General features: G+C 66.3%; 206 protein-coding genes, 1 tRNA gene, 4 pseudogenes and 1 riboswitch (1 of these 212 running past the window's edge). Of the genes and pseudogenes, 114 read left to right on the plus strand and 97 right to left on the minus strand.

Annotated elements, in window-relative coordinates; all coding sequences use genetic code 11:
* Both Q0Q48_RS07855 and Q0Q48_RS07860 read right to left on the minus strand, forming a co-directional pair.
* The coding region (locus Q0Q48_RS07855) for a putative inorganic carbon transporter subunit DabA (protein WP_295136356.1) at positions 1 to 2,169 on the minus strand (2,169 nt) is incomplete at its 3' end.
* 19 nt (positions 2,170 to 2,188) lie between these two features.
* Positions 2,189 to 3,760 carry a proton-conducting transporter membrane subunit gene (locus Q0Q48_RS07860; protein ID WP_295136358.1) on the minus strand — a complete coding sequence of 524 codons (1,572 nt, stop codon included), beginning with the start codon at positions 3,758 to 3,760 and terminating at the stop codon, positions 2,189 to 2,191.
* A gap of 106 nt (positions 3,761 to 3,866) precedes the next feature.
* On the opposite strand from Q0Q48_RS07860, the gene Q0Q48_RS07865 reads away from it, so the two are divergent.
* The 4 genes and pseudogenes from Q0Q48_RS07865 to Q0Q48_RS07880 all read left to right on the plus strand — a co-directional run bounded on the left by Q0Q48_RS07865 (position 3,867) and on the right by Q0Q48_RS07880 (position 7,477).
* The gene (locus Q0Q48_RS07865; RefSeq protein ID WP_295136360.1) at positions 3,867 to 4,739 is read left to right on the plus strand and encodes a LysR family transcriptional regulator; all 873 of its coding nucleotides are present in this window, start codon (positions 3,867 to 3,869) and stop codon (positions 4,737 to 4,739) included.
* 32 nt (positions 4,740 to 4,771) lie between these two features.
* Entirely contained in the window at positions 4,772 to 6,307 is a 1,536-nt protein-coding gene (locus Q0Q48_RS07870; protein WP_295136362.1) for a cryptochrome/photolyase family protein, read from the plus strand.
* Positions 6,304 to 6,477 (plus strand): DUF2256 domain-containing protein, encoded by a 174-nt coding sequence (locus Q0Q48_RS07875; protein ID WP_295136364.1) that lies wholly within the window; start codon positions 6,304 to 6,306, stop codon positions 6,475 to 6,477. The genes Q0Q48_RS07870 and Q0Q48_RS07875 overlap by 4 nt, the downstream gene beginning before the upstream one ends.
* 67 nt (positions 6,478 to 6,544) lie before the next feature.
* A pseudogene (locus Q0Q48_RS07880) lies at positions 6,545 to 7,477 on the plus strand (LysR family transcriptional regulator).
* A gap of 3 nt (positions 7,478 to 7,480) precedes the next feature.
* Here the strand turns inward: Q0Q48_RS07880 and Q0Q48_RS07885 are convergent.
* From Q0Q48_RS07885 to Q0Q48_RS07900, 4 genes are all read right to left on the minus strand, one after another.
* Positions 7,481 to 8,494: an aldo/keto reductase gene (locus Q0Q48_RS07885; protein WP_295136366.1), complete on the minus strand. Its 1,014-nt coding sequence runs from the start codon at positions 8,492 to 8,494 to the stop codon at positions 7,481 to 7,483.
* Positions 8,495 to 8,638: 144 nt separating this feature from the next.
* Entirely contained in the window at positions 8,639 to 9,271 is a 633-nt protein-coding gene (locus Q0Q48_RS07890) for a class I SAM-dependent methyltransferase (RefSeq protein WP_295136368.1), read from the minus strand.
* Between the two features lie 22 nt (positions 9,272 to 9,293).
* Positions 9,294 to 9,707, minus strand: coding sequence for a nuclear transport factor 2 family protein (locus Q0Q48_RS07895; RefSeq protein ID WP_295136370.1), 414 nt, complete (start codon positions 9,705 to 9,707; stop codon positions 9,294 to 9,296).
* Positions 9,708 to 9,750: 43 nt separating this feature from the next.
* A complete protein-coding gene (locus tag Q0Q48_RS07900) occupies positions 9,751 to 10,485 on the minus strand; it encodes an SDR family oxidoreductase (protein ID WP_295136372.1) in 735 nt (244 codons plus the stop codon).
* 193 nt (positions 10,486 to 10,678) lie between these two features.
* Between Q0Q48_RS07900 and Q0Q48_RS07905 the strand changes: the two genes are divergently transcribed.
* The 3 genes from Q0Q48_RS07905 (at position 10,679) to Q0Q48_RS07915 (ending at position 13,797) form a co-directional block, all read left to right on the plus strand.
* Positions 10,679 to 11,575 carry a LysR family transcriptional regulator gene (locus Q0Q48_RS07905; RefSeq protein ID WP_295136374.1) on the plus strand — a complete coding sequence of 299 codons (897 nt, stop codon included), beginning with the start codon at positions 10,679 to 10,681 and terminating at the stop codon, positions 11,573 to 11,575.
* A gap of 134 nt (positions 11,576 to 11,709) precedes the next feature.
* Positions 11,710 to 13,335 carry an ABC-F family ATP-binding cassette domain-containing protein gene (locus tag Q0Q48_RS07910; protein WP_295136376.1) on the plus strand — a complete coding sequence of 542 codons (1,626 nt, stop codon included), beginning with the start codon at positions 11,710 to 11,712 and terminating at the stop codon, positions 13,333 to 13,335.
* Between the two features lie 93 nt (positions 13,336 to 13,428).
* Positions 13,429 to 13,797, plus strand: coding sequence for a YciI family protein (locus Q0Q48_RS07915; RefSeq protein ID WP_295136929.1), 369 nt, complete (start codon positions 13,429 to 13,431; stop codon positions 13,795 to 13,797).
* A 34-nt stretch (positions 13,798 to 13,831) separates the two neighbouring features.
* Here the strand turns inward: Q0Q48_RS07915 and Q0Q48_RS07920 are convergent, their stop codons facing one another.
* Positions 13,832 to 14,755: a LysR family transcriptional regulator gene (locus Q0Q48_RS07920; protein ID WP_295136377.1), complete on the minus strand. Its 924-nt coding sequence runs from the start codon at positions 14,753 to 14,755 to the stop codon at positions 13,832 to 13,834.
* A gap of 88 nt (positions 14,756 to 14,843) precedes the next feature.
* Here Q0Q48_RS07920 and Q0Q48_RS07925 point away from each other — a divergent pair, with 88 nt between their 5' ends.
* Positions 14,844 to 15,266: a CidA/LrgA family protein gene (locus Q0Q48_RS07925; RefSeq protein WP_295136379.1), complete on the plus strand. Its 423-nt coding sequence runs from the start codon at positions 14,844 to 14,846 to the stop codon at positions 15,264 to 15,266.
* The gene (locus Q0Q48_RS07930) at positions 15,250 to 15,957 is read left to right on the plus strand and encodes an LrgB family protein (RefSeq protein ID WP_295136381.1); all 708 of its coding nucleotides are present in this window, start codon (positions 15,250 to 15,252) and stop codon (positions 15,955 to 15,957) included. Before Q0Q48_RS07925 ends, Q0Q48_RS07930 begins: the two co-directional genes overlap by 17 nt.
* 76 nt (positions 15,958 to 16,033) lie before the next feature.
* Here the strand turns inward: Q0Q48_RS07930 and Q0Q48_RS07935 are convergent, their stop codons facing one another.
* On the minus strand, positions 16,034 to 17,293 hold the full coding sequence (locus tag Q0Q48_RS07935; RefSeq protein WP_295136383.1) for a lysophospholipase: 1,260 nt from the start codon (positions 17,291 to 17,293) through the stop codon (positions 16,034 to 16,036).
* Positions 17,294 to 17,725: 432 nt separating this feature from the next.
* On the opposite strand from Q0Q48_RS07935, the gene Q0Q48_RS07940 reads away from it, so the two are divergent.
* Entirely contained in the window at positions 17,726 to 19,075 is a 1,350-nt protein-coding gene (locus Q0Q48_RS07940; RefSeq protein WP_295136384.1) for a UDP-glucose/GDP-mannose dehydrogenase family protein, read from the plus strand.
* Positions 19,076 to 19,675: 600 nt separating this feature from the next.
* Here Q0Q48_RS07940 and rfbD read toward each other — a convergent pair.
* Entirely contained in the window at positions 19,676 to 20,584 is a 909-nt protein-coding gene (gene rfbD / locus Q0Q48_RS07945) for a dTDP-4-dehydrorhamnose reductase (RefSeq protein WP_295136386.1), read from the minus strand.
* A gap of 3 nt (positions 20,585 to 20,587) precedes the next feature.
* Entirely contained in the window at positions 20,588 to 21,139 is a 552-nt protein-coding gene (gene rfbC / locus Q0Q48_RS07950; protein WP_295136388.1) for a dTDP-4-dehydrorhamnose 3,5-epimerase, read from the minus strand.
* A 90-nt stretch (positions 21,140 to 21,229) separates the two neighbouring features.
* Here rfbC (Q0Q48_RS07950) and rfbA point away from each other — a divergent pair, with 90 nt between their 5' ends.
* From rfbA to cysN, 3 genes are all read left to right on the plus strand, one after another.
* Positions 21,230 to 22,144 carry a glucose-1-phosphate thymidylyltransferase RfbA gene (rfbA, locus tag Q0Q48_RS07955; protein ID WP_295136390.1) on the plus strand — a complete coding sequence of 305 codons (915 nt, stop codon included), beginning with the start codon at positions 21,230 to 21,232 and terminating at the stop codon, positions 22,142 to 22,144.
* Positions 22,145 to 22,414: 270 nt separating this feature from the next.
* Positions 22,415 to 23,266, plus strand: a complete 852-nt coding sequence (cysD, locus tag Q0Q48_RS07960) for a sulfate adenylyltransferase subunit CysD (protein ID WP_295136930.1) — start codon at positions 22,415 to 22,417, stop codon at positions 23,264 to 23,266.
* A complete protein-coding gene (gene cysN, locus Q0Q48_RS07965) occupies positions 23,266 to 25,164 on the plus strand; it encodes a sulfate adenylyltransferase subunit CysN (RefSeq protein ID WP_295136392.1) in 1,899 nt (632 codons plus the stop codon). The genes cysD and cysN overlap by 1 nt, the downstream gene beginning before the upstream one ends.
* Before the next feature lie 54 nt (positions 25,165 to 25,218).
* Here cysN and rfbB read toward each other — a convergent pair whose 3' ends face one another.
* Positions 25,219 to 26,277, minus strand: a complete 1,059-nt coding sequence (rfbB, locus tag Q0Q48_RS07970) for a dTDP-glucose 4,6-dehydratase (protein WP_295136394.1) — start codon at positions 26,275 to 26,277, stop codon at positions 25,219 to 25,221.
* Positions 26,278 to 26,473: 196 nt separating this feature from the next.
* Between rfbB and yghU the strand changes: the two genes are divergently transcribed.
* The 9 genes from yghU (at position 26,474) to Q0Q48_RS08015 (ending at position 34,035) form a co-directional block, all read left to right on the plus strand.
* On the plus strand, positions 26,474 to 27,349 hold the full coding sequence (gene yghU / locus Q0Q48_RS07975; RefSeq protein ID WP_295136396.1) for a glutathione-dependent disulfide-bond oxidoreductase: 876 nt from the start codon (positions 26,474 to 26,476) through the stop codon (positions 27,347 to 27,349).
* A 102-nt stretch (positions 27,350 to 27,451) separates the two neighbouring features.
* Positions 27,452 to 28,459, plus strand: a complete 1,008-nt coding sequence (locus Q0Q48_RS07980) for an asparaginase (RefSeq protein WP_295136398.1) — start codon at positions 27,452 to 27,454, stop codon at positions 28,457 to 28,459.
* A 34-nt stretch (positions 28,460 to 28,493) separates the two neighbouring features.
* A complete protein-coding gene (locus Q0Q48_RS07985) occupies positions 28,494 to 29,396 on the plus strand; it encodes a LysR family transcriptional regulator (protein ID WP_295136400.1) in 903 nt (300 codons plus the stop codon).
* A 108-nt stretch (positions 29,397 to 29,504) separates the two neighbouring features.
* Positions 29,505 to 30,491: a tripartite tricarboxylate transporter substrate binding protein gene (locus Q0Q48_RS07990; protein WP_295136402.1), complete on the plus strand. Its 987-nt coding sequence runs from the start codon at positions 29,505 to 29,507 to the stop codon at positions 30,489 to 30,491.
* Positions 30,492 to 30,505: 14 nt separating this feature from the next.
* Positions 30,506 to 31,591: a hypothetical protein gene (locus Q0Q48_RS07995; protein WP_295136404.1), complete on the plus strand. Its 1,086-nt coding sequence runs from the start codon at positions 30,506 to 30,508 to the stop codon at positions 31,589 to 31,591.
* Between the two features lie 16 nt (positions 31,592 to 31,607).
* On the plus strand, positions 31,608 to 32,126 hold the full coding sequence (locus Q0Q48_RS08000) for a UGSC family (seleno)protein (RefSeq protein WP_295136406.1): 519 nt from the start codon (positions 31,608 to 31,610) through the stop codon (positions 32,124 to 32,126).
* A 69-nt stretch (positions 32,127 to 32,195) separates the two neighbouring features.
* Positions 32,196 to 32,525: a metalloregulator ArsR/SmtB family transcription factor gene (locus tag Q0Q48_RS08005; protein WP_295136408.1), complete on the plus strand. Its 330-nt coding sequence runs from the start codon at positions 32,196 to 32,198 to the stop codon at positions 32,523 to 32,525.
* Positions 32,522 to 33,010, plus strand: a complete 489-nt coding sequence (locus tag Q0Q48_RS08010; RefSeq protein WP_295136410.1) for an SRPBCC domain-containing protein — start codon at positions 32,522 to 32,524, stop codon at positions 33,008 to 33,010. The genes Q0Q48_RS08005 and Q0Q48_RS08010 overlap by 4 nt, the downstream gene beginning before the upstream one ends.
* A 50-nt stretch (positions 33,011 to 33,060) precedes the next feature.
* Entirely contained in the window at positions 33,061 to 34,035 is a 975-nt protein-coding gene (locus Q0Q48_RS08015; protein WP_295136412.1) for a tripartite tricarboxylate transporter substrate binding protein, read from the plus strand.
* 32 nt (positions 34,036 to 34,067) lie between these two features.
* Here Q0Q48_RS08015 and ogt read toward each other — a convergent pair whose 3' ends face one another.
* Positions 34,068 to 34,586, minus strand: coding sequence for a methylated-DNA--[protein]-cysteine S-methyltransferase (gene ogt, locus Q0Q48_RS08020; RefSeq protein ID WP_295136414.1), 519 nt, complete (start codon positions 34,584 to 34,586; stop codon positions 34,068 to 34,070).
* A complete protein-coding gene (locus tag Q0Q48_RS28680; protein WP_366915274.1) occupies positions 34,579 to 35,631 on the minus strand; it encodes an AlkA N-terminal domain-containing protein in 1,053 nt (350 codons plus the stop codon). Before Q0Q48_RS28680 ends, ogt begins: the two co-directional genes overlap by 8 nt.
* 115 nt (positions 35,632 to 35,746) lie before the next feature.
* On the opposite strand from Q0Q48_RS28680, the gene Q0Q48_RS08035 reads away from it, so the two are divergent.
* The 3 genes from Q0Q48_RS08035 to Q0Q48_RS08045 all read left to right on the plus strand — a co-directional run bounded on the left by Q0Q48_RS08035 (position 35,747) and on the right by Q0Q48_RS08045 (position 39,056).
* On the plus strand, positions 35,747 to 37,168 hold the full coding sequence (locus tag Q0Q48_RS08035) for an MFS transporter (protein ID WP_295136416.1): 1,422 nt from the start codon (positions 35,747 to 35,749) through the stop codon (positions 37,166 to 37,168).
* Between the two features lie 21 nt (positions 37,169 to 37,189).
* Positions 37,190 to 38,659: a DUF2252 domain-containing protein gene (locus Q0Q48_RS08040; protein WP_295136418.1), complete on the plus strand. Its 1,470-nt coding sequence runs from the start codon at positions 37,190 to 37,192 to the stop codon at positions 38,657 to 38,659.
* Positions 38,660 to 38,738: 79 nt separating this feature from the next.
* On the plus strand, positions 38,739 to 39,056 hold the full coding sequence (locus Q0Q48_RS08045; RefSeq protein ID WP_295136420.1) for an antibiotic biosynthesis monooxygenase: 318 nt from the start codon (positions 38,739 to 38,741) through the stop codon (positions 39,054 to 39,056).
* 110 nt (positions 39,057 to 39,166) lie between these two features.
* Here the strand turns inward: Q0Q48_RS08045 and Q0Q48_RS08050 are convergent, their stop codons facing one another.
* Complete coding sequence (locus tag Q0Q48_RS08050; protein WP_295136422.1) at positions 39,167 to 41,209, minus strand: molybdopterin-dependent oxidoreductase; 2,043 nt, start codon at positions 41,207 to 41,209, stop codon at positions 39,167 to 39,169.
* A gap of 119 nt (positions 41,210 to 41,328) precedes the next feature.
* Positions 41,329 to 41,541: pseudogene (rpmE, locus tag Q0Q48_RS08055) on the minus strand (50S ribosomal protein L31); the annotation flags it as partial.
* 127 nt (positions 41,542 to 41,668) lie between these two features.
* Between rpmE and cyaY the strand changes: the two are divergent.
* Both cyaY and Q0Q48_RS08065 read left to right on the plus strand, forming a co-directional pair.
* A complete protein-coding gene (cyaY, locus tag Q0Q48_RS08060; protein ID WP_295136424.1) occupies positions 41,669 to 41,974 on the plus strand; it encodes an iron donor protein CyaY in 306 nt (101 codons plus the stop codon).
* Positions 41,971 to 43,725 carry an ABC transporter transmembrane domain-containing protein gene (locus tag Q0Q48_RS08065; protein ID WP_295136426.1) on the plus strand — a complete coding sequence of 585 codons (1,755 nt, stop codon included), beginning with the start codon at positions 41,971 to 41,973 and terminating at the stop codon, positions 43,723 to 43,725. Before cyaY ends, Q0Q48_RS08065 begins: the two co-directional genes overlap by 4 nt.
* 436 nt (positions 43,726 to 44,161) lie before the next feature.
* Here Q0Q48_RS08065 and Q0Q48_RS08070 read toward each other — a convergent pair whose 3' ends face one another.
* Positions 44,162 to 45,805: an AMP-binding protein gene (locus tag Q0Q48_RS08070; protein ID WP_295136429.1), complete on the minus strand. Its 1,644-nt coding sequence runs from the start codon at positions 45,803 to 45,805 to the stop codon at positions 44,162 to 44,164.
* 17 nt (positions 45,806 to 45,822) lie between these two features.
* Complete coding sequence (locus Q0Q48_RS08075) at positions 45,823 to 47,091, minus strand: hypothetical protein (RefSeq protein ID WP_295136431.1); 1,269 nt, start codon at positions 47,089 to 47,091, stop codon at positions 45,823 to 45,825.
* Between the two features lie 80 nt (positions 47,092 to 47,171).
* Here Q0Q48_RS08075 and Q0Q48_RS08080 point away from each other — a divergent pair, with 80 nt between their 5' ends.
* Both Q0Q48_RS08080 and Q0Q48_RS08085 read left to right on the plus strand, forming a co-directional pair.
* On the plus strand, positions 47,172 to 49,283 hold the full coding sequence (locus tag Q0Q48_RS08080) for a molybdopterin oxidoreductase family protein (protein ID WP_295136433.1): 2,112 nt from the start codon (positions 47,172 to 47,174) through the stop codon (positions 49,281 to 49,283).
* On the plus strand, positions 49,280 to 50,215 hold the full coding sequence (locus Q0Q48_RS08085) for a division plane positioning ATPase MipZ (protein ID WP_295136435.1): 936 nt from the start codon (positions 49,280 to 49,282) through the stop codon (positions 50,213 to 50,215). The genes Q0Q48_RS08080 and Q0Q48_RS08085 overlap by 4 nt, the downstream gene beginning before the upstream one ends.
* On the opposite strand, the gene Q0Q48_RS08090 is transcribed toward Q0Q48_RS08085, so the two are convergent.
* The gene (locus tag Q0Q48_RS08090; RefSeq protein WP_295136438.1) at positions 50,133 to 51,389 is read right to left on the minus strand and encodes an MFS transporter; all 1,257 of its coding nucleotides are present in this window, start codon (positions 51,387 to 51,389) and stop codon (positions 50,133 to 50,135) included. The two genes, Q0Q48_RS08085 and Q0Q48_RS08090, sit on opposite strands and share 83 nt — an antisense overlap.
* A 64-nt stretch (positions 51,390 to 51,453) precedes the next feature.
* On the opposite strand from Q0Q48_RS08090, the gene Q0Q48_RS08095 reads away from it, so the two are divergent.
* Genes Q0Q48_RS08095 through Q0Q48_RS08105 form a run of 3 tightly spaced genes read left to right on the plus strand, consistent with a single transcriptional unit; the run spans position 51,454 to position 54,648 of the window.
* Complete coding sequence (locus Q0Q48_RS08095) at positions 51,454 to 52,170, plus strand: VWA domain-containing protein (protein ID WP_295136439.1); 717 nt, start codon at positions 51,454 to 51,456, stop codon at positions 52,168 to 52,170.
* The gene (locus Q0Q48_RS08100; RefSeq protein WP_295136441.1) at positions 52,167 to 53,366 is read left to right on the plus strand and encodes an acyl-CoA dehydrogenase family protein; all 1,200 of its coding nucleotides are present in this window, start codon (positions 52,167 to 52,169) and stop codon (positions 53,364 to 53,366) included. The genes Q0Q48_RS08095 and Q0Q48_RS08100 overlap by 4 nt, the downstream gene beginning before the upstream one ends.
* Positions 53,359 to 54,648 carry a hypothetical protein gene (locus Q0Q48_RS08105; RefSeq protein ID WP_295136443.1) on the plus strand — a complete coding sequence of 430 codons (1,290 nt, stop codon included), beginning with the start codon at positions 53,359 to 53,361 and terminating at the stop codon, positions 54,646 to 54,648. The genes Q0Q48_RS08100 and Q0Q48_RS08105 overlap by 8 nt, the downstream gene beginning before the upstream one ends.
* A 204-nt stretch (positions 54,649 to 54,852) precedes the next feature.
* Here the strand turns inward: Q0Q48_RS08105 and Q0Q48_RS08110 are convergent, their stop codons facing one another.
* Together Q0Q48_RS08110 and Q0Q48_RS08115 are read right to left on the minus strand one after the other, a co-directional pair.
* A complete protein-coding gene (locus tag Q0Q48_RS08110; RefSeq protein ID WP_295136445.1) occupies positions 54,853 to 55,605 on the minus strand; it encodes an SDR family NAD(P)-dependent oxidoreductase in 753 nt (250 codons plus the stop codon).
* A gap of 12 nt (positions 55,606 to 55,617) precedes the next feature.
* Complete coding sequence (locus Q0Q48_RS08115) at positions 55,618 to 56,877, minus strand: hypothetical protein (protein WP_295136447.1); 1,260 nt, start codon at positions 56,875 to 56,877, stop codon at positions 55,618 to 55,620.
* A gap of 99 nt (positions 56,878 to 56,976) precedes the next feature.
* Between Q0Q48_RS08115 and Q0Q48_RS08120 the strand changes: the two genes are divergently transcribed.
* The gene (locus tag Q0Q48_RS08120; RefSeq protein ID WP_295136449.1) at positions 56,977 to 57,861 is read left to right on the plus strand and encodes a YicC/YloC family endoribonuclease; all 885 of its coding nucleotides are present in this window, start codon (positions 56,977 to 56,979) and stop codon (positions 57,859 to 57,861) included.
* Positions 57,851 to 58,501 (plus strand): guanylate kinase, encoded by a 651-nt coding sequence (gene gmk / locus Q0Q48_RS08125; protein WP_295136451.1) that lies wholly within the window; start codon positions 57,851 to 57,853, stop codon positions 58,499 to 58,501. Before Q0Q48_RS08120 ends, gmk begins: the two co-directional genes overlap by 11 nt.
* Here gmk and Q0Q48_RS08130 read toward each other — a convergent pair.
* The 4 genes from Q0Q48_RS08130 to Q0Q48_RS08145 are packed head-to-tail and all read right to left on the minus strand — an operon-like array spanning position 58,476 to position 62,462.
* Complete coding sequence (locus Q0Q48_RS08130) at positions 58,476 to 59,279, minus strand: lysophospholipid acyltransferase family protein (protein WP_295136453.1); 804 nt, start codon at positions 59,277 to 59,279, stop codon at positions 58,476 to 58,478. The two genes, gmk and Q0Q48_RS08130, sit on opposite strands and share 26 nt — an antisense overlap.
* A 21-nt stretch (positions 59,280 to 59,300) precedes the next feature.
* Positions 59,301 to 60,134: a 16S rRNA (adenine(1518)-N(6)/adenine(1519)-N(6))-dimethyltransferase RsmA gene (gene rsmA, locus Q0Q48_RS08135; RefSeq protein WP_295136455.1), complete on the minus strand. Its 834-nt coding sequence runs from the start codon at positions 60,132 to 60,134 to the stop codon at positions 59,301 to 59,303.
* A gap of 2 nt (positions 60,135 to 60,136) precedes the next feature.
* Entirely contained in the window at positions 60,137 to 61,135 is a 999-nt protein-coding gene (pdxA, locus tag Q0Q48_RS08140) for a 4-hydroxythreonine-4-phosphate dehydrogenase PdxA (RefSeq protein ID WP_295136457.1), read from the minus strand.
* A 19-nt stretch (positions 61,136 to 61,154) separates the two neighbouring features.
* Positions 61,155 to 62,462 carry a peptidylprolyl isomerase gene (locus tag Q0Q48_RS08145; RefSeq protein ID WP_295136459.1) on the minus strand — a complete coding sequence of 436 codons (1,308 nt, stop codon included), beginning with the start codon at positions 62,460 to 62,462 and terminating at the stop codon, positions 61,155 to 61,157.
* A 164-nt stretch (positions 62,463 to 62,626) separates the two neighbouring features.
* Here Q0Q48_RS08145 and Q0Q48_RS08150 point away from each other — a divergent pair, with 164 nt between their 5' ends.
* The gene (locus Q0Q48_RS08150; protein WP_295136461.1) at positions 62,627 to 63,670 is read left to right on the plus strand and encodes an FkbM family methyltransferase; all 1,044 of its coding nucleotides are present in this window, start codon (positions 62,627 to 62,629) and stop codon (positions 63,668 to 63,670) included.
* Between the two features lie 36 nt (positions 63,671 to 63,706).
* Positions 63,707 to 64,864, plus strand: coding sequence for an AGE family epimerase/isomerase (locus Q0Q48_RS08155; RefSeq protein ID WP_295136463.1), 1,158 nt, complete (start codon positions 63,707 to 63,709; stop codon positions 64,862 to 64,864).
* A 135-nt stretch (positions 64,865 to 64,999) separates the two neighbouring features.
* Here the strand turns inward: Q0Q48_RS08155 and rfbC (Q0Q48_RS08160) are convergent, their stop codons facing one another.
* The 4 genes from rfbC (Q0Q48_RS08160) to Q0Q48_RS08175 all read right to left on the minus strand — a co-directional run bounded on the left by rfbC (Q0Q48_RS08160) (position 65,000) and on the right by Q0Q48_RS08175 (position 68,684).
* Positions 65,000 to 65,506 (minus strand): dTDP-4-dehydrorhamnose 3,5-epimerase, encoded by a 507-nt coding sequence (gene rfbC, locus Q0Q48_RS08160; RefSeq protein WP_295136465.1) that lies wholly within the window; start codon positions 65,504 to 65,506, stop codon positions 65,000 to 65,002.
* 17 nt (positions 65,507 to 65,523) lie between these two features.
* The gene (locus Q0Q48_RS08165; RefSeq protein ID WP_295136466.1) at positions 65,524 to 66,528 is read right to left on the minus strand and encodes a hypothetical protein; all 1,005 of its coding nucleotides are present in this window, start codon (positions 66,526 to 66,528) and stop codon (positions 65,524 to 65,526) included.
* 62 nt (positions 66,529 to 66,590) lie between these two features.
* Positions 66,591 to 67,634, minus strand: a complete 1,044-nt coding sequence (locus Q0Q48_RS08170; protein WP_295136468.1) for a GDP-mannose 4,6-dehydratase — start codon at positions 67,632 to 67,634, stop codon at positions 66,591 to 66,593.
* Between the two features lie 117 nt (positions 67,635 to 67,751).
* Entirely contained in the window at positions 67,752 to 68,684 is a 933-nt protein-coding gene (locus Q0Q48_RS08175; RefSeq protein ID WP_295136471.1) for a class I SAM-dependent methyltransferase, read from the minus strand.
* A 137-nt stretch (positions 68,685 to 68,821) separates the two neighbouring features.
* On the opposite strand from Q0Q48_RS08175, the gene Q0Q48_RS08180 reads away from it, so the two are divergent.
* The 3 genes from Q0Q48_RS08180 (at position 68,822) to Q0Q48_RS08190 (ending at position 71,887) form a co-directional block, all read left to right on the plus strand.
* Positions 68,822 to 69,778, plus strand: coding sequence for an NAD(P)-dependent oxidoreductase (locus Q0Q48_RS08180; RefSeq protein ID WP_295136473.1), 957 nt, complete (start codon positions 68,822 to 68,824; stop codon positions 69,776 to 69,778).
* A 74-nt stretch (positions 69,779 to 69,852) separates the two neighbouring features.
* Positions 69,853 to 70,779 carry a thiamine pyrophosphate-dependent dehydrogenase E1 component subunit alpha gene (locus tag Q0Q48_RS08185; RefSeq protein ID WP_295136475.1) on the plus strand — a complete coding sequence of 309 codons (927 nt, stop codon included), beginning with the start codon at positions 69,853 to 69,855 and terminating at the stop codon, positions 70,777 to 70,779.
* Positions 70,780 to 70,792: 13 nt separating this feature from the next.
* Positions 70,793 to 71,887, plus strand: coding sequence for a transketolase C-terminal domain-containing protein (locus Q0Q48_RS08190; RefSeq protein WP_295136477.1), 1,095 nt, complete (start codon positions 70,793 to 70,795; stop codon positions 71,885 to 71,887).
* On the opposite strand, the gene Q0Q48_RS08195 is transcribed toward Q0Q48_RS08190, so the two are convergent.
* Entirely contained in the window at positions 71,884 to 72,861 is a 978-nt protein-coding gene (locus tag Q0Q48_RS08195; RefSeq protein WP_295136479.1) for an NAD-dependent epimerase/dehydratase family protein, read from the minus strand. The two genes, Q0Q48_RS08190 and Q0Q48_RS08195, sit on opposite strands and share 4 nt — an antisense overlap.
* Before the next feature lie 169 nt (positions 72,862 to 73,030).
* Between Q0Q48_RS08195 and Q0Q48_RS08200 the strand changes: the two genes are divergently transcribed.
* Positions 73,031 to 75,061 (plus strand): radical SAM protein, encoded by a 2,031-nt coding sequence (locus Q0Q48_RS08200; RefSeq protein WP_295136482.1) that lies wholly within the window; start codon positions 73,031 to 73,033, stop codon positions 75,059 to 75,061.
* A 16-nt stretch (positions 75,062 to 75,077) separates the two neighbouring features.
* On the plus strand, positions 75,078 to 76,052 hold the full coding sequence (locus tag Q0Q48_RS08205; RefSeq protein ID WP_295136484.1) for an aldo/keto reductase: 975 nt from the start codon (positions 75,078 to 75,080) through the stop codon (positions 76,050 to 76,052).
* On the opposite strand, the gene Q0Q48_RS08210 is transcribed toward Q0Q48_RS08205, so the two are convergent.
* Both Q0Q48_RS08210 and Q0Q48_RS08215 read right to left on the minus strand, forming a co-directional pair.
* A complete protein-coding gene (locus tag Q0Q48_RS08210; protein ID WP_295136486.1) occupies positions 76,006 to 77,223 on the minus strand; it encodes an HAD-IIIA family hydrolase in 1,218 nt (405 codons plus the stop codon). The genes Q0Q48_RS08205 and Q0Q48_RS08210 overlap by 47 nt on opposite strands.
* Positions 77,220 to 78,284, minus strand: coding sequence for a hypothetical protein (locus Q0Q48_RS08215; RefSeq protein WP_295136488.1), 1,065 nt, complete (start codon positions 78,282 to 78,284; stop codon positions 77,220 to 77,222). The genes Q0Q48_RS08210 and Q0Q48_RS08215 overlap by 4 nt, the downstream gene beginning before the upstream one ends.
* A gap of 293 nt (positions 78,285 to 78,577) precedes the next feature.
* Between Q0Q48_RS08215 and Q0Q48_RS08220 the strand changes: the two genes are divergently transcribed.
* Together Q0Q48_RS08220 and Q0Q48_RS08225 are read left to right on the plus strand one after the other, a co-directional pair.
* Positions 78,578 to 79,696, plus strand: a complete 1,119-nt coding sequence (locus Q0Q48_RS08220; protein WP_295136490.1) for a tetratricopeptide repeat protein — start codon at positions 78,578 to 78,580, stop codon at positions 79,694 to 79,696.
* A 25-nt stretch (positions 79,697 to 79,721) separates the two neighbouring features.
* A complete protein-coding gene (locus Q0Q48_RS08225; protein ID WP_295136492.1) occupies positions 79,722 to 81,299 on the plus strand; it encodes a hypothetical protein in 1,578 nt (525 codons plus the stop codon).
* A 204-nt stretch (positions 81,300 to 81,503) separates the two neighbouring features.
* Here Q0Q48_RS08225 and Q0Q48_RS08230 read toward each other — a convergent pair whose 3' ends face one another.
* Positions 81,504 to 82,835, minus strand: coding sequence for a nucleotide sugar dehydrogenase (locus Q0Q48_RS08230; protein WP_295136494.1), 1,332 nt, complete (start codon positions 82,833 to 82,835; stop codon positions 81,504 to 81,506).
* Between the two features lie 156 nt (positions 82,836 to 82,991).
* On the opposite strand from Q0Q48_RS08230, the gene Q0Q48_RS08235 reads away from it, so the two are divergent.
* Both Q0Q48_RS08235 and Q0Q48_RS08240 read left to right on the plus strand, forming a co-directional pair.
* Positions 82,992 to 84,485: a leucyl aminopeptidase gene (locus Q0Q48_RS08235; protein WP_295136496.1), complete on the plus strand. Its 1,494-nt coding sequence runs from the start codon at positions 82,992 to 82,994 to the stop codon at positions 84,483 to 84,485.
* A 7-nt stretch (positions 84,486 to 84,492) separates the two neighbouring features.
* Positions 84,493 to 84,945, plus strand: a complete 453-nt coding sequence (locus tag Q0Q48_RS08240) for a DNA polymerase III subunit chi (RefSeq protein ID WP_295136497.1) — start codon at positions 84,493 to 84,495, stop codon at positions 84,943 to 84,945.
* A gap of 1 nt (position 84,946) precedes the next feature.
* Here Q0Q48_RS08240 and Q0Q48_RS08245 read toward each other — a convergent pair whose 3' ends face one another.
* Together Q0Q48_RS08245 and Q0Q48_RS08250 are read right to left on the minus strand one after the other, a co-directional pair.
* Positions 84,947 to 86,032 (minus strand): hypothetical protein, encoded by a 1,086-nt coding sequence (locus Q0Q48_RS08245; protein ID WP_295136499.1) that lies wholly within the window; start codon positions 86,030 to 86,032, stop codon positions 84,947 to 84,949.
* Positions 86,033 to 86,045: 13 nt separating this feature from the next.
* Complete coding sequence (locus Q0Q48_RS08250; protein WP_295136501.1) at positions 86,046 to 87,083, minus strand: cyclase family protein; 1,038 nt, start codon at positions 87,081 to 87,083, stop codon at positions 86,046 to 86,048.
* A 137-nt stretch (positions 87,084 to 87,220) separates the two neighbouring features.
* Between Q0Q48_RS08250 and Q0Q48_RS08255 the strand changes: the two genes are divergently transcribed.
* Positions 87,221 to 88,447, plus strand: a complete 1,227-nt coding sequence (locus Q0Q48_RS08255; RefSeq protein WP_295136503.1) for an MFS transporter — start codon at positions 87,221 to 87,223, stop codon at positions 88,445 to 88,447.
* A gap of 3 nt (positions 88,448 to 88,450) precedes the next feature.
* Here Q0Q48_RS08255 and Q0Q48_RS08260 read toward each other — a convergent pair whose 3' ends face one another.
* Complete coding sequence (locus tag Q0Q48_RS08260; RefSeq protein ID WP_295136505.1) at positions 88,451 to 90,328, minus strand: ABC-F family ATP-binding cassette domain-containing protein; 1,878 nt, start codon at positions 90,326 to 90,328, stop codon at positions 88,451 to 88,453.
* Between the two features lie 126 nt (positions 90,329 to 90,454).
* Between Q0Q48_RS08260 and ndk the strand changes: the two genes are divergently transcribed.
* Positions 90,455 to 90,877, plus strand: coding sequence for a nucleoside-diphosphate kinase (gene ndk / locus Q0Q48_RS08265; RefSeq protein WP_295136508.1), 423 nt, complete (start codon positions 90,455 to 90,457; stop codon positions 90,875 to 90,877).
* 71 nt (positions 90,878 to 90,948) lie between these two features.
* Here ndk and Q0Q48_RS08270 read toward each other — a convergent pair whose 3' ends face one another.
* From Q0Q48_RS08270 to purM, 3 genes are read right to left on the minus strand one after another with little or no spacing between them, the layout of a single operon-like run.
* On the minus strand, positions 90,949 to 91,152 hold the full coding sequence (locus Q0Q48_RS08270) for an aa3-type cytochrome c oxidase subunit IV (protein ID WP_295136510.1): 204 nt from the start codon (positions 91,150 to 91,152) through the stop codon (positions 90,949 to 90,951).
* Positions 91,153 to 91,193: 41 nt separating this feature from the next.
* Positions 91,194 to 91,844 carry a phosphoribosylglycinamide formyltransferase gene (purN, locus tag Q0Q48_RS08275; RefSeq protein ID WP_295136512.1) on the minus strand — a complete coding sequence of 217 codons (651 nt, stop codon included), beginning with the start codon at positions 91,842 to 91,844 and terminating at the stop codon, positions 91,194 to 91,196.
* Complete coding sequence (gene purM / locus Q0Q48_RS08280) at positions 91,832 to 92,923, minus strand: phosphoribosylformylglycinamidine cyclo-ligase (RefSeq protein WP_295136514.1); 1,092 nt, start codon at positions 92,921 to 92,923, stop codon at positions 91,832 to 91,834. Before purM ends, purN begins: the two co-directional genes overlap by 13 nt.
* 59 nt (positions 92,924 to 92,982) lie before the next feature.
* Here purM and Q0Q48_RS08285 point away from each other — a divergent pair, with 59 nt between their 5' ends.
* The 5 genes from Q0Q48_RS08285 to Q0Q48_RS08305 are packed head-to-tail and all read left to right on the plus strand — an operon-like array spanning position 92,983 to position 97,126.
* Entirely contained in the window at positions 92,983 to 94,059 is a 1,077-nt protein-coding gene (locus Q0Q48_RS08285; RefSeq protein WP_295136516.1) for a DUF2066 domain-containing protein, read from the plus strand.
* 24 nt (positions 94,060 to 94,083) lie between these two features.
* Positions 94,084 to 95,166, plus strand: a complete 1,083-nt coding sequence (locus Q0Q48_RS08290) for an AI-2E family transporter (RefSeq protein ID WP_295136518.1) — start codon at positions 94,084 to 94,086, stop codon at positions 95,164 to 95,166.
* 8 nt (positions 95,167 to 95,174) lie between these two features.
* Entirely contained in the window at positions 95,175 to 95,858 is a 684-nt protein-coding gene (locus Q0Q48_RS08295; protein ID WP_295136520.1) for a DnaA/Hda family protein, read from the plus strand.
* A gap of 13 nt (positions 95,859 to 95,871) precedes the next feature.
* Entirely contained in the window at positions 95,872 to 96,333 is a 462-nt protein-coding gene (locus Q0Q48_RS08300) for a DUF2147 domain-containing protein (RefSeq protein ID WP_295136522.1), read from the plus strand.
* Positions 96,334 to 96,346: 13 nt separating this feature from the next.
* Complete coding sequence (locus Q0Q48_RS08305) at positions 96,347 to 97,126, plus strand: SDR family oxidoreductase (RefSeq protein ID WP_295136524.1); 780 nt, start codon at positions 96,347 to 96,349, stop codon at positions 97,124 to 97,126.
* Between the two features lie 4 nt (positions 97,127 to 97,130).
* Here the strand turns inward: Q0Q48_RS08305 and Q0Q48_RS08310 are convergent, their stop codons facing one another.
* A complete protein-coding gene (locus Q0Q48_RS08310) occupies positions 97,131 to 97,655 on the minus strand; it encodes a histidine phosphatase family protein (protein WP_295136526.1) in 525 nt (174 codons plus the stop codon).
* Positions 97,656 to 97,775: 120 nt separating this feature from the next.
* Between Q0Q48_RS08310 and Q0Q48_RS08315 the strand changes: the two genes are divergently transcribed.
* Positions 97,776 to 99,935 (plus strand): RNA degradosome polyphosphate kinase, encoded by a 2,160-nt coding sequence (locus Q0Q48_RS08315; RefSeq protein ID WP_295136527.1) that lies wholly within the window; start codon positions 97,776 to 97,778, stop codon positions 99,933 to 99,935.
* Between the two features lie 86 nt (positions 99,936 to 100,021).
* Entirely contained in the window at positions 100,022 to 101,527 is a 1,506-nt protein-coding gene (locus Q0Q48_RS08320) for a Ppx/GppA phosphatase family protein (RefSeq protein ID WP_295136529.1), read from the plus strand.
* Positions 101,528 to 101,570: 43 nt separating this feature from the next.
* On the opposite strand, the gene rnd is transcribed toward Q0Q48_RS08320, so the two are convergent.
* Entirely contained in the window at positions 101,571 to 102,728 is a 1,158-nt protein-coding gene (rnd, locus tag Q0Q48_RS08325) for a ribonuclease D (protein WP_295136531.1), read from the minus strand.
* A 125-nt stretch (positions 102,729 to 102,853) separates the two neighbouring features.
* On the opposite strand from rnd, the gene aspS reads away from it, so the two are divergent.
* Together aspS and Q0Q48_RS08335 are read left to right on the plus strand one after the other, a co-directional pair.
* Positions 102,854 to 104,659, plus strand: coding sequence for an aspartate--tRNA ligase (gene aspS / locus Q0Q48_RS08330; RefSeq protein ID WP_295136533.1), 1,806 nt, complete (start codon positions 102,854 to 102,856; stop codon positions 104,657 to 104,659).
* A gap of 82 nt (positions 104,660 to 104,741) precedes the next feature.
* Entirely contained in the window at positions 104,742 to 105,290 is a 549-nt protein-coding gene (locus Q0Q48_RS08335) for a hypothetical protein (RefSeq protein ID WP_295136535.1), read from the plus strand.
* Here Q0Q48_RS08335 and Q0Q48_RS08340 read toward each other — a convergent pair.
* Complete coding sequence (locus Q0Q48_RS08340) at positions 105,250 to 106,227, minus strand: D-glycerate dehydrogenase (protein WP_295136537.1); 978 nt, start codon at positions 106,225 to 106,227, stop codon at positions 105,250 to 105,252. The genes Q0Q48_RS08335 and Q0Q48_RS08340 overlap by 41 nt on opposite strands.
* A 172-nt stretch (positions 106,228 to 106,399) precedes the next feature.
* Here Q0Q48_RS08340 and Q0Q48_RS08345 point away from each other — a divergent pair, with 172 nt between their 5' ends.
* Both Q0Q48_RS08345 and Q0Q48_RS08350 read left to right on the plus strand, forming a co-directional pair.
* Entirely contained in the window at positions 106,400 to 107,206 is an 807-nt protein-coding gene (locus Q0Q48_RS08345) for a DUF1849 family protein (protein ID WP_295136539.1), read from the plus strand.
* Positions 107,200 to 108,003 (plus strand): DUF1849 family protein, encoded by an 804-nt coding sequence (locus tag Q0Q48_RS08350; protein ID WP_295136541.1) that lies wholly within the window; start codon positions 107,200 to 107,202, stop codon positions 108,001 to 108,003. Before Q0Q48_RS08345 ends, Q0Q48_RS08350 begins: the two co-directional genes overlap by 7 nt.
* A 19-nt stretch (positions 108,004 to 108,022) precedes the next feature.
* Here the strand turns inward: Q0Q48_RS08350 and Q0Q48_RS08355 are convergent, their stop codons facing one another.
* Genes Q0Q48_RS08355 through Q0Q48_RS08365 form a run of 3 tightly spaced genes read right to left on the minus strand, consistent with a single transcriptional unit; the run spans position 108,023 to position 111,076 of the window.
* Positions 108,023 to 108,928, minus strand: a complete 906-nt coding sequence (locus Q0Q48_RS08355; RefSeq protein ID WP_295136543.1) for an ROK family protein — start codon at positions 108,926 to 108,928, stop codon at positions 108,023 to 108,025.
* Positions 108,929 to 108,932: 4 nt separating this feature from the next.
* On the minus strand, positions 108,933 to 110,018 hold the full coding sequence (locus Q0Q48_RS08360) for a linear amide C-N hydrolase (protein WP_295136545.1): 1,086 nt from the start codon (positions 110,016 to 110,018) through the stop codon (positions 108,933 to 108,935).
* A 32-nt stretch (positions 110,019 to 110,050) separates the two neighbouring features.
* Positions 110,051 to 111,076 carry a patatin-like phospholipase family protein gene (locus tag Q0Q48_RS08365; RefSeq protein ID WP_295136547.1) on the minus strand — a complete coding sequence of 342 codons (1,026 nt, stop codon included), beginning with the start codon at positions 111,074 to 111,076 and terminating at the stop codon, positions 110,051 to 110,053.
* A gap of 71 nt (positions 111,077 to 111,147) precedes the next feature.
* Between Q0Q48_RS08365 and Q0Q48_RS08370 the strand changes: the two genes are divergently transcribed.
* Positions 111,148 to 112,374 (plus strand): MFS transporter, encoded by a 1,227-nt coding sequence (locus Q0Q48_RS08370; protein WP_295136549.1) that lies wholly within the window; start codon positions 111,148 to 111,150, stop codon positions 112,372 to 112,374.
* 65 nt (positions 112,375 to 112,439) lie between these two features.
* On the plus strand, positions 112,440 to 113,177 hold the full coding sequence (locus tag Q0Q48_RS08375) for a tellurite resistance TerB family protein (RefSeq protein WP_295136550.1): 738 nt from the start codon (positions 112,440 to 112,442) through the stop codon (positions 113,175 to 113,177).
* Positions 113,178 to 113,201: 24 nt separating this feature from the next.
* Here the strand turns inward: Q0Q48_RS08375 and Q0Q48_RS08380 are convergent, their stop codons facing one another.
* Entirely contained in the window at positions 113,202 to 114,308 is a 1,107-nt protein-coding gene (locus Q0Q48_RS08380; RefSeq protein ID WP_295136552.1) for an LLM class flavin-dependent oxidoreductase, read from the minus strand.
* 69 nt (positions 114,309 to 114,377) lie between these two features.
* Between Q0Q48_RS08380 and Q0Q48_RS08385 the strand changes: the two genes are divergently transcribed.
* Positions 114,378 to 114,641: an isochorismatase family protein gene (locus Q0Q48_RS08385; protein ID WP_295136554.1), complete on the plus strand. Its 264-nt coding sequence runs from the start codon at positions 114,378 to 114,380 to the stop codon at positions 114,639 to 114,641.
* Positions 114,604 to 114,936 (plus strand): isochorismatase family protein, encoded by a 333-nt coding sequence (locus Q0Q48_RS08390; RefSeq protein WP_295136556.1) that lies wholly within the window; start codon positions 114,604 to 114,606, stop codon positions 114,934 to 114,936. The genes Q0Q48_RS08385 and Q0Q48_RS08390 overlap by 38 nt, the downstream gene beginning before the upstream one ends.
* Positions 114,937 to 114,938: 2 nt before the next feature.
* Here Q0Q48_RS08390 and Q0Q48_RS08395 read toward each other — a convergent pair whose 3' ends face one another.
* The 9 genes from Q0Q48_RS08395 to Q0Q48_RS08435 all read right to left on the minus strand — a co-directional run bounded on the left by Q0Q48_RS08395 (position 114,939) and on the right by Q0Q48_RS08435 (position 126,821).
* Positions 114,939 to 115,487: a hypothetical protein gene (locus tag Q0Q48_RS08395; RefSeq protein ID WP_295136558.1), complete on the minus strand. Its 549-nt coding sequence runs from the start codon at positions 115,485 to 115,487 to the stop codon at positions 114,939 to 114,941.
* A gap of 106 nt (positions 115,488 to 115,593) precedes the next feature.
* The gene (locus Q0Q48_RS08400) at positions 115,594 to 117,093 is read right to left on the minus strand and encodes an aldehyde dehydrogenase (RefSeq protein ID WP_295136560.1); all 1,500 of its coding nucleotides are present in this window, start codon (positions 117,091 to 117,093) and stop codon (positions 115,594 to 115,596) included.
* Between the two features lie 95 nt (positions 117,094 to 117,188).
* Entirely contained in the window at positions 117,189 to 117,356 is a 168-nt protein-coding gene (gene rpmG, locus Q0Q48_RS08405; protein WP_020696277.1) for a 50S ribosomal protein L33, read from the minus strand.
* Between the two features lie 82 nt (positions 117,357 to 117,438).
* Positions 117,439 to 118,953 carry a S41 family peptidase gene (locus Q0Q48_RS08410; RefSeq protein WP_295136563.1) on the minus strand — a complete coding sequence of 505 codons (1,515 nt, stop codon included), beginning with the start codon at positions 118,951 to 118,953 and terminating at the stop codon, positions 117,439 to 117,441.
* Positions 118,954 to 119,081: 128 nt separating this feature from the next.
* Positions 119,082 to 119,486 carry a DUF983 domain-containing protein gene (locus Q0Q48_RS08415; protein WP_295136565.1) on the minus strand — a complete coding sequence of 135 codons (405 nt, stop codon included), beginning with the start codon at positions 119,484 to 119,486 and terminating at the stop codon, positions 119,082 to 119,084.
* A 23-nt stretch (positions 119,487 to 119,509) separates the two neighbouring features.
* Entirely contained in the window at positions 119,510 to 121,786 is a 2,277-nt protein-coding gene (gene rnr / locus Q0Q48_RS08420) for a ribonuclease R (protein WP_295136567.1), read from the minus strand.
* Positions 121,779 to 124,481 carry a type I DNA topoisomerase gene (gene topA / locus Q0Q48_RS08425; RefSeq protein WP_295136569.1) on the minus strand — a complete coding sequence of 901 codons (2,703 nt, stop codon included), beginning with the start codon at positions 124,479 to 124,481 and terminating at the stop codon, positions 121,779 to 121,781. The genes rnr and topA overlap by 8 nt, the downstream gene beginning before the upstream one ends.
* Positions 124,482 to 124,531: 50 nt before the next feature.
* On the minus strand, positions 124,532 to 125,587 hold the full coding sequence (dprA, locus tag Q0Q48_RS08430) for a DNA-processing protein DprA (RefSeq protein ID WP_295136571.1): 1,056 nt from the start codon (positions 125,585 to 125,587) through the stop codon (positions 124,532 to 124,534).
* A gap of 58 nt (positions 125,588 to 125,645) precedes the next feature.
* Entirely contained in the window at positions 125,646 to 126,821 is a 1,176-nt protein-coding gene (locus Q0Q48_RS08435; protein ID WP_295136573.1) for an MFS transporter, read from the minus strand.
* A gap of 88 nt (positions 126,822 to 126,909) precedes the next feature.
* On the opposite strand from Q0Q48_RS08435, the gene Q0Q48_RS08440 reads away from it, so the two are divergent.
* Entirely contained in the window at positions 126,910 to 127,923 is a 1,014-nt protein-coding gene (locus Q0Q48_RS08440) for a putative 2-aminoethylphosphonate ABC transporter substrate-binding protein (protein ID WP_295136575.1), read from the plus strand.
* Here the strand turns inward: Q0Q48_RS08440 and plsY are convergent, their stop codons facing one another.
* From plsY to Q0Q48_RS08465, 5 genes are all read right to left on the minus strand, one after another.
* On the minus strand, positions 127,924 to 128,532 hold the full coding sequence (gene plsY / locus Q0Q48_RS08445) for a glycerol-3-phosphate 1-O-acyltransferase PlsY (RefSeq protein WP_295136576.1): 609 nt from the start codon (positions 128,530 to 128,532) through the stop codon (positions 127,924 to 127,926). It lies immediately after the preceding gene.
* A 9-nt stretch (positions 128,533 to 128,541) separates the two neighbouring features.
* Entirely contained in the window at positions 128,542 to 129,351 is an 810-nt protein-coding gene (locus Q0Q48_RS08450) for a hypothetical protein (protein WP_295136578.1), read from the minus strand.
* 62 nt (positions 129,352 to 129,413) lie between these two features.
* Entirely contained in the window at positions 129,414 to 130,763 is a 1,350-nt protein-coding gene (gene pyrC / locus Q0Q48_RS08455; RefSeq protein ID WP_295136580.1) for a dihydroorotase, read from the minus strand.
* On the minus strand, positions 130,760 to 131,725 hold the full coding sequence (locus tag Q0Q48_RS08460) for an aspartate carbamoyltransferase catalytic subunit (RefSeq protein ID WP_295136582.1): 966 nt from the start codon (positions 131,723 to 131,725) through the stop codon (positions 130,760 to 130,762). Before Q0Q48_RS08460 ends, pyrC begins: the two co-directional genes overlap by 4 nt.
* A 74-nt stretch (positions 131,726 to 131,799) precedes the next feature.
* Positions 131,800 to 133,005 (minus strand): citrate synthase family protein, encoded by a 1,206-nt coding sequence (locus tag Q0Q48_RS08465; RefSeq protein ID WP_295136584.1) that lies wholly within the window; start codon positions 133,003 to 133,005, stop codon positions 131,800 to 131,802.
* 83 nt (positions 133,006 to 133,088) lie between these two features.
* Between Q0Q48_RS08465 and Q0Q48_RS08470 the strand changes: the two genes are divergently transcribed.
* Positions 133,089 to 134,174, plus strand: coding sequence for a citrate synthase/methylcitrate synthase (locus tag Q0Q48_RS08470; protein WP_295136586.1), 1,086 nt, complete (start codon positions 133,089 to 133,091; stop codon positions 134,172 to 134,174).
* Positions 134,175 to 134,177: 3 nt separating this feature from the next.
* On the opposite strand, the gene Q0Q48_RS08475 is transcribed toward Q0Q48_RS08470, so the two are convergent.
* Together Q0Q48_RS08475 and Q0Q48_RS08480 are read right to left on the minus strand one after the other, a co-directional pair.
* Positions 134,178 to 134,732, minus strand: a complete 555-nt coding sequence (locus Q0Q48_RS08475; RefSeq protein ID WP_295136588.1) for a hypothetical protein — start codon at positions 134,730 to 134,732, stop codon at positions 134,178 to 134,180.
* A gap of 12 nt (positions 134,733 to 134,744) precedes the next feature.
* Positions 134,745 to 135,635 carry a phytanoyl-CoA dioxygenase family protein gene (locus Q0Q48_RS08480; protein ID WP_295136590.1) on the minus strand — a complete coding sequence of 297 codons (891 nt, stop codon included), beginning with the start codon at positions 135,633 to 135,635 and terminating at the stop codon, positions 134,745 to 134,747.
* Between the two features lie 45 nt (positions 135,636 to 135,680).
* On the opposite strand from Q0Q48_RS08480, the gene Q0Q48_RS08485 reads away from it, so the two are divergent.
* From Q0Q48_RS08485 to Q0Q48_RS08500, 4 genes are read left to right on the plus strand one after another with little or no spacing between them, the layout of a single operon-like run.
* Positions 135,681 to 136,313, plus strand: coding sequence for a TIGR02466 family protein (locus Q0Q48_RS08485; protein ID WP_295136592.1), 633 nt, complete (start codon positions 135,681 to 135,683; stop codon positions 136,311 to 136,313).
* Between the two features lie 10 nt (positions 136,314 to 136,323).
* Positions 136,324 to 137,142 carry an amidohydrolase family protein gene (locus tag Q0Q48_RS08490; protein WP_295136594.1) on the plus strand — a complete coding sequence of 273 codons (819 nt, stop codon included), beginning with the start codon at positions 136,324 to 136,326 and terminating at the stop codon, positions 137,140 to 137,142.
* Positions 137,139 to 137,540 (plus strand): FixH family protein, encoded by a 402-nt coding sequence (locus Q0Q48_RS08495; protein ID WP_295136596.1) that lies wholly within the window; start codon positions 137,139 to 137,141, stop codon positions 137,538 to 137,540. The genes Q0Q48_RS08490 and Q0Q48_RS08495 overlap by 4 nt, the downstream gene beginning before the upstream one ends.
* Positions 137,537 to 138,709 (plus strand): cytochrome c peroxidase, encoded by a 1,173-nt coding sequence (locus Q0Q48_RS08500; RefSeq protein ID WP_295136598.1) that lies wholly within the window; start codon positions 137,537 to 137,539, stop codon positions 138,707 to 138,709. The genes Q0Q48_RS08495 and Q0Q48_RS08500 overlap by 4 nt, the downstream gene beginning before the upstream one ends.
* Before the next feature lie 22 nt (positions 138,710 to 138,731).
* On the opposite strand, the gene Q0Q48_RS08505 is transcribed toward Q0Q48_RS08500, so the two are convergent.
* From Q0Q48_RS08505 to Q0Q48_RS08515, 3 genes are all read right to left on the minus strand, one after another.
* Positions 138,732 to 139,046, minus strand: coding sequence for an H-NS histone family protein (locus tag Q0Q48_RS08505; protein WP_295136600.1), 315 nt, complete (start codon positions 139,044 to 139,046; stop codon positions 138,732 to 138,734).
* A 153-nt stretch (positions 139,047 to 139,199) separates the two neighbouring features.
* Entirely contained in the window at positions 139,200 to 139,676 is a 477-nt protein-coding gene (gene ruvX / locus Q0Q48_RS08510) for a Holliday junction resolvase RuvX (protein WP_295136602.1), read from the minus strand.
* Entirely contained in the window at positions 139,677 to 140,444 is a 768-nt protein-coding gene (locus Q0Q48_RS08515; protein ID WP_295136604.1) for an alpha/beta hydrolase, read from the minus strand. It lies immediately after the preceding gene.
* A gap of 67 nt (positions 140,445 to 140,511) precedes the next feature.
* On the opposite strand from Q0Q48_RS08515, the gene Q0Q48_RS08520 reads away from it, so the two are divergent.
* From Q0Q48_RS08520 to Q0Q48_RS08545, 6 genes and pseudogenes are all read left to right on the plus strand, one after another.
* Positions 140,512 to 142,995, plus strand: coding sequence for a cation:proton antiporter (locus tag Q0Q48_RS08520; RefSeq protein ID WP_295136606.1), 2,484 nt, complete (start codon positions 140,512 to 140,514; stop codon positions 142,993 to 142,995).
* Positions 142,996 to 143,084: 89 nt separating this feature from the next.
* On the plus strand, positions 143,085 to 143,402 hold the full coding sequence (gatC, locus tag Q0Q48_RS08525; protein ID WP_295136608.1) for an Asp-tRNA(Asn)/Glu-tRNA(Gln) amidotransferase subunit GatC: 318 nt from the start codon (positions 143,085 to 143,087) through the stop codon (positions 143,400 to 143,402).
* 3 nt (positions 143,403 to 143,405) lie between these two features.
* Positions 143,406 to 144,878 (plus strand): Asp-tRNA(Asn)/Glu-tRNA(Gln) amidotransferase subunit GatA, encoded by a 1,473-nt coding sequence (gene gatA / locus Q0Q48_RS08530; RefSeq protein WP_295136610.1) that lies wholly within the window; start codon positions 143,406 to 143,408, stop codon positions 144,876 to 144,878.
* Positions 144,879 to 144,976: 98 nt separating this feature from the next.
* A complete protein-coding gene (locus Q0Q48_RS08535; protein ID WP_295136612.1) occupies positions 144,977 to 145,540 on the plus strand; it encodes a tripartite tricarboxylate transporter substrate-binding protein in 564 nt (187 codons plus the stop codon).
* A gap of 10 nt (positions 145,541 to 145,550) precedes the next feature.
* A pseudogene (locus Q0Q48_RS08540) lies at positions 145,551 to 145,958 on the plus strand (tripartite tricarboxylate transporter substrate-binding protein); the annotation flags it as partial.
* Between the two features lie 156 nt (positions 145,959 to 146,114).
* Positions 146,115 to 147,830 carry an amidohydrolase family protein gene (locus Q0Q48_RS08545; RefSeq protein WP_295136614.1) on the plus strand — a complete coding sequence of 572 codons (1,716 nt, stop codon included), beginning with the start codon at positions 146,115 to 146,117 and terminating at the stop codon, positions 147,828 to 147,830.
* Between the two features lie 135 nt (positions 147,831 to 147,965).
* On the opposite strand, the gene Q0Q48_RS08550 is transcribed toward Q0Q48_RS08545, so the two are convergent.
* A complete protein-coding gene (locus Q0Q48_RS08550; protein WP_295136615.1) occupies positions 147,966 to 148,949 on the minus strand; it encodes a tripartite tricarboxylate transporter substrate-binding protein in 984 nt (327 codons plus the stop codon).
* Between the two features lie 179 nt (positions 148,950 to 149,128).
* On the opposite strand from Q0Q48_RS08550, the gene gatB reads away from it, so the two are divergent.
* On the plus strand, positions 149,129 to 150,577 hold the full coding sequence (gatB, locus tag Q0Q48_RS08555) for an Asp-tRNA(Asn)/Glu-tRNA(Gln) amidotransferase subunit GatB (RefSeq protein WP_295136617.1): 1,449 nt from the start codon (positions 149,129 to 149,131) through the stop codon (positions 150,575 to 150,577).
* Here the strand turns inward: gatB and Q0Q48_RS08560 are convergent.
* Together Q0Q48_RS08560 and Q0Q48_RS08565 are read right to left on the minus strand one after the other, a co-directional pair.
* The gene (locus tag Q0Q48_RS08560; protein WP_295136619.1) at positions 150,543 to 152,471 is read right to left on the minus strand and encodes a glycoside hydrolase family 15 protein; all 1,929 of its coding nucleotides are present in this window, start codon (positions 152,469 to 152,471) and stop codon (positions 150,543 to 150,545) included. The genes gatB and Q0Q48_RS08560 overlap by 35 nt on opposite strands.
* Complete coding sequence (locus Q0Q48_RS08565) at positions 152,468 to 153,526, minus strand: glucose 1-dehydrogenase (protein ID WP_295136620.1); 1,059 nt, start codon at positions 153,524 to 153,526, stop codon at positions 152,468 to 152,470. Before Q0Q48_RS08565 ends, Q0Q48_RS08560 begins: the two co-directional genes overlap by 4 nt.
* Positions 153,527 to 153,630: 104 nt before the next feature.
* On the opposite strand from Q0Q48_RS08565, the gene Q0Q48_RS08570 reads away from it, so the two are divergent.
* Entirely contained in the window at positions 153,631 to 154,398 is a 768-nt protein-coding gene (locus Q0Q48_RS08570) for an N-acyl homoserine lactonase family protein (protein ID WP_295136622.1), read from the plus strand.
* A 7-nt stretch (positions 154,399 to 154,405) separates the two neighbouring features.
* Here Q0Q48_RS08570 and Q0Q48_RS08575 read toward each other — a convergent pair whose 3' ends face one another.
* The gene (locus Q0Q48_RS08575; RefSeq protein WP_295136624.1) at positions 154,406 to 155,158 is read right to left on the minus strand and encodes a VOC family protein; all 753 of its coding nucleotides are present in this window, start codon (positions 155,156 to 155,158) and stop codon (positions 154,406 to 154,408) included.
* 77 nt (positions 155,159 to 155,235) lie between these two features.
* On the opposite strand from Q0Q48_RS08575, the gene Q0Q48_RS08580 reads away from it, so the two are divergent.
* The gene (locus Q0Q48_RS08580; RefSeq protein WP_295136626.1) at positions 155,236 to 155,862 is read left to right on the plus strand and encodes a glutathione S-transferase family protein; all 627 of its coding nucleotides are present in this window, start codon (positions 155,236 to 155,238) and stop codon (positions 155,860 to 155,862) included.
* Here Q0Q48_RS08580 and Q0Q48_RS08585 read toward each other — a convergent pair.
* Entirely contained in the window at positions 155,859 to 156,905 is a 1,047-nt protein-coding gene (locus tag Q0Q48_RS08585; protein ID WP_295136628.1) for a GTP-binding protein, read from the minus strand. The genes Q0Q48_RS08580 and Q0Q48_RS08585 overlap by 4 nt on opposite strands.
* 114 nt (positions 156,906 to 157,019) lie before the next feature.
* Here Q0Q48_RS08585 and Q0Q48_RS08590 point away from each other — a divergent pair, with 114 nt between their 5' ends.
* Positions 157,020 to 158,105, plus strand: coding sequence for a cyclase family protein (locus Q0Q48_RS08590; RefSeq protein WP_295136629.1), 1,086 nt, complete (start codon positions 157,020 to 157,022; stop codon positions 158,103 to 158,105).
* 21 nt (positions 158,106 to 158,126) lie between these two features.
* On the opposite strand, the gene Q0Q48_RS08595 is transcribed toward Q0Q48_RS08590, so the two are convergent.
* Positions 158,127 to 159,917, minus strand: coding sequence for a fatty acyl-AMP ligase (locus tag Q0Q48_RS08595; protein ID WP_295136631.1), 1,791 nt, complete (start codon positions 159,915 to 159,917; stop codon positions 158,127 to 158,129).
* A gap of 78 nt (positions 159,918 to 159,995) precedes the next feature.
* Positions 159,996 to 160,198, minus strand: a riboswitch (cobalamin riboswitch).
* 61 nt (positions 160,199 to 160,259) lie between these two features.
* Here Q0Q48_RS08595 and Q0Q48_RS08600 point away from each other — a divergent pair.
* The 5 genes from Q0Q48_RS08600 to Q0Q48_RS08620 all read left to right on the plus strand — a co-directional run bounded on the left by Q0Q48_RS08600 (position 160,260) and on the right by Q0Q48_RS08620 (position 163,968).
* Positions 160,260 to 161,549: a serine hydrolase domain-containing protein gene (locus Q0Q48_RS08600; RefSeq protein ID WP_295136633.1), complete on the plus strand. Its 1,290-nt coding sequence runs from the start codon at positions 160,260 to 160,262 to the stop codon at positions 161,547 to 161,549.
* A 70-nt stretch (positions 161,550 to 161,619) separates the two neighbouring features.
* Positions 161,620 to 162,300, plus strand: a complete 681-nt coding sequence (locus Q0Q48_RS08605; RefSeq protein ID WP_295136635.1) for a DUF2076 domain-containing protein — start codon at positions 161,620 to 161,622, stop codon at positions 162,298 to 162,300.
* 39 nt (positions 162,301 to 162,339) lie between these two features.
* The gene (locus Q0Q48_RS08610) at positions 162,340 to 162,966 is read left to right on the plus strand and encodes a glutathione binding-like protein (protein WP_295136636.1); all 627 of its coding nucleotides are present in this window, start codon (positions 162,340 to 162,342) and stop codon (positions 162,964 to 162,966) included.
* 1 nt (position 162,967) lies between these two features.
* Entirely contained in the window at positions 162,968 to 163,390 is a 423-nt protein-coding gene (locus tag Q0Q48_RS08615) for a DUF3574 domain-containing protein (protein ID WP_295136638.1), read from the plus strand.
* Between the two features lie 59 nt (positions 163,391 to 163,449).
* Positions 163,450 to 163,968 (plus strand): DNA starvation/stationary phase protection protein, encoded by a 519-nt coding sequence (locus Q0Q48_RS08620; RefSeq protein ID WP_295136640.1) that lies wholly within the window; start codon positions 163,450 to 163,452, stop codon positions 163,966 to 163,968.
* A gap of 22 nt (positions 163,969 to 163,990) precedes the next feature.
* On the opposite strand, the gene argE is transcribed toward Q0Q48_RS08620, so the two are convergent.
* Positions 163,991 to 165,151, minus strand: a complete 1,161-nt coding sequence (gene argE, locus Q0Q48_RS08625) for an acetylornithine deacetylase (RefSeq protein WP_295136642.1) — start codon at positions 165,149 to 165,151, stop codon at positions 163,991 to 163,993.
* Between the two features lie 149 nt (positions 165,152 to 165,300).
* Here argE and Q0Q48_RS08630 point away from each other — a divergent pair.
* Positions 165,301 to 165,393, plus strand: a tRNA-Ser gene (locus Q0Q48_RS08630).
* 102 nt (positions 165,394 to 165,495) lie between these two features.
* Here the strand turns inward: Q0Q48_RS08630 and Q0Q48_RS08635 are convergent.
* Positions 165,496 to 165,699, minus strand: coding sequence for a hypothetical protein (locus Q0Q48_RS08635; RefSeq protein WP_295136644.1), 204 nt, complete (start codon positions 165,697 to 165,699; stop codon positions 165,496 to 165,498).
* Between the two features lie 570 nt (positions 165,700 to 166,269).
* On the opposite strand from Q0Q48_RS08635, the gene Q0Q48_RS08640 reads away from it, so the two are divergent.
* Both Q0Q48_RS08640 and Q0Q48_RS08645 read left to right on the plus strand, forming a co-directional pair.
* The gene (locus Q0Q48_RS08640) at positions 166,270 to 167,547 is read left to right on the plus strand and encodes an acyl-CoA dehydrogenase family protein (protein ID WP_295136645.1); all 1,278 of its coding nucleotides are present in this window, start codon (positions 166,270 to 166,272) and stop codon (positions 167,545 to 167,547) included.
* A 78-nt stretch (positions 167,548 to 167,625) separates the two neighbouring features.
* Positions 167,626 to 167,988, plus strand: coding sequence for a hypothetical protein (locus Q0Q48_RS08645; RefSeq protein ID WP_295136647.1), 363 nt, complete (start codon positions 167,626 to 167,628; stop codon positions 167,986 to 167,988).
* A 9-nt stretch (positions 167,989 to 167,997) separates the two neighbouring features.
* On the opposite strand, the gene Q0Q48_RS08650 is transcribed toward Q0Q48_RS08645, so the two are convergent.
* Genes Q0Q48_RS08650 through Q0Q48_RS08660 form a run of 3 tightly spaced genes read right to left on the minus strand, consistent with a single transcriptional unit; the run spans position 167,998 to position 171,104 of the window.
* Positions 167,998 to 168,441, minus strand: a complete 444-nt coding sequence (locus Q0Q48_RS08650) for a hypothetical protein (RefSeq protein WP_295136649.1) — start codon at positions 168,439 to 168,441, stop codon at positions 167,998 to 168,000.
* A gap of 11 nt (positions 168,442 to 168,452) precedes the next feature.
* On the minus strand, positions 168,453 to 170,057 hold the full coding sequence (locus tag Q0Q48_RS08655) for a GMC family oxidoreductase (protein WP_295136651.1): 1,605 nt from the start codon (positions 170,055 to 170,057) through the stop codon (positions 168,453 to 168,455).
* A 12-nt stretch (positions 170,058 to 170,069) separates the two neighbouring features.
* Positions 170,070 to 171,104, minus strand: a complete 1,035-nt coding sequence (locus Q0Q48_RS08660; protein WP_295136653.1) for an SGNH/GDSL hydrolase family protein — start codon at positions 171,102 to 171,104, stop codon at positions 170,070 to 170,072.
* 48 nt (positions 171,105 to 171,152) lie between these two features.
* On the opposite strand from Q0Q48_RS08660, the gene Q0Q48_RS08665 reads away from it, so the two are divergent.
* Both Q0Q48_RS08665 and Q0Q48_RS08670 read left to right on the plus strand, forming a co-directional pair.
* Positions 171,153 to 172,652 carry an NAD(P)/FAD-dependent oxidoreductase gene (locus Q0Q48_RS08665; protein ID WP_295136655.1) on the plus strand — a complete coding sequence of 500 codons (1,500 nt, stop codon included), beginning with the start codon at positions 171,153 to 171,155 and terminating at the stop codon, positions 172,650 to 172,652.
* Between the two features lie 34 nt (positions 172,653 to 172,686).
* Positions 172,687 to 173,940 (plus strand): MFS transporter, encoded by a 1,254-nt coding sequence (locus Q0Q48_RS08670; protein ID WP_295136657.1) that lies wholly within the window; start codon positions 172,687 to 172,689, stop codon positions 173,938 to 173,940.
* A gap of 12 nt (positions 173,941 to 173,952) precedes the next feature.
* Here Q0Q48_RS08670 and Q0Q48_RS08675 read toward each other — a convergent pair whose 3' ends face one another.
* The 4 genes and pseudogenes from Q0Q48_RS08675 to Q0Q48_RS08690 all read right to left on the minus strand — a co-directional run bounded on the left by Q0Q48_RS08675 (position 173,953) and on the right by Q0Q48_RS08690 (position 178,590).
* Positions 173,953 to 174,930: a tripartite tricarboxylate transporter substrate-binding protein gene (locus Q0Q48_RS08675; RefSeq protein ID WP_295136660.1), complete on the minus strand. Its 978-nt coding sequence runs from the start codon at positions 174,928 to 174,930 to the stop codon at positions 173,953 to 173,955.
* A complete protein-coding gene (locus Q0Q48_RS08680; protein WP_295136662.1) occupies positions 174,927 to 175,898 on the minus strand; it encodes a D-isomer specific 2-hydroxyacid dehydrogenase family protein in 972 nt (323 codons plus the stop codon). Before Q0Q48_RS08680 ends, Q0Q48_RS08675 begins: the two co-directional genes overlap by 4 nt.
* 11 nt (positions 175,899 to 175,909) lie before the next feature.
* Positions 175,910 to 176,875 (minus strand): annotated as a pseudogene (locus Q0Q48_RS08685) (peptidyl-alpha-hydroxyglycine alpha-amidating lyase family protein).
* 11 nt (positions 176,876 to 176,886) lie between these two features.
* A complete protein-coding gene (locus Q0Q48_RS08690; protein ID WP_295136664.1) occupies positions 176,887 to 178,590 on the minus strand; it encodes a GMC oxidoreductase in 1,704 nt (567 codons plus the stop codon).
* 183 nt (positions 178,591 to 178,773) lie between these two features.
* Between Q0Q48_RS08690 and Q0Q48_RS08695 the strand changes: the two genes are divergently transcribed.
* From Q0Q48_RS08695 to Q0Q48_RS08705, 3 genes are all read left to right on the plus strand, one after another.
* Positions 178,774 to 180,492, plus strand: coding sequence for an amidohydrolase family protein (locus tag Q0Q48_RS08695; RefSeq protein WP_295136666.1), 1,719 nt, complete (start codon positions 178,774 to 178,776; stop codon positions 180,490 to 180,492).
* 113 nt (positions 180,493 to 180,605) lie between these two features.
* A complete protein-coding gene (locus Q0Q48_RS08700) occupies positions 180,606 to 181,322 on the plus strand; it encodes a class I SAM-dependent methyltransferase (protein WP_295136668.1) in 717 nt (238 codons plus the stop codon).
* Positions 181,319 to 183,478 (plus strand): hypothetical protein, encoded by a 2,160-nt coding sequence (locus tag Q0Q48_RS08705; protein WP_295136670.1) that lies wholly within the window; start codon positions 181,319 to 181,321, stop codon positions 183,476 to 183,478. The genes Q0Q48_RS08700 and Q0Q48_RS08705 overlap by 4 nt, the downstream gene beginning before the upstream one ends.
* On the opposite strand, the gene Q0Q48_RS08710 is transcribed toward Q0Q48_RS08705, so the two are convergent.
* On the minus strand, positions 183,475 to 184,506 hold the full coding sequence (locus Q0Q48_RS08710) for a uroporphyrinogen decarboxylase family protein (protein WP_295136672.1): 1,032 nt from the start codon (positions 184,504 to 184,506) through the stop codon (positions 183,475 to 183,477). The two genes, Q0Q48_RS08705 and Q0Q48_RS08710, sit on opposite strands and share 4 nt — an antisense overlap.
* A gap of 65 nt (positions 184,507 to 184,571) precedes the next feature.
* Between Q0Q48_RS08710 and Q0Q48_RS08715 the strand changes: the two genes are divergently transcribed.
* Complete coding sequence (locus tag Q0Q48_RS08715) at positions 184,572 to 186,362, plus strand: hypothetical protein (protein WP_295136673.1); 1,791 nt, start codon at positions 184,572 to 184,574, stop codon at positions 186,360 to 186,362.
* Between the two features lie 55 nt (positions 186,363 to 186,417).
* On the plus strand, positions 186,418 to 186,678 hold the full coding sequence (locus Q0Q48_RS08720; RefSeq protein ID WP_295136675.1) for a hypothetical protein: 261 nt from the start codon (positions 186,418 to 186,420) through the stop codon (positions 186,676 to 186,678).
* Between the two features lie 13 nt (positions 186,679 to 186,691).
* Here Q0Q48_RS08720 and Q0Q48_RS08725 read toward each other — a convergent pair whose 3' ends face one another.
* Both Q0Q48_RS08725 and Q0Q48_RS08730 read right to left on the minus strand, forming a co-directional pair.
* Positions 186,692 to 188,098, minus strand: a complete 1,407-nt coding sequence (locus tag Q0Q48_RS08725) for an amidase (protein ID WP_295136677.1) — start codon at positions 188,096 to 188,098, stop codon at positions 186,692 to 186,694.
* A gap of 81 nt (positions 188,099 to 188,179) precedes the next feature.
* Entirely contained in the window at positions 188,180 to 189,052 is an 873-nt protein-coding gene (locus tag Q0Q48_RS08730; RefSeq protein ID WP_295136679.1) for a LysR substrate-binding domain-containing protein, read from the minus strand.
* Positions 189,053 to 189,148: 96 nt separating this feature from the next.
* Here Q0Q48_RS08730 and Q0Q48_RS08735 point away from each other — a divergent pair, with 96 nt between their 5' ends.
* Complete coding sequence (locus Q0Q48_RS08735) at positions 189,149 to 190,222, plus strand: nitronate monooxygenase family protein (RefSeq protein WP_295136681.1); 1,074 nt, start codon at positions 189,149 to 189,151, stop codon at positions 190,220 to 190,222.
* An 11-nt stretch (positions 190,223 to 190,233) separates the two neighbouring features.
* Here Q0Q48_RS08735 and Q0Q48_RS08740 read toward each other — a convergent pair whose 3' ends face one another.
* Entirely contained in the window at positions 190,234 to 191,214 is a 981-nt protein-coding gene (locus tag Q0Q48_RS08740; protein WP_295136683.1) for a LysR family transcriptional regulator, read from the minus strand.
* A gap of 81 nt (positions 191,215 to 191,295) precedes the next feature.
* On the opposite strand from Q0Q48_RS08740, the gene Q0Q48_RS08745 reads away from it, so the two are divergent.
* Both Q0Q48_RS08745 and Q0Q48_RS08750 read left to right on the plus strand, forming a co-directional pair.
* Positions 191,296 to 192,900, plus strand: coding sequence for an arylsulfatase (locus Q0Q48_RS08745; protein ID WP_295136685.1), 1,605 nt, complete (start codon positions 191,296 to 191,298; stop codon positions 192,898 to 192,900).
* A gap of 80 nt (positions 192,901 to 192,980) precedes the next feature.
* The gene (locus Q0Q48_RS08750) at positions 192,981 to 193,976 is read left to right on the plus strand and encodes a formylglycine-generating enzyme family protein (RefSeq protein WP_295136687.1); all 996 of its coding nucleotides are present in this window, start codon (positions 192,981 to 192,983) and stop codon (positions 193,974 to 193,976) included.
* Here Q0Q48_RS08750 and Q0Q48_RS08755 read toward each other — a convergent pair.
* Positions 193,961 to 194,554, minus strand: coding sequence for a TetR/AcrR family transcriptional regulator (locus Q0Q48_RS08755; protein ID WP_295136689.1), 594 nt, complete (start codon positions 194,552 to 194,554; stop codon positions 193,961 to 193,963). The genes Q0Q48_RS08750 and Q0Q48_RS08755 overlap by 16 nt on opposite strands.
* Positions 194,555 to 194,599: 45 nt before the next feature.
* On the opposite strand from Q0Q48_RS08755, the gene Q0Q48_RS08760 reads away from it, so the two are divergent.
* Entirely contained in the window at positions 194,600 to 195,067 is a 468-nt protein-coding gene (locus Q0Q48_RS08760) for a VOC family protein (protein ID WP_295136691.1), read from the plus strand.
* Here the strand turns inward: Q0Q48_RS08760 and cutA are convergent.
* The gene (gene cutA / locus Q0Q48_RS08765; RefSeq protein WP_295136693.1) at positions 195,064 to 195,378 is read right to left on the minus strand and encodes a divalent-cation tolerance protein CutA; all 315 of its coding nucleotides are present in this window, start codon (positions 195,376 to 195,378) and stop codon (positions 195,064 to 195,066) included. The genes Q0Q48_RS08760 and cutA overlap by 4 nt on opposite strands.
* A gap of 123 nt (positions 195,379 to 195,501) precedes the next feature.
* On the opposite strand from cutA, the gene Q0Q48_RS08770 reads away from it, so the two are divergent.
* Positions 195,502 to 195,954, plus strand: a complete 453-nt coding sequence (locus Q0Q48_RS08770; protein ID WP_295136695.1) for a nucleoside deaminase — start codon at positions 195,502 to 195,504, stop codon at positions 195,952 to 195,954.
* A 38-nt stretch (positions 195,955 to 195,992) separates the two neighbouring features.
* Here Q0Q48_RS08770 and Q0Q48_RS08775 read toward each other — a convergent pair whose 3' ends face one another.
* Genes Q0Q48_RS08775 through Q0Q48_RS08785 form a run of 3 tightly spaced genes read right to left on the minus strand, consistent with a single transcriptional unit; the run spans position 195,993 to position 199,384 of the window.
* A complete protein-coding gene (locus tag Q0Q48_RS08775; protein ID WP_295136696.1) occupies positions 195,993 to 196,604 on the minus strand; it encodes a LysE family translocator in 612 nt (203 codons plus the stop codon).
* 13 nt (positions 196,605 to 196,617) lie between these two features.
* Positions 196,618 to 198,048, minus strand: coding sequence for a glutamine synthetase family protein (locus Q0Q48_RS08780; RefSeq protein ID WP_295136698.1), 1,431 nt, complete (start codon positions 198,046 to 198,048; stop codon positions 196,618 to 196,620).
* Between the two features lie 4 nt (positions 198,049 to 198,052).
* Positions 198,053 to 199,384, minus strand: a complete 1,332-nt coding sequence (locus tag Q0Q48_RS08785; RefSeq protein ID WP_295136700.1) for an aromatic ring-hydroxylating dioxygenase subunit alpha — start codon at positions 199,382 to 199,384, stop codon at positions 198,053 to 198,055.
* Between the two features lie 46 nt (positions 199,385 to 199,430).
* Between Q0Q48_RS08785 and Q0Q48_RS08790 the strand changes: the two genes are divergently transcribed.
* From Q0Q48_RS08790 to Q0Q48_RS08820, 7 genes are read left to right on the plus strand one after another with little or no spacing between them, the layout of a single operon-like run.
* A complete protein-coding gene (locus Q0Q48_RS08790; RefSeq protein WP_295136702.1) occupies positions 199,431 to 200,318 on the plus strand; it encodes an alpha/beta hydrolase in 888 nt (295 codons plus the stop codon).
* A complete protein-coding gene (locus Q0Q48_RS08795; protein WP_295136704.1) occupies positions 200,315 to 201,334 on the plus strand; it encodes a zinc-binding dehydrogenase in 1,020 nt (339 codons plus the stop codon). The genes Q0Q48_RS08790 and Q0Q48_RS08795 overlap by 4 nt, the downstream gene beginning before the upstream one ends.
* A 40-nt stretch (positions 201,335 to 201,374) precedes the next feature.
* Positions 201,375 to 201,989, plus strand: coding sequence for a glutathione S-transferase (locus Q0Q48_RS08800; protein WP_295136706.1), 615 nt, complete (start codon positions 201,375 to 201,377; stop codon positions 201,987 to 201,989).
* A gap of 23 nt (positions 201,990 to 202,012) precedes the next feature.
* Complete coding sequence (locus Q0Q48_RS08805) at positions 202,013 to 203,176, plus strand: NEW3 domain-containing protein (RefSeq protein WP_295136708.1); 1,164 nt, start codon at positions 202,013 to 202,015, stop codon at positions 203,174 to 203,176.
* A 10-nt stretch (positions 203,177 to 203,186) separates the two neighbouring features.
* Positions 203,187 to 204,125, plus strand: coding sequence for an ABC transporter ATP-binding protein (locus Q0Q48_RS08810; RefSeq protein ID WP_295136710.1), 939 nt, complete (start codon positions 203,187 to 203,189; stop codon positions 204,123 to 204,125).
* On the plus strand, positions 204,115 to 205,086 hold the full coding sequence (locus tag Q0Q48_RS08815) for an ABC transporter permease (protein WP_295136712.1): 972 nt from the start codon (positions 204,115 to 204,117) through the stop codon (positions 205,084 to 205,086). The genes Q0Q48_RS08810 and Q0Q48_RS08815 overlap by 11 nt, the downstream gene beginning before the upstream one ends.
* Positions 205,083 to 205,742, plus strand: coding sequence for a hypothetical protein (locus Q0Q48_RS08820; RefSeq protein ID WP_295136714.1), 660 nt, complete (start codon positions 205,083 to 205,085; stop codon positions 205,740 to 205,742). Before Q0Q48_RS08815 ends, Q0Q48_RS08820 begins: the two co-directional genes overlap by 4 nt.
* Here Q0Q48_RS08820 and Q0Q48_RS08825 read toward each other — a convergent pair.
* The 3 genes from Q0Q48_RS08825 to Q0Q48_RS08835 form a co-directional block, all read right to left on the minus strand.
* Positions 205,714 to 206,445: an RluA family pseudouridine synthase gene (locus Q0Q48_RS08825; protein WP_295136716.1), complete on the minus strand. Its 732-nt coding sequence runs from the start codon at positions 206,443 to 206,445 to the stop codon at positions 205,714 to 205,716. The two genes, Q0Q48_RS08820 and Q0Q48_RS08825, sit on opposite strands and share 29 nt — an antisense overlap.
* Positions 206,446 to 206,453: 8 nt before the next feature.
* Complete coding sequence (locus Q0Q48_RS08830) at positions 206,454 to 207,875, minus strand: amidase (RefSeq protein ID WP_295136718.1); 1,422 nt, start codon at positions 207,873 to 207,875, stop codon at positions 206,454 to 206,456.
* Between the two features lie 154 nt (positions 207,876 to 208,029).
* Complete coding sequence (locus Q0Q48_RS08835; protein WP_295136720.1) at positions 208,030 to 209,166, minus strand: fumarylacetoacetate hydrolase family protein; 1,137 nt, start codon at positions 209,164 to 209,166, stop codon at positions 208,030 to 208,032.
* A gap of 59 nt (positions 209,167 to 209,225) precedes the next feature.
* On the opposite strand from Q0Q48_RS08835, the gene Q0Q48_RS08840 reads away from it, so the two are divergent.
* The 3 genes from Q0Q48_RS08840 to Q0Q48_RS08850 all read left to right on the plus strand — a co-directional run bounded on the left by Q0Q48_RS08840 (position 209,226) and on the right by Q0Q48_RS08850 (position 211,766).
* Complete coding sequence (locus Q0Q48_RS08840) at positions 209,226 to 210,167, plus strand: dihydrodipicolinate synthase family protein (protein ID WP_295136722.1); 942 nt, start codon at positions 209,226 to 209,228, stop codon at positions 210,165 to 210,167.
* A gap of 489 nt (positions 210,168 to 210,656) precedes the next feature.
* Positions 210,657 to 211,112, plus strand: a complete 456-nt coding sequence (locus Q0Q48_RS08845) for a GNAT family N-acetyltransferase (protein ID WP_295136724.1) — start codon at positions 210,657 to 210,659, stop codon at positions 211,110 to 211,112.
* A gap of 144 nt (positions 211,113 to 211,256) precedes the next feature.
* Positions 211,257 to 211,766, plus strand: coding sequence for a hypothetical protein (locus Q0Q48_RS08850; protein WP_295136726.1), 510 nt, complete (start codon positions 211,257 to 211,259; stop codon positions 211,764 to 211,766).
* Between the two features lie 19 nt (positions 211,767 to 211,785).
* Here the strand turns inward: Q0Q48_RS08850 and Q0Q48_RS08855 are convergent, their stop codons facing one another.
* On the minus strand, positions 211,786 to 212,430 hold the full coding sequence (locus Q0Q48_RS08855; protein ID WP_295136728.1) for a glutathione S-transferase family protein: 645 nt from the start codon (positions 212,428 to 212,430) through the stop codon (positions 211,786 to 211,788).
* A 119-nt stretch (positions 212,431 to 212,549) separates the two neighbouring features.
* Positions 212,550 to 214,082, minus strand: a complete 1,533-nt coding sequence (locus Q0Q48_RS08860; RefSeq protein ID WP_295136730.1) for a long-chain fatty acid--CoA ligase — start codon at positions 214,080 to 214,082, stop codon at positions 212,550 to 212,552.
* Between the two features lie 103 nt (positions 214,083 to 214,185).
* Here Q0Q48_RS08860 and Q0Q48_RS08865 point away from each other — a divergent pair, with 103 nt between their 5' ends.
* Genes Q0Q48_RS08865 through Q0Q48_RS08885 form a run of 5 tightly spaced genes read left to right on the plus strand, consistent with a single transcriptional unit; the run spans position 214,186 to position 219,202 of the window.
* The gene (locus Q0Q48_RS08865; protein WP_295136732.1) at positions 214,186 to 215,421 is read left to right on the plus strand and encodes a cytochrome P450; all 1,236 of its coding nucleotides are present in this window, start codon (positions 214,186 to 214,188) and stop codon (positions 215,419 to 215,421) included.
* A 16-nt stretch (positions 215,422 to 215,437) separates the two neighbouring features.
* Positions 215,438 to 216,145: a protein phosphatase 2C domain-containing protein gene (locus Q0Q48_RS08870; RefSeq protein WP_295136734.1), complete on the plus strand. Its 708-nt coding sequence runs from the start codon at positions 215,438 to 215,440 to the stop codon at positions 216,143 to 216,145.
* Entirely contained in the window at positions 216,142 to 217,143 is a 1,002-nt protein-coding gene (locus Q0Q48_RS08875) for an asparaginase (protein ID WP_295136735.1), read from the plus strand. Before Q0Q48_RS08870 ends, Q0Q48_RS08875 begins: the two co-directional genes overlap by 4 nt.
* Positions 217,144 to 217,164: 21 nt before the next feature.
* Complete coding sequence (locus Q0Q48_RS08880; RefSeq protein WP_295136737.1) at positions 217,165 to 218,418, plus strand: hypothetical protein; 1,254 nt, start codon at positions 217,165 to 217,167, stop codon at positions 218,416 to 218,418.
* 16 nt (positions 218,419 to 218,434) lie between these two features.
* Positions 218,435 to 219,202 (plus strand): SDR family NAD(P)-dependent oxidoreductase, encoded by a 768-nt coding sequence (locus Q0Q48_RS08885; RefSeq protein WP_295136739.1) that lies wholly within the window; start codon positions 218,435 to 218,437, stop codon positions 219,200 to 219,202.
* 7 nt (positions 219,203 to 219,209) lie between these two features.
* On the opposite strand, the gene Q0Q48_RS08890 is transcribed toward Q0Q48_RS08885, so the two are convergent.
* From Q0Q48_RS08890 to Q0Q48_RS08905, 4 genes are all read right to left on the minus strand, one after another.
* On the minus strand, positions 219,210 to 219,998 hold the full coding sequence (locus Q0Q48_RS08890; RefSeq protein WP_295136740.1) for an exodeoxyribonuclease III: 789 nt from the start codon (positions 219,996 to 219,998) through the stop codon (positions 219,210 to 219,212).
* A gap of 39 nt (positions 219,999 to 220,037) precedes the next feature.
* Positions 220,038 to 221,018, minus strand: a complete 981-nt coding sequence (locus Q0Q48_RS08895) for a tripartite tricarboxylate transporter substrate binding protein (protein WP_295136742.1) — start codon at positions 221,016 to 221,018, stop codon at positions 220,038 to 220,040.
* A 170-nt stretch (positions 221,019 to 221,188) separates the two neighbouring features.
* Positions 221,189 to 221,521, minus strand: a complete 333-nt coding sequence (gene erpA / locus Q0Q48_RS08900; RefSeq protein ID WP_295136744.1) for an iron-sulfur cluster insertion protein ErpA — start codon at positions 221,519 to 221,521, stop codon at positions 221,189 to 221,191.
* Positions 221,522 to 221,578: 57 nt separating this feature from the next.
* The gene (locus Q0Q48_RS08905; protein WP_295136746.1) at positions 221,579 to 222,466 is read right to left on the minus strand and encodes a DMT family transporter; all 888 of its coding nucleotides are present in this window, start codon (positions 222,464 to 222,466) and stop codon (positions 221,579 to 221,581) included.
* Between the two features lie 72 nt (positions 222,467 to 222,538).
* Here Q0Q48_RS08905 and Q0Q48_RS08910 point away from each other — a divergent pair, with 72 nt between their 5' ends.
* Positions 222,539 to 223,544, plus strand: the 5' end (the start) of a protein-coding gene (locus Q0Q48_RS08910; protein WP_295136748.1) for a CHASE2 domain-containing protein. 1,238 nt of this gene lie beyond the right edge of the window; 1,006 of the gene's 2,244 nt are visible here — the first part of the coding sequence; it begins with the start codon at positions 222,539 to 222,541; its stop codon lies off the right edge, out of view.

Consider the following 223,544-nt stretch of genomic DNA (forward strand, 5'->3'; position numbering starts at 1 on the left):
GCTGTCGACATCGGGCAGCAGCACCAGGAACTCGTCGCCGCCGATGCGGCCCACCACATCGGTCTCCCGGACGGCGGACTTCAGCCGCTTTGCCACGGCCTGCAGCAACTCGTCGCCGACGGCATGGCCGTGGACGTCGTTCACGGGCTTGAAGCGATCCAGGTCCACCAGGATCAGACCCAGGCTCTCCCGGTAGCGCCGGGCATGGGCCAGCGCCAGCTGCAGCCGCTCCGAGAAGTGCGCCCGGTTGGCCAGCTCGGTCAGCGGGTCGTGCCGGGCCAGGAAATGGATCTGGGCCTCGGACTGCCGGCGGGCGTCGATGTCGGACAGCGTGCCGATCATGCGCCGCGGCACGTCCCGGCCGCTCGCGGCGCCGGGCAGGCGCAGCGCCCGTTCGCCCCGCGCCAGCATGCCGGCCGCTTTCAGCCAGCGCCCGGCCTGCGCCAGGTCCGCCGCATGGGCGGGCGAGGGGTGGTCCTCGGCGTAGAGCGTGACTGCGTCGGTCGTGGTGTCGTGCAGGGCGCCGACGAACAGCGTGTCGTCGGGGATCTCGATGCCCCGGTCGCCGAGGCCGCTGCGGACCTCGCGGTCGTTGAGCAGGGACGCGAGCAGCCGCGCATTCACCTCGCCCGAGTAGCCACCGCAGGCGCCGCAATGCAGCGCGCTGGCATGTGGATTGTTCACGACGTTGGCGCCGTGACCCGCGAGCAGGACCAGCCGCGCGAACCCGCCGGTGAGCGACATCGCCTTGAGCACGCTGGCGGCCGTCGCGATTTTCGTGCCGGCATCGAGGCTCGCGGCTGGGCGCGGCGCGGGGTCGTTCGGCGCCGGATGCCGCTTCAGTGCCAGCCCGTCGGACAGCAGCTTCGCCGCATAGATCGGACCGGCGGCCTCGACGAAGGCGAAGGAGGAGATCGCCGCCAGCTTGAAGCGGCCCCAGGCGCGCCTGGCCCGCGCGGCGATGCGCGCGGCGACGTCGGCTTTCTCCGTCGCCGGAGTGGCGGTGCCGGAGCAGGTGAGCAGGCCCGGCGTTAGCAGCACGGGCAGCCGTGCCTCGACCACGTCGGAGGCGAAGCGCCGGTGGCCGAGTCCCAGGCCGAAGAAGCCGGCGAAGCCCAGGGTGCGGATGCCGGGATCGACGCTCTCCAGCGCCCGCCGGAACACTTCCGAGCGCACGTCGATGCAGAAGGCCATCTGTAGTGCGGGCTGGTCCGGGGCCGACGGCGCCGACTGCTTCGCGGCGAGCTGGGCCTGCAGCCGCCGCTGCGCTGCGCGCTCGGCCGCCTCCTGCAGGATCGCGTCGACGACGTCGTCCGGAGTCGCCGTCGTGGGCTCGGCATGAGCGGCGATGGCGGCCTGCCATTGCGGCTCCAGCGCGGCCCCGTACTGGCGCAGCAGCGCCGCCTCCCAGGCGATGCGGATGGCGAGGAGGTCGGTCACGGCGCCGTCGGTCCCGCCGGCCAGCTCCGCCTGCCAGAGCCGGTGGCGCGCGACCTGGGCCCAGCCGCCCAGCGTCGTCAGCAGCCGGTGGAAGTAGCTCTCCAGTGCCGCGCCGGTCAGGCCGAGCTTGCCGACGCACTCGGCCAGCGCCGCCTCGGCATCGGCGGGGGCATCGGCCACGGTCTGGGCGAAGCCTTCGAGGCCGACGATCTCCGGCGTCAGGTCGTGCATGGCGACCGCCCGCCACGCCGCCCAGGCGCCGCGCGCCGGCGGGGCGCCGACCCACAGCGCCTGCCCCTGATCGTAGTAGGCGGAGGCGAAGTGGCTGATGCGGTCCTCGACCAGCCGCGGCCAGTCGATGCTGGAGAGGTCGCGCGCCAGCTCGGCGACGGTGGGGATCGCCTGCGGCTTCGGGCGCTCCGCCTCGGCCGCCTGCTTCAGTGCCGCGAGCGTCGCCGGGCGCATTCCCTGGGGCGCCGCGTCAAGCGCGGCCTCGAGATCCGCGTCGGCGATCTCGCCCGAGCGCAGCCGCGCCACGTACCAGGCCCGCGGCATGGTGAGCGCGATGCCGCCGGTGCGCCGCAGCCGGGCGGCGGCGATGGCGAGCGGTTCGCCGGTCTGGCCGAGGAAGGGGTTCACGGCGACGCTCGAGGCCAGCGGCCAGAGCGGCGGGATCGCCCGCGCCGCCCGGTCGGCGGCCTGCAGGATCGTGGTCGTCATCATGTTCATGGTCCTTGCGTTCGGGGGATCACGGCGCCTTCGACACCGACCAGCCGCCGAGCAGCCGGTCGATCGTGGCGTTGACGTAGAGGCCGTTGGAGAGGTGGACGCGCAGTCCCGTCGCGGCGGGGTGCGTCGCCCAGAGCGGGAACAGCGCCTGCGCCACCGCCACCAGCCCGAAGGTGAGCACGGCCAGCGCCATCAGGGTCCATTCGAGACGGCCGGGCGCCGGCGTCGCCGGGAGGATGCCGGTGGTCAGCCATTCGGCGGCGGAATGCAGCGCGAAGTATCCGATCGCGGCGGCGCTGGCGTAGAGCGCGGTCCGCCGGGTCAGTTCGCGCGGCGCGGCATCGGCCAGGCCCTGGGCCAGCAGGTAGGCCACGCCGAAGATCAGGATGGTGCCCAGCGCCAGCGCCTGCGGCGACTTGTGGTCGAAGCCGAAGACCAGGCCGAACACGGTGCCGATCGCGGCGTAGATGGCCAGCGCGATCAGGAAGGCGCGGCCCACGGCCGGCCCGTCGGGCACGGCGACCGGCCCCGGCCGCCGGATGGACGCCACCTGTTCGACCGCGCCGCCGGAGGCCAGGAAGGCGTGCGCCTTGTAGAGCGAGTGGGCGACGATGTGGAGCAGCGCCAGCGGGAAAAGCGCCAGCCCGCATTGCAGCACCATGAAGCCCATCTGCGCGACCGTCGACCAGGCGAGCGAGGTCTTGACCGCGGGCTGGGTCAGCATGACGAGGGCGCCGAACAGGGCGGTGAAGCCGCCCACGATCGCCAGCACCGCGAGGACGCCGGGGGCCGCCAGCATCAGGTCGGCGAACCGGATCAGCAGGAAGCCGCCGGCATTGATCACGCCAGCATGGAGCAGGGCTGAGACCGGCGTCGGCGCTTCCATGACCTCGGTGAGCCAGCCGTGGGTCGGGAACTGCGCCGACTTCAGCACCGCGGCGAGCGCCAGCAGGGCGGCCGCGGCGAGGGCGGCCCACGAGGCGTCGCCGCTGCGGGCAAGCGCATTGATCGCGGCGATGTCGGTCGTGCCGAAGCTCGCCCAGACGAGGACCGCGGCGAGGATCAGCGCGCCGGCGCCGACGGTCGAGAAGAGCCGCTTCTTGCGCGCCGCCCGCCGCGCCGCCGCGCGCTCGAGATAGAACAGGAGCAGCCGGTGCAGCGCGGCCGCGGTCGCGATCCAGGCGCCGACCAGCTGGACGAGATTGCCGGCCTGGACCAGCAGCAGGACGGAGGCGAGCGCGGCGCAGAGCCAGCCGGTGAAATAACCCTGCCGCGCCTCGCCATCGAGATAGGTGCGGGCGTAGCGGACGACGATCCAGCCGACGAACGCGACCAGCAGGAGCATGGTGACGCTCACCGCGTCGAGCCGGACCGACAGGCCGATGCCGGCCAATCCGATGAGCCCGCTGGTACCGGCGCCGCGCAGGAGCAGCAGCGCCAGCGAGCCCAGCACGACCAGCAGCGCGCCCAGCGCCGCGGCCTCCGCGAAGACCGCGACCAGGGGCGGACGCCGGCCGGGGCGGGCGAATCCGAGGGTGGCGGCGGCGAGCAGCAGGAGCGGGGCGCCGAGCGGGAGCAATGAGTACGACAAGGGAGTCACCTGGGACGGAGGAGGGCGTGTGGCCGCCTTATGGCTCTCCCGGTTTGTTCAATAAAATGCATTGTATGAGTGAAATCGTTCGGTAAAATAGAACGGTATGCAGTCGCTGAATTACAATCACCTGCGGTATTTCTGGGCGGTCGCGCACGACGGCAATCTCACCCGCACGGCCGAGCGGCTGAACCTCACCCAGTCGGCGCTCTCGGTGCAGATCCGGAAGCTCGAGGAGCGTCTGGGGCACGCGCTGTTCGAGCGGCGCGGGCGGCAGCTGCATCTCACCGAGGCGGGGCAGATCGCCCTCGACCATGCCGATGCGATCTTCGCCACCGGCGAAGAATTGCTGGGTACGCTGCGCCAGACCGGCGCCGCGCGGCAGGCGCTGAGGGTCGGCTCGCTCGCCACCCTGTCGCGCAATTTCCAGATGGAGTTCCTCGGTCCGGTGCTCGGCCGCACGGACATCGACCTGATCCTGCGCTCCGGTGGCGCGGCCGAGCTGCTGCGCGCGCTCGAGGCGCTCAACCTCGACGTCGTCCTGCTCAACCAGGCGCCGCCGGGCGATGCGCTGACCCCATTGGTCACGCACCGTCTCGCCGAGCGTCCGGTCAGCCTGGTGGGCACGCCGGCTCGCATGCGAGCCGCGTCGGGTCTGGCGGACCGGCTGCGGGAACACCCGATCATCCTGCCGACCGTCGACAGCAGCGTGCGCACCGGCTTCGACGCGCTGGCGGACCGGCTGGGCGTGCGGCCGCAGATCGTCGCGGAAGTCGAGGACATGGCGATGATGCGCCTGCTCGCCCGCGAGGATATCGGGCTGGCGGTGCTGCCGCCGATCGTGGTCAAGGACGAGATCGCGGCCGGCGTGCTGGTCGAGGGCGAGCAACTGCCGGGGATCGTCGAGACCTTCTACGCCGTCACCATGGCGCGGCGTTTTCCCAACCCGCTCGTCCGGCTGCTCCTCACCCCGCACTGAACCGGGGCGCGGTCGCGGCCGTATCTCGCTCCATGTCGAGCGCGGCCGTCCGCAACCTCATCCTCGTGCTGGGCGACCAGCTGACGCCATCGATCACCAGCCTGGCGGCCGGCGATCCGGCGCGCGATCTCGTGCTGATGGCGGAGCTGGCGGACGAGGCGCGCTCCGTGCGCCACCACAAGAAGAAGATCGCCTTCCTGTTCTCGGCTATGCGCCACTTCGCGGAAGAACTGCGCGGGCTCGGCTGGAGGGTCGAGTACGTGACCCTGGACGCCGCCGGCAATCGCGGCTCCTTCACCGCGCAGCTGGGCGACGCCATCGCCCGCCATGGCCCGGAGCGCGTGGTCGTCACCGAGGCGGGGGAGTGGCGGGTGCGCGAGATGCAGGCCTCGTGGGCTGAGCGGTTCGCGCTGCCCGTGGAGATCCTGCCCGACGAGCGCTTCCTGTGTCCGACCGGCTGGTTCGCGCGCTGGGCGGAAGGGCGCAAGCAGCTCCGCATGGAATACTTCTATCGCGAGATGCGCCGTCGCACCGGCCTGCTGATCGACGGCGACGAACCCGCCGGCGGACGCTGGAACTTCGATGCGGAGAACCGCAAGCCCGCCAAGGCCGATCTCTTCATGCCGCGGCCGCCGGTATTCGCGCCCGATGCCGTGACGCGCGAGGTACTGACGCTGGTCGAGGCGCGGTTCGGCGATCATTTCGGCGACCTCGCGCCCTTCGGCTTCGCGGTCACCCGCGGCGATGCCGAGGCGGCGTTCGACGCTTTCGTCGACAAGGCGCTGCCGAAGTTCGGCGACTACCAGGACGCGCTGCTGGCGGGCGAGCCGTTCCTCTATCACGCCGTCATCGCGCTCTATCTCAATTGCGGCCTGCTCGATCCGCTGCGGGTCTGCCGGCGGGTCGAGATCGAGTGGCGGGCGGGGCGGGTGCCGCTGAACGCCGCTGAGGGATTCATCCGGCAGATCGTCGGCTGGCGCGAATATGTGCGCGGCATCTATTGGCTGAAGATGCCGAGCTACGCGCGCAGCAACTTCCTCGGCCACACGCGCCGGCTTCCGGATTTCTACTGGACGGGCGAGACAGCGATGGCGTGCGTGCGCGCGGCGGTGACCCAGACGCGCGAGCACGCCTATGCCCATCACATCCAGCGGCTGATGATCACCGGCAACTTCGCGCTGCTGGCCGGCATCGATCCGTACGAGCTGCACGAATGGTACCTGACGGTCTATGCCGACGCCTATGAATGGGTCGAGCTGCCGAACACGGTGGGCATGAGCCAGTTCGCCGACGGCGGCCTGCTGGCCTCCAAGCCCTATGCGGCGAGCGGCGCCTACATCAACCGCATGTCCGACTATTGCGGCGGCTGCCGCTACGACGTGAAGCAGCGGACGGGGGCGAAGGCGTGTCCGTTCAACGCGCTCTACTGGGATTTCATCTCCCGCCATCGAGCGAAGATCGGCCGCAATCCGCGCCTGGCGCAGATGGTTCGCACCTACGACAAGTTCCCGGCAGACGAGCGGCAACGCATCGCCGACAGCGCCGCCGCGTTCCTGGCGGGCCTGTGACCGCCAAGCGCTACACCAAGGCGACCCTGCCGCAGAAGACCTGCGCTGCCTGCGGCCGTCCCTTCGCCTGGCGCAGGAAGTGGGCGCGCGACTGGGAGCAGGTGAAGACCTGCTCCGAACGCTGCAAGGGCGACCTGCGCCGCAAGCCTTCCCGCGACGCCGGCCGCTAGTGGCGCCGATCCGCTTGCGGCACCCGAACCGCTTCGGCCACAGTCGAAGCGAGCGAACAGGGGCGTCATGGACAATCGCGCGGGCGAGATGATGGTGTTTGTCCGGGTCGTGGAGGCGGGGAGCTTCTCCGAGGCGGCGCGGTTGCTGATGATGACGCCGTCCACGGTCTCGAAGCTGATCGCGCGGCTCGAGGCCCGGATCGGCGTGCGCCTGATCGAGCGCTCGACGCGGCGGCTGGTTCTCACCAACGAAGGGCAGTTCTACTACGAGCGCAGCCGGTCGCTGGTCTCGCAGATCGACGAGACCGAGCAGCAGCTGGCGCAGGGCAATGCCAAGCCCGAGGGCGTCATCCGCGTCAGCTCCTCCGTGACCTTCGGCTCGGCGGCGCTGGAGCCGGTCCTGGCGGCGTTCCTCGAAGCCTATCCCGGAATCGTGGTCGACCTGTCGCTGTCGGACGAGATGGTCGATCTCTATCTCGACCGCACGGATGTTGCGATCCGCGTCGGGTCGCTGCCGGATTCGAGCCTGCGGGCGCGCAAGATCGGCGAGACGCGCCGCTGCATCGTGGCCTCGCCCGACTATCTCGCCCGGTACGGGACGCCGCGCACGCCGGAGGACCTGGCGGCGCACAATTGCCTCGGCTTCAACTTCCGCCGCTCCCAGCCGGTCTGGCCGATGCGCGAGGGTGGCCGCATCGTCGAGCGCATGCTGAGCGGCTCGCTGCTGGCCAACAACGCCGAGACGTTGCGCCGGATGGCGATCGCCGGCGTCGGCATCGCGCGCGTGGCCGAATACCATCTGCGCGAGGCGATCGATCATGGCGAACTGGTCGAGGTGCTGGCCGACTAGGGTCTCGAAACCTGGGACGAGATCCATGCGGTGTACCGCGGCGCCCGGCTGCTGCCCGCCCGGGTGACGGTGTTCCTCGACTTCACCGTCCCCCGGATGGCGCAGTTCCTGGCGGCCACGCGTGCGAAGCCCTCGACCGTCAGCCGGTGATCGTCAGCCGGTGATCGGCAGCGGCGCGGCGGGATCGACCAGCCGCGCTTCGCGCAATGCCTGCCAGAAGGAGGCCGGGATCTTCTCCGCGAGCGCGGCGCTGTCCTCGGCGATGCGGCCGGGGCGGCTGGCACCCGGGATCACGGCGCCGACCGCGGGATGGGCCAGCGAGAACTGCAGGCCGGCGGCCTTCATCGAGATGCCATGGCGGTCGGCGATGGCCTTGATCGCCGCCACCCTGGCGAGGATCGCGGGCGTCGCCGGCGCATATTCGAAGTTCGGGCCGCCGACCAGGGCGTCGGAACTGTAGGGGCCGCCGACCACGATGCCGAGGCCGCGTTCGGCCACCATCGGCAGGGCGCGCTGCAGCGCGTGGCTGTGGTCGAGCAGCGTGTAGCGGCCCGCCAGCAGGAAGGCGTCGGGCTTCGGCTCGTCGAGCGCGAGCAGGATCTCGATCGGCTCGACCCGGTTCACGCCGAGGCCCCAGGCCTTGATGACGCCCTCGTCGCGCATCCGGTCGAGCGCCCGGAAGGCGCCTTTGCGCGCGCTCTCGAACACGCCCAGCCATTCGTCGCGGTAGAAGTCCTGTGCCACGTCGTGCACGAAGACGATGTCGACATGATCGGTGCCCAGCCGCTTCAGGCTGTCCTCGATCGAGCGGTAGGTCGCGTCCTCCGAATAGTCGTTCACGACTTTGTTGGGGCGGCCGTGCTTGAAGACATCGCCCTTTTCGCCGTTGTCTCGCGCCGAGAGCTCCTCGACCTCGTCGAGGATGAGGCGGCCGACCTTGGTGCTGATCACATATTGGTCGCGCGGCTTGTCGCGCAGCGCTGCCCCCATGCGGATCTCGGCCAGGCCCGCGCCGTAGAAGGGGGCGGTATCGAAATAGCGGATGCCGTCGGCCCAGGCGGCCTCGACGGTGGCCCGCGCCTCGTCCTCGGGGATGGCGCGGAACATGTTGCCCAGCGGCGCGGCGCCGAAGCCGAGGCGGCTGGGCAGGATGTCTTTCAGTTTCATGTCGGGCTCCACTTTCGTCGAGGGGGGCGGCGCATCGCGCCGGTGGCCAGAGATATAGGCACGGCATGGGCGCGCGGTAGCCGGCGGAGCGTCTCAGGATCTGTGAAGGCGGTTCACAGGCTGACCGGCCTGCGCAGGGGCCGGTCAGGGCTTCACGAATCGATAGGCGAAGCGATCGGTCCTGCCCTTGATCGAGGCGTCGAACACCTCGATCGTGTGCGGATCGTCCTTGTTCGCGAGTAAGGTGCTCTCCGCGTCCAGCACGAAGCCGGCCGCCTTCACCTCCGCGCGCACGGAGGCAGGGTCGATCCGATGCAGCGACTGGGCGGCGCTCGTGCCTGCCCCGACGGCGGCGGCGTGGTCGACGATGACGTAGCGCCCGCCGGCTTTCAGCCGCTCGTGGACGGCGCGATTGAAGGCGGCCGCCGTCGCGCCCTTCTTCTGCATCAGCGCGGTGTGGAGATCGTGATAGAACAGGTGCAGCCACAGGACATCCGCCGGTTGCGTGACCCCGGGCATCGCCATGAGGTCCGCCGAGACGGCTTCGACGTTCGCTCGGCCCGGCTCCTTCGCAAGCGTCCGCATGCGGCCGACCGGATCGTTCTTGAAGTCCGCGATTTCGGCTGGCACGAAGCTGTAGACCCGCCCTTCGGGTCCCACGGTGTCGGAGAAGAGGCGCGTCCAGTTGCCGTCGCCCGGATAGACGTCGATGACGGTGGAGCCCGGCCCCACTCGTGCGAACCGGATCAACTCGGATAGCCTGGATTGGTCGTACATCGGAATCTCCTGCGGTTGAGCGTTACGCCAGCGCGGACGCGTCGATCTGCGAAGCCTGCGCCAGCGCCTGCGTGTCGATGTATTCCCGGATCTTCGCCAATTTGCCGTGTCTGACGGTGATGGCGAAAACCCAATCGTCCTTGAAGGTCGTGTTCGTGGCTTTGATCCTTCCCGTCGCGACGCCGACGACGAAGACCCGGTCTCCTTGCGCCACGAATTCGCGGGCTTCCGTGGACGTTTCGATCGACCTGGAGGCTGTCTCGAGCAAATCCGCGAGCCCGGCATGTCCGTGGCGCGTGCCGGCTAGCGGCCAGTCCTTGCCCGGAATGATCCACTCGATGTCTTCGGCGACCAGCGCCCGCAAAGCCTCCTTGTCGCCGCGACCGATCGCGGCGAAGAAGTCCTTCGCGGTCTGGATGTTCTTGTCGATGCTCATGGGAATTTCTCCTCGGATCCGTGTTGATATCGGTTCCACGGTCTCAGATGGCTGAGAAGCCGCCGTCGACGGACAACTCAAGCCCATTCACGAAGCTCGAATCGTCTGAAGCAAGAAACAGTGCGGCGGCCGCGATTTCCTCGGGCCGCCCCATCGTGCCCCGCGGGATCAGGGATTCGAACATCTGCTTCGACTCCTGGGTGAGAACCTGGTCCTGCATTGGCGTGGCGATCGGCCCCGGGTGCAGCACGTTCACCCGGATGTTCCGGCCCTTGAGCTCGTTGAGCCAGCCGCGTGCGAATGCGTGCAACGTCGCCTTGCTCGCTGCGTACACGCTGTAACCGGGAAAGCCCTTCAGCGAAGCAACCGATCCGGTCATGAAGATCGACCCGCCATCGTTGAACAGCGGCAGCGCCTTTTGCACCGTGAACAGCGTGCCACGCGCGTTCAGGCCGAACGTCGCATCGAAATGCTGCTCGGTAATCTCGCCCAGTGGCGCGGCTTCGCCCGTGCCGGCGCTCGCATACAGGACGTCGATCCTGCCCTTTTCGCGGCTGACCGTGTCGAACAGACGGTCGAGGTCGTCCAGATTGGCAGCGTCACCGCGCACGCCGGTCACGTTCCGACCAATCGTCCTGACGGCCTCGTCGAGCGCCTCCTGCCTTCGGCCCGTGATGAAAACGTAAGCGCCTTCTTCGACGAACCGCTTGGCGCTCGCCAGCGCCATGCCGCTCGATCCCCCCGTGATGACGGCGACCTTGCCCTCGAGCTTACCCATGACTTCTCCTTCCAGACTCTGTTTCGGTGTACGGGCAGTCGCCCGAGAACCTCGACATGGGGCTGCCAGTGTCAGGGGGTGAGTGCGAAAGGGCGCACAACGGTGGTGCGATATCGATCCAGCCAGACGACTTCATCCAGGCAACGATGAGGCGGAGCTTTGAAGGGCACACCGTACGGTGCAGGATCGCGCCATGACCGACTGGGACGATGTCCGCTATTTCCTCACCGTCGCGCGCGAAGGCTCGGTGCGGGCCGCCGCCGAGCGCCTCGGCGTGAACCACGCGACCGTGCTGCGGCGCATCGCCCAGTTCGAGGAGCGCCTTGGGGTGCAGATTTTCGAAAAGCTGCCTTCAGGTTACCGTCTGACGGCCGCAGGCGAGGAGGTCCTCGAGTTCGCGGACCAGATGGAAGCGTCGTCGCGCCTTTTGGAGACGCGCGTCTTCGGGCGCGACCAGCACGCGCGCGGGCTCTTGCGGGTGACGCTGCCACCGTTCCTGGCGGCGCATCTGCTGATGCCGGACTTCGCCGACTTCGCGCGTCTGCATCCGGATATTGAGATGGAAATCCTGTCGAGTGGCGAAGTGGCGAACCTGACCAACAGGGACGCCGACGTGGCGATCCGCATCGTCGTCAACCGCAGGGCCCTGCCGCTCAATCTTCACGGCCTGATGGGGCCGCAGCTGTTCGGCGGCGTCTACATGTCGCGCAGCCTGCTGGCCGCGTGGCGCGCGGGCGCGTCGGGGCCCGTCCGCCCGATCGTGATCGGCGATCACGGCACTCCGGATTGGGCCAGCAAGGGCGAGGTTGGTGCCACCGGGGTTCCGTTCAGGACCCCGGACGCCGAGGCACAGATTGCCGCGGCGCAGCAGGGGATTGGGATGACGACACTGCCGTGTTTCGTCGGAGATGCCGACCCCCTACTGGTAAGGGCGCCCGGCGCCGACCTGCACATGGGCGGAACGCTCTGGCTTCTCACACAGGGGGAGACACGCAAGACGAAACGCGTGCGACTCTTCACGGAGTTCGTCGCCCGCAGGCTCGCCGCCTACGCGCCGCTTCTCGCGGGGCGGTCCATACCGAACGACTGACGCGCGGCGGGTGCAGGCGACGCCTCCCCAAGCCTCCCGGCTCGGGTCGTGTGGGAGAAGAGGAGACAATCAGCCGCAATTCCGTGGGTCCCTGTGGCTTGCGTTGCCGCGGCTTTCCCGCCAGCACAGCGCCCATGATTCGCCTCGACAACATCAGCAAGCAGAACGGCCACCAGATCCTGTTCATCGACGCGTCGATGGGCCTCCAGAAGGGGGAGAAGGCGGGGCTGGTGGGGCCCAACGGCGCCGGAAAGACCACGCTGTTCCGAATGATTTCGGGCCAGGAACAGCCCGATGACGGGCAGGTGACGATCGATGCCGGCATGACCATCGGCTATTTCAGCCAGGACGTCGGTGAAATGTCGGGCATGAGCGCCGTCGCGGCGGTGATGGACGGCGTCGGGCCGGTGAGCGCGCTGGCGGTCGAGATCGCCCAGCTCGAGGCGGCGATGGCTGATCCCGAGCAGGCCGACAACATGGACGCCCTGGTCGAGCGTTACGGCGAGGTGCAGGGGCGCTTCGAGGAGCTGGACGGCTATGCGCTCGACGCGCGCGCCCGCGAGGTGCTGGCGGGGCTGTCGTTCAGCCAGGAGCGGATGGACGGCGATGTCGGGCTGCTGTCCGGCGGCTGGAAGATGCGCGTGGCGCTGGCCCGCATCCTGCTGATGCGGCCCGATGGCATGCTGCTCGACGAGCCCTCCAACCATCTCGATCTGGAAAGCCTGATCTGGCTGGAGGACTTCCTCAGGAACTACGAGGGCGCACTGCTGATGACCAGCCACGATCGCGAGTTCATGAACCGCATCGTCGGCAAGATCATCGAGATCGACGGCGGCACGCTCACCACCTATTCGGGCAACTTCGAGTTCTACGAGGTCCAGCGCGCGCTCTCCGAGAAGCAGCGCCAGGCGCAGTTCGAGCGGCAGCAGGCGATGCTGGCCAAGGAGATGAAGTTCATCGAGCGCTTCAAGGCGCGCGCGTCCCACGCCGCCCAGGTGCAGAGCCGGGTGAAGAAGCTCGACAAGATCGAGAAGGTCGAGCCGCCGCGGCGCCGCCAGTCGGTGCGGTTCGAATTCCGCGCACCGCCGCGCTCGGGCGAGGACGTGGTGAGCTTCCGCGGCGTCCACAAGGGCTACGGCACGCAGCCGATCTATTCGGGGCTCGACCTGCGGCTGCGCCGCCAGGAGCGCTGGTGCGTGCTGGGCGCCAACGGCGCCGGCAAGTCGACCTTGCTGAAGCTGGTGGCCGGTGCTGCCGAGCCGGACGAGGGCAGTGTGACTGTCGGCGCCAGCGTCAAGATGGGCTACTTCGCGCAGCACTCGATGGACCTGCTCGATGGCGACGACACGATCTTCGAATCGCTCGATGCCTCGTTCCCGCAGGCCGGGACGGGCGCGCTGAAGTCGCTCGCCGGCTGCTTCGGCTTCTCCGGCGACGACGTCGAGAAGCCCTGCCGCGTGCTGTCGGGCGGCGAGAAGGCGCGGCTGGTCATGGCCAAGATGCTGTTCGACCCGCCCAACTTCCTGGTGCTCGACGAGCCGACCAACCATCTCGACATGGCGACCAAGGAGATGCTGGTCGCCGCGCTGGCGGACTTCGAGGGCACGATGCTGTTCGTGTCACACGATCGTCACTTCCTGGCCGCCCTCTCGAACCGGGTGCTGGAAGTCACGCCCGAAGGCGTCCACCAGTATGGCGGCGGCTACACGGAATATGTGTCCTCGACGGGCAGGGAGGCGCCGGGTCTCCATCCCGGCTGACGGAAATTTCTTCAACGCACTGTCGGCCTGTGCCGGCCTCGTTCGTCGTTCCGTCACATGGCCGGTCGAACCGGCTTCAGCAAGGAGACGGATATGCGCGTGATGGTGCTCGTGAAGGCGACCGAGGATAGCGAGAAGGGCTTTGTCCGCTCGCCCGAGACGGCGGCACTGATGGAGGCCATGGGCAGGTTCAACGACGAGCTGCAGAAGGCCGGGATTTTGCGCGATGGCGATGGGCTGAAGCCCACGTCGGAGGGCCGGCGCATTGCTTTCGACGGCCCAGGGCGTACGGTCACGGCCGGTCCGTTCCTGCCGGCGCGCGAGCAGCTTGCGGGCTTCTGGCTCTGGGAGGTCAAGGACATGGACGAGGCGGTGGCCTGGGTGAAGCGCTGCCCCAATCCCATGCCGGGGCCGAGCGAGGTCGAGATCCGGCCGCTCTACGAGTTGTCCGACCTGGAATGAGAGGCCGGGGGACGCGCGATTCAAGTCGCGCGTCTCATCGCTTTGCGGCCGCGTGCCTCTCCTTCGCCGGGACGACGTGCGGGCCCCGCGTCGTGGCGACGAGGTCGAGCCAGGCTCTCGCGGCGTGCGAGAGAAAAGCGCCGCGGCGCCAGATCATGGCGATGCGCCAGTCCGTGTCCGCCTCGGCGAGGCGCACGCGGGCGACCGACCGGTGCTTGCGCTGTTCGGCGATCATCTGCGGCAGGAAAGCGACCCCCATGCCCGCTGCGGCAAGCGCGACGATGAAGTCGATCTGGCTGCTGCGCGCGACGACGGTCGGTTCGAGGCCGCGCCGGTGGCACGCGTCGAGGATGATGCGGTTGAGGGCAAATCCCGATTCGAACAGGATGAACGGCTGTTCGCGGAGGGCTGCGAGGTCGACGGAGCGGCGGCGCGCCAGCGGGTGATCGGCCGCCAGCAGGACGGTCAGAGGCTCGCGTTTCACCTCCTGCCATTCAAATCCGTCCGACACGGGAAGGAGTGAGGCGGCGAGCTCGATCTCGCCCGACATCAGGACCTCTTCCAGCCGGTCGCTGCCGTACTCCACCAACCGGATGTCGATACCGGGATAGCGCTTGCTGTAGATGGCAAACAGCGGCGCGAACAGGACGTCGCTCCCGACCGGCGGCAGCCCGAGGCGCAGCGTGCCGCGCTCGAGGCCGCGCAGCTCCCGCAGTTCGGCGATCAGGTCCTCTCGCTCGGTGAGGATGCGCTGGGCCCGGCGCAGGACGATCTCCCCGGCGGCCGTCAGCCTGCTGCGATGGCCGATACGGTCGAGCAGCGCCACGCCGATCTCGTCCTCCAGCTGTTTGACCGCCTTGCTGATCGTGGACTGGGTGGCGGAGACGGCTTTGGCCGCCTGCGAGAAGCCTCCCTGGCGGACCACCTCGACAAAAGCGCGCAGCGTGCGAATCTCCATGCCATTCCATATCAGAATGAATTCTAGTCATTCAATTCATTTAAAGAATGCCCGGCGACATCCTACCTTGGCTGCGAAGGAGCAGCCGATGAGTGCGTCTGGTTTCAGAGTCCGTGTCCGTCATGGCGTTCGCCGCAGCCCGCCCCTGCAGATCGGGCTGGTCGTCGGGTTCTGGCTCGCCGGGGAGAGCATCGCAAAGCTGGCCGGCCTGCCTGTTCCCGGCGGCGTGATCGGCATGCTGCTGGTCCTCGCGCTGCTCGCCACACGAAGACTGAGCGTGCACAGCCTGCGGCGGGGCGCCGAGTGGTTCATAGGCTACATGGTGCTGTTCTTCGTGCCCGGCGTGATGGCGCTGCTCGATCACGGCGAACTCATCGGCCTGCTCGGCCTGAAAATCCTCGCCGTGATCGTTAGCGGCACCTTCGCCGTCATGCTCGTGACCGGCCTGATCGTCGATCTTTGCACCAGGTGGGAGGCCCGCGATGCCGCGGTTCATGCCAGCAGGGATTGATCCCACCCTTCAGGCGATCTTCTGGTCGGGGGCGACGATCGCCCTCTATCTCGGGGCGAGGGCGGTTTACCGGCGCTGGCCCCGCTGGTGGCTGATGCCGCTGGCGATCGCGCCGCTGGCCCTGATCGTGACGGCGCTCGCCCTGCATACCAGCTATCGCGACTACAGCCGCGGAACGCACTGGCTGGTGAGCCTGCTGGGGCCGGCGACGGTCGCCTTCGCCGTGCCCATCTATGAGAAGCGCGGCCTCATCCGACGGCACTGGCGCGTTCTGGCCACGGGCATGCTCCTGGGCAGTGCCACCTCGATGCTGACCGCCTGGGGGCTGGCGCGGCTGCTCGGATTGAACGAGACGCTGACCCTGAGCCTCCTGCCGCGCTCCATGAGCACGCCGTTCGCCATGACGGTGTCGACCGAGATCGGCGGCGCGCCCGATCTGACGGCCGTGTTCGTCATCGTGACGGGCGTCGTGGGCGCGGCGATCGGGGATGTCCTGCTGCTGCGATTGCCGATCCGCTCCAGCCTTGCCCTCGGTGCCCTGCTCGGCGTTGTCGCCCATGGCGCCGGCACTGCCAAGGCCCACGAGATCGGCCAGGAGGAGGGCGCCGTCGCCGGCCTCGTCATGGTGCTGGTCGGGTTGCTCAACGTCCTGCTGGTGCCGCTGCTCCTGATGGCCCGGACTCTGGCCTGAGCCGCATCATCGACCATGAACGGGCGCAACACGAGCGGAGCTTCACACCGCTCCCGCAGGCTGCGAAGGGGCGGCCTCAGCGCAGCGAATTGAACCAGTCGAAGACGGTGGACTTGCCGTCGAGGATGGCGGCGTCGCCGTAGAGGCTCGCCAGGAAGGTGGCGCGGTGGCTGGCTCCCTTGACCGGAACGCCCGCCATGTCGTGTCCGCCGGACGCGAGCGCCATCTTGACGAGGCCGGGGTACAAGGCCTCGTCGGCCAGGCCGTAGTAGAAACGGATCGGCGAGGCATAGTCCCAGAAGGTGGTGCTGTTGGCGGCGAGGCGGCGCAGGAACTTGCTGTTGGTCGCGTGGGTGAAGTGGTCGAAGAAGCCGTCGGTCAGGAAGTCGGCGGCGGGCGGGATCGCCTTGGCGAGGTCTCCGTCGAGGCTGTAGTCGGACCAGTATTTCTCGGCGAAGGCGCGATATTGCGGCTTGATCGCAGTCTCGAAGAGATCGGTCAGGCCGTAGTAGCGCCGGTAGCTGCCGAGCAGGACGATCTCGCAGGGCACGATCCAGGCCGGCGGCAGCGGATAGGATTTCTCCGCCGAGGGGATGAAGGATTGCGGGCTGGACCAGTAGTGGAACGTGTCGGGCAGATCGTTGAACGGGCTCTGGGCGGCGGTCGCAGCCACCTTGATGTCGCGCCGCTGCAGCTCCTGATTCAGCCATTGAGTGTTCAGGGCCCCTTGCGACCAGCCATTCAGGAACAAGGCGGAGGGGCGCAGAGCCGATTTCTCCAGCTCCCGCACGCCCGCCTGCAACACGTCGAGGCAGCACTGAACCGTGGCGTCCTTGACGGCATAGGCTTCGGCGCGGCCGTCGCGATAGGGGCCCTTGCCGGGATAGTCCGCGGCGATGACGGCATAGCCGTTACCCGCGAAGCGCTGGACGTTGAACAGGGTCTCGAGCGAATCGACATTGTCGCGCAGCCCATAGGCCTCGCTCTCGAGCCGCGTCAGGTTCGACGGGACCTGGTCGAAGGACAGGATCGTGCCGTGCTGCCAGGAGACGACGGGTAGCGAGCCCTTGCTGCCGGCCGGGATCGCGAGCAAGCCGCTGACCTGCACCTGCTCTCCCGTCTCGGGCAGACGCGTGGACGTGGTGAGGCGTCTCAACTCCACGTCGTGGCGCGCGGCATGCCGGGCGGTTGAGAATGGTCCCAGGACGTTGCCTTCGTTGAACACCGCATGGAATTTTGCCGCGAGCGCATCGAGCCGCTCCTTCGTGACGCGGACGGGCCGCTCCACCACCGCCGGCGACGTTCCCCCTGGTGAGGCGAGGGCGCCCTGTCCCACCAGTGAAACAGCGACCGAACCAGCGGCCGCACAAGACGATCTCAGCAGTCTCCGCCGGCCGATACGGTCGTTCGCTGGGCGGGTTCCCGAATGGCCGGGGTCTTGCTTGGTCAGCTTCATGTCATTCGCCCTTAAACATACTGTGCGACCGTGCGGGCCGGACTCTGGCCCGATCGGCGCCCCTCGATCGGTTCCCATAGGGTGTTCGGGCATGCCGAGCATGGCGGGCTGGCGATCATTCATCGCCACGATCCGCATCAGGACCTCGGGCCACGGATACTCCACTCTGGAAGCCCGGAATCCGCACAAACAAACCGAGCCGATCTCTTTTGCGCAATTAAATCTCTGCGGGCAATCGTGCGATTGACGGTTGAAGGATCGAGACAATAGTACGGGGTGCAGTTGGCGCGCCCAAGCACGGAGATGGCAGCGATGCGTATAGCGATGATCGGGTCTGGCTACGTCGGTCTGGTGTCCGGGGCGTGCTTTGCTCACTTCGGGCACGATGTTTTCTGCGTGGACAAGGATGCGGGGAAGATCGATCGGCTGCTGAAGGGGGTGATGCCGATCTACGAGCCCGGGCTGGACAAGCTGGTGGCGGACAATGTGGAGGCGGGCCGTCTGCGGTTCGGGACGGACCTTGCGGCGGCGGTGGGCGATGCGGACGCGGTGTTCATCGCGGTGGGGACGCCGACGCGTCGGGGCGACGGTCATGCGGACCTGACGTATGTCTACGCGGCGGCGGCGGAGATCGCGCGCTCGATCCGGGGCTACACGGTGGTGGTGACGAAGTCGACGGTGCCGGTGGGGACGGGTCGTGAGGTTGCGCGGATCATCCGCGAGGCGCATCCGGCCGGGGAGTTCGACGTGGCGTCGAACCCTGAGTTCCTGCGCGAGGGGGCGGCGATCGAGGACTTCATGAAGCCGGATCGCGTGGTGATCGGGGTTGAGAGCGAGCGGGCGCAGGAGGTGATGTCGGGGATCTACCGTCCGCTGAACCTGATCCAGACGCCGATGGTGTTCACGAACATCGAGACGGCGGAGGTAACGAAGTACGCGGGCAACGCGTTCCTGGCGACGAAGATCACGTTCATCAACGAGATCGCGGACCTGTGCGAGCGGGTGGGGGCGGACGTGCACGACGTGGCGCGGGGGATCGGGCTGGACGGGCGGATCGGGCGGAAGTTCCTGCATCCGGGTCCGGGGTTCGGGGGCTCGTGCTTCCCGAAGGACACGCTGGCGCTGGCCTACACGGCGCGCGAGGCGAATGCGCCGCAGACGATCGTGGAGCAGGTGATCGAGGTGAACAACAGCCGCAAGAAGAAGATGGCGCAGAAGGTCATCGATTTCTGCGGCGGTTCGGTGTCTGGGCAGACGATCGGTGTGCTGGGGCTGACGTTCAAGGCGAACACGGACGACATGCGGGATGCGCCGTCGCTGGACATCGTGCCGGCGCTGCAGGCGGCAGGGGCGCGGATCGTGGCGTTCGACCCCGAGGGAATGGACGAGGCGGGGCGCCTGATGAAGGACGTGACGTTCGCCCGGACGGCCTACGAGGCGGCGACGGGCGCGGACGTGCTGGTGGTGATCACCGAATGGCATGAGTTCCGTGGCCTCGACCCGCGCCGGCTGAAGGAGGCGATGCGGCAGCCGCGCATCGTCGACCTGCGCAACATCTTCGATCCCGACGAAATGCGGTCCCTCGGATTTGCCTACGAAGGCGTCGGCCGTCCGGCCGGGCGCTTGACCGGCTTCTGCCAGCCCATGCCGTCCGTCATATGATCGAGTGCTGCTTCTCGAAGTTCAATACGGGTGAGCGCTTTCAAAAGTGCCACCTGTAACTATTCCGCTTTCATCCATCGCTGAGCTCGACAGTCTGTGCATAGTGAGCGACCACCTCGGCGGTCTGATGCCGGCCCGCGCCATATCGCGACGGTATCGGGCCACTGGTCATCGGGGGCGCCTCTCCTCTGCGCATCGCTTTGGACACCCAAGCGAGCGAACATGGCCATTTCTACGGGATCTGGGGATAGCAGCCCGTACTTGTCGCAGCCGTTCAGTTCTTGGGCGAACAGCAGATTCTAATTGCAGATGGGCGCGGATTCGTCGGAACTAACCTGATGCGTCTGACCTGCACCTGGAACCTGTCCCACAGTTGTGGCGAATCCGTTCGGAGGGAACGAACATGACGCGCGAAGATTCAGGCCTTATGGCTCACCGTCGTGCACTGTCCGACTCGCGTCAGTGCGTGCCGGGTGCGGCGTAAGCGAGCCCCAAGTCGCGCCGCCACTAATGGCCGGAGGTCATGGCGATCTTTACGTTGTTGCCGGGCTTTGCGTGCCACCCTGGTGTACCGCACCAACGAGAGTAGGTCGAAAAGACTCAATAAGCCGGCGTGTCATCAATAGGGAGCAGATCCGTAGCCGCAGCCTCGAGTCCACTGCGCCAGTGAGGCGTAGAGATACCAAAGGTTTGGGCTAGCCTAGTTAAATCGAGACGGCAGTTGAGCGGACGCTTCGCTTTCATCGCGTAGTTATCGCTGCTAATTGGAACAATTTTCGTGACCTTCAGTGGAGCCCCTTTGGCGTTTAGACATTCTACGACCGCGCAACCGAATTCATGCCGAGTGGTTATGCCAGATGCGGCCAGATGAACGAGGCCGCTGTCACGGGCGATGACATTGGAGATCCCCTGAGGGGCGGCAAACATGGCCGCAATCGCATCAGCGATGATTGCGGCTGATGTCGGCGCACCGAATTGATCGGCGACGATGCGCAACTCATCCCGCTCGTGAGCCAAGCGCATGATGGTCCGAAGGAAATTGGTGCCGGTTGGCGCGTATACCCACGACGTCCTCACAATGAGATGCGGGCCGCCAACGCTCTGGATGGCCACTTCACCGGCTAGCTTGCTGAGGCCATAGACGGAGATCGGGGAGGGCGAATCCGATTCTCTCCAGGGAGTCGTCCCGGTACCGTCGAAAACGTAGTCTGTTGAGAAATGAACTAAGGGCACGTGATTGTCAGCCGTCCATCGAGCAATGGCGAGCGGAGCCGTCTCATTCACGAGGAAAGCGAGGTCGCGATCATCCTCCGCCTTGTCGACGGCAGTATAGGCTGCAGGATTGATGACAATGTCGGGAGCCAGAGCATTAAGTCGGGCTGCAATCTCCCGCGGAGCAGACAAGTCGATGACGGTACGATCGGCCGGAATCACCGTGCCGAACCGTGACAGGCGGGATATCAGTGCCGATCCGACCTGACCCGTGACTCCCGTCACCAGAATCCGCAATTGCTAGCCTTCATACCTGGGCAGGCGATCAATTTGCGAAAGCGGAAGGGCAGCCGCATCTTTGGGGGAAACCTTAGGATCCAAAACCTGCCAGTCGATGCCCAGTGCGGGATCGGACCAACTCACCGTGATTTCATCCTCAGGGCTGTACACGCGGTCGCACTTGTAGAAGAAATCGGCGCTCACGGAGAGCACGACAAATCCGTGGGCAAAGCCTCTCGGAATGTACATCTGAAGGCCATTTTCCTCACTGAGCTCCGCGGTGAACGATTTTCCGAAGGTTGGGCTGCCGAGTCTCACATCGACGGCAACATCCATGACGGTTCCCCGCAACACACTGACGAGCCTGCCTTGGGGATTTGGGTTCTGAAGATGCAATCCACGAAGGACCCCCTGGGAAGAGCGAGACAGGTTGTCCTGAACAAAGGGGCCGCCGGCGCCCCACGACGCATATCGGTCTGCCTGGAATGTCTCGACGAAAAAGCCGCGGGCATCGCTGACCCGGCGAGGTTCGAAAACAACCACGCCAGGAAGTGTGGTCTCGAACGTGCGCATTCTTGTTCACCCGGCAACTAACGAGAGGCTTTTTATAGGAGTAATTGTACGTTATTGGCAACATCGGTGAGTCCGGCGGAGGGGGGTGCGATGAAGGGTATCATCTTGGCCGGCGGTTCGGGCACCCGGCTCTATCCGGCGACGGCGGTCGTGTCGAAACAGCTGCTTCCTGTTTTCGACAAGCCGATGATCTACTACCCGCTAACCACGCTCATGTTCGCCGGCATCCGCGACATTCTGATCATATCCACGCGGCCAGACATGGCGCTTTTTGAAAGGCTGCTCGGAGACGGCAGCCAGTGGGGGATGCGCTTCACGTACGCCGCGCAGGAAGCGCCTCGAGGTCTTGCCGATGCTTTCATCGTCGGCCGCGAGTTCGTGGGGACGGATCGTGTTGCCCTGGTGCTGGGCGACAACATCTTCTATGGCAACGGCCTGCCCGAGGCCATGGCGAATGCGGCGGCCCGGGAGGAGGGCGCCACGATATTCGCCTATGTCGTGGCCCGCCCGGAGCAGTACGGCGTGGTGGAACTGGATGCGGGCGGCCGTGCGCTTTCGATCGAGGAGAAGCCTAGCCAGCCCAAGTCGAATTTTGCGGTCACCGGTCTCTATTTTTACGACAATCGTGTGCTGGACGTCGCCGCCGCCTTGAAGCCCTCCCCCCGGGGCGAAATCGAGATAACCGACGTCAATCGGGCGTACATGGAGGAAGGACGGCTTTTCGTCGAGATGCTGGGGCGCGGCTTTGCCTGGCTTGACACCGGCACCCACGAATCGCTGACCGAGGCCAGTCAGTTCGTCCAGATCCTGGAGCAACGTCAGGGGCTTCGTGTTTCGTGCCCCGAAGAGGTTGCCCTGCGACTGGGGCACATAACGCTCGATGCCTTTCATCGGCTGGCGGTTGCGGCGAGCAAGAGCCGTTACGGTCTCTACCTCTTGGGGGTGCATCGCGCTTTCGCCGCCGAACGGGAAAGACTTGAGGCTGCCGGAGACCGATCGACATAATGGATGGCCACGCGTTCATCGAAAGCGTCGATGGCCGGCCGCCCCAACTGTCTTGCGAGATGCCTCTCGCACGGCCTCGCCCGGGCGGTTCGCCGCAGGACGAAGGCGACACGACGGCGGCCCCAGATGGAGCACACGTCAGGAACTGCGACTTCTGAAATTCATGAAGCTGGACTTGCGCTGCCCTCTTTAATGGAGAGAGATCGATTGCTCGACGACGTTCAACGGTTGACACATCTCCAGCGGCTCGAGGCCGAGAGCATCTTCATCATGCGCGAAGTGGTCGCGGAGTGCGAGAAGCCGGTGATGCTCTATTCGATCGGCAAGGACTCCTCGGTCATGCTTCATCTCGCGATGAAGGCTTTCTATCCCGCGAAGCCTCCGTTCCCGCTGCTGCACGTGGATACGATGTGGAAATTCCGGGAAATGATTGCATTTCGCGAGGAAACCACGGCCCGGCTCGGCCTCGATCTCATTGTTCACGTCAACTCGGAGGGTGTCCGTCAGGGGATCAATCCCTTCAGCCACGGCTCGTCGATCTACACGAACGTGATGAAAACGGAGGGGCTTCGCCAGGCGCTCGATCGGCACGGCTTCGACGCGGCCCTTGGCGGGGCTCGCCGTGACGAGGAAAAGTCCCGTGCGAAGGAACGCATCTTTTCCTTCCGATCGCGGAACCATCGCTGGGATCCGAAGAACCAGCGCCCGGAGCCCTGGAAGCTCTATAACGCGCGCAAGAGCAAAGGCGAGAACATCCGAGTCTTTCCGTTGTCGAACTGGACCGAATTCGACATCTGGCAATACATCTACCGTGAGAAGATTCCTGTCGTGCCGCTTTACTTCGCCAAGGAGCGTCCCGTTGTGCGGCGCGATGGCATGTTGATCATGGTGGATGACGATCGTTTACCTCTGGAGCCGGGCGAGCGGCCGGAGATGAGGAAGGTCCGGTTCCGCACCCTGGGTTGCTACCCGCTCACCGGCGCGATCGAAAGCGATGCAGACACGTTGCCGGCGATCCTCGACGAAATGCTGCGCGCCAGAAACTCGGAACGTCAGGGCCGCATGATCGATCGCGACAGCATGGGCTCGATGGAGAGGAAAAAGTTGGAAGGCTATTTCTGATGAGTGGCGAAGCACCCGGTCTGGACGCCTACCTGCGCGCTCAGGAGAAGAAGGATTTGCTGCGCTTGATCACCTGCGGGAGTGTGGACGACGGCAAGTCCACACTGATCGGCAGACTCCTCTACGAAGGCAAGATGTTGTTGGATGATCAGCTCGATAGCCTGAAGGCCGAGAGCGCACGGGTCGGCACTCAGGCAGGCGATCTCGACCTCGCGCTTCTTGTCGACGGGCTTTCGGCGGAACGCGAACAAGGCATCACTATCGACATCGCCTATCGCTTCTTCGCAACCGACAAGCGCAAGTTCATCGTTGCCGATACACCAGGCCACGAACAGTACACGCGCAACATGGCAACGGCCGCATCGACGGCAGACCTCGCCATCATCTTGGCGGATGTCCACCGCAGCAGCGAACTGCTGACGCAAACCCGGCGGCATTCCTACATTTGTTCGATGCTCGGCATCCGGCACATCGTGCTTGCCGTCAACAAGATGGACCTCGTCCAATACGACCATGCCGTCTTCGAAGCCTATGTCGCCAGGTACATGGCCTTCGCCAAGGAGCTCGGGCTGAAGCAGGTCGAATGCATTCCGATCTCGGCATTGCGGGGCGACAACGTCGTCGCGCCAAGCAGCCAAATGAGCTGGTACCGGGGGATTGCCCTGTTACCGTACCTGGAGACTGTAGAGTTCGGCCGGGAAACCTCGATGCGCCCACTGCGCATGCCCGTGCAATGGGTCAATCGACCCAATGCGGATTTCCGCGGCTTCGCCGGGACGATCGCAAGCGGCACAGTGAGAACGTCCGATCGCATCAAGGTGCTTCCTTCCGGCCAGGAAGCAACGATCTCGCGCATCGTTACTCAGGACGCCGACCTTGAAACCGCAGTCGACGCCCAGGCGGTGACGCTGGTGTTGGACCGGGAAATCGACGTGAGTCGCGGTGATGTCATCTGCGCTGCCGGATCACCCGTCTCCATTGCCGATCAGTTCGCCGTGCGTTTACTGTGGATGGCGGCGGAGGAGCTTCTGCCGGGGCGGACCTACCTCATGAAAGCCGGCACCGGGACGACGCAGGCGACCGTCACGGCGCTCAAGCACAAGATCAGCATCAATACCCTCGAATACAATGCCGCCAAGACACTCCAGCTCAACGAGATCGGGCTCTGCAACATCTCCTTGGACAGGCCGATCGCGTTCGAGCCATATGGGGAAAGCCGCGATCTTGGCAGCTTCATTCTGATCGACCGCATCACCAACCAGACCATCGGCATGGGACTGATCGACTTCGCGCTGCGGCGGGCCAGCAACATTCACTGGCAGAACCTCGAGATAAGCCGAGCGGCACGGGCTGCGCAGAAGAACCAGAAGGCAGCGGTGATCTGGTTCACGGGCCTATCAGGCTCGGGAAAATCGACCATCGCATCGGCCCTGGAGAAGAGGCTCTACAGCCTCGGACGGCATACCTACGTCCTGGACGGCGACAATGTCCGCCACGGCCTGAATCGCGATCTGGGATTCACCGATGCTGATCGTATCGAGAATATCCGGCGAGTGGCGGAAGTGGCACGGCTGATGGTCGATGCCGGGCTGCTCGTGATCGTCTCGTTCATTTCTCCGTTCCGGAACGAGCGCGAAGCAGCGCGCAATCTCATGGGTGAGGGTGAGTTCCTCGAAGTGTTCGTTGATGCGCCACTGGATGTTTGCGAGGCGCGCGATCCCAAGGGCCTCTACAAGAAGGCGCGGCGGCAGCAACTCATGAATTTTACGGGTATCGGCTCTCTGTATGAACCCCCCGAGAATCCCGACGCCCAGCTGGATACGACCCGGCTTTCCGTCGAAGCGGCAGTCGACCAGTTGCTCAGCCTGCTCGAAGCCAAGGGTCTGACGAGCGCTTAGGCGCGTCTGCTTGGGAGGGCGCGCGGGTCGGCGACAAATAGAACGTCGCATCGATCAGGCGGCGGTCAGGCCCAGCCGCTCTCCGCGGTATTCGCCGCTCATCACGCGCTCCCACCAGCCGCGATTGTCGAGGAACCAGCGCACCGTGTCGCGCAGGCCGCTCTCGAAATCGTGCCGCGGCCGCCAGCCGAGTTCGGTCGCGATCTTCGACGCGTCGATAGCGTAGCGGGCGTCGTGTCCTGGCCGGTCGGTCACGAACCGGATCAGCGATTCGTGGGGACGGTGGGCGGCGCCGGGCTGCATCTCATCGAGCAGGCGGCAGATGCCGCGTACCACGTCGATGTTCCGGCGCTCGCTGTTGCCGCCGATATTGTAGGTCTCGCCGGGCCGGCCCTTGCGCAGCACCGTGACGAGCGCCTCGGCGTGATCCTCGACGTGCAGCCAGTCGCGCACGTTCTCGCCCTTGCCGTAGACCGGCAGGCTCTCGCCGCGCAGGGCCCGGATGGTGACCAGCGGGATCAGTTTCTCGGGAAAGTGATAGGGGCCGTAATTGTTGGAGCAGTTGGTCGCCAGGGTCGGCAGACCGTAGGTGTGGTGCCAGGCGCGGACCAGATGGTCGGACGCGGCCTTGCTCGCGGAATAGGGGGAGTTGGGGGCATAGGGCGTGGTCTCGGTGAACAGGCCGGTGGCGCCCAGCGAGCCGAACACCTCGTCGGTCGAGATGTGCTGGAAGCGGAAGCGGCCGCGCGCGGCCTCGTCGAGCGTGCGCCAATAGGCGAGGGCGGCCTCCAGCATCGTGAAGGTGCCGTTGACGTTCGTCTCGATGAACGGTGCGGCGCCGGTGATCGACCGGTCGACATGGCTTTCCGCGGCGAGATGCAGGATCGCGTCGGGACGGAATTCGGCCAGAACCGCGTCGATTCCGGCGCGATCGCAGATGTCGGTCTTGTAGTGGCGGTGCCGGTTGCTGGTCTGCGCCTCGGCCAGCGATTCGAGGTTGCCCGCGTAGGTGAGCTTGTCGACGTTGGCCACCGTCCAGTCGGTGTCCCGGATGATGTGACGCACGACGGCCGAACCGATGAACCCGGCGCCGCCGGTAACAAGAATTCTCATGGAGCCATTACGAAGCGAGCAGGCTCGCCCCTCCTTGGGTCAGGGAATGCCCGAAATCCGGGGACTTATCCCTACCTACCATATGTTCCGTTTCGTTTTCTAACCCCTCCTGCCGGCGGCACGGAGGCGAGCAGGGCGAGCGAAAGGCGGCTAGGATGGCGCCATCAACGAAGCTCCATCACAGGATATTGGAAGCATGAGCGACGCATCCGACTACACACCGCCCAAGGTCTGGACCTGGAACAAGGCCAGCGGCGGCCGGTTCGCCAACATCAACCGTCCGATCGCCGGCCCGACCAGCGAGAAGGAGCTGCCGGTGGGCAAGCATCCGCTGCAGCTCTACTCGCTGGGCACGCCCAATGGCCAGAAGGTCACCATCATGCTCGAGGAGCTGCTGGCGCTGGGTCACAAGGGCGCCGAATACGACGCCTGGCTGATCAAGATCGGCGAGGGCGACCAGTTCAGCAGCGGCTTCGTCGCCATCAATCCGAACTCCAAGATCCCCGCCCTGGTGGATCGCAGCGGGCCTGAGCCGGTCCGCGTGTTCGAGTCGGGCGCCATCCTGCTCTACCTCGCCGAGAAGTTCGGCGCGCTGGTGCCGACGGAGAGCGCAAAGCGCGCCGAGTGCCTGTCGTGGCTGTTCTGGCAGATGGGCAGCGCGCCCTATCTCGGCGGCGGCTTCGGGCACTTCTACGCCTATGCGCCGACCAAGATCGAATATGCCATCGACCGGTTCGCGATGGAGACCAAGCGCCAGCTCGACGTGCTCGACCGGCGCCTGGCCGAAACCAAGTACCTGGCCGGTGACGACTACACGATCGCCGACATCGCGGTCTGGCCGTGGTACGGCGGCCTGGCCAAGGGCCTGCTCTATGGCGCCGGCGAATTCCTGGCGGTGCATGAGTACAAAAACGTCAATCGCTGGGCCGACGAGATCGGCGCGCGCCCGGCGGTCAAACGCGGTCGCATCGTCAATCGTCTGCAGGGTGATCCCGCCGCGCAGCTCCATGAGCGCCACGACGCCAGCGACTTCGACCTGAAGACGCAGGACAAGATCGCGGCCAAGGGCTGAGCGACCCCGCCGTTTGCCGCCGCAGTATCGCCATTCGGCGACGCTGCGGCGGCATCGATCTTGCGTTGGCTGATGGATGAACGAACAGCGCAGGAGCATCACGTGAGCAGCACCACCCGGCCCAAGGTGGCCTTCATCGGCACCGGGGGCACCATGGCCTCGCTGGGTGTCCATCCGCTCGAGCTGCAGGACTACGGCGTGCATGAGAATCGGATGCATGCCAGCGAGATCGTCGCCCGTTTTCCGGTGGTCGAGGAGATCGCCGAGATCATTCCGGTCGATTTCCGCAACGTGCCGAGCCCCGAGATCTACTTCGACGAATGGAAGGAGCTCGCGGCGCTCTGCCATCGCGTCGTGGCCGAGCATCCCGACCTGTCCGGCATCGTGATCGGCCACGGCACCGCGACCCTCGAGGAGACGGCCTGGGTCCTGAACCTGGTGCTCAAGGTCGATGTGCCGGTGGTGCTGATCGGCTCACAGCGGCCGGCCTCCGGCCTGTCGACCGATGCCGCGATCAATCTCGTGAACGGCGTGCGCACCGCCGCCAGCCCGCATAGCCGCGGACGGGGCGTTCTGGTGCTGCTGAACGACGAGATCCAGGCAGCGCGCGAGGTCACCAAGACCTCGAACTGGCGCATGCAGACCTTCCGCACGCCCGATTTCGGCGTCCTGGGGCACGCCGATGCCGACCGCGTCGCCTACTACCGGCGGCCGGAGCGCCGGCACATTCCCGATACCGAATTCGACCTGACACACCTCGACGCCCTGCCGAGGGTCGACATCGCCTATGCCTATGCGGGTTCCGACGGCAGCGCGATGCGGGCCTTCATTGCCGCCGGGGCGAAGGGGCTGGTGTCCGCCGGCTTCGCGCCGGGCATGCCGCCCGCCGCCGATCTCGCCGCGATGGAAGAGGCGGTGAAGCAGGGGATCGTCGTGGTGCAGTCCTCGCGGGCCGGTTCGGGCCGCATCTTCCGCGGCCAGAAGCTCGACAAGGCCGGCATCCTCGCCGCGGACAATCTCAATCCCCAGAAGGCACGCCTGCTGCTTGCCCTGGCGCTCACCCGGACGACCGATCCGGCCGAGATCGCCCGGATCTTCGCGACCTACTGATTGCCGGCCGGTCGCGGCCTGATACCCTGCCGCGATGGAGTTGAAGCAACTCGAGCATCTCGTCGCCGTCTGCAGTGCGGGCAGTTTCAGCGGCGCGGCCAAGCGGTTGGGAATCTCCCAGCCGACGCTGAGCAAGAGCATCGCGCGACTGGAGAAGCATCTTGGACTGAAGCTGTTCGACCGCGGCGGTGGCAGCGCCCGGCCGACCGTTTACGGTCACGTGGCGGCCGAGCATGCGGCAATGCTGCTGGCCGGCGTGGCGAGAATGAGCGAACAGCTGGAGGAACTCGCCCGCGGAGAAACCGGCAGCCTGCGCATCGGCGTCGGGCCGGCGACACGCGTCAAGCTGCTGCCCGAGGTCGTCCGGCAGGTCGGGAAGACCTTTCCCGACCTGCAGCTCGAAGCGCGCTACGACGACGTCCAGACATTGATGCGCTCGCTGCGCATGGGCAGCCTCGATCTGGTCTTCTGCTATTTCGAGGCGCCCGACGAGCAGTCCGATTTCATCCGCGTCAAGATCTGCGACGACCTGCGGATCGCCGTGGTGCGACCGCGTCATCTGGCCCTCCGTCAGGCACCGCTGACGCCGGAGATGCTGCTCAAACACCCTCTCGCCAGCGTCGGCGCCGTGCCGAGTTTCCGCAAATGGCTGGGTGCGATGAGCGCCAAGGCGGCGCGGAACATGAATGCCTTTGTCTCCGACGACTATGCGCTGGTGAAGAGCCGGGCGCTCGAGTCCGACTTCGTCGCCCTGGGCCCACGGTTCGTGTTCGAGCAGGAACTGCGTGACGGTACGCTCGTCGAGCTGAAGCTGCGCGTGGAGATCGGCTACGAATGCTGGATGCTCACGACCGAGGCGAACTGGCGCTCGCCGGTCGTGAAGAAGGTCGCCGACTTCGCTCGTGCGGCCATGCGGCGGAAGACACCGCGCCGCTAGAGGCTATGCCTGCAGGCTATGGCTCATTCGGATTTGGGCAATTGTCACCGGGCCGGGATCAGGGGCCTTTAGCGGGTAGAACAAGAAGATGAAGCCGATGGAGGATCCATGGCTACAAGACACAGCCTGATGGGCCTGTGTGGGACGCTGTTGCTTGCGACAGCGATCGCCGCCGGGGCCGCAGGACCGGCGGCGGCGCAGTATCCGGACAAGCCGGTCCGGCTCATCGTGCCCTTTACCGCGGGTGGTTCGCCCGATACGACGGCTCGTCGTGTCGCGCAACGCCTGACCCAGGAGCTGAAGCAGCAGTTCATCGTCGAGAACCGGCCAGGCGCGGCCGGCAATATCGGCGCAGAGACGGCCGCTCGCTCGGCGCCTGACGGCTACACGCTGATGATGATGGCCAACAGCCATGTCATCAATCCGGCGCTCTATACGAAGATCACCTACGACGTGGTGAAGGATTTCACGCCGATCTGCCTGCTCGTGCGCGGCGCCTCGATGATGGTGGTGCCGGCCAACAGCCCGGCAAAGACGGTCAAGGAATTCGTCGACATGGCGAAGGCCAATCCCGGCAAGCTCAACTTCGGTTCGGGCGGTGCGGGCAGTCCGGCGCATCTCGCTGCGGAAGCCTTCCGTCAGGCTACCGGCATTGACTACGTCCACGTGCCCTACAAGGGCGCGCCCGAGATCGTGCGCGCGCTCGTGTCCGATCAGGTGCAGGTCGGTTTCCCGACCTTCGAGACGGCGCTGGGACTGGTGCAGCAGAAGACGCTGCGCGCGCTCGCGACGACCGGCTCGAAGCGCTCGCGACAGCTTCCCGATACGCCAACCCTGCTCGAAGCGCTGCCCGACGGGTTCAGCCTCGAAGGCTGGCTGGGCCTCGTCGCGCCGGCGGGCACGCCACCCGAAGTGGGGCAGGTGATCGTCGCGGCCATGACAAACGCGCTCAAGGATCCGGCCTTCCGTGAACAACTCGAAAGCGGAGGCTCCGACATCGATTTCCGGCCGGGCTCCGAATTCGGTGCGATCCTGCCCGGCGAACTCGTGAAGTGGCGCAAGCTCGTCGAGGGCGTCGGCGCCAAGGTCGAGTAGGGAAGGAACGAGCCATGGCCGTCGCCCCCAAGCCGCGGATCCACGAAGTCCCGGACGATCTGCTGGCCGCCATCGACTGGTGCTACGAGCAGGGCTGGACCGACGGTCTTCCCGTCGTGCCGCCGGTCGTTCCCCGCGTCGACGCCATGCTGGCGGCCGAGGCGCGTCCGCGCGAGACGGTGATCGCGCACCATCCCGCGACCGGCCTCGACCTGTCGCTGCATGCCGCGGCGGTGAACGCGGTGATGGCGGGCTGCCTGCCCGAATATTTCCCGGTGATCGTCGCCGCGTTCGAGGCGATGGACCGGACCGATTTCAACTTCCACGGTTCGACCGCCAGCACCGGCGGGTCGGCGCCGCTGCTCGTCGTCAGCGGTCCCTATGCCGAGGAGATCGGCATGAATGCCGACGTGAACCTGTTCGGCCCGGGTAACCGCGCCAACGGGACGATCGGCCGGGCGACGCGCCTCATCCTGCGCAACGTGTTCCAGATGCTGCCGGGCATTTCGGACAAGTCCACGCAGGGCAATCCGGGAAAATACAGCTTCTGCATCGCCGAACGGTCGCGCGGCAATCCGTGGCCGCTGCTCTGCGAGGCGCAGGGCTACGAGAAGGGCGTGTCGAGCGTCACCTGCTATGCCGGCGGCGGCTTCTTCAACGTCGAGAACCACGGTGGCAATACGCCGGAGGAAGTGCTCGGCTCGGTCGCCGATTCGATGGCCAACTACGGCTGCATCAGCCTCGGCCAGAGCGTGGTGATCCTCGCGCCCGAGCACATGAAGATCGTGGCGGATGCCGGCTGGTCGCGCGAGAAGGTGCAGGAGTTCCTGTTCGTAACGGCCAGGCGGTCGGTCGAAGGCATGAAGAGCGCGGGCAAGTATCGCGACCGAGAATATGAAGCGCAGCACGGGGAGGGCGCGCACGCGCTCGCCATGGAGGGCTTCATGCATCGCGGGATGCGGCCGGACGACATCCTCGTGACCATGGGCGGCGGCGATGCCGGCGGTCATTCCTGCTTCATCCCGTCGTGGAGCCGGGGCCGGGCGTCGATCATGCAGCACAAGGCCATCATCCCACCGCCTTTGGGCGTCGCTAAGTAAGCGGAAGGAGTTTCAGATGCAGCTCTATTCACCCATGTCGACGACGCCCAAGCGCCAGGCGTTCCGCGCGCCGCCGCTCGCCAGCCTCGAGGGCCTGCGAATCGGCCTCCTGGAGAACGGCAAGCTCAATGCCGACGAGATGCTGCGGGAAGTCGCGGCGCTGTTCGTCGAGCGGCATGGCTGTACCATCCGAACCGTGGCCTCGAAGAAGAACGCGAGCGCCCCGGCGCCGTCCGCGACCCTGACCCAGGTGGCGCAGGAGGTGGACTTCCTCATCACCGGCCTGGGGGATTGAGGGTCCTGCTCAACGTGCAGTCTGCACGACAGCATCAGCTTCGAACAACTCGGCAAGCGCGCCGTGGTGATTTGCACGACGCCCTTCGAGGTGACCGTGAAGAACATCGCTCGGGTGCTCGGCATTCCTGACTACCCGTTCGTGAAGGTCCAGCACCCGATCGGGAGTTGCACCCTCGACGAACTCAAGGTCCGGGCCGAGGTGGCCTATAGCCAGGCGGTGGCGATCCTTCAGGCCTGAGGATCGCCAACCAAAGGCGACGACCAAATAGTATTGACTAATTCATTAGCCTTGGCTAATGCGTTGGTCATGAACCAGCCTGCTCCCCTCGATGCCGTCATGCGCACCCTCGCCGATCCCACGCGGCGGGCGGTGTTCGAACGCGTGGTCGGCGCCTCGGAAATTACCGTGGGCGAACTCACGAAGGGGAGCGGGGTGACGCAGGGCGCCATCTCGCAGCACCTCAAGTCCTTGAAGCAGGCCGGGCTCGTCGCCGAACGGCCCGAGGGCCGTAACGTCTACTACCGCGCCGAGCCCAAGGGGCTCGAGCCGCTGGTCGACTGGATGAGCCACTACGGCGTCTTCTGGCGCGATCGCTTCGACAACCTCCGTGCTCTCCTGAAGGAAATTGACCCATGAGCAACGCTGCTGCCCGCAGGCCCGATACCCATGACATCGTCGTCGAGGACGTCTTCCCGCATCCGCCATCGGCGATCTGGAAAGTGCTCACGACCGGCGCCCTGATCGGCCGCTGGCTGAAGATGCCGATCGAAGGCTTTGCGCCGGTGGTCGGTACCCGTTTCACCTACAGGACGACGCCGGCCGGCGGATGGGACGGCACGATCCATTGCGAGGTCCTCGACGTGGTCGAGAATCGCCGCTTCGTCCATTCCTGGAAAGGCGGACACGAGTCGAACGTGGGCTACGGCGCGCCACTCGACACGGTGGTCACGTGGACGCTGGCTCCGGTCGAGGCCGGAACGCGCCTGCGCCTCGTTCATTCCGGCTTCGTGCTGCCGCGCAACCAGACCGCGTTCACCGGCATGGGCAACGGCTGGCAGCAGGTCGTGAAGACGATCGATGCGATCTCGGCGGAGGAGACGGCCGCCCGCAAGCCGGACTGAACCGGCGGCCTCGCAACTGTCCTGGCATGAAGTGTGTATGATCTTCAGCCATGACTGCTGTTTCACGTCGCACTTTCCTGGCGGCCGGCGCGACTGCCGGCCTGATCGGCTCTTCCGTCCGTGCGCAGGCGGCCTATCCGTCGCAGACCATTCGCCTCGTGGTGCCCTATACGCCCGGCGGCGGCTCGGATTTCACCGGCCGGCTCGTGGCGCAGAAGCTCCAGGAGATCGGCGGCTACAACCTGATCGTCGACAACAGGCCCGGCGCCGCCGGCATGCTGGGCACGGAGCTCGTCGCGCGGGCGCCGGCGGACGGATATACGCTGCTCTATGCCGACGTCGCGCACGGCATCAATCCCGCCGTCTATTCCAAGGCGCGTTACGATCCCGTGAAGAATTTCGTGCCGATCACGCTGGTCGGCGCGTCGCCCCAGGTCCTGGTCGCCAATCCATCGTTTCCCGCCAATTCGCTGAAGGAGTTGCTCGCGATGCCGCGCGATCAGCTCCAGAAGATCCCGGTTGGTACGCCGGGGCAGGGCAGTGGTCCCCATCTGACCTATGAACTGCTGCGCACGAAGGTCGGCCTCGACCTCGTCCATGTGCCCTACAAGGGAGGCGCGCCTGCGCTCGCCGACGCGATCAACGGCCAGATCCCGTTGGTCATGAACGCAATGCCACCGGTCATGCCGCATCTCCAGTCGGGCAAGCTGAAGGCATTGGCGATCGCCACGGCGGAGCGTCATCCGCGTCTGCCCGATGTCCAGACCTATGCCGAGAGCGCGCCGGGCGTCGTCGTCTACAACTGGTATGGCTTTCTCGCGCCGGCGGGCACGCCGCCGGAGGTGACGAACAAGCTGGCGGCGGACATCGCCCGCGTGCTCGTCCTGCCGGACGTGAAGGAGAAATTCGACGCCGCCTTCCTCGATCCCATGCCGCAGGGAAGTGCCGAGATGGCGCGCTTCCTCGACGGGGAAGTGCGCCAGTGGAAGACGGTGGCGGCGGAGACCGGCGTCTCGCTGGACTGACGAGCCTTCTCTGTCAGCGTGAATTGGAGCGCCTACAGCGCGCCTTCGTGCTCCAGCAGCCACTTCTTGCGCGGCAGGCCGCCGCCGTATCCGGTCAGGGTGCCGTTGCTGCCGATGACGCGATGGCAAGGCACGACGATGCTGATCGGGTTCTGGCCATTGGCAAGCCCGGCGGCGCGGATCGCGCGGGGCTTGTCGATGCGCGCGGCCAGCTCGGCGTAGCTGATCGTCGTGCCGTGGCGGATCCTGCGCAGCGCCTGCCACACGCTTCTCTGGAAGGGTGTGCCGGCCATCTCGACCGGCAGCGTGTCGATGACCGCGATGTCGCCCTGGAAGTACGACCGCATCGCCGTCGTCAGCCCACCCGGATCGCGCGCGGCCGAGAGCGAATAGCGCCCCTTGCCGTAGTAGCGGTCGAGCAGGAGACGCATGCGCGCCTCGTGATCGGTCCAGTCGATGGTGCGAAGGCGGCCCTCGGCGTCGGCCACAATCAGCAGCTCGCCGACCGGCGTCGCCAGACGATCGATCCGGAAGTCGAAATGCTCAGCCATGACGGGCCATCCTGAGATGCTGGGCGGCATAGGCGTGCCAGGGCCGCCAGGCCGGGGGTGCTCCTTCGTCGACGGAGATGGTTAGCGTGTCGCGTTCCCAGTCCCCTGGCGCCCGCAGGCCGGGGCGCCTCGCAATCAGCGGCGCGAGCTTCGGGTCGCGGGCGAGATGGCGGTCGATGGTGGCGATGTCGGCACCGAGGTCGAATACGCGGCGCACGCGCGCGACGATCGCCGGCAGCGCCTTGACCGACGGGAAGCGGATGGTGACCGCGACGGCATTGCGCTCCGGCAGATGAGCGACGGCGACGTTGCCTCGTTCGCCGTCGAGCTCGATGCGGCGGTGCCAGACGTCTTCCTCGATCCATTCCGTGCCGGGCGCCGACCGGGCGGCGAGCGCCGCCAGCATCCCGGGCCAGTCGTACGGCGGGCGGTAGGCGAGCTTCAACGTGACGCCGTCCCTGGCCGAGGTATCGGCGCCGCTCCTGCGCCGTAGCGCGCTCGGCGGCCGGTCGAACAATGAACGGAACGTCTCGTTGAAGCGCCGAACGCTGCCGAAGCCCGAGGCCAACGCCACCTCCGCCATCGGCAGGCGCGTGTCGTGCAGCAGCTGCTTGGCGAACAGCACCCGCCTCGTCTGCGCCACCGCGACAGGCGACGCGCCGAGATGGCGCTGGAACAGGCGGCGAAGCTGCCGGCCGCCGACCCCCAGCCGCTCGGCCAACGCTTCGATACTAGCCTCGTCCTCGTCGAGCGCGCCATCAGCGATCAGTGCCAGCGCGCGGCTCACCGTGTTGGCGGTGCCGCGCCAGAAGGCCAGGTCGGGGGCGATCTCGGGTCGGCAGCGCAGGCAGGGCCGGAAGCCCGCCTCCTGCGCGGCGGCGGCCGAGGCGAAGAACCGGCAGTTCTCGAACCTGGGTGTGCGGGCCGGGCACACCGGCCGGCAGTAGATGCCGGTCGAGGTGACGCCGACGAACACGCGCCCGTCGAAGCGGGCGTCGCGGCTCTGGAAGGCGCGGTAGTAGGTCCTGCGGTCGAGCAATTCCATGGGGCCATCCTTCCACGCGCGTGCGGGCCGCGCTCGCGGTTTTCGGACCCGATGGTCACACGCTCTCCGGGGCCATCGTTTGACCGGGGCCCGGGAAAATGATCAGTCGCCGGCCATGTCGGTGACGGTCGGTTGGTCGGCGCTCCTGAAGCGCGAATGGTTGCCCCTTCTGGTGGCGCTGGTGGGCTGCGTGCTCCTGCATTCGATGAACGTGCTCATGCTGGCGACGGTGCTGCCGAGCATCGTCGAGGAGGTCGGCGGCACGGCGATGATGAGCTGGCCGACCACGGCCTTCCTCGCTTCGTCGATCGTCGCGGCAACCTGCACCGGCCGCCTCACGGCGCAGCTCGGTGCCCGTGCGGCCTTCTGTGCGGGAGCGGTCGTGTTCGGCGCCGGCGCCCTGGTCTGCGCCGTGGCGCCGTCGATGGAAACGGTGGTGGCCGGCCGCTTCGTGCAGGGCTTCGGCGGCGGCGTGTTGTCGGCGATGGCCTATGTGCTGGTCGGCAAGTCGTTTCCCGAGCCGATGTGGCCGAGGGTCGCCGCGCTGCTTTCGGGCGCCTGGAGCATGTCGGTGCTGATCGGCCCGTTGATGGGCGGAGCCTTCGCCATCTGGGGCAACTGGCGCGGAGCCTTCTATGCCGTGACCGGTCTCGCGGCCCTGCTGGCCCTGGTGGCAGCCCGCGCCCTGCCACGGGCCACCGCCGACACGGGAAGACCCGGACGGGCGATTCCGATGGGGCGCATCGTGCTGATCTGTCTGGCGATCGCCACCATGTCGGCGGCCAGCGTCGTCACCCTGGCGGCCGCCAAGGCGGGACTCTTCCTGACGGCGGTCGTGCTGCTGGTGACGATGATCCTGCTCGATCGCCGGTCGGGCGCGCCGCTCTTCCCGAGCGATTCCTTCTCGCTGAGGAGCACCACCGGCGTCGCCATGTGGTTCGCGCTGCTGGTCTCGATCGCCTACAGCCCGCTCTCGATCTTCGTGCCGATCTTCCTGCGGACCCTGCACGGGTTCGATCCGCTGGCGGCGGGCTATACCGTTGCCGGCGCCTCGATGGGCTGGACCGTCGCCTCGCTGGTCGTCTCGGGCTGGTCGCCCCGAGCCGCCGGGCGCTTGCTGAGCGCGGGGCCGCTGGCGATGGCAGTGGGCCTGGCCGGCGTGGCAGTGCTGATGCCGGCCCGGCCGGTCGTCGTCCTGCCGGCTTTGATCGCCCTGGTGGGCCTGGGCATCGGCACGTGCTGGGGCTTCGGCGTGCAGCGGTTGATGGGCGGCGCCAGGGCAGGAGAGGGCGATCTCGCTGCCTCCGCGGTCGCGACCGTGCAGCAGACCGGCTTTGCGCTCGGAGCCGCGGCGGCCGGCATCGTCGCCACCCTGTCGGGGCTCGCGCGCGGGCTCGACACGCAGGGCATCGCCCATGCGGCCTTCTGGGTGCCGGCGAGTTTCGTGTCGGTTGCCCTCGTGGCGGTTGTCGCCGGCGCTCGCCTGGCGCTGATCGCCGGTCGCGCAGATGCTAACAAGGCCACAATGCGACGTTGAATTTCGGGAGCGGGGGCGACCATGGCGGTGGTGAAGATCCAGGCGAACATCGACCGGACCTACGAGCGCTTGAATACGGCGATCGACAACATGTCTCTGCGCGACAGCTTCGTTGCGCCACGGCCGACGCTCGAAGAGCGTATGCAGGCCGGCAAGGCCCTGCGCGCGCAGGTGCCGCGCGCGTCGCACGCCCGCTTCGAGAAGGCTTCGGATCGCCCCGATCCGGTCGCCATCCTCGAGGCGCAGAACGAAAGCCGGGTGCAGAAGCTGGTGCCGGTGCGGTTCGCGCGCATGCTGGCCTCGCCCTTCGCCTTCCTGCGCGGCTCGGCGGCGGTCATGGCGGCCGACCTGTCGACCACGCCGGTCACTGGCATGGGCGTTGCGGCGTGTGGCGACATGCATGTCTCGAACTTCGGGGTTTTCGCCTCGGCCGAGCGCAACCTGATCTTCGCCATCAACGACTTCGACGAGGTCCATCCCGGCCCCTGGGAATGGGACCTGAAGCGCCTCGCCGCCAGCGGCGCGGTTGCCGTGCGCTTCATGGGCGGCGATCGCGTCGTGGCGGAGGAGGCGGCGCAGGCGATCGTGCGCTCCTACCGCAAGCGCATGCGGCGCTACGCCGACATGGGCTATCTCGACATCTGGTACGACCGGATCGACGAGCGCGCGGTGCTGGACACCCTGTCCCCGCGGGCGCGACGCGGCGCCGAGCGGCTGATGGACAAGGCCCGCGCCAAGGGACATGTCAGCGTTCTGGAGAAGCTGACCGAGCAGGTCGATGGCGAGCACCGCATCATCGAGGAGGTGCCGCTCGTCGTGCGCGAGACGCATACGGCGGCGGGCACCCCGGCCAATGAAGCGCTCGACATGATGCTCCAGGCCTATGTTGCGTCGCTGCCGATCGACCGGCGGATGCTGCTGTCGCGCTATCGCATCGTCGATTCCGCCCGCAAGGTGGTTGGCGTCGGCAGCGTCGGCACGGGCTGCTGGATCCTGCTGCTGCAAGGCCACGATCCCGACGATCCGCTCTTCCTGCAGGTGAAGCAGGCGCAGGCGTCCGTTCTTGCGCCCTATGTCGACCAGCAATTGAGGTTCGAGAACCAGGGCAGGCGGGTCGTCGTCGGCCAGCGGCTGACGCAGGGCTCGCCCGACATCTTCCTCGGCTGGGGCGAGGGCGACGGCAAGGATTTCTACGTCCGCCAGCTCGCCGACATGAAGGGCAGCATCAAGTTCAACGAGAGCGACACGAGCGGCATCGACGGCTTCGTCGAGTACTGCACCCTGTGCGGCTGGGCCCTGGCGCTGGCGCATGCCAAGTCGGGCGATCCCGCCATGATCGCCGGCTACTGCGGCAACGGCGATGCGCTCGACGAGGCGATCGGCAAGTTCGCCATGGCCTATTCCAAACAGACCGACGAGGACCACGAGGCGCTCGACAAGGCCCGCCGCACCGGCCGCATCCGGGTCGCCGCGCAGGAGATGGTGAAGTAGTCGCTTCGACCTCGACCGAAACGACGGCGCGGGCGGCCGACCTAGAACCTTCCCGTCAGCAACGACAGGAGAAGCACACATGGTCGATCTTCATTCACTGAAAGACGGGCTCGTCGTCACGGCGTTCTGGGAGGCCATCCCCTCCGAGGCCGACGCCGTCGCGGCGATCGTCCGCGAGTACCTGCCGCAGGCCCAGCGCGAGCCCTGGGTACTCGCCTTCCAGATCCATCGCTCGATCGCGGAGCCCGGGAAGTTCTTCTTCTACGAGGTGTTCCGCGACGAGGCGGGTTTCGCTTCCCACCAGGAGACGCCGCACTTCAAGGCGCTCATCGTGGAGCAGGCGCTGCCGAAGCTGGCGAAGCGCGAGCGCACGCAGCACCGCTTCGTCTGTCAGTGAAAGGAAAGGTCCCTCACTTCGTTCGGGATGACAATGTTGTTGGAAATTGCGCCGTGCGCCGATCCAAAAATCCTGTCATCCCAGCGTAGCGAGGGATCTTTGATCCTTCTTCAGGCCGCCGCCGCGTCCTTCCAGGGAGCGACTTCGAGCCAGGTGCTCTGGTAGGTCGCGCCTTCGCCCATGTCGCTGTAGCGGTCCGAGCAGAGCATGTTGATCGTGCCGGAGATGGCCTCGCCCACGGGACGCTGGCCGGGCACCAGGAGGACGCCCGGCTGGACCTCGTCGGCGACCTTGAGGATCAGGCCGATCTCGCCGCGGTCGTTGAACACGCGCACCGGGGCGCCATCCTTCAGCCCGCGCTTCGCGGCGTCGTCGGGGTGCAGGATGCAGAAGGGCTTGCCCTCGCGCTCGCGCAGGAAGCCGACGCCGGAGAAAGCCGTGTGGGCCTGGAAGTAGCCCGGCGCCGTCAGGAGCCGCAGCGGCCACTTCGCGGCCTCCTCGGCCTCGACGGGATCGGCTTCCCAGTCCGGCATCGGCGGCAGGCCCTGTTTGGCCAGTTGCTCGGAATGGAATTCGAGCTTGCCCGACGGCGTCTTGAAGGGCTGGCCGTCCCAGTCGTGCTTGATGTTGAGCGGCACGCCGGCGAACAGCTCGTCACGGTCGACCTTTGACGCGGGGCCGGTCGAGCCCTTGAAGAATTCCTCGGCCGCCTCGCGCGGCGACAGGGTGAAGATCCTGTCGGTGATGCCCATGCGCTGCGCCAGCGCCTGCGCGACATGGAAGTTGGAACGCGCTTCGCCCGCCGGCTCGACCGCCTTCTGGCCCCACTGCATCCAGTAGGCGCCGTAGGCGCGGTAGAGATCGTCGGTCTCGAGATAGTTCGCGGCCGGCAGCACGATGTCGGCATAGCGCGCCGTGTCGGTCATGAACGGGTCGTGCACGACGGTGAACAGGTCCTCGCGCATCAGGCCCTTCCGGACCTTGTGCACTTCGGGGCAGGTCACGACCGGATTGTTGGCGGCCACGAACAGCGAACGGATCGTCGGATCCTTCATGTTGAGGAGCTCTTCGCCGAGACGCAGGTGGTTCACCATCCGCGCCGTCGCCGGCCCGGAGGGCTTGCGCACCGCCGCATAGTTGAGGTCGCACGAGGCGGCCGTGAGCAGCAGCGCGCCGCCACCCTTGACGCCGTAATGGCCGGTGACGCCCGGCAGCAGCGCCACGCTGCGCAGCGCCTGGCCGCCATGGGTGAGGCGGGTCATGCCCTCGCCGAGCCGGATCAGCGCGGCCTTGGCGTGGCCGTACATCGAAGCGAGCTTCTCGATGTCCGCCACGGGCAGGCCGGTGATCTCGGCCGTGCGTTCCGGCGTGAACTTCGGCAGTACCTCGCGCTCGACCTTGTAGAAGCCGAGCGTATGAACGTCGATGTAGTCGCGGTTGGCCAGCCCGTCGCGCACGAGGATGTGCATGACGCCCAGCGCCAGGGCGGCATCGGTGCCGATCCGGATCGGCAGGTAGAGATCGGCGGCCCGGGCACTGCGCGTGCGACGCGGATCGATCACGACGATCGGCATGCCGGTCTTCTTGCGCTGGCTCTCGGCCAGCGCCCAGAAATGCACGTTGGTGGCCGCCAGATCGGCGCCCCAGGAAATCACCAGGTCGGAATAGATGACCGATTCAGGATCGGCGCCGCCCACCGGGCCCACCGTCATCTCCCAGGCGGTCTCGCAGCACGTGTCGCAGACCGTACCGGCCTGCAGGCGCGACGTGCCGAGCGCATGGAACAGGCCGTTCACCAGGCCGCGGTTCATCAGCCCCTGATGGGCGGAGTAGGCGTAGCCCAGGATGGAGAGCGGGCCGCTCTCCGCGATGATGGTCTTCCACTGGCCGGCGATCTCGTCGAGCGCCTCGTCCCAGGTGATGGACTTGAACTGGCCCGAGCCCTTGGGCCCGGTGCGGCGCAGCGGCGTGGCGATGCGCTCGGGAGAGTTCACCAGGTCGCTGTCGCGGTTGACCTTGCCGCAGGCAAAACCAGCTGTGTACGGCTGGTCGGGGTCACCCTGGATGCGCACGACCTTACCGTTGTCGACATGTGCAATGAGCGAGCACATGTCGGGACAATCGTGAGCACAGACAACTCTGACAGATTTCACTACGCCGCCTCCCGAAGGGTATCGCGGCTGTAGTTTAGCAGAAGTCGAAATAAGAAGAGGGCTTACTTCGTCTCGGCGTCGGGCTTGGCTTCTGCCTTGGCCGGATCGGTCTTGTCGCTGCCGATCATGCCGAAGCGATTGCGGAAGCGCTGCACGCGGCCGCCGCGATCGATGCTCTGGCGCACGCCCGTCCAGGCCGGATGCGTCTTCGGATCGATGTCGAGACGCATGGTGGCGCCTTCCTTGCCCCAGGTCGACTTCGTCTCGAAGGACGAGCCGTCGGTCATCACCACCGTGATGGTGTGGTAGTCGGGGTGGATCTTCTCTTGCATACTATCTCTCCAGCGCTTCAGGGCCGATTCCGACCGGCCGGCGCAATAAGGGCGGGGATATACATTCCCCGGGGAGCGGCGACAAGCTGGTTGTACGGCCCCGTCATGGCTTGTAGACCGGCCAGCCATGAGCGATTCAGCCTTCGAAACCCTTGCAGACAGCCTGCTCGCCACCCTCGAGGAGGCGCTGGGCGACCATGTCGACGCCGAACTCCACGGGGGCATCCTGACGGTCGAGGGGGACGCCGGGACCTGGATCGTCAACAAACATGCGCCCACCCGGCAAATCTGGCTGAGTTCGCCGGTCAGCGGCGCCCGGCACTATGCCTTCGACGAGGGCAGCGGACGCTGGCAGGACACAAGGGGTGGCGGTGAGCTGCTCGAGGTCCTGGGCACCGAACTGGGCGTCGAACTGGCGTGGCAGGCGCCATGAACCGGTTCGGCGGACTGGCCCTGCTGGGGCCCTATCTCAAACCCTATCGCGGCCGCACGATCCTGGCGCTGCTGTCGCTGCTGGTCGCGGCGGGGACGGTGCTGGCGTTCGGCGCCTGCCTGCGTGCCCTGATCGACCGGGGCTTCGCCCAGGGGCGGCCGGACATCCTCAACTACGCCCTGGCCTCGCTGCTGGCCGTCGCCGTCGTGCTGGCGATCGCCTCGGGCGCGCGCTTCTACCTGGTCTCCTGGCTGGGCGAGCGGGTCGTGGGCGACCTGCGCCGCGATCTCTTCGACCACGTCGTGCGGCTGGGGCCGGCCTGGTTCGAGATCAAGCGTTCGGGCGACGTGATGAGCCGCATCTCGGCCGACGCGCAGCTCATCGAGCAGGTGATCGGTTCCTCGGCCTCGGTGGCGCTGCGCAACACGCTGATGTGCCTCGGCGGCGTGGTGATGCTGGTGGTGACCAATCCCAAGCTCGCTCTGTGGACGCTCGCGGTCGTGCCGCTCACCGTTGTGCCCATCGTCGTGTTCGGCCGGAAGGTGAGGGCGCTGTCGCGCGAGGCCCAGGCCCGCATGGGCGAGATGGTGTCGGAGGGCGCCGAGACGCTGGACGGGGTCCGCACCGTGCAGGCCTTCGCCCAGGAGGACCGGGCGGCGCAGCGCTTCGGCGAGGCGACGGAGCGGGCCTTCGTGGCCGCGACGCGGCGGGTGTCGCGTCGCGCCATCATGACCACGCTGGTCATCTTCATCGTGTTCTCGGCGGTGGGCTTCCTGCTGTGGATGGGCGGCCACGACGTGCTGACCGGCCGCATCAGCGCCGGCGATCTCTCGGCCTTCGTCTTCTACGCGGTCCTGGTCGCCAGTTCGGGCGGCGCCATCAGCGAGACGATCGGCGACCTGCAACGCGCCTCGGGTGCCGCCGAGCGGCTGGCGGAGCTGCGCGCCGAGCCGCCCTCGATCGCCGAGCCGGTCAACCCCAGGACGCTGCCGAAGCCGGTCCGGGGAGCGGTGGCCTTCGAAGACGTCTCGTTCCGCTATCCGACGCGCACCGACGCGCTCGCCCTCGATCGCTTCGACCTCGCGATCGCGCCCGGCGAGACGGTGGCGATCGTCGGTCCCTCGGGCGCCGGCAAGACGACCGCCTTCAACCTGCTGCTGCGCTTCTACGATCCCGAGAAGGGCACGGTCCGCCTCGACGGCATCGACATCAGGGATCTGGCTCTGGGCGACCTCCGGCGGTCGCTGGCCGTGGTCCCGCAGGATCCGACCCTGTTCAGCACGTCGGTCGCCGACAACATCCGCTATGGCCGGCCCGACGCCAGCGATGCCGAGGTGCGGGCCGCCGCCGAGGCGGCCTCGGCGCTGGGCTTCATCGAGGCCCTGCCGCATGGCTTCGCGACCGACCTCGGCGCGCGAGGCGTGCGTCTCTCGGGCGGGCAGCGGCAGCGCATCGCCATCGCCCGGGCTCTGCTCTGCGACCCGGCCGTGCTGCTGCTCGACGAGGCGACGAGTGCCCTCGATGCCGAGAGCGAGCTGGCGGTCCAGCAGGCCCTGGACCGGGTGATGCGCAACCGCACGACCCTCGTCATCGCCCATCGCCTGGCCACGGTGCAGAAGGCCGACCGCATCGTCGTTCTCGACCAGGGACGGGTGGTCGATGTCGGGACCCATGCCGAGCTTGTGGGGCGGGGCGGCCTCTACGCCCGGCTGGCGGAGCTGCAGTTCAACGTATCGACAGCCGCCAGCTGAGACTTCACTTTAGGTCTGTCGATAAAATCGTTGAATTTCAATGAAGTGGTGGATATGGTTAATCCATATTACGAACCTCATTTCAGACCTGAAGATCATCATGTACTCCACGGACCCTGCGACCCGCTTCCTCTCATGGTGGCCCGCGGCCCTGATCGGCCTCGCCACGCTCCTGAACAGCCTCGCTGAAAGCGTCCAGACGCTCCTGACTTAGAGTCTTCCGGGCGGGATTGAATCAGTCGACCGTTCCAACATCGACCTCACCCTGAGGAGCGAACGCAGTGAGCGTCTCGAAGGGTGGGCACGAGCACCGCGTCTGTTGCCCCTCCTTCGAGACACCGCGCTTCGCGCGGCTCCTCAGGATGAGGTAAGTGCAATTCATTTCCGGCCAACCTCTCAAGATGAGGTGAATGGCTCGAAGCGAGACGGAAGGCCTCTAACGCAGTCGAACGACCACGCCGCGCTCGGCCTCGCGGCGCCTCAGTTCGCGGCGCAGGATCTTGCCGGTCGTCGTGAGGGGCAGTTCCGGCACGAATTCGACCTCGCGCGGATATTCGTGCGCGGCCAGCCGGGTCTTCACGAAGCCCGCCAGGTCGGCCTTGAGCGAGTCGGTGGGCGCGATCTCGGGCCTGAGCTGGACGAAGGCCTTCACGATCTCCGTGCGCAGCCGGTCGGGTACGCCCACGACCCCGACCATCGCCACCGCGGGATGCTTCATCAGGCATTCCTCGATCTCACCCGGTCCGATGCGGTAGCCGCCCGAGGTAATGACGTCGTCGTCGCGGCTCTTGAAGAAGACGTAGCCGTCCTGGTCGATGGTGCCGAGGTCGCCCGTCAGCAGCCAGTCGCCGGCATACTTGCGCTCGGTGGCTTCCGGGTTGCGCCAGTATTCGAGCATGACGATCGGGTCGTGCCGCCAGCCCGCGATCTGGCCTTCCTGGCCGGGCGGCAGGACGTTGCCGTCGCCATCGACGATCGCGACCCTGCGGCCGGGGCAGGCGCGGCCGCAGGAGCCGGGGCGGACCTCGAACCAGTCGGGTGAGTTCAGCAGCATCAGGTTCATCTCGGTCTGGCCGTAGCCCTCCGAGATCGTCGTGCCGAACGTGTCGCGGCCCCAGCTCAGCAGCTCCTCGCCCATGGCCTCGCCGCCGGTCGAGATCGCGCGGATGTCGTAGCTCCAGCGGTCCCGCGGCTTGTGGACCTGCCGCATCATCTTGAGCGCGGTCGGCGGGATGAAGCTCACGCCGACATGGTGCTTGGCCAGCATGGCGAAGGCACGCTCGGGATCGAACTTGGCGAAGCGATGGGCCAGCACCGGCGTGCCGTAGTACCAGGCGGGGAACAGCGCGTCGTAGAGCCCGGCGATCCAGGCCCATTCGGCCGGGGTCCACATCACCTCGTTACCGCGCGGCCAGTGGCCCAGCCACTGCTCCACGGCGGGAATGCAGCCCAGCATCATGCGATGGGCGTGCAGCGCGCCCTTGGGCTGGCCCGTCGTGCCGGACGTGTAGATCAGCAGCGCGGGATCCTCGGCTGCCGTGTCGACGGTGGCGAAGCGGTCGGAGGCGGCGCCCAGCAGCCGGTCCCAGTCGAGGAAGGCGCTGCCATGGGCGCCGGCGCCGATCACGATGATGGTCTTGAGGTGGGGCAGGCGGTCGCGCACGGCCAGCAGCTTCGGCAGCTGGCTCATGTCGGTGATGACGGCCGAGGCCTCCGCATTGGCCAGCCGGTATTCGATCGCCTCCTCGCCGAACAGCGTGAACAGCGGCAGCACGACCGCGCCCATGCGATAGCCGGCGAGATGGCAGAGCGTCAGCTCCGCACCCTGGCTCAGGAACACGGCGACGCGATCGCCTTTGCCGATGCCGCGCGCGACCAGCGCATTGGCGAGGCGCGAGCTGGCGGCAAGGAGCTGGCCGAAGGTCCAGTTGCGCACCGAGCCGTCGGCATTCTCGACGATCATCGCCAGCGTGTCGGGCGCGTGGCGCTCGCAGACGGCGCGTCCGATGTTGAACCGCTGGGGAGCGGGCCAGCGGAACCGCTTCATGGCGTCGTCGTAGGAAAGACCGCGAGGGATCATGCCGAAAGGTACCTCCGTCAGCGATTTACGCGTTGCACGACGCGGCCGGCCAGCAGTTCCTGCGGCGTCGGCGTCCAGATTTCGTCGGAGGGCGTGTCGATCACGCGCTGCGCGAACTCGGGCGTGACTCCGCTTGAGACCAGGAAGCGCCGCATGTCGCGGTTGCTTTCGTACAGGTCGTTCGGGCCCATGCCGGGAAAGCTGCCCTGGTGGAAACCGAGGCGTCCGGTGGCGGAGATCGAGCGATCGTTGCCGCCGAGGAAGGCGATGGTGCAGGCGGAAGCGCAGCCGGTGTCGACACGCGTTGCAAGCTTGCGGTTGCGGATCATGCGGTTGATCTCGAAGGCGGTGCCGATGCGCCCGCCCGGACCGGCCAGGACGACGCGACGGATCGAGGGATGCCTGTCCAGCGCCTGCCGCACGGCGGCGGCGCTGCCGGTGCCGTAGGCGCCTTCGACGCTCAGCGCCGTACCGTCGGGACTGACGCTGACGGCGAGCGTGTCGAGGGCCTCGTCACCGGTATAGATCGCCCAGAGTTCGCCGACCGACGGCACGGCCCGCTCGTAGAGGAGGCCGCCGATGCCGGCGATCGACAGCGCCGCGGCCACGAAGATGCCGAGGGCGATCGGCACGGGGGCGCGCCGTCGCGCGGCGATCGCGATCAGGCAGACCTGCACGAAGGCGAAGGCGGACGCGGCCAGGCAGAGCAGGGCGGGGCCGAGGACATGCAGCAGCGTCACCTCGCCGGAACCGAAGACGGCGAGGGTGATGCTGCCGAAGCCGACCAGCAACGCCATCGCCGCCCACACGCCGCGATAGTAGAGAGTGAGATCGAACGGCGCGGCGCCATCGCGCCACAGCGGCACGCCCAGCGCCTCGAGATGGTCGACCATGCGGGCGAGCTTGCCGGTGCGGATGCGCCTTGCACCTTCGCGGTAACCGAGCGACGTCGCCAGGCCCGTCGGCACGGCGCCGTCCCTCAGGCGCACCTCGCGCAGGCCGATGGCACGCGCCGTCATTTCGGCGAAAGCGATCAGCACGCGTGCGGTCTCGTGGCGTTCGCCGTCGGACACGGTTGCCAGGGGGCCGACGGCGAGATGGTCGGAGGCCTGCTCGAGCTGCACGGCGCCGAGGAGTGCGGTCTCGCCGTCGATCACGAAGATCGCTCGCGTATCGCTGGTCGAGGCGACGGGCGGCAGGCTGGGGAAAAGTCGCGCGATGCCCTCGGCATCGGCAGCAGTGGCGCGGCGAACGGCGCCCACGGAGACCCAAGCCTGAGAAGACACGCTGACTTTCCACTCCCTGAGGCCGCTTTCATGGCCGGTGGCCGGACTGTATGCTGCGGCACTTCTCGCGGAGCGTCCACATGTCACCCGACGATCATGCCTACCCGCCGGTAGGCCGCGCCAAGCTGCACGAGTCCGGCACGACGACTGTTCCGTCGGTGTGCCCGCACGATTGCACGAGTACCTGCGCGCTGGATGTCGAGAGGCTGAGCAACACCAGGATCGGCCGTATTCGCGGCTCGATGCGCAACGACTACACCGCGGGCGTGATCTGCGAGAAGGTCGCGCGCTACGCCGAGCGGATCCACCATCCCGACCGCCTGATGAAGCCGCTGCGCCGGGTCGGGCCGAAGGGCTCGAAGCAGTTCGCCGAGATCTCGTGGTCGGACGCGCTCGACATCGTGGCCGAGCAGTTCATCGCCAAGGCGCGCCAGCACGGCAGCGAGACGATCTGGCCGTATTACTATGCCGGCACGATGGGCCTGGTGCAGCGCGACGGCATCAACCGCCTGCGCCATGCGATGAAGTATTCGCGCTATTTCTCGACCATCTGCGTGACCCTGTCCGACACGGGCTGGATTGCCGGCGTCGGTGCCAAGCGTGGCGCCGATGTGCGCGAGATCGACGAGCATGCCGAGCTGGTGGTGATCTGGGGCGGCAATCCCGTGAACACCCAGGTCAACGTCATGACCCACGCGATGAAGGCGAAGAAGCGCGGCGCCAAGCTCGTCGTGGTCGATCCCTATCGCACCGGCACCGCCGACCAGGCCGACATTCATCTCGCGGTGCGTCCCGGCACCGATGGTGCGCTGGCGGTCGGTGTGATGCATGTCCTCTTCAAGGAGGGCTATGCCGACTGGGATTACCTGCGGAAGTACACCGACGCGCCGGACGAGCTGGCCGCGCATGTGGCGTCGCGCACGCCGGAATGGGCGTCGAGGATCACCGGGCTTTCCGTCGAGGAGATCGTGGCGTTCGCGCGCCTTTACGGGCAGAGCAAGGCCTCTTTCATCCGCTGCCATCACGGCTTCAGCCGCAGCCGCAACGGGGCGGCCAACATGCATGCCGTGACCTGCCTGCCGGCGGTCACCGGTGCGTGGCAGTACAAGGGCGGCGGCGCCCTCTACGGCCACACCGGCATGTACCCGATCAACAAGACGCTGATCGAAGGGCTCGACGTGGTCGATCCGTCGATCCGCGATCTCGACCAGTCGCGCCTCGGGCCGATCCTGACCAACGATGCCGCGGCACTGAAGAACGGCCCGCCGGTCACCGGCATGCTGATCCAGAACACCAATCCGGCCATGGTCTGTCCGGAACTCGAGCTCGTGCACAAGGGCTTCAAGCGCGAGGACCTCTTCAGCTGCGTGCACGAGCAGTTCATGACGGAGACGGCGGCCTTCGCCGACATCGTGCTGCCGGCCACCATGTTCCTCGAACATGACGACTTTTACACAGCCAGCGGCCACACTTTCTTCCAGGTGACCAAGGCGGTGATTGACGCGCCGGGCGAGTGCCGCGAGAACCACTTCGTGATTTCTGAACTCGCCAAGCGCCTGGGTGCCCAGCACCGCGGCTTCGACATGACGCCATGGGAGATCATGGACGAAACGCTCAAGGTCTCGGGCATGTGGGATGCCGAGACCAACTGGCAGAAGGGCGGCCAGGACTTCCACCTTGGCTTCGAGACGTCGCACTTCCTCGACGGCTTCGCCTGGCCCGACAAGAAGTTCCGCTTCAAGCCCGACTGGGCGGCCTATGGCGGGCGCGGCAAGGAAATGCCGGTCCTGCCCGACCATTTCGACGTGATCGACAATGCCACCGACGACAAGCCGTTCCGGCTGGTCGCGGCACCGGCGCGCACCTTCCTCAACTCGACCTTCACCGAGACGCCCAGTTCGCAGAAGCGCGAGGTCCGGCCGACGGCGCTGATGAATCCCGACGACTGCCTCGCGATGGGCATCGTGGAGGGGGATCGTCTCGAGATCGGCAACGAACGCGGAAAGACGGTGGTCAATGCCAAGCCGCGCAATGGCCAGCAGAAGGGTGTCGTCGTGGTCGAGGGCATCTGGCCCAACCGCAATTTCGAGACCGGCATCGGCATCAATGCGCTGACCTCCGCCGATCCTGGCTGGCCCAATGGCGGCGCGGTGTTCCACGACACCGCCGTCTGGATCCGCAAAGCCTCGTGAGCGAGGGATTCCAACCAGCGCCCAATCCGAGCATCGCCCAGACACAGGCTCCTCGGATCGAGGGCCGTGGCCACGTCCTCGTGATCGGCAACGAGAAGGGCGGCTCGGGCAAGTCGACGACGGCGCTGCACATCGCCGTGTCGCTGATGAGGGATGGCGCGCGGGTGGCGACGCTCGACCTCGATGCCCGGCAGGGAACGCTCAGCCGCTACATCGAGAACCGCGCGGCCTACGCCGCGAAGAAGGGCATCGACCTGCCGATGCCGCTGCACACGCCGGTGATGATCTCGACCCTGAACGATCGCCGCGAGGCCGAGGCGGACGAGCGCGCCCGGCTGGCGGCTGCGCTCGAACCGGCGGTCGGCGCGGCCGACTTCGTGATCATCGATACGCCGGGCAGTGACACCCATCTCAGCCGGCTGGCCCACACCTGGGCCGATACCTTGCTGACGCCGCTGAACGACAGCTTCATCGACCTCGATCTCTTGGCCCGGGTCGATCCCGACACGCTGAAGATCGTGCGGCCGTCGATCTATGCGGAAGCGGTCTGGAAGCAGCGCCAGATACGCGCCATCGAGGGCGGCCGGCCGGTCGACTGGATCGTGATGCGCAACCGCCTGTCTTCGCTGGCGGCACGTAACAAGCGCGACATGGGCAATGTGATCGAGGCGCTGGCCAAGCGCATCGGGTTCCGGGTCGCCGCGGGTCTCAGCGAGCGCGTGATCTACAAGGAGCTTTTCCTGATGGGGCTCACGCTGCTCGACCTGAAGCGCAGCGGCGGCGCCGGGCCGTCGTTGACCTTGAGCCATGTTGCCGCGCGCCAGGAAGTACGCGACCTCGTCATGGCGCTCAACCTGCCGGGGGTCGCTCCTGCAGAAGCGGACGCGCCCGCGACAGAAGAAGCCACAGAAGCCCCGCCGCTTGCAGGATGAACAGCAGGCCGAACGACCAGGAGTAACCGTCGGGTGAATAGCCCGTCGCGGTGCGCGGCCACAGGTCGACGACCTTTCCGATGGCCCACTGACCGCCGAAGATCACCGTGAAGACCACGAAGTTGGAACTGGTGCTGACCCGTCCTGCATATTGCGGCGGGAAGGAGCGCGCCAGCAGCGGCATGTACTGGATCGGATAGGCGCCGAGGAAGCCGAACAGGAGCCAGGCCGCGACCGGGTAGAAGGACGGCAGGAAGGCGAGCCAGGCGCAGACCAGGGTGAAGAGCGCACTGACGAGGTTGGCCGAGGCGAAATCGCTGACGCCGATGCGGCGGAAGGCGCCGGCCAGCACGCCGCTCAGCGCGAAGCCCGCGGTCATCACCGCCGTCGTGTAGAGCTGGATGTCGGCCCGGGTCTCGTTGCTGGCGAAGCCGCCGACGTCGCGCAGCCAGGGGCCGATCCACAGGGTGATCGCGGCGATGAAGGCCATCTGCTGGAAGGTGAGCAGCGGCTGGATGCGCCAGAAGAAGCCGTTGGTCAGCACGATGCCGGTGATGCGGAACTGGTCGCGCAGCGTTCCCGGGGCCTTCGGCGTGCCGCGCTCCGGCACGACGGTGAACAGGATCGCGGAGACGACCAGGCAGAGCCCCGCCAGCCAGAAGAACAGGCCCTGCCAGCTGATGATCGAGAGCGACCATTGGATCGGCAGGGTCGCGGCCATCGAGCCCAGGCCGCCCGCCATCATGTGGAAGCCGGTGATCAGCCCCCAGCGCTCGGGCGGATACCAGAGCGTGATCGCCTTGATGGCGGCCATCAGACCGCCGGCGAAGCCTAGGCCGATCAGCACGCGGGCCACGATCAGCTCGCCGAGCGACAGGCTGAGGCCGAACAGCGCCGAGCCCACCGCCGCCATCGCCAGCAGCAACGCCTGCACGCGGCGCGGCCCGTAGCGGTCGAGCATGACGCCCAAGATCGGCTGGCAGCCGGCGAAGAACAGGAAGAAGGCCGAGGTGAGGAGGCCGAGGTCGCCTGCGCTGATTCCGACATCCCGCTCGAGATACGGGAAGATCACCGCGTTCACGCCGCGGAAAATGTAGGAGAGGAAATAGGCCAGCGCGAACGGAACGAAGACGCGCAGCAGCAGCGTGGCGAAGGAGGGGGCGTTTCCGGTCATGCTTCAATGTTGGCGCGAACGCGCGGCTGCACCATATTGAACGCACCGCAGAGGGTCAAAGGACATGGCCGAGGATCGCGCCGGAGATCGCAACGTCCCGTCTACCGCAGGTGCGAATGCGGTCGATGCCTTCGTGCGCGAAGTGGGCAATCTGCCGGCCGAGCGCCGGCCGGGCGGACGCGGCCGCCTGCTGTTCGCCATGGATGCGACAGCGAGCCGCGAACCGACCTGGGATCATGCCTGCGCCATCCAGGGGGAGATGTTCGTGGCCGCCGATGCGCTGGGCGGTCTCGACGTTCGGCTCGCCTTCTATCGCGGCTTCGAGGAATTCAAGGTCAGCAAGTGGACGTCCGACGGCCGCGAACTCGCCCGTCTGATGAGCAGCGTGCGGTGCGCGGCCGGCCGTACCCAGATCGCGCGGCTGCTGCGGTACGCCGGCGAGCAGCGCCGCGAGAGCCGTCTCGATGCGGTGATCTTCGTCGGCGACTGCTGCGAGGAGGATGTCGACGCCGTGGGCCACGAGGCGGGCCAGCTCGGCCTCCTCGGCCTGCCGGTCTTCGTGTTCCAGGAAGGCGAGGACCGCACGGCGTCTCGGCTGTTTCCCCAGATCGCCAAGCTGACGCGCGGGGCCTACTGCAAGTTCGACCGGTCGAGCCCTGACCAGCTCAAGCGCCTGCTCGGCGCGGTCGCCGCCTATGCCGCCGGTGGCCGCTCCGCGTTGCTCAAGTACGGCAAGGACCAGGGCGGCATCGCGGCCCTTCTGACAAACCAGATGAAATGAGCAAGGACCTGCCGGCTGCCGTCGAGCGTTTCTTCGACGAGGAGATCCTGCCGCGCCATCGCGAATGGGCGGCTCATGTGTCGGCGCGGAAGGGCATCCCTCCGTTCATGGCGGATCTGAAGGCGAAGGCGCGCGCCGAGGGCCTCTGGAACCTCGGCCTGCCGGACCGGATGAGCAATCGCGCCTTTGCGCCGATCGCCGAAATCATGGGGCGCCTGCCGTGGGCACCCGAAGTGTTCAATGCCCAGGCGCCGGACGTGCCGAACATGATCATGCTCCAGCATGCGGCAACCGCCGACCAGAAGAAGCGATGGCTGGAGCCGCTGCTCGAAGGACGTGTGCGCTCGGCCTTCGGCATGACCGAGCCCGACGTCGCCTCGTCCGACGCCACCAACATCGCCACGACGTTGAGGCGCGAGGGCGACGAGTGGGTCGTGAACGGCCGCAAGTGGTACATCACGGGCGGCGCGCATCCCGACTGCGCGTTCGTGATCGTGATGGGTGTGTCGCGTCCGGAGGCGCCGCGCACCGGCCGGCATTCCTGCGTGATCGTTCCGATGCCGTCGCCCGGACTGCGGGTCGTGCGCGAGCTGCGTTTTCTCGGCTGGGAGGACAGTATCGCGCCCATCGCCGAGCTGGACTTCAGGAACGTCCGCGTGCCGGCGGAGAACCTGCTGGGCGAGGAGGGCGAGGGCTTCGCCGCGGCGCAGGTGCGGCTGGGACCGGCGCGCCTGCACCACTGTATGCGCGCGATCGGCACCTGCGAGGTCCTGGTCGAACTCATGATGGCCCGCGCCGCCGAGCGCCGGACCTTCGGCCGCGCGGTGATCGACTATGACTCGGCGCAGCAGGCGATCGCGCGCTCCCGCATCGAGATCGAGCAGGCCCGCCTGCTGGTGTTGCGCACCGCCGAGCGGCTCGACAGCGACGGCCACCAGGCCGTGTGGCGTGATGTCTCGATGGTCAAGGTCGCGGTGCCGGAGACGGCGCAGCGCATTGCCGACCGCGCGATGCAGCTGTTCGGGGCGATGGGCGGCAGCGACGATGCGCCGATCCATCGTGCGTTTGCCGTCGCACGCATGCTGCGCATCGCCGATGGGCCGGACGAAGTCCACCTGCGGCAGATATTCCGGCAGGAAAGGCCGGCCCGCTGGACCGTCTCGGACTCGCCCTATATTACGCCGGGCGATGACTGAGAGCGGCCGCAAGCGCATCTATGCGATCGTATTCGGCCTGATCCTGACGGGGGTCACGCTCGCGGGCCTCGAACTGCTGGCGTCGCTGGAGGCGCCGGCCTGGCCCGCTCGGGCCTTGCGTTCGACGCCGCCGGTCAACGTGCAATCGACCGACTTTACCGGGCTGGCCGACAAGCCCTGGATCTTCGAGCCGTACAACTCCTGGGGGATGCGCGACAAGGAACGCAGCGTCGGCAAACCGGCGGGTGGCGGCTTCCGCAGCGTCTTCATCGGCGACAGCTACCTCGAGTTCCAGCTCACGCGTCTCACGCTGCCGGGCGAGGTCGAGCGGCGCTTCGTCGAGGCCGGGCAACCGAAGGCCGAGATGATCAACCTCGGCATCTCCGCGACCGGCCCGCGCAGCTACTACTACCGCCTGCGCGACGTGGCCTTCGCCCTGTCGCCCGACGCGCTCGCTGTGTTCTTCTTCTCGGGCAACGATTTTCTCTTCGACGGGCAGGGTTATGGGCAGGGGATCCTGCCCCGTCTGGTCGACGAAGCGCCGGGCGGCTCGATCCTCGGCAATGTCATGCCGAACGCCAACTGGGTCCTGGTCAACCGTCTGCGCCTGTCGGAGATGCTGACGACCAACAAGCCGGTGCCGCAGGAGTTCGACACGCTGGCCACGATCGCCCGTCTGCCGCCGGCCGAGCGCACGCCGGCCCTCGCGAGGCACATAAAGCGCTACTACTACCCCGACCTGAGCGAACGGCAGATCGCGGCCATCTTCGGCCGCGACGGCGACGCCTTCTGGCAGGCCTACGCCTCAGGCAAGGCCGACGACGAGTCGCTGCAGGGCTGGCTCCTCAACCTCATGACCAAGGCCGAAATCGAGAAGTCTCCCTACTTCGAAGCCACGACGCGCGAGCAGGCGGCACGGCTGGTGAAGGACGGCGACATCAAGGCGACCTTGTCCTGGCTGGTGGCGATGGATCGTGCGGCCCGCGAGCGCGGCGTGCCGCTCGTCCTGTTCATCGTGCCGCCGGGCAGCGTCGATCCCGACTATGTCGAGTATTGGAAGCGCTGGCCGCGCTTCTACGCCTTCAACGTGATTGCCGACTACCGGCAGGACCGGCTCCTGGAAGCCTTGGGCAGGACCTCCATTCGCTACGTCGACCTGCGCAAGGACTTCGAGGGCGTGCGCGGCGCCTACCGCCGCAGCGACGCCCATTGGACGGACAAGGGCGTCGAGATCGCCGCCAGTCGCGTCTTCCAGGAACTGCGCCGGCTGGAACGGCGCTAGGGTCTTTCTGAACGAAGCAGAGTCATCTTCCTCCCCATTCAAATGTGGAGGTGGCGGCTCGCGGCTTGTAACCAAGCCGCCAGCCGACGGAGGGGTCATGGCATTGCGGCGCTTATGACCCCATCGCCCCGTGTGACGGGGCACTTCCCCATTTGAATGGGTAAGCAATTGAGGTGCGATGGCTCAATGTATGTCGGAAAGGCTCTAGGCGGCGCCCAGCAACCGCGCCGTCCAACTGCCCGGCAGGACCGACCCCAGCCAGACACCGGCCTTGGTGCCGATCGGGAAGGCGATGCGTGGCTTGTTGGCGGCGAGGCCGTCGCGGATGATCTTCGATGCCCGCGCCGCACTCATCATGAATGGCATCGGAAAGGGAGCCTCGGTGGTGATGCGGCTGACGACGAAGCCGGGACAGATGACGCTGACGCCGATGCCGTCCTTCTTGAGTACGTAACGGATGCTCTCGCCCCAGACGCGCACCGCCGCCTTGCTGGCATTGTAGGAGGCCGAGTAGGGCAGGCCGATGAAGCCCGCGAGGGACGAGACGATGCCGATCTGGCCGCGCTTGCGGGCCATCATCGGATGGAGCAGCGGCTCGACGGTGTTCAGCACGCCGTTGATATTGATGTCGAGCGTCTTGCGGATGATCGAGAAATCGTCGAGCGAGGAATTATCCTTGTCGATCGAGACGCCCGCATTGGCGAGTACGAGATCGACGGGATGCGCCTCGTCGAACGCGGTCAGCCAGGGCTGGAAGCGCTCGCGATCGGTGACGTCGATCGCATCCGCGACCACGGTGGCGCCCTTCGCGCGACAGGCGGCGGCCACCGTCTCGAGCCGCCCGACATCGCGCCCGGTCAGCGCCAGGGCCACGCCTGGAGCGGCGTAGTCGAGGGCCACCGCCTCGCCGATACCGCTCGATGCGCCGGTGAGTACGATGCTGGAGAAGGTCTTCATGCTCGAGCGCCCTCAATGTTGGGGTTTCGTGTGCCAGCCCCAGGCGCTGGCCATTTCATGCGCCATCCGGTTCGCCATCAGCGAGTAGCCGCGGCTGTCCATCAACTCCCGCTTGGGATGGATGTCGTCGCTGTAGATCGTTTCCTTCTCGTCCTTGAAGAGGTCGAGCAGGCTCCGGACCTCGATGTTGCGTTCCCGGAGGGTGAGAAGGCGCTGGACGATGTCGACATAACGCGGCCCGTAGCTGGTATCGGGCGTACCGCGGGCCTCCTCCGGAGTCAGGACCTTGTCGACGGCGGGGACGGGCTGCAGGAAGAACATCGACTTGATGCCGAAATCGCGAGCCGTGACGTCCATGATGCGGATGTACTTGGCATACTGCGCGATCTGCCAGTCCATGTAGACGGCGGGGGAGTCCGTGATGTCGGCAGGAAGGCTCGTCATGGCGGCGTAGGTCCTGGCACCGAAGCCATCGTTGTGGTCGGCTGGCTTCTGCTCCAGGGCCGAAGCGAGGAGATAGGCGGCATGCGAATGGCCGGTGAGGCCGGTTCCCAGCCAACCCGAGATCCGTCCCATGAACCAGCTCATGGCGAGGCTGGCGAAGCCGTCCTTCGCGACGATCGGGTTCACACCGAGATAGTTGACGGCCGGCATCTCGAATCGCCTGTTGAGGCCCGGCTTCATCAGGTACTGCTCGTTGTAGCCGTCGAGCGTGACCACCGCGTCGATGAAGTCGCCATAGATGGCCATCAGGATCAGCTGCTGCGGCTGTTTCCACGCGCCGACCCCGCCATTCAAGACCTGGAACGGCTTGCCGGTCGGGCTGATGTAGGACCGGTTGAGCTCCTCTTCGAGGAAGCTGCGCCGGCCGGGCTGGGCGAGCTGACCCAACTGCGAGGCGACGGAGCCACCAGCCAGGAGGATCACGTAACGCTCCGGATTGCGGACGACCGGGTATTCGTCGCCCAGTACCCCGATGTCGTTGGCGCTGGGGACGCCGCAGGGATCGTCTCGATGATGGACGAAAGCCAGATAGGGGTGCGGGAACATCGTGTCGATGTACCGGCAATTGCTGCCCCCGCTGCCGGTGATGTCCTGGATGTAGGTGTTGCGGGACGTGGCGAAGAGTTCCTTGGCCGGGATGTAGCGGCCATCGCGGATCGTCAACCACGCCGTCGAGAGGATCTCGAGCCCCGCCAGTGCCCCGACAAGGCCGATACACAGCGCGACAACCTTGAGGCCCGTTTGCCGTGGGGTAACCTTCTTCACCATGACGAACGATCGCCTCAATAGCCGATTGAATCGAAAAGCCGATCCACTTAAGGGTTAACAGTGCCCACGAAAAGGGCAGGGGGCAATTTGATCGCAAGTATGACGGGATACGCCCGGGCGCAAGGATCGGATGATCGGCGGCGCTGGGTCTGGGAAGCGCGCAGCGTCAACGGGCGAAATCTCGAGATCAGGTGTCGCGTCCCGCCCGGTTTCGACCGCCTGGAGAATCCGTCCAGGGTCGCCGTCGGCGGCAAGATGAAGCGCGGCAATGTCTCGCTTACCTTGACCATCACGAGCGAACGCCACGCCAAGCCGCTCGCCATAAATCGCGCGTTGCTGGCGGAGCTGGCGACGCTGGTCGATGAAGTGCGCCGGACGACCGGGGCGGCCGCTCCGTCCGCAGACGGGCTGTTGCGGGTACGCGGGGTGATCGAGGAAGAGGATGCCGGCGAGGAGACCGAGGAGTCGCTCGCCGTTCTGGACAGGGAGGTGCAGGCGACCCTCGACGAGGCGCTGAAGGCGCTCGTCGCGTCGCGTGCCGCCGAGGGCAAGGCGCTGGCCAGGGTGATCGAAGGCCACGTGGCGGAGATCGAGGGCCTGTGCGGCCGGGCGACGGAACGTGCGCTGGCACAAATCGGTATCGTCCGGGCGCGCTTCGAGGCGCAGCTAGCCGAACTGCTCGGCCGCGTGCCCGCGCTTTCGGAGGAACGGTTCGCCCAGGAAGTGGCGCTGCTGGTCGGCAAGGCCGACGTGCGCGAGGAACTCGACCGGCTGACCGCCCATATCGCGCAGGCGCGGACCCTGCTCGCCGACGCGCGTGCCGACAACCCGGTGGGCCGGAAGTTCGATTTCCTCTGCCAGGAGTTCAATCGCGAGGCCAACACGCTCTGCTCCAAGTCCGCGGACATCGAGCTGACGCGCATCGGCATCGATCTCAAGGGCGCCGTCGAGCGCATGCGGGAGCAGGTCCAGAATGTCGAATGAGGTGGATGCCGGCCAGATCCAGCGGCGCGGCCTGATGCTCGTCCTGTCGTCGCCCTCGGGCGCCGGCAAGACGACCCTGTCGCGGCAGCTCCTCGACAACGACAAGCAGATCCAGCTCAGCGTCTCGGCGACCACGCGCGCGCGCCGGTCGGGCGAAAAGGACGGCGTCGACTACCACTTCGTCGATACGGCCACCTTCAGCGGCATGATCGAACGCGGCGAGTTCCTCGAGCATGCGCGGGTGTTCGACCATTTCTACGGCACGCCGAGCGCGCCCGTGGAAGCCGCCTTGATGGCGGGCCGCGACGTTCTGTTCGATATCGACTGGCAGGGCACGCAGCAGCTGAAAGAGAAGGCCGGCGGCGATCTGGTGACGGTCTTCATTCTGCCGCCGTCGACGCGCGACCTCGAGCGGCGGTTGATCACCCGCGCCCAGGATTCGATGGAGATCGTGCAGAAGCGGATGGCCAAGGCCGCCGACGAGATGAGCCATTGGGCCGAGTACGACTACCAGATCATCAACCGCGACATCGCGACGAGCCTGATGGAACTCAAGTCGATCCTGACGGCCGAGCGGTTGAAGCGCGAGCGGCAGGTCGGCCTGTCGAACTTCGTCAAGGCGTTGCGCGAGGGGCGGTGACCGGCGCGCCGATGCCGGTCTGTCCCTGCGAGCGCAGGACGAGCTGGCTGGGCTGGTAGGGGCGGCCGGCGAATTCGGCGATCAGCCGGTCGCTGGCGCTCTCGATCGCGTCCTCGAGGCGGCGCATGAAGCTGTCCTTGTCGAGGCCTGGCTCGATCGCGGGCAGGAACTCCACAGCGGCCCGGCCGGCCTTCTTGCGCCAGTCGCGGCGGTTCCACAGGAGCCCCACCGAGGTGGCGACCGGCGTCACGGGCAGGCCGAGGTCGCGATAGAGATAATAGATGCCCGAGCGGTAGCGCTCGCGTTCACCCGGCTCCATCAGGTTGCCCTCGGGATAGATGGCGATGTGCCGGCGAGTGTCGTAGGCGCGCCGGGCGAACTGGGCGAGGTTCTCGCGCTCGCGGCCGCCGCCGCACGTATCCACGCGGATCATCTGGAGGCGGTACAGGATCGCGCCGATCAGCGGGTAGCGGAAGAGTTCCTGCATGGCGACGAACGCAATGCCGCGGATCTTCGCCGCGAGCAGGATGCCGTCGCTCTCGCTGTGGTGCTTGTTCGCCAGCAGCGCGGGGCCGTCGGAGGGAAGATGCTCCAGGCCACGGAACTCGATTTTCATGCCGCCGATCCAGCGCATGCCCGCCACGACCGCCCGCGCCCAGTGGAAGAGGAGGCCGCGCAGCAGGACCGGCGTGGGGATGGGGACCAGGACGATGCCGACAACCGCCACCAGCAGGGTGCCGACGTAGAAATAGATGTTGAAGGCCAGAGACCGGATCATAGGTCCGATATTAGTGAGTGCTCACTCATTGTCAAGCGCGCCTGCCAGCCGCACGAAATCGGCGACCGAGAGCTCCTCCGCCCGCGCCGTCGGCTGCAGTCCCAATCGCTCCAGGATGCCCACAGGGTCCGCGAAAACGCCCGCCAGGGAGCCCCGCAGCATCTTGCGGCGCTGACCGAAGGCGGCGGCGGTGACCCGCTCCAGCGGGCCCAGGTCGGCCAGGCGAGCCGCTGGGCGCCGGGGCGTCAGCCGCGCGACGGCCGATGTCACTTTCGGTGGCGGCACGAAGGCCGTCGGGGCGACGTCGAACAGCCGCCGAACCTCGCAGACATGCTGGGCGAGCACGGAGAGGCGGCCATAGTCCTTCGTCCGCGGTACGGCCACCAGGCGATCGACGACTTCCTTCTGGAACATCAGCACCATGTCGGCGATGTCGTTTGCGGCATGAAGCCAGCGCACCAGGAGTGCGGTCGATATGTTGTACGGCAGATTGGCGACGATCCGGCGGGGGGCCGCCCCGAGTTCCCGGGGCTCGACCTTCAGGGCATCGGCTTCCACCAGATCGAGCCGCCCGCCCGCTGCAGCCTGCAACTCGAGCAGGGGGCCGAAAGCCCGGGCATCGACCTCGATCGCAACGACGTGGCCGGCGCCTTCGAGCAGCAGTGCGCGGGTGAGGCCGCCAGGCCCCGGACCGATCTCGATCACGGTGCCTTCGCCGAGCGGCGCCGCGGCGCGGGCGATGCGGCGCGTCAGGTTGAGGTCGAGCAGGAAGTGCTGGCCGAAGCGCTTCTTCGCGTCGAGGCCGTGCGCCGCGATGGTCTCGCGCAGCGGCGGCAATGCCAGGACGCCGTCCATGCTCAATGGCGGCGCCGGCGCGCCATGTCGTCCGCCATGTCGATCGCCGCGAGCAGGCTCGTCGGATCGGCGCGGCCGGTGCCGGCGATGTCGAGTGCCGTGCCGTGATCGGGCGAGGTGCGTACGAACGGCAGGCCGAGCGTGACGTTGACCCCGCCGGCGAAGTCGATGGTCTTGATCGGGATCAGCGCCTGGTCGTGATACATGCACAGCGCCACGTCGTAGGCCGGCCGCGCCGCGGCATGGAACAGCGTGTCGGCCGGCGCCGGTCCGCTTGCCTCGATGCCCTCGCGGCGCAGGCTCTCGATGGCGGGCATGATGATGCGGCGCTCCTCGTCACCCATGGCGCCCTGTTCGCCGGCATGCGGGTTGAGGGCGGCCACAGCCAGCCGGGGACGGTCGATGCCGAACAGCGTCCGCAATCCCAAGGCCGCGATCCGGCCGGCGCGCACGATCGCGTCGCCGTCGAGGGTGCGCACGGCTTCGGCCAGCGACAGGTGGATGGTCACCGGGACCACCCGGAGCTGGGGGCAGGCCAGCATCATCGCAACGTCGACCCCTCCGGCGAGTTCGGCCAGGAATTCCGTGTGCCCGGGATGGCGGAACCCGGCGTCCTGCAGCGTCTTCTTCTGGATCGGGTTGGTGACGACTCCGGCGACGATGCCGCCCTGGGCAAACCGCACGGCCCGTTCGATCGCTTCGATGGTGGCCGGGGCGTTCGCGACATCCGGTCGGCCGGGCGTCGAAGGCGCCGCCAGACGAACCGGGAGCACCGGCAAGGCTTCGGAGAAAACGGAAGCGGCTTCCCCGGGCCCGGCGATCTCGCGCAGTGGCACGTCGATCCCGAGCTGGCGCGCCAGGCCGGCAAGGCGGCCCGGATCGTCGAGGACGAAGAAAGGACGGCTGCCGGAGCGGCGCGCCTGCCAGGCCTTGAGGCTGAGTTCGCCGCCGACGCCGGCCGGCTCGCCCATGGTGACGGCGAGCGGCGCCCCTGCGGTCATGGCCGGTCCGTCAGCCGCATCACGACTTGATGTCGATCGTGGCCTGCCGGCGAAGATCGCGCATGTACCGCCGTCCCGCCGCGTCGAGCTTCTGGATGAGGAGCTGTTGCGAGATGGCGTCGCGGGTCGGCAGGCCGTCTCCCCCGGCCTTGCTGCACAGGGCAACCACCTGCAGGCCTTCGGCGACGCGGAACGGGCCCGCGGTGCCGCCGATGGGGAGGCGCGGCAGCTGCTCGTACATCTGCGGATTGGCCGCGAGATCGCCGACCCTGACACCGTTGAGGTCGCCCGACGTGCTGCCCTTGACCTGGCGGGCCTGGACATGAAGATCGGTGCACTGGCGGACGCCCGACATCGCCTTCTGTGCATCGGCGGTCGCGCGGTTGATCTCTTCCGGCGACGCGTTGGGGGGCAGGGCGAGGGTCATCTGGACCAGGTTGAGCTTGACGTCGTCGGGCCGCGCCGCGGCGAACGGCCGGCGATCGACGACATAGAGGATGTGCCATCCGGATGCCGAACGGATCGGCTCGGAGAACGACCGCGGCTGCACTCTCTCGAGCGCTGCGTCGAGCGAGGGATCGAGCGCGCCCGGCAGGACCCAGCCCAGATCGCCGCCGGCCCCGGCGGAGGCACCCTGTGAGAATTGCTGCGCGACGGCGGCAAAGGGAGCGCCGCGGCGCAGCTGCTCCATGATCCGGTCGGCGCTTCGCTTGCCTTCCTCCACCGAATCGGCGCGGTCGACCGGCACGAAGATCTCGGCGACGCGGGTTTCGGTCTTGCCGACGTTCGAACGCATACGACTCAGCGCATCGTCGATCTCCGCCTCGGAGACGTCGACCTGGGCGCGGACCTTTCGCCGGATGATCTTGGCCCAGGCGATCTGCGCCTCGATCTGCTGCGTGGCGATGTCGGGAGCGACGCCGACGCTCTGCAGGTATTGCCGGAACTGGCCGCGACCCAGACCGGCGGCGCGCTCGATCTCGGCATAGCGGTTCTGAATCTCGGCTTCCGTGGGTTTGACGCCGAGCTTCTTCGAGTCCAGCACCTGGAGGCGCTCGTCGATCATCTGCCGCAGCATCTGGGGCGCCATGCGCTGGCGCAGGTCGGGACTGTCCTGCAGGCCCGACGTCTTGATGGCGAACAACACCCGCTGCGACAGGTCGAAGTCGGTGATGGCGTCGTCGTTGACGCGGGCGACCACGCGCAAGCCCTGGCCGGGCGCGGCGTTGGCAGCCGTTCCCTGGGCCGTCGGCCTTTGGGCGGACGCCGCAGCGGGCAGCAGCATGATCGTGAAGACGACGAGAGCGCGGGAGACTGGCGCGAACATTTCACCGACGGCGTTTGAGAGGGACGATCATTATATTTCCGCAGCAGGGTAGCTGCAATGCACGCCACTAAAGACAGAAAGTGGCAACACACAGGCACGCTTGACGCTTGGCGGTGGGTACGTTAGCCGAACGGTCGCATGTTGGGGGGCAAAATAGTTCAGGCATGAGAACGGCCCGCGGTTCGATCAGCGTTGCCGGCGCCTGGGAACGGGTTTGCTCGGGCGTTGGCTATCATCTCGACAATATGGGGCGCTGGCTGATTGTGCGGGCGCCGACGATCGGTGCTGCCTACGCGGCAATCCTGGCGCCAGGTACGCCCCGGCTCGAGCCGCGTCCTGGCTGGCGGTTCGCCGAGGAATATTACGACCAGCGACGCTGGCTGGCCTGCCGGCGCGGCGCCCTGTGGGAAGCGGCCCGTGAAAAGGAACTGGCGGTGCCGCTTACCGTGCGCTGGCACGGCGGCACCACGGTGGACGTGACGCTGGGCAACGACAACAGCCTCTGCCTCTATGTCTGTGGCTCCTTCGAACCCAACGAGTTCGCCTTCGTCGACCGCGTGCTGAAGCCCGGCATGGTATTCATCGATGTCGGTGCCAATGACGGCTACTACACGCTCTTTGCCGCCCGCCGCGTCGGCCCCTCGGGCCGGGTGATTGCCATCGAGCCGAGCTCGCGTGAGCGCGCGCACCTCCAGCGCAATCTCGGCCGCAACGGTCTCGACAACGTTCAGGTGGTCGCGGCGGCGCTCGGCGCCGAGGCAGGGTTCGTCGACCTTCATCTCGCCCATGGCGTTCATGCCGGCCACAACACGCTGGGCGACTTCGCCCATGACGACGTCGTGCGCGCGAGTTCGGAGCGGGTCACGCTGGACACGCTCGATGCGGTCGTGGCGAGGCATGGGCTGTCGCAGGTCGACATGGTCAAGATCGACGTCGAGGGGGGCGAGGCCGGCGTCGTGGCCGGCGCGCGCACTGTCCTGGCGACGGCGAGGCCGGTGCTCCTGATGGAGCTGAACGAGCGGGCGTTGCACGCGCAGGGCCAGAGCGCGGACGCCTTGCTGACCGTGCTTCGGGATGAGCTGAACTACCAGATCCTCACGTTTTCCCAGACCGGCGGCTGGCCCGAGTGCATCGTCGAGGGAGCGCCGTTGTCTCCGAACGTCGTGGCCGTGCCGAAAGAACGTGCTGAAACTCTGCTCAAAGCATAGGAACCCGCGCGCAACGCTTGCCGGGATTGAGGCCTGATGTTCCAGGACGTTCGAACTGCAGCGACGTTCATGGAAGCCTGGATGCGTGAGCAGGCCCTGCCTCTGTGGGCGACGTCAGGGTTCGACGCGGAAGCCGGACGTTTCGAAGAGGGACTGACATTCGAAAGTGAGCGGCGTCGGGAAGCGCCGATCCGGCTGCTCGTGCAGGCTCGGCAAATCTTCGTCTACGCCCTTGCGGAACGTCGCAATTGGCATTCGGGCTCGGACGCGCTCGCCGAACGCGCCTTCGCCGCGATGCGCAGAGACTATTTCCGTCCTGATGGCCGTGATGGATGGGTATTCTCGATGGCCCGGGACGGAAGCGTCGTCGATTCCACCCGTGACTTGTACGCGCACGCATTCGTACTCCTTGCGGTTGCTTCCTATGTGCAGCTGACCGGCAAGCGCGAAGGGCTGGCTCTCGCCCACGAAACGCTCGCCTTCCTGGACCGCGACATGACGGCCCCGCTGGGCGGCGGCTACGTCGAGGCTCTGCCCGCGCGGGAAGGGCCTCGCCGGCAGAATCCGCATATGCACCTGTTCGAGGCCATGCTCGCGCTCTGGGAGTGCTCGGGAGACCGCCTCTTTCTCGACAGGGCGGAGAAGCTGTTCGACCTCTTCGTCTCGAGATTCTTTCAGGGCGAACAGGGGGTGCTCCTGGAATATTTCGACGCGGCGCTGATGCCTGCCGCCGCCGTCGGTGCGATTGTCGAGCCGGGACACCACTTCGAATGGTGCTGGCTTCTGCGTCGCTACGAACAGGAGACGGGCGACCGCCGGGTGCCGGCGATCATCGACAGGCTGTACGAGCATGCAAATCGCAGTGGCTTCGACAGCGACCGCCTCATCGTCGACGAAGTGCGCCCTGACGGCACGACCGCGAAAGCGTCTCGCCGTTTATGGCCGATGACCGAAGCCATCAAATGCAACCTGGCCGAAGCGCGACGCGGACGACCGCAATCCCTAGAGAACGCGCTCGCACTGATCGAAGCGATGCATGACCGCTTCCTGGGCGGTGCGCCGCGAGGTGGGTGGATCGACCGGCTCGGCGAGGATGGATCGCGACTTGGCGACTTCATGCCCGCGACGAGCCTTTATCATCTCGCCGGAGCGGTCGACGAGGTCTCCCGGTTCGCCGCCGCCAGCAGGATCTAAAGCCATTCCGCCTCACTTCGAACCATTCACTTCATCCTGAGGAGCCGCGCTAAGCACGGCGTCTCGAAGGGTGAGGTCGATGTTGGAACGGTCGACTGATTCAATCCCGCCCGGAAAGACTCGAGCCGGCGCCGGCTACAGTCCCTGGTCCCTCTGCGAGACGATCGGATTCTGGACCGGCCACCAGATGTTCAGTGCCGGATCGTTCCAGATCAGCGTGAACTGGCCCGAACGATCGTAGTCGGTGGTCTGCTTGTAGTGGAAGATCGCCTGCTCGCTCATGACGACATGGCCATTGCCGAACTTCGGCGGCACCAGCACCTGAAGCCGGTTGCTCTCCGACAGGGTGAACGACGTCCACTTCCGGTATTGCGGGGACTGGGGATCGTTGTTGATCACGACCATGTAGAAGCTTCCCTGCAGGCAGGAGATGAGCTTCCACGTCTTGTCGTCGCCATGGATGCCCCGCAGCACATGCCGGCGCGACATCGAAATATCGTCCTGGATGAAATGCTGGTCGATCCCGGCCTCGCGGTAGAGGCGCTCGTTGTACGTCTCGACATACTGACCGCGGAAGTCCTCGAAGATCGTCGGCGGCTTGATCAACCGGACCGAGTCGAGGGGCGTCGCAAAGGTCTCCATGTGAATTCCCGTCGATTTCAGGATTGTGGCAGCGTTTCGAGCTGGCGGTAGACGATCGTCGATCCGGTGAAGTCGATCCCGGCCGGCACGTGAAGAAGATGGGAGAGAGCGGCCCGGACCTGCGGCTGTTTCTCAGGCGGCACGATGAACGCCATGAAACCCGCGCCGCCGGCCCCCAGGAGCTTGCCGCCACGCGCGCCCGCGGACAGGGCGGCCGCGTAGACGTCGTCGATGCTGGTCGTGGTGACACCGTCCGACAACTGGCGCTTGAGCTGCCAGGCTTCGTTCAGCATCTCCCCGAAGGACTCCAGATCACCCATGCGAAGCTGCTTCGCGGCAGGATCGACCATGGCGTGCATCCGCTGGAGATGTTTGCTCTTCGCGGCGAAATTGGAGACCAGCAGCTTCGCAATCGTCGAAGAGAGCCTGGTCGTGCCCGTGTAGAAGAGCAGCAGCCAGTCCTCGAGCTTCCGCTGGTTCTGGCCTGAAAGGTCCAGCGGAACCACGTCGATCGCGCCGTCCTTTCCAAAACTGATGACGTTCAGGCCACCATAGGCGCTGGCAACCTGATCCTGGCATCCGACCGTTTCCTGCAGGATGTCGCGCTCGAGGTGGATTGCGGCGTTGGCGAGATCGCGCTTGTTGATCGTCTGGCCGCGCATCGCATGGAGAACGTTGATCAGGCCCACGGAGAAGGAGGAACTCGAGCCGATGCCCGAGCGGGCCGGAAGATCGCCCTGATGATGGATTTCGACGCCCCGATCGTTGTCGAACTCCATGTACTGCAATCCCGCGCGAACTGCCGGATGCAGGATCTCCGAGATCGAGTTGACGGTCTCGATATGGGACCAGACCACCCTGTGACGCGTCGCGAAGAAGGGAGGCAGATGACGCCCGACGATGTAGCAGTACCTGTTGATGGCCATCGACAGCACGCTGCCGCCATGTTCCCGGTACCATTCGGGATAGTCCGTACCGCCGCCGAAGAACGACACGCGGTAGGGCGTTCTCGACATTGCCATCGACATGTTGTCGCTTGCCGGAGGGCGCTTCATTTCTTGGATGCTCTGTTGGGTTCTTCTGGCTATCGCGTCAGGAAGCGGTTGCCCTCGACGCCGATCCGCTGGCGCCAATAGTCGAGCAGGTCACGCATCGTCTGTTCGAAGGGGATTTCGGGCCGCCAGCCCGTGTGCTTCTCGAATTTCGAGGTATCCGGAACCTGGAGATCGGCGTCGATGGGACGAAGCCGGTCCGGATCGACCTCGACCTTGATGTCCGCGCGCTTCGGCGACAGCGCGATGAGGTGCTCGAGGATGTTTCCGACGGTGCAGGAATGGGTGCCGCCAATATTGTAGTAGGCGCCCGGGACCGGATCCTTCGTCACGAGGAGGTAGTAGGCGCGCACCGCGTCGCGCACGTCGGCCACTGTGCGCAGCGATTCCAGGTTGCCGACCTTGACCACCGGGGGAACCAGGCCGTGCTCGATCATCGCGATCTGCTTGGCGAAGGTCGACTCCGCGAACACGTCGCCGCGGCGCGGGCCGGTATGCGTGAACATGCGGGTGGTCATGACCTTCATGCCGTACGCCTCGGCATAGAAGCGACCGACAAGATCGGTCCCGACCTTGGAGATCGCATAGGGCGAGGCGGGGTGGAAGCTGCATTCCTCGGAGATCGGCAGCTTCTCCTTCGGCACCCGGCCGAAGACCTCGGACGATGCGCAGACATGGATGACCGCATCCGGCGCGGTCGTGCGCAGGGCATCGAGGATTCTCACCGTCCCGAGGATGTTGGTGTCCATCGTGTCGAGGGGGGAGTCGAAGCTGGTGCGGGGGAAACTCTGGGCGGCCAGGTGGAAGACGTAGTCCGGCTTCGCCGATTCGACGCAGCGCTGGATCGACAGGGTGTCGCGCAGGTCGCCGTAGACGAGCCGTACCCGGGAGCCCGAATTTATCGAGCCCACGACGGCGCTGAGATTGTCGAGGGGGCTTCGCCAGCGCAGAAGCCCGACGATTTCCCAGTCGGTGTGCTTGAGGATGTATTCGGCAAGGTGCGAGCCAACCATTCCCGTGATGCCCGTGATCAGGGCGCGCTTGGCCGACATCTTGAGGTGCCTTTCGCTTGGCATTCGATCTGTCCGGGCGCCCAAGCGCCCGGTCGGGGCCTCAATAGCCCGTCTCGCCGGTGAATGCGACCCCGGGATTGGCTCGCCCGGAGGCCGGGCCGGAGCTTGCCGTAGCCGCCGTCAGACCGGTTCCCAGGCCACCACGGAGAAGCACTCGTGGAACCGGCTGCCGAACTTCAGCCGTTGAACCTTCAGCAACCTGATGGTGCCGGCCTTTTCGAGCGCGCGCAGGTGCGGCAGGAGACCACTGAGGTACTTGCGCAGCCGATGGTACCGGATGGCCAGGGCATCGTGCGGCAGGTCGGCATCGTAGAGTTCCAGCATGGGCTCGACATGCACGACCCGCTGCGGCCGCTTCGCCAGGATGAAATCCAGGAAGGGGAGGAACCTGTCGCCGACCTGTTCGAGGGCGCACATGGTCAGCACGCTGCTGTTCGGGGCGAATTCGAAGCTGCTGTCGGGGGCGAAGAAATCGAACCGCTGCCCGGCGATCTTCATCCCGTGCTTCTCGCCCAGGAGATTGGCGATGGTTACCGCGGCGGGCGCCCAGTCGAGGGCGGTGATCGAGGTCTGTGGATAGAGCTTCGCATAGGCGGCCACGTTGAAGGCACTGCCGCTGCCGAACTCGTAGAGATGCGACGCATCCGCAAGGTAGGTTCGGAACAGCCAGTCCCGGAAGATCTCCAGGAAGGCGAGTTCGAACCGGTCCGTGACCCCCTCGATATAGGCTCCCTGCCAGCGCAGCAGGGCGGTGCCGCCCACGAACCGCGGGTTGAGAGCTTCCAACGCGTGTCCGGACCTGACGAAGTCGTCGAGATGGTCCTGCCACGCGTCGCGCCAGATCCCAGCGCGATGTTCGCCGACGACCGTGAAGCCGCGATCGATGTCCTCGGCCACCTTCGCCCGCGCGGCCGCCTGTGCATCCTCGTCGAGAGGCGAATACAGGAGGGGCGTCTTCTCCAGCAGTGCCTTGGTCCGCTCGTCCAGGCTTCCCGCCGGAAGTCCGACCGCGATTTCAAACTCTCTTTGGCCCAGGCGCTGATGCGGCGACATTCCCATTTTCCTGTCAGATCGTCCGTTCGGGCGCTTCCTTACCACGTCCGGCGACCCAATCGACCGAACTGTGCGACAATCTGCCGGTCGGTGGTCGAGGCCGGCGCGGCATGCAGACGGCGGAGGGCCAAGGGAAGATGACAATCGCGGTGGCGGGGGCGACGGGGCTGATCGGAAGACACGTGGTGGATGCGCTTGCCGGCCGGACGGGGGCAGGAGAGTCCGTCGTCGCGACCTACAGATCGCGCGCGCCCTTTTCCGCGGAAGGCGTTCGGTGGGTGCAATGCGATTTCAACCACCGGGACCAGGCATCGCGGGCGTTCGCCGATTGCGAGACGGTCATCCTGTGCGCCGGGCGGGTCTCCACCAGTGCCGTGCTGCGGGAAGAACCGGTGGAGTCGGTGCTCGACAACCTGCGCATTGTCACGAATGCCATGGAAGCCGCGGCACGAGGCGATGCGCGGCATGTCGTGCTGGTCAGTTCCTGCACGGGCTATCCGCCCGCCACGGAACTTCTGGAGGAGGATCGATACGAGACCGGCAACCCGCCGGGGCACTGGTTCGGCGTGGGATGGATGCACCGCTACCTGGAGAAGCAACTCGAATGGTATGTGCGGACGTTGGGTTGGTTGCAGTCCGCCATCGTCCTGAGACCGACCCTGGTTTACGGGCCGTACGACGATTTCGACCCGCGGACGGGTCATTTCCTGCCGTCGCTCGTCCGGCGGGTCGTCGAGCGCGAGCGGCCGATCCGGCTGGCCGGAGACGGCACCCAGACGCGAAACCTGATCCACGCCCGCGACCTGGCCGCAGCCGTGAAAGCGGTCTGCCGGCCTGACGAACGGAGCTTCCGGGCCTTCAACGTGGCGACACCGGACGAAGTCTCGGTTCGATCCATCCTGGAGACCCTGCTCGACGCCGACGGTTTCGAAGATGCGGTGGTCGAGCTGGAAGGCCAGAATCTAGGCCCTGCGATGCTGCGTGTCTCGGGGCGCCACTTCATGGAGGCGACCGGCTGGCGGCCGGCCACGTCGATCCGGGATGGCCTCGGAGAGTTGCTCGCCTGGTACCGTGCCAACCGCCTTGTTGAATAGTTGCAGGCGTATCGCTAGGAGAGGCGGCAATGGCGGCCGGATTGGCCGAATTTCTGGCTGGGGAATGTAGTTTGATGGACAGCGACGAGCGCTACCGCCGACTTTTCCGGACAGCGCTGACGATCAGGCTGGTCGAAGAGCGCATCATCGAGCTCTACCCGTCCGACAGGATCCAAAGCCCCGTCCATCTGTCGATCGGGCAGGAAGCCGTCGCGGTCGGTGTCTGCGACGCGCTGAACGCGGACGATCTCGTGTTCGCGACCTACCGCTCGCACGGCTTCTACATCGCCAAGGGCGGCGCCCTCGACAAGATGTTCGCCGAGCTCTACGGCCGCATCGGCGGCGTCTCCAAGGGCAAGGCCGGTTCGATGCACCTTTCGGCACCCGAAGTGGGGCTGATGGGCTCTTCCGCCGTCGTCGCCAGTTCCATTCCGCATGCCGTCGGCGCGGCGCTCTCGTTCAAGCGCCGGGGCAGCTCGCGCGTGGCCGTCGCCGTGTTCGGCGACGGCGCCACCGAGGAGGGCGTCTATCACGAGAGCCTGAACTTCGCCGCGCTCATGAAGGTGCCGGTGCTGTTCCTCTGCGAGGATAACGGGCTCGCCGTGCACAGCTTCAAGAACGCCCGGCAATCCTACAATCTGCTCGAACACGCCGCGACCTTCGGCATCGAATGCCGGCGGGTGGACGAGGGCTGGGACATGCTGGCGATCCGTCAGGCTACCCGCGACGCGCTCTCGGTCGTGCGCGCCGGCCGGCCGTTCGTCCTGGAGATCGCCACCGGGCGATACAAGGAACATGTCGGCGTCGGCGACGATTTCCACTTCGGCTACCGCAGCGCCGCGGACATCGATGCATGGAAGGCGAAGGATCCGCTGTTGCTCGACGCCAAGCTCGTGGCCGAACTCCGGCCGGAGATCGACCGGGAAATCGCGGCGGCCGCCGCGTTCGCCGAGAGCAGCCCCTTCCCGGGCCGCGACGAATTGCTGACCGACATCATCTAGGCAGGGCTTGAGCATGAACGTCTCTACGAAAGAGCGTCCGTCGACACAGACGCGCGTCCTGTCCTATGCCGGCGCGCTGCTGGAGACCATGGATGCGGCACTGGCCGATCATCCGAACACCTTCATCATGGGCCAGGGCGTCGACGACTTTAAGGGCATCTTCGGCTCGACCACCGGCCTCGCGGAGAAGTACGGCGCCGCGCGCGTGTTCGACGTCCCGCTGATGGAAGAAGGCATGACGGGCGTGGCGATCGGTGCGGCGCTGGTCGGCGACTATCCGATCACCACGCACATCCGCGCCGACTTCTCGTTCCTGGCGATGAACCAGATCGTCAACCTCGCCTCCAAGTACCGCTACATGTTCGGCGGCATCATGTCGTGCCCGATGCTGATCCGCCTGGTCGTTGGGCGCAGCTGGGGGCAGGGGGCGCAGCATTCCCAGAGCCCGCAGGCGACGTTCGCCCACTATCCCGGCCTGACGGTCGTCATGCCGTCGACCAGCCAGGCGATCCTCGACATGTACCCGCAGATCATCGCCCGGCATCCCGGCCCGGTGGTGAGCATCGAGCACCGCCTGCTCTACAACCTCGACTTCTCGGTTTCGGCGGGTGCCCCGTCGAAGCCGATCCCGCTCACCAGCTACGTCGCCCGCGAAGGGTGCGACGTGACCGTCGTGGCGACGTCGGTGATGGTGCTCGAGGCGCTGCGCGCGGCCCAGTACGTGGCCGAGAAGGCCGGCATCGAAGTCGAAGTCATCGACCTCAATTCCATCAGCCATCCCGACTGGGACCTCGTCATCGGGAGCATCCGCAAGACGGGCCGGCTGGTCATCGCCGATACGTCCTGGCTCGAATACGGCGTTGCCGGCGAGGTCTGCCGCCAGGTCATGCTGCGCGATCCCTCGATGCTGCGTCAGGCGCCGGCCATGCTCGGCATGGCCGCAGCGCCGTGTCCCACGGCCAAGAGCCTCGAGGACATCTACTACCCGAGCCAGCATGAGACGGTCGAAGCGATCCTGACCCAGGTCCGCGGCACCGGTCATGGGATCGAGCTTCCGGTCGAGCGATCGATGACCGAAGGCTACAAGCGCTTCAGGGGCCCGTTCTAGCGGCGCGCCGGACTGGCCGGGTCGTTCCTGTACCAGTCCAGCGTCCGCCGCAGCCCCTCCGCCAGGGATAGCTTCGCCTCGAAGCCGAGCAGCGAGCGGGCGAGACCATTGTCCATCAGGCGCACCGGGACCGTGCTGGGCTTGGAGGCATCGAACGTCACCCGGGCGTCGGAAAAGCCATCGACGTCCAGCAACGTTTCGAGGACCTGCCGGACGGCATAGCCCTGGCCGGCGCAAATGTTGATCGCGAGGAAGGGCAGGTCCGTCGCGACCGCGGCCAGGGTGCCCTCGACGAAATCGTCGATGTAGATCAGGTCGCGGATGTCCTCGCCGGTACCCCACACCTGGAGCGGCGTCTGCCGTTCGGCGACCCGCCGCACCAGGGCGGCCGTCACGTGGCTCACGGCAAAGTCGAACTTGTCGTAGGGGCCGAAGACGTTGGAGGGGCGGATGACCACAGTGGGCATCGGATTCGCAATCTTCTCGGCATAGGTCCGGCAGAGGATCTCGGCGTAGCGCTTCATCCAGCCGGCGGGAAAATAGACCTCCTCCGGATCGCCGTTGAACATCTCCGCTTCGGTCACGGGCCGCGCGCCCGTCCCCGGATAGGCGGCGCCGCTCGAAATGAAGCACACTTTCTTCACCTGTGCCTGGTAGGCGGCTTCGAGGAGAAGGCTGTTGATGAGCACGTTGGGCGTCACATGCACGAGCGGGGTCGTCCGGATCACACCGGCGCCGGAGGTCTGTGCCGAGCAGATGAAGACGACGTCCATACCTTCGACGACACGGGCGCAATCCTCCGGGCGACGCAGGTCGGCTTGCACGATTTCGGCGTCAGGGAACGCGGCCTGAAGAGGCTTCCGGTGCATCGTGAGACGCAGTCTGGCGCCGAGGGCCGTCAATTTCAGAGCCAGGTTGGTTCCCAGGAAGCCCGCCCCGCCTGTGATCAGAACCTTTTTGCCCGCAAACTGCATTTCGCCCCCGAGACACCGAAAAATCCCTGCTGGACCATGGGATTATGGCCGTCAATCCTATTGCAATGCGAAGTGGGCCGCTCTACCTCTCAGGGCGACTTCCACCGACATTTCATCCACTACTTTGGCTGGATCCCGCCAAGGAACCGAGGACAACGGGGCGCAGCGAATGTCCACGCCACACGCCGACGAAGCCACTGTGCAAGCCACGCCTCCGGCGAAGCCGCTGGTCGTCGGTCTGGTCCAGATCAACAACTCCTTCTCCGGCCAGAACTATCTTCCGTATTCGGTCGCTCTCCTGCAGACCTATGTGAAGAAGTTCGCCGCCCGGCCGGAACTCTATCGGTTCCTGCCGCCGCTCTACAAGCGCGTGCGCATCGCCGATGCCGTCGAGGCCCTGAAGGATGCCGATATCGTCGGCTTCAGCACCTATGTGTGGAATGGCCGGATTTCGCTGGAGATCGCGCGGCGCCTCAAGGCGTTGAAGCCGGGCATCGTCATCATCTTCGGCGGGCCGCACGTTCCCGACCAGCCCGAGTCCTTCATGCGGGCCAATCGCCAGATCGACCTTGCGGTCCATAACGAGGGCGAGCGGACCTTCCTGAAGCTGCTCGAGACTTTCGACGACCGCGCGACCTGGGACACGGTCCCGGGCATCAGCCTGGTCCGGGCCGACGGCAGTTTCGTTCGCACCAAGAATCTCGACCGTGTGCGCGACCTCGACGAGATTCCCTCGCCGTTCCTCGAGGGCGCCTTCGACGAGATCATGGCGGCCAACCGGACCGAAAGCTGGATCGGTCTCTGGGAAACCAACCGCGGCTGTCCCTTCCGGTGCACCTTCTGCGACTGGGGATCGGCGACGGCGGGCAAGGTCACCAAGTTCGGCGAAGAGCGGCTCTATCGCGAGGTCGACTGGTTCGCCGAGAAGAAGATCGAATACATCTTCTGCTGCGACGCCAACTTCGGCATCCAGAAGCGCGACGTCGACATCGCCAACTACGTCGCCGACGTGAAGAAGAAGACCGGCTATCCGGTCGCGCTGTCCGTCCAGAACACGAAGAACGCGACGGAACGCGCCTACCAGACGCAGAAGATCCTGTCCGACGCCGGCCTGAACAAGGGCGTCGCCCTCTCGATGCAGAGCGTCGACATGCCGACGCTCGAGGCGATCAAGCGCGACAACATCTCGCTCGGCACCTACATGGAGCTGCAGCGCCGCTTCACGCGCGACAAGGTCGAGACCTATTCGGATTTGATCCTGGGGCTGCCCGGGGAGACCTACGAGTCCTTCGTGCGCGGCGTCGACCTGCTGATGGAGAACGGCCAGCACAACCGCATCCAGTTCAACAACCTGTCGATCCTGCCGAACGCCGAGATGGGCGATCCCGCCTATCAGGCGAAGTACGGCATGGTCACGGTCGAATCGAAGATCATCAACATCCACGGCGAGCGCATCGAGCTCGACGACGATGTACCGGAAGTCCAGGACCTGGTGATCGCCACGGCGGCGACGCCGCTCGACGACTGGCGCCGCACGCGCACCTTCTGCTGGATGACGGCGCTGCTGCACTTCGACAAGCTGTTCCAGATCCCGCTCATCCTGGCGCACGGCATTTCCGGCATTTCCTACCGCGACATGATCGAGGCCTTCATGGCCGCCGACGAGAAGCGGTTCCCGACGATCGCCTGGATCAATGCCTTCTTCGAGAGCGAGGCCCGATCCATCCAGCAGGGCGGCTCGGAGTACGTTTTCTCGAAGGAATATCTCAACATCTTCTGGCCGGCCGACGAGTACATCTTCGTGAAGCTCACGGCGGAGGGCCGGTTCGACGCTTTCTACAAGGAGGCCGGCGAGCTCCTTTCCGAGACGGTGCGGGCCCGGAGCGATGGACTTCCGATCGAGATCGTCGAAGAGGCGGTTCGCCTGAACCACGCACTGGTTCATCAGCCCTTCGCCAAGGGCGACATAAAGGTGAAGCTCGACTACGACCTTCTGGACTACTGGAACAAGGTGCGCGGCGGCGAGCCTGCGCTGCTGCGCAAGGTCCCGATCGTCGTGGAAGTGGACCGGACGAGCCGGCCTTACGACGATTTCCAGAAGTGGTGCCGGGAGATCGTCTGGTGGGGCAACAAGAAGGGCGCATATCTCTATTCGCCGCGCGCCGTCGAGATCACGCCCGAGCTGGCCGGACACTACTGAGCCTGCGGCCGAGGCAATGAAGTATCGCAAGCTGGGCGGGACCGGCATTCTGGTCTCGGAGGTCGGCTTCGGCGCCTGGGGCATCGGCGGCAGAACGGCCGGCGCCACGTCCTACGGCGACACCGATGACGCGCAATCCCTCAGGGCGCTTCACCGGGCGCTGGACCTCGGCATCACCTTCTTCGACACGTCCAGTGCCTACGGAGCCGGACATAGCGAAGTCCTGATCGGCAGGGCGGTGGCCGGCAGGCGCGACAAGGCGGTGATCGCCACCAAGGCCGGGTACGACGATTGGACGAGGCCGCCGGACTTTTCGGCTGCCGCCATCAGGCGCTCGACCGAGCTCAGCCTGCAGCGCCTCGCCACGGACTATCTCGACGTCCTGCAGCTCCACAATCCACCCTCGGACGTGCTCGCGTCCGGCGAGACGAGAGAGGTGCTCGCCTCCTTGCGCGCCGAGGGAAAAATCCGGTCCTGGGGCGTTTCCGCGAAGGCTCCCGCCGGCGCGCTCGAAGCGCTGCGCCTGGTGGACGCCCCGATCGTCCAGGCCAACTTCAACATGATGGACGTCCGCGTCGTCACGGAGGGGCTGCTCGACGAGGTCACTCGGCGTGGCGCCGCTTTCATCGCCCGGACGCCGCTTTGCTTCGGCTTCCTCACGGGGACGATCGATCGCACGACGGTCTTCGCCGCCGGAGACCACCGGGCGGCCTGGTCGCGCGCCCAACTCGACAACTGGATCGACGGCGCGGGAGATCTGATATCGGCGGTCTCGGCGACGCCCGGACGCGAGGCGGTGCTGAGCGCGCTCCGCTTTTGTCTCTCGTTCGCCGGGGTCTCGAGCGTCATCCCGGGCGTGCTGCACCCGGCCGAGGCGGAGACGAATGCCGAAGCGAGCGCGCTGGGAGCTCTGCCGGCCGATGTCGTCGACCGGGTGCTGGCGATCAACGCGAAGAGGGATTTCTTCGTTTCGCCGGTACGCGCATCCTGACGAAGTCGAGGAGGTTGCCGCCGGGGAATTGATGGCCGGCGATGCCGGCCGCCGCCGCCGCCTGCATGTCGATATCGCGATCGCCGATCATGAATGACCCGTCCATTTCGACGTTCCATTCCTTCTGAAGCTTCAGGATCATCCCAGGCCCCGGCTTGCGCATCTCGGAAACCCGCCGGTAGCGCTCGACCACCCCCTCGGGGTGATAGGGGCAGTACTCGAAGCAATCGATGTGGGCGCCGGCACGCTGCAACTCGCCCTGCATCCACCCGTGAAGCGACTTCACGTCATCTTCGCCATAATAGCCGCGCGCGACGCCGGCCTGGTTGGTGACGGCGAACACGTAGTAACCGGCGTCGTTCAGCCAGCGGATGGCCTCCCGAGCGCCATCGATCCAGCGGATCTGCTCGGGCCGGTGCACATAGTTGTCGTCGTGATTGATCACGCCGTCGCGGTCGAGGAAGGCCGCCGGCCTGCGCGTGAAGGCCGGCATGGCGTGCTGCGAGCGGGCAAAGTCGTCGGGAACCCCGATGTCGATGAACGTGCCTTCCGCTGCGAGCCCGAGGAGTTGGCCCTCCGAGGCAAGTGGAGGCAGAACATCGTTCTCGAGCGAGCAGGGGACGCTTTGGATCCTGTCGAGGATTCTCCGCCGGACCAGATAGATACCGGCATTGATCGGGAGTTCGCTTTCCGCCTTGGGAAGAAATCGCGATACCCGGTCTTCCCGGGTTTCGACGCGGCCGTATCGCCCCCCGCCGACGCCGCGAGCGAGGGCGAGATGCATCGTCCAGTCGTCACGCTCGAGGGCCGGGACGAGCGCCAGCCAGTTGAAGCCGAAGAAGGAATCGCCGTTGGTCAGGAAAAACACCGGATCGAGGGCGGCTGCCGCATTGGCGAGAGCGCCGGCCGTTCCCAGCGGCGACTGTTCGACAATCACGTCGATCGACAGTCCGCCGACGACCCTGCCGGCATAGTGCCGGACGACTTCACCGGCGCTGTGTCCGGCGAGCAGCAGCAGCCGCTGGAGTCCGAACCGGGCGGCCTCGTCTATCAGATAGTCGAGGAAGGGGCGGCCACCGACCTCGAGAAGGGGTTTGGGCATGTTCCGCGTGAGCGGGCCGAGGCGCGTCCCGAGCCCGCCGACCAGACAGACGACCTGCCGGACGGTCATGGCGTGTCCCAGGCCGCGCGAACCACGGTCCGTTCGGTAAGAGCCTCGCGCGCCAGCCCCCAATCCGCATCATTCGTCACGAGAGAAGTATCGTTCTTCGCGTAGCGCGCCGCCTTGGCGACGAAGTGACGCTCGATCGAGGGCGCGAGGATTTCTTCCAGGCCGCGCACCCGGCGGCGGGGATAGTTGAGCCATACCCGCAGGTTCATCGCCAGTTCCCGACGGTTTCGGCCGATCAGATAGTGATCCAGGCGGAGCTGCCAGTCCTTCCAGATCGTGGCCACGCGCTGGGCGTGCGTGTTTCCATGCACGACCTTGTAGATGCATTCGTCCTGCCAGTGGACTTCGGAGGCGCCATGCGCCGCCGCAGCGTGAAGCGCGATCGAATCCGAATCGAGGCAGAGCACGGTCCGGTCCTTCTGGTAGCCGCGGATCTCATGCCACCGCGCCGTCGACATCAGGATGAAGTCACCGCAGGCATTGCTGTGGAGGTCCCGCATCTTCCAGTCGATGCTGTGGGTCAGGCGATCGTTCCTGTGGACGACATGGCGCGCCAGCGAGGCGAGGAGCTCGTCGTCCGGCAGGTCGAGCCAGCTCTCGTCCTCCATGCGGGCATCGAGCCTGTCGCAGCGGTAGACGTGGCGGTCGTCGAGATCGAGTTGGCCGATCGTCGCGACGAGCTTCTCCGAGTAGAACGTATCCAGGGCCTTGGGCGTCACGAAGCGTCCCCGGGCCCGCCGGAAGCCGACATTCGCCGCGTTGTTCACGTGCATCCCGCGCTTCTGCCAGCCCCGCGGGCCACGATGGAACTGCGGGGGCACGACGATGAACCGCACGCTCGCGTGGGACGTGCCGCCGAGGAAACCATTCATCTGGTCCGCGAGCAGGGGGCTCCCCGGTGGCGGGTTCCATTCCACGACGATCACCTCAGAGGGGATCTTGTGCTTGTCGAGCTGGCGGACGAGAAAGCCTATGGAGTGTTCGAGGCGTTTTGCGTAGTTCGGCGTGTAGCCGTCGTTCCGTGCCCAGCCAACGATGCTGAGATAGGGCGGGGCATGCATTCGTTGACACCTGCTCTGACGGCTGATGCGTCGGTTATTTGGGGCGGTTTGTTATCGGCGCGGTAGAATTCCGTCAATTGAGTCCAAGGGCCGAGACACCCTGGACCTGATCGGGATGCCTTGACGTTCCAGCGACGCTAAGATAGCGGACAGGCCGAAATAGCGGTTTTGGCGGGCCATCGGAGCTTTCCGGCAGTTCTGCGAGCGATCTCGGGGCAGGATCGGGCCCGGGTCCTCTGGGCGGTCAATTCGGTCCCACACCGTGCAGGAGCAGTTGTGTGAGTAACTCAGGGATGTTGTTGCGCCTGTCGGGTAGCCTGCGAGAGGCGCTGGGTACGCGGCGCCGGCAACCGGTCGACGAGTGGGTCGCGGGCGGCAACGGCAGCGAAGCCGAACATCTCTTCCTGCGGGCGACGACGCTTTTCCGAACGGGTGACGGCGAGACAGCCATCCGCCTGCTCCGGCAGGCGATCGCGATCGCCCCTGCATTTTCGGATGCGATCGAGGCCGAGGGCGAAGCTCTCGACATGGGCGGTGACCCGGCCGCGGCCGCAGCCCGCTACGACGAAGCCCGCAGGCTCCGGCAGGTGGGACGGCCCGGGGCTCCCGACCGACACTTCGTCCTGCGCCAGCAGGGATCGCACACCGCTGAGATCGTCGCCTACACGAGGGTTCTGAAGTCCCTCAAGAAATTCGCCTTGCCGCACCTCGCGCGCGGAAATGCCTATCTCGCCGACCGGCAGCCCGAGCTGGCGCTGGCCGACTATGATCGCGCGCTGAAGCTGCATCCGAACTCTCTGGACGCCCTGGCACTGAAAGGCGAGGCCCTGTCCGCCCTCGGCCAGCACGCCGCCGCGATAGAAGCCCTCGACCGGGTCATCGCCGCCCGGCCGAAGGACGCGGAAGCCCTGAACGCCCGGGGGATCGCGCACATGGCGCTCGGGCATGTCGACCAGGCCAATGGTGACTGGCGGCAGCAGCTCGGCCTGCTGGCTGGCCGCCCGGCCGCGAGTGCCTATGTTGCCTTGCGCCTGGCAGACTACGCCGTCGCGCTGCCGCATCTCGAGGCAATGGTTCGGAATGACCGCCGGGATCCCTACTGGGCCCTGTATCTGGGCACGGCATTGCTTCGGCTGGAGCGTCCCCTGTCAGACAGGGAAACGGTGGACGGCGACTCCTGGGTCTCGTCGCTGCTGGCGCTGCAGGCTGGCAAGGCTTCCGAATCAGAAGTGATGGCCCGGGCCGACACTGCCGCCCGCCGTGCCGAAGCGCTGTTCCAGCTCGGCGTCGCCGCCCATGCCCGGGACCGGTCCGCCGCCCGCTCGTATTGGCAGCAGGTAGTGGCCACCGGCCTTCCGACGCTCGTGGAGTACGCAGCAGCCCGCAACGAGCTGGCGCGTTCCGCTTCCTGACTGATCGCCCGTCACGCGAGGTCCCATGTTTTCCGTCATCATCTACGGCCGCAACGACACGCACGGCTATAACCTGCACAAGCGTGCGGCCATCAGCTTCAATGCTCTCGCCGAAGTGATGTCGGATCCGGACGACGAGATTCTCTTCGTCGACTACAACACGCCCGACGATCATCCGACGTTTCCGGAGGCGATTCACGACACGCTGACCGAGAAGGCCAAGAAGGTCATCCGGATCCTGCGGATTCGCCCCGAGCAGCATGCGCATCTGAAGTCGAAGACCCACCTGGTCGCGCTGGAAGCCCAGTCGCGCAACGTGGCGCTGCGCCGGTCGAATCCCAGGAACCGGTGGGTCCTCTATACGAACACCGACATGCTTCTGGTTTCGCGCACCCCGGGCGAATCGCTCAGCGACATCCTGGGTTCCGTTCCGGATGGCTTCTACCAGATCCCGCGCTTCGAACTGCCGGAGATGCTGTGGGAGGCTGCCTTCGACCGCCGCGATCCCGCCGGCAATCTCGAGAAGTTGCGGGACTGGTCGGTCCGCTACCATCTCAACCAGGTCGTCCATAACTTCATGCCGATGAAGTACGATGCGCTGGGTGATTTCCAGGCAGCGCTTCGCGAGGACATGTTCGCCATCCATGGTTTCGACGAATCGATGCTGCTGGGCTGGCATTGCGATTCGAACCTGGCCGCTCGTCTCGCCCTGTATCGCGGTCGCGTCGACACGCTGATCGACAAGGTCTTCGGTTATCATTGCGACCATACCCGCGTTGCCGCCGCCAACAACAAGGGCCGGCAGACGCGGATGAACGACCAGGACCAATATATCTGGAACGTGTCCACGCCTTACGTGCCGGAGCAGGCCGAGAACTGGGGCTGGCCGGATGTAGAGATCGAGGAAGTGAGGCTCGACCGCGAGACGTCCTACCAGCGCTTCACGGCGGGGTTGGATGCGGCGCTGAAGCCGGCCACGGTGCCGTACACGTCGACGAGCCTCGAGTGGTTCCTCTACGACGATCTCACCTACGACATCGACCACACGCTGCCCTTCGTGGCCGATCAGATGCTGACCTATCCGCGCTCGACATCGGTGATGATCGTCGGGACGCGCAAGGAGTTCGTCGAGCGGTTCCTGACGGCGTGGCGAGCCATGGGATTCACCGGTCCGATCCTGGTGCCGAACGAATGCGAAGGGCTTCCGTCGGATCTGGAAGGATTGGAGAGGGGCACCTTCGAGGATCTGCTCCCGCGGGCCGAGATGTTCATTTTCGAGTTCGGCCTGGCGACGCAGAGTCCGGACGAGCCGATCCGCATAGGACGGCAGGCGGGGCCGCTGGATACCAAGCGCCTCAAGGTCGTCGCCAAGCTGTTCAGGCAGGCGACGTCGACGGAGGCGGAAACGCGGCCTCCGGGTCGGCGGACCCCGCGTCGCTTCGTCGGCGTCAACGTGATCTACAACCGGTTCTGGCCGCTGTTCACGGACTATGTCGGAGCCAACATCAACCCGTTCTGCAGCCAGGTGCTTGCTGGGCTGCCCCGCGTCGATCCGAGCCTTCGTGGCAAGGTGCTGCGCTTCCGCGGACGTCGCGCGATCTGACGTAGGGGCCGAGCGAAGCTCGGCCCGTTGAGCGACAGGCTGCGGCTTGGCTACAAGCCGCCAAGCTTGCAATGTCCGAGAGCGCCGAAGGACGAACAACCGCCTTATGGCCCTTCCGTCGACGTCTTACGTCGACGCGCTTGTCCGGGAGGGCATGAAAAAGCCCGCACGTGGCGGGCTTCGTCATCCGATGTGGGCTCGGTCCTACCGGCCCGATCCGAGATAGAGCAGGTCGGCGACCTCCTCGAACTGGTCGGCGGGCAGGGTGCGCCACAGGTCCAGCACGGTCAGGCGCTGGCCGTCGCGCTTGCACCAGGCCGGCGAGATCTCCTTGTACTGCGGCCAGCCGGTCGCGACGATCAGCAGGTCGCACTCGCGCACCGCCCCTTCGATCGAGGAGCCGCCGACCACCTTGTCGCCCAGCACGGCCAGCGCCGCATCCTGGGCCAGCGGGTCGTGCACGGTGACGACATAGCCCGCGTCGGCGAGCTTGGCGGCGAGCTTCACGCTGTGGCTCTCTTCGACGACCGGCGTATGCGGCTTGTAGGAGAGACCGAGAATGGCGATGCGCGTGCCGGCCTTGGCGAACTTGGAGACCAGGGCGGAAAGACGCTCCACCTGGAAGTTGTTGATGCGGTCGGTCGCCTCGGCCACGTCGGCGCGGGCGCCGATCTTGCGGGCGAAGGCGGCGAAAGCCACGTTGTCACGCGGGAAGCAGGGGCCGCCATAGCCCATCGCGCCCTTGAGGTACTTCGCGCCGATGCGGGTGTCTGCGCCCAGCGCCTTGGTGACGGCGTCGACGTCGGCGCCGGGGATCCGGTCGCAGATGTCGGCCAGCATGTTGGCGTAGGAGATCTTGGTCGTGACGTAGGTGTTCACCGAGATCTTGGTCAGCTCGGCGTTCACGAAGTTCATGCGCTGCACCGGCGGCTTCTTCTCGCACATCTGCAGGTAGATGGTCTGCAGCATGTCGCCGGCCTTGGCGTCGCTCTCGCCGATCAGGATCGAGTCGGGGAAGAGCATGTCGCGCACGACGCTGCCCAGAGCGATGAATTCCGGATTATAGCAGAGGCCGAGCTCGGGGCCGACCTTTCGGCCGGAAGCGGCCTCGAGCGCGTCCTTGATCTCGGTGCCGGTCGTGCCGGGCATCACCGTGCTGGTGATGACGACCATGTGGTAGCCCTTCTTGTTCCTCAGGGCCTTGCCGAGCGTCTCCATGGCCTGGAGCACGAACCGGTTGGAAAAGAAGCCGGTGCTGTCGGACGGCGTCGGCACGATGACGAAGCTGGCGTCGCTCTTCTGGATCGCCTCATTGGCGTCCATGGTCGCCGAGAGGCGCTCCTTGTTGGCTGCGATCAGCTCGTTGAGTTGCGGCTCGACGATCGGCATCTTGCCGGCGTTCATGGCGTCGACGAGCGTCTTGTTCACATCGAGGCCAATCACGGTGAAGCCGCGGCTGGCGAGGACTGCCGCGAGCGGCGCACCGAGCTTACCGAGACCGACGACCGAAACGCGGGGCAGAGTTGCTGAGGTCATTTCCATGTCCGTTTTGAAGGCCGGTACTGATACTGGCGCCAGCGGCCGGATGCCACCCCGATTTTGCAGGGGCAGTCGGGGTAAACACCGCTTGCGCGCTCCCGTCGCAGGGGCGAAAAATCGTGTGCAATCAAGCGCCAAGCGCAGGGGAACTGGATGAAAGTGGAGTTTTCGGCCTTTCCGAAGGCCTTTGCGGGCAATGTCGCGGTCTTCGTCGGTGACGACAAGCAGCTCCTGGCGACCGCCCAGTCTGTCGATGCACAGACCGGGGGTGCCGTAGCCCGGGCTTTCGAAGGCGGCCGCTTCACGGGCGCCAAGGGGCAGACCCAGACCGTGCTTGGCCATTCCGGCGATATTGCACGGCTTCTGCTACTGGGCGTCGGCAAGGGCAAGGAGCTGGATGCCCGGGCAGCCGAGGGGCTGGGCGGTGTGATCGCCGCCGAAGCCAATGCCGCGGGCCATACGGCCGTCACGGTGGTCGTCGACCCGGTGAAGGGCAGCCGCCTGTCGCCGGCCCAGATCGCAGCCCATATCGCCCTGGGCATCCGGCTGCGCAACTACCGTTTCGACAAGTACAAGACCAAGGACAAGCCGGAGCAGAAGCTGTCGCTCCAGCAGGTCACCATCGTCCTGGCCGGTCCCGCCGACGCGCGGAAGGCCTATGCGCAGCTCGAACCGGTGGTCGATGCCGTGTTCCTCACGCGCGACCTGGTGAGCGAGCCGCCGAACGTCCTCTACCCCGTGGAGTTCGCCCGTCGCGCCAAGGAGCTCACCAAGCTCGGCGTGAAGGTCGAGATCCTGGGCGAGGCCGAGATGAAGAAGCTCGGCATGGAGACCTTGCTGGCTGTCGGACAGGGCAGCGGACGCGACTCCCAGCTCCTGGTCATGACCTGGATGAACGGTCCCAAGGGCCAGGCGCCGGTGGCGCTGATCGGCAAGGGCGTATGCTTCGACACCGGCGGCATCTCGCTCAAGCCGGCCGCCGGCATGGAAGACATGAAGTGGGACATGGGTGGCGCCGGCGCCGTAACGGGCGCCATGAGGCTGATCGCTGGCCGCAAGGCCAAGGCGAACGTCGTGGCGGTGTGCGCGCTCGTCGAGAACATGCCCGACGGCAATGCCCAGCGTCCGGGCGACGTCGTGAAGTCGATGTCGGGCCAGACGGTCGAGGTCATCAACACCGACGCCGAAGGCCGCCTGATCCTGTGCGACGCCATGTGGTATGCGCAGGAGAAGTTCAAGCCTCAGGCGATGATCGAGCTGTCGACCCTGACCGGCGCGATCATCGTGGCGCTGGGCCACGAGCGGGCCGGCCTGTTCTGCAACAACACGCAGCTCTCCAACCGCCTGCGCGCGGCCGGCTCGGGCATCGGCGAAAAACTGTGGCGCATGCCGCTCGGGCCCAAGTACGACAAGCTGATCGAGTCTGAAATCGCCGACATGAAGAATGTCGGTGGCGGCCGCGACGGCGGCTCGATCACGGCGGCGCAGTTCCTGCAGCGCTTCGTGCAGGACGGCGTCGCCTGGGCGCATATCGACATCGCGGGCGTTGCCTGGTCGGGCAAGGGCGATGTCACGACGCCCAAGGGTGCGACGGCGTTCGGCGTGCGCCTGCTCGACCGGCTGATTGCCGAGAACTACGAGCGCTGATCCGCCGATGGCGACCGAGGTCAATTTCTATCACCTGACCCGGTCCTCGCTGGAAGACACGCTGCCGCGCCTGCTGACCAAGACCTTGCAGGCGGGGGAGCGGGCTGTCGTGCTGCTGGGATCGGCGGAGCGGGTGGATGCCTTGAACACCCATCTCTGGACCTACGATCCCAACGGCTTCCTGCCGCACGGCGCGGCGCGCGATGGCGAGGCCGATCGCCAGCCCGTCTGGCTGACGCATGTCGACGAGAACCCAAACGGGGCAGCGTTCCTCTTCGTCGCCGATCGCGCCAGGTCGGAGAAGGTCGGCGACTACAAGCGCTGCTTCGAATTGTTCGACGGCCGGGACGACACCGCCGTCGCCGACGCCCGCGAGCGCTGGAAGGCCTACAAGACCGCAGGCCACCTGCTTGCCTACTGGCAGCAGACCGACACCGGCGGTTGGGAGAAAAAGGCCTGAGCTAACGCCTGTCGCGCGGCCTCAGATAGGCCTGCCACGCCGCGACGAGACGCTCACGCAAGGGGATCGGCCCCTCGGGCCGGTAGAAATCCGGCGGATCGGATTCGAAGCGGGCCATGTAGCTGCGATAATCGAGCGGTCGGGCCCGGTCGCCCTGCGCCTGGGCGGCCAGCAGGTCGAGGCCGCGGTCGACTTCGATGACTGGCTTCAGCCTGTCGCGGCAGCCGAGCAGAAGCTCGGCGGCGGCATCGGGCACGTCCCAGGCCGACAGGATCGCCGCCAGCTTGGCCACTTTCTCGGCGCTGAGGCTCGCAAGCTTCGACGGACCGTTTGGACCCAGCAGATCGAGGGCGTAGTAGGCCTCGCCTTGGAAGGGGCGGCCGGAATGCGTCTCGGCCGGCGTCGGCCAGATGTAGCGGGCTGGCAGCGCGCGCGAGGAGTAGTTGCGCACGTCGAGCCGGAAGAGATCGAAGCCGTGACGGCGCATGAACCGGTCGGTGTTGTGGAAGGAGTGCTCGTCGGCGGCCCCGTCACCCACGAAATTCACTTCCATCTGCACGGCCAGCAGGTTCGGCGGCAGGCGCCCTTCGAAGCTCTGCAGGATCTGCCAGTCGATGCCGTCGGTATCGATCTTCATGTAGTCGAGATCGGTCCAGCCACGTTCCGCGAGAAGGTCGGGCACGACCATCGGCTTGTTCGGATCGGCGAGCCCGGTCAGTTCCCAGGCATTGTGCCGGAGCTGTTCCTCGGTCGACGCGGTCCGCAGCTTTGCGTCGCGGATCTCGCGCGTGCGCATGAAGCTCATGCGGTCGCGCATCTTCATGATCAGCGGCGCCGCCGGGCCGGCCGACAGGTCGATCGGCGTGTCGGCACGCGGGCTCACGAACGCGGCCACGTAGGAGACGTCGGGGTTCTTTTCCTCCGAGGTGAGGCGTTGGCATTCGCTGGCGCTGGCGTCGATGCCAAGCGCCTTCAGCTTCCCGCCGAAGGCGCGCCACTTCGGATCGAGGCCGCCGGAGCAGCCGATGTCCAGCAGCGCGAACCGTTCCGCCTTCAGCCCTTGGGCGACGAACGCCGGGAACGACATCGCGACGACGCGCTCAGACCGTTGCCACGGGAGTCGCGGGCGAACCGACCGCGCCGGGAAGACGCAGCGGCGGCGCCGTCAGCAGGAACCGCGAGCGCTTCTTGTCGCGCAGCCACAGCGCCAGGTCCTTCAGCCACCAGATCTCGCCGAGGTTCAGCCCGAGCTTGAACAGGCAGTGATTGTGGATCGGCAGCGACGGATGCTCGGCGTCCTCCGGCCCGGGCCGCGCGGGCACCGCCTCGACGCCGTAGTTGTCGGCGATCAATGCCGAGATCTGGCTGTCGGTGATCCACTGCAGCAGGCGCTTGTCTCGACCGTCGAGCACGCAGCACATCGCGTGCGCGCGCGCCGGGTCGACGTTCTTGTTCATCTTCATGATCTCGTCGGTGAACCCGGTGTAGAGCAGCAGCATGTCGCCGGGTTCGACCACGACCTTGTCGGCGTCGAGCACGCGCCTGAAATCGTCGTAGCTCACATATTTGTGGTCGCGGCCGTAGTGCTTCTCGAGATCGACCAGCACGGCGCGGCCCTGGATCGCCTTGGCCGCCATGTTCTCGACACCGAGCTTGTGGGCGTAGGAGAGGTGGCCGCAGCCGTCGCGGCCGGCATCCGGCTGAGGACCGACAACATCGGAGCCAGCCTTGAAGCCATTGTAGTAGAGCGGCTCGGGCACGCCGTCGCCGTCGGCGTCGAACAGGCCGCCGACATGGGCCAGCGTGTCCCACTGCGTCGAATATTGCAGCGTGAGGATCACCCGGTCGTCGCTGGCGACGTCGACGAACTGCGGATTGAGGCTGTTGGTCAGGAAATTGAAGCGCCAGCCATTCTCGTCGCCCGTGGGAGAAAGTACCGGCGGCAGTCGGCGGGGGTTCAGCACGTTGCCGCCCGGAAAGTCGAGCGGCAGGCTCAGGCAGAACGAAATCCCTTCCTTCACCTCGGCGATGCCCTCCAGCACCTTCTTCGGCGTGATCAGGTTCAGGCGGCCAAGCTGATCGTCGTCGCCCCAGTCTCCCCAGGTCGATCCTTCAGGGCGATGCTTCCAGCGCTTCATGATGCGTTTCTCCCTCTTGCCGGCGGGGACACTACAAGGCCCGCTGCAGCGCGTCATTACGTGCGCATGGCTCCCCCCATGCATTTGCGGAAACGTTCGCCATGCGGATCGCTTATGATGCGTCGGAAGAGGTGTCCATGTCCGCTGCTGCCACAACGCCGCTTCGGCACGATTTCAGGGTGATCAGCCTGATCGGCGTCGCCCACGGGGTGAGCCATTACTACCAGCTTGCCTTCGCGACCATGCTGCTGATCGTGCGTCAGGAAGCAGGGCTGAGCTACGCCGACGTCGGCCTGCTGGCGGGAATCTTCTACGGTGTCTCCGGGGTGGCTCAGACGGCGGCGGGATTCGCGGTCGATCGTTTCGGCGCCCGGCCGATCCTCGCCAGTGGCCTTTTCATCGTCGGCCTCGGCCTCGCTTGCATCTCGGTCGCGCATACCTTCCGCGGCTTCGCCTGCATCGCGGTCATTGCCGGACTGGGCAACTCGGTCTTCCATCCGGCCGACTTCGCGCTGCTGAATTCGTCGGTGAATACCCACCGGCTTGGCCGCGCCTTCAGCATCCACGGGCTCGGCGGGTCGCTGGGTTGGGCCGCCGCCCCGGTGATGTACTTCCTCGACAGCCTGTTCGGCTGGGTCGGAGCGGCCCTGATCGGCGCATTGCCGGGCATCGTGCTGTCCGGCCTGGTCCTCGTCCATCGTGAGCAGCTGGTCGATCACAGGGTCAAGGTGCGTGCGGCCGCGGCGCAGGCCGGCGGCCGGCCGGGCCTGGCGCTGTTCCTGCAGCCGGCGCTGCTGCTCTGCCTGGCGTATTTCGCGCTGATCGCCGCCAACACGGTCGGCATCCAGCAGTTCGCCGTACCCGCCTGGAGCGGCATGTTCGGCGTCACCGAGAACTATGCCGCCTTCTGCCTGATCGTGTTCATCGCCGGATCGGCCGCGGGTATCCTGGTCGGCGGCTATTTCGCCGACCGCGTCCGCCGGCACGAGCTGGTGGCGGCATTCGGCCTGCTGGCGGCGGCGGCCCTTACCGTGCCGATTGCGACGCAGACCGTGTCGTCCACCTTGCTGCCGATCCTGCTGGCGCTGGCCGGCGCCGCCGGCGGCATCACCAACCCGTCGCGCGACATGATCGTGCGCGGTGCGACGCCTCCCGGCGCATCGGGCAAGGTCTTCGGCTTCGTGTATTCCGGGCTCGACATCGGCTCCTTCGTGGCGCCGCCGCTGTACGGCCTGCTGATGAACAGCGGCATGCCGGCGGTGATCTTCTGGATCGCCGTCGGGCTCTACGCTTTCAATGCCGGCATGGTGATGCTGATCCGCAGCAGCAGCGCCAAGCCCGCCTATCCGGCGGCAGCGGAGTAGGGGTCAGGCGGCGGCTTCCAGCGCTTCCTGGGCGGTCAGCCAGCGCTTCTCGGCATTCTCGACCTCGCGTTCGAGGCGGGCTTTTTCCTTCTGCAAGTCCGTGACCACGCTGCCGGGGCCCGCATAGATCGCCGGATCGGCGAGCTTCGCCAGTACGCCGTTCAGCTGGTCGGTGAGGCGGGCGAGCATCTTCTCGGCGCTGTCGACGGCTTTCTTCAGCGGTGCCTTGTTGGTGCGGTTGTCGGCGGCGGCCTTGCGCTGGTCCTTCTTGCTGCCCGCATCGGCCTGCTTTTCGGCCTTGGGCGGGCGGGCGCCTCGTTCCTTCAGCAGTTTGGCCTGATATTCGTCGATGTCGCCGTCGAACGGCTTCACCGTTCCCTTCTCGACCACCCACAGCGCGTCGGCGACCATCTTCACCAGATGCGTGTCGTGGCTCACCAGCACGACCGCGCCTTCGAAGTCGTTGATGGCGTCGACCAGCGAGGCGCGCGCATCCATGTCGAGGTGGTTGGTCGGCTCGTCGAGCAGCAGCAGGTGAGGGGCGTTGCGCGTGGCCAGCGACAGCAGCAGGCGGGTCTTCTCGCCGCCCGACATGACGCCGACCTTGAGATTCGCGCGCTCGCGCGAGAAGCCGAACCGGCCGAGCTGGGCGCGCACCTTGGCCTCGCCAGCGCCCGGTCCCAGCGCGCGGTTCATATGGTCGAACGGCGTCCCCTCGTAGTCGAGGCTCTCTTCCTGATCCTGCGAGAAGTAGCCGACCCGCAGTTTCGGCGTCTTCTTGAGCTGGCCTTCGCGCGGCTCGAGCCGCTGCGAGATCAGGCGGATGAAGGTCGACTTGCCGTTGCCGTTCTGGCCGAGCAGCGCGATGCGGTCTTCCATGTCGATGCGCAGGTCGAGGTTGCGCAGCACCAGCGGCCCGTCGGGGTAGCCCACGGAGACCTGGTCGAGCGTCTCGATCGGCGAGGCGAGGATATCGGGCGAGGGGAAGTTGAACGAAATGCGTTCGTCGATCGGGACCGAGGCGACGGGCCCGAGCTTCTCGATCATCTTCATGCGCGACTGGGCCTGGCGCGCCTTGCTGGCCTTGGCCTTGAAGCGGTCGACGAAGGCCTGCATGTGCTTGCGCTGCGCGGCGACCTTGGCTTGCTGCGCGGCATCGTTGGCGAGGCGTTCGGCGCGGGTGCGCTCGAAGAAGTCGTAGTTGCCGGTGTAGGCGACGAGCTTCTGCTGGTCGATGTGCACGATGTGGTCGCACACGTCGTTCAGCAGGTCGCGGTCGTGGCTGACCATCAGCACCGTGTTGCGGAAGCGCTTCAGGTACTCGGTGAGCCAGATCATCGCCTCGACGTCGAGGTGGTTCGAGGGCTCGTCGAGGATCAGGAGGTCCGGGCTGCTGAACAGCGTGCCGGCGAGCGCTACGCGCATGCGCCAGCCGCCCGAGAACTCGCCGCAGGGGCGGGATTGCTTCTCGTTGTCGAAGCCCAGGCCGTTCAGGATCGAGGCCGCGCGCGAGGGCGCAGCCGCGGCGCCGATTTCCTCGAGCCGGGCGTGAATCTCGGCGAGGCGCACGCCGTCATGGCAGGTCGCATCCTCCGCCAGCAGGGCGCTGCGCTCAACGTCCGCGGCGAGCACCGCATCGATCACCCTGATGTCGCCGCCGGGCGGGTCCTGGGGGACCGAGCCCACGCGGGTGCGTCCCATCAGGTTGATCTCGCCGCTGTCGGCTTCGATCTGGCCCTGGATCAGGCGCAGCAGGGTCGACTTGCCGGCGCCGTTGCGGCCGACCAGACCGACTTTCCAGCCGTCGGAAAGGGCCGCCGAGGCGCGGTCGAACAGCACCCGCTCGCCATGGCGGAAGGAGATATCGCTGATGTGGAGCATGGGCGGGGGCATTTACCATGCGATTTGGCCGCAAACCAAGCGCATTGGCCGCGCTTGCCGGGCCCAAACCCCGCGTCTATAAGGCGCGCCCAAGCGCTGAAAATCACTGCCTCCACGAGGGAATTCATGGCCGTCGAACGTACTTTCTCGATCATCAAGCCGGATGCGACCCGCCGGAACCTGACCGGCAAGATCAACGCCCGGTTCGAGGAGAAGGGCCTGCGCATCGTCGCCCAGAAGCGCATCCAGATGAGCCGCCAGCAGGCCGAACAGTTCTACGGCGTGCACAAGGCCCGTCCGTTCTTCAACGATCTCTGCACCTTCATGACGTCCGGCCCGGTCGTCGTTCAGGTCCTGGAAGGCGAGAACGCCGTCGCGAAGAACCGCGAGATCATGGGCGCCACCAATCCGGCCAACGCCGACGCCGGCACGATCCGCAAGGACTTCGCCGAGTCGATCGAAGCCAATTCGGTGCACGGCTCCGACTCGCCGGAGAACGCGGCCATCGAGATCGCCTACTTCTTCGCGGGCTCCGAGATCGTCGGCTGACGCGAGGCGGCCCTCAAACGAAAAAAGCGGCCCATCGGGCCGCTTTTCTTTTGGAAGATCCGCTCCGGACGTCAGTTCAGGACGGCAAAGGCGACCAGCAGGGCGATCGAGCCGCCGATTCCCAGAACGAGGCCGAGCAGCGGCAGGTGGGCAATCAGGCCGAGGGCCATCGAGACCAGAAGGACGATGATCCAGAGGAGACTGAACGTCACCAGCTTGCTGAACGCCGTATACGTCGCCACGTGAGCCGGATAGTCATCCTTTGCTTCAGCCATAACTCTTCCCCGCTTGAATTCGTTGGCGATCTTATATCGGACTAGGTTTCTCGGGAAAAGAGGAGCGTGGCGTCGCAGGCGAGGCCCGTGACCTCGACCGTCTCGCCATCGATCGCGATCCGGCCTTCGCCGAACCAGCGCACCACCAGCGGATAGAGGCGGTGCTCCTGGCGCAGGATGCGTGCCGATAGCGTCTCCTCCGTGTCGCCGGCGAGCACCGGCACCGCCGCCTGGGCGATGATCGGGCCCGAGTCGAGGTCCGGAGTCACCAGATGGGCGGTGCAGCCGCTCACGCGGACGCCGGCCGCCAGCGCCTGGCGTTGTACGTGCGTCCCCTTGAACGCCGGCAGCAGGGACGGGTGGATATTGATCAACCGGTTTGCCCAGCGCGTGGGAAACCACGGGCTGAAGATGCGCATGAACCCGGCCAGCACGACCAATTCGACACCATGGCGCTCGAGTTCCGCCGAGACGGCGCGATCGAAGGTCTCGCGGTCGGGATGGTCTCGGTGCGAGACGATGGCCGTGGGGATGCCGGCCGCGGCGGCGATCGAGAGCCCCGGCGCGTCGGCCTTGTTGCTCACCACGCAGCCGATTCCGGCGGGATAGTCCGCGGCCCGCGCCGCCTCGATCAACGCGGCGAGGTTGCTGCCGCGGCCGGAGATCAGAACGCCGACCTTCAGCTTCGCCATAGGCTTTCGGCGTGGTCGACGATGCAGTCCGCCTCGTCGGTCGGCGCCCTCTCGATCGTGCCGATCTCGCTCACGGTCTCGCCGGTACCGGTCAGCGCCGTGGCGACCCGCGCCGCGTCATCCTTCGCGACGACCACGATCATGCCGAGACCGCAATTGAAGGTCCGCAGCATGTCGTCGGTCGGCACCTGGCCGACCTCGCGCAGCCATTGGAAGACGCGCGGCACCGTCCACCGGCGCGCATCGAGACGAGCGCGCATGCCGTCGGGGAGGCAGCGCGGCACATTGCCGGGCAGGCCGCCGCCCGTGATGTGCGCCAGGCCCTTGATCGCCCCAGTCGCCCGGATCACCTGCAGGAGTTGCTTCACATAGATGCGCGTGGGCTCCAGCAGCGCCTCGCCCAGCGTCGCGTCCGCGAAGGGCGCGCGGTCGGCATAGCTCAGACCGCTGCGCTCGACGATACGGCGCACCAGCGAATAACCGTTGGAGTGCGGGCCGCTCGAGGCGATGCCCATCACGACGTCGCCAACCGCGATGTCGCTGCGCGGCAGCAGGGCGTCGCGCTCGGCGGCGCCGACCGTGAAACCCGCCAGGTCGTAGTCGCCGTCGACATACATGCCCGGCATCTCGGCCGTTTCGCCGCCGACGAGGGCACAGCCGGCGCGCCGGCAGCCCTCGGCAATGCCCGCGACGAGGCGGCGGCCGACATCTACGTCGAGGCGGCCGCTTGCATAGTAGTCGAGGAAGAACAGTGGCTCGGCGCCCTGCACGACGATGTCGTTGACGCACATCGCCACGAGATCGATGCCGACCGTGTCCGGTATGGCCGCTTCGATCGCGACCTTGAGCTTGGTGCCGACGCCGTCGGTGCCGGAGACCAGGATCGGATCGGTGAAGCCCGCCGCCTTGAGGTCGAACAGCCCGCCGAAGCCTCCCAGTCCACCCATGACGCCCGGCCGGTTCGTGCTGCGGGCCAGCGGCTTGATGTGTTCGACGAGGTTGTCGCCGGCATCGATATCGACGCCGGCGTCCTTGTAGGTGAGGGGGGGCCGATTGTGGCCGGGGGCGTCGGGCTTCAAGCCAGCCTCATTCGTGCTAGATAGGGTGCGCGAACATAGCCAAAAACCGGACCCCCGCAATGCCGATAGGCCGCGTCTTTTCCACGATTGCTGCCCTTTTTCTGGCCGTCCTCACCGCAAACATCGCCCTGGCGCAGTCATTCGGGGGCACAGGATACGACGTCACCGGTGTCGAGGTCGACGTCAGCGGGGCCGATGCCGTGCAGGCGCGGGCCCAGGGCATCCGGGAGGCGCGGCGAAAAGCCTTTGATCTCCTCGTGAATCGCATGGTGCCGGCGGAAGATCGCGCGCGATTGCCGCAAATTGACGATGCGCAGCTCGAGAACCTGGTGCGCGGGGTGGAATTCGTGCGCGAGCGCCCGTCACCCGGTCGCTACGTCGCCACGGTGAATGTCGTCTTTGCTCCCGATGCGGTGAAATCGTACCTCGGCGGCGCCGGTGCGAAGGTCGTGGAAACCGTGCCCAGGCCGGCCCTCGTGATCCCGCTCTGGAAGGGGCCGGCCGGCGTGGAGCCACTCAACGACCGCAATGCCTGGCGCGAGGCCTGGCAGCAGCTCGACAGCGCGGGCAGCGCTGTACCCGTGACCCTGCTGCGCGGCGACCCCACCGACCAGGGCGCTCTCTCGGCGGAACAGGCCTATGTCGGCGACGTCTCGGCGCTGGCGCGCCTCAACGAGCGTTACCGGGCGCCCACCATCATCGTGGCCACGGTCGACGGCGACAAGAACGGCGGCGCGCTGAGCGTCGGCGGCCTGCGTTACGACACGCAGACCGGTGCCCGCAGCGAGATCCCGCGCATCCCCGTTGCCAGCGCGGCCGACCTGCCGGCCGCCGTGAAGGCGATCCACGCCAAGGCCGACCAGGACTGGCGTGGAATCGGCACCGTGCGACGCGACTCGCAGGCCTCACTCGATGTCGTCGTGCCGATCCGCGCGCTCGGCGACTGGGTGCAGGTGCGGCAGCGTCTCGGCGCGATCCCGGCCGTGAGGTCGGTGACGGTGAAGACACTCGAGGCCGATCGAGCCGATCTGAAGCTCGACTACTTCGGTTCGCCCGAGGAACTGCAGCGCACGCTGGCTCAGGCGGGATTGAGCCTGTCGCAGGAAGCGGGACAGTGGCAGTTGCAGGCGCGCTAGGCCTGCCCCGGGGAGTCTGAATTGATGGCGCAATCCATCACGACGGGGCGCTGGATCTTCTGGGTTGCGGCGGCCGCGATCTTCCTGCTGTTGCTGTGGCTGCTGAACGACATCCTGCTGCCCTTCGTCGTCGGCATGGTCGTCGCGTACTTTCTCGACCCGGTGGTTGCGCGACTTCAGCGGGCGCACCTGTCGCGGACCGGGGCGACCACGCTCGTCACGATCGTGGCAGTCCTCATCGCCGTCGGCGTCGTAATGGCAATCCTGCCGCCGCTGTTCGGGCAGATACAGAAACTGATCGCCAATGCGCCCGAATATGTGATGAAGGCCGTGAGCCGCATCCAGCCCTTGATCGAGCCGCTGCGTGACAGGCTCGGCCTCGATCCGCCCAGTGTCCACGACCTGCAGTCCGGGGCGACGGAATGGGCTGGTAAGGGGCTCGCCTTCGCGGGCGGCGTGGCCGGAGCAGTCGCCGAGCGCGGCGTGGCGATCATCAACCTGCTCGGCCTGCTGTTCATCACGCCGGTGGTGACGTTCTACCTGCTGCGCGACTGGGAGAAGGTACTGGCGGCGATCGACGGCGCCCTGCCTCTCGACCACGCCGATACGATCCGCAAGCTCACACGGGAATCGAATGCCGCCATCGCGGGCTATCTGCGCGGCCAGGCGCTCGTCGGCCTCGCGCTCGGCTCTTTCTACGGCATTGGCCTGACGCTGGTCGGGCTTCAGTTCGGACTGGTCATCGGCCTGATCGCGGGTGCGATTTCGTTCATTCCCTTCGTCGGCACTTTCGTTGGGGCCGTCATGGCGCTCGGCATGGCGCTGGCGCAGTTCCCGCCGGACTGGGTGGGGGTCGTCAAGGTCGCGGCGGTGTTCGTGGTGGGCCAGATGATCGAAGGCAATTTCCTGTCGCCCAAGCTTGTCGGCGATCGTGTCGGCCTGCACCCGGTCTGGATCATGTTCGCGTTGTTGGCCGGCGGCTCGCTGTTCGGCTTCACCGGCGTGCTCATCGCCGTGCCGGTGGCAGCCGTGCTCGGCGTGGTCGCGCGCCACTTCATCGCGCGCTATCGCGAGAGCGATCTCTATCGCGGCAGGGCAGGCGGTTGAACCGTCCCATGGCTAACCAACTCACACTGGATCTCGCATTGCCGCCGCCGACCTACGCGCGGCAGGATTTCGTCGTGGCCGACGGCAATCGCCAGGCGCTGGCTTGGATCGACAGCTGGCCGGACTGGCCGGCGCCGGCCCTGTCGCTGAGCGGACCGAGCGGATGCGGCAAGACGCATCTCGGCCGTATCTGGGCGGCCCGCAGCAACGCAATCGTCATGAGCGGCGACGATCTCGACGGAATGAGCGTGGCCGATCTCACGCGTCTCGCGGCGACATCGCCAGCCATCGTGATCGAAGGGGCGGAACGGGCGCCCGAGCGCGGACTCTTCCATCTCTACAACCTGATGCGTGAGCGGGGCGGATTTCTTCTGCTGATTTCAGCCGAGCCGCCTGCACGCCGGTCCATTGCGTTGCCCGATCTCGCTTCCCGGCTGCGGGCGGCGCCCGCGGTCGCGGTCGAGCCGCCTGACGACGAGCTCCTGGGGTCGATCATCCTGAAGCAGCTGGCCGACCGGCAATTGCACGCAGGTGCTGGCGTCGTGCAGTATCTCGTCTCGCACATGGAACGTTCGGCGGACGCCGCTCGACGCGTCGTTGCGGCTCTCGATCGGCGTGCCTTGACGGAACGGCGGGAGATAGACCGACGGCTGGCGGCAGACGTGCTGGCGGACATCGCCGGCGCCACCTGAAGGGAGGAAGACGATGAAGATTCTTCTGGCGGCCTTCGCGCTGTGCCTCGGTGCGGCGACGGCCTCGGCCCAACAGGGAACGGTGATGGGAACCTGGCTCTCCGAGTCGGGTGTCGCACAGATCAAGATCGGCGCCTGCCCAGATGCCGCGAGCGGCCCGATCTGCGGCTTCGTCGTCAACCTCATCAACCCCAAGGGACCGGACGGCGTAGCCGTCTCCCCCGATGCCGCCACCGACTATCGCAACGAGAACCCGGCGCTGCGCACGCGCAAGGTGATCGGCATGCCGCTGATCTGGGGCTTCAAGCAAGCCGCCGCACCCAACACATTCGAAGACGGCAAGGTCTACAATGGCGAGGACGGCAAGACCTACAGCGCCAACATCAGCCTCCAGCCCGATGGCAAGCTGCGGTTGCGCGGTTTCGTCGGCACGCCGATGTTCGGCAAGACGCAACTCTGGACGCGCGTGAATTAGGAGAGGAACGCAAATGGACATGGGAATCAGGGGCCGCAAGGCCATCGTCTGCGCGGCGAGCAAGGGACTGGGCAAGGGCTGCGCGATGGCGCTGGCGGGCGAGGGCGTCGACCTCGTGATCAATGCGCGCACCAAGTCGGAGCTCGAGGCGACGGCGGAGGAGATCCGCAAGACGTACGGCGTGAAGGTCACGCCGGTCGCCGTCGACGTCACCACCGAGGACGGCCGCAAGCAGGTGCTGGCGGCCTGTCCCGAGCCCGACATCATCGTCAACAATGCCGGCGGCCCGCCGCCGGGCAACTTCCGGGACTGGAGCCGCGAGGACTGGATCAAGGCGCTCGACGCCAACATGCTGACGCCGATCGAGTTCATCAAGGCGAGCGTCGACGGCATGATGAAGCGCGGCTTCGGGCGCATCGTGAACATTACTTCGAGCTCAGTGAAGGCGCCGATCGACATCCTCGGACTCAGCAACGGCGCCCGATCGGGCCTCACGGGCTTCGTGGCCGGCGTCTCGCGCACGACGATCCGGTACGGTGTGACGATCAACGGCCTGTTGCCGGGTCCGTTCGATACCGACCGGCTGCGCGGCACGACGAAGGCGCGCGCGGCGAAGGCCGGCCGCAGCTTCGACGAGGAGTACGCGGCCGCCGCCAAGGCGCATCCGGCCGGTCGCTTCGGCACGGCCGAGGAGTTCGGCATGATGTGCGCTTTCCTGTGCAGCGTGCACGCCGGTTACATGACCGGACAGAACATCCTGATGGATGGCGGCCAGTATCCGGGCACCTACTGAGGGGTCAGCGCGGATCGAGGTCGCGTGGCCGGACGAAGGCCAGCAGTTCGCAGGTCCCGGGAGCAAGGGCGCTCCAGGGGCCTGAAGGCGGTCGGAGGGTGGCGAGGGCTCCCGTCGGATATTTGTCCCTGAGGCGTGCCAGCGCCTCCTGCGGCCCGCGCGCCGCGAGGGTGGCCGCGAGTTGGCCGATCCCCTCATTGTGGCCGATCAGCAGGACGGTCCCGACGGTCTCGGGCAGGGCCTGCAGGCGCTCCAGCAGTTCTTCCTCGGATGCGAGGTAGAGTGCTTTCTCCAGCGAGATCGGCGGCGCAGGGCTGCCGAGGGCTTTCACGAGGGGCGCCAGCGTCTGGCGCGTCCGTGCCGCCGTGGAACACAGGATCAGGTCGGGGCGAGGGGACCTGCTGGCAAGGTGGCCCGCCATGGTCCGGGCGGCGCGTTCGCCGCGATCGTTCAGCGGGCGGTCATGATCGTTCTGGTGCGGCGTGTTCCAGGCTGACTTTGCATGGCGCAGGAGGAGAATGGTCTTCACGCCAGTCATTCCAATAAATACAGTAGGAACAATGGTTTAGTGAAATGCCATGACATGGTCATGTAGAGACGCTACCGTTCCTGTGCATAATTTCAGGGAGAGTGCCCCGCAGGGGTCCACATGGACGCGCTCAACTCTGCCGATCCGGCTTCGCTCGAAATAGCACTGGATAGCCCCCGACGCTTCATCAATCGTGAACTGTCGTGGCTGGCCTTCAACACGCGGGTGCTGGAAGAAGCCACCAACAAGCGCCATCCGCTGTTGGAGCGGGTCCGCTTCCTGTCGATCTCGGCGGCCAATCTCGACGAGTTCTATATGGTCCGCGTCGCGGGCCTGGTCGACATGCTGCAGACCCGTTCGAGTCTGCTGAGCGATGACGGCATGACACCGGTCGAGCAGCTTGCGGCCATCCGAGACCGCGCCTCGATCCTGATGTCTCACCAGCAGGATGTCTGGGCGTCTCTGCAGGACGATCTGCGCCAGGCCGGTATTGCCGTGCTGGATTCGGGCGAACTCACGGAGGCAGAGCGGAACTGGCTCGACGCCTACTTCATCGATCAGGTCTTCCCGATCCTGACGCCGCTGGCGATCGATCCGGCGCACCCGTTTCCGTTCATTCCCAACGGCGGCTTCTCCGCCATCCTGAAGCTGCAGCGTCGCGACGATCGCCGGCCGCTGATGGCGCTGTTGCCATTGCCGCCACAGGTCGACCGCTTCGTGCGTTTGCCGGGACCGGACATCCGCTTCCTGCCCCTCGAGGATCTGATCGACATCTATCTGCCGCGCCTGTTCCCCGGTTATGAGGTGATCGAGCGCGCCTTCTTCCGCGTGATCCGCGACAGCGACGTCGAGATCAACGAGGAGGCCGAGGATCTGGTGCTGCTTTACGAGAGCGCGCTGAAGCGCCGCCGTCGCGGCGACCTGATCTCCATCTCCGTCAACAGCGCGATGCCCGCCGAGCTGCGCGACTTCCTGTTCGATCAGCTGGAGATTCCGGAGCAAACGCAGACCGTCCACGTCTTCCATCTCGACCGCATGCTGAACATCGTCGACGTGAAGGCGGTGATCGTCGACGATCGGCCGGACCTGAAGTTCGACCCTTACAATGCCCGGTTTCCCGAGCGCATCCGCGATTTCGGCGGCGACTGCTTCGCGGCGATCCGCGCCAAGGACATCATCGTCCATCATCCCTATGAGAGTTTCGACGTCGTGGTGCAGTTCCTGCGCCAGGCAGCGCGCGATCCCGCAGTCGTGGCGATCAAGCAGACGCTCTATCGCACCAGCGCCGATTCGCCGATCGTCAAGGAGCTGATCGCGGCGGCCGAGGCAGGCAAGACGGTTTCGGCGCTGGTCGAGCTCAAGGCCCGCTTCGACGAGGAGGCCAACATCCGCTGGGCGCGCGATCTGGAGCGCGCCGGTGTCCAGGTGGTCTACGGCTTCATCGATCTCAAGACGCACGCCAAGGTCTCGATGGTGGTGCGCCGTGAGGCGCAGTCGATCCGCACCTACGTGCATTTCGGCACCGGCAACTATCATCCCATCACGGCGCGTATCTATACGGACCTGTCGTTCTTCACGTGCGATCCGGCGATGTGCCGCGATGCCGCGCGCCTGTTCAACTACATGACCGGCTACGCGCGGCCCGAGCAAATGGAGAAGATCGCATTCGCACCGGTCACCCTGCGGCCGACCCTCTACAGCCTGATCGACGCCGAGATCGCCAACGCCAGGTCCGGCAAGCCGGCGGCGATCTGGGCCAAGCTCAACTCCCTGGTCGACAGCGCATTGATCGATCGCCTCTATGCGGCGTCGAATGCCGGCGTCCAGATCGACCTGGTCGTGCGCGGCATCTGCTGTCTCAGGCCCGGCGTCCCGGGGCTCAGCGAGCATATCCGGGTCAAGAGCATGGTCGGCCGCTTCCTCGAACACGCGCGCATCATCTGCTTCGGCAACGGCAAAGCGCTGCCGTCGCTGGACGCCAAGGTGTTCCTGTCGTCGGCCGACTGGATGCCGCGCAATCTCGACCGTCGTGTCGAGCTGCTGTGCCCGGTCGAGAACCAGACCGTGCGTGAACAGGTTCTCGACCAGATCATGGTCGCCAATCTCAAGGACGACGGCCAGAGCTGGCTGATGTCACAAGACGGTAACTATCACCGGCCGCAGACCGGCAAGGAACCGTTCATTGCCCATCACTATTTCATGACGAACCCGTCGCTCTCCGGACGCGGCAGTGCGCTCAAGCTGAGCGGCGCGGTGCCGCGGCTGGTGCTGAGCTCCTGACGTGAGCTCGCGATCGGGCCAGCGGCGTCGGGTCGCGCCCATTCCGGCGCTGTAATCCCTCTCGGTTTCGGCTAGACCGGGCACGCATGGACGGCCACCCGACCGCAGGCGTCTCCGCCGCGCGCAGCCCGCACGAAAAAGGTCGCGTCGGCATCATCGACGTCGGCTCGAATTCGATCCGGCTCGTCGTCTACGAGCGCGCCAGCCGCGCCCCGTTGCCAGTCTTCAACGAAAAGGTCCTCTGTGGCCTGGCACGCGGCCTCGACGCCACCGGACGCCTCAACCCGGAAGGGGTGGAGATGGCGTTGGCCAACATCGACCGTTTCGTCACGCTCGCCCACAACATGAAAGTCGCGTCGCTCGACCTGCTGGCGACCGCCGCCGTGCGCGACGCCGCCGACGGTGCCGACTTCATGCGCGAGCTGGCAAGCCGTCCCGGCATCGTCGCCCATACGGTGAGCGGTCAGGACGAAGCCCGTTTCTCGGGATACGGCGTGATCTGCGGCATGCCCGACGCCGATGGCGTCATGGGGGACCTGGGGGGCGGCAGCCTGGAGCTCGTTTCGCTGACCAATGGCCAACTGGGCGCCTCCACCACGCTTCCGATCGGACCGCTGCGGCTCATGTCCTCGGGCCGGGGCGATCCCCGAAAGACCGTTGTCGATGCCGTCGAGAACGTGCGCTGGCTGCGCGAGGAGCAGGGCAGGACCTTCTATGCCGTGGGCGGCGCCTGGCGATCCTTCGCGCGGCTGCACATGGAGCAGGCGGGCTATCCGCTCCACATCATCCATCAGTACGAGATCTCGGCCGACGAAGCGCGCGCGGTGGCGCGGCTGATTGCTGTTCAGAGCGTGAAGTCGCTGGAGAAGATGCCGGGGGTATCGCGGCGCCGCGTCGATACGCTGCCGCTCGCCTGTCTGGCGCTCGACAAGCTGTTGGCCGCGCTGAAACCCCGGAACGTCGTCTTCTCCGCATTCGGCCTGCGTGAGGGCTTCTACTATTCGCGTCTCAGCGAAGCCGAGAGGGCGCGTCATCCGCTGATCACCTTCGCCGAGGAGCAGGGCGAGGGCTGGCACCGGTTCGATCTTTCGCCGCAGGAGATCTTCGACTGGCTCTCGCCGGCCTTCGCCGGCGAGAGCGACGGCGAGCGCGTGCTGCGGACCGCGGCCTGTCACTTGAGTGACATTTCGTGGGACGACCATCCCGACTATCGCGCCGAGCAGGCTTATTTCCGCGTGCTGCACCTGCCGGCGCCGGGCATGAGCCACCGCGAACGGGCGATCCTCGCGATGGCGCTGACCTATCGCTACAAGAGCGACCCCAAGGCCGCGATGATCGACACGGCGTTGCGACTGACCGACAGCAAGGGGCGAAGCTTCGCCCGGCGCCTCGGCGCCTGCCTGCGGCTGGCCTACAATCTGAGCGGTGGCGCCCCCGGGCTGCTGCCCCAGCTCCAGTTGCGCCGGGGCGACCGCGAACTACGGCTCCTGGTGCCGACGACGCTGAAGAGAACACTGGGAGACGTGACGGCGCGCCGCCTTGAGACGGCGGCGCAGGCCTTCGATCTCAAGCCGATGATCGTGTCCGGGTAGGAAGCAGAGGGCGCGCGGCGGGAGTGGCGCGCGCCGATGGACTTCAGGAACTCGGCGGAAGCTGGATGAGCCGAGGCTGGTCGCCGTCCAGCGCCAGTGCGAGCCGGCCTTCGATCAGGTCGACGGCGTCGGCGCCGAACACTTCGTGCCGCCAGCCCTTCAGGGCCGCGATGTCGCGCTTGCCCGCGGCGAGCCGGTCGAGTTCGTCGGCGCTGGCGACCAGGCGGCCCGCGACTCCGGCCTGCTCGGCCTTGAGCCGCAGCAGGGTCCGCAGCAGGTCGACGATCGCGCCGGGCGCGCGGATCTGCTCGGGGGTCTTGTCACGGACCGGCAGCTCCGACTCCGGCAGGGCCCGGGCACGCTCGATGGCTTCCATCAGCTCGCGACCCTGCCAGCCTTCGGCGAAGCCGCGGCCGAGCCCGCGCGTGGCGGCGAGTTCCTCGATCGACTTCGGTGCATGGGCCGAGATTTCCAGCAGCTGCTCGTCCCGCAGGAGGCGCTGGCGGGGAATGTCGATGCGTTGCGCCGTGCGTTCGCGCCAGGCGGCGGCCTCCTTGAGGATCGCCATCACCCGCGGGGAAGCGCCCCGCGGCCGCATCCGGCGCCAGGCCTGTTCCGGATCGGCTCGGTAGATCGCGGGATCGCTCAGGATGGCCATTTCCTCGGCGATCCAGGAGAAACGCCCGGTCTTGTCGAGCTGCTTCTTCAGCTTCTCGTAGACCACCCGCAAATGGGTGACGTCGGAGAGTGCGTAGGTGATCTGGCGCTCGCTGAGCGGCCGGCGGCTCCAGTCGGTGAACCGGCTCGACTTGTCGATCTTGGCCTTGGCCAGGCGCGTGGCGAGAGACTCGTAGGAGGCGGCCTCGCCGTGGCCGCAGACCATGGCAGCGACCTGGGTATCGAAGAGAGGCCCCGGCACCTTCTGGAGGCGCAGGTAGAAGATTTCGAGGTCCTGCCGGGCCGCGTGGAAGACCTTGAGGACCTTGGGGTTGAGCATCAGCTCGTCCAGCGGGGCGAGGTCGATACCCTCGGCCAGCGTGTCGATCGCGGCCGCGTCGTCGGGGCCGGCGACCTGGGCCAGGCAGAGCTTGGGCCAGTAGGTCCGCTCACGCATGAACTCGGTGTCGACGGCAATAAACTCGGTGTCGGCGAGGGGCTTGCAGAACGCCGCCAACTCGTCGGTCGTGGTGATGAGCTTCATTGGGGACGATCTATAGACCCCGCGGCGGCTCCGGCAAAGTTCCCGTGAACGGAAAGCGGCCATTCCCTTGACTTGCCTCGGCTTTCGGTGCCTCTTGCCGGGCCTCCAAACCCGGAAAATACGTCATGTCTTCAGTCTACCGAACCCACACGTGCGGCCAGTTGCGGCCCGAGCATGTCGGCCAGCAGGCCCGTCTTTCAGGCTGGGTGCAGCGCAAGCGCGACCACGGCAATCTGCTGTTCATCGACCTGCGCGACCACTATGGCGTGACCCAGGTGGTGGTGGACGTGTCGAGCCCGGTCTTCAAGACTGCGGAGGCCGTGCGCAACGAGAGCGTCATCACGGTGACCGGCAAGGTGGTGGCCCGCGAGGCCTCGACCGTGAACCCCAGGCTGGCGACCGGCGCGGTTGAGCTGGATGCCGCCGAGATGGTCGTCCAGTCGATGGCCGATCCGCTGCCGATTCCGGTCTACCAGGAGAACGACACGACACCGGAGGAGCTGCGGCTCAAGTACCGCTTCCTCGACCTGCGCAAGGAGAAGCTGCACAAGAACATCATCCTGCGCAGCCAGGTGATCGCCAGCCTGCGCCGGCGCATGATCGATCAGGGCTTCACCGAGTTTCAGACGCCGATCCTGACCGCCGACAGTCCCGAGGGCGCGCGCTCCTACCTGGTGCCGAGCCGGCTCCATCCCGGCAAGTTCTACGCGCTTCCGCAGGCGCCGCAGATGTTCAAGCAGCTCCTGATGGTGTCGGGCTTCGACCGCTACTTCCAGATCGCGCCCTGCTTCCGCGACGAGGATGCGCGCGCCGACCGTTCGCCTGGCGAATTCTACCAGCTCGATTTCGAGATGAGCTTCGTCACCCAGGAAGACGTGTTCGAGGCCATCGAACCCGTGCTGGGCGGCGTTTTCCAGGAATTCGCGTCGTTCAACCGCGAGACCCCCCGCAAGGTTTCGCCCTTTCCGTTCCCGCGCATTCCCTTCGCCGAGGCACTCCTGTCGTTCGGCACCGACAAGCCTGACCTACGCAACCCGCTGCGCATCTTCGAGGTGGGCGAGGTGTTCGCCGGATCCGACTTCAAGGTCTTCGCCGGAATCGTCGCCAAGGGCGGCGTGGTGCGCGCCATCCGGGCGCCCGAGGCCGCCAGCCAGCCGCGCAGCTTCTTCGACAAGCTGAACAGCTGGGCACAGGGCGAGGGCAAGCCGGGCCTGGGTTACATCACGCTGGAGAACGGCGCCGGGAAGGGCCCGATCGCCAAGTTTGTGGCCGACGAGCGGCTGGCGAAGCTCAAGGAGCTGACCGGCGCCGAGGACGGCGATTCGGTGTTCTTCGTAGCCGACACGGCCGACACCGCCTGGAAGTTCGCCGGTCAGGCGCGGACCAAGATCGGCCAGGAGCTGGGCGTCATCGACCAGGACCAGTTCGCGCTGTGCTGGGTCGTCGACTTCCCGATGTTCGAGTACGACGACAAGCTGAAGAAGATCGACTTCAGCCACAACCCGTTCTCGATGCCTCAGGGCGGGCTCGAGGCGCTCGAGACTCAGGACCCGCTGACCATCAAGGCGTGGCAGTACGACATCGTCTGCAACGGCATCGAACTGTGCTCCGGCGCGATCCGGAACCACAAGCCGGAGATCATGTACAAGGCGTTCGGGATTGCGGGCTACAGCAAGGAAGAGGTCGAAGCGCGCTTCGGCGGCATGCTGAACGCCTTCAAGTTCGGCGCGCCGCCGCACGGAGGGGCCGCTCCCGGCGTCGACCGCATCGTCATGCTTCTCGCCGACGAACCGAACATCCGTGAGATCATCACCTTCCCGATGAACCAGTCGGCGGTCGACCTGATGATGGATGCGCCCGCCGAGGTGCCGCCCGAGAAGCTGCGGGAACTGCACATCGGGTTGCGCCTGCCGCCGGCCAAAAAGGACTAGGTGTAGTAGGGGGAGTGCAAATTGACTGGACATGGAATGTCCAGTACGATCAATGAGTTATAGTCTTTTTATAAAGAAGATTATGAGCTCATTTAAGCTCTCTTCCTTCATAGTCCTGCCGCTGGTGGCGGGGCAGGCGCTCCTGACGAGCGCCTGTGGCGTGCCCGTTGCCGTTTCGGCGGCGAGTTACGCGGCCGATGGCGGCATGCTGGCTGCTTCGGACAAGACCTCGACCGATCATGTCTATTCGGTCGTCACGAAGCAGGATTGTGCGATCTGGCGCATCTTCAAGGGGCGGCAGATCTGCACGGCGCGTGTCGACGGCAAGGACCCCTACAATACCGACTATACGGAGCCTCAACGGACCGTCTCGGAGAGCGGTGTCGAGTATTCGGCCCCCCTGCGTCCGGCTGCCAATGCGCCGGCCGTGAGTTGGGATTCTTCCGTCTACCAGACCCCGCCGGCTCCACCGCCGGCCGTGGAAGGGCCGATGTCGGCCAATGTCGAACCTGCCGCCGAGCCCGCGTCGACAACCAGGGCGGCCTCGGCCCCAGCGAAGACCAAGAAGGCGAAAACGGCGCAGCGCTCGGCTAAGAAGCCTTTACGAGGTCCGGCGGCGTCTGCCCCCTGAGCAGGAAGGCCTCGAGATTGTCGAGCGCCTTGAAGCCCATCGCGTTGCGGGTCTCGACCGTGGCCGACCCCATGTGCGGCAACAGGAACGCGTTCTCGAGCTCGTAGTAACCCTGGTGAATACGCGGCTCGCCGTCGAACACGTCGAGACCGGCCGAAGCAAGGTGGCCGCTCTTCAGGGCGGCGATCAGGGCCTCGTCGTCCACCACCCCGCCGCGGGCCGTGTTCACCACGATGGCGCCCTTGGGAAGCCTGGCGATGCGCTCGGCATTCACCCACTTGGCGGTCGCGGGCGTCATTGGCGCGTTGATCGAGAGGAAGTCGCAATGAGGCAGCATGTCGTCGGGATTGGCGTGGAACACCGCGCCCTTCTCGAGGTCGGGCGCCAGGCGGCTGCGGTTTGAGTAGTGAATCTGCATGCGGAAGGCGCGCGCGCGGTCGGCCGTCGCCTGGCCGATACGCCCCATCCCGAGAATACCGAGTCTCTTGCCGGTGACGTGGGTGCCCATGAGCTGCGTCGGGGTCCAGCCGACCCAGTTGTGGGTCCGCAGCATGGTTGCCCCCTCATGAGCCCGCCGAGCGGCGCCCAGCAGGCAGAGCATGGTGATATCGGCGGTCGCGTCGGTCAGCACGTCGGGCGTATTGCTCACGACGATGTTGCGCCTGGCCGCGGCGGCGACGTCGACATGCTCGTAGCCGACCGAGAAGGTGGCGATCATGCGTACCGAGGCGGGCAGGGCGGCGATGGTGGCGGCGTTCAGGGCGTCGCCCGCGGCGCACATGATGCCATCGAAACCGGCCGATGCCTTGGCCAGGGCAGGGCCGTCGTAGAGACGATCCTCGGGGTTGAGGAGCGCGTCGAAATTTGTCGCCAGGCGGGCCTCGACGGCCGGCGGGAAGTGTCGGGTCGCGAGAACCCTGGGCTTGCCGTTGCTCATCGAAAAAAACCTCCCTGTGTAGCCCTGACGCAGGCAATCATTCTGGTATTCCGCGCGCATGGATATTACGCTTGGCAGCCCGGCTACAAGGCCTAGCCTCTCAAGCCCTCGTCAGTTGACCACGTATAGTTTTCGCCGTCCTCGCGTCCAAACAGCGGTCGTTCTCGCCGCCGTGGGCGTTCTCGTGTTGCTGGGCCTGTGGATAAAGGGCGCTGACGCCCAGCAGCAGCAGCCGGATTCACCGCTGGTCCCGCATCGTGCGACCTACGACATGAAGCTGTCCGTGGCGCGGCCCAACAGTGGCATCGTCGAAGTCGGCGGCCGCATGGTGCTGGAGACCGTCGAGGCCTGTGAAGGCTGGGAGGTCAAGCAGCGCATCAAGCTCACGTTCCTGCGCAACGATGGTGACGAGTTCTCCACCGATTCGAGCTTTACCAGCTACGAAACGAAGGACGGCCTCTCCCTGCGTTTCAGCGTGCGCAACATCCAGGACGATGAGGTCGAGGAGGAACTGCGGGGCCATGCCGATCTTGAGGCGCCCGGCGCCAAGGGGCGGGCGAGCTTCTCATTGCCGGAGGCCCGGAGCTTCGAGCTTCCCGCCGGGACGCTATTTCCGACCACGCACCTCGCACTGGTTCTTCGTCACGCCCGCGACGGCGACAAGTCGGCGTCTTACCTCGTGTTTGACGGCGCCCGTCTCGATGGCGCGTTCCGGGTGAACGCGGTGATCGGCAGGCCGCCGCGTCAGGCTGGAGCGCCGGTGGTCCGCGGCGACGTCGCCCTCCTGCGCAACCAACCCGCATGGGGGGTGCGCTTCGCCTTCTTCGCTTCTGGTGACCAAGGCGCCCCTCCAGAGTACGAATTGGCCCTCGACTTGCTCGGCAACGGCATCGCCCGTTCCATGCTTCTCGACTACGGCGAGTTCGCCGTGGATGCTCGTCTCGTTCAACTCCAAGCCCTGCCGAGGCCCAGATGCTGAAACGCCGCCTGCTCGTGCCTGTTGCCGGCCTGGTCGTCCTCGCGGCGCCGGCGATGGCGCAGGAGATGGCGCCTCATCGCGCCGTGTACGAGGTCGGCGCCATTGAGAATGGCAAGCCGACCGGCAATACGCCCGGGACCTACGCCTACGAGCTGAAGCAGACCTGCGACGGCTACGTCATCTACCAGCGGCTGCGCCTTGAAGCCGCCGGACAGCGCTCGGCGGTTGTGAGCGAACAACAGACCCAGATGACCGAGAGCAAGGACGGCCGGAAGCTCACCTTCGAGCACCGGTCCGTGGCCGGTGGCAAGCAGACCAGCCTGATCAAGGGCGAGGCGATCATCTCCGACGACGGGACCGGCCAGGCGCGCTTTACCGACCCCGAGAACCAGACGGTGAGCCTGCCGGCCGGGACGCTGTTCCCGGTCGCCATCGCCCGTGCCACGATTCGCGCCGCCAAGGCCGGCGAGAACGGACTCGATGCGCTGTTCTTCTTTGGCGATAAGGTGAAGCCGCCGCAGCGGGTCAATGCGGTGATCGGCAAGGTTCCGAGGCGGCTGGCCGACGTGAAGATCCCGGAGGGTGCGGAAGAACTGGTCGACGGCCGGACGCGCATCTACTACCGCGCCGGCTTCTTCGACGGCGAAGCGAAGGGGCAGGGCGAACCGGCCTTCGAGATGAGCAGCGTCACCCTCGATAACGGCGTCGAACTCTACGGCACCCACGAGCAGGGCGACGGCGGCATCGAATACCGCATCACTCGCCTGGAAGCGTTGCCGAAGCCTGAATGCAAGTAAGGCAAGGGCTCACTTCAATCTAGACAGGCCACAACCACGCGGCGCCGCGGACGCCGCTCGAGTCGCCGTGTTGGGGCGGGCGTAGCTGCGTGGCGATGCTGTCGCGTTCGGAGAAGATGTAGTCCTTCCACAATTGGGGAACGCGCTCGTAGAGCTGCGGGATCTTCGAAAGGCCGCCGCCCAGCACGATGACGTGCGGATCGAGGAGATTGACGACGTTCGCGAGCGAGCGGGCAAGGCGGTCGCAGTAGCGGGCGAAGCACTCCATCGCGACCTTCTCGCCCGTGGCCGCGGCGTCCGCTATGTCCGTGGCCCGCAGCTCATGTCCGGCCGCGCTGGCATACTGGCCCTGGAACGCAGGCCCGCTCAGCCAGGATTCTACGCAACCCTTGCGGCCGCAATAGCATTGCGGGCCAGGTCGTTCGTCGTCACGGGGCAGGGGAAGGGCGTTGTGGCCCCATTCGCCTGCGATCGCCTGGGCCCCGACCAACGGCTTGCCGTCGATGACGATGCCGCCGCCCACGCCTGTGCCGAGGATCACGCCGAAAACGATCGGGGCGCCGGCGCCCGCGCCGTCGGCCGCCTCGGAGACGGCAAAGCAGTTGGCGTCATTGGACAGGCGAACGTCATCGCGGCCCAGCGCCTGCTTCAGGTCGACGTCGAGCGGCCGGCCGTTCAGTCGTGTGGAGTTGGCGTTCTTGACGAGGCCCGTCGCGGGTGAGAGGGCGCCGGGATGTCCTATGCCGACCCGGCAGCGCACGCCCACGCGTGTCTCGAGTTCGCGCACCACACCCGCCACGGCCTCGACCGTGGCCTCGTAGCTGTCCTGCGGGGTCGGGACGCGCAGTCGCGCGCGTTCGGCGCCGTCATCGCCGAGAACCAACCCCTCGATTTTTGTGCCGCCGAGATCGATGCCAATGCGCATGCTGTTACTGCGAGGTTACCGGAAGGAATCTGAAGGGCTCGGCCGGCTTGAAATTGTCCGATGCCTCGCCCGAGAAGACTTCGCCGCCCTGGATTGTGAGCTTCTTCACCGGCGCGCCGGGCTTCAGGTCGATCCTGTCGAAGGACACCCAGAATGTATTCGGCCGGGTCGCGGAGTCGAAATAGTAGACGAGGTTCTTCTGGTCCGAGACCGTGCGCCAGATCGTCGACGAGATGTTCGGTTGATCCGGTGTGGTGATGCCGAGCGGTACGCTGACGGCCCGCATCACACTCATGACACTGGCCACCGCCTGAAACGTGAAGGACTGCTCGGGTACCCCCTTGATGTAGTTCTTGTCCTTCGCTCTCGGGATCGCCCCGAGCAGAAAGGAGGCGCGGGCGAACCTGTCGGCGGCGCGATTGGTGCCGGGGAGAAATGTAAGGCCTCCGATCCCCTCCCAGTAAGTGTTCAGGGCAAGCTGCTCGCTGTAGATCGGCGAGTTGGTCATCACGACATATTGCTTGCCGTGATGGATCACGAGCTTGCCGTTCACATACTCGAGGATCGCCGAATCGCCCGTCGCATCCGAGAGGGAAAGGTGCAGGGTCGACGGCGCTCCATTCGGCAGCGTCGGAGCCAGCACGTTGAACGGCTCGTTGCGCAATGCCTCGACGGCCTCGGCAACCGTCGCGAATTTATCGAGCGCATACTGCAGCCACGTCGACAGCGAGATGTAGGGCTTGCCCTGAACCGGCTTGGGATACTGCGATTCGGCGAGATAGAGGAGGTTGGCGACGAGACCCTTCTCGTTCATGCCGTCCGTGCTTCCGGCCTCGTAGCCCGAAACCACGACGCTCCCATACTTCGAGGTCCATTCGGCCGATTGGGGGCCGGCGGCGCCATTGCGCTTCATGCCGGCGGGCAGAACCCAGAGGTTCGATGCCATGTCCTCTCGCCAATCCATGTTACGGCCCGTCAGGACGAGATTGCCGTCACCGACGTAGAGGGTCCGCGTGCAGGCCTGAGCAGGCGTCGCGAGGGATGCCGTGACCAGGGCGAGTGCCGAGATACCGGAGAGAAGTCGCTTCATTCGTTGTTTTCCTAGTTTCCCCGGGATCGATCTCACAGGAAGCGAGCGCGTATGTCGATGCTGTTCTCCACGCCGATCTTGTCGAACGTCGAAGCCAGCCAGGCGGTTGCGGAGGCGCGGCCGGCCTTGAACAGATGGTCGAGGAATTCCGGCTCGATGTTGAACTTGCTGACCGCTCCGAGTGGCGCCAAGGTCGGGGCATCGGTGATCGAGTGGATCAGCAGCTTCTTCAGGCGATCGCCGAACGCACCGGTGACCGCGCCCTTGTCGATCAGTTCCTGCACGAAGGCGATCGCGCGCATCTCGGCCATGAGCGCGCCGCCGAAGGTGATCTCGTTCAGCCGGTCGGCGATCTCGGCATTGGAAGTCGGCACGCCCTCGCGGTGCGGGGGATCGACCTCGATCATCACCACGTCGGTGCTCTCGCTATTGTAGATGAAGGGCCAGATCGGCGGATTGCCGCGGAAGCCGCCATCCCAATACGGTTCGCCGTCGATCACCACGGCTTCGTGGATGCTGGGGAGGCACGCCGATGCCAGCAGCGCGTCGATCGACAGTTCCTCGCGCGTGAAAATGCGTACCTTGCCGGTCGCCACGTTGGTCGCGGCAATGAAGGCCTTGATGTGATGGCAGGCGCGGACAGCTTCCTGGTCGAAGTGGCGGGTGAGGAGGTCGCGCAGCGGATCGAACTTGAGCGGATTGCGCTGCCATGGCGTGAGCGTGCGCTGGATCAGGTCGGCCCACAGGGCGCCGGGTGAATCGTCCAGGTTCCAATTGCCCTGCAACCGGTCGAGCGGCGTCCGCCGGATCGGGCTGGCGATCGACATCTGTCCGAGCTCGCTCCAGAAGGCGGCGAGTGCAGCACGCGCACCGGCCGGGCCGCCCTTGGCCCAGCCTTGCAGCATGATCGCAGCATTCATCGCGCCGGCGCTGGTGCCACTGACGGCTTCGATCTCGAGCCTTCCGTCCTCTATCAGGGCGTCGAGGACGCCCCATGTGTAGGCGCCGTGGCTGCCGCCGCCTTGCAGAGCGAGGTTGATGCGCTTGGTGTCGGTCATGCGTCTATCCTCGCGGCTGATGCGGCGTTAGGGTCATCGTTCTGTAAAGAGCGTGCGGAGCCGGCAGCATTATGGCGAATGAGCGGGCAGAGGAACCCTGGCGAAAGCGCCCGTCGTCCATCCTGTGGATGCTCTCGCTGGGCCAGCTCGTGACCTGGGGCATCGTCTACTACACATTCCCGCTGTTCGTCGTGCCGATGAGCGAGGAGCTTGGCTGGTCGCGCAGCGCGATGTTCGGCGCCCTCTCGGCGGGGCTGCTCACCGCCGGCCTCTGTTCCATCACCGTCGGCGCCTGGATCGATCGCGGCCACGGGCGCCTGCTGATGACCGGCGGGTCGCTGCTCGCCGCCGCGCTGCTGTTCCTGTGGTCGAGGATCGAGTCGCTGCCGTTGTTCTACGCGATGTGGATCGGACTGGGGGCGTGCCAGGCCGTGACGCTCTATGAACCGGCCTTCGCGGTGATCACCCGGGTCTATGGCCCGCGCTACAAGCAGGCGATCCTGCTGATGACCTTCCTCGGCGGCCTCGCCAGCACCTTCGGCATTCCCTTCACGCAGTTCCTGGTCGAGCGGATCGGCTGGCGGCCCACGCTCGACGTCCTGGCGGTCATCGTCCTGGGTGTCGCGCTGATGCACTGGCTGTTCGTGCCCGGTCCGGACGTGAAGCCCGTGCCCATCGCCGCATCCCGGCCACCCGCCGAGGGCGCGGCAAAGCGGAGCCCGCTCGCCGCCGCCATCCGCGTGCCGGCTTTCTGGGGGCTCGTCATCGCCTTCGCGGGCTACGGGCTCGCTTTCTCGGCGATGAGCTTTCATCTCATCCCGTTGCTCGACGATCGTGGCGTACCAACCGGCGTGGTCATGGCGATCATTGCCCTGATCGGCCCCATGCAGGTGGTTGGGCGGGTTCTGCTGATGGTTGGCCAGCGGCACATCACGACCATCCAGTTGGGCGCACTGATCTACTTTGCCTTTCCACTGGCGATGGGCTTCCTGGCGACCGGCATCACGGACGTCTATCCGCTGATCCTGTTTGCGGTCGTCTACGGCGTGGCCAACGGTCTCGTGACCATCCTGCGGGGCATGGCCGTGCCGGAATTCATCGGGTCCGAAGGGTATGGCGTCGTCTCGGGGGCCCTCACGATGCCGACCAACGTCATGCGTGCCGCCGGGCCGGTGCTGGCGTCGCTCGCGTGGGGGGCGTTTGGCGGCTACACGCCGGTGCTATGGGGATTGGCGGGCATCATGCTGGTCGCTGCCTTGGGATTCGCGGCGGCGGCATTTCTTTCGAAACGAGCCTGAACTCCGGATTTTGCCATAATTGCACATCATCTGACCTCGCAAGGTAACCAATAAGGCGAGGCGCCATGTTTGATGCGAAGCGTTTGCTGGAGCAGTTCGTGGGTGGTCAAGGCGGCGGCCAGGGTGTCGGCCCGACCGGCAGTCAGGGCGGCATGGGCGGCTTCCTCAGCGGAGCCGGCGGCGGCGTGCTCGCGGGCGGCCTGGCGGCACTGCTGATGGGGAGCAAGACCGGTCGCAAGATCGGCGGTGAGGCGCTGAAGCTCGGCGGCATGGCTGCGGTCGGAGCGCTCGCCTACAAGGCCTACAACGATTGGCAGGCCGGCAAGCAGGCGGCGCCGGTCTCGCAGGCGCCCCAGGCTCCGGCTCCGGTACCTATGCTGCCGGCGCCCAGCGGAACCCCCTTCAATCCCTCGACCGAGGCCGGTCAGCAGACGCTGGCGCGTCATCTGCTGCGCGCCATGATCGCGGCCGCCAAGGCCGACGGTCACGTCGACGCACAGGAGCAGGCGCGCATCTTCGCGGAGATGGACAAGCTGCCACTCGGGGCCGACGACAAGGCCTTCGTGATGGACGAGCTTCGAGCCAAGCTCGATGTCGATGCCGTCGCTGGTGCAGCGGCGACGCCGGAAGAGGCTGCCGAAATCTACACGGCCTCGCTGCTGGCCATCGACGTCGACAATGCCGCCGAGCGCGGCTACCTCGCGATGCTGGCCGCGCGCCTCAGGCTCGATGACGCCCTGGTGGCGCATCTCCACGGCAGCGTCGCCTCGGCGACCGGCAAGAGCGTGCCGGTCGCGGCCTGACGGAAGGGACGGCGGGCGGCGGAGTTATTCTGCCGCCAGTCTCGTCATCTTCGGCTTGAGGTGCTGCACCTTGGGCATCACTTCCTTCGACAGAAGTTCGAGCGAGTGGCGCCAGGCTTTCGGATTCTCGACATAGTCGAAGCCGAAGACCAGGAGCTGGCCGAAGCCGCCCACCTCGTCGTAGATCTTCTCGATCTTCTCGACGACCGTCTTCGGAGAGCCGACGATCCAGTTGTGCTTCGCGCAATACTCTGGCGTCACGTCAGAGTCCGCCGCGCCGGCGTCGTGCTTCAGGTATTCGAAGAAGCCGAACTGGGAGAGCAGGGGCAGGAAGTACTCCCGCATCATGCGGCCCATGTGTGAGCCGACGGAGAGGCGCATCGCCTCTTCGTCTGTGTCCGCCACGAAGACCTCGCGCACCAGCCGCCACTGATTGCGGTCGGGGGTGCGACCCGACTTCGCGGCGCCTGTTTCCACCGATTCCCAGTGGCTCTTCACATAGGCCGGGTTGAGGTTGAGGCTCATCGGAATGTAGCCCTTCTCGCCCGCGAGCTTCAGCGTGTCGGAGCCCTTGGAGAGGCCGGCGACGCCGATCGGCGGATGCGGTGCCTGTAGCGGCTTGATGTGCGGCTTCAGGAACCCGAACATCGTGTCCGGCTTCGTCACGTGCCAGTACTTGCCCTTGTAGTCGAAGGGTTCGGTCGAGGACCAGAGCTTGAGGATGATGTCGAGGGCCTCCCGCGTCATCTCGCGGTTGGTGCCCGACATGCCGTCGACGTTGAACATCGCCCAATCGCTCGGCAGGCCAGATGCGGCAATGCCGAAGTTCAACCGCCCACCCGAAATGTGGTCGAGCATGGCGACCCTGTTCGCGAGTTCGGCCGGGTGATGGTACGGCAAGAGGAAGCCGCCGGGGCCGAGGCGAATGTTCTTGGTCTGCATGAGCGCCTGCGCCACCAGCAGGTCGGGCGAGGGGTGGGGCTCCCACGGTGCGGTGTGATGCTCGCCGATCCAGGCCTCGGTGAAGCCGAGTTCGTCGAGCCATCGGATCACCTGGAGATCCCATTCGTGCCCGTCCTTCAGGGACCGCTCGGGCGGATGCGAGGGCATGGTGAAATAGCCGAATTGCATCGTTTCCTCCTGTTTTCGTTGTCTCCAAGTCCACTACCATTGCGGGCAAGGCGCAAGGGGCAGGGATGCATGGCTGAAGACGTATTGATCGTGATCGACCAGCAGAAGGCCATGGATCACCCCAAGTGGGGCCCGCGCAACAATCCGGCAGCCGAGGCCAACATCGCCCGGCTGCTCGCCGACTGGCGTCGCCGCACGGCACCGATCGTCCATGTGAAGCATGACAGCACCGATCCCGATTCGCCGTTCCGACCGGGCCAGGAGGGCAACGATTTTCTGCCGCTGACGGCGCCGCGTGCCGGCGAGCTGGTGGTGGCGAAAAAAGGTCCATAGTGCCTTTATCGGCACCGAGCTGGCGGCCGGCCTCCAGGCGATGGCCGGCGGCGGCGGGAAGCCGCGGCTGGTGATCTGCGGCGTGCTGCTCGCCAATTCGGTCGAAGCTACGGTGCGGGTGGCCGCCAATCTCGGCTTCGAGGTGCGGCTGCCGGCAGACGCGTGCTGGTCCTGCGACAAGCGCGACCTGACGGGCCGGCTATGGCCGGCCGAAGAAGTGCATCAGCTCACCCTGGCGCTTCTCGATGGCGAGTACGCCGAAGTGACCACGGTGGACGCGGTGCTGCGCGGTTGAATTCAGGCCGCGTCTGCCGGTGGCCGGCTCAACGTGGAGGCGTCACGCGCATGGAACATCAGCCGCCAGAGCCTGCCTTCGCCCATGATCTGCCCGATCTCGCGCAGCGCGAAGAACGGCAGCAGCGAAATGGTCATGATGGCCCACACCGTCAGCTTGCCTTCCCAGGTGGTGCCACCGATGTGAGGCATGCTGTCGGCCAGACTCCGGCCCGCCACCATGCCGAGGCCAATTCGCTCGATGGCATGGAACAGCATGAATACGAGGGCGAACAACCCGGCCATGTAGGCCACAGGCCAGATCAGCGGCAGATGGTCGAAGCGGCGGCCGAGCTTCAGGTTCTCGGCGATCAGCATGACCTTGGCCATGACGGCGGCGTTGATCAGGGCGAAGCCCTGCGGCGCGAAGGACAGATGCCGCTCGGACAGGACCAGGCTCTCGTTCAGGACGAACAGGCCGAAGACCACGTAGAGATAGATGAACATCAGCAGGAAGCGCCGGATTTCCTCGATACCGCGCTCCTTCAGATGATGCAGTCCTTCACTGTTCATGAGCGACCTCGGGTGAGCCGTGTGTCCCAGACGGGCATGGGATCGGAGGCAGAAAAAAGCCGCGCCAGCGTGGCTGCCGGCGCGGCTTCTCTTCGATCGAACAGGATCAGCCCAGCTGGATCCAGGTGGTCTTCATCTGCGTGAACTTGTCGAAGGCGTGCAGCGACTTGTCGCGACCGTTGCCCGACTGCTTGTAGCCGCCGAACGGGGTGGTGATGTCGCCGCCGTCATAGGTATTCACCCAGACCGAGCCGGCGCGCAGGCTCTTGGCGAACTTGAAGGCCTTGTTGATGTCGGCGGTGAAGATCGCCGAGGCGAGGCCGTAGATCGTGTCGTTCGCGACGCTGAGGGCCTGCTCGGCATCCTTGACCGGGATGACCGACAGGACCGGCCCGAAGATCTCCTCCTGGGCGATCTTCATCCGATTGTCGACGTTGTCGAACACGGTCGGCTGGATGAACGAGCCAGCATTGTCGATGTGCACCTGCTTGCCGCCCATGGCGAGCTTGGCGCCTTCCTTCTGGCCGGCGTCGATGTAGCCCATCACGCGCTTGGTCTGGGTCTCGTCGACCATGGCACCCATCTGGGTCTTCGGGTCGAGCGGGTCGCCCGGCATCATCTTCTGGCCGATCGCCATGACCTTGGCGAGGAACTCGTCCTTGATCTTGTCCTCGACGATCAGGCGCGAGCCGGCAGTGCAGACCTCGCCCTGGTTGAACCAGATGCCAAAGGCCGTGCGGCGTGCGGCAATGTCGAGGTTGGGTGCGTCGGCCAGCACGATGTTCGGCGACTTGCCGCCGCACTCCAGCCAGACCTGCTTCATGTTGGATTCGCCGGAATAGCGGAGGAAGTACTTGCCGACCTCCGTCGAGCCGGTGAAGGCCAGCACGTCGACGTCCATGTGACGGCCGAGTGCCTGGCCGGCGGTCTCGCCGAAGCCCGGCAGCACGTTGAACACACCCTCGGGGATGCCCGCCTCGGCCGCCAGTTCGGCGAGACGAAGCGCGGTGAGGGGTGACTGCTCGGCGGGCTTCAGGATGACGGAGTTGCCGGCAGCCAGAGCCGGCGAGATCTTCCAGCAGGCCATCAGGAGCGGGAAGTTCCACGGCACGACGCAGGCCACCACACCGGCGGCCTCGCGGGTGATCATGGCGATGACGTTGCCGGGCGTCGGCGCGACTTCGTCGTAGATCTTGTCGATCGCCTCAGCGAACCACTGGATCGTATTGGCCGAGCCCGGAATGTCGACCGTGGTCGAGAAGGCGATCGGCTTGCCCATGTCGAGTGTCTCGAGCAGGGCCAGCTCCTCGCGGTTCTTCATCATGAGGTCGGCAAGCTTCAGCATGATGCGCTTGCGCTGGGCCGGCGCCATGTTGGCCCAGGTGCCCTTCTCGAAGGCGGCGCGTGCGGCCTTCACCGCGGCGTCGACATCGGCCTGCTCGCAGGCGGCAACCTTGGTGAGGACCTGGCCCGTCGCCGGATTGACGCAGTCGAAGGTCTTGCCGGTCAGCGACGCCGCGAACTTGCCGCCGATGAAGGCCTGGTTCCGGTAGCTGAGGCCGCCGACGCGGCCTTTCCAGTCGTCGCGCGAAAGCTGGGCGCTCATGATCTCTTTCCTCCTCATTGAATTGCGCGGGAGCCTATCCCACGAAAAAGCCGCCCGGAAGGGCGGCCTGATCGTCTATCCTGCAATGCAGCAGGCTACTTGATCTTGGATTCCTTGAACACGACGTGCTTGCGCGCGACCGGATCGTACTTCTTGAGTTCGAGCTTCTCGGTCTTGGTGCGCGGGTTCTTCTTGGTCACGTAGAAGAATCCCGTGTCGGCGCTGGAGATCATCTTGATCAGGATGGAGGTCGGCTTGGCCATGGCAATTGTCCTTGAGCCCTGGAGGGCGAATTCGCGGAGGCGCGCAAAGTAGTCGGCAGGGCCGCCTTGTCAAGCGCTGAGGCTAGGGGCGGGCGGCGGCCTGATAGGTCGCCGATTGCACGGCATGGGCATAAAGGGCGCGATCGTGCAGCAAACGGACGGCGAGATCGACATCCGCCTCCGGCGCGGCCTCGCCCGGCGGGCAGATCTTGCGCAGGTCGGCCACCTCCTGTGGCGTCGGGTTGCGCAGCGCATGCCAGCGCATCAACTGGCCCTGGTTGGAGTCCACCGAGGCGGTGCCGAGCTTGCTGGCGTCGCCGACCTTTGAGGTGCAGATGTTCGGCAGCACGCCCAGCTCGTTCCAGGTGTAGCCGGACGGGGCCTGCAGGCGCGACCAGGTGAGGATCAGCTCGCCCTCGTTGGCCAGGCGCACGACGGTCTGGACCGTGCCCTTGCCATAGCTGGTGGTGCCGACAACGACGGCGCGCCCGCGATCCTGGAGGGCTGCCGCCACGATCTCGGCTGCCGAGGCCGAGCCGCCGTTCATCAGCACCACGATCGGAATCTGTCCCGAGGCGCGGCCGTTGGAGCTGCGATATGTGCGCCTGCTGTCGGGATGGCGGCCATTGGTCGAGAAGATCGTGCCGTCCGCGATGAACACTTCCGAGACCGATTGGGCCTGGTCGAGCAGGCCGCCGCGGTTCGAACGCATGTCGATGATGATGCCGGTCAGGTCCTTGCCGATGTCGGCCTTTGCCTTGTCGAGGGCGGCGCGGAGATTGTCGGTCGTGGCCGTGTTGAAACCCGTCAGGTGGATCAGGGCGACGTCGCCCCGGCGCTCGTAGACCACCGTGGTCGGGACGATGCGGCCACGCTTCATCGGCAGGGCGAGTTCCCCGCCCGTGGAGGCACGGAACACGGTCATGGTCACCGGCGCGCCGACCGAACCGCGCAGCTTGGCCACGACGTCGGACAGCGGGCGATCGATCATCGAGTCGCCGTCGATCGCCAGGATCTGGTCGCCGATCTGGATGCCGGCCTTGGCGGCGGGCGACCCTTCCTGAACGGCACGAATCAGGATTTTCTTTTCGTCGGTTCGCTCGACCGTGATGCCGACGCCGCCGCCGCCATCGCGCTGGAAGCGGTTGTCCTTGGCTTCGTCGGGATCCGCATAGCGGCTGTTGCGGTCGAGCTGCTTGGTGGTGGCGGTCATCGCCTGGCGGATGAGCGCCTGCCGGTCAGCCTGCTGCAGCGCTGGTGATGCGTCGATCGAGCCGGCCATCAGTTCCGTCAGGATACTGCCCCAGGCGCGGCCGTCCGCCGTGTCGGCAGGAGCGGGGCGGCTCACGATCTCCTTGCCGTCGCGCTTCACCGTAAGGCTGCTGTCGCTGGCCTCCAGCACGAGTGCGGAATCGCCGCTGGCGAAGCCGCGATAGGCCTCGACCGAAAGGTTGCGGAAGTTGGGCTCATAGAGATGACGGTCGCCAATGGCCCGGTAGGCCTGGAGGACGACCCGTTCGATGCCGGCGTCGCCGGCGGCCGGGCTGCGAGCGTCCGCCTGACTGCTCGGCGTGTCGGGAGAGGTCGCGCAGGACACGACCAGACACGCAGCAAGAAGCGATGCGGCGGCTCGCGGCAGCATCGAACGCAGAAAAGGGAATTGAGGCATTTCCATACGCGGCGAATACCACAATAGCACAGGCCGTCGGCGGGCGGCCACGTCGTTCAGGCAGAGGGGTCCAGGCTCTCGGTCACGGGCTTCGGAGCAGCAGCCTTCTGCACCCAAAGCAGCGCAATTACGGCGCCCTTTATCCGCGGCAGCAGAATCAGGGCGAGTGCGAGAGAGAGCGGCAGCCACAGGAGGGCATGAACCCAGAGGGGCGGCTCGGCGCCCCAGCGCTCGACCAGGAGAACCAGCGGCACGACGATGTGGCCGACGATGAAGATGGTGAAGTAGGCGGGGGCGTCGTCGGCCCGGTAGGGCTCAAGCGCCAACTCGCAGGCCTCGCAATGGCCCTTCATCTTCAAATACGAGCTGAACAGATGGCCTTTGTTGCACCGCGGGCAACGGCCATGCCACCCCCTCAGCAGGGCGGTCCAGAAATCAACCGGAGCGTGCTCCTCATCCATGACGGATAAGATGCGCTCGGCGACTACTTGCGTCGGCGTGACCCTTTGTCCCGTGGCGGGCCGCGATGCGCGACCGGACGCCGCGGCGGTCCGCTGCGTTCTTTGCCATATGTCGAACGAAAGCTCCGCGGCGCCGCCTGCCGTTCGACCCGCTCGATCACGTCGACGATCTCGAACAGGAGGCCGCCGGTGGCCGTATCGGCCTCGACCAGCTTGATCTGCAACCGGTCGCCCAGGCCGAAGGTCTCGCCGGTCCGTTCGCCGATCAGGACCTGCCGTCCCTCGTCGTGCCGGAAGAATTCCTGGCCGAGGGAGCGGATGGGGATGAGCCCATCGGCACCGGTGCCTTCGAGGGTGGCGAAGAGGCCGAAGCGGGTCACTCCGTTGACGCGCCCGGGGAACACGGCCCCGACATGGCCGGCCATGAACGCCGCGACGTAGCGATCCATGGCGCCACGTTCGGCGGCGACGGCGCGCCGCTCGCACATCGACAGGTGCTCGCCGAACTCGGTGAACCGGCCCTTGTCCTCGGCGGAGAGGCCGCCTTCGCCCAGTCCGTAGGCGGCGATCAGGGCCCGATGCACGATCAGGTCGGGGAAACGCCGGATGGGCGAGGTGAAGTGGGCGTATCGGGCGAGGGCGAGGCCGAAATGGCCGAGATTGTCCGGGCTGTAGACGGCCTGGCTCTGGCTGCGCAACACGGTCTGGCTGACGAGCTGGGAGACCGGTTTGTCGGCGACCTCGTGCAGGACACGGTTGAGGTCGGCGGGGCGCAGCCGCTGGCCGGTCGGTACCTTGATCCCGAGTGTGCCGAGGAATTCGCGCAGGGCTTCGAGCTTGGCGAGGTCGGGCTGGTCGTGGACGCGGTAGAGGCAGGGCGCATGACGCTGTTCCAGAGCCTGCGCCGCCGCCACGTTGGCCAGGACCATGAACTCCTCGATCAGTTTGTGGCTGTCGAGACGTTCGCGCACGCCGATCGTGGCGATATGGCCGTCCTTGCCCAGCGTCACCTGGCGCTCCGGCAGGTCGAGGTCGAGGGCGCCACGGGCCTCGCGGGCGGCCAGCAGGACGCGGTAGGCACCGTAGAGGGGGCGGACGACCTCGTCCATCAGCGGCTCGATCTCGGCGTCCGGCGTGCCGTCCATGGCGCGTTGCACGCGGTTGTAGGTGAGTCGCGCGGCCGAGCGCATCATGGCGCGGTGGAACTTGTGGCGCTTCAGATGGCCTTCGCCGTCGATCCACATCTCGGCCACCAGCACGGGACGATCCTCGCGCGGGACCAGCGAGCACCAGTGGTTGGAGAGCTGCTCGGGCAGCATCGGCACGACGCGATCGGGGAAATAGACCGAGGTGCCGCGGCGATAGGCGGCGCGGTCGAGCGGCCGGTCGTGGCGCACGTACCAGGCGACGTCGGCGATGGCCACGAGGATGCGCCAGCCGCCGGGGTGGGCGGGATCGGGCTCCGCGAATACCGCGTCGTCGAAGTCGCGGGCGTCCTCACCGTCGATCGTAACCAGCGGCACGTCGCGCAAGTCGAGGCGGTGGCCCATCGGAGCGGCCTTGGCCTTGTCGGCTTCCTCGATTGCGGCCTCGGGGAAGTCGATCGGAATGTCGTTGGCGGCGATCGAGATCAGGCTCACGGTGCGCGGATCGCTCATCGGCCCGATGCGCTCGACGATACGTGCGCGCCGCGCCAGCGCGCCACCGATCTCCTCGATCCAGACGATGTCGCCGGCCAGCGCGCCGTTCCTGTCGCTCGGCCTCACGTCGAACTCGCGGCGCAGCTTGCGGTCGGTCGGCGTGACGAGGCCGAGCCCGTTCCGGCCGGGCGGCTCCTCGTAGAGGCCGAGGATCTTTTTCGGTCCGCTGCCCAGCCGGCGGACGACTTTCGCCTCGTAGGTGTTCTTGCCGCGGCGCTTCATGCTTGCCAGCACGCGGTCACCGACCGCCAGGGCGGGCACGTTGCGCGAGGCTGGTGCAGAGACCTCGATGCGCGGCGGAGGACCGTCCTTGTCGTCGTCATGCCGGCGCGGCACGGCCAGCAGGTGGCCGTCGTCGTCGACCGAGACAATCTCGAGCACGACCATGTCGCTCAGGGACTCGGGGTGACGGAAGGTCTTGGCGCGGTCCGGCGCGATCTCTCCCGTGTCGCGCAGGTCGCGCAGAAGTTCCTTGAGCTCGATCCGCTGGTCGCCCTTCAGCCCGTAGGCTTTTGCGATCTCGCGCTTGCCGACAGGCGTTTCGCTGTCGCGGATAAAGGCCAGCAGTTCGTCGCGGGTCGGGACCTTGCCCTTAGCCATCGGTGCCCGTGCGGGGCGGGGTGTCGGACTTGTCCTTCGCCTTGGCCGCCTTCTTCTTGGCGGCCGGCTTCTTCTTCGCCGTCGCCTTTTTAGCCTTCGGCTTGTCGCCGGCGTCGTTGGCCGCCGAGGCTACCGCCTTCTTGGGCCGCGCTGCCTTCGGCTTCTTGCCTCCGCCCTTGGCGGCGCGTTCGGCCAGAAGCGCGACCGCCTGGTCGAGCGTCAGCTCCGCCGGCTTGATGTCGCGCGGGACGGTGGCATTGACGCCACCATGCTTGACGTAGGGACCGTAGCGCCCTTCGTAGAGTTCGACTGGCGCCTCGTCGGAGGGATGGTTGCCAATGCTGCGGATCGGCTTGGCGGCGGCTCGGCCGCGCGGCGTCTTTGCCTCGGCGAGCAGGGCCACCGCGCGGTTCATGCCGATGTCGAGCACGCTCTCGTCGGACGGAACGGATTTGTATTTCGGCCCGTGCTTCACGTAGGGACCGAAGCGGCCGACGCCGGCCAGGATGACTTCTCCATCCTCGGGATGAGGGCCCAGTTCGCGCGGCAGGGCCAGAAGCGCCAGTGCCTTTTCGAGCGTCAGGTCGCCCGGCGTCATGTCGCGCAGCAGTGACTGCCGCTTCGGCTTCTCCTTGCCTTCGGGCTCGCCCAGCTGGACGTAGAGACCATAGGGACCCTTGCGCAGCGTCACGGGTTTACCGGTGACCGGATCGAGGCCCAGCAGTTTCGGCCCGTCGAGATTTTCCCCACTGGCCGCGTCCGCGTCGGCATCGACGATTCCGAGCTTCCGCGTGAAGCGGCACTCCGGATAATTCGAGCAGCCGATGAAGGCGCCGAACTTGCCGAGCTTCAGGCCGAGCCGGCCGTTGGCGCAGGACGGACAGTGGCGCGGATTCTTGCCGCCATTGTCATTGGCCGGGAAGAAGTGGGGGCCTAGCTCCTCGTCGAGCTTGTCGAGCACTTCCTTGACGCGCAGTTCCTTGGTCTCGCCGACGGCGGCGGAGAACGCCTTCCAGAATTCGCGCAGTACCTCGTGCCAATCGATCTTGCCGCTGGAGATATCGTCCAGCTCTTCCTCGAGATGGGCGGTGAAGCCGTACTCGACGTAGCGCGGGAAATAGGTCTGCAGGAACGCGGTGACGATGCGGCCGCGATCCTCGGGAATGAAGCGCTTGCGGTCGAGGCGCACGTAGTTGCGGCGCTGCAGGACCTCGATGATGCTGGCGTAGGTCGAGGGACGGCCGATGCCGAGTTCCTCGAGCTTCTTCACGAGACTCGCTTCCGAATAGCGGGGCGGCGGCTCGGTGAAGTGCTGCTCCGGCACGACCTCGCGCCGATCCAGCGCCTCGTTCTCGGTGACGTCGGGCAGGATCGCGCCGGTCTCTTCGTCGTCGCTCTTGTCGTCCTGGCCCTCGTCGTAGAGGGTGAGGAAGCCGTTGAACTTCACCACCGAACCGGTGGCGCGCAACTGCACGGTCTTGTCGCCGCTCGCGATGTCGACCGTCACCTGGTCGAGCACGGCGCTTTCCATCTGGCTGGCGACGGTGCGCTTCCAGATCAGCTCGTAGAGACCCAGCTGGTCCTTATCTAGATAGGCGGCGACGTCCTGTGGCGTGCGGAACAGATCGGTCGGGCGGATCGCCTCGTGCGCCTCCTGGGCGTTCTTGGCCTTGGACGTGTAGATGCGCGGACTGGCGGGCACGTAAGCCGCGCCATACTTCGTCTCGATCAGCCGGCGGGTCTGGCCGATCGCCTCGGGAGCGAGCTGCACGCCGTCGGTACGCATATAGGTGATGAGGCCGACCGTCTCGCCGCCGATGTCGACACCTTCATAGAGGCGCTGGGCAATGCGCATGGCGGTGGCGGCGCCGAGGCCGAGCTTGCGCGAGGCTTCCTGCTGCAGGGTCGAGGTGATGAAAGGCGGCGGCGGATTGCGGCGAACCTGGCGGCGGTCGATCGAGGAAACCGCGAAGGCGCGGCGCTCGATCGCGTGCTTCGCCTGCTCGGCGCGTTCCTTCGTGTCGAGGTCGAACTTCTCGAGCTTGCGGCCGTCGAGGTGGGTGAGGCGGGCCTTCAGCACCTGCTTCTTGGCCGTGCCGAAATAGGCATCGACGGTCCAGTACTCGCGGCTCTTGAAGACCTCGATTTCCGATTCACGCTCGCAGATCAGACGGAGTGCCACCGACTGGACGCGACCGGCCGAGCGGCTGCCGGGCAGCTTACGCCACAGGACGGGGGAGAGGGTGAAGCCCACCAGATAGTCGAGGGCGCGGCGCGCAAGGTAGGCATCGATCAGCGGCTGGTCGAGGTCGCGCGGGTTGGCGACGGCATCGAGCACCGACTTCTTGGTGATGGCGTTGAACGTGACGCGCTTCACGTCGACATCCTGCAACGCTTTCTTGCGTTGCAGGACGTCGAGAACATGCCAGGAAATCGCTTCGCCTTCGCGATCCGGGTCGGTGGCGAGGTAGAGCTTGCCGCCCTTGCTGACGGCATGAGCAATCGCATCCAGACGCTTCTGCGACTGGGGGTCGACCTCCCAATCCATGGCGAAATCCTCGTCCGGCCGAACCGAGCCATCCTTGGGAGGAAGGTCACGGACATGACCATACGAGGCCAGCACGGTGTAGCCGGGGCCTAGGTATTTCCCAATGGTCTTAGCCTTGGCCGGGGACTCGACGACCAGTACGTCCATCGCCGGAACATGCTCCGTTTGATCTCAAGTACCGGAGCTAAATCACTGATCTAAATCAGAGATACGCGGTTACCCCGGTGCCTCTCCAGGCGGCCCTCCAGCTCGAGAGCCATGAGGACCTCCGCTATGGAGGCGGCGGACACTTGGCACCGGCGCACCAGTTCGTCAACCGCAGTGGGGACGGAGCCCAGGATTTGCATGATCCGTGCGGCATCTGTGTCGGCCGGCATTTCGGTCGGTTTTTCAAGACGTTGCGCCGCCGCCCTGGGGCAGCCCAGGACGCCGAGAATATCGTTCGCGTCGCGCACCAGAATGGCCCCGTCCCGAATGAGGCTATTGGATCCGGCGTATCTCGGGTCCATTGGCGAGCCGGGCACCACAAACACCTCTCGGCCTTGTTCGGCCGCCCGCTGGGCGGTGATGAGGGAGCCCGACCGGGCGGCCGCTTCGATGACGACGATGCCGGCCGAGAGGCCGCTCACGATCCGGTTCCGTCGCGGGAAGGCGCGCGCGATGGGCGGTGCTCCCAGGGCCACCTCGCTCAGGATCAGGCCGCGCGTGGCGATTGCATCCTGCAGGGCGGCGTTCTGCGGCGGGTAGACCTGATCGACACCGCAGGCCAGCACGGCGACCGTCCCGCTGTCGAGGGCCGCCTCGTGAGCGGCCGCGTCGATGCCCCTGGCGAGACCGGAGGCGATCAGGAAGCCCGCCGAACCCAGCGCAGCGGCGAGGGCGGCGGCAAACTGGCGCCCGGCCAGGGACGCCTCGCGGGCTCCGACGATGGCCAGGGTCGGGCGATCGAGAAGAGCGATGTCGCCGACGGCGGAGAGGATCGGCGGCGCATCGGGCAGGGTGGACAGCGCGGCGGGATAGAGTTCGTCACCCACCACCACGAAGCGTCCACCGCGGGCAGCGAGCGCCTTTTCCTCGCGCTCGATCGCGGCCTCGGAAATGGTCGCCAGGGTGGCGCAGGCCGCGCGGGCCGATCCGAAATGCGCCAGCGCCTCGTGGAAGGTGACGGGGCCGATCCGCGCGCTGCGCGCCAGCCTCAGCCGGGCGCGACGCTCCGCCGGTGTGATCTCGATGCGATGGGGACCGTCGAACATGGGGCGACGATAGGCGGGCAATTCATGTTTGTAAAACAACCAATAGTAGCAATCCACTTCAGGCGCGGCTGCGGCGACTGAGCAGCGCGCCCCCGGCGCCGAGCAGGGCGAGCAGGGCGATGAGCGGGCCGAATCCCTCGAAGCCGGCCGAGCCGATCATGACAGCCCCCAGGGCGGCCGCCCCGATCCAGCCGACGCTGGCCGAGGTGCCGTTCAGGCCGAGCACGGTGCCGCGCACGTCCTCCGGCACGGAGGCGAGGGAGGCCATATAGGATGGCCGTCCGAGCGCGTTCAGCAGCACGTAGACGAACCCCACGGCGACCGAAACGGCCGGGCCAGGATGCCAGGTGAACAGGACGAGCGCCGCCACGCCGGACAAGGCCATGGCGACGGCGAAGGTGAGGAGCCGGTCGCGCAGCCGGTCGGCGAGCTGGCCGCCCAGTACCGTGCCGGCGATATTGCCGAGTGCGAACACCGCCAGGGGAATGGCGAGTTCGATCAGGGTCATGTGATAGGTGACCTGCATGAAGGTGGCGAAGTAGACCACCGCGAGTCCGTAGCAGATGCGTTCGGCGACGCCGGTGCCGAGCAGACCCAGCACACGCCGGGAGAGGGCCGCGCGCAGAGAGGGCCGCGTACCGGCGGCACGCGTGTGGCCTGCGCTGCCGCGGCCGACGGTCAGGAACAGGCTGATCACGGCGGCGATCGACAGGCCCGCGACGCAAAGCAGCCAGCCGCGCCAGCCGAAGACCGAACCCACGGCAGCGGCCATCGGCACGCCGACGACCAGAGTCAGGGACTGGCCGCTCATCACCCAGCCCAGCGCGCGGCCGCGCTGGCTGTCATGCACATGCGAGGAGACTTCGGCGAAGATGACGCCGGTGAAGGCGCCGGCGCATCCGCCGCTGAGCGCCGCCCACACGCCGACCCAGAAGAAAGAGCCCGCGGCGGCCTGCGCCACCAGCGTAAGAGCGAGGGCAAGAGGCGCCGCAATGAGGATCGGCCGACGTCCGATGACATCCGACATCCAGCCGCCGAGCGCAGAGGTGAGCCCCCAGGCCGTGGCCGTCAACGAAACCAGGTTGGCGACGAGCGGCATCGAGACATCGAGATCGTGCGACATCTCCAGCAGGAAGGGGGCACGCGTGGTCCCGCTCGACGTCGCGGCGAACGATCCCAGGCAGGCGGCGCCGATCAGGGCCCAGGGCAGGCCGCGGGACGAAGAAATGCTCATGCGCCGCTGCTATGACAGGAATGGCGACGACCTGCATCGGCCGGATCGATATATGTGCCATGAACTTCCTGCTGTGAAGGAACGAGCAATGACGAGATGGTGGGCGGCCGTCGTTTGCGTGTTGGCCGCGGCGACAGCGGCGGCGCAGGATCGGACGCGCCTCGAAGTCTATTCGACCCTCGAAGTCGAGAACCTCAACGACTTCAAGAAGACGTTCGAGACCGAGAACCCCGACATCGAGATCCAGTGGAACCGCGATTCGACCGGCGTCGTCACGGCAAAGATCCTGGCCGAGCAGGGGCAGCAGCGTGCCGATGCGATCTGGGGCCTGGCCGTCACGTCTATGCTGCTGCTCGACAGGCGCGGCCTGCTCGAGCCCTACGCACCCGGGAACCTGGCCGCGATCAAGCCGGCGTTCCGCGATCCTGCCGATCCGCCGGCCTGGGTCGGCATGGAGGCGTGGGTTGCCGCGGTGTGCTTCAACACGATCGAGGCGCAAAAACCGTCGTTGCCCAAGCCGCAATCCTGGTTCGACCTGCTCGACCCCCGCTTCAAGGGCAAGCTGACCATGCCGCATCCGGCCTCGTCGGGTACGGGCTATTTCCACGTTTCGGCCTGGATCCAGATGTTCGGCGAAGACAAGGCGTGGGCGTTCATGGACAAGCTCCATGAGAACATCGCCGTCTACGAACAATCCGGCACGAGGCCCTGCCGTCAGGCGGCGTCGGGTGAATTTCCGGTCGGCATTTCCTACGAACTGGCGGCTGCCAGCGCCCGTCAGAAGGGGGCGCCGATCGAAGGTCTCATGATGAAGGAGGGCGGCGGCTGGGACATGGATGCGGCGGCCATCCTGCGCGGCACGAAGAAACCGGAAGCCGCGCGCCGGCTCATGGATTTCGCGGCCAGTCGGCGGGCCAACGAGCTCTATGCGTCGTTCGTCAGCCAGGTCGCGATCCCTGGCATCGCCAGCAAAATTCCCGACTATCCTGCCGGGGTTGCCGAATCGATGATCAGCAACGACTTCGCCTGGGCTTCGGAAAACCGGGCGCGAATCCTCGCGGAATGGACGAAGCGCTACGAGGGCAAGGCGGCCCGCAAGTGATCAGGCTGCCTGCTTCTTGCCCTGGCCAATCTTGGACTCCGTTCCGTTGAGCAGGCGCGCGATGTTCTCATGGTGGCGCACCCACACGAGCGGGACCAGCAGGGTAAGCAGCATCGCCGCCCGCGGGTCGGTCAGGAACCAGGCGGCGATCGCGGCGATCACCACGCTGAGCAGCGCCGCCAGCGAGGAGTAGCGGAAGGCGGCGGCGAACAGCAGCCAGGCAGCGCAGGCGATCGCGCCGACCGGCCACGACAGGCCCCACATCACTCCCAGCGTCGTGGCGACTCCCTTGCCGCCCTTGAAGCCCAGCCAGACCGGGAACATGTGGCCAAGCACGGCGCCGGCGGCGGCACCGACGGCCGGGAGCTGACCCACCTGGTCGGCGATCAGCACGGCCGCCACGCCCTTCAGGGCGTCGAGCAGCAAGGTCGCCGCAGCCAGTCCCTTGCGGCCGGTGCGCAACACGTTGGTAGCGCCGATATTGCCGGAGCCGACGTTGCGGATGTCGCCCAGTCCGGCGGCGCGAGTCAGCAACAACCCGAACGGGATCGAGCCCATCAGGTAGCCCATCAGGAACGGGCCGGCCATCAGGATCAGGGTCGAGATCATCGCCGCGTCCTACGGGCTCAGCAGCCTGCAGTTCGTCGAGTCGACATAGGCCGTGGTCGGCGGTCCGATCAGCTCAGTGGTGATCTGCTCGCCGGGCTGGATCGAGACCGGACCGTAGTAGGCATCTTCCAGCGCGCGGCTGCCGTTCATGAAGGTGCAGACCGCTTGCGTATCGACCGCGCGCTGCACGTTGGACTTCAGCACGATCGTGACCTGCCAGTAGCGTGACGGCCCGTAGGTCAGGTTGTTGGCGCCGATGGTGACCAGCGGCTGCGGCGTGGCGAAGTTCGGCACCGGACGCGGGCCGCTGCGACGGGCCTGCGGCTGCGGCTTCGGTCCCATGGCCTCCGGCGGCCGGTAGGTCGACCGGCTCGGGTCGAAGGCGGCATTGGGATCGTATGGCGCGGCCGCCGGCGCGGTGGGCGTCGGTGCACCGAGCGGCTGGGGGCTGCCCAAGGTCGCCGTGCCGCCGCCGGGCACGCCGAGGGGCTGGGGCGTCAGCGGCGCGGCGCTGATCGAGGAGCCCGTGCTCGGCATCGGCGAAAGAGGCGTGGGCGTCGCCTGAAGCGGCGTCGGCGTCGGGGCGGGCGTCGAGGCGACGGGCGCCGCCGCCGGGGCCTGAACACCGCCGACCTGGGTCTGCAGGCGGTCGTAACAGGACAGTCGCGCCTGGGTCTCTGTGATCTCGCTGCAGATCTGGATATGGCGCGTCAGCGCATCCAGAAGGTCGTCACGCGACCCGCCGCGCTGCTGGGCGTGGGCGGTGCCGGCGAGCGCGATCGTCGCGACGCCGAGAAGAAGTGAGTGCCGGAGCATCATCGGTTCCCCGTTTAAAGACGGAAACGACCATATCAGACCAGATGGCCGTTTGAAGGCATCGGTTAGGCGGCCGTGGCCGCGGCTGCGAAGCTGTCGTCGCGGTAGATCGTCCGGCCGCCGACGATCGTCGCAAGGGCCCGGCCCTGTACCGGGCGTTCGTCGAAGGGCGAGTTCTTGGTCTTGCTCCACAGATCATCGCGATCGATCTTCCAGGCATAGTCGGCATCGAACAGGACCAGATCCGCCGGCGCGCCCTTCGCGAGCTTTCCGGCCGGCAGACCAAACAGCGACGCCGGCGTGGATGAGAGGAGCTGGAACAGCCTGGGCAGGGTGAGATGACCACCGTGCACCAGTTCGAGTGAGATCGGCAGCAGGGTTTCGAGCCCGATGCCGCCCGGCTCGGCCTGGGCGAAAGGCACGCGCTTGCTGTCCTGGTCCTGCGGCCGGTGATCGGAGACGATCGCGTCGATCGTGCCGTTCTTCAGCCCTTCGACGACGGCCAGCCGGTCCTTCTCGGCGCGCAGCGGCGGCACCAGCTTACCGAAGGTGCGATAGTCTCCGACTGCCAAATCGTTCAGTGCGAAATAGGGTGCGGCGGTATCGCAGGTGATCTTGAGGCCGCGCGCCTTGGCGGCGGCAATCGCCTCGACAGACTCCGCGGTCGAGATCTTGGTCAGGTGCATGCGGCCGCCGGTCATCTCGGCCAGCCGGATGTCGCGCTCGACCATCATCACTTCGGCGAGCGGCGGACAGCCCGACAGGCCAAGGCGCGTCGCCATTGCACCGCTCGTCATGGTGCCGCCGGACAGGGTCGGCTCCTGCGGCAGGTGGACGATCAGCGCATCGAAGGTCTTGGCGTAGTAGAGCGCGCGCCGCATGACCTGGGCATTGGCGACGGCATGGTCGGCATCGGTGAAGGCCACGGCGCCGGCTTCTGCCAGCAGGCCGATTTCCGCGAGTTCCTTGCCCTCGAGGCCAACGGTCAGCGCGCCGTAGGCGTACATGTTGGCGAGCTTGATCTGGCGGGCGCGGCGCGCCACGAACTCGATCAGGGACGCATCGTCGAACGGCGGCTCGGTGTCGGGCAGCAGCACCATCGAGGTGATGCCGCCCACCGCAGCCGCGGCGCCGGCGCTTTCCAGCGTCTCCTTGTGCTCTTCTCCGGGCTCTCCGGTATGAACGCGCGTGTCGACGAGGCCGGGTGCAAGATAGAAGCCGCGGCAGTCGACCGACTGGATGCCGTAGGGTGCACCCGAGGCGAAGAGGTTGGGACCGAAGTCGGCGATCTTGCCGTCGCTGATCAGGACGGCGCCGAGATACTCGGAATTCCCGGTCGGGTCGACGATGCGGGCGTTGATGTAGGCGGTCGAGCCGGCGTGTGGCGGCGCGAGCTTGTCGATCTTGCCGCTCATGCCCCGTTCCCGATCTGGTTGCGCTGCCCGCCGATCAGGGCGTCGAGGCAGGCCATGCGCACGGTGACGCCCATCTCGACCTGCTCATGGATCACGCTCCGGTCTAGATCGTCGGCGACTTCCGAGTCGATCTCCACGCCGCGGTTCATCGGGCCGGGGTGCATGATCAGTGCATCGGGCTTGGCATAGGCGAGCTTGGCCCGGTCGAGGCCGAAGAAATGGAAGTATTCGCTGATCGACGGCACGAAGGAGCCCTGCATCCGTTCGGTCTGCAGCCGCAGCATCATCACGATGTCGACGTCCTTCAGGCCCGTCTTCATGTTGTAGTGAACCTCGACGCCCATCTTGTCGACGTCGGTCGGCATCAGGGTGGGTGGGCCGACCACGCGCACACGGGCGCCCATGATCTGCAGAAGGTGGATGTTCGAGCGGGCCACGCGGCTGTGCATGATGTCGCCGCAGATCGCCACGAGGAGACCTTCCAGGCTGCCGCGTCGTCGTCGGATGGTGACAGCGTCGAGCAACGCCTGCGTCGGATGTTCGTGCTGCCCGTCCCCGGCGTTGATGACGGCGCAGTTGACCTTCTGCGACAGAAGATTGACGGCGCCGGACTCGTGGTGCCGTACGACGATGGCGTCGGGCCGCATGGCGTTCAAGGTCATCGCCGTGTCGAGCAGGGTTTCTCCCTTGCGCACCGAGGACGTGGCGACGTCCATATTGATGACGTCGGCGCCCAGCCGTTTGGCGGCAACTTCGAAGCTCGTCCGCGTGCGCGTCGAATTCTCGAAGAACAGGTTGATGATCGTACGGCCGGCGAGCCTGTCGCGCCGTTTGTCAACGGACCTGTTCTGGTCGATGTAGGTTTCAGATAGGTCGAGCAAGCCCGAAATCGTTTCAGGCGAAAGACCTTCGATGCCGAGAAGGTGGGGCAACCTCGGCACGCCCGCGCGATTGTTTGTCACTAAAGCGCGACGTTAAGCACGCGCGTGCGGCCCTCGCAAGAAAGCGTTTTGGTGGATAACCGGCGAGAGGCGAATCACGCCGGCGGACGCGGTCCGGTATAGCGCGCCCGAGGCCTTATCAGTGCGCCGTGTGCGGCCTGCTCGATGGCATGTGCGATCCAACCGACGGTGCGTCCGAGCAGGAACAGGGCCAGTGCGGAGTCATTCGGCAGGCCGAGAACGCGCGCAAGTGTCACGGTCGCGAAATCGACGTTCGGCTTGCGATCGATCTGCTGTTCCACGGCGCCCGCCACGCGCTCGGCAAAGGCCAGCTCTGCGGAACCGGGAAGGAGCTCGCGCATCATCGAGAAGAGGGCGACGGCCCGGACATCGCCGTCCGGATAGAGCTGATGGCCAAAGCCGGGGATGTAGATTCGCTCACTCACCCGCCGCGAAATTTCCGCATCGATGTCGGGCGCAGCAGCGAGATCGGCGAGGAGACTTGCCACACGGCGCGTGAGGCCGCCGTGACGGGGGCCGTTGATAGCCACCAGGCCCGCCATCGTCGAAGCATAGAGATTGGCCCCGGTGGAGGCCACGACGCGCGCGGCGAAGGCGGATGCGTTGAACTCATGGTCGGCGGAGAGGACGAGCGCGGCGCGGATCAGCGAAGCCTGTCCGGCCGGGACGTTCCAGGCGGCGGCCACCTGCTCGTGGATCGGCCGGTCGGAGAGCGGCTGGCCCGTCACGGCCGCCGCCAGCAGCCGCAGGATACGTGCGCCGGTCTCGAGCATGGCCGGGCGATCCTCGACCCAGCTCGGATGGTCCCAGCGCGACGCGGCCGTCAGGAGGACGAGACAGGCATCGACCGGCGGCAGGGCCGAGGCCGTCTGCCAGGCGCTGCGCAACGCCGCCGACATCGGCGGCAGGTTACGCGCGGCGAAGGGCCGGTCGTCGCAATCCCAGAGAAGCTGCGCGACCTGCTCCAGCGAGCTGTTGCGCGCCAGCCGTGCGGCGTCCTGGCCGCGATAGAAGAGGCGACCGTTCTCGATCAGCGTGAGCGATGATTCGAGAACGGGCGTGCCGAAGTCGAGCGCATTGGCGGCGATCGACTCGGCCTTGCGGCCGACATCGCGCCGACGCTTGAGCTGGGCAACGTCATCGGCCCGGTAGCGCCGCTCACGCTGTCCGTTCGTACCCTCGGAGCGCAGCAGGCCGCGGCTCACATAGGCATAGAGAGTGGCGGCGGAGACGCCGAGGCGCCGCGCCGCTTCTTTCGAGCTCAACCATTCCGTAGGCATTTCTTATTATGGATTAAATCAGTCAATATTGACAATATATTGGTTGGATCGAATGTTGAGCCCGAACAAGCAAGGGGATTGCGATGCTGCAGACACGGGTGGACAGCGGGCTCGACGGCGTGATCGTGGCCGACACGGTGATGAGCGAGGTGGATGGGGAGGCCGGTCGGCTGATCGTTCGCGGCCAGGCGATCGAGGACCTGGTGAGGACGCGAGGCTTCGAGGGTGTGGCCGCGCTGCTCTGGGAGGGCTTCGCAGCCGGCGGCGGTGATGAGGCGGCGGTCCGAGCCGGCCTGGCCGCGGCGCGTGTGCGCGCCTTCGCGGACGTCCCGAAGCTGCTGGGGGCGGCCAAGGGGCTCAATCCGGTCGAGGGGCTGAGGGTCGGCCTCGGCATGCTGCCCGATTCGGACCCCGTGCCGCACCACTTTCTGGTCTGTGGCGCGCTGCCGGTCTTTCTGGCGGCGCTGCTGCGGGCAGCTGACTCCAAGCCGGCCCTCGCGCCGGATCCGGCCCTCACGACGGCGCAGGATCTCCTGCGCATGATCCGCGGCCGTCGTGCCGACGAGGCCTTCGAGAAGGGTCTCGATACCTATCTCGCAACGGTCACCGATCACGGCTTCAACGCCTCGACCTTCACGGCGAGGGTCGTCGCGTCGACACGTGCCGGCCTGATCTCCTCGGTACTGGCTGCGCTCTGCGCCCTGAAGGGCCCTTTGCATGGCGGAGCGCCGGGGCCCGTGCTCGATATGTTCGACGAGATCGGATCGCCCGAGCGCGCCGAGGCGTGGCTCGACGATGCCTTCGCCAGGGGCACGCGTCTGATGGGCTTCGGCCACCGGGTCTACAAGAAGCGAGATCCCAGGGCCGATGTCCTGAAGAACGCCGTCGCGAAGCTGCCGCAGACGGCGGGGAGACTGGGCTTCGCGGTCGAGGTCGAACGCAGCGCCATACAATCGCTGCGCAAATACAAGCCCAAGCAACGCCTCGACACCAACGTCGAATATTACACGGCGCTTCTCCTGGAGGCGCTCGAGGTGCCGCGCAGCGCCTTCACAGCCCTGTTCGCCGTCGGACGTGCCGCAGGCTGGTGCGCGCACATCTTCGAGCAGGAGAGGGGCGGGCGGTTGATTCGGCCGCAATCGACCTACGTCGGGCCGCGGCCGGCCTGAGCCTCAGGCTCGACGGACCGTCGAGCCGCGCCAGGTGCGGGCCCGCGTGCCGGTGGCGTCGAAGACCCAGAGGATCACGTCGGCGCCGGCCGGCGTGAAGGTGGCCGTGAAGTAGCGGCGCCAGAAGCTGCCGTCGGCGTGGGTGAACAGCGCCTCCGTGCCGAGCTGGTTCGGTCGCACGGTCAGGCTGGCCGAACGCGGCAGGGCGCGCGCATCGGCCGAGCGCAGCAGGGCCACACCGCCCGTCAGCGATCCGAAAAACATCGTCTCGCCGACCTCGTCGGTCTGCATCGGCCCGCCGTCGATGCGGAGCCAGATGGCCGGCCTGTCATCGACGCTGCGCACCGCGAACTGAATCGAAAAGGGTGTGCCACCGCCGAATTCCTCTCGTGGCGACGTGGGCGGCGGGACGATGTCCTCCAGCGGGAGCGCGCGGTGGAAGCTGGCGGTGCCGGAATAGGTGCCGAGCCAGTCGGTCCATCGAACGTGTTGGGCGTGCGCACCGGACGCGGCAAGCAGCAGGGCGGAGGTGGCCAGTGCGTGCCGCCGCGTAATCATGGGCAGGCAAGCCTAGCCGGCAAGAGCGGGCTGCTCCTCGTAGGTCGCGAAGAAGCGGCGGCCCGATCCACGCTGGTTCTCGTAGATCGACCCCTGGTGATCGGCCGGCGGCAGGGGCATGCGCACCGGCGCCGGCCGCACGCGCGGCTCGATTGTCGGCTCGCCCAGCACCATGCGGCCGTTGAACTCGTCGAAGTCGGCCACGCCCATCAATGGCCAGGCGTCGGCGGCCGCATATTTGTGCAGCAGGAGCCGCCGCTGGCGATTGGATCGATTGAGCGCCGAGCCGTGCACCAGCCGCGCATGATGGATCGTCATCGAACCGGCCGGGCCCACGAGCGGCACGGCCTTCGCGACGTCTATGCCGGCTGCCTGCGGATCGAAAGCGCCACAGAACCGGCCGTTGGCATGGTGGTCGTGGACCGGGCCGTGATGGCTGCCGGGTACCACCATGAGAGGGCCGTTGGCCTCGTCGCAATCGTCGAGATAGATGCCGGTCGCCAGAACGTCGTCGTTACTGTGTGGATAGAAGGCCCAGTCCTGGTGCCACTCGACCGGCGAACCATAGCCTGCCGACTTCATGTTGAGCTTGCCGCCATGGAGGCGGATCGACGGACCGATGAGCCGCGAGAGCAGGGACGTGATCTTGGGGTCGCGGGCTAGTGCGCCGAAGAAGGCGTGGCGCTTGAAGATGGCCGGCTTCAGCCGGCGCACCCTGGGCATGGTGGCGCTGTGGCTGGGTTCCAGATCGTAGAGTTCGTCGTTGGCCGAGACGCCGCGCGCGTCCGCCACCAGACGGTCGGTGAGCGCTCGTAGTTCGGCGAGCTGCTCCCCCTCGATCAGGCGCGGGATCACGAGATAGCCGTCGCGACGGTAAGTCTCGATTTGATGATCGGTCAACATGCGGAAAACATAGCACGCCAGGCCCGCATCATCGATAATCGCGGCATGACGAGCCGAACCCTCTTTCCGACCCTTGTCTATCGCGAGTCGCTCGTCGACCGGCGCTGGCGGCGCTTCAACCAGGACCTCGCCGACGAGTGCCAGTCGCTCGCCGCTTCGGACGCGGCGGGGCAGCGCTGGTCGGCCAAACACTATCTCGGCGGCTATACCTCCTACGGCTCGCTCGACCGTCTGCACCTCGTCTCCTCGCTGTTCGACCGGCTCCGCCGGCGCATCGATCCGCACGTGAAGTCCTTCGCGCGCGACCTCCACTACGATCTTTCCGGTCGTACGCTGGAGATGACCGATTGCTGGGCCAACCTCATGCCGGCCGGCACCGTCCATTCCATGCACATCCATCCGACCTCCTTCGTCAGCGGCACCTATTACGTGTCGGTGCCGAAGGGCGCGGGGGCGATCAAGTTCGAGGATCCGCGGCTCGCCTATCAGATGGCCGCACCGCCACGCCGCGCCGATGCGCCGGAGGCCTATCGCTCCTTCGTCAGCGTGTCGGCGCATGACGGCGATCTGGTGCTGTTCGAAAGCTGGCTGCGCCACGAGGTGCCTCCCGCGCACTTCTCCGGCGAACGCATCTCGATTAGCTTCAACTACGCCTGCCCGCCAAAGGCCGGTCGCTGACGGAGCAACGATGCGCCTCCTTGCCCTGGTCCTTCTTGTCTTCTCCGCCGTCGGCGTGTCTTCCGCGCGGGCGGCTGACGAGCTGCCGATCTTCGACGCGCATATGCACTACAGCCACGACGCCTGGTCGGTCGTGCCGCCCAAGGAAGTGGTCGATATCCTGAAGAAGGCGGGCATCAAGCGCGCGATGGTGTCCAGTTCGAACAACGAGGGCACGAAGATGCTGCAGGACGTGGCGCCGGACACGATCGTGCCCGAGCTGCGGCCCTATCGTTCGCGCGGCGAGATCTCGACCTGGGCGAAGGATCCGACGCTGATCCCGTACCTCGAGGACCTGCTTTCGAAGCGCAGGTACAGGGCGATCGGCGAGTTCCACATTTACGGCGCGGATGCCGACCTTCCGAACGTGCGACGCGTCGTCGAGCTGGCGAAGCAGTACGGTCTCTACCTGCACTCGCATTCCGATGCCGATGCCGTGACGCGGCATTTCCAGCAGGACCCGACTGCCAGGGTTCTGTGGGCGCATTCGGGTTTCGAGCGACCGGAGAAGGTACGCGAGATGCTGCGCCGGTATCCCACCCTGTGGTGCGACCTCGCCTTTCTCACGGCGCACGTCTCCAACGGCAGGGTCGCGCCGGGCTGGCGCGAGCTCTTTATCGAGTTTCCCGATCGGTTCGTGCTGGGCAGCGACACCTTTACGCCGGAGCGTTGGCACTATGTGATCGAGAACGCGCGCTGGTCGCGGCAGTGGCTTTCGGACCTGCCGCCGGACGTTGCGCGCAAGATCGCCTACGAGAATGGGGACCGGCTGTTCGGAGGGGCGCAATGAAGCTGGCGGTCGCGTTGCCGGGATTTCTTCTCGCGACGCCGGCCTGGGCCGATTGCCCGCTCGACCTCGGCCGCGGCACGGGTTGGGTTGTCTACTCCGATCACTACCTGATGGCGTTCCGTTCCGACCCGCTGCGTATCGAGGTGGGCGAGCCGTTCGCGCTGGTCCTCAATGTCTGTACCAAAGGCGGCGAGCCGGCCGAGCTGCTGGCCGTGGATGCCAGCATGCCCGAGCATCGACATGGCATGAATTACCGGCCCCGCATCGTAGCGAAGGGGGACGGCCGTTTCAGGGCCGAGGGCATGCTGTTCCACATGCCAGGCCGATGGGAGATCACCTTCAACGTGCGCGCAGGCGAGGAAAGCGAGAACCTGACGCACGATATCATCCTCAAGTGACCCGATTGCTGGTGTTGCTTGCACTGCTGGCCGCCTGGTCCGGTGGCGTCTCTGCGCAGCAACTGCTCGACTGGACACCCGAGGAGATCGGGAGCGTGGGGCGGCACGGCCCGTGGCCACCATCGCCGGTGCGTGATCCCTCGAACAAGGTATCGGGCACGCCGGCCGGCATCCTGCTCGGCGAGCATCTCTTCAACGAGCCCCGGCTGTCTGGCGATGGCCGCGTGAGTTGCGCCACCTGCCATCAGGCCGGTCGCGAGTGGAGCGACGGCCTCGCCAGGGCGCGTGGAACAGTCGAACTCGACCGTCGCACGCCGTCGCTGTGGAACATCGGCTACCTCCACTGGTTCGGCTGGGATGGGGCAGGCGACTCACTTTGGGCGCAGAGCATCCGTCCGCTGCTCGATCCTCGCGAGATGAACGGCGAGGCGGCGCGCGTGGCCGCACTGCTGCGCGGCGACACCGCCCTGACGTGCGGCTACGAAAGGGCTTTCGGCAGCAAGCCTGGCAACGACGACGAGCGGCTGCTGGTCGAGACGGCCAAGGCGCTGGCGGCCTTCCAGGCGACGCTGGTCAGTCCGCGCACGCCGTTCGATGATTTCCGCGATGCCCTCGTGGCCGGCGATCGCGAGCGGGCGTCGCGCTATTCGCTTGCCGCGCAGCGCGGCCTCAAACTCTTCATCGGCGAGGCCAATTGCAACCTCTGCCATCTCGGTCCGCGCTTCACGAGCGGCGAGTTCGGCGACGTCGGGATTCCATTCTTCGTGCGGCCAGGAGAGGTCGACCCCGGTCGCCTCGGCGGGTTGACGCGGCTGGCGGCCAGCCCCTTCAACCTGCTGGGCAAGTACAATGACGATGCCAGCGGCAACAACACCCGGCGTACGCGGCACGTTCAACGCCAGCATACGAACTTCGGGGAATTTCGTGTACCCGGCCTGCGCCAGGTGGGCCGCGGCGGCCCTTACATGCACAATGGCAGCCTGGCGACCCTCGAAGACGTCGTAAGGCACTATTCGGAGGTAAGTCCCGATCGCCTCCACAGCGACGGCATCCCATTGGTGCGGCCGCTCGGCCTGACGGCGGAGCAGAGCGCCGATCTCGTGGCCTTCCTCCGCTCGCTCGATGCCGAGCCGCCACCGCGCTCAACACCGGCGCCGCTCTGTCCTTAAAGCCTCTCGAGGCCGAAACGCGCTATTTGATCAGGAAGGATTCCAGCTTCTTGCCGCTCTTGAGGGCAGCCGCGAGCCATCTCGGACGGTTGCCGCGGCCGGCCCACGTCTCGGACGCGTTCTTCGGATTGCGATAAAGCGGCGGCAGCTCTCTACCCTTGAGTGGATGTGCTTTGCCACGACGCTCCGCCCCGATCTTGCCGGGGGCTGTTCCACGAAGTTCGGTAATAGCTTCGATCAACCGCATGCGCTGCCTTGAAATGCGTGTCTCGATTTCCGCATCGATCTGCGCGCGCATTACGACCAAGTCGTCAAAGGCCATCGACTTTATCTTCATGCTTACCAGTCCTCGGTTGTTGTGTAAGTCATAAGTGAAGTACGCGCGAAGCTCGAACAGCGCAACATGGTTGCGCGTTCTAAAGCGTGCGCTCTCACTGCAGACTTCTTCGATGCGGCGAAAGCGAGACGTCGCTGCTCAAAGCAATGAAAGTCAGCGCAACCGAGCGATCATGCTTTCGAGAATCCAGGCAGCGGCGGCCGCATCGACGCGCTCGGCGCGCTTTGCGCGTGTCATATCGTAGTCGTCGATCATGCCGCGCGTTACCGCCGCGGTGCTGAGTCTCTCGTCCTGGAAGACGATGGGAAGGCCGGCGAGCGACGGCGCACCGTGGTTCTGGATGTTGGTCACGAACTGACGCACCGATTGGCAACGCGGACCTTCGGTGCCATCCATGTTGAGGGGCAGGCCGACCACAAGCGCTCTGACCTCATGCTTGCGCACGAGTTCGTCGAGCGCGGCGAGATCCGGCGCCAGCTTGGTACGCTTCAAGGTCGTGAGCGGCGTCGCCAGCATGCGCATTACGTCTGTGGTCGCGATGCCGATGGTCTTGGTGCCGAGATCGAGCGCCATCAGCCGGCCGTCGCGAATCAGCAAGGTCTTCAGTTCCGGAAATTCGACGACAGGCATTCAAGCGGCTTTCCCTTTGAGCCAGGTTTCCGCCTCGTCGGCGACCCGTTCCCATCCGGGCTGGCCGAGCACCCAATGTCCCTGGCCTTCATACTCGACATAGTCGGCGACGTGGGCGAACTGCCTGGCGGTGCGGCGAACGACGCCGGGCGGCACGAGCCTGTCCTTCTCCGCGCCGACGAACAGCAGCGGTACGGTCACCCTTCGCGGATCGACGGTCGCGGCCTTCCTGTCGTCGAGCCACGGCATGCCGATTTCCAGCAGGGCACGGCCTGATTCATGGACGAAGCCCGCATGTTCGATCGTACCGTCGACAGGATCGGATGTGTTGAATGTGTAGGTCAGTGCTTCGCGGAGCGTCGCGCGATGCGGCTTCCGCCACCAGGCCCAGCGCGCCTGGATGCGGGCGAAGGCCATGAGGTTGGACGGGCGCAGCGCGATGACGCTCGACGGTGGAGCAGGCGTGAGCAACACCCCCGCGCGCGCGAGGCCTCTGGCACAAAGAAGGAGAGCGATGAGTCCGCCCATCGAATGGCCGATGACGACCGGTTTCTCCGGCAGCGCAAGGATGGTCGTTTCGAGATCGGCGACGTAGTCGTGCAGGCTGGTTTCACCAAGGGCGGCTGGCGGTGAATCCGCAGCCGCATCGTGGTATCGCAGAGTGTCTGCAATGGTCGCCCATCCTCGCTCCTCGAGGAGGGGACGCCAATTGCGCCATACGGCCGATGTTCCCCACATGCCGTGAATCAGGACTGCCATCCGAACCATCGCAAAGGTTATAAGGCGTGCAATCGACCGGGTCGACACGAGCCCCCAGCAAAGGTGATCAGGTAAGGTGACAGATACTCTCTATGCCCTGCTGGCAATTGCGATGGTCCTGACCGTCGTGAGTGTATTGGTACCGCTCGCGGAACGGTTCCGCCTGCCGCATACCGTCCTGCTGGCCATTGCCGGCATGGGAATGGGCTTCCTGGGATCCTGGATCATCAGCGGCGGGCTCCATCTGGGGGTCCTGAGCGACGCGTTTGTCGGCCTCGACAAGCTCGAAGTCGGCACCGAGGTGTTCCTGCCACTGTTCCTGCCGCCGTTGCTGTTCACTGCGGGCCTGACGATCGACGTCCGCCGCCTGATGGACGAGATCCACGCAGTGCTCCTGCTGGCGGTCATCGCGGTGCTGGTCTGCATCGCCTGCGTCGCGGGCGTCGTGCATTTCGCCACCGGCATGGACATTGTCGTTTGCCTGCTGCTGGGCGCGGTAGTCTCCACGACCGACCCGGCCGCCGTCATCGGAATCTTCCGCGATGTCGGCGCTCCCAAGCGGCTCTCGATCCTGGCCGAGGGCGAGTCCCTGCTGAATGACGCGGTCGCCATCGCGGCCTTCGGCCTGTTCATGGGTATCCTGGTGGCGCGAGCGTCGGGGGATTCCGCGATGCCGGCCGACCCGACCGCGGCCATCGGCGTGTTCCTGCGCGAATTCGTCGGCGGCCTTCTGCTGGGCTTTGCCATGGCGCGGGTGGCCATGATGATCCTGCCGCGGCTGGGCGAGTCGGATGCCGCCATCGCCTCGGTCACGGTAAGCCTCACCTACCTCTGCTTCATCGTCGCCGACCGCTACATCCATGTCTCCGGCGTCGTCTCTGTCGTCATGGCCGCGCTTACGGTGGCGGCCTACGGGCCCACGCACCTCCATCCGCGCCAATGGACGGCGCTGCGCCAGGTTTGGGCCCAGCTCGAATTCTGGGCCAACTGCCTTATCTTCGTGTTGGCTTCGATGCTGGCGGCCGATGTGCTGCTGAAGATCAGCTGGCTCTACATTGGCGGCGTGCTCGCGGTTGCGGTCGGCGCCTTCGCCGCGCGCGCGCTGGTGGTGTTCGGCATGCTGCCGGTGCTCGAAACCCTGAAGCTCGTCCAGCCGGTCAACCGCCGCTACAAGGCGATCCTGGTCTGGGGCGGCCTGCGCGGTGCGGTGACGATCGTGCTGGCCATGGTCGCCAGCGGCAACGAGCAGCTTCCCGAGACGATTCGCGACTTCATCGCCATCTCGGCCGTCCTGTTCGTGCTCTTCACGCTGTTCGTGAATGCCACCACGCTCGGCCTCGTCATGCATATGTTTGGCCTGGACAAGCTCAGCCGCCTCGAGCTGGCGCTGCGCGACCGGGTGCTGGCGCTCTCACGGATCAACGTCGACCGGCATCTCCAACAGATCATCCGTCAGCACAACGAGCGCACGGACGGCTTTGCCGTCGACCCCGCTTCGGCCGGCGATCCTGCGGTCGAGCCGGTACCGCCGGACCTGGCCCTCGATCTCGAGGAGAGGGTCAAGATCGGCCTGGTGACACTCTGCACCCGCGAAAAGGAACTCTATCTGGAGCAGTTCCAGCAGCAGATCCTGTCGCGCCGCATGGTGGCGATCCTGGCGGCAAATGCCGACCGCCTGATCGACACGGTTCGCGACAAGGGCGTGCAGGGCTACCAGGAGTGGCTGCAGGAGATTTCGAAACCTAACTACGGCTTCCGGGTCGCGCTGTGGCTGCATCGGCGGTTCGGTTTCGAACGCATGCTGACAGAGCGTCTGGCCGATCGGTTCGAGATCCTGATGGTGTCGCTCAGCGTTCTCGGCGAACTCGCCGTGTTCAATGCGAACTCCATTGCCGACCTGCTGGAGCACGATGCCGAGCAGCGCCTCGCGGAGCTGATCGCCACCCGACAGGCCGGCGTCGAGGGCGCATTGCGGGCGCTCTCGCTGCAGTATCCCGGCTACTCCGAATCGGTGCAGCAGCGACAGCTCGAACGCGCCGCGATTCGCTTCGAAGCGGAGGAGTATGTCCGCCGGCTGCACGAGGGCATCATCAGCCGCGAGGTCTACAACGACCTCCGGGATCAACTCGCCGAGCGGCGCGGTGCCGTGAGCCAGCGCCCGCCGCTCGACCTCGGCCTCGAACTGCAGGCCATGATCGGTCGCGTGTCCCTGTTCGCGGCGCTGGACCGGGAGACCATCGTCCAAGTCGGCAAGCGGCTGCGCGCGCTCGTTGCTTTCCCGGGCGAGAAGATCATCCGGGTCGGCGGGCCGTCCGATGCCATGTACTTCGTCGCCGCGGGCGAAGTGACGGTCCATGCCCGGACGGTCACGGTGACCCTGAAGGAGGGCGACTTCTTTGGTGAGATGGGGCTCCTGAGCTCCCAGCCGCGCAATGCCGACGTCGTAGCCAACGGCTACTGCCACCTGCTGGTTCTCTACAAGAAGGACTTCGACCAGCTTCTCTCGCGTAAGCCGGAGGTGAGGGCGGCGATCGAGGAAGTCGCGGCCCGCCGCGCCTGACGCAGCCCCGACGGTTCGGTTGCTCGCGAAGGGCAAACCGGCTACCAACCGCGATTACCGCTTTGTTTCTGGCGTTTTGGAGTGCTGGGATGTCGCTCGACAAGAAGACGGTGGCGCGCATCGCGCGGCTGGCCCGTCTGAAGGTTCCCGAAGAGGAGCTGGCCCCGCTGGCCGGGGAGCTTTCGGGTATTTTTGCCTGGATCGAGCAGTTGAACGAAGTCGACACCAAGAACGTCGAGCCGATGTCGTCGGTCTCCGACGTGACGCTTCCGATGCGCGCCGACAAGGTCACCGACGGCGGCATCGCTGAGAAGGTGCTGGCCAACGCGCCGGGCGGTGCGGTCTACATCGACCCGTCGGACAAGAATGCCGGCGGCTTCTTCACCGTCCCGAAGGTGGTGGAGTAGACGATGGCCGCTCTCACCGATCTCACGATCGCCCAGCTCACGTCGGCGCTGGCCAGGAAGGAGGCGAGCGCCGACGAGGTGGCGGACGCGCACCTCGCGAAGCTCGACGAGCATCGCGCGCTCAACGCCTTCATCACCGAGACACACGACAAGGCCCGCGAGATGGCCAAAGCCTCCGACGCGCGCCGCGCCAGGGGCGAGGCAGGCCTGCTCGAGGGCGTGCCGCTCGCGATCAAGGACCTGTTCTGTACCGAAGGTGTCCAGACGACGGCCGCGTCGAAGATTCTCGAAGGATTCGTGCCGCAGTACGAGAGCACTGTGACGGCGAACCTGTGGAGGTCGGGCGCGGTGATGGTCGGCAAGACCAACCTCGACGAGTTCGCCATGGGCTCATCGAACATGACGAGCCATTTCGGCGGCGTCGAGAATCCGTGGAAGCGCAAGGGCGACAACCGCAAGCTTGTGCCGGGCGGTTCCTCCGGCGGCTCGGCGGCGGCCGTCGCTGCCTACATGGTGCCCGGCAGCACGGGAACGGATACCGGTGGTTCGATCCGTCAGCCGGCGGCCTTCTGTGGCATCGTCGGCTTGAAGCCCACTTATGGCCGCTGTTCGCGCTGGGGCGTCGTCGCCTTCGCGAGCTCGCTCGACCAGCCTGGGCCCTTCGCCCGCACGGTCGAGGACACGGCGCTGATGCTGCAGGCCATGTCGGGCCACGATCCGAAGGATTCGACGTCCGCGCCGTTGCCGGTGCCGGACTTCGCCGCCGCGGCGCGTAATCCCGGCATCAAGGGCCTGAAAGTCGGCATCCCGAAGGAATACCGGGTCGATGGCACGTCCGAGGAGATCGTGGCGCTGTGGTCGAAGGGCATGGAGATGCTCAAGGCGGCCGGCGCCGAGCCGGTCGAGGTCTCGCTGCCGCACACCAAGTACGCGCTGCCGGCCTATTACATCGTGGCGCCGGCGGAATGCTCGTCCAACCTCGCGCGCTATGACGGCGTGCGGTTCGGCCTGCGCGTGCCGGGCAAGGATCTGACGGAGCTCTACGAGAACACGCGCGGGGCGGGCTTCGGCAAGGAAACGCGGCGACGCATCCTGATCGGCACCTATGTGCTATCGGCCGGCTACTACGATGCTTACTACAAGAAGGCGCAGCAGATCCGAGCGCTGATCGCGCGCGACTTCAAGCAGGCTTTCGAGACGTGCGACGTGCTGCTCACCCCGACCGCGCCGACGGCCGCTTTCGCGGCTGGCGACAAGATGGACGACCCGGTGACCATGTACCTCAACGACATGTTCACGATCCCGGCGTCCATGGCCGGCCTGCCGGGCATCTCGGTGCCGGTGAGCCTCGACAAGGACGGACTTCCCCTCGGACTGCAGCTGATCGGTCGCGCCTTCGACGAGGAGACGCTGCTGCGCGCCGCGGCGGCGCTCGAGAAGGCCGCCGCCTTCACCTCGAGGCCCGCCGGATACTGATCGCGCGGCGGCGACAGGGCCGCTGTCACATGTCAGTCTTCCGTCACGAAACCGTCACGCCTCTCGAATAGGCGGACGGATGAATGAGGGGGATTGCAATGAACACGAAGACGGGGCCGGCGCGCCGCGCCGTTCTGGCAGGGGCCGTCGCGGCGCCTTTCCTGGCGGGCGTGGCCCGGGCGCAGGCGTGGCCCGCGCGGTCGATCACGCTGGTCGTCCCTTTTGCTCCCGGTGGCGGGACCGACACCTTTGCGCGGCCCTTCGCCGCCAAGCTTTCCCAGGAACTTGGACAGCAGGTGGTGATCGACAATCGCGCCGGTGCAGGCGGGACCGTGGGCGCGGCCATGGTCGCCAAGGCGAAGCCCGATGGTTACACGTTCCTGCTGGGCTCCGTGCATCACGCCGTCGCGGTCACCGCCTACAAGCAGTTGTCTTACGAGCTGGAAAAGGATCTGGCGCCGGTCACCAGCGTCGCCTCGGTGCCCGATGTTCTGGTGGTCTATCCCGGTATACCGGCGAAGACGCTTCAGGAGTTCATCGCCTACTGCAAGGCGAATCCGGGCAAGGTGAACTACGGCTCGGCCGGGCTCGGCACGACCCGTCATCTCGCGGGCGAGATCTTCAACGAGAAGACGGGCGCCGGCATGACTCACGTGCCCTAAGGGGTCGGGACCGGCGACGGCGGCCTTGATCAGCGGTGAGGTGACGGCGGTCTTCGAGGGCCTCGGCAGTGCGGCCCCCTACATCCGCAGCGGCAAGGCGCGCGCGCTGGCGGTATTCACGGCAGAACGATCGCCTGCCTTTCCCGATATCCCGACGGCCGCCGAGGCCGGCTTGCCGGGCTTCGAGTCTCTTTCGTGGTATGGCTTGTGGGCGCCGTCCGGCACCGATGCCGCCATCATCGCCCGGATGCAGGCCGCGGTCGCGAAGGCTTTCGGCTCGGCCGACCTGAAGAAAGCCTGGGACGATCAGGGAGCGGCACCGGGAGGCGCGCCGACCGCGCGCTTCGCCGCCTTCGTGAAGGAAGAGATCGGCAAATGGGGCAAGGTCGTTCGCGACGGGAACATCAGGATCGAATGAGCGGGGCTCCGGACGACGGAGCCGTTCCGCCGTCCATCGGATCGCAGGGCGAGCGGGAGCTTCCATGCCGGACCGGATGCCGGTATTCCGCGCTCATGCGCCTCTCGTGGGGGCACCGCTTGCGCTACACTTCCGGAAATTCCGGAGGAAACGAACATGGGCGAATTCGATCTCGTCGTGCGCGGCGGCAACCTTGCCGATGGCACGGGTGCGGCAATCCGCGAAGCCGACGTCGCGGTGAAGGACGGCAGGATCGCCGCCGTCGGCAGGGTGAGCGGGCGGGGCCGTGAGGAGATTGACGCAAAGGGCATGCTGGTCACGCCCGGCTTCGTCGACATCCATACCCACTATGACGGCCAGGCCACCTGGGATTCGTACCTGCAGCCTTCGAGCTGGCATGGCGTAACCACCGCCGTGATGGGAAATTGCGGCGTCGGCTTCGCGCCGGTGAAGATCGAGGACCGGCAACGCCTGATCGAGCTGATGGAAGGCGTCGAGGACATTCCCGGCGCTGCACTTGACGAGGGGCTCAACTGGTCATGGGAGTCGTTCGGGCAGTATCTCGACACGCTCGACGCCAAGCCGCGCGACATGGACCTCGGCGCGCAGCTGCCGCATGGCGCGCTGCGAGTCTTCGTGATGGGCGAGCGCGCGGCCCGCCTAGAGGAAGCGACCTCTGAGGAAGTGGCGCAGATGCGCGCGCTGACGGCGCAGGCGATGCGCGATGGCGCGCTGGGCTTCTCGACCTCGCGCACGCTGAACCATCGCACGGTCAAGGGCGATCCCACGCCGTCGCTGCGTGCTTCAGAAGAAGAGCTCCTCGGCATCGCGCTCGGCATGAAGGATGCCGGCCGCGGCGTCATCGAGTTCATCTCCGACTTCAACACGCCCAATCCCGAAAGCGAATTCGAGATGCTCGACCGGTTGCTCACCGCATCCGGCCGCCCGTTCTCGGTGTCGCTGGCGCAGCGCCATTCGCGGCCCGACGGCTGGCGCCGACTGCTCGGCCTTGTCGAGGGGCTGGTCGCCAAGGGGCACAGCGCCAAGGCGCAGGTGGCGCCGCGCCCGATCGGGGTGCTGCAGGGCCTGCAGGCGAGCCGCATTCCGTTCTCGATGTGCGCCGCCTACAAGGAGATCCAGAGCAAGTCGGTGGAAGAGCGGCTCGCGATCATGCGCGATCCCACCTTCCGCGCCCGCATCCTGAAGGAGAGCAACGAGCCCATGCGCTCGGAGATGGCGCAGCGCCTCACCGACTTCGACCGCATGTTCCCGCTGGGCGATCCACCCAACTACGAGCCGCCGCAGGAGAGTTCGTTCGGCGCCCGTGCCGCACGTGAGGGCCGTGATCCGCGCGAGCTGATCTACGACTATCTGATCGAGGGCGAGGGCCGGAATTTCATCTTCGCGCCTTTCGCGAACTATGCCGCCTACAATCTCGACTGCTGCAGCGAGATGATGCAGAGCCCGCACACGCTGATCGGCCTCGGTGACGGCGGCGCGCACGTCGGCCTGATCTCCGACGGCTCCTATCCGACCTACCTGCTCCAGCACTGGGGCCGCGACCGCAAGCAGGGCCGGCTCGACGTGTCGTGGCTGGTGAAGCGGCACACGCACGATAATGCCAAGGCCGTGGGCCTCGGCGATCGCGGCGTCGTGGCGGTCGGCAAGAAGGCCGATCTCAACGTCATCGACTTCGACAGGCTCCGCGTCGAGGCCCCGATCATGAAGTGGGACCTGCCGGCCGGCGGCAAGCGCCTGCTGCAGCGGGCGACCGGCTACCGGGCGACCATCGTGTCAGGGCAGGTCACGTATCGTGACGGCGAGGCGACCGGCGCGTTGCCGGGCCGCCTGGTGCGTGGCGCGCGAGCCTAGAGAAGGTCGGATACCTCCCCATTCAAATGGGGAGGTGCCCCGCAGGGGCGGAGGGGTCATGACCCCATCGCCCTCGTAAGACAAGGGCACTTCCCCCGTTGACGGGGGGAAGCAAGGCTCGATCGTCGATGGTGACTAGTCGCCCTTGATGTCGTTGTCCTTGATGACCTTGAACCAGCGCTCCTGTTCGCTCTTCTGATAGGCGGCGAACTCCTCGGGCGAGGTCGTCAGGATTTCCATGTTGAACTGGTCGATGAATTTCTGCGTCACGTCGGGCGCCTGCACCGCCTTCTTGATCTCGGCATGCATGCGGTCGACGATCGGGCGCGGGGTCCCGGTCGGCGCATAGACACCCCACCAGGAGTAGGAGGGGAAGCTCTTGACGCCTTGCTCGATGAGCGTAGGCGTGTCGGGCAGCGCCGGGGTGCGCTTCTCGCCGGTCACCGCGAGCGCGCGCACCTTGTTGGCGCGCACGTGCGGGCTGAAGGAGGTCAGGCTTCCGATGGCGACATCGGTGACGCCCGCCAGGATGTCCTGGTTGAGCGGCCCGCCGCCCTTGTAGGGGATCAGGTTGAGGTCGACGCCGTTCTCTTTCTTGATGAGGGTCATCAGCACCAGCGCCTGGCTGGCGCCGAGCACACCGACATTGACCTTGCCCGGCCGCGCCTTGGCGTCGGTGATGACCTCGGCGAAGGTCTTGTAGGGCCGGTCGGGGTGCGCGCAGATCGCCTGCGGCGTGCGGCCGATCAGCATGACGTTGAAGAGTTCGGAATCCTTGTAAGGCAGGCCCGACGCGAAGGCGGGATTGAGGATGTGGCTGTCGAAGGTCAGCATCCAGGTCTGGCCGTCGGGCGGAGCCTTGGCCGCGATCGCCGAGCCGACCGCGCCGGTGCCGCCCGGCTTGTTGTCGACCAGGATGTTCCAGCCGGTGTTCTCGATCATCTTGGCCTGGATGATGCGCGCCACCGGGTCGGTCGAGCCGCCGGGCGGGAAGGGAACGATGATCCTGAGGGCTCCCTTGGGCCAGTCGGCGGCGGCCTGGGCGCGAACGAGGGCCGGCGCCCCCAGCGTGGCAGCCGCTGCGCCGACGAGCAGCGTACGGCGATTGAACGTCGTCATTGAAAGCCTCCCTGTGAATACGTCTTGTTTTGGCGTGCCGAAAATGGCCGCTCTTGCCCAAGCTTTTACTTCAGCCAGTTCGTCATCGGGTAGTGCGATCTTGTGCCGAAAATGTGGCGCAATGGCCCAGTGCGGATCGATCTTTTGCCAAGCGGCGCACCTTTGGCTATCTAGCCTTCATGTCGCTCATCAAAGGTGAAACCGGCGAGTGGGAGATCGTCCTGGGGCTGGAAGTCCACGCCCAGGTGATTTCCGACGCCAAGCTCTTCTCCGGCGCGCCGACCGCGTTCGGGGCCGATCCCAACACCCAGGTGTCGCTGGTCGATGCCGCCATGCCCGGCATGCTGCCCGTGATCAACGAGCGCTGCGTGGAGCAGGCGATCCGGACCGGCCTCGGCCTCAACGCGAAGATCAATCTGCGCTCGGTGTTCGACCGCAAGAACTACTTCTATGCCGACCTGCCGCAGGGCTATCAGATCTCGCAGTTCAAAGACCCCATCGTGGGCGAGGGATCGGTCGAGATCGACCTGCCGGACGGCAAGACGCGCACCATCGGCATCGAACGGCTGCATCTCGAGCAGGATGCCGGCAAGAGCCTGCACGACCAGCATCCCAGCCAGACCTATGTCGACTTGAATCGCTCCGGCGTGGCGCTGATGGAGATCGTGAGCAAGCCGGACATGCGCACGGCGGACGAGGCCGCGGCCTACCTCACCAAGCTGCGCTCGATCGTGCGCTATCTCGGCACCTGCGACGGCAACATGGACGAAGGCTCCATGCGCTGCGACGTGAACGTGTCGGTGCGCAAGCCGGGTGGCGAGCTCGGAACGCGTTGCGAGATCAAGAACGTGAACTCGATCCGATTCGTCAAGCAGGCGATCGAGTACGAAGCGCGCCGCCAGGTCGAGGTCATCGAGGGTGGTGGCACGATCACGCAGGAGACGCGCCTGTTCGACTCCGGCCGCGGCGAAACCCGCTCGATGCGGTCCAAGGAAGATGCGCACGACTATCGCTACTTCCCGGATCCCGACCTGCTGCCGCTGACCTTCACGCAGGACTATGTCGACCAGATCCGTGCGACGCTGCCGGAGCTGCCCGACGCTCGGAAGAACCGCTACATCAAGGATTACGGCCTCTCACCCTATGATGCGGGCGTTCTGACGGCCGAGAAGGCGACGGCGGAGTTCTTCGAAGCCGTTGCCAAGGGCCGCGACGCCAAGCAGGCCGCCAATCTGGTGACCGGCGATTTCTTCGCCATGCTGAACCGCCGCGGGGCCACCTTCGAGACTTCGCCGATCAGCGCCGCCAATCTCGGCAAGCTGCTCGACCTGCAGGCCGACGGCACGATCTCGGGCCGTATCGCCAAGGACCTGTTCGTCGCCATGGAGGAGACCGGCAAGGATCCGGCCGTCCTGGTCGAGGAACGCGGGCTGAAGCAGGTGACCGACACGGGCGCCATCGAGGCCGCCATCAAGGCGGTGATCGACGCCAACCCTGGCCAGCTTGCGGCCTACAAGGCCAAGCCCAGCCTGTTCGGCTGGTTCGTTGGCCAGGTCATGAAGTCGACCGGCGGCAAGGCCAACCCGAAGGTGGTCAACGAGCTTCTGAGAAGGGCGCTCGACGCCTGACGTCGGCCTCGACGTTGTGCGAGCCCGGTTCTGCCATCTCCGGGCCGCTGCCGGGACGTCGCGGCTTCTGGGGTTTTGCCGGAGACTGGACGTCCGAGCCCCTGGCTTTGGCCCGCTGGTCGGCAGGGCGGGCGGCCCTGGTCAGATTGAAAGCCGTATTGATCAAGGCGACGTGGCTGAAAGCCTGGGGGAAGTTCCCGACCAGTCGCCGGTTTCCGCAGTCGTACTCCTCGGCCAACAGTCCGAGGTCATTGCGAGTGGCGAGGAGCCGATCGAACAGGGCGCGTGCGTCGTCGTGGCGGCCGATGGAGATATAGGCGTCGGCCAGCCAGAAACTGCAGGCGAGGAATGCGCCCTCGCCGGGCCGAAGCCCATCGTCCGCTGCCGCCGTGTCATAGCGCAGGACGAATCCATCGACGAGCAACTCGGTCGCGATGGCTTCGACGGTGCCGATGTAGCGCGCATCGCTGGCCTCGACGAAGCCGACCTGCGCCAGCAGCAGCAGACTGGCGTCGAGAAACGTCTCGCCGTAGGCCGCGCGGAAGGTGTTGCGGCTGGCGTCGAAGCCGTGCTCCCAGATCTCGGCGCGGATAGCGTCGCGTGTGCGGCGCCACCCTTCGACCGGGCCGGCAAGCCCATGCTGTTCGACCGCCCGGATCGCACGGTCGAACACGACCCAGGCCATGGCTTTGGAGTATGTGAAATGGAGGGGCGGCCGCCGCATCTCCCAGATGCCATAGTCGGAATTCATCCACGACCGTTCGACGTGTTTCACGAGCTCCAGTTGCAGGGCCCAGCCGCTGTCCGTCGGCGCCAGAGCGCCCTCGCGGGCCTGTTCGAACGTGTCCATCAGCTCGCCGTAGACGTCGAGCTGGAACTGGCCGTGAGCGGCGTTGCCGATGCGCACCGGCTTCGAATCGAGATAGCCGGGAAGCCATTCGGCCTCCCATTCCGCCAGTCGCCGCTCGCCCATGATCCCGTACATGATCTGCATGTCGGCCGGACTGCCGGCGACGGCCCGCTGCAGCCAGTCGCGCCATGCGCTCGCCTCGTCGTAGACTCCTGCGTTCATCAGGGCGAGCAACGTCAGGGTAGAATCACGGATCCAGCAGAAGCGGTAGTCCCAGTTTCGCGAGCCGCCCACCTGTTCCGGAAGCGAAGTAGTGGGGGCGGCAACGATGCCGCCCGTGGGTGCATAAGTGAGCGCCTTTAGGGTGATCAGCGACCGCTCGATGGCCTCCACATGCGGTCCGTCAGTCCGTGCAGTTCCGATCCAGTCGCGCCAGAATCGTTCGCAGTCGGCGAGCGCTTTTTCACAGTCGACCGGTTCGGGTGGCGGCAGATGCGAAGGCCTGTAGCTGAGCGTGAACGGCACGGTCTGGCCCGCTTGCACCTTGAACATGGCGGAGGTTTTGAAGTTCTCGCCCCAGGTGGTGACGGGGGTGCGAAGGACGGCCATGTCGGGGCCGGCCACCGCGCGGAGAGCGCCGTCTTCCAGGCGGCTGACCCAGGGAATGGTCGCCCCATATCCGAAGCGCAGGACGAGCTCCATGCACATCGACACTTCCCCCTCGTCACCGCGCACCACGCGAATCAGGTCCGATGCCTGCCCGCGCGGAAGCATGAAGTCGATCACCGTCGCAACTCCTTCCGCGGTCCGAAAGACTGTCTCGAGGATCAGCGTGCTTTTCCTGTAACGGCGCGTCACTTGGGCGGTCCCGCACGATGTTGCAATCAGCCAGCGACCGTTAGACGGCTTTCCGACAAGGGCCGCAAAGCAGGCATCCGAATCAAAGCGGGGCCAGCACAGCCAGTCGATCGAGCCATCGAGTCCGACGAGGGCGGCCGTCTGACAGTCTCCGATAAGTCCATAATTTTCGATTGGAGCGCTCATGAACCTGGCGGCTCGAATTCGACGACGACCTTGATGTCTCCATCCCTTCGCTCGAAAGCCTCGCGCCAGTCCGTCAGAGGCACGCGGCGGGTGAGGAGGCCGGCCAGCCAGGCGGGATCGGCGGTCGCCAGCGCGCGCGCGCCGCTCTCATAGTGGCTTCGATTGGCATTCACCGAGCCGAACACGAGGTCGTTCTGCAGCACCATGCTCCGGTTGAAGTTGCCGGAGTCGAAGGGCAGGAGCCGCCCGCCGCTGGACACGCCGGTCAGGCACACGATGCCGTTGCGGCCACCGGCTCCGCACAAAACGTCGATCACGAGCTGCGGTGCGCCGGTGCATTCGACCACGATGTCGGCTGCGAAGTCTTTCGGTAGTTCACGCGGATGGTAGGTGCCGCCGAGTGCCCGGGTGAGGTCAGCCTTGGGGCCGCCCTCTGCCCGATCAAGGACATGAAGCTCGAGGCCTCGTTGCGTCGCCATGAGGGCTGCCAGCAATCCGACGGGACCCGCTCCGGTGACCAGTGCGCTCTTCGGCTGCCAGCTGCGTGTGCGCTGTCCGATGCGATAGATGTGGTCCCATGCCTTGGCCAGCACGCTGGCCGGCTCGAGAAGCACACCCAGCATGCCGAGGTGCGGAGCGACCCTTACCGCGTAATCTGGCTCCAGCAGAAACCGCTCCGCGCCATAGCCGTCGAGCGACTTGATTCCACGCTCCACGTAACGGCCGTTGAGACACATGTCCCACTCGCCGGCGCCGCAGGCCCGACAGGGCACGGGATCGGGGCGTCTGACGATGCCGACCACGTGATCTCCGACCGCGAAGTTCGAACTGTCGGGAGCCTTTAAGACGCGACCCAGTGATTCATGTCCCAGAACGAGGCGGTCGTTGCGATCGGGCGCCCAGCCATAGGAGCCCGCCATGATCTCGCGGTCCGTGCCGCAGATTCCCAACGCCATCGCCTGGACAAGCAGTTGATCCGGGCGCACCTCTGGCTCACGCCGGTCCTCCAGTCGCACTGAACCCGCGACACCTGGCTCGACGGTTATGACTTTCACGACGGCTCATCCCTCGCTGTACCCTTGGGGGATCAGAACGGAACGAGGGCGTTTACGTCCGGTTCCGCGTCGACCCTGTGGTACCGTCCGGAAGTGGAGGAAAAATGAGCGCAAAGATCTATGCCATGACCTGCGGCCGACTCGTCGGCCGCCTGAAAGACATGATCGAAGGCGAAGACGGGCAGGTGGCGCTGCCCATTCCATCCTACCTCATTGAACATCGCAAAGGTCGGGCCGTGTTCGACACCGGTATGCATCCGCAATGTCGCACCGACGCCGCAGGGCGCATGGGTGCAAGCGTCGCGCGCATTTTCGGCTTCGAACAGTATGGTCCGTGCGACGATGTGAAGTCGCGCCTGGAGTCGATCGACCGCGACCTCGGGAAGGTGGACTTCATCGTGAATTCGCACCTGCACTTCGACCATGCCGGCGGCAATGAGCTGGTGCCCAACGCGACCATGGTCGTACAGAAGCGCGAATGGGAAGCCGCGCAGGATCCGGAAATGGCGGCCAAGGTCGGCTTCTTCCGCGCCGACTTCGACCATGGGCATCCGGTGAAGCAGGTCGAGGGCGAGCACGACCTGTTCGGCGACGGTTCCGTGGTCTGCATCCCGACCTACGGCCATACGCCCGGCCATCAATCCCTGAAGGTACGGACCGAGGCCGGCGAGATCGTGATCACGGGCGACGCCTGCTACTTCTGCCGGACGCTCCGCGAACGCCGCCTGCCGCGCTTCGTATACGACCGCGAACAGATGCTCGCCTCGCTCGATCGGCTTGAGGCCCTTGAAAGAGGCGGTGCGCGCCTCTTCTTCGGTCACGATCCCGACTTCTGGAAGGACGTACCGCAGGCTCCCGTACCCGCGTTCTGAGTGTTGCCTAGTTTTGCGGGATGAACTCGATCATCAGGCCGCCCGTCTGCTCCGGCGCCACCAGGACCCGATCGCCCTCGGCCAGGGCGAAGGGCACGTTGTTGGCGCTGAGAAGCCCCTGAAGCGGACGCGCACGCTCGACGGCGATGGCGGCGCCAATCACGGCCGGCAGTTCGCTGGGCATCATCATCTCGAGTGCCTTGTATTCGAGCTGGAAGGCGAGAGGAGACCAGATCAGCAATTCGACCGAGCCTGCCTTCACCATCGTGCAGCCGTCGAAGATCTCCTCGACCGTGGCACCCCAGGCGGCCTTCAGCGCCTTGGCCGTCTCCTTCGGCGTCTCGGCGATGGCGTGAACGGCCATCATGCCCAGCGCGCCGTTGGGATGGACGATCCATTCCGGCTCCATGAAGGCGTCCGGCGTCTCGTGCTTCACGGGGAACCAGGGCAGGGGGCCTGCGCTCTCGCCAACCACGACGCCGGCATCGACCTCGAAACCGTCCTCGGTTTCCCAGGCGTGCGTGCGCTCCTCACCCTCGAGTTCTGCGACGTTCATTGCGAGTGAAACCTGTGCGGGGTCGTCCTGCAGCAGTTCGATGTAGTTCGGGATGTCGTCGCGATCGGGTTGGAAGCAGATGCAGCGCGGCTCGACACCCTCGGGCGTGAGATTGAAGCCGAGCTGGCCCAGCCGGGTGGCCATCTCTGCCGGATCCGAGGCGGTCACGGAAATGTGGTCGATGTCGCGTGCTGAAATTTTCATGCCCGCTCATATAGGCTTACCCCCACCTCGCTCAAGTGCGATGCTGCGGGGTCTGAAATCACCGGAGGAACGGATTTATGTCCAAGATGACGCTTTACGGCATTTGGCTGAGCGGCCCGACCTACAAGGCGGGGCTCGCTTTGTCGCTGATGGGGCAGGAGTTTGCCTACAAGCATGTCGACCTGCGGGCCGGGGCGCACAAGCAGCCGGACTACCTCGCCATCAACCGTTTCGGGCAGGTGCCGGCACTGGTAGACGGCGACCTCAAGCTCTGCCAGTCGGGCTCGATCCTGCTCTATCTCGCCGACAAGTTCGGCAAGATGGGCGGCAAGACGGCCGAGGAGAAGGCGCGGGTGCGCGAGTGGCTGTTCTGGGAGTTCGACCGGCTGGCCTCCAACATTTATCGCCCGCGGGCGATCAAGCGCGGCTTCATGAAGGCCGACGACAACGTCCATCAGATGTACGTCAACCAGGCGGGCGATGCGCTCAAGGTGCTCGACGCGGCGCTTGCCAAGTCGGACTTCCTGGTCGGAAACGAGGCGACCATTGCCGATATCGCCGTGTACGGCGACGTGGCCTACGCCGAGGAAGGGGCGATCGACCTAGCACCCTATGCCAACGTGAAGGCCTGGATGGCACGGATCGAGAAGCTGCCTGGCTTCAAGAAGTATGAGGATGTCCTGCCCAAGCAGGATGCGGCCTAGGCTCTAAAAGCCTCTTCCATCTCCACCCAACTCGCCTCGACCGCGGTGCGGTCGAGGTCCCGGGTGATGAAGACCAGTCGGGACCGGCGGTCGTCGTCGGGCCAGCGCGCGAGCAGGGTCGGTGGATGGAAGGTGCGATGCACGCCGTGGATCACCAGCGGCTGGCTTTCCCCGATCACATTGAGCACGCCCTTCAACCGCAGCAGCCGGTCGCCCCAGGCCGCGCGCACGGCCATCAGCCAGCGATTGAAGAGGTCCCAGTCGAGCGGCGCCTCGAAGGTGAGGCAGAACGAGGCGATGTGTGCATCGTGCCGTGAGCGGTCATGGTGATGATTGCGGTGCACGTGGTCGTGAGCCTCGGCATTGAGCCATGCCTGCACCTTGTCGCTCTTGCCGGTCGGATCGAAGGGGCCCGAGTCGAACAGCAGGGCCGGGTCGATGTCTCCCTGGACGATCTCGTAGAGCGATGCGCCTGGGTTCAGCTTCCCAAGACGTGCGCGTAGCCCGGCACTGGCCGCGATCTCGGCGAGATCGGTCTTGCTGATCAGGAGCCGGTCGGCCACGGCGGCCTGCTTCACGGCCTCGGGATGTTCGTCGAGCTGGCGCCCGCCGTTCACGGCATCGACGGTCGCGACGACACCATCGAGCCGGTAGTCGTGGCTGATCATCGGATGATTGAGCAGGAGCTGCAGGATCGGCGCGGGATCGGCAAGGCCCGTCGTCTCCAGAAGTACCCGGTCGAAGGGTGGGATCTCGTCCTTCGCGCGGCGACGCGCGATGTCGCGCAGGGCGTTGTCCAGGTCGCCCTGGATGGTGCAGCACACGCAGCCTGATTGCAGAAGCACCATGTCGCCCCCGACCTGCTCCACGAACAGATGGTCGAGGCCGACCTCGCCGAATTCATTCACCAGCACGAGGCTGCGGGCCATGCGCGGGTCGCCCAGCACGCGATTGAGCAACGTGGTCTTGCCGCTGCCGAGGAAGCCGGTGATCAGTGTCACCGGCAGGCGCTCCGCCGACTTGTCGCGATCGAAAAGGCTCATCGTTCAACACCTTCACATACGCATATGTAACAAAGTAACGATGCCGCTTCCGCTTGACGATGCAACCTGCGGGTATGACGCTTCCAAGATCAACAAGGAAAAGGAGGAGCGTCCATGGACTCGAGATATCTTCAGGACAAGGAACACCTCAAGCAACCGCAGCAGGCGATCGATGAGGAACGTCGCTCCTTCCTGGCGGCGGGGTTGATCGGCGGTGCCGTTGCCGCCGGCACGCTGGCGGCCGGCGTCGCGCATGCACAGCAGCAGGTTGCACAGGCGCCGGCACTGACCGACAAGGCCTGGTGGCCGCATCCGAAGTGGGGCAAGGACGACCAGGCTGGCGCCTCGAACTACATGACGCCGGCCAAGGTCCTCGACACGGTGAAGCTGATCAAGGACGGCAAGGTCTATCGCATCGGCCGCATCTATGAATCGGCCATGCCCAAGTTCGGCGAACGCGCCTTCACCTTGCGAATCCCGGGAAGCCCGACCGGCGGCCCGTTCGGCACCAACAGGCTGATCTACAATGACGAGTATCTGTCGACGGAGATCGGGCAGACGGGAACGCAGTTCGACGGCCTCGCGCATATCGGCATCCAGATGGGCAAGGACGGCGACAAGAACGAGATGCGCTACTACAACGGCGTCACCGACCAGGAAATGAACAGCGCCACCGGCATGAAGAAGCTCGGCATCGAGAACGTGAAGCCGTTCTTTACGCGCGGCCACCTGTTCGACGTCGAGGCGGTCAAGGGCGCCATGATGGAAGCCGGTCAGGAGATCACCATCGCCGATCTCAAGGCTGCGCTGCAGAAGCAGAACATGCAGGAAGCCGACATCAAGGAAGGCGACGCTGTGTTCTTCAATACCGGCTGGGGCAAGCTCTGGATGAAGAACAACGACAAGTTCAACGGCGGCGAACCGGGCATCGGACTGGACGCCGCCAAATGGTTCATCGACAAGGGCATCGCGCTCACCGGCGCCGACACCTGGGGAACCGAGGTCGTCCCCAATCCCAACAAGGACCTGGCCTTTCCGGTCCATGGCGAGCTGATCGCCAAGAACGGCATATTCAACCACGAGAACCTGGACTTCACGGGACTCATCGCCGACCGCAAGTACCAGTTCGCCTACATATTCTCGCCTGCACCCATCAGGGGCGCGACGGGATCGAACGGCGGGCCCATCGCGGTGACCTGATCGGGGAAAGGGCGGCGCGCGTCAGGTCGAATAGTCGCCGGCGGCGAACTTCGACTTGGCGTGCGTGCGGCTCAGCTTGCCGGAGGAGGTGCGTGGCAGGCCGGGTTGCCGCTTGATCAGGACCACCCGACCATCGACACCCACGGCTTCCTTGACCGCCTGCCGTATGTCACCGACCAGCGTCTCACGCTCTGCCGGCTCGCTGGGATAGGCCTGGACGATGACCACAACGCTCTCGGCGTCGCCGTCGTCGATCGAGAAGGCGCAGACGTCACCGCGTCCGACCTGCGGCAGCGCTTCCACGGCCCATTCGATGTCCTGTGGCCAGATGTTGCGGCCGTTGACGATGATCAGGTCCTTGGCACGCCCCGTGATCACCAGCTCGCCCTCGTGCCAGTAGCCGAGATCGCCGGTGTCGAGCCAGCCGTCACGAAGCACGCGTGCGCTTTCGTCGGGCTTCTGGAAGTAACCCGGCATCACGCTCGGACCCCGGACGAACAGGCGGCCGATACAACGCTCGCCCACGGCCGCGCCGTCCTCGTCGCGGATCTCGACATCGTGCCCTGCCATCACCCTGCCGCAGACCACGAACTCGCGGATCCGGCCCGACTGCGGGTCGGTGAAGCTGTCGGTTTTGACGCCGCCGAAGGGCGCGCCGAAGCTCAGACCGACGCAGACTTCGGCCATGCCGTAGCTCGGCATGAAGGCGCGCTCGTCGAAGCCTGCGGCCTGGAAGGCGCCGGCAAAGCGCCGCAGCACGGGAAGCTGGATCATGTCGGCTCCGACGCCGGCCAGCCGCACGCAGGACAGGTCGAGCTCGCCGACCGGTGCGGTGAGAGCCCGGCGCGTGAGCAGGTCGTAGCCGAAGCTCGGACTGTAGGTGATCGTGGCGCGGCGGCGCGAGATGAGGGAGAGCCACTGCATCGGCCGACGGGCGAAGTCTCGTGGTGCCAGCAGGTCGACGCTGCGCTGCGCACACATCGGCGCCAGGATGAATCCGATCAGCCCCATGTCGTGATAGAGCGGCAGCCAGCTCACGCCGGAGTCATATTCGTCCAGGCCCTGCGCCGTGATCGATCCGTCGATGTTCGCCATGAGCTGGTCCTGGCGAATGTCGACGCCGAGCGGGGCGCGGGTACTGCCCGAGGAGAACTGGACGTAGCAGGGCATGCCCGCGCCGAGCGGCCGCAGGTCGACCTTGGCCTCGGGGAAGGCGTCGAACACGGCGATGCCCCCGGCATGGCGAGCGGTGGTGTCCTCGGCGGCGCTCCGTGCAAAGTCGACCAGCTCGTCCGGCGCAAGGATGCCCAGGGCCTGCGAGGACAGGATCTGTCGGCGGAGCTGGAAGATGTAATGCGCCTTGGCGCCCAGGCCGACCGGGACGGGCACCGGCACGGGCACCACGCCAGCATACTGGCAGCCGAAGAAGGCGACGCAGAAGCCGGGCCAGGTATCCGCGACGATGACCAGCCGCTCGCCCGGCCCGAAGCCGGCGGAGATCAGCCGGCGGGCGAAGGACTGCGCCTCGAAGCGGAGCCGCCGGTACGAGAGGCTGCTCAGCAGCTGGCCGCGTGCATCGAAGAAGTTGAGGCCGGTCTCGCCGTGGGCGGCATAGTCCAGTGCCTCGGCCAGGCTCGCGAAGCCGCCCCGGCGGAAGGGCAGCGAGACATTGAGGGTCGGGGTCGGTTCGGCCGCCCAGCGGTCGGAAGTCGAAAGCAGGGTAGAGGCATAACGGTGCAGATGACCGGAATGCCTCTCGGCAGGTCGGGCATCGGAAACGGGCGCAGGCAGGATTCCACGGATCGACGTCATCGGACGATCTCCCAAACGGTTCGCACAAAGCGCGTCACCGCTCGGTTGACCGTCCCGTTGGATCATCCCGTCCATCGGAAGAGCGACGCTATCGCCGGCAGGTCTTCTGGCTCGCGGGTCGTAGCTCCTGCCCGTCTTCCCGGACCGAAATCCAGTGACATATGGGCTCTCGCTCGCCGCTTACAGCTGCGGGTACAGCTGCCGATTGGCTCCCGAAAGGGAGCGGCACGGCATTCCCTGTTAGCCTCCGGTTAAGGAGGACCGTCGATATGCATTCGTTAAGCTTGCGCCTGCCGTCGGTCAATTGCTTTGATGATCCAAACTTCGGGAGGAGACTGCAAAATGTCGATGGTTCGTATGGTTGCCGGGGCGGCGCTCGGCGCGGTGCTGGCCTGGCCCGCCGCGGCGCAGGGGATTCCCAAGGTACAGTCCCCAGAGGAAGTGGGGTTTCTATCGACCCGGCTGAAGCGTCTCAGCGACCGACTCAATGAAGGGGTGAAGAACAATGAACTGCCCGGCGCGGTCGTCCTGATCGCCCGCAACGGCAAGATCGTGATGTTTGAATCCTATGGCTTCCGCGACAAGGACGCCAAGGTCGCGATGACCAACGACACGATCTTCCGCATCGCTTCGATGACCAAGCCGATCGTCACCCTCGCCGCGATGATGCTGATGGAGGAGGGCAAGCTTACCCTGGCTGATCGGGTGTCGATGTACATACCGGCCTTCGCCGATACCAAGGTTGCGGTGCCGAAGAAGAAGGACGATGGCACGGTCGAGATGGTGCTCGAGCCGCAGTACCGCCCGATGACGGTGCATGACCTGATGCGCCACACGTCGGGTCTGACCTACGGCGCCGTTGGCGCCAATCCGGTGAAGCAGTCCTACCTCGACATGAAGGTCGCCGACCGAAGCCAGACCAATGCCGAGATGGCCGACAAGCTCGCCAAACTGGCGCTGCTCTACCAGCCGGGCACGACGTGGGAATATTCGATGTCGACCGACGTGCTCGGCCGCGTCGTCGAGGTCGCGTCCGGCATGCCGCTCGACAAGTTCATCGAGGAGCGCATCACCAAGCCGCTCAAGATGGGCGACACTGGCTTCGAGGCCAGCGCCGACAAGAAGGCGCGCGGGGCGAAGCCGATGAAGGAGGGGCCGAAGAACGAAGTGCCATCGATCCCGGACGTCACCGAGAAATTCAACTGGCGCTCGGGCGGCGGCGGCATGGTCTCCACGGCAGCCGACTATGCGCGCTTCCTGCAGATGTTCGCGAACGGCGGCCAGCTCGATGGCGTGCGCCTGGTTTCGCGCAAGACCATCGACCTGATGACGGCTGACGCCCTGCCGCCGGATATCAAGATGGGCGCCGACATGTTCCGCTTCGAGGCGCTGGAACCCAGCGCCAGAATGGGGCAGGGCTTCGGCCTCGGCTTCGCGGTGCGCAACGTGCAGGGTGTCAATCCGCTGCCGGGATCGCCCAACGACTATTTCTGGGGCGGCGCCTACGGAACCTATTTCTGGCACGACCCCCGTGAGCGCCTGTATGTCGTTTTCATGATGCAGTCGCCGCAGGCTCGCCTGCGCTATCGCTTCCTGATGCGCGACCTCGTCTACCAGGCGATGGTGAATTAGCCGCCCTTGACGCTCCGCCGACGGACAACCACGTTGGCGGAGCCCAACGTGAAGGGGCAGGAGGCTTGTCATGCAGCAGCAGGAACGCGATCTGATCTCGGGTCTGTTCGACCGGTTGAAGCCGTTCGAGTCCCAGCCGCGCGACAACGAGGTCGAGCAATTCATCTGGGACCGGGCATCGAAGCAGCCCGCTTCAGCCTATCTGCTCGTGCAGACAGTGTTGGTGCAGGAGCAGGCGCTCAAGGCCGCGCAGGACCGCATCGCCGAACTCGAGGCGAAGGTCGCCGCCGCACCACAGCCGGAGGCCGGTTTTCTGGCCAGCGCACCGAAGATCGGCCCGTGGGGGGCGCCGCGCGCATCGGTGTCTCAGACACAAGCGGCGCCGGCGCCGACAGGGGCCTCGATGGTTCCGTCCACGCGCTCGCCCTTGCAGGCCGCCGTCTCACCACAGCAACAGCCGGCCGCCGGGGGCAGCTTCCTGCGCACGGCCATGATGACTGCCGCGGGCGTGGCCGGCGGCGCGCTGCTGTTCGAAGGCATTCGCAATCTGATGGGCAGCACTCCCGGGCCGTTCGGCGGGCAGCAGCAGGCGTTCGGCGGAACCCCGGATGCGACGCCGCCCGAATTGTTGCCGCCCGATTCGTCGGTGCAACAACATGCCTATGCCGACGATCGTCAGGGACAGGACGACTACGACACCGCCTCGCTTGACGATGGAGGTGGTGCAGGGGACGACGACAGCTGGGCCTGAACGGCCTCGACTTCAGTGAATTCAGGGGGATTTGAAGAGATGATCGAACTTCACACGTGGGGCACGCCGAACGGCCGCAAGATTTCCATCATGCTCGAAGAGTGCGAATTGCCCTACAGCGTGCACAAGATCGACATCTCCAAGGGCGAGCAGCACAAGCCCGAGTTCCTGCGAATCAGCCCGAACAATCGGATCCCGGCGATCGTCGATCCCGATGGTCCGGGCGGCAAGCCGTACAGCCTGTTCGAGTCCGGTGCGATCCTGATCTACCTGGCCGACAAGACGAAGAAGTTCCTCCCGGCCGATGGCGCCAAGCGGTACGATTCGCTCCAGTGGCTAATGTGGCAGATGGGCGGCTTCGGCCCGATGCTTGGCCAGGCCCATCACTTCCTGCGAGCCGCGCCGACCAAGATCGAGTACGGCATCAAGCGCTACGTCGACGAGGCCAAGCGCCTCTACGGTGTGCTCGACAAGCAGCTCGCCGGCAACGCCTTCGTGGCGGGCGAGGAGTACACGATCGCCGATATGTCGATCTTCCCGTGGGCCGCACGTCACGAATGGCACACCGTGAACCTCGCTGAGTTCCCCAACGTGAAGCGTTGGTACGACATCGTGAACGCCCGGCCCGCCGTTACCAAGGGCATGGCCGTTCCGTACCTGAACTAGGATGCCCGGCGGATCCTGGCGTGGAGCGCTCGGGGCAGTTTTGCTGTGCCCGACTGTCGTCGCCTGTGCGGGGTCGGAGACGGCCCCGGTTTGCGCACTCCCGCTCAAACCGGCGGTCGAGGTCAATCTCTACTTTGGCCGCGACAAGCCGGCAGGCGGGGAGGTGAGCGATGCGGAATGGGCATCGTTCCTCGCCGACACGGTGACGCCGCGGTTCCCGGCCGGCCTCACGGTGATCGATGCGCGGGGCCAGCATCGCGATCCGGCGGGTGTCGTCGGAGCCGAGCGTACGAAGCTCCTGGTGGTCGTCGTCTTCGACGCGCCGGCGCATCGGCCCAAGGTCGCCTCGATTGTCGAGACCTACGCGACGCGCTTCGGCCAGCATGAGGTCTTCCGGGTCGAGCGGCCGGTCTGCGCTGGCTGACGGGTGCTCCGGCGCGCGCTAGATTTCCGACGTAGTTCCCTTTTCAGGAGAGCCAGCCCATGAGCAAAGACATGAAGGCCCGCAAGACAGTCGCGCTCGCCACGCCGACCGATCTGGGTGAGAACGCCACCAAGGATCTAAGCGGCGGCTTGAACATCCTGCTGGCGGACGTGGCCGCATTGTACTGGAAGACCAAGAACTTCCACTGGCACATGTCCGGCCCGAACTTCCGCGACTACCATCTGCTGCTTGACGAGCAGGCAACCGAAATCGACGCGATGACGGACGTGATCGCCGAGCGCGTGCGCAAGCTCGGCGGCACGACGCTGCGTTCGATCGGCCATATCTCCCGGCTGCAGCGAATCCTCGACAACGATGCCGACTATGTGACTCCGCTGGACATGCTCGCGGAGCTGCGTGACGACAACAAGCAGCTCTGCGTCCACATGCGCACGCTCCACGAACTCTGCGACGAGCATGGCGACATCGCGACGGCCAGCCTCATCGAGAACTGGATCGATGAGACCGAGAAGCGCGTCTGGTTCCTGTTCGAGACGACGCGCCGCACCGAAGGGTGAGGCGAGGGGCTGAGCCGGGTGCCTATTGGCGCTCGGCCCAGCCGATCATCTTGCCGATGAAGGCGTCGCAGGCATCCATCTGCGACTTCGCGACGAACTCGTTGGGCTGGTGGGCCTGCGAGATGTCACCCGGTCCGCAGATCACGGTCGGGATACCGTGGCTGCGGAAGATGCCGGCCTCGGTGCCGTAGGGCACGGCATAGGTACGATTGCCGCCGGTCCATTGCAGCGCGAGCTTGGCGGCTTCCTCGTTCTCCTGCGGCAGCAGGCCAGGCACGAAGGAGCGGCGTTTCATCTTGATGTCGGCGTCGGGGTGCTTGGCCTTCATCTTCGGCAGAAGCAGTTCGGCGACATACGCTTCGGCTCGGCGCTGTACCTCCCAAGGGTCGTCACCGGGCAGGGTGCGGTAACCCCAATTCAGCGTGCATTCGCGGGCGAGGATGTTGCCCGCCGTGCCACCGGTCACGATGCCGACATTGATCGTGGTGTGGCCGGGCACGGTGTCGATGTCGGTGCGCTTGCGGCCGGCCAGTTCGACCTGCAGTTCGTTCAGCCAGTGAATGAAGTCGCCGGCGAAGTGGATTGCGCTGACGCCGAGATGGGTCATGGAGGAGTGGGCCTCGACCCCGGTGAAGGTGGCAATGATACCGCCGCCGGCGTTCTGGGCGTTGACGACGCCCATCATGGTGGGTTCGCCCACGATCACCGCCTGCGGGCGAGGCACGTTGCCGACCAGCTTTTCCGCGAGTGCGTGCGCACCGAGGCAGCCGATCTCCTCATCGTAGCTGAAGGCGAAATGCATCGGCACCTTGAGCTTCGCCTTCTTGAGAGCGGGCACATGGGCGAGGCAGGCGGCGATGAAACCCTTCATGTCGCAGGTGCCGCGGCCATAGAGGTTGCCATCGGCCTTTTCGGTCAGCGTCCACGGATCGGTCTCCCAGGCCTGTCCGTCGACCGGCACGACGTCGGTATGGCCCGACAGGACGATGCCGCCCTCGGCCTCGGGGCCGATCGAGGCGAACAGGTTGGCCTTGGTGCCTTCCTGGTTGGGGACCAGCGTGCTGCGGATACCGTGATCGTCCAGGTAGGCCTGAATGTATTTGATCAGGTCTAGGTTGGAATTGCGCGAGGTGGTGTCGAACGCCACCAGGCGCTGGAGCATGTCGATGGAACTGGATGTCATGGAAGCAGCGTCGCATGCTTCAGCGGGGCCAGCCAAGAGCCTGTAAAACCTCGTGAATTCATGGTGTCGTTTGACACTCCAGGGACCCGCCGCTAGAACCGCCCGGCATCCGTCGTGGTTAATGGTCGCCGGGGTCTTAACGGGTCTGCGGAGGGGTGGCCGAGTGGCCGAAGGCGGCGGTTTGCTAAACCGTTATAGGGAGATAATCCCTATCGTGGGTTCGAATCCCATCCCCTCCGCCATTTCCCTCGTGTAGCAGGTTCGCCGCCCTCAGCATGAGGGTGACGAACGTCAATGGGCCAGCAGTCTCCGTCCGGCGGGAAGGCCGTCTCGAGGTGCCGCCGCTAGTTGAGGCTCGGTGACTTGCCCTCGCAGGCATCCGCAATGGCGGCCGACAGGGATGTCACCCACTCCGCATTGGGCGCATTCACGAAGTGACCCAGATGGTCGCTGCCCCAGCAGATTGGCACGCCGGCAGCCAGCGAGATGCTGCTGCACCAGTCGCCAATCTCGCCACTCAGTACCTTCGGAACGTAGATCTTGAGCATCGTCGATCTCCTGTCAAAAGGATCGATGGACGGCCGCTCAACAATCAATGCAATTTGCACGCCATTCGTGGGTGCAAGACGGGGCAAACGCCCCGTACATCTATTCTGCTCTGAAAATCAGTCGCTGACGAGCTTGCCTCGGATGGATCGTAACGAATCGGATGCCGTTTGTGGCAGTTGTCCCGTGCGTGAAGGGGACCATTCGATGGCTCTCTCGCTCACCAATGGCTCCCTCCGCGTGGTCGCGGCAATTTCCGGCGCTTGAGCATACGCGACCAAAAGGGCGGCAAAAGCCGCCGCCAACAGCCCCAAGCTGAACGCAACTGTTCTATCCATTTCACACCCACTCAGTTCGGGGCGCGTCCCACTTCGCCCCTGTCCCGCGGGCGACATACAATGATTGCATCATCGGCGCAATATTTTAGTTCGTGTGACTAGTAGGAAGCAGCCATGGGCCCATTGCACGGCGACACCGGACTGGATGCAATGTGTCTGCAGGGGATTGACCGGAAATTTCAGGCCTGTAGGGATTGCTGCAACGTGAATCGAACGAACATCGAGGAAACCTCAATGACACAGAAGACAGCGGCAGCGACCAGGAAGGCGGTCCGCCCGGATCTCGACGCCGAACTGAACAATCTGGCGATGTCGAAGGAGGCGCAGCCGCTGTTCGATGCCGTGAAGGCACACATCGCCGAGAACGTCGCGCCGATCACCGAGGAGTTTTTCCGCCTGGGCGAAGGCCGCAAGGATCGCTGGAGCTGGGCGCCGGGCCAGCTGGAGCTGCTCGAGGGCGCCAAGAACAAGGCCAAGGCCTCGGGGCTGTGGAACTTCTTCCTGCCGCACTCCGAGATCGGCCGCGGCCTGACCAACCTCGACTACGCCTACATCGCAGCCGAGCTGGGAAAATACCAACTCGCTTCGGAGTCGCTGAACTGTTCCGCGCCGGACACCGGCAACATGGAGGTGCTCGAGAAGGTCGGCACCCCGGAACAGAAGGAGAAGTGGCTGAAGCCGCTGCTCAACGGCGAGATCCGTTCGGCCTATGCCATGACCGAGCCGGGTGTCGCTTCGTCGGATGCCAAGAACATCGCCACGCGGGCCGAACTGGTCGGTGACGAATGGGTGATCAACGGCGAGAAGTACTACATCTCCGGCGCAGGCGACCCGCGCTGCAAGATCATGATCGTCATGTGCAAGACCAGCCCCGACGCCTCGCCGCAGTTCCAGCAGTCGCAGATCCTGGTGCCGATCGGCACGCCCGGCCTTGAGATCGTCGGGCCGATGACCGTGTTCGGCCACGACCACGCGCCGCGCGGCCACATGCACCTCAAGTTCAACAATTGCCGCGTCCCGGCCTCTAACATGCTGCTGGGCGAAGGCCGCGGCTTCGAGATCAGCCAGGTCCGCCTGGGGCCGGGCCGGATCCATCACTGCATGCGCTCCATCGGCGCGGCGGAGAAGGCGCTCGACCTGATGGTCAAGCGCGGCTCTACCCGTACCGCCTTCGGCAAGCAGCTGATCGCCCTTGGCAAGAACCTCGAGCTGGTGAGCCGCGCCCGCATCGAAATCGAGGCGATGCGCCTCATGGTCCTGAAGGCTGCCAAGGCGATGGACGTGCTGGGCCATCGCGAGGCTCGCGTCTGGATCAGCATGGTCAAGGCGATGGTGCCCGAGAAGGTCTGCACCATCATCGATCAGGCGATGCAGATCCATGGCGCCACCGGCATCTCGCAGTGGTCGCCTCTGTCGGAAATGTACGTGAACCAGCGTCATCTGCGCTTCGCCGACGGCCCGGACGAGGTCCATCACATGGTGGTGGGCCGCGCCGAGATCAGCCGGCACTGAGCCGATATCCGGGCCTGGCCTTGACAGGCCGGGCCCAGCGTAATTTTGTTACGTGATGTTACGAGACGGGAAGATCGGATGAAGGCGACGAGGACATCCCTACAGGCGGCCATGGTGCTTCTTCCGGTGCTGCTGGGCGGCTGCGAGGCAGCGAGTTCCATGGCCGGCGCTGGCCTGTCCGATCCCAAGCTGATGAAGAGCATCAACGACGCCTACGAGGCGCGCGACAACTGCCTGGCCGCGAACGTCCACCTGGCCGATGCCTACAGCGCGAATGCCCAGTCGCTTGCCGCCAATGTGGCGGCGTCCTGCCAGACCCAGACCGATGTGCTCAACGCCCTCAGCAATCCCCATGGCGATCCGCGGATCACATCGGCGATCCAGAAGGATTCGAGCTTCCGGGCGATGGGCTATGTGCTGAAGGCCCGCGGCCAGGGCTGACGGGCGCCCTCAGACACGCCGCCACATCGGCGGGCGCTTCCTCACCGGATCGAGCAGCGACCAGTCGCCCTGCTCCACGACATGGCCCTTGGGGAAGGGTGAGCGCGGCTCCTGGCCGAGCGAGCGCATCACGCGGTCGTCGCGGTAGTAGCAGAGCAGTACCACGCGATTGAGGGTGAAGAGGGGAGCTCCACCTTCCTGCTTGAAGCGGGCCGCGACCTCGCCGCGGCGCTCCGCGGTGAGAGCGGAGAAGGCACCGCCGGACAGCGTGACGAGCTGCTGCAACGCGGTCTTTGCATCGGCGGTGTCGCGTTCCAGGCTCTTCAGGATATCGGCGAAGATCAGATCGTCGTCGGCGCCCGGCACGCCATGGGTGGCGCTGGCGGGGATCATTAGGCCGGCCAGGGCGTGCAGGTCGCGGGTCTCGGCGTCGGTCAGGGTCTCGTAGGTCATGACGTTGGGCCTCAGTCGAAGAGCGTGGCGTCGGCGAGACGCCGCTTGATGTTGTCGGCGATATAGAGCGCCAGGGCCTGGATGGTGGAGGTCGGGTTCACGCCGCCCGATGTGACCCAGATGCTGCCGTCGACGATGAACATGTTCTTCACGTCGTGGCTGCGGCCCCATTCGTTGACAACGGACCGCTCGGGATCGGTGCCCATGCGGGCCGTGCCCATCAGGTGCCACCCGGCATTTAGCATCGGCGCATCGCTCCCGACGTTCTTCGCGCCGGCCGCTGCGAGGATCTCTTTCGAACGCGCAACGCCGTGGGCCATCATCTTCTTCGTGTTTTCGCCCAGCGTGTACTCGATCTTCGGCGCGGGAATGCCATTGCTGTCCTTCAGCACCGGATCGAGCGTGACCCGGTTGTGCTCCTCGGGCAGGTCCTCGCAGATCGCCGAGAGGCCGAGCTTGCGGTTTAAGATGGTGCGATAGACATCATGGTGCGCCTCGCCCCACGGCAGGAAGCCGCGCGCGGTATTGGCGATCGCATCGACGATCGTGCCGGCGCCGCGATGGAGCTGCAGCGTGTAGCCGCGCACGAAACCACGGGCCCGGTCGGTCTCGTAGAATTCCTGGCTCCACAGCGAGAGCTGCGCGCCGGTGTTGCCGTCGATCGGCTCGTCGACATAGCCGTAGGTGTGGGCGAACGGGTGGAACATCAGGTTCCTGCCCACCAGCCCGCTCGAATTGGCGATGCCGCTGGGGAACTTGGCGGACACGGAATTGAGCAGCAGGCGCGGCGTGCCGATGCCGTTACAGGCCACGATCACCATCTCGGCCGGCTGGAAGTGCTCCTTGCCCTCGGCGTCGTAGTAGATCGCGCCAGTCGCGAGACCGTCTGGACCCACCGTGATCTCGCGGACGCGTGCGCGGGTGCGCAATTCGACGCCGGCACGGATCGCGTGCGGCCAGTAGGTGACGTCGGTGCTGGCCTTGGCGCCCTGGGCGCACCCCGGCGTGCAGTGGCCGAGATTGATGCAGGGCGCGCGGCCGTCATACTCGGTCGTGGCGATCGCCGAGTCCGATGGCCACCAGTGCCAGCCGAGCTTGTTCATCGCCTCGCCGAAGCACTTGCCGGTCTTGCCCAGTGGCAGCGGCGGCATCGGCAGCACATGGTGCGGATAGGCCGGGTCGCCCTCGAGGCCCGCGACGCCCGTCATGCGGTCGTTCTCGGCAAAGAACGGCTCCAGGGTGGCGTAGTCGACGGGCCAGTCGTCGGCCACGCCGTCCAGCGTCTTCACCCTGAAGTCCGACGGGTGCAGGCGCGGATAGTGCGCCGTGTACATGATGGTGCTGCCACCGACGCCGTTGAAGTTCACGACCTGGATCGGCGAGGTGCCGTTGTTGATCGGATAGTCGGTCTCGCGGGCGCGGCGGTTCGGGTTGATGGCGAAGTCGCCGAACAGGCGAGCCTCCCAGTCCCGGCCGTTGGTCGGGTAGTCCGTGGGCTTCACCCAGTCGCCCTGCTCGAGACAGAGGATCCGCATCTTCGTGTCGGCGAGGCTCCAGGCCACCGCCGCCCCCGAGGCGCCGGAACCGATGATCAGGACGTCGACCTTTTCGTGCATGGCGTTCTTCCGTTAGCGGGCGAGATGCTGGCTTATGGCTTGGGCGGCAAGGGCGTGGCCGCGGGCATTCCAGTGGCCGTCATTGGCGAAGTGGTAGGACAACGGGGCAAGTTGTGCCTCCAGGACCGGCTGCAGGTCCAGTACGTCGATGCCGCGCCGCTGCAGGGCGACGACGAAGGCCGTATGGACGCGATTCTCGATGGCCTGGGAGTGGGAATTGCCGACCCAGAGGGCGCGCGACGGGATGAGCACGACCAGCGTTCGATACTGCTCCGCGATCTGCTGGAGTCTGTCGGCCGATGAATCGATGGCGGCGGGGTCGTAGTCGTTCTTGGCGATCCCCTCGAGGTTCGGCACGATCAGGCCCGCTTTGACCGCAATGTCGCGCAGCCAGGGCGTCTGCTGAACGGCGGTGACGGCGAAGAGGTAGAGGGCCGAATGGCTCGACAGCCAGTCCTTGAGCGTGTCGCCGTTGTCCGGCGGCGGTTCTTCCGGCGGGTCGCTGCCGTACAGGTGGAGATCGTTCTCCATGCAGATGGCGATGACGACACGGCCGGCCCTGGAGCCGAGCTTCCTCGCGTAGTCGAGGAGGGCCGCGTAACCGTCTATGTCCGTCGGGGTCGAGAGGTTGAAGGTCCGTCGGCCGGTGAGGATCTGGAGCTGCTCGGAAAAGCGGTCCTGGGCTTCGACGCCCCAGCCCCAGGTGAAGGAATCGCCCACGACGAGGATGTCGTCGGAACCCGCGGTCGCGACATCGTTGGCGTCGCGCAGTCCGTGTGAATTGATGCGAATGGCCACGTCATAGTCGCCGGTATTCTTGACCTGGCGGGCCTCCAGGCCGGGCTTTCCGAGGACCAAGGAGCCGACCGGGTAGGTGAATTCGAAGCGGCCGGACGGGTCGAAGGCAGGGAGAAGCAGGCGGGTCAGGCCCTCGGCGAGACCGATCCCGACCGCGAGGCCGGCCAGGATGGCAACGGCCGACAGGACGCTGCGGCGTTTCCGGCCGGTTTCGACTCGTGGCATCTGGGGACTGGTTTCGACGCTCATGTTCAAGCAAGACTGTCGCCAGAATATCAGCGAGGAAAGAGCCTTCCCATGCCGGATACAACCCTTGCGCGGCCTGCGGCCACAAAGACCGAGCATTTCGATGTCGTCATCGTCGGCGCCGGCATTTCCGGCATCGGCGGCGCCTATCATCTCACCCACCAGATGCCGGACCGCAGCTTCGTCATCCTGGAGACGCAGGAGAGCTTCGGCGGGACCTGGCTGACCCACAAGTATCCGGGCATCCGCTCCGACAGCGACCTCCACACGTTCGGCTATCGCTTCAAGGCCTGGAAGGGCAAGCCGATCGCCACCGCGCACGAGATCAAGACCTACATGGGCGAGGTCATCGAGGAAAACGATCTGGCGCGGCATATCCGCTACCGCCACCGCATCGAGTCCGCGTCCTGGTCGAGCAAGGACAATCTCTGGACCATCGAGGGCGTCCGCACCGACACGGGCGAGGCGGTCCGCTTCACCGCCAACTTCCTCTGGATGTGCCAGGGCTACTACCGCCACTCCGTCGGATACACGCCGGAATGGAAGGACATGGAGAGTTTCAAGGGCCGGATCGTCCATCCCCAGACCTGGCCGGAGGACCTCGACTATGCGGGCAAGAAGATCGTCGTGATCGGGTCGGGCGCGACCGCGGCGACGGTCATCCCGGCGATGGCCGACAAGGCCGGCCATGTGACGATGCTGCAGCGGACGCCGACTTATTTCATTCCCGGCCGCAACGCCATCGAGCTTGCCGAGACGCTGCGCCAGCTCGAGGTCGATGAGGAATGGATCCACGAGATCGTGCGCCGCAAGATCCTGCACGACCAGTCGGTGTTCACCCGTCGCTCCTTCGAGGAGTCCGACAAGGTGCGGGCCGAGCTGCTGGCCGGGGTTCGTGCCCATGTCGGGCCGGACTTCCCCATGGAGCCGCATTTCACGCCCAGCTACCGTCCCTGGCAGCAGCGCATTGCGTTCGTGCCGGACGGGGACCTCTTCAAGGCCGTCCGTTCCGGCAGGGCCTCGGTGGAGACCGACGAGATCGATCGCTTCGTCCCGGAGGGCATCCTGCTGAAGTCGGGCAAGGTGCTCGAGGCCGACATCATTGTGACCGCGACCGGCTTCCACCTGTCGGTGATGGGCGACATCGCCTTCGCGGTGGACGGCAAGCCGGTCGACTTCGCCGAGACCGTGACCTATCGCGGCATGATGTTCACCGGCGTACCCAATATGATCTGGGTTTTCGGCTATTTCCGCGCGAGCTGGACCCTTCGTGCCGACCTGGTGGGAGACTTCGTCTGCCGCCTGCTGGATCACATGGACAAGCACCAGGCCCGCAAGGTCGAGGTCGCCCTGCGGCCGGAGGACAAGGACATGGCCTTGTTGCCCTGGATCGATCCCGAGAACTTCAATCCGGGCTACCTGATGCGCGGCATGCATCTCCTGCCCAAGCGCGGCGACAAGCCGGAATGGCAGCACACGCAGGATTACTGGAACGAGAAGAACGTCTTTCCTGCCATCGACCTGGAGGACAAGGCGTTCGTCTACGGCTGATAAGTCGGCCGATCCAAGGCTCGGGGGAGCGGGGATGAAGCAGGGCAACACGCGCCGTGTCATTGCGGCGGGCGCGATCGGCAACGTGCTGGAATGGTATGATTTCGCGGTCTACGGCTACTTCGCCGCCGCGATCGGACGGGCCTTCTTCCCCAGCGAGGACGCCGTCGCCCAGGTCCTCGCAGCCTTCGGAATCTTCGCCGTGGGCTTCCTGATGCGTCCCATCGGCGGTGCGGTGATCGGGGCGATCGGCGACCGGCTCGGCCGCCGCGCAGCGCTCACCTTCTCCGTGGCCGCTATGGCCATTCCGACCTTCCTGGTCGGCGTGTTGCCCGACTACCAGACGCTCGGAATAGCCGCGCCGATCCTGCTGACGCTTCTCCGCATGATCCAGGGCCTGTCGGTGGGCGGCGAGTACACGACGTCCATCATCTTCATCATCGAGCAATCGCCGCCCGACCGGCGCGCCTTCGTGGGCGCTCTGGGGTGCTGCGGTGCGGTCGGCGGCATCCTGTTGGGCTCGGCGACGGGGGCGCTTCTCGCCTCGGTGATGTCGGAGCAGGCGCTGGAAAGCTGGGGTTGGCGTTTGCCGTTCCTGCTCGGGCTGGTCGTCGGCATCGCCGGTGTCGTGCTTCGCCGGCACGTCCCTGAGTCGCCGCGCAAGGCCTCCGCCAAGTCGCCGTTGCTCAACACCGTGCGCAACCATGGCCCGCTGCTAGCCAGGCTCGCCGCGCTCTCGGTGTTCAACTCTGTCGGCTTCTACCTGATGTTCGTCTACATCGTGAGCTGGCTGCAATCCGCCGATGGCATTGCGCCCGCGACGGCGCTGGCCATCAATTCGACCAGCATGGTGGCGATGCTGCCGGTCATGGTCCTGATGGGCTGGTTGTCCGACCATTACGGCCGCCGTCCCGTAATGCTGGGGGCTGCGGCACTGGGCTTCGTCGGCGCGGTGCCCTTCTTCTGGCTGATGCACCATGGGCAACCCGGGCTGGTCGTGCTGGGGCAGCTCGGCTTCGTATTGTCGGTCGGGGCGTTCATCGGAGGCCAGCCTGCCCTGATGGTCGAGGCCGTGCCGGCAGAGATCCGCTGCACTGCTATCGCGCTGGGCTACAACGTGACCCTCGGCGTCCTCGGCGGCTTCAGCCCGCTGGTCGCCACCTGGCTCGTCCACCGGACGGAGAACGACTACAGCCCGGCCTTCATGATCATGGCCGCCGCGGCGATCTCGTTCGCGGCCATCCTGAAGTTCGACGAGACCCACAGGCTGAAGCTGCAGGCCGCGTAGACGGATAAAGAATTACTGCAGCTTGATGCCGGCTTCGGCGATCAGCTTGCCGAGCAGCTCGCGCTGGCCGGCGATCCAGGTCCGGAACTCGGCGGGCGTATTGGCGACCAGATCGGCGCCTGTAGGGTCGAGGCGCTCCTTCACCTTCGGATCCTTGATGGCTTCAGCTACCACCGCCTGCATCCGGTCGACCAGGGCCGGCGGCGTGCCGGTGACGGCGAACAGGCCGTTCCAGTCGTTCAGGTCGAAGCCCGGATAGCCGCTTTCGGCCAGCGTCGGAACGTCGGGGAAGGCCACGGAGCGCTTCAGGCTCGTAACGGCGAGCACGCGCGCGCGTCCGGCGGCGACGGGCGGGCGGATGGAGTTGGTGGTGATGATCACCGAATCGACGGCGCCGGCACCGATGTCGCGCGCTGCATCGGCGCCGCCGCGATAGGGTACGTGGATCAGCTTGATGCCCGCGCGACGCTGCAGTTCCTCGCCGGCCATGTGGGCCATCCCGGCCGCGGGCGGGGTGCCGTAGCTGATCGTGCCGGGCCTGGCCTTCGCGGCCGCGATGAATTCCTGGATCGTCTTCGACGGAAAATCCTGCTTCACGGCGACGACCTGCGGGAAGCTCGCGAGCTGGGTTACCGGGAGCCAAGTCTGCGCATAGTCGAAGGGCAGGTCCTTCATCAGCAGGGGATTGGTGATCTGGTTGGCGGCATCGACCAGGAAGGTCTGGCCGTCCCGTGGCGCTTGCAGCACGGCGTTGGCTGCGACCACGGCATTGCCACCGGTGCGGTTGTCGATGATCACCTGCTGGCCGATGATCTCGGCCACGCGCACGCCGATGTTGCGGGCTACCGTGTCGGCCGCGCCGCCGGCGGCGAAGGCGACGACCCAGCGCACCGGACCCTTGGGCCAGTCGCCCTGGGCAAAGCCCTCGCGCGCGATGAAGGGGGCCGCGAGGCCCCCTGCAAGGACGCCGCGCCTTGAAATGCGGCTCATGACTTCGGCTCCAGCAGTTCGGGCACGACCCAGAGCGCGGGTTCGCCCCGGGCGACCCTCTGGACGTTGTCGAAGCCGTTGCGCAGGCGGGTGATGTTGCTCTCGAAGGTCGGCCCGGCGAGATGCGCCGTCAGGACGACGTTGTCGAGCTTCAGAAGGGGATTATCCGGCGGGGTCGGCTCCTCGTCGAACACGTCGAGGCCGGCGCCGAACAGGCTGCCGGAGGACAGGGCAGCGATCATCGCCTTTTCGTCGATCACGGGCCCGCGCGAGGTGTTCACGATGATCGCCGACTTCTTCATGGCGGCGAGCTCGTCCTTGCCGATCATGTGCCGGGTCGAGTCGTTCAGAGGCACGTGCAGGGAGACGATGTCGGAGTGCTTCAGGATTTCCGGCAGCAAGCGGAAGCGGACGCCGAGCGCGTCTTCCTCTTCCTCCTTGAGGCGGGCGATGTCGTAGTAGTGGACAGTCATGCCGAAGGCGAGGGCGAGCTTCGCGACCTTCTTTCCGATCGTGCCGAGGCCGATGATACCCAGCACGCGGTTGCGCACCTCGTGGACGGTCGGCGGCGAATTGCCATGCCAGCGGCCGGCCGTGACGTTGCTGTGCTGGGTGATCAGCCGCCGCGAGACCGCCAGCATCAGCAGCATCGCATGCTCGGAGACGGCGACCGAGTTGGCGCCGCCATTGGCGCAGAGTGGCACGCCGCTCTTGCGGGCCGCCTCGAGGTCGGCGCGGTCGTAGCCGGCGCTCAGCATCTGCACGAGCTTGAGGTTCGGGGCGTCCTTGTAGAGCTGTGGTGTCACGTACTGCTGGATGAAGCCCACGAAGTAGTGCGCGCCGGGCAGGGCGGCCTTCTGCTCCGGCGAATTGTGCAGAGCCTTGACGATCTCGTAGCCCTTGGGGGCGAGGTCGTCGACCATGGACAGGGTGTCCTTGGGTCCGACGACGAGTACGCGTTCGACCATAACCATTCTCCTCAGACGACTTTCTCGAGTTTCTGCAACGAGCGCAGGTATTTCGGCACCGGAGTGCCGGGGAAGGTGCTCGGCCAGTTGGTGTAGCTCACCTCGCCGACATAGATATCGCCACGTGAATCGACGGCGAGGCCGTGCGGTGACAGGAACCGGCCGGCCTGTTCGCCTGGTCCGTCCTGGCCACCGAGGCGGGCCAGCGTCTTGCCCTTCGCGTCGACGATCGACAGGCGGGGGCCGAGATTGGTGTGCTTGCTGTTCACCGGCATGCCCGGCCCCAGCTCGCCGATGATGAAGGTCGGGTTGTGTGCGCCGCCGCAGCATTAGAGCGCGCAAGGGCGGTGCATGTTGTTCCACTGCGTCTCGTACCTGCCGTTGCCGTCGAACACCTGCACGCGGTGATTCTCCCGGTCGGCGACATAGACCCAACCGTTTTCGTCGGCGGCGATGTTGTGCGGGATGTTGAACTCGCCGGGATCGGTCCCGGTCGTGCCCCAGCACATCAGGTGCTTTCCGTCGGGTGAGTATTTGTGGACGCGGCTGTTGCCGTATCCGTCCGAGACGTAGATCTCGCCCTGGGGCGAGAGGGCCGTATGGGTGCAGCGGTTGAACGGCCTGCCGCTCAGAAAGGGCGCAGGCTGGTCCGGCACGCCGATCGTCATCAGCACTTTGCCCTCGGTCGTGACCTTGCGGACCGTGTGGTCGCCGTCGTCGGTGCAGTAGAGATTGTCGTCGCGGTCGATGTGGATGCCGTGGGCCCGGTTGAACAGTCCTTCGCCCCATGAGCGCAGGAAGTTGCCATCCCGGTCGAACACCATCATCGGATGTTCGCCGCGGTTGAAGACGTAGACCCGGTCCTTGCTGTCGACGGCGACGGCGGCGACATCGCGGAACTCCCAGCCGTCGGGCAGCTTCGCCCAGTTCTCGACGACACGGTAGCGGTGCTCGCCGCTGCCCAGCACGACCGACATGCGAGTGCTCCTCAGTGGCCGGCGAGGACGGCGTCCGAGATCTTCTCGGCCGTCATCAGGGTGGGGAAATTCGTGTTGGCACAGGGCACCACCGGGAAGACGGAAGCGTCAACTACGCGCAGCCCCTGGACGCCGCGCACCCGGCCCTGCGTGTCGACCACGGCCATGGGATCGTCGTCGCGACCCATCCGGCAGGTGCAGGAGGCGTGCCACACGCCGATCGCCGCCTTGCGCACGAAGGCCTCCAGCGCGTCGTCGTCATTGATCACCTGGTCGAAGGTGAAACCCTCGACCACATAGTTGTCGATCATATAGCGCCTGAGCGCTGCCGGTCCGTCCAGCATCGTGGCGATCAGACGGGTCAGCCACTTGTTCTTCGCGTTGACCACACCGATCTGGCGCACCCGGTCGCTGTAGGCGGCCGGGAAGGGCGCGTCGGTCACCTGGCGAAGTGCATCGGTCATCTGCACCGCGGCCATCAGCTTGAAGCCGCTCATCAGGCGATCGAGGTCGCGCTTGTCGGACAGAAGATTGAATTCGACCAGAGGCTCGCTGCGCCAGTCGCGCGAGGTAAGCCTGACCTGCCCCGTCTCGGAGTAGGTCTTGTTGATGAAGGTGAGCAGCGACCCGATCTGTTCACCGACGGCGTGCCACGCCGACTTGCTGGCGACGGCCACGAACATGTCGCCCTTGGGGACACCGGGCAGGTTGGACGAGTAGCGCAGGCCGACATGGATGTGGCGCCGCGTATGCTCGCGCAGGCGCGCGCGTCGCTTGATGAACGACGACAGTGCGATCGACGGATGGTCCATCAATCGCTGGCCGACGCCGGGCAGGGCGGACACGACCGGAATGCCGAGTTCGGCGAGTTGGCCTACGGGGCCGATGCCGGCTCGCATCAGATGCGCCGGGGAATGGATGGCGCCGCTCGACAGGATCACCTCGCGGGCGCGGAATTCCTGTTCCTGACCGGCCACCCGGGCCGTGACGCCGACGCAACGGGTACCCTCGAAGAGGAGAGACATGACCTGCGTGTCGGTCGAGATGGTGAGATTGGCACGCTTGCGGGTCTCGGTATCGAGATAGCCCATGGCGGCCGAGACGCGCCGCTCCTCGGCATTGGAGTGGGTGACCGGGAAGTAGCCGTCGACGAACTCGCCGTTCTGGTCGGGCAGGTACTTGAAGCCCTTGGCCTCGAAGGCGCGGCCGACGGCCTGGGCGTGGCCCGCCCACTTGTCGCGCGGGATGCGGCGCACGGGGATGCGGCCGTCCTTGCCGTGCAACGGTCCGTCGAAATCGAGGTCGCGCTCGACCTTCTTGAAATAGGGCAGGACGTCGTTCCAGCCCCAGCCGGCCGCCCCGCGACTCTCCCAATCGGCGTAGTCGGTCGGCGCGCCGCGGTTGGCCATCTGCCCGTTGATCGAGGAGCCGCCGCCCAGCACGCGGGCCTGCTCGTACTTGCGCAGCGGTGGCCGGTTCTCCTGCGGATTGTTGTGGCTGACGACCTGGGTATGGACCTTGAGTTCGGTCCAGTGGAAACGCGGATCGAAGTAGGCCGTGCCGGAATAGCTGTCGGCGATTTCCTTCGGCTCCCGGCCGGGCGGTGTATCCGGACCGGCCTCGCACAGAAGCACCTTGTTGGCGCTCCGGGCCGAGAGCCGATGGGCCATGACCGAGCCTGCCGACCCGCCGCCGACGATGATGTAGTCGTACACTTGGCGTTTCCCCGTTTATTGCGGCCACGCTAGCACGGATGGGGCCGGATGTGGTTGTCCGCTTGCCGGGTTGTGTGAAGCCTGCAATCGTCGGCAAAAGCAGCAAGGGAGGTTTCGTATGCCGGACGTTACAGCCGCAAACGCCACCTGCACTCTGATCGTCCCGAACGGGGAGTGCCTGTAATGGCTTACGATCTCGTCATTCGCGGCGGCACGGTCGTCGATGGTTCCGGCGCCCGGCGTTTCACCGCAGATGTCGCCATCAAGGACGGGATGATTGCCGAGGTCGGACACATCGCTCCCGCCGCGTCGCGTACTCTCGATGCCGACGGCTTGATCGTCTCGCCGGGATTCATCGACGGCCATACACACATGGACGCGCAGGTCGCCTGGGATCCGCTGGGAAGCTGTTCCTGCTGGCACGGCGTCACGTCGGTGGTGATGAGCAATTGCGGCTTCGCCCTCGCGCCGTGCAAGCCCGAGGACCGCGACCTCTATGCGCGCTGCCTCTCGGCGGTCGAGGACATCCCGACCGAGGCGATGGCCGCCGGCATCGACTGGACCTGGGAAACCTTCCCGGAATATCTCGCGACCGTCGAACGCCTGCCCAAGGCGATCAACTACGGCATGTACATCGGCCATTCGGCGCTGCGCATGTATGCGATGGGCAAGCGGGCCTTCACGGAGAAGGCGAGCGAGGACGAGATGGTCCGCATGGCCAACCTCGTAAAGGAGGCGCTGCGAGCCGGCGCCATGGGCTTCTCCAGTTCACGCGCCTCAACGCATGTGACGCCGGACAATACGCCGGTCGCCAGCCGCATAGCAGAGTGGGAGGAGATCGACCGTATCGTCGCGGCGATGGCAGAGCTCGATGCCGGCATCTTCCAGGTCGGCCCTGACATTGCGAGCGGCGCGGCGCACCGCGCCTTCCTCGCGCGGCTGCGCGAGGTTGCGCTGACCTACAGGCGACCCGTCATGTTCGGCGTGTTGGCCACCAAGCAGGGCGACGATCCCACGGGCTGGGCCTACCAGACGCGCTATATCGACGAGACCGTGGCGGCCGGCGGGCGCATGTTCGGGCAGGGCACGACACGGTCGATCAACGCGATCTTCTCTCTGAAGTCGTATCTGCCGTTCGATGTGCTGCCGGCCTGGCGCCAGGTCCGCGACCTGCCGATCGCGGAGCAGAAGAGGCGGCTGGCCGATCCCGGGGTGCGGCGCGAACTGGTGGCGGCCGAGGAGCGGATGAAGCCGCGCGACAATGTCTTCCAGGGAGGCGGCGCAGCGACCACCGATCCGCGCAGGCCGGACTATTCCAACCTGTATGCGTTGAACGGCGTCGACTGGGACGATCCCACGGTCGAGCAACTTGCGAGATCACGGGGGCAGCATCCGGTCGAAGTCATGATCGACCTGTCGCTGGCCAACGAGAACCAGGTCTATGTCCAGCCGCTGGTCAACGAGACACCGTCTGACGTGCTGGGCATCCTGAAGCATCCGCGCACCCTGGCGACCTTCTCGGACTCCGGTGCGCACGTCGCGCAGGAGATGGGATCGTCGCTGCAGACGCATCTTCTCAGCTACTGGGTGCGCAAGCGCGGTGCCTTCACCCTGGAGGAGGCGGTAAAGAAAATCACGCACGACAATGCCCAAGCCTGGGAACTGAACGACCGCGGCCTCGTGCGCGAGGGCTATCGCGCCGATCTCGTCCTGTTCGAGGAGAACGGCATCCGGCCCTGCCTGCCCACGGTCGAGCGCGATCTCCCCGGTGGCGCGCGCCGCCTGGTCCAGAAGGCCGAGGGCATCAAGGCGACCCTGGTGAATGGCGCCGTGGCGTTCGAGAACGGAGAGGCGACGGGCGCCTATGCGGGGACGGTGCTGAAGGGACGGCTCGCCGGCTGACGGGCTCTTGCCACTTCATCTGGCGAGGTCCAAGAGATTCCCGATAGTCTTGCAGGAGCGACGGTTCCCGCGGCCTGTCCCCGTGCGAGGCCGTGAGACCCTGACAAGCAGCAATGGAAGACACCGTCTACGACTATGAGAAGGGAATCCCGGCAGGATTCTACGACAAGGTCTATCGACAGGGAGCGGGCGTACGCTTCTCCTGGCACGACCTGAAGTTCCGGACGGTCGCGGCTCACCTCGGTACGCCGCAACGCGTTCTCGATATCGGGTGCGGTCCCGGCACCTTCATCGGCAACTATCTGACGGGCGTCGAGGCGCTCGGCCTCGACATCAGCGCCGCCCAGATCGACTACGCGACACGAACCTACGGAAGTGCGACGCATCGGTTTTCCACCCGGCCGCTCGCCAGCCTGTCCGAGACGGGCGAGCGTTTCGACGTGGTGACGATGGTGGAACTGATCGAGCATCTGGCGCCGGACGCGGCGATCCGACTGCTCTCCGACGCTCGCGCGCTGCTGGCACCCAACGGTATCCTCGTCGTCACGACTCCCAATTACAGGTCGCTGTGGCCTCTCATCGAACTCGGCGTTAACGCCCTGTCGCCGGTGAGCTATCTCGAGCAGCACATCAACAAGTACCGGCGGAGCCTGCTGGGCGAGCATCTCTCGGCGGCGGGCTATCGCGACGTCTCGATCAGGACGGCGCTGGGCCTCGCACCGTTCGCGGCCGTGTTCGGCCGCGGAACGGCCGATGCCCTGCACGCCCTCGAGGCCGGCGCGAAGCACTTCGGCATGGGCAATCTCCTTCTGGCCACGGCCCGTCCGTGACGCCGCTGCAGGGCCTGATCTGTCTCGTCGCAGCAGCGCTGATGCTGGTGGAGGTCGCCGCCCTCCAGTCGCGATTTGCCTTCCTGGTCGCAGGAGCGGCGACTGCTGTGGTGGCGCTCGCTCTCGTCCATGGCGAGGCGAAGCGGCGCGGGGAGGGGAGAGGTGCACTGCTTTATGCCGTGGGGCTCCTCGGAGCCGTCGGGGGCTATTGCTATCTCGCGCTGGCTCCTTCCGGAGCGATCTCGCCCCAGGACGAAGTCATCGAGTGGGGGCAGATGGACAAGCGTCCGCTGATCTTCGGCTATCTCGGTATCGCGGCCTTCATCGCCTTCCACTGGCTCTGGGTCGCCGTCGTTCAGGGCTCGCCAGCGGCCGCCCGCCCGAGTCCGGCCGCGGCCTCGGCGAGATGGCCCGTGCGCGTGCTGGGCGCGATCGGAATCGCGGGATTGGCGTTTTGCTGGATCGGTCTTCCGGCGCTTCGCGGTGCCGACGCAATTGGCGGTGACGGCCTCGCGAAGTTCTACGACGTCCACTCGCACGTTCACCTGAGCGCGCTGCAGCAGATCAGGCTCGGGGCGATTCCCTATCTGGAGGCGCAAACCCAGTACGGACCCGGAAACCAGCTGCTTCTGGGCGCCCTTACGGACTTCGTGCACTTCAGCAACCACGGCTTCCTTGCCGCCAACCTCCTGCTCAACGTCGTCTGCGTCATCGTCTTCTTCATCGTGGTCCAGCAGTTCCTGGGGTTTGGTTGGGCGGCTGCCGGGCTCGTCGGCTGGGTTCTCTGGCCGAGCCCCGCCCAGAGGATCGATCTGGCCGGATGGGCCGTACTCACCCGATGGGTGGCGATTCCCATTCTTTCGCTTTGGCTTGCCTGGCTGTTGTTGGGCGCGAGGTCGGCGAGGGGCAGCTGGGTGGCGGCGATGCTGGCAGGGGCGCTCTGGGGGCTGGGCGGCTTCCTCAGCCAGGAGAACCTGAGCGGCGGGCTGCTGGTGCTCATATTCTCGCTCGCCCTGCTCGGGCCAGCCACGGGAGTGTCGCCGAAGCGGCTCGCGGGGTTCGCAGGCCTGTTCGTTGTCGCGGGTGGCGTGACCTTCATGATGCTGGTCTCAGCCTTCGTGGGACCCTCGCACCTCTTCGAAGTGGTTGCGCTCGCGAATGCGAAGTCCAGCCTGGTGATGGCCGGCGTCTCCAATTCGATATGGTCCGACAACCTCGGTCTCCAACTCGCCTGGAACATCGTGGACGGGCGGCTGGAAACGGATCTGCGGGCGACCGGCGAGTTCAGGAATCTCATCCTCACCTACGCTCTGCTGTTCCTCTTCCTGCTCGCGCTCGGCCTGTTGGCGGCGTTTCTCGGACGACGGTGGAAAACGGCGGACGGGCCGACGCGGGAGTTCTGCGCGAAGTTCGCGGGCGTGGCGGTCGGCGCCTTCGTGATGCATTTGTTTGCGCTGCTGCGCTCGGACACTTCACATCTGGCGGGCCCGGCGTTCCTGTTGGCGCTGTTCCTCCTGATGTTGCCGGTCTTCTTCTGGCGCTGCCTGAAGCCGGGCAGGGCACGGACTCTGCTGATGGTCGTCTCGGTGGCCGTCATCGCCGAGGGAGCAGTTTCAGGGCGAGGCGAGGTCGAACGGCGGGGGGCGAGCCTCGGTTCAGTCTGGCGCGAGTCGGTGGCAGTGCTCGATCTCTATGGCGAGTTGCGCAGCCACCGAGGCGAGGTTTCCGATCTCGCCGGTCTCTACTCGCCGCTTCCCCGGATGCAGGCGGCCTTTCGCAACCATCCGGATTTTGCCGAGGTGGAAGAGTTTTTTGGCCTGCTGCGCGACCGCCTCGCGGGGCGGCCTGTCGAAATGGGGGCGTACAGGTTCGATGACCTCGTTGCCCATCCCGACACGTTCTATTTTCTGGGGGGCGTGCGCTCGCTCTCGGGTATCACCTCGCCGAAGAACAGCCTCTGGCTGCGGTCGGAGCAGGAGGCATGGATCGCCAGGATCGCCGGCATGGGCCGCGGCTGCCTCTTTTTTGACGCCGCTTCGAACAGGCAACTGGTCGATGCCTGGATGCGGTCGGTCAAGCCGCCCCAGACCATGTCGATCGAACCGATTGCAGGCCGGCGCGACTACGGCACGCTGGCCTGCAAGGTTGGTTCCTAGGAAATCTCTCGGCGCACGATCGCCGCGCCTTGGCTCAGGGCCTTGAGCTTTCCGAAGGCGGTGGCGCGCGGCAGATACTTCATGCCGCAATCGGGAGCGGGCAGGAGCTTGTCGGGCCCGACATGCTTCAGGCCGGCACGGATGCGCTCGGCGACTTTCTCAGGCGTCTCGATGACGGGATCGCTGAGGTCGATGACGCCCAGCATCACCTTCTTGGGGGCCAGATCCTTCAGCACGCCGAGGTCGAGCCTGGGCTGTGCGGACTCGATCGAGATCTGCTGGGCGATCGTGTCAGAGAGTTGTGGCAGGAACGAATAGCCGGTGGGCTTCAGGCCAGTCACCACGGCGGCATAGCCGAAGCAGAGATGGACGACGGTCGGCACGGTGATGCCTTCCAGGGCCCGGTTGATCGCCTTCACCGCGTAGCGCTCGGCTTCCTCGGGATTGTTGCGCAGCCAGGGTTCGTCGAGCTGAATCACGTCGGCGCCGGCCTTGACCAGCTCGTGCGCTTCCTCGTTCACCGCCGCGGCATAGTCCATGCACATCGCCTCGGCGTCCCTGTAGTACTCGTCCTGGACCTGCTGGCCCATGGTGAAGGGGCCGGGCAGGGTGATCTTGGCCAGGCGGTCGGTGTTGGCCCGCAGGAACTGCATGTCGCGCAACTCGACCGGCCCGGTGCGCCGGATCCTGCCCACGACCCGCGGCACGGGCGTGCGGTTGCCGCTGCGGTTCACGATCTCCGCCGGGTTCTCGTCGTCGATACCCTCCAACGCCGTCGCAAAGCGGTTGGAGTAGCTCTCGCGCCGCATCTCGCCATCGGTGATGACGTCGATCCCGGCACGTTCCATGTCGCGGATGGCGAGCAGGGTGGCGTCGTCCTGGGCCTGCTCGAGCCAGGGTTCCGGAACCCGCCACATGTCCTTGACGCGCGTGCGCGGTACGCCCTTGCTCAGCAGTTGGCGGTCGACCAGCCAATCCGGCTGGGGGTAGGACCCGACGACGGTGGTCTGCAAAAGCATTTCGCCCATCTGAATTCCATTTCTCGCGAAGCTGTGATTGCGCGCCAGTCTGCGACCCGATTAAGTCCCTGTCCATGTTCGCACGCCTGGTGTTGCTGCTGCTGCTCCTCGTCGTCGGCTCCTGTAGCGGGGACCTGCCCAGCAGTTCGGTAGATGACGCTCCGGCCGAACGCGCCTTCGGGCTGCTGCGATCGTCGACCTCTCTCGTCGCGCTGATGCGCGACCGCGACATCCGTCCGCCGGACCTGTCGATGCCTGATCCGTTGCAACAGCTCCAGCGCGAGCTGGCCAAGAGCGACCCGACGGGCGCCTTTGCCGGCATCACCTACGACCTGACACGTGGAAACACCCTGGCCGTCGACTGGCTCGTGCAGACGCCCAACCGGTGGGGCCGGAAGGCCGACGACCTCACCTGGTTCGCCATGGGTTGCAAGGAATGCGAGCCCGACATCTCACTGCCCGCCTGCGCCACCGATGCCGATTGCAACGGCGGCACCTGCACCGCGATCTGGCCGCGCACGCCCGGGCGGCGCGCATTAGCGCGGAAAGTGTGCCTCGGTCATTCGGACGCCCTTCCGGTCAGGATCCACGACCTCGTTGCGAGCGCGCGAGAGAGCGTCGACATCGTCGAACTGCAGCCTGCGCCGACCGGGCGCTTCGCCGCGGCGCTCAGGGCTGCGATTGCCGAGCTGGCGTTCAGTCGCCGCCCGGTCGAGGTGCGTTTCCTGATCGGCCAGTTCCCGCCCACGGGCGTCGATGCCGCGGCATTCCTCGAGGAACTGGTCGGGACGGCGCGGGACATACCGGGCTCGCGCGTGACGGTCAGCGTCTCGGCGATGCGGAGCTGTACGGTGCTCGAATCCTGCAACAGCTTCTCGTGGAACCACGGCAAGTTCATCGTCGTCGACCGGCGCGAGGCCATCGTCGGCGGGCATAATCTCTGGACCGAGGACTATCTCACCGACAATCCCGTCCACGATCTCTCCATGCAGGTGAGGGGGCCGGCGGCCGCCAGTGCGTCCCGCTTTGCCGACCGGCTATGGCGTTATGTCTGCGCCAATCTCGATCACAAGGAGTCGATCTCGCTGGTGAGCTACGTGCCCGGTCAGAGCGGGTTCGGGCGAAGCTGTCCGGGCGCCGTCGCGACACGCCGCGCGCCCGCGGGCACGGGAAGCGTCGAGATCATGGGCATCGGGAGGCTGGGCGCCGGGATCACGGAGGACTTCGCCAACCAGAGCGAACTGGCGCGCGATCTGATGTTCGGTGCGGCCCGCAAGTCCATCCGCGTGTCGCAGCAGGATCTCGGATTCCGGCTGGGACGTTCCGACACGCTCTTCCCCGAAAGCGCGCTGGACCGGATGATCGACCTGATGGAGCGCGACGGCGACGTCTATGTCGTCCTGTCCAATCCCGGGTCGATCGGCAATGGCGGCAGTCCTTACTACAACGACGTCCCGCTGCAGGTATTGGCCAGGCGCCTGAAGGACAACGTGCAAAAGCGCATCGATACGGCCGATCCGCGCTCGCGCTACGCCATCCGCAAGGGGCCCGATCCCGTGAATGCGATGCTGTGCAGCCGCTTCCACCTCGCGCCGTTCCGCTTCGGTCCGGATGAGTCCTGGCCGGGCGGCAAGACCATCGCCAATCACTCCAAGCTGTGGATGGTCGACGACCGCGTTTTCTATATCGGCTCCGACAACATGTATCCGGTGAACCTGCAGGAATTCGGATACATCGTAGACGACCGCAAGGCCGTCGATACGCTGATCGAGTCCTACTGGAATCCGCTTTGGCAATGGTCGAAACGCGTCGCGGTGTCGGGTGAGGGCGTCGAGAAGTGTATCTTCCGCGAAATAATCAAATAACCGAAGTCAGGCGCCCGTCAGGTGGCGCCGCCATGTTCCGGGCATGAAAAATCACATGAAGTTGCTGATCTCAAGTCTCGTCCTGATCCTGCCGATCGCCGCGTCGGCTGCCCCGAACGACGCGGCTTACTGCAAGTCGTTGGCCGCGACATACGAAGGCCTCCTCATGAAGAGAGGCGCCGGTCGTGGGGGACTCCAAAACGGCGTCGAGACCAGCCTGGCGCTCGATCAGTGCAAGAACGGCAATCCCGCAGGCATTCCCGTCCTCGAGCAGAAGTTGCGCGACCTCAAGATCGACCTGCCGCCGCGCGACTGATGGTCGGGGGCGCCTAGGCGCCGACCGGATCGATCGGCGTCACGACACCCTCGCAGGCCTCGATCACCTCGCCGGCATCGAGGCAGAGGTCCTCGCGGTTGCGCATCGACATGATCTGGACGCCGGTGCGCAGCTTGCCGTGGTTGCCGACCGGTACGGCAAGGCCGGGCAGGCCGAGCAGCGGCGCGATCAGGGCGGAGCGCATCGACTCCAGCACTTCGCGCTGGCCGTCGGGCGTGATGTCGGCCACCTGCTTGGGCGGCAGGTCGCACAGGGTCGGGAAGATGACCAGTGGCCATTGCTGGAAGAAGGTCATCCAGCGGAAGGCCAGGGCCTCGCGCTCGGTCAGCGCTGCGACATAGGTCGCGAGATCGACCGGCTTGTGCACGGAGAGCCAGGCCTGCATGGACGAGATGCCGTCGGGATCGCCCATCTTCTGCATGGTGGGCCACAGGCCGCCGAACACGTCGGTGACGCAGATCTGATGCCACAGCTCGACGCCGCGCTCGATGTCAGGCGGTAGCACTTCCTCAACGACGTAGCCGGCGCCGCGGAGATGCTTGCCGGCCAGCCGCACGGCCTCGACCTGGGCGGGATGGCTCTTGCCGCCCGGCACTTCCGGCACGATCGCGACCTTGATGGGGCGCGCGGGCGCGGGGCCGCGCATCGGCACGTCGTTCCAGCGCCAGTCGCGCCGGTCGCCGCGCGCCATCGCTTCAAGAGCGAGCCGGGCGTCGCGCACCGTGCGGGTATGCGGACCCTGGGTCGCCATCAGGATGGCGCCGATGGGGCGGCCCGAGGCGACGCCCGTTGGATTGAAGGCCGGGATGCGGGCGAAGCCCGTGCGAAGTCCCACTACGCCATTGCAGTAGGCCGGGATACGCACCGAGCCGCCGATGTCGTTGCCATGGGCGATGGCGCCGATGCCAGTTGCCGTCGCCGCGCCGGCGCCGCCGCTCGAGCCGCCCGGCGTCACGCTGGGGTCCCGCGGGTTGAGCGTGCGCCCGTGCAGGGCGTTGTCGGTGAAGATGCGCATCGAGAAGGCAGGCGCATTGGTGCGGCCGACGATGATCGCACCGGCATGCTTCAGGTTGGCCACGACCGGGCTGTCTTCCTGCGCGATCAGGTCCTTTAGCGGGATGACGCCATTGTCGGTGGGCAGCCCCGCCTGGTCGACGTTGATCTTGGTGGTGACCGGGACGCCGTGCAGCGGCGGCAGGGCGTGGCCGCGAGCGCGGGCGGCGTCCGCCGTCTCGGCTTCGGCACGGGCTTCGCTCTCCAGCACGCGGACAACCGCGTTGATGGCGGGATTGACCTTGTGCAGGCGGCCAAGAACGGAATCGACCGCCTCCCGGGCCGAAGCCTGTCCCGTTCGGATCAGGCGCGCCAGATCGGTCGCGTCGTACTGCCAAAGCTCCATCTCAACCCTCGCTCAACGCTACTTGGTTTTCCGATGGGAAGAAGATCATGTTGCCGTCTCTGTCCGCAATGCCGAAGTCGATCACCGCGCTTTCGATCGTGTCACATGCTTCTGGAAGGCGAGAAGGGCGCGGGAGGGGAGGCGGTCGTGGCGGCGCACGAAGACGGTCTGCACGCGTGCTTCGGCCGCGGGCAGGCGGTGCGCGCGGACCTGGCCGCCGCGCCATGCGGGGCCGATCAGGGCGCGCGGCATCAGCGTGATGCCAAGCCCGGCGGCCACGGCCCCCAGGATTGCCTCCAGGGTGCCGAACTCCAGCCGCCGCAAACCGACCACACCGCGTCGCGACAGAAGTTCCTCCAGGCGCTGGCGATAGGAGCAGCCGGCCCTCAGGATTATGAGTCGAAGGTCGGGCCACTGCAGCGCTGCCGCAAGCGTCGTCACCGCCGGCGCGCTGAGGAGGGCGAGCTCTTCGCTGAAGGCCGGCGTCGAGACGAGTTGGGGATGCACGACGGGTCCGCAGACGAACGCGCCCTCCAGCTCGCGGCCAAGAACGCCTTCGACCATTTCCGCCGTCGTGCCGGTCCGCAGCACGAAGTCGACCCCCGGATGGGCCTGCACATAGGAGGCGAGCAGGGGCGAGAGCCGCAGGGCGGCCGTGGTCTCCAGCGAGCCTATGGTGAGGGTGCCGCGCGGCGCGCCATCGTCGCGTGCGGCCCGGCTGGCCTCGTCGAGCAGCGCGTCGACCCTCGTGGCATAGGGCATCAGCCTCTCGCCAGCCGGCGTCAGGCGGGCGCCTGCCCGGCTGCGCTCGAACAACAAGACGCCGAGCGCTTCTTCCAGGCGCCGCACGCGCTGCGTCACGTTGGACTGGACGGTGTTCAGTTCGCGCGCCGCGCGGCCCATGCCGCCGAGGCGGGCGACGGCTTCGAAGGTGGCGAGGTCCCGGGCATCCATACCATCAGAATATCAGATGATGTCGATTAGTATAAATCGCTGATTGGAATGCCGGGGCGTGGCCTAGACTGGCGGCACAACAAGGAGAGAACAGCCATGCAATGGCAGGACCGACGCCTTCTCGACCTCTTCGGGATCGATCACCCCATCCTCCAGGCGCCGATGGCGGGCGTGACGTCGCCGCAAATGGCGATTGCGACTTCCGAAGCCGGGGCGCTGGGATCCATTGCCGGCGCGATGCTGAGCCTCGACGGCCTGCGCCAGGAATTCCAGATGGTGAAGCAGGGAACGTCGCGGGCGTTCAATGTGAACTTCTTCGTGCACAGGCCGCCGGCGGCCGACGCGGCACGCGACGCGGCCTGGCGCCGGAAGCTGGCGGGCTACTACAGCGAACTCGGCGTGGCGGCGGATGCGAAGGGGCCGTCGCGCGCGGCCTTCGATGCCGCGGCCTGTGAGCTGGTGCTGGAGTTCAAGCCAAGGGTCGCCAGCTTCCATTTCGGCCTGCCCGACAAGACCTTGATGCAGCGCCTGAAAGAGGCCGGAATCCTGGTCATCGCCTCGGCGACGACGGTCGAGGAGGCGCGCTGGCTGGAGGGCGAGGGCGTCGATGCGGTGATCGCGCAGGGCGCCGAGGCCGGCGGCCATCGCGGCATGTTCCTCAGCGATGACGTCACGCGTCAGCCCGGAACGATGGCGCTGGTGCCCCAGGTCGTGGACGCCGTGAAGGTTCCGGTGATCGCTGCCGGTGGCATCGGCGATGGCCGCGGTATTGCGGCAGCCCTGGCCTTGGGCGCGGCCGGCGCCCAGATCGGCACGGCCTTCATGCTGGCGCCGGAGGCAAAGACGGTGGCTCTGCATCGGGCAGCACTCCGGAAGGCCAACGACAACAGCACGACGCTCACCAACGTGTTCACCGGCCGTCCTGCGCGCGGTATCGTGAATCGCATCGTGAGCGAGGTGGGACCGATGAGCACGGAAGCGCCTTCCTTCCCGTTGGCTGCCGAAGCGACTCAGCCACTGCGTGGCCCGGCGGAGGCCCGGGGCTCGACTGACTTCACGCCGCTCTGGAGCGGACAGGCACCAACCCTGGCGCGCGAGATGCCGGCCGGCGAGCTGGTGAAGACGATGGTGCGGGAGACCGAGGCCGTCCTCAAACGCGTGCGCGCATGACGGCGCCGAAATCAGGCGCCTGCCGGCGGTCGTCTGCCCCGGCGTGACGCGGCGCGCGACTCCGCGGCCTGCGCGTTGCGCACATGTTTGCGTATCAGCTTGATGAAGGCGCGGGCCGCCGGCAGCAGCGTCCTTTCCCGCTTCCAGGCCACGCCCATTTCGACCGACGGCAGCTTTCCCATCCACGGCAGATCCAGCAGCGCGAAGCGGCCGGCGGCCAGGCCGTCGGCAATCTGTGTTGGATGGCCGAGGCTGATCGCGTCCGTTGCCGCCACGATGTCGCTGGCGCTGCGGAACGACGAAACGGCGATCGACGGCAGCACGCCGCCACCGCGCTCGTCGATCCTCATGCCGCTGTCGATGTCGGCGATGAAAGACATGCGGGACAGGGAGATGCCCGGCATCACGAACGGGTATTCGCGCAGGTCGTCCGGCGTTGGTTCGGCCTTGGCCAACAGCGGATGGCCGGTGCGGCAGAAGTAGACACCCTGAAGGACCCCCAGACTCTCGACACGGAGCGAGGGCATGTCCCGCAGCGCGAGAACGTCGGCCACCGCGAAGTCCACCTGGTCGGACATCAGGGACGACAGGGCGGCCGTCCATTCGCGCTCCAGAATCTCGAGACGCATCGAGGGATTCGCGTTGATGAGGTCGATCGCCGCGGGCTGCACCGCAATGTCGTCGATGTAGGCGCCGGCAACCACGCGCAGCCGCCCGCCGCGGCCGTCCCGCACGAGCTCGAGACGATTGGAGAGGGCCTCGGCGCGCAGGAGCAGCTCCTCGGCCATCCGGAGCGCATCCTCGCCGGCCGGTGTCGCAACCACGTCGCGATTTGAACGCTCGAACAGCCTGATGCCGAGCTCCCTCTCCAGAGCGGCGATGTTCCGGCTGAGGGTCGGCTGGCTGATGGCGAGTGCCGCCGCAGCCTGTCCGAAGTGCCGATGCCTCGCGAGCACGACGGCGTAGCGCAGCGACTTCAGATCGAGGTTCATTCCAGAACTGTATCGTTCGCGGTGTTGTTTTGCATCGTCCATGAGAACAGATTCCGCCGGATAAGCAGATTGGGGAACGCCATGACCAAGAAGAAAATTGGACGCCTGTTGTCGGCGGCAGCGTTGCTCGTCGGGCTCTCCGGCGGTGTGGTCCCGGCACGGGCCCAGGTGCCCGCGAAGCCCAACATACTGGTCATCATGGGCGACGATATCGGCTACTGGAACGTCAGCGCCTACAACCGCGGCATGATGGGCTACCGCACGCCCAACATCGACCGCATCGCGCGCGAAGGCGCGATCTTCACCGACTATTATGGCCAGCAATCCTGTACCGCGGGGCGCGCCGCCTTCATCACCGGCCAGTCGCCGATCCGCACCGGCCTGCTGAAGGTCGGTCTGCCGGGCGCTCCGGAAGGCCTGTCGGAGAAGGACCCGACGATTGCCGATCTGCTGAAGGGCCAGGGCTACATGACCGGCCAGTTCGGCAAGAACCACCTGGGCGATCGCAACGAGTTCCTGCCCACGGTGCATGGCTTCGACGAGTTTTTCGGCAACCTCTATCACCTCAACGCCGAGGAGGAGCCCGAGAACATCGACTATCCGAAGGATCCGACCTTCAAGGCGAAGTACGGGCCGCGCGGCGTCCTGAAATGCGTGGCCACCGCCACCGAGACGCCGGGCGAGGATTCGCGCTTCGGCAAGTGGGGCAAGCAGAAGTGCGAGGATACCGGCCCGCTCACGAAGAAGCGGATGGAGACGGTCGATGAGGAATTCCTCGGCGCCTCGCTCGATTTCATGGACCGCGCCAAGCGCGAGCAGAAGCCGTTCTTCGCCTGGGTAAACTCCACCCGCATGCACATCTGGACGCATCTCAAGCCGTCGTCCGAGGGCAAGACCGGACTGGGTGTCGTGGCCGACGGCATGGTCGAGCATGATGGCCAGGTCGGGCAGCTCCTGAAGAAGCTCGACGACCTCGGGATCACCCAGAATACGATCGTGATCTACACCACCGACAATGGCGCAGAGGTCATGAGCTGGCCGGATGGCGGCACGACGCCGTTCCGCGGCGAGAAGAACACCAACTGGGAGGGCGGCTATCGCGTGCCCGCTATGGTGCGCTGGCCCGGCCTGGTGAAGCCCGGCACCGAGATCAACGAGGTGTTCTCGGCGGAGGACTGGCTGCTGACGCTCACGGCGGCGGCCGGCGAAGGGAACCTCAAGCAACGCCTGATGCAGGGCGCGACCTTCAACGGCAAGCCGTTCAAGGTCCATCTCGATGGCTACGACCAGCGCGACCTCCTGAAGAACGGCACGGGCAGCGCCCGCAAGGAGTTCTTCTATTGGACCGACGATGGCGGCCTGGCCGGCCTGCGCTACGACAAATGGAAGCTGGCCTTCATGGAACAGCGCAAGCATGGTTTCGACGTGTGGCAGGATCCGATGGTGACCCTGCGCGTGCCGAAGCTGTTCGACCTAAAGGCCGATCCGTTCGAGCGCGCCGATCATGAGGGCATGGGCTATGGGCGCTGGCGCATCGATCGCATTTACCTGCTGGTGCCGGCGCAGACATACGTCACCAACTTCATCAAGACCCTGGTCGAGTTCCCGCCACGCCAGAAGCCTGGCTCCTTCAACCTCGAAGGTGTGCTGAACAAACTCACCTCTCCGCCGCAGGGCGCGAACTAGAGAGGGAAATGGGTGGGGAGAGGGCCCGGCCGTTCGCATCGCGTGGCGGACGGCCGGAGAGGCGTGTAGGACTGGGCACCATGACTTGCGTCGCTACAGCCGGCTCGCGGCACCCCGGGATGGTCTGGATTCCCGGCGGCACGTTCCGCATGGGCTCGGACCACCACTATGCCGAGGAGAAGCCCGTCCACACGGTCACGGTCGACGGCTTCTGGGTCGACGAAACTCCCGTCACCAATGCCGAGTTCCGGCGGTTCATCGAGGCCACCGGTCATGTCACCTGGGCCGAGATCGATCCCGATCCGAAGGACTATCCCGGCGCGCGCCCCGGGATGCTCAAGGCGGGCGGGCTGGTCTTCACGCCGCCGTCCCGAGCGGTCGATCTCGCCGACTGGAGCCAGTGGTGGCGCTTCACCTTCGGCGCCACCTGGCGGCGGCCCTATGGCAAGGGCAGCCATATCGGCGGCCTCGACGATCATCCCGTGGTTCAGGTCGCCTTCCGCGATGCCGAGGCCTACGCGAAATGGGCGGGCAAGGAGCTGCCGACCGAAGCCGAATGGGAATTCGCGGCGCGCGGCGGGCTCGACGGCGCTGAGTTCGCCTGGGGCGACGAACTCACCCCCGGCGGCAGGCACATGGCCAATACCTGGCAGGGCGCTTTTCCCCACGAGAACACCCGCGGCGATGGCTATGCACGGACTTCTCCCGTGAAGGCCTACCCGGCCAACGGCTATGGCGTGTACGACATGATCGGGAACGTCTGGGAATGGACGGCCGACTGGTATGCCGCCAGGCACGCGCCCGATGCCGCCAAGGCCTGCTGCGTGCCCGAGAACCCGCGCGGCGCCTCGCTGGAGCAGAGCTACGATCCACGTGACCGCGTGCGCATTCCGCGCAAGGTCCTGAAGGGCGGCTCGCATCTCTGCGCGCCAAGCTACTGCAAGCGCTATCGCCCGGCCGCCCGCCACGCCGAACAGATCGATACGACGACCAGCCATGTCGGCTTCAGGTGCATCATGAGGCGGACGCCCGGCGACCGCAGCGAAGCCGAGCCGGGCCCTCAGCCTCGTGCGTGAACGACCGCGCCAAGGAGCTGATCGACGAAGGCGCGCGTGATCGGGGCATGGGCCATCAGCAGGCGGTAGAAGAGGGGACCGAAGATTAGATCGAGCGTGAGGTCCATGTCCTCGGGTTCGACGATTGACCGGTCGGCGACGCAGCGCTCGAGCAAGGCACGCGTGGCGTCACGGTTGCGGGCGATGAATTCATTGCGAAAGGCCTTGGCGAGTTCGGTCTCTGACTGGGCCGCCGCCACCATGGCCGCGACGCTGCGCCCCGTCGGCGCCGCGAAGGCGTCTGCCAGGGCATGGAGCTGGGCGCGAAGGCCGGCGAGCGCGGTCCGGGGTGATTTTGAGGCCTCGTCGGCCCCGGTCGCTTCCAGGAACGCAGCCATCGCGACGGCGGGCGCGTTCGGCCAGTAGCGATAAATCGTCGGGCGACTGACGCCTGCCTTCTGCGCAATCGCTTCGATGGTGACCGCCGTCAGCCCGCCGCGTCCCAGCAGATCGCGCGCGGCGGCGAGGATGGCGGCACGGGTGCGCGGATCGCGGGGACGGCCGCGCGTGGGTGAGGCTGAGGAGGGTTGACGGGGCATCTATTAATATTACGATACGTAACGTAATATAACACAGGTGATGCCATGACCGCAAAGAGCGCGCCTTCGAGCCCGACCCTGCGAGCCCATATGACGGTGCACGATGCAAAGGCCGCCATCGACTTCTACGCGAAGGCATTCGGCGCCGTGGAACTGTTCCGCCTGGTCGAGCCGGCGGGCCGCGTCGGACATGCCGAGATCCGCATCGGTGACTCGGTGTTGATGATGAACGACGAGTATCCCGACTTCGGTGCGCAGAGCCCTGGCGCCATCGGTGGGTCTCCCGTCGCCTTCCACATCGCCGTGTCCGATGCAGACAAGGCCGTCGAGAAGGCCGTCGCCGCCGGGGCGACCCTGGTGCGGCCAGTGCAGGACCAGTTCTACGGCGACCGTTCCGGCATGGTCGCCTGTCCGTTCGGCTATCGCTGGTTCCTGGACGCAGCGAAGGAGGCGGTCGGCCCGGAGGAGATGCAGAAGCGCTGGACGAGGATGCTCGAGGGCGGCCAGGCCTAGGCTGCGACGCTCTCCTCAATCCAGGCCGCATAGGCCGGGGCGACGTGCATCATGGGGAAGGCGTGGATCGCCGGCACCTCGTAGGGATGCAGGTCGAGGATCGCGCGCTCGACGGCGGAGTAGTGCTCGTCGAGCGTCTTGAAGAGAATGCGGTATTCCTTGCCGGTCTCGAGGGCGCCCTTCCATGAATAGATGCTTTCGATCCGGGAGATCTGGGCGCAGGCGGCGAGCTTCGCTTCCACGATCGCCCGGGCGAGCGAGCGGGCTTCCTTGCGGCTGGCGACGGTCGTGACGACGGCAATGGCGGTCATGGCGGTATCTTCCGGTCCCGGCGTTACGCTTGTGGGCGGGCTGACGTAAACTGAGAAGGGCACTGGGTAGACCATTTTCCGCCGGGGCGGAAAGGGTGCAGCGCGACGCAGGCGGAGAAATCCATGGCAAGTTCGGCGGAACTGGAACTGTTCGAGACGGCGCTGGCCGAGGCGCAGAAGGGCTTCGACGAGAAGGGGATCCCCATCGGCTCGATCCTCGTCGAGGATGGCCGCATCGTCGGCCGCGGCCACAACAAGCGCGTCCAGGAGGGCGATGCCATCGCCCATGGCGAGATGGATTGCCTGCGCCAGGCCGGCCGCCGCCGCAGTTACCGCAACACGACGCTGTTCACGACTCTCAGCCCCTGCATGATGTGCTCCGGCACCATCGTGCAGTTCAAGATTCCGCGGGTGGTGATCGGCGAGAACCAGACCTTCGGCGGCAACGAGGACTTCCTGCGCTCCCGCGGCGTCGAAGTCGTGGTCCTGAACGACCTGCGCTGCATCGGCCTGATGAAGCGCTTCCAGGACGAGTATCCCGACGTCTGGGCCGAGGATATCGGCGAGGACGGCTGAGCCTCAGAAAAGGGAAGATTACTCGCGCCGCGGCTCCATCAGCGTTCAGTGAGGGCGAGCCTGGCGCCCAGCAGAACGAAGGCGCCGGCGAAGGTGCGGCGCATCCACGTCATGACGGACGGCCGCGAAATCACATGGTCGCGCATTGCGGCGGCGAACAGGCCATACGCTGCGAAGACCACGAACGTCATCAGCATGAAGACAGCGCTGAGCATCAGCATATGGGGCAAGGGCCGAGCTTCGTCCGCGCTGACGAACTGCGGCAGGAACGCCAGGAAGAAGATCGAGAGCTTCGGATTGAGAAGGTTGATCAGGATGGCTTCGGTCGTCACCTGCACGAAGCTGCGTGCATCGCTCTGGCGGCCGACGCTCAACGCGCCGCGCTCGCGCAAGGTATTCCAGGCCATGTAGAGAAGGTAGGCGACGCCCAGGTACTTCACGGTTTCGAAGGCCACTGCGCTGGCGTGCAGCAGGGCAGCCAGGCCCAGGATCGCCGCAGCCAGGTGGGGAACGCAGCCGAGCGTGCAGCCGAAAGCCGCCACGACACTGGCGCGCGAGCCGCGTGAGAGGCCGGCCGCCAGCGTGTAGAGCGCGCCGGTGCCGGGCGAGGCGACGATGATAAAGGATGTGATCAGGAATTCGAGGCTCACGGAACGACCCTCCTCAGAAAAGCGAGAAATACTCGCGCTGCTCCCAATCGCTGACCTCGAGCTCGAACCGGTCGATCTCGGCCTGCTTGAGCCGCAGATAGTAGTCGACGAAGAAGTCGCCCAGGCCGGCGCGCAGGACTTCGCTCTCCCCGAGCGCGGACAGTGCCTCGCGGAGCGTGCGCGGCAGCAGCGGCGCCTTTGCCTCGTAAGGCGTGTCGGCCGAAGGACCGGGGTCTAGCCTGCGCTCCATCCCGTCGAGGCCGCAGACGATCTGGCTCGCCATGTAGAGATAGGGATTGGCGGCCGGCTCGCCGACCCGGTTTTCCAGATGCGTTGCGGGATCGCCCGGTCCGCCCAGCACGCGCACCATGACGCCGCGATTGTCGCGGCCCCAGATGGCGCGGTCGGGCGCCAGGGAAAAGGGACGGTAGCACTTGTAGCCGTTGAGCGTCGGCGTGCTGAACGCGGCGGCCGCGCGCGCGTGTTCCAGCAGGCCGGCCATGTAATGGCGGCCGGTCGCGGATAAAGTCTCGGCACCATCGGCGAAGGCGTTGGCGTGCGTCTTGCGGTCGGTCAGCGACTGGTGCAGGTGCCAGCCGCTCGACATCACGTTGGCGAGCTTCGGCCGGCACATGAAGGAGGCGTGAAAGCCGTTGCGCTGGGCGATCTGCTTGGTGGCGCTGCGGAACAACACCATCGTGTCGGCGGGATCGAGGCCCGTGCCGGTGCGGAAGGTGAACTCGACCTGGCTCGGGCCGAACTCGACTTCCAGCGAACGAAGCGGCAGGCCGAGATCGACGAGGTTGGTGCGCAGGATCTCCAGGATCGGATCCATCTCGTCGTAGCGCTGCTCCGTCAGGTATTGATAGCCCTGGTTCAGCAGCGACACGTCGGGCGGTTCGCCCGGCTGGCCGGCATCGCTGGTGCCCAGCTTGGCTTTCTCGAGCTTGAACAGATGGAATTCGACTTCGAGGCCGGCGACGAAATCGTAGCCGCGGTCCGCCAGCGCCCCGAGCGTCCGGCGCAGGACCTGGCGCGTGCAGAGCGGCATCGGCCGGCCATCGGCGAAGTAGATGTCGCACAGCATCCAGCCGGAATGCGGCGCCCAGGGCAGGGCGCGGAATGTGGTCGGGTCGGGCAGCATGACCACGTCCGCGGCACCTTCGAGCTCCTTCATGCCGAAGCCGCCACCCGGCTGCCAGACCGGAAACACCGTGCGGTGCGAGGTGTCCTTCAACAGCATCGTCGTGGTGAAGCCGACGCCGTTCTTCAGCGCCGCGTCGACTTCGGCGGCCATCAGCGTCTTGCCGCGCAGGATTCCGTGCTGGTCGGCGAAGGCCAGCCGTACGACCGACATCTCACCGGCCTTCATGCGCCGCTCGGCCTCGCGTGTGGCGGCCTTGCGGTCCTCGGTCCAGAGGCCCGCGCGTTCGACCAGGCTCATCGGCTCACGCGACCAGCGGCGGGACGGTATCGGCCGCCCAGCTCGAGGCGCGGCGGCGGCGCACGTCGACATCCTTCCAGTAGGCTTCCCAGCCCTCGGTCGGACCCATGCCGTCGATCGCGACGGGACCGCGGATTGCGGCAGCGCGCTGCGGGTCGAGCCACATGATCGGCCGCTCGCCGTTGCCGACCTGTCCGATGGCCGACAGCAGCATGCGCCGGTAGGCGACGATCGCCTTGTCGGTGGTGCCGAGATGCTCGCGCGTGCGGTCCTGGATGCGGCCCTGGCTCTCGACCGCCCACTGGTCGTGGACGTTGATGTCGAAGCCCATGCCGGTGAAGGTCTGGCTCTTCTGTTCGGCGACGTCGTAGCCGTAGTCGTTGTGGCGGCCGATCAACGGGCGATAGTCGGGAAGCTGGTAGAGTTTCAGCCGCTGCTCTCGCATGGCGGCATGGTCGACCGGTTTTCCGAAGCTGGTGAAGATCGCGTACCAGTAGCAGCTCGTATCGTCGATCGGCACGTGCCACTGCGTGATCGTCATCTCCGAACTCATCGGGATCACGAAGGCGTACGGGAAAACGAGGTTGGTCACCCGTACATGGGTGTGCTGCTCGTTGAGCTTGCGCAGCGCGAACAGGCGAAGACCGTAGTCGGTCGCCTCGACGTCGAGTTTCGGCCGCGGGAATTCGCGCAGCAGCCGGGTCATCGGGATGTCTGAGTCAGACGAAGCGGAGCGGAACTGCTTGCCGTAGGCCGCGCCGGTATCTTCGTCCTCGTAGAAGCGGTGCAGGTAGGAGGCATGGGCGGGATCAATGCCGACCTCCAGCGCCTGCAGCCAGTTGCACTCGATCAGGCCCTTGAAAGCGAAGGCATGCGTGCCGGGCGCCAGGAAGCAGTCGAAGTCGGGGAAGGCGGGCGCCTCTCCTTCGCCGAGATAGGCGAAGACGATGCCGTTTTTCACCACGACGGGATAGGAGCGCTGGCGCACCCTCTGGCAGAGCACGCTGCCCTCCGGCTCAGCCGGCGTCTCAAGGCACTTGCCGTCGACGTCGAAGAGCCAGCCGTGGAACAGGCAGCGCAGGCCGCCATCTTCGAGGCGACCGAAGGCGAGGTCGGCACCGCGGTGCGGACAGTCGCGGTCGAGCAGGCCGTGCCGGCCGCGCTCGTCGCGGAACAGCACGAAATCCTGGCCCAGCACGCGCACCGGCTTGGCCGGCCGCTCGGCAGGCAGTTCGTCGGCGAGGGCCACGGGATGCCAGTAGTGGCGCATCAGGGCGCCGCATTTCGTGCCCGGTCCGACCCGGGTCATCAGCTCGTTCTGCTCGGGACTCATCATGGGCGCAGAGTGACGCAAACCACCGGGATTCGCTATAGGAGACCGTATGACCTCCTCCCTGAACGGCATGCCGGGGCCCACATCCCGCGTCTTCTTTTCCCAGCGTCTGCGTTTGCATTACGTCGACTGGGGCAACCCCGAAGCGCCGCCGCTCCTCCTCGTCCATGGCGGGCGCGACCATTGCCGCAACTGGGACTGGGTTGCACAGGCTCTGCGCAAGGACTGGCACGTCATCTGTCCGGACCTGCGCGGGCATGGCGACAGCCAGTGGTCGCCGGACGGCAACTACTCGATGGCGGCTTACATCTACGATCTGGCCCAACTCATCCATCAGCAGAACCTGGCGCCAGTGACGATCGTGGCGCATTCGCTCGGGGGCAACATCTGCCTGCGCTACACCGGCATCCATCCCGACAAGGTGCGCAAGCTGGTGGCGATCGAAGGACTGGGGCCGTCACCCAAGGTGATCGCCGAGCGCGGCCACAAGCCGATGAGCGAGCGCATGACCGACTGGATCGACGAGCAGCGCAAGCTGTCGGGCCGCGCGCCGCGCAAGTACCCGACGATCGAGGACGCCTTCAAGCGCATGCAGGAGGAGAACAAGCATCTCTCCGCGGCGCAAGCGCGTCACCTGACCGAGCAGGGCGTCAACCAGAACGAGGATGGCACCTACAGCTGGAAGTTCGACAACTATGTGCGCGTCAACCAGCCCTACGACATGAGCTATCCCGACATCGAGACCCTGTGGTCGCGCATCACCTGTCCGACCCTGCTCGTCTACGGTAAGGAAAGCTGGGCCTCCAATCCGGAGAAGGACGGCCGCATCAAGCACTTCAAGACCGCGAAGGTCGTCGAGTTCGAGCGCGCCGGTCACTGGGTGCAGCATGACCGGCTCGACGATTTCGTGGCGACGACGCGGGAGTTCATCAAGTGAGGGCGGCGGTCCTGCGCAGCGGCGACATGGTCGTGGCCGAAGTGCCGGAGCCCGTGCCGGCGGCCGGGCAGGTGCTGGTCAGGACGCTGTGCTGCGGCATCTGCGGCTCGGACCTCCATTACGCCAAGCACGCGCCGCACATGGTCGAGCTGTCGAAGCGCATTCCCGGGCGGCAGCCGCTCGACCTGTCGCGCGACGTCGTGTTCGGCCATGAATTCTGTGGCGAGGTGCTGGACTACGGACCTGGCACCGAGCGCAAACTGAAGCCCGGTACGCTCGTCTGCTCGATGCCGGTGATCCCGCAGGTGGACGGCCATCGCACCGTGGGCTACTCGAACGATTTCCCGGGCGGCTATGCCGAACGGATGGTGCTGGCCGCGCCGCTCCTGCTCGAAGTGCCCAACGGCCTGCCGGCCGAACACGCCGCGCTCACTGAGCCGCTGGCGGTCGGCATCCACGCGGTCGAGAAGGCGGCGCTGCAGGACAACGACGCGCCGCTTGTCGTGGGCTGCGGCCCAGTCGGGCTCGCCGTCATCGTGGGGCTGCGCCTCAAGGGCATTCATCCGATCATCGCGGCCGACTTCTCGCCCAAGCGGCGCGAGCTGGCGGCCAGGATGGGCGCCGACATCGTGATCGATCCGAAGGTCGAGTCCCCATATGTGAAGCTGCCGCCGGGCAAGCGCGCCGTGATCTTCGAATGCGTCGGCGTCCCGGGTCTGCTGCAGCAGGTTTTCGAGGCGGCCCCACGCGACGCACGCGTGGTCATCGCCGGCGTGTGCATGGAGCCCGACCGGATCGAGCCGCTGTTCGGAATCCTGAAGGAGCTCTCGCTTCAGTTCGTGCTGGGCTACACGCCCGAAGAGTTTGCGCGCTGCCTTCGCCTGTTGGCCGAAGGCCAGGTGGACGCCGAGGCGTTGATCACGGGCAAAGTTGGCCTCGACGGGGTGAAGGGGGCGTTCGAGGAACTCGGCAACCCCGAGAGGCACACCAAGATTCTCGTGGAGCCGTGGCGCTGACTTTGATAGCGCTGCAGGAGCCCCAAGGGAGGAAAAGAAAATGAAGTTCTACAATTCGGTCGGCCCCAACCCGCACATGGTCCGGATGTTCATGGCCGAGAAGGGCTTCGACGTGCCGAAGGTCGAGGTCGACCTGCGCGGCGGCGAGAACCGGCGCGAGCCATTCCTCAAGCTCAATCCGTCCGGACAGTGTCCCGCTCTCGAACTCGACGATGGCACCGTGCTGGCCGAGATCACCGCGATCTGCGAGTACATCGACGAGATCAAGAAGGATACGCCGTCGCTGATCGGCGACACGCCGGAGGAGCGCGCCAACACCCGCATGTGGGTGCGCCGCATCGACCTCAACATCCTCGAGCCGGCGGCCAACGGCTTCCGCTTCTCGCAGGGCCTGAAGATGTTCCAGGACCGCGTCCATTGCATTCCCGAGGCAGCCGACGGCTTGAAGGAAGCGGCAAAGAAGAAGCTGGTGTGGCTCGACGGACTCATGGGCTCGAAGCCTTTCGTGACGGGCGACAAGCTCACCATGGCCGACATCCTGCTGTTCACCTTTCTGGAGTTCCTGGGCAAGGTCGGCCAGCCGCTCGACCCAGCAAACAAGAACCTGACGGCCTGGATGGAACGCATGAAGGCCCGGCCGAGCGCCGCGGCCTGATCGGAACGGCAGGTACATCCACGATGCGCGCCCTTCTGGCTCTTCTGGTCCTTCTTCTCCTGCCAGTCGCCGGCGCGCACGCCCAGGGCGATCCGCCGGGGGTCAAGGGGCTGTTCCTGCTGACCGACTATCCCTCGCAGACCGTGCGTGCGGGCGAGGTCACGACGATCCGCGTGAAGGTGAACAATGCGGGGCTGGTGCCGCAGCCTCTGGCGCTGGCGCTGAACGGCGTCCCGGCGGGCTGGAAGATGGACCTGCTGGGCGGCGGCCGGCCGGTGGGCTCGGTGATGGTGGGCGTCAACCAGGAGGTCATCGTCCAGCTTCGCGTCGAGGTGCCCAAGGACGCGCCGCCCAGCCCGCACAACGTCGTGCTGACGGCCAGGGGGCCGCTGGGACAACAGGCCAGCCTGCCGCTCACGCTCACCGTCGGCACTGAGGCGCCGGCCAGGCTCAGCCTGAAGTCGCGCCTGCCGTCGCTGCGTGGCACGCCGCGCTCGGCCTTCGAATACACGCTGACCGTCGGCAACGATTCGGGGAAAGACCTGACCGTGGCGCTGGCGGCGCAGGGGCCGGCCAACTTCCAGAGCACCTTCACCGAAGGCTTCGGTTCCAGCGAGATCAGCTCGATCCCGGTCGAGGCGGGCCAGACCAAGGACATCAAGCTCAAGGTGACGCCGCCGCGCGACGTGAGGGCCGGCGACTATCCCGTGCTGGTCAAGGTCGCGGCCGAGGGTGCCACCGCCGAATTGCGCGTGACGCTGCAGGTGAGCGGGCAGGGCAGGCTCGCGCTCTCGACCCGGGACGGGCGCCTGAGCGGCGAGGCCGAGATCGGCAAGGCCTCGGCCTACACGCTGGTGCTGACCAACGACGGCACCGCACCGGTCGAAGAGGTCGAGCTGTCGGGCACCGTGCCGGCCAACTGGAAGATCGAGTTCGATCCGAAGTCGATCGCTTCGATCGCACCCAATGACAAGAAGGAAGTGCAGGTCCTGGTGACGCCGGCAGACAAGGCGGTCGCCGGCGACTACATGGCCTCCTTCCGCGCCGTTGCACGCGGGGAGCAGGCATCGGCCGACTTCCGCATCGCCGTCACCACCTCGACCCTGTGGGGCGTCGTCGGCATCGGCATCATCGCCGTGGCGCTTCTGGTGCTGCTGGGCGCGGTCGTGCGTTTCGGCCGCCGTTAGTCTGGCGCGGATGACCGACATCGTCATCGAGGCGCGCGGGCTGACCAAGCTCTACGGCAAACACCGCGCCGTTGATGCGATCGACTTCAGCGTCCGGCGTGGCGAGATCTTCGGTCTGCTGGGGCCTAACGGAGCGGGCAAGACAACCACCATCCTGATGATGCTCGGTCTCACCGAGACGAGCGGCGGATCGGTCGACGTGCTGGGTTTCGATCCGGTGCGCCAGCCGCTCGAAGTGAAACGCCGGGTCGGCTACCTGCCCGATGCCGTGGGCTTCTACGATCACCTGACGGCGCGCGAGAACCTGCGCTACACGGCGCGTCTGCTGGCTATCCCGCGGCGCGAGGCCGAGACGCGCATCGGCCAGGCCATGGAGAGCGTGAAGCTCGCCGACGTGCTCGACAAGCGGGTCTCGACCTTTTCGCGCGGCATGCGCCAGCGACTGGGTATCGCCGAGATCGTGATGAAGAGAGCGGAGGTAGCGATCCTCGACGAACCCACCTCCGGCCTCGACCCGCACTCGACCTTCGAGCTGCTGGAAATGATTCGCGGCCTGAAGCGGGCGGGCGTTGCCGTGCTCCTGTCGTCGCACCTGCTCGACCGCGTGCAAAGCGTCTGCGACCGCGTGGCCCTGTTCAACGAGGGCCGGATCGCGCTGATGGGCACGGTGGTCGAGCTGGCCAACCAGGTGCTGGGCGCCGGGCATCCGATCCAGATCGAGGCTGCTGGTGGCGACATTGCCGGCACCTTGCACGGGATCGAAGGTGTGCAGAGCGTCGTCGCCGAAGGTGAGGGTGTGTGGAAGGTCGTCGCCGACCGAGACGTGAGGGCGGCCGTCGCGCATCGTATCGTGACCTCGGGTGGGGAGCTGACGCGACTGGCCGACCTGCAGCCCAGCCTCGAAGAGGTCTATACCCGCTACTTCGAGGAGGCCCGCCGTGCCGCCTAGCGCCGCGCGCCGTCAGGGCTCGCCCTTCACCGGGATCGGGCCGGTCTTCATGAAGGAGCTGGCGGATCACCTGAGCAGCGTGCGCATGCTGGTGCTAGCGCTGTTCGTGATCGCCTTCGGCGCCTTCCCGGTGGCCTCGTCGCTGCAGACCCTGCGGACCGTGGTCGACCCGAATTCGTTCCTGTTCCTGCGCATCTTCACCCTGGAGCCGGAGCAGGTCGGAATCTCCTTCGTGGCGGCACTCAATTTCATCATCCCGCTGATGGCGATCGGGCTGGGCTTCGATTCGGTGAACGGCGAGTTCAACCGGCGCACCCTCAGTCGTGTCCTGTCGCAGCCGATCTATCGCGACGCGCTGCTGCTCGGAAAGTTCCTGGCGGGCGTCGCGACCTTTGCGGTGGTGCTGGTGGCGCTGTGGCTGATCGTGCTCGGCGTCGGCCTTCTCCTGCTCGGCGTGCCGCCGCGTGGCGTCGAGGTGGCGCGCGGCGTCGGGTTCCTGGTCGTCGCCGTCGCCTATGGCGGCGTCTGGCTCGCGATCTCGATGCTGTTCTCGGTTCTGTTCCGCTCGACCGCGACCTCGGCCTTGTGCGCCCTGGGCCTCTGGCTGTTCTTCTTCCTGCTGTGGCCGCAGCTCGCTTCGGCGATCGTCTCCGGTGTGGCGCCCGGTGAGATCCGCAGCGTGGAGGACTATGCGGCCCTGCAGGACCTCGCGATGGGCCTGATGCGCCTGTCGCCCGGCACCCTGTTCAGCGAGGCCGTGCTGGGGCTGCTGAGCCCGGAGACACGGACGCTGGGGCCGATGCTGCCGGCCCAGATGCGCGGCGCCGTCATGGGGGCGCCGCTGCCGTTCGGTCAGAGCCTGCTCTTGATCTGGCCGCAGATCACCGGTCTCATCGCCGGCATGATCGTGATCTTTGCCGCCGCCTACGTCGTCTTCCAGCGCGAGGAAGTGCGCGCGTGAAGGACTGGACCCTCGCGGCCACCCTCAACAATGCGCGCTGGTGCGATGCGGTGTGCAGGGCCCATGGCCAGGCGGGACGCTTCCTACCGCACATGTGGGTGAACGCGGCCGTTGTGCCGCGCTTCTATCCCAATGCCGTGACCCTGGCCGTCGGCGATACGGCGATCGAGGAGCAGCTCACCACCGTCGCGATCCTGCAGAAGTCGAACCTGCCCGGGCGCTGGTCGGTGAAGGACAGTTTCGGCACGCTCGACCTGTCGCGCCGCGGCTTCGACCTGCTGTTCGAGGCAAAGTGGATCCGCAGCGTCATGCCGGCCGAAGGGCCCTCGACCGACATCGCCTGGACGCGCGAGGACAAGGGCGAGGGGCTGCCAGTTGGCGATCCGGACTTCGCGATGTTCAAGGGGCGGCGCGGTTTCAAGGTCGTGGCCGGCTTCATGCTCTATCGCGCCGAGGACGTTGTGGGCGTGTCGAATGTCGTTGCCGACGCCGCCGATGCGCCGGCGGTCTGGCGCGCGCTCACCCTGCTGGCGGCGCAGACGTTTCCGCGCCTGCCGCTGGTCGGCTACGAGTCCGGCCGCGAACTCGAGGCCGCCGTGACGTCGGGATTCGAAGCCGGCGACACGCTCAGGGTGTGGGTGACGGCCCGGGACTGAAGCCGCAGGCCTTCAACGCGGCCAGCATGTGGGCCGGCGGCGGCGCCGTGACGACGATCGGCGGCTTGCTCTTCGATAGCGGCAGAACGATGCCGTGCGACTGCAGATGGAGCTGGCTGTCCGGCAGGGCATGGCCATAGAGCCGGTCGGCAATGACCGGGCAACCGGCGGCGGCACAGTGGACGCGGATCTGGTGGGTGCGGCCGGTCTCGGGCTTCAATTCCAGCCAGGTCATCCCGGGAGCGCGCCCCAGGACCTTGTACCGCGTCACCGACGGCTGGCCCTTGTCGGAGACCTTCACCGACCAGCCGCTGCGCGTGTTCACCTTGAGCAGCGGCATGTCGAACACGCCTTCGTCGGCCGGCGGCTCACCTTCGACGACCGCCCAGTAGGTCTTCTCGGTGTCGCGGCCGGAGAACAGGCGACCGAGCTTGGCCAGAGCCTTGGGATGGCGGCCCAGCACCAGCACGCCGGCCGTGTCGGCATCGAGCCGATGGGCGAGCGCCGGCGCCCGCGGCAGGCCGTAGCGCAGATCGTCGAAACACTCTTCGAGATTGGGCGCGCCGCTCGGTCCGGCATGGACGGCGAGGCCGGCCGGCTTGTCGATCACCAGAATCAGCCCGTCGCGATGCAGCACGCGGGCCTGGATCTGCTCGGCCGTCAGCGGCGGCGGCCTTCTAGGCGGCGCCCTCCTGGGGGGCATATGAGGTTTCAAAGGTCGGGCCATCGGTCGAGCCAGGTCTCGCTGGCTTCGTAGAGCGCGGCAGCCCGCAGCACCGAGGGCTCGTCGCGGAAGCGGCCGACGATCTGCAGGCTGGTCGGCAGGCCTTCCGAATCGTAGCCGTTGCAGATCGAGAGGGCGGGGTGGCCGGTGATGTTGAACGGCATCGTGTAAGGGAACCAGTTGCGCCGCAGCTCGCCGGCCTCGACGCCGTCGATGGTGATCGGATCGAACAGGTCCTGGTCGATCGGCAGCGCGGTGCGCGACACAGTCGGCGTCACCAGGAAGTCGGCCGTTTCGAACCAGCGCTGGACCATTCGGAACAGCTCGCTCCGCTGGAACATGGCGCGCTGATAGTCGGCGCCCGACCAGTCCGCCGCCTCGGCCACCTGCCGCACCAGCGAGGGCGTCATGCGGTTGCCGTCGCGGTGGATCATCTCGTCGAAGCGCGCCTTCCAGGTCGTGTGGTTGATGACCTTCCACGCAGAGCCCAGATCGGGCAGTTCCTCGGTGAGTTCGACCAGCTCGGCGCCCAGTTCGCGCAGCCGAACCAGCGACTGCTCGAAGGCGGCGCGCACGTCCTTCGCCACCAACGTGTTGCCCAAGGTCGCGCTGTATAGGATGCGCCTGCCCTTGAGATCGCCCTCGGCGCGGGCGGCGGCGAGATAGTCCGGCGGTTCGATGCCAATCGACCACGGGTCCGACGGATGCGGCCCGGCCATTGCCTGCAACATCAGCGCGGTGTCCATCACCGTGCGCGTCATCGGCGTCACATAGGTGTAGTTGCCGAACGCGTCGGCCACCTGGCTGTGCGGGATCACGCCATTGCTCTGCTTCAGCCCGACCATGCCGTTGATCGCCGCGGGAATGCGCGTCGAGCCGCCGCCGTCGGTGGCAATGCCGATCGGACCGATGCCGGCCGCCACGGCGACCGCCGCACCGCCGCTGGAGCCGCCCGACGTATGCTGCGCGCTCCAGGCATTACGAGTGCGACCGAACAGCGGCGCGTCGGTCAGCGACTTGTGCCCGAACTCCGGCGTCGTCGTCTTGCCGAACAGGATGCCGCCTGCGGCCTTCACTCGCGCCGCGCATACCGCGTCTTCCTTCGGCACGTTGTTCTCGTAGAGCAGGGATCCGAAAGTGGTGCGCACGCCCGCCGTATTGACGAGATCCTTGGCCGCGAACGGAATGCCGTGCAGCAGGCCAAGCGGCTCGCCGTTCATGACGGCATCTTCGGCTGCCTTGGCCGCTGCGCGCGCCTGCTCGGGCACCAGTGTGACGAAGCAGTTCAGCACCGGCTGGAGCTTCTCAGCGCGCGCCAGCACGGCATCAGTGAGTTCGACGGGCGAGATCTTCCTGGCGGCAATCTGCTCGCGCAGGTCGGAAGCTGGCAGGCGGGTGAGGTCGGTCATGGTCTTCCTTGGCTCGCTGCCCAGGAACCTCATCCTGAGGAGGTCGCGAAGCGACCGTCTCGAAGGATGGGATACGCAGGCGCTGTCTGTTCCCCATCCTTCGAGACGGCCCTGCGGGCCTCCTCAGGATGAGGTTGCATTGTGTCGACGGTTATTACCGCAGCAACCCTCGTGCCGCGAGGTTGCGCATGAGGGCTCCTGCACCGAAGGTCCACGGCGCGATCTTGTCGCAATGGGCCACCTTGTTCGTGAGCGTGCCGAGCTTCGGCGAGCGGATGGAGACCTGGTCGCCCACCATGTGCGTGAAGCCCGTGCCGCCGGGCTTGCGCGGTTCGGTCGGCGCGAACAGCGTGCCGGTCATCAGCGCCATGCCATCTGGATATTGATGCGCGCTCATCGCCTGGGCCACGAGATCGGTGGGATCGCGGCTGATCCTCGAAAGGTCGCTCGACCCGCGCAGGCGGAACTGGTCGGGGCCGGTCACTTCGAGGTCGACCTTGGCTTGGCGCACGTCGTCGAGTGAGAAGGTGTCGTCGAACAGGCGGATGAAGGGGCCGAGCGCGCAGGACGCATTGTTGTCCTTGGCGATGCCCAGCAGGAGCGCGCTGCGGCCCTCGATGTCGCGCAGGTTCACGTCATTGCCCAGGGTCGCACCGACGATCCGGCCCTTGGCGCTGACGATGAGCGTCACTTCGGGTTCGGGATTGTTCCAGTCGGAATCCGGGCGGATGCCGATCTCGGCGCCGTATCCGACCGCGGCCATGGGCGGCGCCTTGGTGAAGATCTCGGCATAGGGGCCGATTCCCACTTCGAGGTAGGGCGACCAGGCGCCGCGCGCCATCAGCGTCTTCTTTAGCGCCTCGGCCTCGGGCGAGCCCGGCTTGATGGCGCTCACGTCGGCGCCAATGATCGAGTTCAGCTCGCCGCGAACCTGCTCGGCGCGCGCGGGATCTCCCTTGGCATGTTCCTCGATCAGCCGCTCCAGCAGGCTGACGGCGAAGGTGACGCCGGCGGCTTTCAGCGCCTGCAGGTCGACCGGGGCCAGCAGGTCGCCGACGAGGTCCTGCAGCGCACCGATGCGTTCGCCGGACGAATTGCGGGCGAGCGCCGTCGGATCGGGCGCGTTGCAGAGATCGGCCATGGTCGGCACGGTCGCCGAGAGATCGAACACGCTATCGCCGCGGATCGCGACGACCGAGGGCCCGGCCGGATGGCCGGCCCGCCAGACGCGGCCCACGAGCGTGCCGGCCGTGCCGTCCTCGGGCAGGATTTCGCTGAGAGATGGTGACACTGGACGTCTCCGGCGCTTCGTTGCAGAAAAGGCGCGCCATTCCCGGGAGAAATAAGATCATGGCCGCAGCACGGATCAAAGGCGTTCTTTCGCCCGTCGTCACGCCCTTCAAGCGCGACCTGTCGCCGGATGTCGGCCGCTTCATCGCCCACTGCAAATGGCTGATCAGCCAGGATTGCGGCCTCGCGGTCTTCGGCACCAACTCGGAAGCGAATTCGCTGTCCGCGAAGGAGCGGATGAACCTGCTCGAAGCCGTCGTCGCTTCCGGCGTGCCGACCGCGCGCATGATGCCCGGCACCGGCGCCTGCTCGATCACCGAGGCGGCCGAAGTCAGCGCGCATGCGGTGAAGCTCGGCGTCGGCGGCGTGCTGATGCTGCCGCCGTTCTATTACAAGGGCGTGCCGGAGGAGGGGCTTTTCCGCTTCTTCTCGGAGGTGGTGCAGAGGGTCGGCGACGACCGCCTGCGCGTCTATCTCTATCACATCCCGCCGGTCTCGGCCGTGCCGATCACGCACAAGCTCGTCGAGCGGCTGATGAAGGCCTATCCGAAGCAGATCGCCGGCATGAAGGATTCGTCGGACGACTGGCCCCACACCAAGAGCATGATCGAGGCCTTCGCCAAGGACGGCTTCGACGTCTTCTCCGGCAACGAGAAGCCGATCCTGGAGAACCTGAAGGCGGGCGGCGTCGGCTGCATCAGCGCCACGGCCAACATCAACCCGGGCAAGATCGCCGAGACGATCAAGGCCTATGGCACGCCGGAAGGCGACAAGCTGCAGGCCTGGATCAACGAGGTCCGCGGCGTCATGCAGGGCTACGTGATGATCCCGGCGCTGAAGTACGTGATCGCGCACTACGGCGCTGATCCGCACTGGACTCCGGTCCGTCCGCCGATCGTCGAGATCGACGAGAAGACCGGCCGCGACATGATCGAGAAGCTCGACAAGCTCGGCTTCACCATGCCCGGCCTCAAGCAGGCAATGGCCGTCGCGGCGGAGTGACGGCCCGGGCGCGGATGAGGCCGGGCGTCGGGTAAGGGCGGTGAGCGCCATCCTCGACGGAGTCGCTTCGCTGGTGGAGCGACTGCTGCCGGGGCGGGCGACGAGACTCATCGTGTCGATATTGCTCGCTGTCGCAGTTGGTTTGATCATCTATGTGGTTAATGCCGCCAGACTCGCGATATAGTGCTGGCGGGTGGTTGGAATGCCGGATTTACCGCGAACAAACGAAGCAAGCGCAATAAACGAAACAAACGAAACGAGTGTCGCACCCCCTCCGGCCCAGTTTCGTGTTGACCCTTGACAAACTTGCGGTCTCGAGCCTATAAGATTGGCATGCTCAAGACCCTGTCCCACAACGCTTGGTATTTTACGCCCCTGACATAGGCGGCGCGAAGGGTCATGACTCAACGAAGCCGCCGCATCCCGGCGGCTTTCGTGTTTTAGGACTTGGCCTCCGGGCCGCGGCGGAACCCGCAACCGGAGGACGACATGTCGATCATCGAAGCAGAGATTGAACCGCACCAGATGCCCCTCGCCATCCGCGTGAGGCTGGCGGGGCCACGCGACATCGAGGATCTCGCCGATCTTCTCGATGGCGGCGAAAGTTCGCGTGAGCAGGTGCTGACATGGCTCGAAACGCCTGGCACGACGCTGCTGGTCGCTCAGAGCGAGCTGGGCGTGCTGGCGGTGGCTGTGCTGATGACGCGGCTGGTCCCACTGGAAGGCGGGCGGGTTCACAAGGTCATCGAAGTGGACAACCTCGTAGTGCGTGCGGACCAACGGGGTCGCCGTGTCGGCCGCCGCCTGCTGGCCGCCGCCGTCGAATGGTCGCGCCAGCGCCGCGCGGTTCAGGTCGAGGCCGTGGTGGGCGAGGGGCCGGCCAAGCGCTTCTACGAGAATTTCGGCTTCGCCCCGGCCGCCGACCGCCTGGTGCTGGCGGCGTGAGGGCCGTTTTCAGTCGTGCTGAATGGATGGGTGCCGCCCCGGCAGCCGATTTCGCGATGTGAACAATGAGGGGTTCACGTCGGGCAATGTGTTATGGTTACCGTTCTTGCACATCCAGTGCCGGACAATCGTGCAGGAGTAGTCGTGGCCAAACATACCAAGCAAGCACCGGAGGCGAAGGCGCCGGTTGGCGTCAAGCAGACGATGGCCAAGCCGATCTCGAGCTACACCGATCCTGAGCAGCTGCGCACCCTGATGCAGAATGCGAAGCGGATGGGGCGGGACGATATCTGGCGCCAGGCTTTCGACCAGCTCTGCTCGCTCGAAGGCGCCGACAAGGAAGATCCGCTGGAGCGGGCGTTCTACCGCACGCTGGCGGCCTATGAGCAGTTGCTGACGCAGAAGAACGGTCGCGCCACCCGGGCGAGCCGGACGCGCCTCAAGCTGAAGAGCAGGGGTGTGGTCGCCTGCCTGGAGGACTGGGCGAAGAGCAAGGAACCGCCCGAATCCTTCGACCTGCTGGCGGCCAGCGGCATGGTCGAACTGACGGGAGAACAGCTCGTACTGACCCACCCCGACCGGTTCTCGGCGGAAGCGGTCGCGGGCGCCACGGCGCGTCTTGCGACGCTGACCGGTGCGGCGCCCACGGCCTGATCTCCGCGAGGACCGTCCTCTACGCCGGCTCGGCGTCGCGCGCGGCCCACATCTTCTTGAAGGCCGGACGGGCCTGGCAGGCGGCAAGCCAGGCCTTGACCCTCGGTGCGGCTTCGAACAGCTCCGGCGCGGGCTGGGCATACCGCACGATCTCGGCGGCGTTGAGGTCGGCCACGGTGAAGCGGTCGCCGACCAGCCATCCGCTCCTGGCGAGCGCCTTGTCGAGCACGGCGAACGGGCCCTTCAGCGCCTCCACGGCGGCATCGGCGATCTTCGGGTCCTTCACGCCGCTGGGGTTGCCCAGTCGGTGATAGAGCACGTTGATCGCATGCGGCTCGACGCCCGTCGCCGCCCACAGGGCCCACATCGCGATCTGGCCTTCCTCGGCGACGGTCTCGCCGGCGAGCGGGCCGCCGTGCTTGCGCGCGAGATAGAGGTTGATGGCGAGCGATTCGTGCAGCACCAGCCCGTCATCGTCGATCGAGGGGATGAGACCGTTCGGGTTGATCTTCAGGAATTCCGGAGACTGGGTGTGCAGCATTCCGGTCGGCACGGTGCGATAATGCTGGATCACCGGCACATGCTTGAACGGGATGCCGAGTTCCTCGGCCAGCCAGATGTTGCGCGACGCGCGGGACCGGTAGACGCCGTAGATCGTGAGCATTGAACTTCCTGGGTTGACTCGTATCGGAACTCGCCGGGGCGTTCTTAAAGGCGACACCGTGTCGAGTCACAGCGGAAAGCGGACGCTGCGAAATACGATAACTCGACCCTTGCCTGAGCCTAGCTAATCGGCGGCGCGTCCTGGCCGACGAACTGGACGCGCAGCTCGCGCTTCAGGACCTTGCCGGTGGCATTGCGCGGCAGGGCGTCGACGAAGGCCACGGACTGCGGGACCTTGAACTTGGCGAGGCGCGTGAGGCAGTGCTGGATCACGTCGCCCTCGGCGAGCTCCTGCTCGGCCTTGCGCACGATGATCGCCATGCCGACCTCGCCCCAGCGTTCGCTGGGCACACCGATGATCGCGGCGTCGGCGACGGCGGGGAGCTGGAACAGCACGTTCTCGACCTCTGCGGGATACACGTTCTCGCCACCCGAGATGTACATGTCCTTCCAGCGGTCGACGATGTAGACGAAGCCTTCCGCGTCGAGCCGCGCCGCATCGCCGGTGTGCAGCCAGCCGTTGGTGAAGCTGCGCTTGGTGGCCTCGGGATTGTTCCAGTAGCCCGGCGTGATGTTGGGCCCCTTGATCAGCAGCTCGCCGATGCCGCCCGCCGGCACGTCGTTGTCCTGGTCGTCGACCACGCGGATCGCGGTATGCAACAGCGCCTTGCCGGCCGATCCGAGCTTGCGGATCGCATCGGCGGCGTCGAGCATGGTGCCGGCCGGGCTGGTCTCGGTCATGCCCCAGCCCTGCACCAGCGGCACGCCGCGGGCCGTCCAGGTTTCGAGGATGGCGAGCGCACAGGGCGCGCCGCCGACACCGGCGATGCGCAGGCGCGAGAGATCGGCCGTCGCGAATTTCGGATGCTGCATCATGAACTGGTAGGGCGCGGGCACGGCGAAGAAGTGGGTGATCCCGAGCGCGGGATCGGACAGGCAGTCGAGCGCCTGGCCGGGATCGAAGGTGCGCATGATCACGATCGTTCCGCCGGCATGGAGCACCGGATTGGCGTAGCAGTTGAGGCCGCCGGTATGGAACAGCGGCAGCACCACGAGCTGCACCGTCTCGGGCGTGATCAGCGCGGGAATGCCGAGGTTCACGCAGTTCCAGAACACCATGCCGTGCGTGATGATCGCGCCCTTGGGATGCCCGGTCGTGCCCGACGTGTACATGACCATGCCGATATCGTCGTGCGTCAGCGGAACCGCTGCCGGGGCGGGGCCGGCAGCGGCGAGCGCGCGTTCGTAGTCGCCGTCGGGCCGGTCGTGGTCGATCTCGAGCAGGTTCCTCGAGAGCGCGGCGGCCTGTGCCGCAAACGCCTTGTCGTGGATCAGCAGCTTCGGGCCGGCATCGCCCAGAATGTATTCGAGCTCCGGCACGGTGAGCCGCCAGTTCAGGGGCAACATGATCGCGCCGAGCCGCCCGCAGGCGAACTGGATTTCGAAATATTCGGCGCAGTTGGGGGCGAGCAGGGCGACCCGGTCGCCCCGCGCGATGCCGCGCGCCGCCAGCACCGACGTCAATCGTGCAACGCGGTTGTCGAGGTCGGCGTAGGAGAACTTCCGGCCGGTGTGCAGGTCGTGGATCGCGAGGCGCGTGGGACGCCGGCCGGCATGGTGGGAGATCCAGTCGAAATAGGGAATGCTGGGCATCGGTTCACGGCCTTTGTGGAGCCTTCGGGGGTAGTGCAAACATGACGCGATGCTAGGGGCTGGTTCGTTCGCGCGGCAAGGGGCTTCGTGGTAGAGGAGAAGGATGGACACCATCGCCCAGCCGACCGCCCCTGCGAAGGACCTCGAGTTCAACCCGCTCGACCCGGCCTTCATCGCCGATCCGTATCCGTTTTATCGCCGGCTGCGGGAAGGGGCCCCGGTCCTGAAGACGCCGCAGGGTTTCTGGCTGATCACGCGCTACGAGGACGTGGCGCTGTCCCTGCGCGACAAGCGCTTCGGCAAGGACTTCGAAGGCAACATGCGCCGTCGTTACGGCGCCGACCGCATGGACGAGCCCGCCGTGGCGAGTCTCGCGAAGACCATGCTGGTACAGGACCCGCCCGACCACACGCGGCTGCGCGGACTGGTCACCAAGGCCTTCACGGCGCGCCGGGTGGCGGACATGCGGCCGCGCATCAAGGAACTGGTGGACGAGCAGCTCGACCGGGTCGCCGACAAGGGCGAGATGGACGTGATGCGCGACCTGGCGCACCGGCTGCCGGTCATCGTGATCTGCGACATGCTGGGCATTCCCGAGGAGCATCGCGCGCCGTTCCTGGCGGGCAGCAACGTCAACGGCCGCATCCTCGAACCGGTTCCGATGACCCGCGAGGAGCTCGACCAGGCCAACCGGAACACCCAGATGGCCGGCGTCTATTTCAACCAGCTGTGCGAGCTGCGCCGGCGCGAGCCGCGCGACGATCTCACGACCGAGCTGGTCAAGGCGGAGGAGGCGGGCGACAAGCTGTCGGCCGAGGAATTGCAGGCGAATATCGGCCTGCTGTTCGGTGCCGGGCACGAGACCACCACCAACCTGATCGGCAACGGCCTGCTGGCGCTGCATCGCAACCCCGATCAGTGGGAACGCCTCAAGGCGGATCCGTCGCTGATCCCGAACGCCGTCGAGGAGCTGCTGCGCTACGACTCGTCGGTGCAGATCACCGGCCGTGTCACCCACGCCGAGGTCGAGCTGGGCGGCGTGACGATCGGCGCGGAGCAGAGCATCGTCGCCCTGCTGGGCGCGGCCAATCGCGATCCGGCGCAGTATCCCGATCCCGACCGGCTCGACGTCGGGCGCGAGCACGTACGGCCGATGTCGTTCGGCGGTGGCATCCATCACTGCCTGGGCGCGCAGCTCGCCCGGCTGGAAGCCGAACTGGTCTTCGCGGCGCTGATCGAGCGGATGCCGAACATGACATTGCCCGAGAAGGACACCCCCGCCTGGCGCCGCAGCTTCACTCTGCGCGGCCTCAGCACACTTCCGGCCGTCTGGCACTGAAGGATTCGCGGAACACATGACGACGCGGTGGCGGGGCGAGGGCGGCCAGCATCAGGGCGCCCGTCCTTACCAGGAAGACAGTTGGCGTCTGGTGACGCTGGGCGACGGCTCGTTGTTGGCGGTGGTGGCCGACGGGATGGGCGGACATGCCGGCGGCGCGGTCGCGAGCCAGCTCGCCGTCGATGCCTTCATCCATGCGGTGGAACAGGGCGGCGGCCTGGAGGACGGGCTGCGCGACGCCAACCAGGCGGTGGGCCGTGGCGCCCTCGCGCGGCACGAACTCACCGGCATGGGCGCCACCCTGGTGGCGGCCCAGCTGCGCGGCGACGAGGTACGCTGGATTAGCGTCGGCGATTCGCCCTTCTACCTTATCGAGTCCGGCAAGCTCGTCCGGCTCAATGCCGATCATTCGATGGCGCCGCAGATCGACGCGCTGGTCGCCCGCGGGATGCTCTCGGCCGAGGATGCCGAGCATCACCCGGGCCGGCACACGTTGCGCGAGGCGGTAATGGGCGAGCCCTTGACCCTGATCGACCGCGGCAGTCGCCGGCTGGGGCCGGACGCTCGCCTGCTGGTGTGCAGTGACGGCGTGCACAGTCTCAACAGCGAACAGCTGCTGGCGCAGGCGTCGCTGCCGGTGGAGCGCATCATCGCGGCCGTGCTGGCGACCGCCAAGGCACATCAGGACAATATTACCGTGGTTAAAATGGAGCGCGCACGATGAGCCGGGGTCCTGTCGTCATCGAAGTCACGCGCGGGCCGGTCGTCGAGAGCCGCCACGAGGGTATTGCCGCGGTCGTGAAGGCCGATGGCACCGTGGTCGAGTCCTGGGGCGACATCGAGGCCGCGATCCTGCCGCGCTCGGCCAACAAGCCGATCCAGGCGATGGCCTTCGTCGAGAGCGGCGCGGTCGAACGTTTCGGCCTGGCCGACGAGCACATCGCGTTGTCCTGCGCTTCGCACAGCGGCGAGACCCGGCACGTCGAGACGGTGCGTGCCTGGCTCGCCAGGGTCGGTTTGAGCGAAGCCGATCTCGAATGCGGCACCCATGCGCCACGCCTGCAATCGAGCATCGAGCTGCTGGCCCGGGCCAACACCCTGCCGACGGCGGCGTTCAACAACTGCTCGGGCAAGCACAGCGGCTTCCTGACGACGGCGGTGCATTACGGCGAGCCGACCAAGGGCTACATCAAGTACGACCATCCGGTGCAGCGCCGGTTGCGCGAGACGATGAGCGATCTGTGCGGCCTCGACGCCAACGCCTTCCCGCATGGCATCGACGGATGCGGCATTCCCACGCTCGCCACGCCGCTGAAGAGTCTTGCCCGGGCGATGGCCTCGATGGCCGATCCGTCGCGGCTCACGAGCAAGCGCGCCGACGCCGCCAATCGCATCCGCGAAGCGATGAACGCCGAGCCCTTCATGGTCGCGGGCACCGGCCGCTTCTGCACCCGCGTCAACGAGGCCGCGCCGGGCGTGATCCAGGTGAAGACCGGCGCCGAGGGGGTGTTCTGCGGCATGCTGCCGACGCTCGGTCTCGGGGTGGCGCTCAAGGTCTGGGACGGCGCGGGACGCGCGGCCGAGGTCGCGATGGCGGCGCTGCTCGATCATCTCGGCGTGCTGCCGGCGGCGCAGCGCGAGGAGGTGCTGCATCCGCCCATCAAGAATGTGGTCGGCCTGCTGGTCGGCGAGATGAGGCCGGCGAAGAGCTGGCTGGGCTGAGCCCTCTCTCATGTGTGCATCGTGAGCATCACGCTCGACATCCTGGAAGTCGGCGCCCGCGGCGACGGCGTCGCCGAGCTCGAAGGCCAGCGCTACTTCGTGCCCTACTGCCTGCCCGCCGAAACGGTCGAGGCCGAACCGCTCGACAAGCGCGGCGACGGCATCGCCTGCGAGCTGCTGGAGGTGCTGGCGCCTTCGCGCCATCGCGAGACGCCGCCCTGCGCGCATTTTGGCACCTGCGGCGGCTGCGCCCTGCAGCACTGGCGCCGCGACATCTACACCGGCTGGAAGAGCGCACTGATCTCGAAGGCGCTGGCGCAGCGCGGCGTGAAGGCGCCGCGCTTCGAGGCTCCGGTCGGCTGCGAGCCGGGCGAGCGCCGCCGCGCCGACATCGTGCTGCGGCGCGAGGGGAAGCGGATCCTGGCCGGCTTCCACGAGCGCGCGAGCCAGAGCGTCGTCGACATCGCCACCTGCGTTGTGGCGCGCCCCAGGATCAACGCCGCCCTCGCACCGCTGCGCTCGGCCATGGCCGCGATCCTGCGCGACGGCACCTCGGCCGACGCGGTGGTCAACGAGACCGACACCGGCCTCGATGTGCTGATCCGCCCGCACCGCCGCTTCGATCTCACCCTGCCGATCCGCGAGACGCTGATCACGCTGGCCCAGAGCGCCGACTTCGCGCGGGTGAGCTGGGGTGACCGCGCGACGGCCGAGCCGGTGCTGGTGCGCCGCACGCCGCAGCTCATCCTGGGCGACGTGACCATCGAGCCGCCGCCGGGCGCGTTCCTGCAGGCGACCAAGCGTGCCGAGCTGGTGATGCGCGCCGGCGTCAACGCGTGGGCCGGGCAGGCGACGCATCTCGCCGACCTGTTCGCCGGCATCGGTGCGCTGTCGCTCGGCAAGCCGGGCCGGCTCAGCCTGTTCGAGTATGACAAGCCGTCGGTCACGGCCGTCGACGCCGCTGCGCGCAAGCTGGGTGGCAACCGCGTGACCGTGCAGCTCCGCGATCTCTTCCGCCGGCCGCTGAGCACCAAGGAACTCGAAGCCTTCGACGCCGTCGTCCTCGATCCGCCGCGCGCAGGTGCGGCCGCGCAATGCGCCGAACTCGCCGCCTCGAAGGTCAAACGCATCGTCTACGCCTCCTGCGACCCCGCCAGCTTCGCCCGCGACGTCCGCACGTTGCAGGATGGCGGATACCGACTGGAGAAACTCATGCCTATCGACCAATTCCTCTGGTCGGCGCATGTTGAACTCATTGCTTTACTGACGAAATGAATCGAGGAGACGACCGATGATGTTCGACCTTACCGGCAAGGTGGCCGTGGTGACCGGCGGCAGCCGTGGCATCGGCCGCTCGATCTGCGAGCAAATGGCGGCGCACGGCGCCAAGGTCGTCGTCTCCAGCCGCAAGCTGCCGGCCTGCGAGGAGGTGGTGAAGGGGATCAAGGACAGGGGCGGCGAGGCAATCGCGGTCGCGGCCAGCATCTCCGACAAGGCCCAGCTCGAGAACCTCGTGGCCGAGGCGCGCAAGGCCTATGGCAAAATCGACATCATGGTCTGCAACGCCGCCTCCAATCCGTATTTCGGCCCGCTGTCGGGACTGAAGGACGACGTGTTCCAGAAGATCATGCAGAACAACGTGATGTCGAACCTGTGGCTGATGAACATGGTCGGCCCGGAGATGGCGGAGCGCAGGGACGGCGCGTTCATCATCGTCTCGTCGATCGGCGCCCTGGTCGGCTCGGCTCATATCGCCGCCTACAACATGAGCAAGGCGGCCGACCTCTCTCTGGTGAAGTCGCTGGCCATGGAGTGGGGCAAGCACAACATCCGCGTCAACGCCATCGCGCCCGGCCTGATCCAGACCGACTTCGCCAAGGCGCTGTGGGACAATCCGCAGATCCGCGCGGCGCAGGAGGGCAAGGCGGCCCTGAAGCGCATCGGCCAGCCCGACGACATCGGTGGCGTTGCGGTGTTCCTGGCCTCCAAGGCCGGCAACTTCATCTGCGGCCAGTGCATCATCGCCGACGGCGGCGTCATCGGCGCCGGCGCGGAGTAGCGTTCAGCTACGCCGCAACGTCCAACTCGCACCAGACGGGGACGTGATCCGACGGCTCCGTCTTGCCGCGTTCGGCCTTGTCGATGCCGACCGCGGTCAGCCGGTCGGCAGCCTGCGGCGACAGGAGCAGGTGGTCGATTCGCAGGCCGTTGCCCTTTGCCCAGGCGCCGGCCTGATAGTCCCAGAAGGTGTACTGCTCGCCATCGGGATGGAACGCCCGCACCGCATCGGTGAGGCCGAGATTGAGCAGCTTGCGGAAGGCCGCCCGCGACTCGGGCTGGCAGAGCGCGTCGTTGGCGAAGGCCTTGGGATCGAACACGTCCATGGTGGTCGGGCAGACGTTGTAATCGCCGCACAGCACGAACATCTCCTCGCGCGCCAGCAGATCGCGGGCATGGCCGAACAGCCGCTTCATCCAGTCTAGCTTGTAGGCGAATTTCTCGGTGCCGACCGGATTGCCGTTGGGCAGGTAGAGCCCCCCGACCGTCAGCGGCCCGCGCGGCGTATAGACCCGCCCCTCGACATAGCGTGCCGGTTCGTCCTCGGCGGCGCCGGGCAGGACGCGGGCCGTTACGTCGAATGCGTGGTGCGAGAGGAAGGCGACGCCGTTGAAGCCCTTCTGGCCGACGATCGCCGCCTTGTACCCCACCGCCTCGACCTCGAGCGTGGGGAACTGCGGCTCCTGCGCCTTGATCTCCTGCAGCACGACGATGTCGGGCTTGGCTTCCTGCAGCCACGAAACCAGGTTGCCGGTGCGCTTGCGGACGGAGTTCACGTTCCAGGTGGCGATTTTCATGAGTTCAGGCTGCCTCTGTTGCCGCCCTCATAGCACGCCTCAGTCCTGTGGCTCGATCTTCGCGTCCTGCACGACCTGTCGCCATTTCTCGCTGTCGGCGCGCACGAAGGCCGCGATGTCGGCGGGGCTGTTTTCGGTGAAGGTCTCCAGACCCTGTTCGAGCAGCTTGGCCTGTGCCGCGGGAATGACGGCCCGCACCGCGCCGTTCAGGCGCTCGACGACTGGCGCCGGTGTCTGCGCGGGGCCGAACATGCCGACCCAGCCGCCGGCATCCATGCCACGCAGTTCGGGCAGGCCCGACTCGGCCAGGGTCGGCATGTCGGGCAGGGTGGGCGAGCGCTTGAGGGTCGAGACGGCGATGCCCTTGGCCTGTCCACCCTTGATGCGGGCCAGTGCGCCGGGGGCGCCGTCGAACAGGAACTGGATGCGCCCCGCGGCAAGGTCGAGCTGTGCCGGGCCGCTGCCGCGATAGGGGACATGCACCATGTCGAGGCCGAGGCGCAGGCGCAGCATCTCCATGATGAGATGATTGAGGTTGCCCTGGCCGAACGAGCCGTAGCTGGTCTTGCCGGGATTGGCCTTCACATAGGCCACGAACTCGGCGGTGGTGCTGACTGGAACGTCGGACGCGGCGAGCAGGACCAGGGCGCCGCGCGCGATGCCGGCGATCGGCGTGAAGTCGCGCTCGACCACATAGGGCACGTTTTTCGTGACCCACGGGCCGCTGGCGATCGGCGAATTGGAGGTGAGCAGCAGCGTGTAGCCGTTGGGCGTGGCGCGGGCGACGGAGGCGCTGCCCATGATGCCCGAGGCGCCGGCGCGATTGTCGATGACCAGGCGCTGGCCGATCTCGGTCGACAGCGGTTCGAGCAGGATGCGGCCGCTGATGTCGGCGGCATTGCCGGGCGGATAGGGCACCACGAGGGTGACGGGGCGGGCGGGCCAGGCCTCCTGAGCAGTCGCGGGGAAGGTAAGAAGGCTCGCCGCCGAGAAGGCGAAGGTTCGTCGTCCGATGTTCATTGGAACTCCCTGTCGACGGCACGCTACCAGCCGGCCCGACAGGGAAGAAGAACGTGCAGCCGCCAAGCGGATGCGCTCGCTTTCAATCTCATGAGTGGCCGTTCGTCCTTCGGCGCTCCCAGACATTGCTACGCAATGTCTTGCCGCTCAGCAGCCGAGCTTTGCTCGGCTTACACGCTGAACGAGTTGCCGCAGCCGCAGGAGGAGGTGGCGTTCGGGTTCTTCACCTGGAACGCCGAGCCCACCATTTCCTCGACATAGTCGAGCTGGCTGCCTTTCAGGAACTCGAGCGAGGTGCTGTCGACCAGGACGGCGGCGCCGTCGCGCTCGATCACGAGGTCATCGTCGTTGCGCGCTTCCTCGAAGGAGAAATTGTACTGGAAGCCCGAGCAGCCGCCGCCCAGGACCGCCACCCGCATCATGACGGGCTTGGGCTCCTTGGAAGCCAGGAAGGCGATCCGCTTGGCCGCGTTGGGGGTCACGGAGAAGGTGGTGTCGATCATATCCACAAGATGTGGTTGGCGGGGCGTTTCGTCAATCCCGACAAAAACCCTAGGAGATTAGGGCTTTTTGCGCTGTCGCGCCCGGACCCGTTCGCGGTGGAGAATATAGAGGCCCGAGCCGATGACGAGGGGCAGGCCGTACCAGACGGTCCAGGACGGCTCCTCCCGGAACCACAGGTATCCGAACAGGACGGCGAGCACGATAGAGGCATAGTCGAACGGCGCCAGCACCGCGGCCGGGGCGAGACGCCAGGCCCGCGTGATCAGCACCTGGGCACAGCCACCCAGCAGGCCGAGTGTCAGCAGCCAGACCCAGTCCATCAACGGCGGCCACTTCCATTCAGGGATCGCGCAGGCGATCGAGACGAAGGTGCCTACGACAGCGAACCAAAAGAGGGTCACGACGTCGGGATCGTGGCGGCTGAGCCTGCGGACCAGCACGGTAGAAAGCGCGTAGCAGAAAGTCGCCGCCAGGATGACCAGCGAGACCTGGTGGAACTCGATCGCGAAGGGATCGAGCATGATGAGCACGCCGGCAAAGCCCACGCCGACCGCCGTCCAGCGCCGCCAGCCGACCGGCTCGCGCAGGATCGGCACGGAGAGCGCCACCATGAAGAGGGGGGCCGCGAAGGAGATGGCATAGGCATCGACCAGCGGCATGCGCGGAAAGGCATAGAAGAAGCCGAACATGCTGCCGAAGCCGATACAGACCCTCAGCGCCTGCAGGCCCGGCTTGCTGCTGCGCACCACCCGCAGGCCGCCGGCGTGCCAGATCAGCACCGCGACAGGCAGCAGGGCGACGGCGCTGCGGAAGACCATGAGCTGGAAGGAGCCGTAGGTGCCGCCCAGGCCCTTGACCATCGCGTCCATCGTGCAGAACAGCACGAGAGCGCACATCTTGAAATAGATGCCGTGCAGGGCTGTCTGGCTGGGGGCGTGCGTCAAGGTCGCGCTATTTGGCTCGCGCTGCATACTCTGTAAAGTGACGTTCGTGGGGGATCAGGGGATCGAAAGCGCGTGAGCTGGCTGTTGCGCTGCATCAATTCGCGACGGGCGCCTGTCGTCGCGGCCATGCTCGTGCTGCTGGGCGCGCTCGTGCTGCGGATCGCCGATCCCGGCGCGGTGACGCGCATCCGCGATTTCGCCTTCGACGGCTATCAGCGCCTCGAGCCGCGTCCCTACAATCCCGAGACGCCGGTGCGCATCGTCGACATCGACGAAGCGGCCCTGCTGGAATACGGCCAATGGCCATGGCCGCGCACGATCATCGCGCGAATGGTGGACAAGCTCACCGAGAAGGGCGCCGCCGTCGTCGCCTTCGACGCCGTATTCGCCGAGCCAGACCGTTCGTCGATCAGCCGGATGGTGCGTGACCTCGTGGCCTTCACCGATCCCGAGACCGTCCAGAAGCTCGCGGCGGCGGTGCAGGACAACGACAAGGTGCTGGCCGATGCCATGGCGCAGTCGAGGGTCGTCACGGGATTCGGCTTCGACCTGAAGGGGTCGGGCAAGCCGCCGCGCACCTTCCACGGCGTCGCCTTCGCGGGCGACCAGCCGAGCCAGTTCCTGCCGCAGCAAGGTGGCACGGTGAAGTCCCTCGACATCCTGGAGGCGGCGGCCAAGGGCAACGGCAGCGTGAACACCGATGTCGACAGCATCGTGATCCGCCGCGTGCCGATGCTGTTCCGTGTCGCCGGCTACGAGGGCCTTTTCCCGGCCCTGTCGATCGAGGCGCTGCGGGTGGCGCAGGAGGCGTCCTCCTATCTGGTCAAGTCGTCGGGCGCGAGCGGCGAGATGTCGTTCGGCGAGAAGACCGGCATCGTCGCCATCAAGACCGGCGCCATCGAGGTGCCGACCGATGGCCGCGGCCGGGTCATCCTCTACGATACCGGCCACAAGCCGGAACGCTACATTTCGGCGCGTGCCGTACTGAAGGACGAGGTGCCGGCGGAACAGCTCGAAGGCCAGGTGATCTTCGTTGGCACCAGCGCCATCGGCCTCAAGGACCTGCGCAACACGCCGG

The sequence above is a fragment of the uncultured Reyranella sp. genome, from assembly GCF_945957355.1.
In the GTDB taxonomy this organism is placed as follows: domain Bacteria; phylum Pseudomonadota; class Alphaproteobacteria; order Reyranellales; family Reyranellaceae; genus Reyranella.

Coding starts and splice junctions, on each gene's coding strand:
- Q0Q48_RS07865 (WP_295136360.1), top strand. CDS start 3,867: ATGCAGTCGCTGAATTACAATCACCTGCGGTATTTCTGGGCGGTCGCG.
- Q0Q48_RS07870 (WP_295136362.1), top strand. CDS start 4,772: ATGTCGAGCGCGGCCGTCCGCAACCTCATCCTCGTGCTGGGCGACCAG.
- Q0Q48_RS07885 (WP_295136366.1), bottom strand. CDS start 8,494: ATGAAACTGAAAGACATCCTGCCCAGCCGCCTCGGCTTCGGCGCCGCG.
- Q0Q48_RS07890 (WP_295136368.1), bottom strand. CDS start 9,271: ATGTACGACCAATCCAGGCTATCCGAGTTGATCCGGTTCGCACGAGTG.
- Q0Q48_RS07895 (WP_295136370.1), bottom strand. CDS start 9,707: ATGAGCATCGACAAGAACATCCAGACCGCGAAGGACTTCTTCGCCGCG.
- Q0Q48_RS07900 (WP_295136372.1), bottom strand. CDS start 10,485: ATGGGTAAGCTCGAGGGCAAGGTCGCCGTCATCACGGGGGGATCGAGC.
- Q0Q48_RS07905 (WP_295136374.1), top strand. CDS start 10,679: ATGACCGACTGGGACGATGTCCGCTATTTCCTCACCGTCGCGCGCGAA.
- Q0Q48_RS07910 (WP_295136376.1), top strand. CDS start 11,710: ATGATTCGCCTCGACAACATCAGCAAGCAGAACGGCCACCAGATCCTG.
- Q0Q48_RS07915 (WP_295136929.1), top strand. CDS start 13,429: ATGCGCGTGATGGTGCTCGTGAAGGCGACCGAGGATAGCGAGAAGGGC.
- Q0Q48_RS07920 (WP_295136377.1), bottom strand. CDS start 14,755: ATGGAGATTCGCACGCTGCGCGCTTTTGTCGAGGTGGTCCGCCAGGGA.
- Q0Q48_RS07925 (WP_295136379.1), top strand. CDS start 14,844: ATGAGTGCGTCTGGTTTCAGAGTCCGTGTCCGTCATGGCGTTCGCCGC.
- Q0Q48_RS07930 (WP_295136381.1), top strand. CDS start 15,250: ATGCCAGCAGGGATTGATCCCACCCTTCAGGCGATCTTCTGGTCGGGG.
- Q0Q48_RS07940 (WP_295136384.1), top strand. CDS start 17,726: ATGCGTATAGCGATGATCGGGTCTGGCTACGTCGGTCTGGTGTCCGGG.
- rfbC (WP_295136388.1), bottom strand. CDS start 21,139: ATGCGCACGTTCGAGACCACACTTCCTGGCGTGGTTGTTTTCGAACCT.
- rfbA (WP_295136390.1), top strand. CDS start 21,230: ATGAAGGGTATCATCTTGGCCGGCGGTTCGGGCACCCGGCTCTATCCG.
- cysD (WP_295136930.1), top strand. CDS start 22,415: ATGCGCGAAGTGGTCGCGGAGTGCGAGAAGCCGGTGATGCTCTATTCG.
- cysN (WP_295136392.1), top strand. CDS start 23,266: ATGAGTGGCGAAGCACCCGGTCTGGACGCCTACCTGCGCGCTCAGGAG.
- rfbB (WP_295136394.1), bottom strand. CDS start 26,277: ATGAGAATTCTTGTTACCGGCGGCGCCGGGTTCATCGGTTCGGCCGTC.
- yghU (WP_295136396.1), top strand. CDS start 26,474: ATGAGCGACGCATCCGACTACACACCGCCCAAGGTCTGGACCTGGAAC.
- Q0Q48_RS07985 (WP_295136400.1), top strand. CDS start 28,494: ATGGAGTTGAAGCAACTCGAGCATCTCGTCGCCGTCTGCAGTGCGGGC.
- Q0Q48_RS07990 (WP_295136402.1), top strand. CDS start 29,505: ATGGCTACAAGACACAGCCTGATGGGCCTGTGTGGGACGCTGTTGCTT.
- Q0Q48_RS07995 (WP_295136404.1), top strand. CDS start 30,506: ATGGCCGTCGCCCCCAAGCCGCGGATCCACGAAGTCCCGGACGATCTG.
- Q0Q48_RS08005 (WP_295136408.1), top strand. CDS start 32,196: ATGAACCAGCCTGCTCCCCTCGATGCCGTCATGCGCACCCTCGCCGAT.
- Q0Q48_RS08010 (WP_295136410.1), top strand. CDS start 32,522: ATGAGCAACGCTGCTGCCCGCAGGCCCGATACCCATGACATCGTCGTC.
- Q0Q48_RS08015 (WP_295136412.1), top strand. CDS start 33,061: ATGACTGCTGTTTCACGTCGCACTTTCCTGGCGGCCGGCGCGACTGCC.
- ogt (WP_295136414.1), bottom strand. CDS start 34,586: ATGGCTGAGCATTTCGACTTCCGGATCGATCGTCTGGCGACGCCGGTC.
- Q0Q48_RS28680 (WP_366915274.1), bottom strand. CDS start 35,631: ATGGAATTGCTCGACCGCAGGACCTACTACCGCGCCTTCCAGAGCCGC.
- Q0Q48_RS08035 (WP_295136416.1), top strand. CDS start 35,747: ATGTCGGTGACGGTCGGTTGGTCGGCGCTCCTGAAGCGCGAATGGTTG.
- Q0Q48_RS08040 (WP_295136418.1), top strand. CDS start 37,190: ATGGCGGTGGTGAAGATCCAGGCGAACATCGACCGGACCTACGAGCGC.
- Q0Q48_RS08045 (WP_295136420.1), top strand. CDS start 38,739: ATGGTCGATCTTCATTCACTGAAAGACGGGCTCGTCGTCACGGCGTTC.
- cyaY (WP_295136424.1), top strand. CDS start 41,669: ATGAGCGATTCAGCCTTCGAAACCCTTGCAGACAGCCTGCTCGCCACC.
- Q0Q48_RS08065 (WP_295136426.1), top strand. CDS start 41,971: ATGAACCGGTTCGGCGGACTGGCCCTGCTGGGGCCCTATCTCAAACCC.
- Q0Q48_RS08070 (WP_295136429.1), bottom strand. CDS start 45,805: ATGATCCCTCGCGGTCTTTCCTACGACGACGCCATGAAGCGGTTCCGC.
- Q0Q48_RS08080 (WP_295136433.1), top strand. CDS start 47,172: ATGTCACCCGACGATCATGCCTACCCGCCGGTAGGCCGCGCCAAGCTG.
- Q0Q48_RS08090 (WP_295136438.1), bottom strand. CDS start 51,389: ATGACCGGAAACGCCCCCTCCTTCGCCACGCTGCTGCTGCGCGTCTTC.
- Q0Q48_RS08095 (WP_295136439.1), top strand. CDS start 51,454: ATGGCCGAGGATCGCGCCGGAGATCGCAACGTCCCGTCTACCGCAGGT.
- Q0Q48_RS08100 (WP_295136441.1), top strand. CDS start 52,167: ATGAGCAAGGACCTGCCGGCTGCCGTCGAGCGTTTCTTCGACGAGGAG.
- Q0Q48_RS08105 (WP_295136443.1), top strand. CDS start 53,359: ATGACTGAGAGCGGCCGCAAGCGCATCTATGCGATCGTATTCGGCCTG.
- Q0Q48_RS08110 (WP_295136445.1), bottom strand. CDS start 55,605: ATGAAGACCTTCTCCAGCATCGTACTCACCGGCGCATCGAGCGGTATC.
- Q0Q48_RS08115 (WP_295136447.1), bottom strand. CDS start 56,877: ATGGTGAAGAAGGTTACCCCACGGCAAACGGGCCTCAAGGTTGTCGCG.
- Q0Q48_RS08120 (WP_295136449.1), top strand. CDS start 56,977: ATGACGGGATACGCCCGGGCGCAAGGATCGGATGATCGGCGGCGCTGG.
- gmk (WP_295136451.1), top strand. CDS start 57,851: ATGTCGAATGAGGTGGATGCCGGCCAGATCCAGCGGCGCGGCCTGATG.
- Q0Q48_RS08130 (WP_295136453.1), bottom strand. CDS start 59,279: ATGATCCGGTCTCTGGCCTTCAACATCTATTTCTACGTCGGCACCCTG.
- rsmA (WP_295136455.1), bottom strand. CDS start 60,134: ATGGACGGCGTCCTGGCATTGCCGCCGCTGCGCGAGACCATCGCGGCG.
- pdxA (WP_295136457.1), bottom strand. CDS start 61,135: ATGACCGCAGGGGCGCCGCTCGCCGTCACCATGGGCGAGCCGGCCGGC.
- Q0Q48_RS08145 (WP_295136459.1), bottom strand. CDS start 62,462: ATGTTCGCGCCAGTCTCCCGCGCTCTCGTCGTCTTCACGATCATGCTG.
- Q0Q48_RS08150 (WP_295136461.1), top strand. CDS start 62,627: ATGAGAACGGCCCGCGGTTCGATCAGCGTTGCCGGCGCCTGGGAACGG.
- Q0Q48_RS08155 (WP_295136463.1), top strand. CDS start 63,707: ATGTTCCAGGACGTTCGAACTGCAGCGACGTTCATGGAAGCCTGGATG.
- rfbC (WP_295136465.1), bottom strand. CDS start 65,506: ATGGAGACCTTTGCGACGCCCCTCGACTCGGTCCGGTTGATCAAGCCG.
- Q0Q48_RS08165 (WP_295136466.1), bottom strand. CDS start 66,528: ATGGCAATGTCGAGAACGCCCTACCGCGTGTCGTTCTTCGGCGGCGGT.
- Q0Q48_RS08170 (WP_295136468.1), bottom strand. CDS start 67,634: ATGCCAAGCGAAAGGCACCTCAAGATGTCGGCCAAGCGCGCCCTGATC.
- Q0Q48_RS08175 (WP_295136471.1), bottom strand. CDS start 68,684: ATGTCGCCGCATCAGCGCCTGGGCCAAAGAGAGTTTGAAATCGCGGTC.
- Q0Q48_RS08180 (WP_295136473.1), top strand. CDS start 68,822: ATGACAATCGCGGTGGCGGGGGCGACGGGGCTGATCGGAAGACACGTG.
- Q0Q48_RS08185 (WP_295136475.1), top strand. CDS start 69,853: ATGGACAGCGACGAGCGCTACCGCCGACTTTTCCGGACAGCGCTGACG.
- Q0Q48_RS08190 (WP_295136477.1), top strand. CDS start 70,793: ATGAACGTCTCTACGAAAGAGCGTCCGTCGACACAGACGCGCGTCCTG.
- Q0Q48_RS08195 (WP_295136479.1), bottom strand. CDS start 72,861: ATGCAGTTTGCGGGCAAAAAGGTTCTGATCACAGGCGGGGCGGGCTTC.
- Q0Q48_RS08200 (WP_295136482.1), top strand. CDS start 73,031: ATGTCCACGCCACACGCCGACGAAGCCACTGTGCAAGCCACGCCTCCG.
- Q0Q48_RS08205 (WP_295136484.1), top strand. CDS start 75,078: ATGAAGTATCGCAAGCTGGGCGGGACCGGCATTCTGGTCTCGGAGGTC.
- Q0Q48_RS08210 (WP_295136486.1), bottom strand. CDS start 77,223: ATGACCGTCCGGCAGGTCGTCTGTCTGGTCGGCGGGCTCGGGACGCGC.
- Q0Q48_RS08215 (WP_295136488.1), bottom strand. CDS start 78,284: ATGCATGCCCCGCCCTATCTCAGCATCGTTGGCTGGGCACGGAACGAC.
- Q0Q48_RS08220 (WP_295136490.1), top strand. CDS start 78,578: ATGTTGTTGCGCCTGTCGGGTAGCCTGCGAGAGGCGCTGGGTACGCGG.
- Q0Q48_RS08225 (WP_295136492.1), top strand. CDS start 79,722: ATGTTTTCCGTCATCATCTACGGCCGCAACGACACGCACGGCTATAAC.
- Q0Q48_RS08230 (WP_295136494.1), bottom strand. CDS start 82,835: ATGACCTCAGCAACTCTGCCCCGCGTTTCGGTCGTCGGTCTCGGTAAG.
- Q0Q48_RS08235 (WP_295136496.1), top strand. CDS start 82,992: ATGAAAGTGGAGTTTTCGGCCTTTCCGAAGGCCTTTGCGGGCAATGTC.
- Q0Q48_RS08240 (WP_295136497.1), top strand. CDS start 84,493: ATGGCGACCGAGGTCAATTTCTATCACCTGACCCGGTCCTCGCTGGAA.
- Q0Q48_RS08245 (WP_295136499.1), bottom strand. CDS start 86,032: ATGTCGTTCCCGGCGTTCGTCGCCCAAGGGCTGAAGGCGGAACGGTTC.
- Q0Q48_RS08250 (WP_295136501.1), bottom strand. CDS start 87,083: ATGAAGCGCTGGAAGCATCGCCCTGAAGGATCGACCTGGGGAGACTGG.
- Q0Q48_RS08255 (WP_295136503.1), top strand. CDS start 87,221: ATGTCCGCTGCTGCCACAACGCCGCTTCGGCACGATTTCAGGGTGATC.
- Q0Q48_RS08260 (WP_295136505.1), bottom strand. CDS start 90,328: ATGCTCCACATCAGCGATATCTCCTTCCGCCATGGCGAGCGGGTGCTG.
- ndk (WP_295136508.1), top strand. CDS start 90,455: ATGGCCGTCGAACGTACTTTCTCGATCATCAAGCCGGATGCGACCCGC.
- Q0Q48_RS08270 (WP_295136510.1), bottom strand. CDS start 91,152: ATGGCTGAAGCAAAGGATGACTATCCGGCTCACGTGGCGACGTATACG.
- purN (WP_295136512.1), bottom strand. CDS start 91,844: ATGGCGAAGCTGAAGGTCGGCGTTCTGATCTCCGGCCGCGGCAGCAAC.
- Q0Q48_RS08285 (WP_295136516.1), top strand. CDS start 92,983: ATGCCGATAGGCCGCGTCTTTTCCACGATTGCTGCCCTTTTTCTGGCC.
- Q0Q48_RS08290 (WP_295136518.1), top strand. CDS start 94,084: ATGGCGCAATCCATCACGACGGGGCGCTGGATCTTCTGGGTTGCGGCG.
- Q0Q48_RS08295 (WP_295136520.1), top strand. CDS start 95,175: ATGGCTAACCAACTCACACTGGATCTCGCATTGCCGCCGCCGACCTAC.
- Q0Q48_RS08300 (WP_295136522.1), top strand. CDS start 95,872: ATGAAGATTCTTCTGGCGGCCTTCGCGCTGTGCCTCGGTGCGGCGACG.
- Q0Q48_RS08305 (WP_295136524.1), top strand. CDS start 96,347: ATGGACATGGGAATCAGGGGCCGCAAGGCCATCGTCTGCGCGGCGAGC.
- Q0Q48_RS08315 (WP_295136527.1), top strand. CDS start 97,776: ATGGACGCGCTCAACTCTGCCGATCCGGCTTCGCTCGAAATAGCACTG.
- Q0Q48_RS08320 (WP_295136529.1), top strand. CDS start 100,022: ATGGACGGCCACCCGACCGCAGGCGTCTCCGCCGCGCGCAGCCCGCAC.
- rnd (WP_295136531.1), bottom strand. CDS start 102,728: ATGAAGCTCATCACCACGACCGACGAGTTGGCGGCGTTCTGCAAGCCC.
- aspS (WP_295136533.1), top strand. CDS start 102,854: ATGTCTTCAGTCTACCGAACCCACACGTGCGGCCAGTTGCGGCCCGAG.
- Q0Q48_RS08335 (WP_295136535.1), top strand. CDS start 104,742: ATGAGCTCATTTAAGCTCTCTTCCTTCATAGTCCTGCCGCTGGTGGCG.
- Q0Q48_RS08340 (WP_295136537.1), bottom strand. CDS start 106,227: ATGAGCAACGGCAAGCCCAGGGTTCTCGCGACCCGACACTTCCCGCCG.
- Q0Q48_RS08350 (WP_295136541.1), top strand. CDS start 107,200: ATGCTGAAACGCCGCCTGCTCGTGCCTGTTGCCGGCCTGGTCGTCCTC.
- Q0Q48_RS08355 (WP_295136543.1), bottom strand. CDS start 108,928: ATGCGCATTGGCATCGATCTCGGCGGCACAAAAATCGAGGGGTTGGTT.
- Q0Q48_RS08360 (WP_295136545.1), bottom strand. CDS start 110,018: ATGAAGCGACTTCTCTCCGGTATCTCGGCACTCGCCCTGGTCACGGCA.
- Q0Q48_RS08365 (WP_295136547.1), bottom strand. CDS start 111,076: ATGACCGACACCAAGCGCATCAACCTCGCTCTGCAAGGCGGCGGCAGC.
- Q0Q48_RS08370 (WP_295136549.1), top strand. CDS start 111,148: ATGGCGAATGAGCGGGCAGAGGAACCCTGGCGAAAGCGCCCGTCGTCC.
- Q0Q48_RS08375 (WP_295136550.1), top strand. CDS start 112,440: ATGTTTGATGCGAAGCGTTTGCTGGAGCAGTTCGTGGGTGGTCAAGGC.
- Q0Q48_RS08380 (WP_295136552.1), bottom strand. CDS start 114,308: ATGCAATTCGGCTATTTCACCATGCCCTCGCATCCGCCCGAGCGGTCC.
- Q0Q48_RS08385 (WP_295136554.1), top strand. CDS start 114,378: ATGGCTGAAGACGTATTGATCGTGATCGACCAGCAGAAGGCCATGGAT.
- Q0Q48_RS08395 (WP_295136558.1), bottom strand. CDS start 115,487: ATGAACAGTGAAGGACTGCATCATCTGAAGGAGCGCGGTATCGAGGAA.
- Q0Q48_RS08400 (WP_295136560.1), bottom strand. CDS start 117,093: ATGAGCGCCCAGCTTTCGCGCGACGACTGGAAAGGCCGCGTCGGCGGC.
- rpmG (WP_020696277.1), bottom strand. CDS start 117,356: ATGGCCAAGCCGACCTCCATCCTGATCAAGATGATCTCCAGCGCCGAC.
- Q0Q48_RS08415 (WP_295136565.1), bottom strand. CDS start 119,486: ATGGATGAGGAGCACGCTCCGGTTGATTTCTGGACCGCCCTGCTGAGG.
- rnr (WP_295136567.1), bottom strand. CDS start 121,786: ATGGCTAAGGGCAAGGTCCCGACCCGCGACGAACTGCTGGCCTTTATC.
- topA (WP_295136569.1), bottom strand. CDS start 124,481: ATGGACGTACTGGTCGTCGAGTCCCCGGCCAAGGCTAAGACCATTGGG.
- dprA (WP_295136571.1), bottom strand. CDS start 125,587: ATGTTCGACGGTCCCCATCGCATCGAGATCACACCGGCGGAGCGTCGC.
- Q0Q48_RS08435 (WP_295136573.1), bottom strand. CDS start 126,821: ATGAGCATTTCTTCGTCCCGCGGCCTGCCCTGGGCCCTGATCGGCGCC.
- Q0Q48_RS08440 (WP_295136575.1), top strand. CDS start 126,910: ATGACGAGATGGTGGGCGGCCGTCGTTTGCGTGTTGGCCGCGGCGACA.
- plsY (WP_295136576.1), bottom strand. CDS start 128,532: ATGATCTCGACCCTGATCCTGATGGCCGGCCCGTTCCTGATGGGCTAC.
- Q0Q48_RS08450 (WP_295136578.1), bottom strand. CDS start 129,351: ATGATGCTCCGGCACTCACTTCTTCTCGGCGTCGCGACGATCGCGCTC.
- pyrC (WP_295136580.1), bottom strand. CDS start 130,763: ATGAGCGGCAAGATCGACAAGCTCGCGCCGCCACACGCCGGCTCGACC.
- Q0Q48_RS08465 (WP_295136584.1), bottom strand. CDS start 133,005: ATGCCTACGGAATGGTTGAGCTCGAAAGAAGCGGCGCGGCGCCTCGGC.
- Q0Q48_RS08470 (WP_295136586.1), top strand. CDS start 133,089: ATGCTGCAGACACGGGTGGACAGCGGGCTCGACGGCGTGATCGTGGCC.
- Q0Q48_RS08475 (WP_295136588.1), bottom strand. CDS start 134,732: ATGATTACGCGGCGGCACGCACTGGCCACCTCCGCCCTGCTGCTTGCC.
- Q0Q48_RS08480 (WP_295136590.1), bottom strand. CDS start 135,635: ATGTTGACCGATCATCAAATCGAGACTTACCGTCGCGACGGCTATCTC.
- Q0Q48_RS08485 (WP_295136592.1), top strand. CDS start 135,681: ATGACGAGCCGAACCCTCTTTCCGACCCTTGTCTATCGCGAGTCGCTC.
- Q0Q48_RS08490 (WP_295136594.1), top strand. CDS start 136,324: ATGCGCCTCCTTGCCCTGGTCCTTCTTGTCTTCTCCGCCGTCGGCGTG.
- Q0Q48_RS08495 (WP_295136596.1), top strand. CDS start 137,139: ATGAAGCTGGCGGTCGCGTTGCCGGGATTTCTTCTCGCGACGCCGGCC.
- Q0Q48_RS08505 (WP_295136600.1), bottom strand. CDS start 139,046: ATGAAGATAAAGTCGATGGCCTTTGACGACTTGGTCGTAATGCGCGCG.
- ruvX (WP_295136602.1), bottom strand. CDS start 139,676: ATGCCTGTCGTCGAATTTCCGGAACTGAAGACCTTGCTGATTCGCGAC.
- Q0Q48_RS08515 (WP_295136604.1), bottom strand. CDS start 140,444: ATGGTTCGGATGGCAGTCCTGATTCACGGCATGTGGGGAACATCGGCC.
- gatC (WP_295136608.1), top strand. CDS start 143,085: ATGTCGCTCGACAAGAAGACGGTGGCGCGCATCGCGCGGCTGGCCCGT.
- gatA (WP_295136610.1), top strand. CDS start 143,406: ATGGCCGCTCTCACCGATCTCACGATCGCCCAGCTCACGTCGGCGCTG.
- Q0Q48_RS08535 (WP_295136612.1), top strand. CDS start 144,977: ATGAACACGAAGACGGGGCCGGCGCGCCGCGCCGTTCTGGCAGGGGCC.
- Q0Q48_RS08545 (WP_295136614.1), top strand. CDS start 146,115: ATGGGCGAATTCGATCTCGTCGTGCGCGGCGGCAACCTTGCCGATGGC.
- Q0Q48_RS08550 (WP_295136615.1), bottom strand. CDS start 148,949: ATGACGACGTTCAATCGCCGTACGCTGCTCGTCGGCGCAGCGGCTGCC.
- gatB (WP_295136617.1), top strand. CDS start 149,129: ATGTCGCTCATCAAAGGTGAAACCGGCGAGTGGGAGATCGTCCTGGGG.
- Q0Q48_RS08560 (WP_295136619.1), bottom strand. CDS start 152,471: ATGAGCGCTCCAATCGAAAATTATGGACTTATCGGAGACTGTCAGACG.
- Q0Q48_RS08570 (WP_295136622.1), top strand. CDS start 153,631: ATGAGCGCAAAGATCTATGCCATGACCTGCGGCCGACTCGTCGGCCGC.
- Q0Q48_RS08575 (WP_295136624.1), bottom strand. CDS start 155,158: ATGAAAATTTCAGCACGCGACATCGACCACATTTCCGTGACCGCCTCG.
- Q0Q48_RS08580 (WP_295136626.1), top strand. CDS start 155,236: ATGTCCAAGATGACGCTTTACGGCATTTGGCTGAGCGGCCCGACCTAC.
- Q0Q48_RS08585 (WP_295136628.1), bottom strand. CDS start 156,905: ATGAGCCTTTTCGATCGCGACAAGTCGGCGGAGCGCCTGCCGGTGACA.
- Q0Q48_RS08590 (WP_295136629.1), top strand. CDS start 157,020: ATGGACTCGAGATATCTTCAGGACAAGGAACACCTCAAGCAACCGCAG.
- Q0Q48_RS08595 (WP_295136631.1), bottom strand. CDS start 159,917: ATGACGTCGATCCGTGGAATCCTGCCTGCGCCCGTTTCCGATGCCCGA.
- Q0Q48_RS08600 (WP_295136633.1), top strand. CDS start 160,260: ATGTCGATGGTTCGTATGGTTGCCGGGGCGGCGCTCGGCGCGGTGCTG.
- Q0Q48_RS08605 (WP_295136635.1), top strand. CDS start 161,620: ATGCAGCAGCAGGAACGCGATCTGATCTCGGGTCTGTTCGACCGGTTG.
- Q0Q48_RS08610 (WP_295136636.1), top strand. CDS start 162,340: ATGATCGAACTTCACACGTGGGGCACGCCGAACGGCCGCAAGATTTCC.
- Q0Q48_RS08615 (WP_295136638.1), top strand. CDS start 162,968: ATGCCCGGCGGATCCTGGCGTGGAGCGCTCGGGGCAGTTTTGCTGTGC.
- Q0Q48_RS08620 (WP_295136640.1), top strand. CDS start 163,450: ATGAGCAAAGACATGAAGGCCCGCAAGACAGTCGCGCTCGCCACGCCG.
- argE (WP_295136642.1), bottom strand. CDS start 165,151: ATGACATCCAGTTCCATCGACATGCTCCAGCGCCTGGTGGCGTTCGAC.
- Q0Q48_RS08635 (WP_295136644.1), bottom strand. CDS start 165,699: ATGCTCAAGATCTACGTTCCGAAGGTACTGAGTGGCGAGATTGGCGAC.
- Q0Q48_RS08640 (WP_295136645.1), top strand. CDS start 166,270: ATGACACAGAAGACAGCGGCAGCGACCAGGAAGGCGGTCCGCCCGGAT.
- Q0Q48_RS08645 (WP_295136647.1), top strand. CDS start 167,626: ATGAAGGCGACGAGGACATCCCTACAGGCGGCCATGGTGCTTCTTCCG.
- Q0Q48_RS08650 (WP_295136649.1), bottom strand. CDS start 168,441: ATGACCTACGAGACCCTGACCGACGCCGAGACCCGCGACCTGCACGCC.
- Q0Q48_RS08655 (WP_295136651.1), bottom strand. CDS start 170,057: ATGCACGAAAAGGTCGACGTCCTGATCATCGGTTCCGGCGCCTCGGGG.
- Q0Q48_RS08660 (WP_295136653.1), bottom strand. CDS start 171,104: ATGAGCGTCGAAACCAGTCCCCAGATGCCACGAGTCGAAACCGGCCGG.
- Q0Q48_RS08665 (WP_295136655.1), top strand. CDS start 171,153: ATGCCGGATACAACCCTTGCGCGGCCTGCGGCCACAAAGACCGAGCAT.
- Q0Q48_RS08670 (WP_295136657.1), top strand. CDS start 172,687: ATGAAGCAGGGCAACACGCGCCGTGTCATTGCGGCGGGCGCGATCGGC.
- Q0Q48_RS08675 (WP_295136660.1), bottom strand. CDS start 174,930: ATGAGCCGCATTTCAAGGCGCGGCGTCCTTGCAGGGGGCCTCGCGGCC.
- Q0Q48_RS08680 (WP_295136662.1), bottom strand. CDS start 175,898: ATGGTCGAACGCGTACTCGTCGTCGGACCCAAGGACACCCTGTCCATG.
- Q0Q48_RS08695 (WP_295136666.1), top strand. CDS start 178,774: ATGGCTTACGATCTCGTCATTCGCGGCGGCACGGTCGTCGATGGTTCC.
- Q0Q48_RS08700 (WP_295136668.1), top strand. CDS start 180,606: ATGGAAGACACCGTCTACGACTATGAGAAGGGAATCCCGGCAGGATTC.
- Q0Q48_RS08710 (WP_295136672.1), bottom strand. CDS start 184,506: ATGGGCGAAATGCTTTTGCAGACCACCGTCGTCGGGTCCTACCCCCAG.
- Q0Q48_RS08715 (WP_295136673.1), top strand. CDS start 184,572: ATGTTCGCACGCCTGGTGTTGCTGCTGCTGCTCCTCGTCGTCGGCTCC.
- Q0Q48_RS08720 (WP_295136675.1), top strand. CDS start 186,418: ATGAAGTTGCTGATCTCAAGTCTCGTCCTGATCCTGCCGATCGCCGCG.
- Q0Q48_RS08725 (WP_295136677.1), bottom strand. CDS start 188,098: ATGGAGCTTTGGCAGTACGACGCGACCGATCTGGCGCGCCTGATCCGA.
- Q0Q48_RS08730 (WP_295136679.1), bottom strand. CDS start 189,052: ATGGATGCCCGGGACCTCGCCACCTTCGAAGCCGTCGCCCGCCTCGGC.
- Q0Q48_RS08735 (WP_295136681.1), top strand. CDS start 189,149: ATGCAATGGCAGGACCGACGCCTTCTCGACCTCTTCGGGATCGATCAC.
- Q0Q48_RS08740 (WP_295136683.1), bottom strand. CDS start 191,214: ATGAACCTCGATCTGAAGTCGCTGCGCTACGCCGTCGTGCTCGCGAGG.
- Q0Q48_RS08745 (WP_295136685.1), top strand. CDS start 191,296: ATGACCAAGAAGAAAATTGGACGCCTGTTGTCGGCGGCAGCGTTGCTC.
- Q0Q48_RS08750 (WP_295136687.1), top strand. CDS start 192,981: ATGACTTGCGTCGCTACAGCCGGCTCGCGGCACCCCGGGATGGTCTGG.
- Q0Q48_RS08755 (WP_295136689.1), bottom strand. CDS start 194,554: ATGCCCCGTCAACCCTCCTCAGCCTCACCCACGCGCGGCCGTCCCCGC.
- Q0Q48_RS08760 (WP_295136691.1), top strand. CDS start 194,600: ATGACCGCAAAGAGCGCGCCTTCGAGCCCGACCCTGCGAGCCCATATG.
- cutA (WP_295136693.1), bottom strand. CDS start 195,378: ATGACCGCCATTGCCGTCGTCACGACCGTCGCCAGCCGCAAGGAAGCC.
- Q0Q48_RS08770 (WP_295136695.1), top strand. CDS start 195,502: ATGGCAAGTTCGGCGGAACTGGAACTGTTCGAGACGGCGCTGGCCGAG.
- Q0Q48_RS08780 (WP_295136698.1), bottom strand. CDS start 198,048: ATGAGCCTGGTCGAACGCGCGGGCCTCTGGACCGAGGACCGCAAGGCC.
- Q0Q48_RS08785 (WP_295136700.1), bottom strand. CDS start 199,384: ATGATGAGTCCCGAGCAGAACGAGCTGATGACCCGGGTCGGACCGGGC.
- Q0Q48_RS08790 (WP_295136702.1), top strand. CDS start 199,431: ATGACCTCCTCCCTGAACGGCATGCCGGGGCCCACATCCCGCGTCTTC.
- Q0Q48_RS08800 (WP_295136706.1), top strand. CDS start 201,375: ATGAAGTTCTACAATTCGGTCGGCCCCAACCCGCACATGGTCCGGATG.
- Q0Q48_RS08805 (WP_295136708.1), top strand. CDS start 202,013: ATGCGCGCCCTTCTGGCTCTTCTGGTCCTTCTTCTCCTGCCAGTCGCC.
- Q0Q48_RS08810 (WP_295136710.1), top strand. CDS start 203,187: ATGACCGACATCGTCATCGAGGCGCGCGGGCTGACCAAGCTCTACGGC.
- Q0Q48_RS08825 (WP_295136716.1), bottom strand. CDS start 206,445: ATGCCCCCCAGGAGGGCGCCGCCTAGAAGGCCGCCGCCGCTGACGGCC.
- Q0Q48_RS08830 (WP_295136718.1), bottom strand. CDS start 207,875: ATGACCGACCTCACCCGCCTGCCAGCTTCCGACCTGCGCGAGCAGATT.
- Q0Q48_RS08840 (WP_295136722.1), top strand. CDS start 209,226: ATGGCCGCAGCACGGATCAAAGGCGTTCTTTCGCCCGTCGTCACGCCC.
- Q0Q48_RS08845 (WP_295136724.1), top strand. CDS start 210,657: ATGTCGATCATCGAAGCAGAGATTGAACCGCACCAGATGCCCCTCGCC.
- Q0Q48_RS08855 (WP_295136728.1), bottom strand. CDS start 212,430: ATGCTCACGATCTACGGCGTCTACCGGTCCCGCGCGTCGCGCAACATC.
- Q0Q48_RS08860 (WP_295136730.1), bottom strand. CDS start 214,082: ATGCCCAGCATTCCCTATTTCGACTGGATCTCCCACCATGCCGGCCGG.
- Q0Q48_RS08865 (WP_295136732.1), top strand. CDS start 214,186: ATGGACACCATCGCCCAGCCGACCGCCCCTGCGAAGGACCTCGAGTTC.
- Q0Q48_RS08870 (WP_295136734.1), top strand. CDS start 215,438: ATGACGACGCGGTGGCGGGGCGAGGGCGGCCAGCATCAGGGCGCCCGT.
- Q0Q48_RS08875 (WP_295136735.1), top strand. CDS start 216,142: ATGAGCCGGGGTCCTGTCGTCATCGAAGTCACGCGCGGGCCGGTCGTC.
- Q0Q48_RS08885 (WP_295136739.1), top strand. CDS start 218,435: ATGATGTTCGACCTTACCGGCAAGGTGGCCGTGGTGACCGGCGGCAGC.
- Q0Q48_RS08890 (WP_295136740.1), bottom strand. CDS start 219,998: ATGAAAATCGCCACCTGGAACGTGAACTCCGTCCGCAAGCGCACCGGC.
- Q0Q48_RS08895 (WP_295136742.1), bottom strand. CDS start 221,018: ATGAACATCGGACGACGAACCTTCGCCTTCTCGGCGGCGAGCCTTCTT.
- erpA (WP_295136744.1), bottom strand. CDS start 221,521: ATGATCGACACCACCTTCTCCGTGACCCCCAACGCGGCCAAGCGGATC.